The sequence below is a fragment of the Pantoea sp. sgz302252 genome (genome assembly GCF_047713085.1).
Taxonomy (GTDB): Bacteria; Pseudomonadota; Gammaproteobacteria; order Enterobacterales; family Enterobacteriaceae; genus Scandinavium.
This window is the reverse complement of record NZ_JBLFJW010000008.1, coordinates 1-174,515: the sequence shown is the minus strand read 5'-3', so window position 1 is coordinate 174,515 and position 174,515 is coordinate 1. Positions and strand designations below refer to the sequence as shown.

The 174,515-nt window shown below is 52.1% G+C and carries 158 protein-coding genes, 5 tRNA genes and 7 pseudogenes; 65 read left to right on the top strand and 105 right to left on the bottom strand.

Annotated features, from left to right (window positions below):
- Window positions 1–13: 13 nt before the first annotated feature.
- From ACLW56_RS08755 to ytfQ, 4 genes and pseudogenes are all read right to left on the bottom strand, one after another.
- Window positions 14–1,339 (bottom strand): IS4 family transposase, encoded by a 1,326-nt coding sequence (locus ACLW56_RS08755; RefSeq protein WP_330983077.1) that lies wholly within the window; start codon window positions 1,337–1,339, stop codon window positions 14–16.
- Window positions 1,340–1,422: 83 nt separating this feature from the next.
- Window positions 1,423–2,085: pseudogene (locus ACLW56_RS08750) on the bottom strand (ABC transporter permease); the annotation flags it as partial.
- 13 nt (window positions 2,086–2,098) lie between these two features.
- Window positions 2,099–3,601: a galactofuranose ABC transporter, ATP-binding protein YtfR gene (gene ytfR, locus ACLW56_RS08745; RefSeq protein WP_330983387.1), complete on the bottom strand. Its 1,503-nt coding sequence runs from the start codon at window positions 3,599–3,601 to the stop codon at window positions 2,099–2,101.
- 166 nt (window positions 3,602–3,767) lie between these two features.
- The gene (gene ytfQ / locus ACLW56_RS08740) at window positions 3,768–4,724 is read right to left on the bottom strand and encodes a galactofuranose ABC transporter, galactofuranose-binding protein YtfQ (protein ID WP_330983386.1); all 957 of its coding nucleotides are present in this window, start codon (window positions 4,722–4,724) and stop codon (window positions 3,768–3,770) included.
- A 417-nt stretch (window positions 4,725–5,141) separates the two neighbouring features.
- Here ytfQ and ppa point away from each other — a divergent pair, with 417 nt between their 5' ends.
- Window positions 5,142–5,672, top strand: a complete 531-nt coding sequence (ppa, locus tag ACLW56_RS08735) for an inorganic diphosphatase (RefSeq protein WP_330983385.1) — start codon at window positions 5,142–5,144, stop codon at window positions 5,670–5,672.
- A gap of 101 nt (window positions 5,673–5,773) precedes the next feature.
- On the opposite strand, the gene ACLW56_RS08730 is transcribed toward ppa, so the two are convergent.
- The 4 genes from ACLW56_RS08730 to tamA form a co-directional block, all read right to left on the bottom strand.
- Window positions 5,774–5,923, bottom strand: coding sequence for a hypothetical protein (locus ACLW56_RS08730; protein WP_330983384.1), 150 nt, complete (start codon window positions 5,921–5,923; stop codon window positions 5,774–5,776).
- 394 nt (window positions 5,924–6,317) lie between these two features.
- Window positions 6,318–6,662 (bottom strand): gamma-glutamylcyclotransferase, encoded by a 345-nt coding sequence (locus tag ACLW56_RS08725; protein ID WP_330983383.1) that lies wholly within the window; start codon window positions 6,660–6,662, stop codon window positions 6,318–6,320.
- A gap of 2 nt (window positions 6,663–6,664) precedes the next feature.
- On the bottom strand, window positions 6,665–10,441 hold the full coding sequence (tamB, locus tag ACLW56_RS08720; protein ID WP_330983382.1) for an autotransporter assembly complex protein TamB: 3,777 nt from the start codon (window positions 10,439–10,441) through the stop codon (window positions 6,665–6,667).
- Entirely contained in the window at window positions 10,438–12,171 is a 1,734-nt protein-coding gene (tamA, locus tag ACLW56_RS08715) for an autotransporter assembly complex protein TamA (protein ID WP_330983381.1), read from the bottom strand. Before tamA ends, tamB begins: the two co-directional genes overlap by 4 nt.
- 212 nt (window positions 12,172–12,383) lie before the next feature.
- Here tamA and msrA point away from each other — a divergent pair, with 212 nt between their 5' ends.
- On the top strand, window positions 12,384–13,025 hold the full coding sequence (gene msrA, locus ACLW56_RS08710; RefSeq protein WP_330983380.1) for a peptide-methionine (S)-S-oxide reductase MsrA: 642 nt from the start codon (window positions 12,384–12,386) through the stop codon (window positions 13,023–13,025).
- Here msrA and ACLW56_RS08705 read toward each other — a convergent pair whose 3' ends face one another.
- A complete protein-coding gene (locus ACLW56_RS08705) occupies window positions 13,026–14,084 on the bottom strand; it encodes a LacI family DNA-binding transcriptional regulator (RefSeq protein WP_330983379.1) in 1,059 nt (352 codons plus the stop codon).
- 190 nt (window positions 14,085–14,274) lie between these two features.
- On the opposite strand from ACLW56_RS08705, the gene ACLW56_RS08700 reads away from it, so the two are divergent.
- The 6 genes from ACLW56_RS08700 (at window position 14,275) to ACLW56_RS08675 (ending at window position 21,828) form a co-directional block, all read left to right on the top strand.
- On the top strand, window positions 14,275–15,429 hold the full coding sequence (locus tag ACLW56_RS08700; protein ID WP_330983378.1) for a Gfo/Idh/MocA family oxidoreductase: 1,155 nt from the start codon (window positions 14,275–14,277) through the stop codon (window positions 15,427–15,429).
- 9 nt (window positions 15,430–15,438) lie between these two features.
- The gene (locus tag ACLW56_RS08695) at window positions 15,439–16,623 is read left to right on the top strand and encodes a Gfo/Idh/MocA family oxidoreductase (RefSeq protein ID WP_330983377.1); all 1,185 of its coding nucleotides are present in this window, start codon (window positions 15,439–15,441) and stop codon (window positions 16,621–16,623) included.
- Window positions 16,620–17,684: a Gfo/Idh/MocA family oxidoreductase gene (locus ACLW56_RS08690; RefSeq protein WP_330983376.1), complete on the top strand. Its 1,065-nt coding sequence runs from the start codon at window positions 16,620–16,622 to the stop codon at window positions 17,682–17,684. Before ACLW56_RS08695 ends, ACLW56_RS08690 begins: the two co-directional genes overlap by 4 nt.
- A 12-nt stretch (window positions 17,685–17,696) precedes the next feature.
- The gene (locus ACLW56_RS08685) at window positions 17,697–18,719 is read left to right on the top strand and encodes a Gfo/Idh/MocA family oxidoreductase (protein ID WP_330983375.1); all 1,023 of its coding nucleotides are present in this window, start codon (window positions 17,697–17,699) and stop codon (window positions 18,717–18,719) included.
- A gap of 76 nt (window positions 18,720–18,795) precedes the next feature.
- A complete protein-coding gene (locus ACLW56_RS08680) occupies window positions 18,796–20,340 on the top strand; it encodes an MFS transporter (protein WP_330983374.1) in 1,545 nt (514 codons plus the stop codon).
- Window positions 20,341–20,490: 150 nt separating this feature from the next.
- Window positions 20,491–21,828: a hemolysin family protein gene (locus ACLW56_RS08675; RefSeq protein WP_330983373.1), complete on the top strand. Its 1,338-nt coding sequence runs from the start codon at window positions 20,491–20,493 to the stop codon at window positions 21,826–21,828.
- Between the two features lie 110 nt (window positions 21,829–21,938).
- Here ACLW56_RS08675 and ACLW56_RS08670 read toward each other — a convergent pair whose 3' ends face one another.
- From ACLW56_RS08670 to ACLW56_RS08655, 4 genes are all read right to left on the bottom strand, one after another.
- Window positions 21,939–22,376 (bottom strand): hypothetical protein, encoded by a 438-nt coding sequence (locus ACLW56_RS08670; RefSeq protein WP_330983372.1) that lies wholly within the window; start codon window positions 22,374–22,376, stop codon window positions 21,939–21,941.
- Window positions 22,268–22,513 (bottom strand): hypothetical protein, encoded by a 246-nt coding sequence (locus ACLW56_RS08665; protein ID WP_330983391.1) that lies wholly within the window; start codon window positions 22,511–22,513, stop codon window positions 22,268–22,270. The genes ACLW56_RS08670 and ACLW56_RS08665 overlap by 109 nt, the downstream gene beginning before the upstream one ends.
- 876 nt (window positions 22,514–23,389) lie before the next feature.
- A complete protein-coding gene (locus ACLW56_RS08660) occupies window positions 23,390–23,869 on the bottom strand; it encodes a GNAT family N-acetyltransferase (protein WP_330983371.1) in 480 nt (159 codons plus the stop codon).
- 325 nt (window positions 23,870–24,194) lie between these two features.
- Window positions 24,195–24,401: a DUF1107 domain-containing protein gene (locus tag ACLW56_RS08655; protein ID WP_097162707.1), complete on the bottom strand. Its 207-nt coding sequence runs from the start codon at window positions 24,399–24,401 to the stop codon at window positions 24,195–24,197.
- A 323-nt stretch (window positions 24,402–24,724) separates the two neighbouring features.
- On the opposite strand from ACLW56_RS08655, the gene ACLW56_RS08650 reads away from it, so the two are divergent.
- Window positions 24,725–25,282, top strand: coding sequence for a YtfJ family protein (locus ACLW56_RS08650; protein ID WP_330983370.1), 558 nt, complete (start codon window positions 24,725–24,727; stop codon window positions 25,280–25,282).
- Here the strand turns inward: ACLW56_RS08650 and cysQ are convergent.
- Window positions 25,276–26,016 (bottom strand): 3'(2'),5'-bisphosphate nucleotidase CysQ, encoded by a 741-nt coding sequence (gene cysQ, locus ACLW56_RS08645; RefSeq protein ID WP_330983369.1) that lies wholly within the window; start codon window positions 26,014–26,016, stop codon window positions 25,276–25,278. The genes ACLW56_RS08650 and cysQ overlap by 7 nt on opposite strands.
- 191 nt (window positions 26,017–26,207) lie before the next feature.
- Between cysQ and ACLW56_RS08640 the strand changes: the two genes are divergently transcribed.
- Window positions 26,208–28,151, top strand: a complete 1,944-nt coding sequence (locus ACLW56_RS08640) for a bifunctional 2',3'-cyclic-nucleotide 2'-phosphodiesterase/3'-nucleotidase (protein WP_330983368.1) — start codon at window positions 26,208–26,210, stop codon at window positions 28,149–28,151.
- A gap of 55 nt (window positions 28,152–28,206) precedes the next feature.
- Here ACLW56_RS08640 and ACLW56_RS08635 read toward each other — a convergent pair whose 3' ends face one another.
- Window positions 28,207–28,587 (bottom strand): helix-turn-helix domain-containing protein, encoded by a 381-nt coding sequence (locus ACLW56_RS08635; protein WP_330983367.1) that lies wholly within the window; start codon window positions 28,585–28,587, stop codon window positions 28,207–28,209.
- A gap of 90 nt (window positions 28,588–28,677) precedes the next feature.
- Here ACLW56_RS08635 and ACLW56_RS08630 point away from each other — a divergent pair, with 90 nt between their 5' ends.
- The 3 genes and pseudogenes from ACLW56_RS08630 to ACLW56_RS08620 all read left to right on the top strand — a co-directional run.
- Window positions 28,678–29,526, top strand: coding sequence for an SDR family oxidoreductase (locus ACLW56_RS08630; protein WP_330983366.1), 849 nt, complete (start codon window positions 28,678–28,680; stop codon window positions 29,524–29,526).
- 72 nt (window positions 29,527–29,598) lie between these two features.
- A pseudogene (locus ACLW56_RS08625) lies at window positions 29,599–29,767 on the top strand (EamA/RhaT family transporter); the annotation flags it as partial.
- 67 nt (window positions 29,768–29,834) lie between these two features.
- Window positions 29,835–30,294, top strand: a pseudogene (locus tag ACLW56_RS08620) (hemerythrin domain-containing protein); the annotation flags it as partial.
- An 84-nt stretch (window positions 30,295–30,378) separates the two neighbouring features.
- Here ACLW56_RS08620 and cycA read toward each other — a convergent pair.
- Both cycA and fklB read right to left on the bottom strand, forming a co-directional pair.
- Window positions 30,379–31,782 (bottom strand): D-serine/D-alanine/glycine transporter, encoded by a 1,404-nt coding sequence (gene cycA / locus ACLW56_RS08615; protein WP_330983365.1) that lies wholly within the window; start codon window positions 31,780–31,782, stop codon window positions 30,379–30,381.
- Between the two features lie 307 nt (window positions 31,783–32,089).
- Window positions 32,090–32,710 (bottom strand): FKBP-type peptidyl-prolyl cis-trans isomerase, encoded by a 621-nt coding sequence (fklB, locus tag ACLW56_RS08610; RefSeq protein ID WP_330983364.1) that lies wholly within the window; start codon window positions 32,708–32,710, stop codon window positions 32,090–32,092.
- A 131-nt stretch (window positions 32,711–32,841) separates the two neighbouring features.
- Between fklB and ACLW56_RS08605 the strand changes: the two genes are divergently transcribed.
- Window positions 32,842–33,504 carry a LysM-like peptidoglycan-binding domain-containing protein gene (locus ACLW56_RS08605; RefSeq protein WP_330983363.1) on the top strand — a complete coding sequence of 221 codons (663 nt, stop codon included), beginning with the start codon at window positions 32,842–32,844 and terminating at the stop codon, window positions 33,502–33,504.
- Window positions 33,505–33,542: 38 nt separating this feature from the next.
- Here ACLW56_RS08605 and ACLW56_RS08600 read toward each other — a convergent pair whose 3' ends face one another.
- From ACLW56_RS08600 to rpsF, 5 genes are all read right to left on the bottom strand, one after another.
- Complete coding sequence (locus ACLW56_RS08600) at window positions 33,543–34,472, bottom strand: DMT family transporter (protein ID WP_330983362.1); 930 nt, start codon at window positions 34,470–34,472, stop codon at window positions 33,543–33,545.
- Between the two features lie 145 nt (window positions 34,473–34,617).
- Window positions 34,618–35,067, bottom strand: a complete 450-nt coding sequence (gene rplI, locus ACLW56_RS08595; protein ID WP_103177988.1) for a 50S ribosomal protein L9 — start codon at window positions 35,065–35,067, stop codon at window positions 34,618–34,620.
- A 41-nt stretch (window positions 35,068–35,108) separates the two neighbouring features.
- Entirely contained in the window at window positions 35,109–35,336 is a 228-nt protein-coding gene (rpsR, locus tag ACLW56_RS08590; RefSeq protein ID WP_002210155.1) for a 30S ribosomal protein S18, read from the bottom strand.
- A 4-nt stretch (window positions 35,337–35,340) separates the two neighbouring features.
- On the bottom strand, window positions 35,341–35,655 hold the full coding sequence (gene priB, locus ACLW56_RS08585) for a primosomal replication protein N (protein WP_330983361.1): 315 nt from the start codon (window positions 35,653–35,655) through the stop codon (window positions 35,341–35,343).
- A 6-nt stretch (window positions 35,656–35,661) separates the two neighbouring features.
- On the bottom strand, window positions 35,662–36,057 hold the full coding sequence (gene rpsF / locus ACLW56_RS08580) for a 30S ribosomal protein S6 (RefSeq protein ID WP_330983360.1): 396 nt from the start codon (window positions 36,055–36,057) through the stop codon (window positions 35,662–35,664).
- Between the two features lie 362 nt (window positions 36,058–36,419).
- On the opposite strand from rpsF, the gene yjfY reads away from it, so the two are divergent.
- Window positions 36,420–36,671 (top strand): DUF1471 family protein YjfY, encoded by a 252-nt coding sequence (gene yjfY, locus ACLW56_RS08575; RefSeq protein WP_415377656.1) that lies wholly within the window; start codon window positions 36,420–36,422, stop codon window positions 36,669–36,671.
- Window positions 36,672–36,742: 71 nt separating this feature from the next.
- On the opposite strand, the gene ACLW56_RS08570 is transcribed toward yjfY, so the two are convergent.
- Genes ACLW56_RS08570 through ulaA form a run of 6 tightly spaced genes read right to left on the bottom strand, consistent with a single transcriptional unit; the run spans window position 36,743 to window position 41,155 of the window.
- Complete coding sequence (locus ACLW56_RS08570) at window positions 36,743–37,429, bottom strand: L-ribulose-5-phosphate 4-epimerase (protein ID WP_330983358.1); 687 nt, start codon at window positions 37,427–37,429, stop codon at window positions 36,743–36,745.
- Window positions 37,430–38,284 carry an L-ribulose-5-phosphate 3-epimerase gene (locus ACLW56_RS08565; protein WP_330983390.1) on the bottom strand — a complete coding sequence of 285 codons (855 nt, stop codon included), beginning with the start codon at window positions 38,282–38,284 and terminating at the stop codon, window positions 37,430–37,432.
- Between the two features lie 9 nt (window positions 38,285–38,293).
- Window positions 38,294–38,947, bottom strand: a complete 654-nt coding sequence (locus ACLW56_RS08560; protein ID WP_330983357.1) for a 3-keto-L-gulonate-6-phosphate decarboxylase UlaD — start codon at window positions 38,945–38,947, stop codon at window positions 38,294–38,296.
- 12 nt (window positions 38,948–38,959) lie between these two features.
- Window positions 38,960–39,427: a PTS ascorbate transporter subunit IIA gene (gene ulaC, locus ACLW56_RS08555; protein ID WP_330983356.1), complete on the bottom strand. Its 468-nt coding sequence runs from the start codon at window positions 39,425–39,427 to the stop codon at window positions 38,960–38,962.
- 9 nt (window positions 39,428–39,436) lie between these two features.
- Complete coding sequence (gene ulaB / locus ACLW56_RS08550) at window positions 39,437–39,742, bottom strand: PTS ascorbate transporter subunit IIB (protein WP_330983355.1); 306 nt, start codon at window positions 39,740–39,742, stop codon at window positions 39,437–39,439.
- 12 nt (window positions 39,743–39,754) lie between these two features.
- Window positions 39,755–41,155, bottom strand: a complete 1,401-nt coding sequence (ulaA, locus tag ACLW56_RS08545) for a PTS ascorbate transporter subunit IIC (RefSeq protein ID WP_330983354.1) — start codon at window positions 41,153–41,155, stop codon at window positions 39,755–39,757.
- A 357-nt stretch (window positions 41,156–41,512) separates the two neighbouring features.
- Between ulaA and ulaG the strand changes: the two genes are divergently transcribed.
- Both ulaG and ulaR read left to right on the top strand, forming a co-directional pair.
- Window positions 41,513–42,577, top strand: a complete 1,065-nt coding sequence (gene ulaG / locus ACLW56_RS08540) for an L-ascorbate 6-phosphate lactonase (protein ID WP_330983353.1) — start codon at window positions 41,513–41,515, stop codon at window positions 42,575–42,577.
- A gap of 128 nt (window positions 42,578–42,705) precedes the next feature.
- Entirely contained in the window at window positions 42,706–43,461 is a 756-nt protein-coding gene (gene ulaR, locus ACLW56_RS08535; RefSeq protein WP_330983352.1) for an HTH-type transcriptional regulator UlaR, read from the top strand.
- Here the strand turns inward: ulaR and yjfP are convergent.
- Window positions 43,458–44,171, bottom strand: coding sequence for an esterase (yjfP, locus tag ACLW56_RS08530; protein ID WP_330983351.1), 714 nt, complete (start codon window positions 44,169–44,171; stop codon window positions 43,458–43,460). The genes ulaR and yjfP overlap by 4 nt on opposite strands.
- Window positions 44,172–44,379: 208 nt before the next feature.
- Here yjfP and bsmA point away from each other — a divergent pair, with 208 nt between their 5' ends.
- Together bsmA and ACLW56_RS08520 are read left to right on the top strand one after the other, a co-directional pair.
- The gene (gene bsmA, locus ACLW56_RS08525; RefSeq protein ID WP_330983350.1) at window positions 44,380–44,691 is read left to right on the top strand and encodes a biofilm peroxide resistance protein BsmA; all 312 of its coding nucleotides are present in this window, start codon (window positions 44,380–44,382) and stop codon (window positions 44,689–44,691) included.
- A 130-nt stretch (window positions 44,692–44,821) separates the two neighbouring features.
- Entirely contained in the window at window positions 44,822–45,097 is a 276-nt protein-coding gene (locus tag ACLW56_RS08520) for a DUF1471 domain-containing protein (protein ID WP_330983349.1), read from the top strand.
- Window positions 45,098–45,132: 35 nt separating this feature from the next.
- Here ACLW56_RS08520 and ACLW56_RS08515 read toward each other — a convergent pair whose 3' ends face one another.
- Window positions 45,133–46,755, bottom strand: coding sequence for an isovaleryl-CoA dehydrogenase (locus ACLW56_RS08515; protein ID WP_330983348.1), 1,623 nt, complete (start codon window positions 46,753–46,755; stop codon window positions 45,133–45,135).
- A 213-nt stretch (window positions 46,756–46,968) separates the two neighbouring features.
- Here ACLW56_RS08515 and ACLW56_RS08510 point away from each other — a divergent pair, with 213 nt between their 5' ends.
- Complete coding sequence (locus ACLW56_RS08510; protein ID WP_330983347.1) at window positions 46,969–48,246, top strand: MFS transporter; 1,278 nt, start codon at window positions 46,969–46,971, stop codon at window positions 48,244–48,246.
- A gap of 94 nt (window positions 48,247–48,340) precedes the next feature.
- On the opposite strand, the gene rlmB is transcribed toward ACLW56_RS08510, so the two are convergent.
- From rlmB to nnr, 14 genes are all read right to left on the bottom strand, one after another.
- Window positions 48,341–49,075, bottom strand: a complete 735-nt coding sequence (gene rlmB, locus ACLW56_RS08505) for a 23S rRNA (guanosine(2251)-2'-O)-methyltransferase RlmB (protein WP_330983346.1) — start codon at window positions 49,073–49,075, stop codon at window positions 48,341–48,343.
- 127 nt (window positions 49,076–49,202) lie between these two features.
- Window positions 49,203–51,659 carry a ribonuclease R gene (gene rnr, locus ACLW56_RS08500; RefSeq protein WP_330983345.1) on the bottom strand — a complete coding sequence of 819 codons (2,457 nt, stop codon included), beginning with the start codon at window positions 51,657–51,659 and terminating at the stop codon, window positions 49,203–49,205.
- A 38-nt stretch (window positions 51,660–51,697) separates the two neighbouring features.
- Window positions 51,698–52,123 carry a nitric oxide-sensing transcriptional repressor NsrR gene (gene nsrR, locus ACLW56_RS08495; RefSeq protein ID WP_330983344.1) on the bottom strand — a complete coding sequence of 142 codons (426 nt, stop codon included), beginning with the start codon at window positions 52,121–52,123 and terminating at the stop codon, window positions 51,698–51,700.
- 138 nt (window positions 52,124–52,261) lie between these two features.
- On the bottom strand, window positions 52,262–53,560 hold the full coding sequence (locus tag ACLW56_RS08490; protein ID WP_330983343.1) for an adenylosuccinate synthase: 1,299 nt from the start codon (window positions 53,558–53,560) through the stop codon (window positions 52,262–52,264).
- Between the two features lie 102 nt (window positions 53,561–53,662).
- On the bottom strand, window positions 53,663–53,860 hold the full coding sequence (locus ACLW56_RS08485; RefSeq protein ID WP_330983342.1) for a DUF2065 domain-containing protein: 198 nt from the start codon (window positions 53,858–53,860) through the stop codon (window positions 53,663–53,665).
- 232 nt (window positions 53,861–54,092) lie between these two features.
- On the bottom strand, window positions 54,093–55,097 hold the full coding sequence (gene hflC, locus ACLW56_RS08480) for a protease modulator HflC (protein WP_330983341.1): 1,005 nt from the start codon (window positions 55,095–55,097) through the stop codon (window positions 54,093–54,095).
- Between the two features lie 2 nt (window positions 55,098–55,099).
- Entirely contained in the window at window positions 55,100–56,365 is a 1,266-nt protein-coding gene (hflK, locus tag ACLW56_RS08475) for an FtsH protease activity modulator HflK (protein WP_330983340.1), read from the bottom strand.
- Window positions 56,366–56,572: 207 nt separating this feature from the next.
- Window positions 56,573–57,853, bottom strand: a complete 1,281-nt coding sequence (gene hflX / locus ACLW56_RS08470) for a ribosome rescue GTPase HflX (protein ID WP_330983339.1) — start codon at window positions 57,851–57,853, stop codon at window positions 56,573–56,575.
- A gap of 74 nt (window positions 57,854–57,927) precedes the next feature.
- The gene (gene hfq / locus ACLW56_RS08465) at window positions 57,928–58,233 is read right to left on the bottom strand and encodes an RNA chaperone Hfq (RefSeq protein ID WP_330983338.1); all 306 of its coding nucleotides are present in this window, start codon (window positions 58,231–58,233) and stop codon (window positions 57,928–57,930) included.
- Window positions 58,234–58,358: 125 nt separating this feature from the next.
- Window positions 58,359–59,306 (bottom strand): tRNA (adenosine(37)-N6)-dimethylallyltransferase MiaA, encoded by a 948-nt coding sequence (gene miaA, locus ACLW56_RS08460; protein WP_330983337.1) that lies wholly within the window; start codon window positions 59,304–59,306, stop codon window positions 58,359–58,361.
- Window positions 59,299–61,161: a DNA mismatch repair endonuclease MutL gene (gene mutL, locus ACLW56_RS08455; RefSeq protein WP_330983336.1), complete on the bottom strand. Its 1,863-nt coding sequence runs from the start codon at window positions 61,159–61,161 to the stop codon at window positions 59,299–59,301. The genes miaA and mutL overlap by 8 nt, the downstream gene beginning before the upstream one ends.
- An 11-nt stretch (window positions 61,162–61,172) precedes the next feature.
- Entirely contained in the window at window positions 61,173–62,528 is a 1,356-nt protein-coding gene (gene amiB / locus ACLW56_RS08450) for an N-acetylmuramoyl-L-alanine amidase AmiB (protein WP_330983335.1), read from the bottom strand.
- A gap of 16 nt (window positions 62,529–62,544) precedes the next feature.
- Complete coding sequence (tsaE, locus tag ACLW56_RS08445) at window positions 62,545–63,006, bottom strand: tRNA (adenosine(37)-N6)-threonylcarbamoyltransferase complex ATPase subunit type 1 TsaE (RefSeq protein ID WP_330983334.1); 462 nt, start codon at window positions 63,004–63,006, stop codon at window positions 62,545–62,547.
- Window positions 62,999–64,525 (bottom strand): bifunctional ADP-dependent NAD(P)H-hydrate dehydratase/NAD(P)H-hydrate epimerase, encoded by a 1,527-nt coding sequence (gene nnr / locus ACLW56_RS08440; protein ID WP_330983333.1) that lies wholly within the window; start codon window positions 64,523–64,525, stop codon window positions 62,999–63,001. The genes tsaE and nnr overlap by 8 nt, the downstream gene beginning before the upstream one ends.
- Here nnr and queG point away from each other — a divergent pair.
- Window positions 64,524–65,663, top strand: coding sequence for a tRNA epoxyqueuosine(34) reductase QueG (gene queG, locus ACLW56_RS08435; protein ID WP_330983332.1), 1,140 nt, complete (start codon window positions 64,524–64,526; stop codon window positions 65,661–65,663). The two genes, nnr and queG, sit on opposite strands and share 2 nt — an antisense overlap.
- 272 nt (window positions 65,664–65,935) lie before the next feature.
- Here queG and ACLW56_RS08430 read toward each other — a convergent pair.
- The 5 genes from ACLW56_RS08430 to orn form a co-directional block, all read right to left on the bottom strand.
- Window positions 65,936–66,011, bottom strand: a tRNA-Gly gene (locus ACLW56_RS08430).
- Between the two features lie 51 nt (window positions 66,012–66,062).
- Window positions 66,063–66,138: transfer RNA gene (locus ACLW56_RS08425), tRNA-Gly, on the bottom strand.
- Between the two features lie 51 nt (window positions 66,139–66,189).
- A tRNA-Gly gene (locus ACLW56_RS08420) sits at window positions 66,190–66,265 on the bottom strand.
- A gap of 51 nt (window positions 66,266–66,316) precedes the next feature.
- Window positions 66,317–66,392 (bottom strand) — tRNA-Gly (locus ACLW56_RS08415).
- Window positions 66,393–66,607: 215 nt separating this feature from the next.
- Window positions 66,608–67,153 (bottom strand): oligoribonuclease, encoded by a 546-nt coding sequence (orn, locus tag ACLW56_RS08410; RefSeq protein WP_330983331.1) that lies wholly within the window; start codon window positions 67,151–67,153, stop codon window positions 66,608–66,610.
- A 106-nt stretch (window positions 67,154–67,259) separates the two neighbouring features.
- Here orn and rsgA point away from each other — a divergent pair, with 106 nt between their 5' ends.
- The 3 genes from rsgA to mscM all read left to right on the top strand — a co-directional run bounded on the left by rsgA (window position 67,260) and on the right by mscM (window position 72,700).
- Window positions 67,260–68,312, top strand: a complete 1,053-nt coding sequence (gene rsgA / locus ACLW56_RS08405; protein ID WP_330983330.1) for a small ribosomal subunit biogenesis GTPase RsgA — start codon at window positions 67,260–67,262, stop codon at window positions 68,310–68,312.
- A gap of 89 nt (window positions 68,313–68,401) precedes the next feature.
- On the top strand, window positions 68,402–69,364 hold the full coding sequence (asd, locus tag ACLW56_RS08400) for an archaetidylserine decarboxylase (RefSeq protein WP_330983329.1): 963 nt from the start codon (window positions 68,402–68,404) through the stop codon (window positions 69,362–69,364).
- An 18-nt stretch (window positions 69,365–69,382) separates the two neighbouring features.
- Window positions 69,383–72,700, top strand: coding sequence for a miniconductance mechanosensitive channel MscM (mscM, locus tag ACLW56_RS08395; protein ID WP_330983328.1), 3,318 nt, complete (start codon window positions 69,383–69,385; stop codon window positions 72,698–72,700).
- 46 nt (window positions 72,701–72,746) lie between these two features.
- Here mscM and ACLW56_RS08390 read toward each other — a convergent pair whose 3' ends face one another.
- From ACLW56_RS08390 to epmA, 3 genes are all read right to left on the bottom strand, one after another.
- The gene (locus ACLW56_RS08390) at window positions 72,747–73,061 is read right to left on the bottom strand and encodes a YjeO family protein (RefSeq protein WP_330983327.1); all 315 of its coding nucleotides are present in this window, start codon (window positions 73,059–73,061) and stop codon (window positions 72,747–72,749) included.
- The gene (locus ACLW56_RS08385) at window positions 73,062–73,769 is read right to left on the bottom strand and encodes a hypothetical protein (RefSeq protein ID WP_330983326.1); all 708 of its coding nucleotides are present in this window, start codon (window positions 73,767–73,769) and stop codon (window positions 73,062–73,064) included.
- Between the two features lie 181 nt (window positions 73,770–73,950).
- Entirely contained in the window at window positions 73,951–74,928 is a 978-nt protein-coding gene (epmA, locus tag ACLW56_RS08380) for an elongation factor P--(R)-beta-lysine ligase (protein ID WP_330983325.1), read from the bottom strand.
- Between the two features lie 311 nt (window positions 74,929–75,239).
- On the opposite strand from epmA, the gene frdA reads away from it, so the two are divergent.
- The 5 genes from frdA (at window position 75,240) to blc (ending at window position 79,165) form a co-directional block, all read left to right on the top strand.
- Window positions 75,240–77,030, top strand: a complete 1,791-nt coding sequence (gene frdA, locus ACLW56_RS08375) for a fumarate reductase (quinol) flavoprotein subunit (protein WP_330983324.1) — start codon at window positions 75,240–75,242, stop codon at window positions 77,028–77,030.
- A complete protein-coding gene (locus ACLW56_RS08370) occupies window positions 77,023–77,757 on the top strand; it encodes a succinate dehydrogenase/fumarate reductase iron-sulfur subunit (RefSeq protein WP_330983323.1) in 735 nt (244 codons plus the stop codon). The genes frdA and ACLW56_RS08370 overlap by 8 nt, the downstream gene beginning before the upstream one ends.
- A 10-nt stretch (window positions 77,758–77,767) precedes the next feature.
- The gene (gene frdC, locus ACLW56_RS08365; RefSeq protein WP_330983322.1) at window positions 77,768–78,163 is read left to right on the top strand and encodes a fumarate reductase subunit FrdC; all 396 of its coding nucleotides are present in this window, start codon (window positions 77,768–77,770) and stop codon (window positions 78,161–78,163) included.
- A gap of 10 nt (window positions 78,164–78,173) precedes the next feature.
- On the top strand, window positions 78,174–78,533 hold the full coding sequence (gene frdD / locus ACLW56_RS08360) for a fumarate reductase subunit FrdD (RefSeq protein WP_330983321.1): 360 nt from the start codon (window positions 78,174–78,176) through the stop codon (window positions 78,531–78,533).
- 101 nt (window positions 78,534–78,634) lie between these two features.
- Window positions 78,635–79,165, top strand: a complete 531-nt coding sequence (blc, locus tag ACLW56_RS08355) for an outer membrane lipoprotein Blc (protein ID WP_330983320.1) — start codon at window positions 78,635–78,637, stop codon at window positions 79,163–79,165.
- On the opposite strand, the gene sugE is transcribed toward blc, so the two are convergent.
- Window positions 79,162–79,479, bottom strand: a complete 318-nt coding sequence (gene sugE / locus ACLW56_RS08350; RefSeq protein ID WP_330983319.1) for a quaternary ammonium compound efflux SMR transporter SugE — start codon at window positions 79,477–79,479, stop codon at window positions 79,162–79,164. The two genes, blc and sugE, sit on opposite strands and share 4 nt — an antisense overlap.
- Before the next feature lie 255 nt (window positions 79,480–79,734).
- Here sugE and ACLW56_RS08345 point away from each other — a divergent pair, with 255 nt between their 5' ends.
- A complete protein-coding gene (locus ACLW56_RS08345; RefSeq protein ID WP_330983318.1) occupies window positions 79,735–80,316 on the top strand; it encodes a LuxR C-terminal-related transcriptional regulator in 582 nt (193 codons plus the stop codon).
- A 31-nt stretch (window positions 80,317–80,347) separates the two neighbouring features.
- Here the strand turns inward: ACLW56_RS08345 and ecnB are convergent, their stop codons facing one another.
- From ecnB to efp, 3 genes are all read right to left on the bottom strand, one after another.
- Window positions 80,348–80,494, bottom strand: a complete 147-nt coding sequence (ecnB, locus tag ACLW56_RS08340) for a lipoprotein toxin entericidin B (protein ID WP_330983317.1) — start codon at window positions 80,492–80,494, stop codon at window positions 80,348–80,350.
- 106 nt (window positions 80,495–80,600) lie between these two features.
- Window positions 80,601–80,738, bottom strand: coding sequence for an entericidin A/B family lipoprotein (locus ACLW56_RS08335; RefSeq protein WP_330983316.1), 138 nt, complete (start codon window positions 80,736–80,738; stop codon window positions 80,601–80,603).
- Window positions 80,739–80,794: 56 nt separating this feature from the next.
- Window positions 80,795–81,361 carry an elongation factor P gene (efp, locus tag ACLW56_RS08330; protein ID WP_154161290.1) on the bottom strand — a complete coding sequence of 189 codons (567 nt, stop codon included), beginning with the start codon at window positions 81,359–81,361 and terminating at the stop codon, window positions 80,795–80,797.
- A gap of 40 nt (window positions 81,362–81,401) precedes the next feature.
- Here efp and epmB point away from each other — a divergent pair, with 40 nt between their 5' ends.
- Window positions 81,402–82,424 (top strand): EF-P beta-lysylation protein EpmB, encoded by a 1,023-nt coding sequence (epmB, locus tag ACLW56_RS08325; protein ID WP_330983315.1) that lies wholly within the window; start codon window positions 81,402–81,404, stop codon window positions 82,422–82,424.
- Window positions 82,425–82,536: 112 nt separating this feature from the next.
- Here epmB and ACLW56_RS08320 read toward each other — a convergent pair whose 3' ends face one another.
- On the bottom strand, window positions 82,537–83,130 hold the full coding sequence (locus ACLW56_RS08320) for a winged helix-turn-helix domain-containing protein (protein WP_330983314.1): 594 nt from the start codon (window positions 83,128–83,130) through the stop codon (window positions 82,537–82,539).
- A 416-nt stretch (window positions 83,131–83,546) separates the two neighbouring features.
- Here ACLW56_RS08320 and ACLW56_RS08315 point away from each other — a divergent pair, with 416 nt between their 5' ends.
- The 10 genes from ACLW56_RS08315 (at window position 83,547) to yjeJ (ACLW56_RS08270) (ending at window position 95,005) form a co-directional block, all read left to right on the top strand.
- Window positions 83,547–84,086 (top strand): fimbrial protein, encoded by a 540-nt coding sequence (locus ACLW56_RS08315; RefSeq protein WP_330983313.1) that lies wholly within the window; start codon window positions 83,547–83,549, stop codon window positions 84,084–84,086.
- A 57-nt stretch (window positions 84,087–84,143) separates the two neighbouring features.
- Window positions 84,144–84,815, top strand: coding sequence for a molecular chaperone (locus ACLW56_RS08310; protein WP_330983312.1), 672 nt, complete (start codon window positions 84,144–84,146; stop codon window positions 84,813–84,815).
- A gap of 37 nt (window positions 84,816–84,852) precedes the next feature.
- Window positions 84,853–87,384, top strand: a complete 2,532-nt coding sequence (locus ACLW56_RS08305) for a fimbria/pilus outer membrane usher protein (protein WP_415377655.1) — start codon at window positions 84,853–84,855, stop codon at window positions 87,382–87,384.
- A gap of 33 nt (window positions 87,385–87,417) precedes the next feature.
- A complete protein-coding gene (locus ACLW56_RS08300; protein WP_330983310.1) occupies window positions 87,418–88,374 on the top strand; it encodes a fimbrial protein in 957 nt (318 codons plus the stop codon).
- Between the two features lie 146 nt (window positions 88,375–88,520).
- Window positions 88,521–88,883 carry a hypothetical protein gene (locus ACLW56_RS08295; protein ID WP_330983309.1) on the top strand — a complete coding sequence of 121 codons (363 nt, stop codon included), beginning with the start codon at window positions 88,521–88,523 and terminating at the stop codon, window positions 88,881–88,883.
- Window positions 88,884–88,954: 71 nt separating this feature from the next.
- Window positions 88,955–90,244 carry an HlyD family secretion protein gene (locus tag ACLW56_RS08290; RefSeq protein WP_330983308.1) on the top strand — a complete coding sequence of 430 codons (1,290 nt, stop codon included), beginning with the start codon at window positions 88,955–88,957 and terminating at the stop codon, window positions 90,242–90,244.
- A complete protein-coding gene (locus ACLW56_RS08285) occupies window positions 90,234–92,387 on the top strand; it encodes a peptidase domain-containing ABC transporter (RefSeq protein ID WP_330983307.1) in 2,154 nt (717 codons plus the stop codon). Before ACLW56_RS08290 ends, ACLW56_RS08285 begins: the two co-directional genes overlap by 11 nt.
- A gap of 12 nt (window positions 92,388–92,399) precedes the next feature.
- A complete protein-coding gene (yjeJ, locus tag ACLW56_RS08280; RefSeq protein WP_330983306.1) occupies window positions 92,400–93,230 on the top strand; it encodes a YjeJ family protein in 831 nt (276 codons plus the stop codon).
- 65 nt (window positions 93,231–93,295) lie between these two features.
- On the top strand, window positions 93,296–93,964 hold the full coding sequence (locus tag ACLW56_RS08275; RefSeq protein WP_330983305.1) for a LuxR C-terminal-related transcriptional regulator: 669 nt from the start codon (window positions 93,296–93,298) through the stop codon (window positions 93,962–93,964).
- Window positions 93,965–94,141: 177 nt separating this feature from the next.
- A complete protein-coding gene (gene yjeJ / locus ACLW56_RS08270; protein WP_330983304.1) occupies window positions 94,142–95,005 on the top strand; it encodes a YjeJ family protein in 864 nt (287 codons plus the stop codon).
- Between the two features lie 48 nt (window positions 95,006–95,053).
- On the opposite strand, the gene ACLW56_RS08265 is transcribed toward yjeJ (ACLW56_RS08270), so the two are convergent.
- The 16 genes from ACLW56_RS08265 to ACLW56_RS08190 all read right to left on the bottom strand — a co-directional run bounded on the left by ACLW56_RS08265 (window position 95,054) and on the right by ACLW56_RS08190 (window position 111,159).
- The gene (locus ACLW56_RS08265) at window positions 95,054–95,407 is read right to left on the bottom strand and encodes a DUF4156 domain-containing protein (protein WP_330983303.1); all 354 of its coding nucleotides are present in this window, start codon (window positions 95,405–95,407) and stop codon (window positions 95,054–95,056) included.
- Window positions 95,408–95,485: 78 nt separating this feature from the next.
- Window positions 95,486–96,289: a M23 family metallopeptidase gene (locus ACLW56_RS08260; RefSeq protein ID WP_330983302.1), complete on the bottom strand. Its 804-nt coding sequence runs from the start codon at window positions 96,287–96,289 to the stop codon at window positions 95,486–95,488.
- A 2-nt stretch (window positions 96,290–96,291) separates the two neighbouring features.
- Window positions 96,292–97,122, bottom strand: coding sequence for an A24 family peptidase (locus ACLW56_RS08255; protein ID WP_330983301.1), 831 nt, complete (start codon window positions 97,120–97,122; stop codon window positions 96,292–96,294).
- A 48-nt stretch (window positions 97,123–97,170) separates the two neighbouring features.
- Window positions 97,171–98,508 (bottom strand): hypothetical protein, encoded by a 1,338-nt coding sequence (locus tag ACLW56_RS08250; RefSeq protein ID WP_330983300.1) that lies wholly within the window; start codon window positions 98,506–98,508, stop codon window positions 97,171–97,173.
- A 10-nt stretch (window positions 98,509–98,518) separates the two neighbouring features.
- Window positions 98,519–99,565 carry a type II secretion system F family protein gene (locus ACLW56_RS08245; protein ID WP_330983299.1) on the bottom strand — a complete coding sequence of 349 codons (1,047 nt, stop codon included), beginning with the start codon at window positions 99,563–99,565 and terminating at the stop codon, window positions 98,519–98,521.
- On the bottom strand, window positions 99,549–101,078 hold the full coding sequence (locus ACLW56_RS08240; RefSeq protein WP_330983298.1) for an ATPase, T2SS/T4P/T4SS family: 1,530 nt from the start codon (window positions 101,076–101,078) through the stop codon (window positions 99,549–99,551). The genes ACLW56_RS08245 and ACLW56_RS08240 overlap by 17 nt, the downstream gene beginning before the upstream one ends.
- On the bottom strand, window positions 101,075–101,575 hold the full coding sequence (locus ACLW56_RS08235; protein ID WP_330983297.1) for a hypothetical protein: 501 nt from the start codon (window positions 101,573–101,575) through the stop codon (window positions 101,075–101,077). The genes ACLW56_RS08240 and ACLW56_RS08235 overlap by 4 nt, the downstream gene beginning before the upstream one ends.
- Complete coding sequence (locus tag ACLW56_RS08230) at window positions 101,557–102,420, bottom strand: hypothetical protein (RefSeq protein ID WP_330983296.1); 864 nt, start codon at window positions 102,418–102,420, stop codon at window positions 101,557–101,559. Before ACLW56_RS08230 ends, ACLW56_RS08235 begins: the two co-directional genes overlap by 19 nt.
- A 4-nt stretch (window positions 102,421–102,424) precedes the next feature.
- A complete protein-coding gene (locus ACLW56_RS08225; protein ID WP_330983295.1) occupies window positions 102,425–102,982 on the bottom strand; it encodes a pilus assembly protein in 558 nt (185 codons plus the stop codon).
- Window positions 102,983–102,999: 17 nt separating this feature from the next.
- Window positions 103,000–104,448 (bottom strand): type II and III secretion system protein, encoded by a 1,449-nt coding sequence (locus ACLW56_RS08220; protein ID WP_330983294.1) that lies wholly within the window; start codon window positions 104,446–104,448, stop codon window positions 103,000–103,002.
- A gap of 27 nt (window positions 104,449–104,475) precedes the next feature.
- Window positions 104,476–104,940: a TcpQ domain-containing protein gene (locus ACLW56_RS08215; RefSeq protein WP_330983293.1), complete on the bottom strand. Its 465-nt coding sequence runs from the start codon at window positions 104,938–104,940 to the stop codon at window positions 104,476–104,478.
- A 59-nt stretch (window positions 104,941–104,999) separates the two neighbouring features.
- Window positions 105,000–106,664 carry a type II secretion system protein gene (locus tag ACLW56_RS08210; protein WP_330983292.1) on the bottom strand — a complete coding sequence of 555 codons (1,665 nt, stop codon included), beginning with the start codon at window positions 106,662–106,664 and terminating at the stop codon, window positions 105,000–105,002.
- 86 nt (window positions 106,665–106,750) lie between these two features.
- Window positions 106,751–107,455 (bottom strand): prepilin-type N-terminal cleavage/methylation domain-containing protein, encoded by a 705-nt coding sequence (locus tag ACLW56_RS08205; protein ID WP_330983291.1) that lies wholly within the window; start codon window positions 107,453–107,455, stop codon window positions 106,751–106,753.
- A gap of 856 nt (window positions 107,456–108,311) precedes the next feature.
- Complete coding sequence (gene groL / locus ACLW56_RS08200; RefSeq protein ID WP_330983290.1) at window positions 108,312–109,955, bottom strand: chaperonin GroEL; 1,644 nt, start codon at window positions 109,953–109,955, stop codon at window positions 108,312–108,314.
- Between the two features lie 30 nt (window positions 109,956–109,985).
- Window positions 109,986–110,279, bottom strand: a complete 294-nt coding sequence (locus tag ACLW56_RS08195) for a co-chaperone GroES (protein ID WP_330983289.1) — start codon at window positions 110,277–110,279, stop codon at window positions 109,986–109,988.
- A gap of 409 nt (window positions 110,280–110,688) precedes the next feature.
- Entirely contained in the window at window positions 110,689–111,159 is a 471-nt protein-coding gene (locus ACLW56_RS08190; protein ID WP_330983288.1) for an FxsA family protein, read from the bottom strand.
- A 337-nt stretch (window positions 111,160–111,496) separates the two neighbouring features.
- On the opposite strand from ACLW56_RS08190, the gene aspA reads away from it, so the two are divergent.
- From aspA to ACLW56_RS08145, 9 genes and pseudogenes are all read left to right on the top strand, one after another.
- Entirely contained in the window at window positions 111,497–112,933 is a 1,437-nt protein-coding gene (gene aspA, locus ACLW56_RS08185) for an aspartate ammonia-lyase (RefSeq protein WP_330983287.1), read from the top strand.
- Window positions 112,934–113,047: 114 nt separating this feature from the next.
- Window positions 113,048–114,349: an anaerobic C4-dicarboxylate transporter gene (locus ACLW56_RS08180; RefSeq protein ID WP_330983286.1), complete on the top strand. Its 1,302-nt coding sequence runs from the start codon at window positions 113,048–113,050 to the stop codon at window positions 114,347–114,349.
- A gap of 112 nt (window positions 114,350–114,461) precedes the next feature.
- Window positions 114,462–114,785 (top strand): divalent cation tolerance protein CutA, encoded by a 324-nt coding sequence (gene cutA, locus ACLW56_RS08175; protein ID WP_330983285.1) that lies wholly within the window; start codon window positions 114,462–114,464, stop codon window positions 114,783–114,785.
- A complete protein-coding gene (locus ACLW56_RS08170) occupies window positions 114,761–116,524 on the top strand; it encodes a protein-disulfide reductase DsbD (protein WP_330983284.1) in 1,764 nt (587 codons plus the stop codon). Before cutA ends, ACLW56_RS08170 begins: the two co-directional genes overlap by 25 nt.
- 36 nt (window positions 116,525–116,560) lie before the next feature.
- Complete coding sequence (locus ACLW56_RS08165; protein WP_330983283.1) at window positions 116,561–117,136, top strand: transcriptional regulator; 576 nt, start codon at window positions 116,561–116,563, stop codon at window positions 117,134–117,136.
- A 113-nt stretch (window positions 117,137–117,249) separates the two neighbouring features.
- A tRNA-Phe gene (locus ACLW56_RS08160) sits at window positions 117,250–117,325 on the top strand.
- Between the two features lie 162 nt (window positions 117,326–117,487).
- On the top strand, window positions 117,488–118,756 hold the full coding sequence (locus tag ACLW56_RS08155; RefSeq protein WP_330983282.1) for a tyrosine-type recombinase/integrase: 1,269 nt from the start codon (window positions 117,488–117,490) through the stop codon (window positions 118,754–118,756).
- Between the two features lie 593 nt (window positions 118,757–119,349).
- A pseudogene (locus ACLW56_RS08150) lies at window positions 119,350–119,847 on the top strand (group II intron maturase-specific domain-containing protein); the annotation flags it as partial.
- Window positions 119,848–119,858: 11 nt separating this feature from the next.
- Window positions 119,859–119,973: pseudogene (locus ACLW56_RS08145) on the top strand (IS3 family transposase); the annotation flags it as partial.
- A 173-nt stretch (window positions 119,974–120,146) separates the two neighbouring features.
- On the opposite strand, the gene ACLW56_RS08140 reads toward ACLW56_RS08145, so the two are convergent.
- Genes ACLW56_RS08140 through tssB (ACLW56_RS08095) form a run of 10 tightly spaced genes read right to left on the bottom strand, consistent with a single transcriptional unit; the run spans window position 120,147 to window position 131,249 of the window.
- Window positions 120,147–120,668, bottom strand: a complete 522-nt coding sequence (locus tag ACLW56_RS08140) for a toxin-antitoxin system YwqK family antitoxin (RefSeq protein WP_330983281.1) — start codon at window positions 120,666–120,668, stop codon at window positions 120,147–120,149.
- Window positions 120,668–122,632 (bottom strand): type VI secretion system Vgr family protein, encoded by a 1,965-nt coding sequence (locus ACLW56_RS08135; protein ID WP_330983280.1) that lies wholly within the window; start codon window positions 122,630–122,632, stop codon window positions 120,668–120,670. Before ACLW56_RS08135 ends, ACLW56_RS08140 begins: the two co-directional genes overlap by 1 nt.
- 56 nt (window positions 122,633–122,688) lie before the next feature.
- Window positions 122,689–123,180 carry a hypothetical protein gene (locus tag ACLW56_RS08130; RefSeq protein ID WP_330983279.1) on the bottom strand — a complete coding sequence of 164 codons (492 nt, stop codon included), beginning with the start codon at window positions 123,178–123,180 and terminating at the stop codon, window positions 122,689–122,691.
- Between the two features lie 23 nt (window positions 123,181–123,203).
- A complete protein-coding gene (gene tssH, locus ACLW56_RS08125; RefSeq protein WP_330983278.1) occupies window positions 123,204–125,708 on the bottom strand; it encodes a type VI secretion system ATPase TssH in 2,505 nt (834 codons plus the stop codon).
- A complete protein-coding gene (tssG, locus tag ACLW56_RS08120; RefSeq protein ID WP_330983277.1) occupies window positions 125,699–126,646 on the bottom strand; it encodes a type VI secretion system baseplate subunit TssG in 948 nt (315 codons plus the stop codon). Before tssG (ACLW56_RS08120) ends, tssH (ACLW56_RS08125) begins: the two co-directional genes overlap by 10 nt.
- Window positions 126,610–128,331 (bottom strand): type VI secretion system baseplate subunit TssF, encoded by a 1,722-nt coding sequence (tssF, locus tag ACLW56_RS08115; RefSeq protein ID WP_330983276.1) that lies wholly within the window; start codon window positions 128,329–128,331, stop codon window positions 126,610–126,612. The genes tssG (ACLW56_RS08120) and tssF (ACLW56_RS08115) overlap by 37 nt, the downstream gene beginning before the upstream one ends.
- Window positions 128,332–128,351: 20 nt before the next feature.
- Window positions 128,352–128,732, bottom strand: coding sequence for a type VI secretion system baseplate subunit TssE (gene tssE, locus ACLW56_RS08110; protein WP_330983275.1), 381 nt, complete (start codon window positions 128,730–128,732; stop codon window positions 128,352–128,354).
- Window positions 128,732–129,217 (bottom strand): Hcp family type VI secretion system effector, encoded by a 486-nt coding sequence (locus ACLW56_RS08105; RefSeq protein ID WP_043018228.1) that lies wholly within the window; start codon window positions 129,215–129,217, stop codon window positions 128,732–128,734. Before ACLW56_RS08105 ends, tssE (ACLW56_RS08110) begins: the two co-directional genes overlap by 1 nt.
- Window positions 129,218–129,236: 19 nt before the next feature.
- A complete protein-coding gene (gene tssC, locus ACLW56_RS08100; RefSeq protein ID WP_172862615.1) occupies window positions 129,237–130,718 on the bottom strand; it encodes a type VI secretion system contractile sheath large subunit in 1,482 nt (493 codons plus the stop codon).
- Window positions 130,719–130,736: 18 nt separating this feature from the next.
- Entirely contained in the window at window positions 130,737–131,249 is a 513-nt protein-coding gene (tssB, locus tag ACLW56_RS08095; RefSeq protein WP_043018227.1) for a type VI secretion system contractile sheath small subunit, read from the bottom strand.
- Between the two features lie 465 nt (window positions 131,250–131,714).
- Between tssB (ACLW56_RS08095) and ACLW56_RS08090 the strand changes: the two genes are divergently transcribed.
- The 8 genes and pseudogenes from ACLW56_RS08090 to ACLW56_RS08055 all read left to right on the top strand — a co-directional run bounded on the left by ACLW56_RS08090 (window position 131,715) and on the right by ACLW56_RS08055 (window position 139,874).
- Entirely contained in the window at window positions 131,715–132,083 is a 369-nt protein-coding gene (locus ACLW56_RS08090; RefSeq protein WP_330983273.1) for a T6SS protein Cts2N, read from the top strand.
- A 14-nt stretch (window positions 132,084–132,097) separates the two neighbouring features.
- On the top strand, window positions 132,098–133,435 hold the full coding sequence (gene tssK / locus ACLW56_RS08085) for a type VI secretion system baseplate subunit TssK (protein ID WP_330983272.1): 1,338 nt from the start codon (window positions 132,098–132,100) through the stop codon (window positions 133,433–133,435).
- Window positions 133,416–134,165, top strand: a complete 750-nt coding sequence (locus ACLW56_RS08080) for a DotU family type IV/VI secretion system protein (protein WP_045447462.1) — start codon at window positions 133,416–133,418, stop codon at window positions 134,163–134,165. Before tssK (ACLW56_RS08085) ends, ACLW56_RS08080 begins: the two co-directional genes overlap by 20 nt.
- Window positions 134,162–137,701, top strand: a complete 3,540-nt coding sequence (locus tag ACLW56_RS08075; protein WP_330983271.1) for a type VI secretion system protein — start codon at window positions 134,162–134,164, stop codon at window positions 137,699–137,701. Before ACLW56_RS08080 ends, ACLW56_RS08075 begins: the two co-directional genes overlap by 4 nt.
- A complete protein-coding gene (locus ACLW56_RS08070) occupies window positions 137,698–138,624 on the top strand; it encodes an ImpA family type VI secretion system protein (RefSeq protein ID WP_223307012.1) in 927 nt (308 codons plus the stop codon). The genes ACLW56_RS08075 and ACLW56_RS08070 overlap by 4 nt, the downstream gene beginning before the upstream one ends.
- A complete protein-coding gene (locus tag ACLW56_RS08065) occupies window positions 138,621–139,013 on the top strand; it encodes a DUF4280 domain-containing protein (protein ID WP_330983270.1) in 393 nt (130 codons plus the stop codon). The genes ACLW56_RS08070 and ACLW56_RS08065 overlap by 4 nt, the downstream gene beginning before the upstream one ends.
- 131 nt (window positions 139,014–139,144) lie before the next feature.
- Window positions 139,145–139,378 (top strand): annotated as a pseudogene (locus ACLW56_RS08060) (transposase); the annotation flags it as partial.
- A gap of 226 nt (window positions 139,379–139,604) precedes the next feature.
- Window positions 139,605–139,874: a hypothetical protein gene (locus ACLW56_RS08055; RefSeq protein ID WP_330983392.1), complete on the top strand. Its 270-nt coding sequence runs from the start codon at window positions 139,605–139,607 to the stop codon at window positions 139,872–139,874.
- Here the strand turns inward: ACLW56_RS08055 and ACLW56_RS08050 are convergent.
- Window positions 139,837–140,159, bottom strand: a pseudogene (locus ACLW56_RS08050) (DDE-type integrase/transposase/recombinase); the annotation flags it as partial. The gene ACLW56_RS08055 and the pseudogene ACLW56_RS08050 sit on opposite strands and share 38 nt — an antisense overlap.
- A 136-nt stretch (window positions 140,160–140,295) precedes the next feature.
- Window positions 140,296–140,697 (bottom strand): hypothetical protein, encoded by a 402-nt coding sequence (locus ACLW56_RS08045; RefSeq protein ID WP_330983269.1) that lies wholly within the window; start codon window positions 140,695–140,697, stop codon window positions 140,296–140,298.
- A 194-nt stretch (window positions 140,698–140,891) separates the two neighbouring features.
- On the opposite strand from ACLW56_RS08045, the gene ACLW56_RS08040 reads away from it, so the two are divergent.
- On the top strand, window positions 140,892–141,668 hold the full coding sequence (locus ACLW56_RS08040; protein WP_330983268.1) for a hypothetical protein: 777 nt from the start codon (window positions 140,892–140,894) through the stop codon (window positions 141,666–141,668).
- Window positions 141,669–141,932: 264 nt separating this feature from the next.
- Here ACLW56_RS08040 and ACLW56_RS08035 read toward each other — a convergent pair whose 3' ends face one another.
- The 19 genes from ACLW56_RS08035 to tssB (ACLW56_RS07945) all read right to left on the bottom strand — a co-directional run bounded on the left by ACLW56_RS08035 (window position 141,933) and on the right by tssB (ACLW56_RS07945) (window position 163,402).
- The gene (locus ACLW56_RS08035) at window positions 141,933–142,412 is read right to left on the bottom strand and encodes an Hcp family type VI secretion system effector (protein WP_330983267.1); all 480 of its coding nucleotides are present in this window, start codon (window positions 142,410–142,412) and stop codon (window positions 141,933–141,935) included.
- A 23-nt stretch (window positions 142,413–142,435) separates the two neighbouring features.
- Window positions 142,436–143,782 carry a VasL domain-containing protein gene (locus ACLW56_RS08030; RefSeq protein ID WP_330983266.1) on the bottom strand — a complete coding sequence of 449 codons (1,347 nt, stop codon included), beginning with the start codon at window positions 143,780–143,782 and terminating at the stop codon, window positions 142,436–142,438.
- A 4-nt stretch (window positions 143,783–143,786) separates the two neighbouring features.
- A complete protein-coding gene (locus ACLW56_RS08025; protein ID WP_330983265.1) occupies window positions 143,787–144,308 on the bottom strand; it encodes a DUF1240 domain-containing protein in 522 nt (173 codons plus the stop codon).
- Window positions 144,298–144,792: a hypothetical protein gene (locus ACLW56_RS08020; protein WP_330983264.1), complete on the bottom strand. Its 495-nt coding sequence runs from the start codon at window positions 144,790–144,792 to the stop codon at window positions 144,298–144,300. Before ACLW56_RS08020 ends, ACLW56_RS08025 begins: the two co-directional genes overlap by 11 nt.
- A 9-nt stretch (window positions 144,793–144,801) precedes the next feature.
- A complete protein-coding gene (locus tag ACLW56_RS08015; RefSeq protein WP_330983263.1) occupies window positions 144,802–145,572 on the bottom strand; it encodes a hypothetical protein in 771 nt (256 codons plus the stop codon).
- Window positions 145,563–145,718, bottom strand: coding sequence for a hypothetical protein (locus ACLW56_RS08010; protein ID WP_330983262.1), 156 nt, complete (start codon window positions 145,716–145,718; stop codon window positions 145,563–145,565). Before ACLW56_RS08010 ends, ACLW56_RS08015 begins: the two co-directional genes overlap by 10 nt.
- Before the next feature lie 54 nt (window positions 145,719–145,772).
- Complete coding sequence (gene tssM / locus ACLW56_RS08005; RefSeq protein WP_330983389.1) at window positions 145,773–149,204, bottom strand: type VI secretion system membrane subunit TssM; 3,432 nt, start codon at window positions 149,202–149,204, stop codon at window positions 145,773–145,775.
- 105 nt (window positions 149,205–149,309) lie between these two features.
- Complete coding sequence (gene tssA, locus ACLW56_RS08000; RefSeq protein WP_330983261.1) at window positions 149,310–150,725, bottom strand: type VI secretion system protein TssA; 1,416 nt, start codon at window positions 150,723–150,725, stop codon at window positions 149,310–149,312.
- Between the two features lie 4 nt (window positions 150,726–150,729).
- A complete protein-coding gene (vasI, locus tag ACLW56_RS07995; protein ID WP_330983260.1) occupies window positions 150,730–151,473 on the bottom strand; it encodes a type VI secretion system-associated protein VasI in 744 nt (247 codons plus the stop codon).
- Window positions 151,470–154,118 carry a type VI secretion system ATPase TssH gene (gene tssH, locus ACLW56_RS07990; RefSeq protein WP_330983259.1) on the bottom strand — a complete coding sequence of 883 codons (2,649 nt, stop codon included), beginning with the start codon at window positions 154,116–154,118 and terminating at the stop codon, window positions 151,470–151,472. The genes vasI and tssH (ACLW56_RS07990) overlap by 4 nt, the downstream gene beginning before the upstream one ends.
- 11 nt (window positions 154,119–154,129) lie before the next feature.
- Window positions 154,130–154,888 carry a type IVB secretion system protein IcmH/DotU gene (gene icmH, locus ACLW56_RS07985; RefSeq protein ID WP_330983388.1) on the bottom strand — a complete coding sequence of 253 codons (759 nt, stop codon included), beginning with the start codon at window positions 154,886–154,888 and terminating at the stop codon, window positions 154,130–154,132.
- A gap of 63 nt (window positions 154,889–154,951) precedes the next feature.
- Window positions 154,952–156,295, bottom strand: coding sequence for a type VI secretion system baseplate subunit TssK (tssK, locus tag ACLW56_RS07980; RefSeq protein ID WP_330983258.1), 1,344 nt, complete (start codon window positions 156,293–156,295; stop codon window positions 154,952–154,954).
- A gap of 2 nt (window positions 156,296–156,297) precedes the next feature.
- Window positions 156,298–156,831, bottom strand: a complete 534-nt coding sequence (tssJ, locus tag ACLW56_RS07975) for a type VI secretion system lipoprotein TssJ (protein ID WP_330983257.1) — start codon at window positions 156,829–156,831, stop codon at window positions 156,298–156,300.
- Window positions 156,828–158,114, bottom strand: coding sequence for a type VI secretion system-associated FHA domain protein TagH (gene tagH / locus ACLW56_RS07970; protein ID WP_330983256.1), 1,287 nt, complete (start codon window positions 158,112–158,114; stop codon window positions 156,828–156,830). Before tagH ends, tssJ begins: the two co-directional genes overlap by 4 nt.
- Window positions 158,115–158,130: 16 nt before the next feature.
- Window positions 158,131–159,174, bottom strand: coding sequence for a type VI secretion system baseplate subunit TssG (gene tssG / locus ACLW56_RS07965; RefSeq protein WP_330983255.1), 1,044 nt, complete (start codon window positions 159,172–159,174; stop codon window positions 158,131–158,133).
- Window positions 159,141–160,964, bottom strand: a complete 1,824-nt coding sequence (gene tssF / locus ACLW56_RS07960) for a type VI secretion system baseplate subunit TssF (protein ID WP_330983254.1) — start codon at window positions 160,962–160,964, stop codon at window positions 159,141–159,143. The genes tssG (ACLW56_RS07965) and tssF (ACLW56_RS07960) overlap by 34 nt, the downstream gene beginning before the upstream one ends.
- Window positions 160,965–160,969: 5 nt before the next feature.
- A complete protein-coding gene (tssE, locus tag ACLW56_RS07955) occupies window positions 160,970–161,392 on the bottom strand; it encodes a type VI secretion system baseplate subunit TssE (protein WP_330983253.1) in 423 nt (140 codons plus the stop codon).
- Window positions 161,393–161,397: 5 nt separating this feature from the next.
- Window positions 161,398–162,882: a type VI secretion system contractile sheath large subunit gene (tssC, locus tag ACLW56_RS07950; RefSeq protein ID WP_330983252.1), complete on the bottom strand. Its 1,485-nt coding sequence runs from the start codon at window positions 162,880–162,882 to the stop codon at window positions 161,398–161,400.
- 19 nt (window positions 162,883–162,901) lie between these two features.
- Window positions 162,902–163,402 (bottom strand): type VI secretion system contractile sheath small subunit, encoded by a 501-nt coding sequence (tssB, locus tag ACLW56_RS07945; RefSeq protein WP_330983251.1) that lies wholly within the window; start codon window positions 163,400–163,402, stop codon window positions 162,902–162,904.
- 704 nt (window positions 163,403–164,106) lie between these two features.
- Here tssB (ACLW56_RS07945) and ACLW56_RS07940 point away from each other — a divergent pair.
- A complete protein-coding gene (locus tag ACLW56_RS07940) occupies window positions 164,107–164,625 on the top strand; it encodes an Hcp family type VI secretion system effector (protein WP_330983250.1) in 519 nt (172 codons plus the stop codon).
- 398 nt (window positions 164,626–165,023) lie between these two features.
- A complete protein-coding gene (locus ACLW56_RS07935) occupies window positions 165,024–165,881 on the top strand; it encodes a DUF4225 domain-containing protein (RefSeq protein WP_330983249.1) in 858 nt (285 codons plus the stop codon).
- A 9-nt stretch (window positions 165,882–165,890) separates the two neighbouring features.
- On the opposite strand, the gene ACLW56_RS07930 is transcribed toward ACLW56_RS07935, so the two are convergent.
- Window positions 165,891–166,570, bottom strand: a protein-coding gene (locus ACLW56_RS07930) for an IS1 family transposase (protein WP_330983248.1) whose coding sequence is annotated in 2 segments (ribosomal slippage) — window positions 165,891–166,324 and window positions 166,324–166,570 — 681 coding nt in all. Because the reading frame shifts where the segments join, the coding sequence is not laid out codon by codon here.
- A 140-nt stretch (window positions 166,571–166,710) separates the two neighbouring features.
- On the opposite strand from ACLW56_RS07930, the gene ACLW56_RS07925 reads away from it, so the two are divergent.
- The 4 genes from ACLW56_RS07925 to ACLW56_RS07910 all read left to right on the top strand — a co-directional run.
- Window positions 166,711–167,061 (top strand): hypothetical protein, encoded by a 351-nt coding sequence (locus ACLW56_RS07925; RefSeq protein WP_330983247.1) that lies wholly within the window; start codon window positions 166,711–166,713, stop codon window positions 167,059–167,061.
- A gap of 1,103 nt (window positions 167,062–168,164) precedes the next feature.
- The gene (locus ACLW56_RS07920; RefSeq protein ID WP_415377634.1) at window positions 168,165–170,156 is read left to right on the top strand and encodes a type VI secretion system Vgr family protein; all 1,992 of its coding nucleotides are present in this window, start codon (window positions 168,165–168,167) and stop codon (window positions 170,154–170,156) included.
- Between the two features lie 9 nt (window positions 170,157–170,165).
- A complete protein-coding gene (locus tag ACLW56_RS07915; protein ID WP_330983246.1) occupies window positions 170,166–171,347 on the top strand; it encodes a DUF2169 domain-containing protein in 1,182 nt (393 codons plus the stop codon).
- Window positions 171,348–171,349: 2 nt separating this feature from the next.
- Window positions 171,350–174,515: PAAR-like domain-containing protein (locus tag ACLW56_RS07910; RefSeq protein WP_330983245.1), on the top strand; the 3,166-nt coding region annotated here is incomplete at its 3' end.

The following is a 174,515-nucleotide window of genomic DNA, read 5'->3' as shown; positions in this document are numbered from 1 at the left end:
TAATGCCGTTCACTTAAGCCTCGCGTGACTTATAGCTGAACGGATATTTAGGCGGAATATAAAGCACCGAACGCTCGTATCGTCGGTGCTTTCTTTTTTCCGGAAGGATAAAGGCTTTTACATTTTCCCTCATTCCTTTCAGATGCTTAGGTATATTCCCCGTCGCGCCCTTACCACTCACCCTGACCTGCGATATCAGAATATTTAATGCCGCCACGAAACTTATCCGGGTTGGAATAACGCCGGCCTCTCCTGCAATATCCACCATTTCCTTTCTCAGCAGGTTGTACGACACCAGGATCCCCCACAGCTCCTGTTTTACCCCCTCCGGAAATCGGCTCCGCAGTGTGACCTCCCCCTTCAACTGCCGTCTTTTTAGCTCTCCATAGCCTAGTTCGATCTCCCAGCGTTCCCAGTAAATTCGCAGCAAATCTTCGACTGGCCAGGCGACCGGATCGGTCAGCGACGTTAAAAATCCCGTGATTTTCCCTTTACCGCCACCGCTGACATAACTCACCATCCTTGCCCGCCAGACTTCCGGGAGATGAGGCGCAGCCTTGCGAGCCTGAGGTGAAACCGGCATCTCAATCAGCATGTCGTAATCGCTGTATCGTTCGATAACCTCATAGCGGAGTTTACTTTTTACTGGTGTGAGCCAGTGTGTGCAGGCTCCGGCCTGCTGCCATTCCAGGAAAAAAGCCGCGCTGAAATAACAGCGGTCGAACAGGGTCAGCGTATGGTCAGGGGCGGAGGAAATCAGACGATGCGCCAGCGTTAGCTCCCCCTCGGCCACACCGCCAAACGCCGCATCCAGCAACATATGGGAATGGGTTGCCATCAGCCCGACCATCCGTACCTGCGGGAATGTCCCCGTGGACGGTTCGATAAACCCAAAAGCAGCGGCGTTCTCAGGTGAATCGGGCGTGCGAAAAAGTGTTCCGTCAACGCTCAGAACCCGGAGGCCATGGAACGTAGCGGGCCCGAGTGCCGCAGGTTGCCAGGCCTCGTTGCAGGCATGAAAAAGGTAGCGAAGTGGGGCTTCGCCCAGGCGCTGGCGTGCGGCAGTGAGTACGCTGGGGGCAAGGCTTTGATAACCGTCTTCAGGCTGGAGAACAATGTCGAGATGATGGCAGACATCTTTAATGGATAAGTCACGCAGCAACCCCATCATCAGAATAAGCCAGACAGCCTGCTCAGCAGGGAGGCGACGCCTGCGAATGCTGGCCTTCTGGCAGGCGCTTAATGCCTGGTGTATCCAGAGGGGGTCAAGGGAGCGAGAAAAAGCATCCAGCTCAGAGGCGAAAGCATCAACAACAAAATCCATATCCTGTTCAGACATAAAAAAATCCGGGAGCAGAGGGCTGTTCCCGGATTGTCTCTCACTGGCAGGATCGTTCAAGTACTCTTAAATGATCGGCATTACGTGTTTACCCCGGCGTTTTTCGCCGCGCGGATGTTGATCCCAACGGCTTCGATAAACATCCCCAACGCGGTTTTACGGGTGAAGAGCCAGAACACGATCAGCGTGACCAACGCGATGATCACCGGCGTTGGGAACAGCAGTAACTTGCCGCTGCCAATCCAGGCTAACGACGGCGAATCAAAGGTGACGATCTGCCCGGAGGTGATCAACTGCGCCACGCCTCGACCGGCCACCATCAGGATCAGCGTCGCGACAAACGGCTGGATCTTGAGGATCGCCACCAGAATGCCGTTCCACAATCCGGCCAGCACGCCCGTGCCCAGTGCAGCCAGCAATACAACAGGCAAACTGTGCCCGGACACAATCATTGAGGCCGCCGTGGCTCCGGAAATCGCCATCACTGCGCCAACGGACAAATCAATGCCACCGGTAGCAATGACCAGCGTCATACCCATCGCCAGCAGCGCCACAGGTGCCGCGCGGTTAAGAATGTCGATTGGGCTGCCGAACAAGCGCCCGTCCTGCAACACCACCTGGAAAAAGTGAGGCGCGACGAGGCTGTCGACCAGCAAAACTAAAATCAACGCCGCAAGTTGCGGCATCCCCGTCGGCCAGCGAAAGCGGCGTTTCGGCGGGGTAGTTTGAGGAACAGATTGTGGCATCACTGCTTACCCCTTATACCGCAATAGCATTCATGATCGCCGGAACGGACAGCGCATCCAGCGGGATCTCTGCCACCTGTTTACGATCGCGCAGGATGATCACCCGATCGGCATAACTCACTAATTCTTCAAGTTCAGAAGAGATAACCAGCAGCGCCAGGCCATCAGCACAAAGCGTTTCGATGAGGCGAATGATTTCCGCATGCGCCCCGACATCGATGCCACGAGTCGGTTCGTCAAGGATCAGGAACTGTGGACGCGTCAGCAACCAGCGGGACAGCAACACTTTTTGCTGATTGCCGCCGGAAAGAAACTCAATCGGCTGTTCCGCGCTCGGGGTGCGAATGCCTAGCTGGCGTATAAACCGCTCGGCAATCTCATTTTGTTCACGCCGAGGGATGGGGCGCAGCCAGCCGCGCTGAGCCTGTAGCGCCAGAATGATATTTTCCCGCACCGAGGCGGCGGCAATAATCCCGTCAGTTTTCCTGTCTTCCGGGCAGAAACCAATGCCCAGACAAGAAGCCTGATGCGGCGAGCGCAGCGTCTGCGGCTTGCCTTTGATCTCCGCACTGCCGCTGTCTGACGGTTTGATCCCGAAGATAACCTCTGCGGTTTCGGTACGCCCGGAGCCGAGCAAGCCAGCCAGCCCCACAATTTCACCGGGTCTAACCTGCAAATCGAACGGCTCGATGACGCCTTTCTTGCCGTAGCCTTTGAACGCCGCAACGGGTTTATCGCTAAGCAGCGTGCGGCCTGCGCGTTGCAGCGCATTGTTGTCCAGCTCGCGGCCCAGCATCATTTTGACCAGCTCTATCTGCGGCAGCGCTTTGGTTTCCCGGCAGCCGACAAAGCCGCCGTTACGCAAGACGGTGATCCTGTCGCTAACCTGATAAACCTGATCGAGAAAGTGGGTGACGAAGATCAGACTGACGCCCTGATCGCGCAGTTGGCGCATCAGGGTGAAGAGCATTTCCACTTCCTGGGTGTCGAGGCTCGCGGTGGGTTCGTCGAGGATCAGCACCTTGGCGGAGAGATCGATCGCGCGGCAGATGGCGACAATTTGCTGCATCGCCACAGAGAAGCGGTTTAGCGGCTCGCGCACGTCCAGCGAAAAACCGTACGAAGCCATCAGCTCGGTGGCACGCTTTTCCATCTCTTTACGCTGGATAAGCCCGAAACGGCGCGGTTCGCGGCCGATAAACAAATTATCCGCCACCGACATGTTGGGCAGCAGGTTCACTTCCTGATACACCGTCCCAATGCCCAGTTGTTGAGCATGCGCGGTATTTTTCGGGGAGATGGGCTGGCCTTCCAGCCAGATGGTGCCGCGATCGGCGTGATAGACACCGGTCAGGGCTTTAATGAGGGTCGATTTTCCAGCGCCATTTTCGCCGAGAAGCGCCATGATTTCACCGCGTTTCAGGCTGAAATCAACGTTATCCAGCGCTTTTACACCGGGGAAAAATTTGCTCAGGCCTTCCGTGCGCAAAATCTCCTGCTGCTGCTGGGTGCTCATGAGTGACCCCTCTCCCTAGCCCTCTCCCGCGGGGAGAGGGAACGATTCGATGCAGGTTTTGACTTTCTCCCTCTCCCAGCCCTTCAGAGGGAACAAAACCAGCGCCTTCACCTTCCGGCCCTCTTCTTTTGGAAAAGAACCGGGGCGAAGGGGCTGGCACAACGAATCAGTAACCCATATCTTTTTTCTTATCGAGCTGCGCCTGGGCGCTGTCTTTCAGATAGAGCTGTGAGTGGGTCAGGGTCAGTTTCGGCGGCATAGTGCCGTCTTTCTTGAACTTCTCAAGCGCGTCAAAGGCCGGGCCTGCCATGTTTGGCGTCAGCTCAACGTTGGCGTTGGCTTCATCGGCCAGCATCGCTTTATAGATATCCGGTACGCCGTCGATGGAGCCTGTCAGAATGTCTTTGCCCGGCTTCAGACCGGCTTCTTTGATGGCCTGAATGGCCCCGATAGCCATGTCATCGTTATGGGCGTAAACCATGCAGATGTTCTTGCCGTTGTTTTCAGCCTTGATGAAGCTCTCCATGACTTCTTTCCCTTTACTGCGGGTAAAGTCACCGGACTGAGAACGAATGATGTTGATGTTTGGCGCTTTGGCGATGGCTTCTGCAAAGCCTTTCTTGCGGTCAATGGCGACGCTTGCGCCAACGGTGCCCTGCAGTTCAACCACGTTACACGGTTTGCCCGCTTCGGTTTTCACCAGCCAGTCGCCGATGAGTTTCCCTTCGAGGATGTTGTCGGCGGTCACCGTGGTCATGTACAGCGATTTGTCTTTAACGTCGATGGAGCGGTCAAGCAGGAACACGGGGATCTTCGCCTGTTTGGCTTCTTTCAGCACCGGCTCCCAGCCTGTCGCCACCACGGGTGCGATGAAAATGGCGTCCACGCCCTGAGCGATAAACGAACGTACCGCTTTGATTTGGTTTTCCTGTTTTTGCTGACCATCGGCAATTTTCAGGGTGATACCGCGTTTTTCAGCTTCACTTTTCGCCACGCTGGTTTCGGCAGCACGCCAACCGGATTCCGATCCGACCTGCGAAAATCCTACGGTTAAAGGAGCAGCCATCGCCATAGACGACATGGCTGCGGTAACAGCGGAGACCAAAAGTAAGCGCTTCCACATAGGGGGTTCCTCTTCGGGTTATTGTAGTATACCCGTTATATTTCGAGCTGCAGGTGCGTTGGCCGCACTCCCTCACCCCAGTCACTTACTAAAGTAAGCTCCTGGGGATTCACTCCCTTACCGCCTTCCTGAAACTCGAACTATTTAGGGTATAAAAAGGAATCTGCCGAAAAACTATAGACAATGGGAAATGTAACGAGATGCGTTACATCACACTTCCAAAAAGAGAATTCGCAAATTGTAAGCGCTTCCACAAACGTATCGAGGAAGCAGCTACGTTTATGGATTTTTCGCCTGGTTAAAGGCTCTGAAAATCAGCGCAGACGTGGGTGGAAGCTGAAAAGAAGCGAAGACATTTACAGTGAGTTGGCTATAATACCGGGCACTTGATTGACCTACATTTTAAAGGAATCAGACATGAGCTTACTCAACGTCCCAGCGGGCAAAGAGCTGCCTGAAGATATCTACGTCGTTATCGAAATTCCGGCTAACGCAGATCCTATCAAATACGAAATCGACAAAGACACCGGTGCGCTGTTTGTAGACCGTTTCATGTCTACCGCGATGTTCTATCCGTGCAACTACGGTTACATCAACCACACCCTGTCTCTGGACGGTGACCCGGTTGACGTTCTGGTCCCAACGCCATACCCACTGCAGCCAGGTTCTGTGATCCGCTGCCGTCCGGTTGGCGTTCTGAAGATGACCGACGAAGCCGGTGAAGATGCGAAACTGGTTGCGGTACCGCACACCAAACTGAGCAAAGAGTACGATCACATCAAAGATGTGAACGACCTGCCAGAGCTGCTGAAAGCGCAGATCTCCCACTTCTTCGAGCAGTACAAAGCGCTTGAGAAAGGCAAATGGGTGAAAGTAGAAGGCTGGGACAACGCAGCAGCTGCAAAAGCTGAAATCGTTGCCTCCTTCGAACGTGCTCAGAAGAAATAAGACTTCCGTCTTTGAGAACACCGCCTCCGGGCGGTGTTTTTCATTCTAAGATTGCCATCAGCCTTGCCAGTGCTTCTTCCACAATTTCAGGGTGTGTTTTCTCACCACTCTTCATTGCCTACAGACTCATCGAGTCCCCAGATCTGTTCCTCCGAAATTTTAGGCGCATCCAGATCACACTCGTCAATCAATTCATCCAGCGCGTAACGCTTGCGAAGTTCCGTAGTTGATACTGACTGACTATCCTCCACCTCAACCTCCTTATTCTACCCTGTTACCTGACGGCACTTTCAGTGCGCTACATCTCTGATGAGCTGATGTCATGTTCTACGCGCTTCTTTTTTAACCTGCCAGAACTGATTGGGGATTTTAAGCAGAACTGCGTGGCGATACGGAGAAGGGAGGAAAACGGGAATTCGTTGCAGGAAATTCCTCTGCCTTGCTCGCAAAAAAATAACGCCACTCGAAAGTGGCGTGAGAGTGATGACAAACCTCTAACGAATGAGATTTGTCATAGGGTACCGAATAAAAAAACAAGGAAAATCAATTTATTGATTTTCGGCTGATAACCACAAAGAAGGAAAAACCACGCTTTTTCCTTCTTTGTCAGCAGTCTGACGCCACTCGAAAGTGACGTTATTCCTGTCAGAACGGATCTTTATCGAGCCAGTTTCCGGTGTCAATCCTGGTAAATCCTTCCACCGAGCGCTGGTAGACGTACATCCATGCGCTGCCATACGGTGTCTGGATCAAATGACGTGCGTACTCACCGCCTTTGGTGCGTAGCGCATCAAGCTCGGCGAGCGTCGAGGCGTCGATTCGATACACTTCACCTGCTACTGTTCCTTCGCCGGGAACGGCACCTGGATAGTGGCCCAGGCTGTAGAGTTGATAGTTATCGACGCTGTGATCGCCCAGCCACTGAGCGTTGGTCATCCAGTGGCTGTTGCCCTGTTTGCGTCGTAAACTGCCGTAAACAAATATTCGCATTGCTAAAACTCAAACTGATAGAGCAGATCAAGTGCCTGGTCTATGCCAGACACCGCTTCCAGGTATAGCTTGGGCATCAGGCGATAGCGTAACGTGAGTGTTGCCAGAGAGTCAAAAATTCCCACGCCATATTTTACCTGCAGGCCCGGCGCGATATAACCGCTGACCACTACCTGCGAGGAGTCGCCTACACCTGCGGTATCCAGGGCCAGATTGCTTACGCCAAACGTCTCGCCGATTTTACCCACAACCTGCCCACTTTGTGCAACCCCTAGTCCGACCAGCGCCGAGGTCATCGCCGCGCCATCGCTGCCTTCACTTTCAAGTCCCTGCCCACGAAGCAGGTAAGAAAGCGCCATTTGCTGCGACATAGCGGGGTCGGAGAAGATTTCTGCCTTCGGTTGATCGGCCATACCGGTCACACGCACGCCAGCAATAACGTTATCTTCCGTGGCTTCCGGGTTACGAATCGCTTCAATATTCAACAATGGCTGGTCCGGTGGGCCTGAGAAAAGTAGCACGCCTTTGCGCACAATCAGGTCCTGACCATAAGCATGGAAGCGCCCTTCCGGAATGTTAATCTGCCCGTTAAGGCCCAAGCCTTGTTTGTCCTGCGCCACTTTCAGGTCGCCGGTCAGACGTGCTTTCAGACCAAACGCATCCAGACGCACGTTATTGCCCACGTGAATGGTCAGGTTGCTGTTGACAGGAATACCGGCCGTCTGCGGATTCACCGGTTTCAACTCTTTGTCGAGCATCACTTCATCACTGGACACGCCGACAGCGCTTTCCGGCACATCATGAACCACGATTCGCGCCCACGGCACGTCAACGTTGCCATCGAGCGTGAACAGGCTCGGCGTCGCGGTAAACACCACATCAGGTGAGACATCCAGGCGCACCATTGGCGGCACCGTGATACGCACGCGGCTGCCTTTCGCTGCCACCTGCGCACGCCAGTTGTCGATTTGCGTCCAGTCAGCATTCCCGCTCAGGCTGATCTGGCCTTGTCTCGTCGCAATGACGCCATCCAGCGTTGAACGGGTACCGTTGAAGTTCATCGCAATGCGGCTCGGCTGCATATCAAACGGCATGAAGTTGCCGTCGATATCCAAACCGCTCAAAGCCAGCTGCCCGAACAGTTGCGGGCTCAGAACATTGCCGCCCAGACGCAGGTTGGCGTTAAGCAAACCTGTCGCTTTTTCACCGCGAGAGAAGATCGGGTTAACCATCGCCAGCGAGAAGTTGCGAATGTTGACGTTGCCGCCCAGATTACGCCGCCCTTGCGGATCGGTGACTTCAACCTGCCCGTCCATCTGACCGTTATTGGTCAAGCGGATTGTCCAGCCCAGCAGCGCACGGTTGTTATGCAAATCGGCACTCAGATTCAGCGTATCAAACGCCACTGGCAGCGGCGCATCGTTGACGGTCTGCGTCACCTTCACGTTGCGCCCGGAGAGCGTCACCTTGCCCTGCGGCAGGCCTTCTTTGGTGGTATCCCAGCTCACGTCGGCATTACCGCTAAACACACCGCTGGCCTGGGTCGCTTCTGGCATAAACGGCTTGAGCATCGCCAAATCGAAGCGATTAAGATTCACCACCGCACGCCCGCTTGCGCCCGCATCAATGGTTTGTGGCACGCACAGCTCGGCGTTCGGGTTAGTCCAGCAGTGAGGGCCAACGCTGATTTTCTGCTCTTTGTTACGGTAATCGAGAACGATAGCGCGAGAGAGCGACCACGGCCCCACCGGCGTCTGGAAGCGGGTATTGCTCAGCGTCCCTTTCCAGCGCACCTCTTTGCGATCAAAGCTCCCGGCCAAATCAAGCTGGCCAGATACCGGTTCGCCCTGAATCCGCAATTCCAGCTTGTGCTGCTTCTCATCACCTTTCGCCGAAAGCTGCACGCGGCTGATATTGACGCCAGGTTGAGCAAGGCTGTCCACGCGCACATCCAGATTGCCGCCAATCTGGTCGGCAGATTTGATATCGCCTTTGATGTCGACCTGCGCCACGCTCAGCTCCTGCCAACGCAGGTGGCTGGCGGTGATATCGGCCAACAGCTGCGGCGCATCAACGGTGCCGCGCACCTTCAACAAGCCTTTCGCTGTACCGCCAAGGCCTGGCAGCGCATTGTCCAGACCCGGCGCATCAATGGTGGCATCCAGGTTCAACTCTTTCACCCCGAGTTCGCCCTTCACGTCCGCGCTGTTGTGGCCAAGCTCCAGATGCAGACCTGGGATTTTCCATTGCAGATAGCTGTTGCCGGAAAGCTTGCCCTCAACGTTGACCTTGTTTTGTTTCACGTTGCCGGTGAGCTTCATTTCAGGCACATCCATCTGCCAGCTGCCGCCGTACAGGCTGCCGCGGGTTTTAATGAGCCCGTTGAGTTTCGCCGGCCATTCAGGCGTTTCTTTCGCGGTGTTGATCCCGTCGAGCGTCAGTTCGCCGCGCCAGCTGATGGCTTTCTGCCAGTCGAGCAGCGCTTTGAGTTCCGTTTTACCTTCCAGCGCCGCGATGGTCAGCTTGTCGAGATTCACCTGCAGCTCGTTGCCTTTGGCATCCAGCGTGACGGTGGCTGGCGGCACGCCCTGCCCTTTCACTGCGGTGCGGAAAGAGAGGGTGTAATCGGTCATTTTGCCGCTGAGTTTCAGTTTCAGGTTGTCCGCCTGGAACTGTTTTTCCCCGGTGAACGGCCAGTAAACCTGCTTACTCAGCACTTCCAGGTTCAGCGGCAGCCCGGCTTCCGCCAGCTGTGCCTGGGCACGCAAATCCACATCCACAGGGCCAGACAGATTGATCCCCACGTCGAGCTGCTTGCGCACTTCGCCGCCGATCTTCATTTTGATCTTCTCACCCTTCACCGGATCGATGTTCAGGGTGCTGTTGAGGGTCAAATCAACCGGCCAGTTGTCCTGCAATTTCGCGGTCCCGGTGGCGTTGACGGTGCCCTGGCTGGAATCGACGTCCAGCGCATCGAGCTTCATATTGCCGTCGATGCTGCTGACTTTCAGCAGCAGGTTGTAGACCGTCAAATCGGTGTCGCCCGTTAACCGAAGCTGCTCGCCGCGGAACTCTTCAATGTTGAGGTTCAGCGGTAAATGCACATCGGTCATTTCCGGCAGCACCGGTTTTGAGAAGAGATCTTTCATCGTTTCGCCAAGCGGTTTTTCATCCGGCTTCGGCTTGTCGATTTTCGGCTCAACCACCTGTTCCTGCGCCACTTTCGCGACTTTCGGCAAGGCAATCAGCAAGCCCTGCAGCGAGGTTGGCGTCAGGGTCAGGTTTTTCTCCTGCCAGTTCAGGCCGGAAGTGAAATCCATCACTGACACGGTGGTGTCGTCGATTTTGATATTGACGTGATCCAGCGCCACCCGGCTCAGGGTGATGGGATACGATGTTGAGAGGTTTAGCGGACCGCTGTCCTCTTCAGGTGGCGGAGCAGACGGCGGCATTTTTTTGCTGTCGATAGTCACGTTCACGTTGCTGAGTGAAAGATCATTCACGCACAGGCTGCTGTTCCACAGGCATTTCGTATCGACAGCCAGATGGAACTGCCCGGCGTCAACGGCCACACCCGGTTGCTCATAACGCAGATTTTTAACGGTGAGATCTTTCCAGCCGCCAACAACCTGGCCAATCGAGAGGCCCGGCACCCAGCGGTCTGCGGCTTTAAAGACCAGATGCAGGCCCGTTGTCGTGCCCACCAAAAAAGCCACCGTGCCCAGCAGCAGAACGATAAAGACCAGCACGCCGAGGCTAATTTTCTTCCATAAACTCATAATTCAGGCCCCAGACCGATGTAGAACTGCAAACCATGCTCTTCTTTGTCGCCCACCGGCACCGCCAGATCAAGCTTGATCGGGCCGACAGGCGATTGCCAACGAACGCCAACGCCCGCGCCCGTTTTGAAGTTGTTATCACGAAAATCATTCACCGCTTCGCCGCTGTCGACAAACACCGCGCCCCACCACTTGCCGGTCACGTTGTACTGATATTCCAGCGAGCCGGTTGCCAGGCGCGAGGCCCCGGTGAGTTTGCCGTTAGCATCTTTCGGTGAAATAGACTGGTAAGAGTAACCACGAATGCTGCGGTCGCCCCCGGCGAAGAAGCGCAGGTCCGGCGGCACTTTGTCGAAATCACCGGTTTCTATCCAGCCGAAATTACCGCGAACCACAAAGCGGTGACGATCGTACAGAGTACGAATCCAGGTGTTTTGCGCCTGGAAGACGGCGAAATCAACATCCGATCCCCAGGTGGTGTTCGACACGTCCACTGAATAACGCTGGGAATCGCCCCAGGTCGGCATCAGGCCGCCGCGCGAGCGGGTACGGCTGATCATGACGCCCGGATAGAGCAGCATGGTGGTGTTGGTGACGTCAGCCTGGGTAAAGTGAGAAAGACTCCAGCGCAGATTGATTGCGCGTTGCCAGCCGCTGGAAAGATCCCAATAGCGTGACACGCCGAGCGTGGTGGAATCGGATTCGGTATCGTTAAGATTGGTGCGTTTAAAACCGCCCTGCACGGTGTAGTACTGCTCAAGCGGGTTCTTCAGCAGCGGCATTTTGTAGGTAAAATCGAGCTGCTGTTCCGGCGCTGAGAGGCTGAGATCGGACGTCAGGCTATGGCCGTAGGAGTTTACCCACGGCTTGTTCCACGAAGCCTTCAGACGAGGGCCGACATCCGTGGAATATCCCACCCCGGTCTCAATGGTATTTTTCATACGCGGCGATACGACGCCATCTAACGGCAGCACTTTAGTCTTGCGTGCTTTATCAAATTCGGGTGCCACAACCACAGAATTAAACCAGCCGGTCGCCGATAAACGGCGATTCAGCTCAGCCAAATCGTCAGAAGTGTAGTAGTCACCTTCTTTGAAGGGCACCAGATTTTGCAGGTAACGGTCCTGAATCTGCGAACCCTGGAACGTCACTTTGCCAAAGCGGTAGCGTTCGCCGCTGTCGTAATCGATATCCCAAAACGCCTGATGCCGTTCGAGCGACACCCCGAGCTGGCTCTTTTTGAATTCGCTGTCGAAATAGCCTTTACGCAGCGAGACGCTGGTCAAGTCCTTTTTGAAGCCGTCATAATCACTGTGATTCAGCACGGTGCCGACCGCAGGGCGCTTCTTTAGCAAATCCAGATAATCATGATCGGTGTGCGCACCGCCGCGCAGAATCACGCTGGTGCCACCGATGTTCACGGGTTCACCCGAGGTAACATGCGCAATCAACACCTGCCGCCCTTTTTCCGGCGGCGGCTTCAGTTCGAAATCAATCTTAGGTTCGTAGTATCCCAGGGCTTTCAGCCCTTCGCGGATGGCATCATCCACGCGCGCACGGAAGCGGCGATCCGGTGTAACCTCGTCGCTTTCAATCGTTGAGAGCTGAGCGCGAACGTTTTTCAGCTGCTCACCCGACAGTCCATCGACCTGCAAACGTATGTTTGCCGCACCGGCAACACCACTGACCAGCAACAGGCTGGCCCAACATAACTGGCGAATTTGTGGCACGTTATCTCCCAAATGTCCTTGTTTCCGCCCCGTCAGGAAACACAAAGTCCGATCCACGACTTAACAAAAGTTCAACACTATCGGTTGAAAAAAAGACGTCTACCCCAATATTTCTTATGTTTAAATCTAGACGTATTCATTGCCTTTATTGTGTTCAAAGTGAAGCGCTGTGACAACCTTAACCCCAATTTCCTTTATCCGGAGGCTAAACCGTGAGCTTATTCGATAAAAATCACCGGGTTGCTCAATCGGAAGCGCTGCCTGGCCGCAATACGCCGATGCCTGTCGCCGCATTACACGCTGTTAACAGTCATTCGATGATCCACGTTCCTGAAGGAATGGAAGTGGCGCTGTTTGCCATGGGCTGCTTCTGGGGCGTAGAGCGCCTCTACTGGCAGATTCCTGGCGTTTATAGTACCGCAGCAGGCTACACAGGCGGCTATACACCAAATCCGACTTATCGTGAAGTGTGTTCCGGTGACACCGGGCATGCAGAAGCGGTGCGTGTGGTTTACGACCCGAAAGTCGTCAGCTATGAGCAGTTGTTGCAGGTCTTTTGGGAAAACCACGACCCGGCTCAGGGGATGCGCCAGGGCAACGATCACGGCACCCAGTATCGCTCGGCCATTTACCCGCTGACGCCAGAACAGGAAAAAGCGGCGAAAGAGAGCCTGGCTCGATTCCAGGCTGCAATGCATGAAGCCAAAGACGACCGGGCTATCACCACTGAAATCGCCACGGCAAAACCGTTTTATTATGCCGAAGACGATCACCAGCAGTATCTGCACAAAAACCCCTACGGCTACTGCGGCATTGGCGGCATCGGCGTTTGCCTGCCTCCTCAACTTGCCTGATTAGCTCTCCATCGCGACGCGGGCCGCATGCCGTGTCGCGTTGCTGACCGTGCCTGCATCCTGCAATTTTCCCTGCAATAACACGTTCAGCACCGACGTGCTCTGCCGGTTCAGTCGGTTTTGCAACAGATGCACGGCTTCAACGCCCAGTTCCCGGCAAGGCACGATGAGGCTGGTCACAGGCCTTGGCAATTCGTTGTCCATGCGCCAGATAAAATCGGTGGTGATAAGCGAAATATCTTCCGGAACCCGTAGCCCGTGCTTTTCCAGCACTCGCTGCACGCCAATCGTCATGTGGGTGCTGCCCGGGAAGATAACTTCTGGCCAATGTTCGCGCTGCGTTCTTTCCAGCCAGTGACTCAGTGCTTGCTCGGATTCATCCGCGGTAAAACCTTCGGTGATGATTAAATTCTGCTGCACGCTAAACGGCACATGATAATGCCGATAAGCCTCTTTTATGCCATCCAGACGGGCATACAGCGTTTCACGCCGCAGCGTCGTCAGGCTCAACACGCGTCGATGGCCCTGCTCAAAGATATGACGCATCGCATTAAACCCAATCGCCCGATGATCGGGAGAGACGGCATCCAGTAAACGGTCATGGTCATTGGTATTAATTAAGACACAAGGTTTATTCAGAGTTTGCGCGAGTTTTAATACGGTTGAATCATCAGTCCCAATGATAATTATCGCGTTTATATTTTTATTATTGGCTTTATCGAGAAAGACTTTTATATCAGCGTGCTGTTCTTCAAGCCCACAATAGGTGAGCCAGACATCATGAGGCTCGACCGCATCCGCAATGCCTCGCGTCACTTCCTGATAAAAAATATCCCCACGCGCCGTGAATGTTCTCGCCGGAGCAAACACGGCAATCCCATTAATTAACAAACGTCCGCTTGCCAGTTCATCCAGCACGCCGAGCTTTCTGGCGCAGGCCACAATAGCGTCCCGCGCTTGCTCACTGGTGTATGACTTGCCACTCAATACCCGGGAGACGGTGCTCACCGAATACCCTGTGGCCTCTGCAATTTGATTCATTTTCAGCTTGCCGGACATGGTGTGATCTCGCTAACAATCAATATCTGCAAATTTTTGCAGACGCAGTAACCTGATTCTAAAACAGATTTTATTGTTGCAGGCGATTTTGATAATTGGCCTGCGAGCATTCTCACAAAATCCTTTTGTTTGTCCTCTCTGCCTTTTCTATTTTCACCTGACCTCTCCTTAACGTTGAATAAGGTGTGACATGAAAAGAATCAGATTCGGCATAATTGGTGTGGGCAATATGGGCACCGTTCACGCACGTTATTTGCTGGCAGGCACAGTTAAAGAAGCGGTGCTGACAGCGGTTTGTGATATTGACCAAAATAAGCACGACGCAATCCGCCATGTCGTCGGTGAAAAAGTTGAGATTTTTAAAGACGCTGAAGACCTGCTGCAAAGCGGATTAATCGACGCTGTGCTTATTGCAACGCCACATTATTCCCATCCCGAACTCTCCATGCTCGCCATGCGTAATGGCATTCACACCCTCTGTGAAAAACCGGCTGGCGTCTATACGGCACAAGTCCAGGCCATGAATGCCTGCGCACGCGAATGCGATGTGGTGTTCGGCATCATGTACAACCAGCGCCCTAACCCGCTGTATCAGAAGGTCAAAGACCTGATCGACAGCGGTGAACTGGGCGAAATTCGTCGCTCCAACTGGATTATCACCAACTGGTATCGCTCGCAGAGTTACTACAACTCCGGCAGCTGGCGCGCCACGTGGAAAGGAGAAGGCGGCGGCGTGCTGCTCAATCAGGATCCGCACCAGCTCGATTTATGGCAGTGGCTGGTTGGCATGCCGACTCGCGTGCGTGCCTTCTGCCAGTTCGGTAAACGCCGTCAGATTGAAGTGGAAGATGAAGTCACCGCCTACGCCGAATATGCCAACGGCGCTACCGGCGTATTTATCACTACCGTCGCTGAAACCCCTGGCACCAACCGTCTCGAAATCGCCGGGTCACGAGGCAAAGTCGTCGTGGAAGAAGGCCGTCTGCGCTACTGGCGTCTGCGCGAATCCGAAGACGACTTTAATACCCGCTGGCAAAACGGTTTTGGCGAACCGGAATGCTGGGAAGTCTCCATTCCTGTCGCGCCTGAATGCAGTGAACATCACGTGATTACCACCAATTTCTGTGCCGCCGTGCTGCGTGGCGAAGCGCTTATCGCACCGGGGCTCGAAGGCATTCGCGGGCTCACGCTTTCCAATGCGATGCACCTTTCCACCTGGACCGACAGCTGGGTCGATTTGCCGTTTGATGAACAGCGCTTCAAAACGCTGCTCGACGAGCGCATCGCCGGTTCCGTGGACAAACAGGTGGTGAGCCGCACGCTCGACGCCTCTGGCACCTGGTAAGGAGCGCTTATGTTACGTGTTGCGATTGTGGGCACAGGCAATATCTCGCATAACCACATTCAGGGCTATCAGGCGATGGGCGAACGCTGTCAGATTGTCGCGCTGGTTGATATCTACCCGGAAAAAGCCGAGGAGAAGAAAGCCCGCTACGGCCTGCATCAGGCTCGCGTGTACAGCAGCCACCAGCAAATGCTGGAGGAAGAGCGCGAGCTGGATATCGTCGACGTGTGTACGCCGCCGTATGTTCACGCGGAGATAAGCATTCACGCGCTGAACGCGGGCAAACATGTGTTGTGCGAAAAGCCGATGGCGGCGTCGCTGGAAGAGTGTGACGCGATGATTGCGGCGCAAAAGACCAGCGGCAAAATGCTCTCCATTATCGCCCAAAACCGCTTTACCGATGCCTTTTGGCGGCTGAAAGCGGCCGTAGATTCGGGGCTTGCGGGGAAAATCTGCCATGCGCAGGTGGACTCCTTCTGGTGGCGCGGTCACTGCTATTACGACCTGTGGTGGCGCGGCACCTGGGAAAAAGAAGGGGGCGGTTGCACGCTCAATCACGCCGTTCACCACATCGATGCCATTCAGTGGATGCTCGGATTCCCGACCGAGGTCGTCGCGATGATGAGTAACGTCGCCCATGACAACGCGGAAGTGGAAGACCTGAGTGCTTCCATCTTCAAATATGCCTCTGGTGCACTGACGCAACTGACCGCGTCCGTTGTGCATCACGGAGAAGATCAGAAGATAGTTATTCAGGGGGAAAAAGCGCGAATCTCTGCCCCCTGGAACGTGCTCGCCAGCCAGTCAGCGGATAACGGTTTTCCACAGGAAACGAATGACACCGCGCTGGAAGACAAGCTGGAAACCGTCTTACGCAGTACGCCTGCGCTGCAATGGACATTACACAGCGGCCAAATCGACAATTTCCTCAGCGCCATTGAACAGCACACACCTCCGCTGGTTGACGGCTTGCAGGGCAAGCGTTCGCTGGAACTGATCACCGCCATTTATAAATCAGCCATCACTCGCTCGGTGGTCTCGTTACCTCTCGCGGAGGACGACGCGTTTTATCGCACCGGCGGCCTCACGGCCCTTGCTCCGCACTTTCACGAAAAATCTGCCTCAGTGGCCAACTTCAGCGAAGTGGGCGCAATCCCGCTTGGCAAAAATCTGGATACAGGAACTGCATCATGAACAAAAACGACGGGATGAATTACGCCCCAACGGGAAAACCCCAGCCGGTAGTGGAGCCGGGAGAATTTGTCTTTGCCGCCGCCGCCCTCGATCACGGGCACATTTACGGCATGTGTAACGGCCTGATTGAAGCAGGCGCAGACCTGAAGTGGGTCTGGGATCCAGACCCGGCAAAAGTGGATAAGTTTGTTCAGCAATACCCACAGGTGCAGGTTGCGCCGTCGCTGGAAACACTGCTCAACGATCCCCAGGTCCAACTGATTGCCGGGGCAGGTGTTCCCTCTGAGCGCTGCCCGTTGGGTTTAAAAGTGATGGCGGCGGGTAAAGACTATTTCGTCGATAAAGCCCCGCTCACCACCCTCGCCCAACTGGAAGATGCCAAAGCGATGGTGGCAAAAACCGGGCGTAAATATGCGGTGTATTACAGCGAACGCCTGCACGTCGAAAGCGCCGTGTTTGCCGGGCAACTGGTGAAACAGGGCGCGATTGGCACCGTTATCCAAACGCTCGGCACCGGGCCGCACCGTGAAGGTGAAGGCCGTCCGGACTGGTTCTACGAGAAACGCTATTTCGGCGGGATTCTGTGCGATATCGGCAGCCACCAGATTGAGCAATTCCTCTATTACACCGGCAATGAAGAGGCGGAGATCGTCGCAAGCCAGGTGCGCAACGTGAATCATCCGCAATACCCGGAATTTGAAGATTTTGGCGATGCAATGATCCGCGGTGCGAACGGCGCAACCGGCTATTTCCGCTGCGACTGGTTCACGCCTGCCGGGTTGCCGACATGGGGCGATGGCCGCCTGACCCTGCTCGGCACCGAAGGCTATATCGAAATCCGCAAATACATCGACCTGACTCGCGGCGAGCAGGACGTGGTTTATCTGGTGAATAACGACGGTGAGCATCGCTATCCGGTTGCAGGCCAGGTCGGTTTCCCTTACTTCGGCGAGCTGATTAAGGACTGCCTGAACCGCACCGAAAACGCCATGACGCAGGCTCACACCTTCAAAGCCGCAGAGCTGTGCGTTAAAGCACAAATGCTGGCGAACGCGCGCTGACCGGAGGCTGCCATGAGAACACTCAATGCGGCCATTGTCGGGTGCGGAGCTATTCACACTTGCCATCTTGAAGCGCTGCAACAGATACCCGGCGTGGTGCTTCGTGCCGTTGTCGATATCGATGTCGAGAAAGGGCAACGGTTAGCCGCAGAATACGGCTGTCGCCTTTATCAGGACTATCAGGAGATGCTGCTCGATGTCGCCATTGATGTGGTGCACATCTGCACGCCGCACGCCCTGCATAAGCCGATGATCCTCGCGGCACTGGCGGCGGGGAAACAGGTGTTTTGCGAAAAGCCGGTCGCGATGAACAGTATCGAGATTGAGGAAATCAAAGCAGCAGAGCGGCAGGCCGAAGGGCAATTAGGCGTGTGCTATCAAAATCGCCTTAACCCCACCAGCCTGGCGCTCAAGCAACTGCTGGATGAAAACGCGCTTGGGCGAATGCTCAGCATCAAAGCGTTTCTCACCTGGTCACGCACGCCGCCTTATTACCTCAACAGCTCATGGCGCGGCCGCTTCGCCTCTGAAGGCGGCAGCTTGCTTATCAATCAGGCGATTCACACCCTGGATTTGATGCAATGGTTTGGCAACGGGGTGACGCGAGTCAAAGGCGTGGTGGATTGCGCCCGGCTGGCCGACATCATCGACACCGAAGACACCGCGATGGCAACGCTGGATTTCAACAACGGCGCGCGCGGCCTGTTTTTCGCCAGCAATACCCACACGCTCGATGCCCCGCTTCAGCTTGATATCCACTGCGAACTGGGCGAGTTACAGCTGCGGGATAACACCCTCTGGCGCGTTATTGGCGATAAACGGGTGATGATCGCCAGTGACACCACGCCTTACAACCACAGCAAAAGCTATTGGGGAGTCGGGCATTTTCAGGCCATCAGCCAGTTTTATGCCGCCCTCTCACACCGGGAAAAACCCAACTTTTCAGGCATTGACGATGCCGCAAAATCCTTACAGCTCGTGGAGGCCATCTACCGCTCATCACAATTGCGTCAATGGGTCACGCTGACCGACTAACCACCCTTTTGCTGTATTCCGATGGGGCGTACTGCGGTACGCCAACCTTAATCACTACCAGCATGAGAATAATAAAATGACAAAACCAACCGAACGCAAAGTGGGTTATGGCGTAGCGATAGGCTACGGCGTGACCGACCTTTTTGGCGGAGGGGCTTTTGCCGTTATCGGCACCTGGTTACTCTTTTTCTATACCACCTACTGCGGCCTGTCTGTGCTTGAAGCAGGCTCAATTTTCGCGATTGCGAGGGTTATCGATGCGCTGCTGAGCCCAATCATGGGCTACGTCACGGATAACTTCGGTAATACCTGGCTTGGCCGTAAGTTTGGTCGCCGCCGTTTCTTTCTGCTGATCAGCGCGCCGCTGATGTTCCTGTACGCGCTCGTCTGGATAACAGACATGAACTACTGGTATTACCTCGGCACTTACCTTTCCATTGAGCTGTTATCGGCAATGGTGCTGGTGCCATGGGAAACGCTGGCGGCAGAAATGACCAACCGCTTCAGCGAGCGTACTCGTCTGGCCGGTGTGCGTATGATGTGTTCAGCACTGGGCGGATTTCTGGCTGTCTCTGTGCCGGGCATTATTATGCAATTCACGGGTAAGGATAACTCATTAACCTATACCCTGACGGGCAGCGTCTTTGCCATCATTTACTTCTTCGCCGTGCTGACCACCTGGGCCTGCACCTGGGAAGCCAAAGACGTCCGTGAAGAGTATGAATTTACGCCCGATAACCACCGTCAGCCAGGCTTGTTGAATCACCTCAAATATCTGGTCCTGGACCTGTTCTCTGCGTTTAAAATCAGAGCCTTTCGCCAGCACATTATTATCTACATCTGCTCGTTTACGGCGATGGATGTCTTCGGTTCCGTCTTCACCTATTTCGTGGTGTACGGGCTGGGGCGTGACGCGGCGGCGGTATCAGGATTACTCAGCATTGCCGCGTTTGTGTCTATACCCGGCACCTTCGGCTTTATGATGCTGATGAACAAACTGAACATGACGCCTTCAGGCGCGCTACGCCTTTCCTACAGCTGTATCTTTGCGGTGCTGGCGTTTCTGTTCGTGGTGTACATCAATAATATCGTGGTGCCGACGCTGCTGTTCTCTGCGGTCTTCGTGGTATTGGGGGCGGCGCGTGCGGGCCTCTATTACATTCCGTGGAACATCTACAGCTTCATCCCGGATGTGGATGAAATGGTCACTCGTCAGCGCCGGGAAGGCATTTTCGCGGGCGTGATGGTACTGACCCGTAAGAGCACGGTTGCGCTGGCTATCATGCTAATTGGTGTGGTGCTGCAAGAAAGCGGGTTCGTGAAAGGCGGCGGTTCGCAGCCCATTAGCGCCCTGCACGCCATTATTGGCCTGATGATTTTCGCCACCGGCACGCTGCTGGCTATCAGCTTCTGGATGACCTTCAAGTTCAAACTGACGCAGAAGAATCACAAAATTCTCATTAAAGAAATCGCCCGACGCAAACTCGGGGGCAACGCTGAGGACTGCGATGATGAGACCCGCGTGGTGATTAAAGAACTGACAGGACGAGCCTGGAATGAGGTGTGGGATGCCAGCCCGGAAGCCAACAAAAAAAGTGCCGCGTTAGTGCCTGGAAGTTAACCTCTGGCGAATTTACAGTCCCTTACGCTATACTGATCCCCGATATTACCGGTCCAGAACCTTCGGACCGGTTTTTTTAAGTGTCATTCCACACTCAAAATCATCATCAACTACCCTTCCGAGGTCCTGGCGTAAACCGCCAGAAAAACTATGTTAAACAGTATATTAATCATACTCTGCCTCATCGGCGTCAGTGCGTTTTTCTCGATTTCCGAGATTTCGCTTGCAGCTTCCCGCAAGATCAAACTGAAGCTACTCGCCGATGAGGGCAACGTTAATGCACAACGTGTTCTGAAAATGCAAGAAAACCCCGGTATGTTCTTTACCGTGGTGCAAATTGGGCTTAACGCCGTCGCCATCCTTGGCGGTATTGTCGGTGACGCCGCGTTTTCACCGGCCTTCCACAGCGTCTTCATTAACTACATGTCTGCCGAACTGGCCGAACAAATCAGCTTCATCCTGTCATTTGTCGTCGTCACCAGCCTGTTTATCCTGATTGCCGACCTGACGCCGAAACGCATCGGTATGATCGCGCCTGAAGCCGTGGCTTTACGCATCATCAACCCGATGCGCTTCTGTCTTGCCGTCTTCCGCCCCCTGGTGTGGTTCTTCAACGGCATGGCCAACATGATTTTCCGCCTGTTCAAACTGCCGATGGTGCGTAAAGACGACATCACCTCTGACGATATCTACGCCGTGGTGGAAGCCGGTGCACTGGCGGGCGTGCTGCGTAAGCAGGAACACGAACTTATCGAAAACGTGTTTGAACTGGAATCGCGTACCGTTCCGTCCTCAATGACCTCGCGTGAAAATGTTATCTGGTTCGATATCAACGAAGACGAACAGAGTCTGAAGAGCAAAGTCGCCGAGCATCCACACTCCAAGTTCCTGGTGTGTAAAGAGGATATCGACCACATCATCGGTTACGTCGATTCGAAAGACCTGCTGAACCGCGTGCTGGCCAACCAAAGCCTGCTGCTGACCAGCGGCGTGCAAATCCGTAACACGCTGATTGTGCCGGACACCCTGACGCTCTCAGAAGCGCTGGAAAGTTTCAAAACGGCGGGTGAAGACTTCGCGGTCATCATGAACGAATACGCGTTGGTGGTGGGTATCATCACCCTCAACGACGTGATGACCACCCTGATGGGCGACCTGGTCGGCCAGGGGCTGGAAGAGCAGATTGTTGCCCGTGACGAGAACTCCTGGCTTGTCGACGGCGGCACGCCAATCGATGACGTGATGCGCGTGCTGGATATCGACGAGTTCCCGCAGTCTGGTAACTACGAAACCATCGGCGGCTTTATGATGTTCATGCTGCGTAAGATCCCAAAACGCACCGACTTCGTGAAGTTCTCGGGCTACAAGTTTGAGGTGGTGGATATCGACAACTACCGCATCGATCAGCTGCTGGTGACGCGTATCGACAGCAAACCCACCGTACTGACCCCGAAACTGCCTGATGCCGAAGAACAGAACGTGGCATAAGAACACAAGACACCCTCAGCTATCAGAGGGTGTCTGATTCCCTACCCGCTTTACTAAACGCTCCAGCTCTAAACTGGAGCGTTTTCATTTTGACTCCGCGATACCACAACTCAATGGGCCGTGGGTGAACGATCCCAACGAGGGGCTTTTAACTCCCCGGCGAACATCCACACCAGTTCACACAGCAATCCCTTCAACGATTTTTCAGTTTCAGGCAGCAAAGACTGCTGGCACAGCACCTGAACCAGCGACTGGCAGTAGTCGCACAGCGCTTCGGCATCCGGTTCGAAAAATGGGGAGGCCGCAGGAAGCGTATCCACGGTGAAACGCTCAATCAGGTGCGGTGGAATGGGCTCGTCGAGCGTCGGACGCAGGACTGCCAGACAGGCACCCATGCGGCCTAACAGCGCCAGTTTTTGCGTGGTCTCGTTGCACTCAATCAGAGTTTCAGCAAAGCGGTCGCAATAATCAGCGAGATCTGTGAAGTCGGTTGCGGCGCTAAACGGGAGGGTAAGGACATCACAGTCTGTATGAATAATATTGGCCATAAAACAGCCTCCGGTAAGTGATGAATTGAACCACCACAGAAGAGGCTAATCGTCCGGGTGGCAGGTCGAGCGGAGTTAGCCTTACCGGCCTTACTGGACACCGGCGCGTCTTGCGACGCCCCCGCCCGGCCCACCATTGCGGTGTAACCGTGCAAGCGACATAAAAAAACGCTAAGCGCGTCATATGTCGCCAGTAAGTGTAAAGCAGGAGGCTAATCCCGACACCTGATTTTTCAGGTGCGAAGGGAGGATACTGCGATAACCCAACACCGACAAGGGACATTACTGGAAGGAAGATCCCATTGTGAGATGTAATTCCCCTAGGTAGGTTACATCATTTAAATCAATTGGTTATGGCTGGACATTGGGTTGGGTTATTGGCCCGATAGCGGCAGAGGTCTGAGGGCAAAAGCCTGCGAGAGATGCGGGCTGAATCTCTACACACCCGCTCACAACTACCCATAATGATTCAACCTGGTCTGTTTCAGGGAACTGCAGAACAAATCAAGCAATCTGCCTTACTGAGTTTCAACACGGCCTTCATCTATGAGGCGCAGAACTTCCGTTACCGTCGTCGTCCGACAGGCCACTCCGTTTTGTGATCCTGGCTTCAAGGACGCGTTCAAGGGTCGACGCCACATCCTGTAGGAGCTTGTTTTCTGAATGAATCACTATGTATGCCCCTCAATAAAATGTATTTTTCTTAGCCAGGAATTATAGTTCCTCTGTACAGCTAAGAAAGGAGAAAAAGCTAATCCTTAGCTAAAAAACATTGTTTAGCTGTTCAGATAAGGATTGTGTTATGGATAATGAAAGCGCTGCAAGCAGGGCTCTAAGCAAGATTTAAGAGAGGGGCATTCGCTATAAAGTATGTAGGCGTTACGGGTGGTTAAATGACCCACGTGCTGTTCATTGACAACCGAGTCGATTTGCAACGTCCGCACCTGACTCAAAACCGACATCCAGATTCCGATCAGAGAAACCCAGCGTTCGTTTGTTAAACACCAACCCCATCACACTGCTTCATTTTCCTGCCTTAACTCTAAAGTCATAAAACGGCTGTTTGGATCGGGCTGGTAGTCAGCAAACGGCTCGCAGTCAACGAAACCGTGCTTGCGGTAGAGCTGATGGCAGGCGGCAAATCCTGGCTGTGTTCCTGTTTCTAAACTCAGGCGTTGCAGGCATCGGGCATGCGCGGTTTGCAGGATGTGCTGCACAATCAGATTCGCGACTCCACGTCGCAAAAAATCTGGTGCGGTGCGCATCGATTTCAGCTCACCATGTTTTTCATCAAGCAATTTCAGCGCCCCCATTCCTGCAAGCTGCTCGCCTTCCCATACCGACCAAAAGGTCACGGCCGGATCGCGCAGGTTTTGCACATCCAAAGCGTGGCTACTTTCGGGCGGAGATTGTTCCAGCATGCCGGAAAGATGATAGGCCACTAGCGCCTGAACGGCAGGATGAGAGAGATCGTCGGTTTTGATCGTGAACATCGGACACCTGTTTATTTGTTACATATTAGCAACATACAAACAGCGGGTGGTTTCTTTGTCCAATAAAGGTTTCTTATGACACGGTACGCCAGAAACACTAACGGCTCCCATTTTGGGGAGCCGTCATACTGCAGACAAAGAAGGAAAAAGCGTGGTTTTTCCTTCTTTGTGGTTAGCAGCCGAAAATCAATAAATTGATTTTCCTTATTTTTTATTCAGTACCCTATGACAGATGTCCATTCGTTGAAAGTCTGCCAGAAACACTAACGGCTCCCATTTTGGGGAGCCGTTTTTTTACTGCTTACTGCATAGCACGTTGGGGTGATTACGCCATCTCTGTTTGCAGACGCGTAACCTGACGGTTGATCTCGGACATCACCGAAAGGTGCTGCTTGTCCTTCACTTTTGGGATAAGAATTTTGCCCTTATCAAATTCAAAAGCGCCCACGTCCTTGATGTACAACCGTCCACGAAACAGGATCTTAACGTACTTCGCCACTTGAAGCGGGTTGTACTTTTGGAAAATTTTCATTTTTGTCTCCTGCTGAGTCTTACGCCCAGTCGGTGCCACAATCAGCTCCGCGTTCCAGGGGGCGCAAAATTAATGCACTAAAACTATAGTCCATATCGACCGGGACACCCAGTCTGTATAAGTATATTTACCGTTTGATGACAAAATTTAAGAATTATCTTTTCAGAACGACGAAGACGGCAGTATAAACCTTCATTTTCTCACGGTTATGTGCGTTCACCCGCAAACTGGCATTGCGCTTGCGGGAAAACATCATCATTCGCACTTATGATTAACGCTGACACCTAAGTGGTCGGATCACCTGCATAAAATAAGGACACACCATGACTCTACGTAAGCTGATGGCGATTTCATGCCTGTTAATGCCACTGATGGCCTCTGCACATAATTTTGAAAACGGTCAACGCGTGTCGCCTGTGGGCATTGCCGACCGTGGCGAACTCATTCTTGATAATGATGAGTTTAGCTACAAAAACTGGAATAGCTCGCAGCTGCCTGGCAAGGTGAGAGTTGTACAACATATTGCCGGGCGTACCTCTGCCAAAGAGAAAAACGCAACGCTGATTGAGGCGATCAAGGCCGCAAAATTCCCACATGACAAGTACCAGACCACCACCATCGTCAACACCGATGATGCGATTCCGGGGTCCGGAATGTTTGTACGCAGCAGCATCGAGAGCAATAAAAAGCTCTACCCGTGGTCACAGTTTATTGTCGACAGCAACGGCCTGGCGCGTAAAGCCTGGCAGCTGGATGAAGAAAGCTCGGCGATTGCGGTGCTGGATAAAGACGGACGCGTCGAGTGGGCGAAAGATGGCGCACTGACGCAGGAAGAGGTGCAGCAGGTGATTGCCCTGCTGCATAAGCTGCTCGGTCAGTAGAGCGACACCCTGAAACCGGGGTTCAGGAACGATTCACGCGGCGTATAATCGAGCGTTTTACCTTGCCAGTCGTGAACATGAGCCCCGGCCGCCATGGCGACAGCGTGGCCGGCTGCGGTGTCCCAGACGTTGGTCGGCCCGAAGCGCGGATAAAGCTGCGCCTGCCCTTCTGCCACCAGGCAGAATTTGAGCGACGAGCCAATCGACGTGGTCTGGTGTTCGCCAAGCTGCTGAAGATATTCTTTCAGTTCATTGTCAGCGTGAGAACGGCTGATAACCACCAGCGGCGGGCGCGCGTCACGCACCTGAATCTGTTTGCGCACCCCGCACTCTTCTTTCCACGCTTTACCTTCCGCGGCGCTGTACATCACTTTCATCACCGGGGCGTACACCACGCCAAGCACAGGTTTTCCTTTTTCTATCAATGCGATGTTGACGGTGAATTCACCGTTACGCTTGATGAACTCTTTGGTGCCGTCCAGGGGGTCCACCAGCCAGTAACGCTGCCAGTGCTGACGAATCTCCCAACCCGGCGGGTCTTCTTCCGACAGTACAGGAATATCCGGCGTAAGCTCGCTTAGCCCTTCGACAATGACTTTGTGCGCGGCGATATCCGCTGCCGTCACCGGAGAATCATCGGCTTTACTGACCACGTCCATCGGCTTCGCGCCATCGTAGACCTGCATAATGGCCTCACCTGCGTTCCGTGCAAGCTGACATACATGTTCCAGCATTTTCCACCTCGGTTTCATTACAGTGGTGTTAACTCATTGTTTTAGTTATATCCCATCGCAGCGAATTGCGCTATCTGTGAAGCGCTGCCCGGTTCCTGACACTTTTTTCTGGCAACCTTCACACTTCTGTAAGCAACAGGATGTATACCCTTTTGGCTTTTGTGCCCCTGATCAATAAAAGGACCTCTCTGATGATTAAGTTTAGCGCAACGCTCCTTGCCACGCTGATTGCTGCAAGCAGCCAGGCCGCGACGGTGGAGTTGCGAGTCATGGAAACCACTGACCTGCACAGCAACATGATGGATTTTGACTACTACAAAGACAGTGCGACGGAAAAATTTGGCCTGGTGCGCACCGCCAGCCTGATCAATGCCGCTCGTGGCGAAGTCAAAAACAGCGTGCTGGTCGATAACGGCGACGTCATTCAGGGAAGCCCGCTCGGCGATTATATGGCCGCCAAAGGCTTAAAAATGGGAGATGTGCATCCGGTTTACAAAGCGATGAACACCCTCGACTACGCGGTAGGCAACCTCGGTAACCACGAGTTCAACTACGGTCTGGAGTATCTGCACAAAGCCCTCAATGGGGCAAAGTTCTCGTACGTTAATGCCAATATCATCGACGTTAAGACCCAAAAACCGATGTTTACCCCTTATCTGATTAAAGAGACTCAGGTCACCGATCAGGACGGAAAAACGCAGACGCTCAATGTTGGCTACATCGGTTTTGTGCCGCCGCAAATCATGACCTGGGATAAAGCCAACCTCAGTGGGAAAGTCACCGTCAACGACATCACCGAAACCGCACGCAAGTATGTGCCGGAAATGCGTGAGAAAGGCGCGGATGTGGTCGTCGTCATCGCTCATTCAGGCTTGTCGGCTGACCCTTATCACGCGATGGCGGAAAACTCTGTTTACTACCTGAGCCAGGTGCCAGGCGTGGACGCCATCATGTTTGGTCACGCTCATGCTGTGTTCCCGTCAAAAGACTTCGCCAGCATTAAGGGCGCAGATATCGAGAAAGGCTTGCTGAATGGCGTGCCTGCGGTAATGCCCGGCATGTGGGGCGATCACCTTGGCGTGGTTGATTTAGTGCTTAACAATGACAGCGGCACATGGCAGGTGACGCAGGCGAAAGCCGAAGCGCGCCCGATTTACGATCCGGTGGCGAAGAAATCGCTCGCCGCGGAAGACAGCAAGCTGGTTGATGTCCTGAAAGCCGATCATGATGCCACTCGCGCCTTTGTCAGCAAGCCGGTTGGCAAATCGTCGGACAACATGTACAGCTATTTGTCGCTGGTTCAGGACGATCCTACCGTTCAGGTCGTCAATATGGCGCAGAAAGCCTACGTGGAACACTTTATTCAGGGCGATCCCGACCTGGCAAAACTGCCGGTACTCTCAGCCGCTGCCCCGTTCAAAGCAGGCGGACGTAAAAACGATCCGGCGAGCTACACCGAAGTCGAAAAAGGCCAGCTGACCTTCCGTAACGCCGCTGACCTTTATCTGTACCCAAATACGCTAGTGGTGATGAAAGTCACCGGCAAAGAGGTGAAAGAGTGGCTGGAGTGCTCCGCCGGGCAGTTTAATCAGATTGACCCGACCAGCAGCAAGCCGCAGTCGCTGATCAACTGGAACGACTTCCGCACCTATAACTTCGATGTGATTGATGGCGTGAAGTACCAGATTGATGTGACTCAACCTGCTCGTTATGACGGGGAGTGTCAGAGTCTGAATCCGCACTCAGAGCGCATTAAAAACCTGACGTTTGAGGGCAAACCAGTCGATCCGAAAGCGACCTTCCTGGTGGCAACCAACAATTACCGCGCCTACGGCGGGAAGTTTGCAGGCACAGGTGACAGCCATATCGCCTTCGCTTCCCCGGATGAGAACCGTTCGGTGCTGGCTGCGTGGATTGGTGCAGAGTCGAAGAAGCACGGTGAAATTCACCCGGCAGCGGATAACAACTGGCGTCTCGCGCCGATCCATTCCACCACGCCGCTGGATATCCGTTTTGAAACCTCGCCTTCTGAAAAAGCCGCTGCCTTTATCAAAGAGAAAGCGCAGTATCCGATGAAACAAGTGGGCACCGACGAGATTGGTTTCGCGGTGTATCAGGTCGATTTGTCGAAGTAATGCTAACGCCGGGTGGCGCTTACGCTTACCCGGCCTACAAAATCAGCCTGGCCGCTTACGCCGCACGCTCGTTCCAGTTCGCCATCACCTGCGGCAGATTCAGTTCAATCCAGTCCGCCAGTGCCTCCACTTTCTCACTCACCTGTACACCCAGCGGCGTCAAACTGTATTCCACATGGGGCGGCACTACGGGGTAAGACACTCTGTCGACAAAGCCATCCTGCTCCAGCGCCTGTAATGATTGCGCGAGCATCTTCTCACTCACGCCGCCCATTTTCCGGCGTAAATCACTGAAACGGTGTGTGCCATCACGCAGAGCCACGAGGATCAGCACACCCCAGCGGCTGGTCACATGTTTAAGCACGTCGCGGGACGGACACTGCTCCGCAAACAAATTGCCATCACGCAGTTGCTCACTCAGGGTCGGATTCGTCATTTTGATACTTACCTTTTTGTACGTACTTACTAAAAGTTAGCTTGAGTGTTAGCGTATCACAACTGAAGACAAACACGAAGGAGTCACCTCATGATCGCGATTACCGGCGCTACCGGCCAGCTTGGCCAACTCGTTATTGAAAACCTGCTCAACACCGTACCTGCCAATCAGCTAGTGGCGATTGTTCGCAATCCGGCAAAGGCTCAGGCGTTGAGCGATAAAGGCATTACTGTTCGTCAGGGCGATTACAACGACCAGGCTTCATTGCAGGCCGCTTTGCAGGGCGTGGACAAACTGCTGCTGATTTCCGGGAGCGAAGTCGGCAAACGCGCAGAACAGCATGGCAATGCCATCCGTGCGGCAAAAGCGGCTGGGGTGAAATTTATCGCCTACACCAGCCTACTTCATGCGGATAAATCGCCGCTTGGCCTGCACGTTGAACACGTTGCCACCGAGAAAATGCTGGCTGAATCCGGTATTCCTTATGCGCTGCTGCGTAACGGCTGGTACACCGAAAACTATCTGGCCAGTGCGCCACCGGCTATCGAACACGGCGTGTTTATCGGTGCGGCAGGTGAAGGCAAAATCGCTGCGGCTCCACGTGCAGATTATGCAGCCGCAGCCGCTAAAGTGATCAGCACCGACGGCCATGCCGGAAAAGTGTATGAACTGGCGAGCGACACGGCCTGGACGCTCAGCGAACTGGCGGCGGAACTCAGCAAGCAAAGCGGCAAACCCGTCAGCTACCAGAACCTGAGCGAAGCCGATTTTGCTGCCGCGTTGAAAGGCGTTGGCCTACCAGCAGGACTGGCAGATATGCTGGCGGATTCAGACATTGGTGCGTCCAAAGGCGGCCTGTTTGATGACAGTCATACCCTGAGCAAGCTCATCAATCGCCCGACGACTCCGCTGGCTGAGAGCGTCAAAACCCTGCTGTAAAAGTTAACCGTTGGTTAATTTTTGTGGCATCACCGTGGGCTATCTTCGATAATAACGGGATAGTTCACGGGAGGGGCGCTGTGCTGGAATATCGCCAGCCAACGCCTGCCGACGGTGATTGTCGGGCCGCTTATCGTCTTCAAAACGCTGGCCGGATTGCTGTATACCTTTTTGCTGCGTCAAAGCCTTCCGCCCTTGCTGACTGACGGGTATCGTTCTATTGGTTATCGACGTGGTCTAAACCGCAAAAAACGCAGCGCCAGGCACTCCAGAAAGAACCGGCCAAATAATGCCGTATTTCCCAGGCAGTCATTGAAGCCGAACTGGCTACACTGACGGAAGCGCCGGTGGAGAAAAAATGGCGCACCACGCCGCTGGCAGACATCATTGAGCATACACGACAGGCATCGTGAGCAGTTGCCGGAGCTGATTCTGCAGGCCACAAAAGTCGAACGCGTTCATGCTGATAAACCTAACGTGCCGCGCGGCTTAGCCAGGTATCTGACGGCGCTGCATCAGGAGCTTTCCAGCCATATGATGAAAGAGGAGCAAATCCTGTTCCCGATGATCAAACAAGGTATGGGCAATCAGGCGATGGGGCCTATCAGCGTGATGGAAAGCAAACATGATGAGGCGGGTGAACTGCTGGAAGTGATCAAGCATGTGACCAATAACGTGACTCCGCCGCCGGAAGCGTGCACCACTTTGATGGAGCACATCAGTCTTGAGAATAATGTGCTGTTTCCTCGGGCTTTAGCGGGGGAGTGATTTTTGCCCGGTGGCGCTAACGCTTACCGGGCCTACGCGAAGTTGTAGGCCGGATAAGCGCGCGCCATCCGGCACCTTTCGCAATTACTTAGCTAAACGCTTCTTCCCGGCATACAACCAGCCAGCACCCAGCACGACAAACCACAGCGGCGTGACGATCAGCGCCTGACGGGTGTCGTCTTCCAGCGTCAGCAGAACCAGTACGAACACGAAAAACGCCATGCACACCCAGCACATCAGCTTACCAAGAGGCATTTTGTATTTGGATGTCGCGTGCAGTTGCGGGCGCTGTTTGCGGTAAACCAGGTATGAACACAGAATAATGGTCCACACGAACATAAACAGAATCGCCGACACGGTGGTAATCATCGTGAACGCCGCGATGGCGCTTGGATTCACATAGAGCATCACCACGCCGCCCAGCAGACAGATGCAGGAGAAGGTCAGGCCTTTTGCCGGAACCGCACGCTTAGACAGTTTCGCGAACGCTTTCGGGGCCACCCCATCCTGCGCCAGGCCGAACAACATGCGGCTGGTTGAGAACACACCGCTGTTGGCTGAAGAAGCGGCAGAAGTCAGCACCACAAAGTTGATGATACTTGCCGCAGCAGGCAGCCCAACCAGAACGAACAGTTCAACAAACGGGCTCTTATCCGGCACCACTGAACCCCATGGCGTGACAGACATAATCACCACCAGCGCGAACACGTAGAACATGATGATGCGGATTGGGATGGAGTTAATCGCCCGCGGCAGGGACTTCTCCGGATCTTTGGTTTCAGCCGCCGTGGTGCCAACCAGTTCAATCCCCACGAAGGCAAACACCGCTATCTGGAAGCCTGCAAAGAATCCACTGAGCCCTTTCGGGAACCAGCCGCCGTCATTCCATAAATGGTCGAAAGAGGCCTGCACGCCGCTTGGGGAGGTGAAGTGCGTCATCACCATTACCAGACCGACAATCACCAGCCCGACGATGGCGACGATTTTGATCATCGCAAACCAGAACTCCATCTCGCCGAACATCTTCACCGTGGCCAGGTTTAAGCCCAGCAGCAGCAAGATAACCGCGAGTGATGCCACCCAATCGGACAACCCGGGGAACCAGAATTGTGCATACGACGTAATGGCGACCACATCTGCCATCCCCGTCACCACCCAGCAGAACCAATAGGTCCAGCCGGTGAAATAGCCTGCCCACGGGCCCAGCAGATCCGCGGCAAAATCACTGAACGATTTATATTCGAGATTCGACAGCAGCAACTCACCCATTGCACGCATGACGAAAAAGAGCATGAAGCCGATAATCATATAGACGAAGATTATCGACGGCCCGGCGAGGCTGATAGTTTTACCGGAGCCCATAAACAAGCCGGTGCCGATAGCGCCGCCAATGGCAATGAGCTGAATGTGTCGGTTGGTGAGATTGCGCCGTAGCGACTGTTCCGTCTCCGGTTCCTCAGAGGCGGTGACTTTTACCTGATCTACCATGTGATTTTCTTCCTGTTGTTCCTGTTGTGTTGTGCTGGCTCTTTGGCCATTGAATACCTCTGCTGAGGTTTCATTTTTAAGACTTATCGATAGTAGGTAAGAATCGGCGGGTTGAATACACTGAAATGGTTATTATGTTAATAAGATGTTGGAAGTGAGTGTTATATCACTCTGTTAACGCGAAACAGCTCACAAAAATACACTTACCGCGCAGTAATGCAAGATTAAATGCTGACAAATTTCTGATTTAAGGATTTCTCGCTGATGTTATGCTCCCCTCCCGTTGCCGGGAGAGGATTCAGCGGACTTACAGGATCTCGATCAGTTCGACGTCGAAGACCAGGGTGCTGAAAGGAGGGATGGACGCGCCAGCGCCACGCTCGCCGTAAGCGAGGTTATGAGGAATGGTCAGTTCCCATTTAGAGCCAACCGGCATCAGGGTCAGAGCTTCAATCCAGCCAGCGATAACACCGTTAACCGGGAATTCAGCAGGTTCGCCACGAGCGACAGAGCTGTCAAACACGCTACCGTCAATCAGCTTACCCGTGTAGTGAACGCGTACGCGGTCAGTACGAGCCGGGATAGCGCCTTCGCCCTGAGTCAGAACACGGAATTGCAGGCCGGATTCGGTGCTGCTCACGCCTTCTTTCTCACGGTTTTCTTCCAGATATTTCACGCCTTCCGCCGCCATGGCTTCAAAACGCTCACGACGTACCGCATCAGCACGCTCGTGGATCTCACGCAGAGCACGGTGCACCACATCTACCGGTACCTGCGGCTGCTTGCCTTCCAGCGCGTCCGCAATGCCCGCGACCAGCGCTTCTGGCAGCAGGCCTTGCAGGCCAGATTCGCTGAGCTGTTGTCCTACCTGCAGGCCAATGCCGTAACTCGCCTGGGCTTCAATGGTGTCAAAAGTCGGGGTTGCCATGGTCTTTCCTTTCATCGGATGAAAATCAGCGGGCAGCATATCAGCCAGGCCGCATTGGGTAAAACTTTGTCTCGGCAAAATAATGTATATACTGAGGGGCAAACAGGGAAACGCGGAGCAGGAGGTAACCCATGCCCGGGCGATTCGCATTAAAACCGACATTACAAAAAATCTGGCATGCCCCGGATAGTATTCGACTGATGGACCCGCTGCCTCCGCTGCACCGTCGCGGTATCATCGCGGGGTTTGCCCTGGTCATTATCGGCTTTCTGCTTCCCACGAATGATAGCGTTACGCAGCCTGTGAGTCGCGATGCGCAGCTCGATTTGCAATCGCAATCTCAGCCGCAACAGGGCAATCTGCAGCAGCCGCTGCCGCCTATTGTCTCTTCTCCGCCGGTCAACGATCCGGGCCAGGCCGCACCTGTCGCACCGGAAGTCGTTCAGGAAGAGCAACCGGATGACCAGCCTCAGGTTCAGACTCAACCGCAGTCCACCCCAGAAACTTCGCAATCCTTACCGGGTATTGAGCAGCAATGGCGTTCTTACCGCGTTGAGCCGGGCAAAACGCTGGCGCAGTTGTTCCGCGATCATAACCTGCCCGCCACCGATGTTTATGCGATGTCAAAAGTGGAAGGTGCCGGTAAGCCTCTTAGCTCACTGCAAGCCGGGCAGATGGTTCAGGTGCGACAGAATGCCAACGGCGTGGTGACAGGCTTAACCGTCGATAGCGGCAATGGCCAACAGGCTCTGTTCACCCGTCAGGCAGATGGAAGCTACATCCGCGTCCGCTAAGTTTTCGCCCGGCAGCTCTCGCGCGGCCGGGCGACCCATCACTCACTGCGTTTGTTTACCCACCAAATCCCCGAGCACACCAACACCAGCGCCACCGCGTATTTCCACTCCAGAATATTTTCCCCAAGGAAAATGCCTGAAAGCACCGTTCCCGCTACCGGGATCACGAAGTTGAAAGGCGCAATCATGCTGACGCGGTTGTACTTGAGCAGCGTGCTCCAAAGTGCAAAAGCCACGGAGGAAAGCAGCGTCAGGTAGCCCAGAACAGCCACCGATTCAACACCGTGAAACGTTAACGAGCCACCGCTCAGATAGCCGCCTGCCACCAGCATGGTGCCGCCAATGCCTAGCTGCCAGCCGGTCATCACAGTAGGATCGACAGTCTGAGATATACGTTTGCCATAGAGTGTTGCTGCGGAAAGGATGAAGGCCGCCAGCACCACAAACCCGTCGCCCTGCCAGACAAAACTGAAGTCCACCAGCGAATGGCTGAAGTTCACCAGCATGACGCCAGCAAAACCGAGGATACACCCGAGCGTTTTGTTGTAGCTCAGTTTGTCATTCTGATAAATGAAGTGTGCCAAAAGGACGCTAAAGAACGTGCCCGTGGCATTCATGATTGACCCTTTCACGCCAGTCGTGAAAGCCAGGCCAATATAAAAAATAGCGTACTGGAGAGACGTTTGCGTGAGGCCAAGCAGCGTCAGTTGGCCAAATTGACGGCCACTAAGCCGGGCGATCGGTTTGCGCTGCGCCATGGCAAATAACAACAGAAGCAGCCCGGCGAACAGGAAGCGATAACCAGCAAAGATTATTTTCGACTGAATATCGTCCGTCGCAATCTGGAAAATTTCATAGCCGTTTTTAATGGCGGGATAGGAGCTTCCCCACAGCAGACAGCAAAGCGTGGCGCCGAGGTAGACAACATTCTTACGGGTAAAAAGCGGGGCGGGTGTAACCCTTTCCATTACTGACACCTGAATCAAAATAGCGTTTCAATTCATTATCCGGAAAGGGCGACGCAATAGCTAGCCTGGAAGCGAAAAGTTACAATGCAGAAAAGCAAAACGCCGGCACATGGCCGGCGCTTCGTCGTTATTTCAGAGTAATGAATTACTCAGCAACAACGTTTACTACCAGTTTAGCGAACACTTCGCTGTGAACCTGGAAGTCCACTTCGTGCTCACCAGTGGTACGCAGAACGCCGTTCGGCAGGCGAACTTCGCTCTTAGCCACGTCAACACCAGCAGCAGTCACTGCATCAGCGATGTCGCGAGTACCGATGGAACCGAACAGTTTACCTTCGTCGCCAGATTTAGACGCGATAGTAACGGTGCCCAGTGCGTTGATTTTCTCAGCGCGAGCATTAGCAGCCGCCAGAACGTCAGCCAGTTTGGCTTCCAGTTCAGCACGACGTGCTTCGAAAAACTCTACGTTTTTCTTAGTAGCAGGAACAGCTTTACCCTGTGGAACCAGGAAGTTACGAGCATAGCCCGCTTTAACGTTAACCTGATCACCCAGGCTGCCCAGGTTTGCTACTTTATCAAGCAGAATAACTTGCATTACCTTATCCTCTCAAAGTCGAGTTAATAGACTGTGACCGATTACTGATGACGATCAGTGTACGGCAGCAGGGACAGGTAGCGAGCGCGCTTGATGCAACGAGCGAGCTGACGCTGGTATTTTGCACGAGTACCGGTGATACGGCTCGGGACAATTTTACCACTTTCGGTAATGTAGTTTTTCAGCGTAGCGATATCTTTGTAATCAATCTCTACAACGCCTTCCGCGGTGAAACGGCAGAACTTGCGACGACGGAAATAACGTGCCATTTGGCTAGTCTCCAGAATCTATCAATTCAATCTGCTCGGCATGCAGAACCATTTTGCTTAGCCCGTTTCGCGCCTTGTGGCAGCTAACGAAGCCATGAACAGTGATTTGCGTGCCGACCGTTATACTGTGAGTAATGGCCTGCTTCTCTTGTCCGCTAATAATAACGGGCATTTGACACCATGCCTGCCGGTGAAAACCGGCTTCCTCCTGCATCGAACGGTGCTCAAGCACGAACTGGCAGTGAGGAATTCCTGATGGGCTGACCTTTCGAAGGGGCGCCCTGCACACTGTGCCGGACAACACCAGACGGTTGGCCATCAGCGATTACTCTTCAGAATCCCCAGCATCAGCATCATCTGCGGTTTCGTTTGCGAAATCATCGCGACGCTCACGGCGCTCGTCTTTCGCTTTAACCATCGGAGATGCTTCAGTGACAGCGGTTTTAGTACGCATAACCATGCTGCGGATAACGGCATCGTTGAAGCGGAAAGTAGTTTCCAGCTCATCGATAACTTCCTGTGGCGCTTCAACGTTCAGCAGAACGTAGTGAGCTTTGTGCAGTTTGTTGATCGGATAAGCCAGCTGACGGCGGCCCCAGTCTTCCAGACGGTGGATCTTGCCTTCTGCACCAGTGATGGCAGCAGAGTAACGCTCGATCATACCCGGAACCTGTTCGCTCTGGTCAGGATGGACCATAAAAACGATTTCGTAATGACGCATCGAATTGCTCCTTACGGATTATTCAGCCTCCTGTCTGGGTCAGCCGCGGCCCATGGAGGCAAGGAACGTGTTAAAGGGCGGCTGAAAAATTGACGCGTAATCATACTTGCGCTACCCAGGAAACTCAAGGTGATTGCGCAAATAATTCGCACTAAGCGCAAAGCTGCGCTGGCTCAGTGGCTTAAAATTAATCAACACGGAATGCGTCATTTTTTTGAACAACTGCATCAGAAATGGTCGCTTAAGAATCTAAAAGTAACGATTACACTTAAATCAGACCCCATCTGGACGCAGAAGGAGCCCTACCTAAACACAGCAGGCTGTAGGGAGTGACTATCATGAAAAACATCGCAATCGCCGTAATGGCTGCGGTTTTGCTCAGTGCAAACGCGATGGCAGCCATTAAGATAGACGGCCGACAGGCCAGAAATATGGACGATGTGCAGAGCTTAGGCGTTATCTACATCAATCATAACATCGCCACTGAAAGCGAAGCAGATCAGGCCTTGAGTGAGGAGAGTGACGCGCGCGGCGCCAAATACTTTCACCCAATTCTTCTCCATGAACCCGGCAGCAATGGCTTGATTCATGCCAGCGCTGACGTTTACCGCTAGCACCAGGACAACACCAAAACGCACTTTGCCATAGTTGGTTGAACGCTGCCCCCGGACTCCGGGGGCTTTTTTTATTTCTGCCCGTACCAGGCGTCAGGGCCATGCTTACGCAAATAGTGTTGGTTCATTAAATAGTGGTCGATAGGTTTCAACTGCGGGTTAATCCCACGCGCAATCCACGCCATTTTGGCGACTTCTTCCAGCACAACCGCATTGTGTACGGCATCATGAGCATCTTTTCCCCATGAAAAAGGACCGTGCTGATACACCACCATACCCGGCATATGCAGCGGCTCGCAGTCGCCCAACGTTTCGATAATGACTCTGCCAGTATTTAACTCATAGTCACTCTGCACTTCGGCTTCACTTAGCGGACGCGTACAGGGAATGTCGCCATAGAAATAGTCTGCATGCGTCGTTCCTAATGCGGGAATGGCAAGCCCCGCCTGTGCCCACGCCGTCGCGTGGGTTGAATGGGTATGAACAATTCCGCCAAGAGAAGGATAGCGCTGGTAAAGTGCTAAGTGAGTGGCTGTATCGGAAGAGGGTCGCCATTTCCCTGCAACAACGTTGCCTTGCAGGTCGATCACCACGATATCTTCCGCGCGCATGCCCTCATAGGACACACCACTCGGTTTAATGGCCACCCAACCTCGTTCACGGTCTATGGCGCTGACGTTACCCCAGGTAAAGGTCACCAGCCCAAAGCGAGGAAGCGCAAGATTCGCTTCGAGAACCTGTTCTTTTAGCTGCTGCATCTATGCCACCTCCCGCAGTCCGACTTGTGCCATTTTTGCCAGCACCCACTCTCTCGCTTTGGCGACTTCTGCAAGCGGGTCTTCTGCCGTTTCGCTCCACATTTCAATTAGCCATGGGCCGCAATAGCCGTGCTGTTTCAGGGTGGAGAAGCACAGTTCAAAATCCACCACGCCCGCACCGAATGGCACGTTTTTAAACACGCCAGGACGGGTGTCTTTCACATGCACAGCCACGATATGCCCGATACCCGCCTGAAGCTCCATTTGCACGTCGTTATCCCAGGCGGAAAGGTTGCCGATGTCGGGATAAAGCTGGAACCACGGGTTGTTGAGATAGTGTGCATAACCTAGTGCTTTGCTGATGGAGTTCATGAGCGGAGAGTCCATGATCTCCATCGCCAGCGTGACCTGAGCCCGGCTTGCCATTTCGACGCTTGTTTTCAGCCCTTCACGAAAACGGCGGCGAGTTTCATCATTGGCCTGCTGATAGTAGACATCGTACCCCGCAAGCTGGATAACCCGAATGCCAACATCCTGAGCAAACAGGATAGCTTTACGCATGATTTCCAGCCCCTGGTCACGCACCGCGTCATCTTCACTGCCTAACGGAAAACGGCGGTGAGCGCTCAGACACATAGATGGCACGCGAACGCCGGTTTCGGCGATAGCCTTCACCAGCGCCAGCCGCTGTTCACGGCTCCAGTCAAGCCGGGAGAGCCGCAGATCGGTTTCATCCACAGACATTTCAACGAAATCAAAACCTAACGTTTTCGCCAGAGTGAGCCTCTCCAGCCAGCACTCCCCGGCAGGGAGCGCTTTTTCATAGATGCCAAGTGGCACGGGATTCGACAGCATCATCGCATTTCACCCCCACAACTGGGCGATGGAGCGTTTGAACTGACGCGCCGCTTCAACGGGAGAGGCGGCGTCACGGATGCTTCGCCCTGCGATAAAGACATGAATGGGAATACCCTGGAACAGGGGCAAATCTTCCAGTGCTAACCCGCCTGTCACGGTCACTTTGAAGCCCATACTTGCCAGACGCTTAACAGCACTGATATCCGCATCGCCCCAGGCAACACCTGCCGCCTGCGCATCCCGGCTGCGGTGATAAACCACCTGCTGAATACCGGCATCACGCCACTCCTGCGCCTGTTCCCAGGTCCAGAAGCCAGTCAGCTCAATTTGCACATCACCGTTAAACTCTTTTGCGACTTCCAGCGCACCTTTAGCGGTGTTGATATCTGCACAGCAAATCACGGTGACCCAGTCGGCATTCGCCTCAAAACACATACGCGAGAGGATTTTGCCTGCATCGGCGATTTTGGCATCGGCCAGCACAATTTTATGGGGGTACAACGCTTTCAGGTCACGTACCGCGCGCACGCCTTCGCCCACGCAAAGGATGGTGCCCACTTCAATAATGTCGACCTCTTCAGCAATCAGGCGCGTCGTTTCATAAGCGTGAGACAGCGTTTGGTTATCCAGTGCAACCTGGAGCATCGGTAACTGAGACATTTCCATTTCCTCTTAGGCGGTCGCCGCGGTGGCGGAATCAATCAAATCAAGCACATCCTGCTCGGTGCGGCAGGCACGTAAACGGTCGAAATTGGCTTCATCTTCAAACAGATTCACGATCTGCATGATGCCGACTTCCTGGTGGGTGTTGGCGTCCACGGCCGCCAGGGTGATGAGGATATCGACGGGATCGTTATCCTCATGGTTAAAGACCAACGGGGTTTTCAAAGTGACCAGCGCAAAACCGGTCTTTTTAACCCCTTCTTCCGGACGACCATGCGGCATTGCGAGGCCAGGCGCTATCACGAAATAAGGCCCGAATGCAGCAACGCCATCCAGAATGGCCTGGTAATAGCGAGGCTCGACAACGTCTGCAGCCACCAGCAGATCGACACCGATTTTCACCGCCTCCTGCCAGGTGCTGGCTTCTGCCTGCAGTTTGACCGAGTGGTTTTGCGCTAACGAATCACGTAACTTCATGGCGGGCCCCTACTTCACATCTGCCGGGAAATGCGCGTTGATCACTTCCATCAGTTTTGGGCCAAAATCCGCCGCCGACAGCATGTTGCGTACTCCCACCACATACTTATTCCCGGAGACTTCGATTTCACTGGCGACATGCGTCGACGCGATGATGATGTCTGCACCGCTGAGCTCGCTTTTGTACTCCCCCACCGCGCAACTGTTGACGGTGTGCGCCACGTTCTGTTGGGTAAGGAACTGATCGACTTTCATTTTCATGATCATGGAACTGCCTTGCCCACAGCCACAAACAGCCAAAATACGTACGGTCATAATCGGAACTCCTTATTGAGCAGGGTTTTCTGCCAGTTGTTTTTCTGCATCTTCCTCGGCGCGCAGTGTGCGGCCCGCGAAGACCATATAAACCAGTGCAATCAGGATAATGATGGTCATAAAGATCAGGCCTAGTGAAGCAAAGCCTTGCATCATCGGTGGCGCCAGAATGGACCAGTCAGCCATCCCCATCCAGGCGCTCATGCCGGTGAGTTTCACCGCCCAGACGCAGCCAAAAATTTCTATCATCCCCATCACCAGACAAATTTTGAGCGCCGCACGCCAGCCACCAAAGTGGTTAGCAAAGACGCCGATGGTGGCGTTAGAGAAGAACATGGGGATAAAGCCAGGAATAATCAGAATGGAAGAGCCCATCGCGATCAGAATACCGACAGCGATAAGCTGCCCGATGGTGCCCCACATAAAGCCCCACACCACCGCGTTCGGCGCAAAGCTGTAGATAGCCGCACAGTCAATCGCCAGCACCGCACCAGGAATAAGCCGTTGAGAGATGCCGTTAAACGCTTCGGAGAGCTCCGCCACAAACATGCGCACGCCCTGAACGATGATGAAAATCGCCACCGCGAACTGAAAGCCAGTTTGCAGGATATAGATTGTCCAGTGCACTTTGCCTGCCATGGCCTGCACGGTATCCACACCGAAAGAGAGCAAGATGGCCCCAAAGAATACCGTCATGACAATCGCCGTGGAGACGATGTTGTCGTGGAAAATATTCAGCCAACCCGGAAGTTTAAGATCTTCAACGCTCTCTTCTTTCTTACCGAGATACGGGGCAATTTTGTAGGCAATCCATGAGGCGAACTGCTGCTGATGCCCGATGGAGAAACCACAGTTTTCAGTCACTTCCTGTGTCGGCTTGTACATCATGTTGGAGGTGATGCCCCAATAGAGCGACACCAGCACCGCCGTACAGAGGATCGTCGTCCACATTGGGTAGCCGAAAATGTAGAAGAAGACGGCAATCAATCCGGCTTGCTGGAACATGATATGCCCCGTCAGCATGATGGTTCGAATGCCCGTCAGGCGGCGGAAAACGACATACAAAATGTTTAAGGCCAGCGCCAGCAAGACGGCATACCCGACCCAACTGTAGGCCTCTTCCATTCTTTCGACAGTGGCCATCATCGAGGCATAAGTATCTGAGATGGCGCCGTTAATGCCATAAACCTCGGACATTTTTGCCACGACCGGTTTGAAGGTACTGGTCAAAATACCCGACCCAGCCTGCAACAGCATAAAACCGATGATCGTTTTGATGGTGCCTTTGACGATCACGCTGACGCTTTTCCGTAACAGGATGTAGCCCAGACAGGTGACGATCCCCAATAGCAAAGGGGCATTGGTCATCACCTGATTGAAGAACACGGTAAAGACGGTGTAGAGGAACTCCATAGCGATCTCCATGTTGTAGACGGCGAATACAAACGTCGCCCGAGCAGTGAGCCCACCTTAGTAATCAAAAGCAATCACCACAAGAGCACATTTGATTAAATGTGATTGACTACGCAATTTATTTCCACAACACGACAAGGGCTTTTCATTCTGACGACTAAATCAACGCCAATTGCAACATAATTAATTGATATAACTTAACATTTAGTTATTACACTGCCAAAAAACTCTCTTAATGAGAAACGTAACGGTCTGACATAAGAGACAAAACCGCCTCTTGATTTTATGTTCAAAGAGTGTCAACGTTAATCAAAAGCAATCATTAAGTGATTTATTTTGATAACGGAGAGTCATGTAATGAGTAAAGTTGACACAATCAGCCGCGAATCCTGGATCCTGAGTACATTTCCGGAGTGGGGAAGCTGGCTAAACGAAGAGATCGCCGAAGAAAAAGTGGCACCCGGGACCTTCGCCATGTGGTGGTTGGGCTGCACCGGCATCTGGTTAAAATCAGAGGGGAACGCCAACCTGTGCGTAGATTTCTGGTGCGGCACTGGTAAGCAAAGTCACGGTAACCCTTTGATGAAGCAGGGGCACCAGATGCAGCGAATGGCTGGAGTGAAAAAACTGCAGCCAAATCTGCGCACCACACCGTTTGTGCTGGATCCTTTTGCCATTAGAGAGATTGATGCGGTGCTTTCCACCCACGATCATAACGATCACATTGATGTGAATGTGGCCGCCGCCGTGTTGCAGAATTGCGCCAGTGATGTGCCGTTTATCGGGCCGCAAACCTGCGTCGATCTGTGGATCGGTTGGGGCGTGCCAAAAGAACGCTGCATTGTCGTCAAACCAGGTGATGTGGTGAGAGTGAAGGATGTGGAAATTCATGCGCTTGACGCATTTGATCGCACCGCGTTGATTACGCTGCCGGCCGATCAGAAAGCAGAAGGTATTCTTCCGGACGGGATGGACGAGCGCGCCGTCAACTATCTGTTCAAAACGCCAGGCGGTTCGCTGTATCACAGCGGCGATTCACACTATTCCAACTACTACGCTAAACACGGCAATGAACATCATATCGATGTAGCACTAGGTTCGTATGGTGAAAACCCACGTGGGATTACCGACAAAATGACCAGTGCGGACATTCTGCGCATGGCGGAAGCGCTCAATACTCAGGTCGTTATCCCCTTCCACCACGATATCTGGTCGAATTTCCAGGCCGATCCTCAAGAGATCCGCGTACTGTGGGAGATGAAAAAAGATCGCCTGAAATATGGCTTCAAGCCGTTCATCTGGCAGGTTGGCGGCAAATTCACCTGGCCGCTCGATAAAGATAATTTTGAATATCATTATCCTCGTGGTTTTGATGATTGCTTTACGATAGAGCCTGACTTGCCGTTCAAATCCTTCCTGTAAGCATCACGCAGACGCTGCACCGATCCGGGGGGATGTTGCAGCGTCAGTTCAGGAGACTTTTTTTGATTTAGTAATTACAGACTATTTCAAATATCATCAGTAAAAATCACGAATGACCGGAATAGCTCATGACGGAAGCACAACGACACCAAATCCTGCTTGACCACCTGGCGCAGTCAGGCTTTGTTACCGTGGAACAGGTGATTGAAAAACTGGGCATCTCCCCGGCCACCGCTCGCAGAGATATCAATAAGCTGGATGAAAACGGCAAGCTTAAGAAAGTGCGCAATGGCGCTGAGGCTATCAGCCAGCAACGCCCTCGCTGGACACCGATGAATCTTCATGAAGCGATGAACCATGACGAAAAAGTCAGGATCGCCCGTGCGGCATCCCAGTTAGTCAGCCCTGGCGAAAGCGTAGTGATTAACTGCGGTTCGACTGCGTTCTTGCTGGGTCGCGAAATGTGCGGCAAGCCAGTGCAGATAATCACCAACTACCTTCCACTAGCGAATTACCTTATCGATCAAGAGCATGACAGCGTGATCATCATGGGCGGGCAATACAACCGTAGCCAGTCCATCACCCTGAGCCCTCAGGGCAGCGAAAATACGCTGTATGCCGGGCACTGGATGTTCACCAGCGGGAAGGGGCTTACCGCGGATGGGCTCTACAAAACCGATATGCTGACCGCCATGGCCGAACAGAAAATGCTGAACGGCGTGGGGAAACTGGTGGTGCTGGTTGATAGCAGTAAAGTGGGTGAGCGCGCAGGCATGTTATTCAGCCGTGCCGATGAAATCGATATGCTGATCACCGGCAAAGACGCTAACCCTGAAATTCTTAAGCAGCTCGAAGCACAGGGGGTAAAAATCCTGCGCGTTTAAAGGTGTTGCTGAAAGAAACTTACCGCGGCTTCAAGTGCCTCCGGTGTGATGCGATGCTTAACACCCGCTTGCCATTGGCTGGTCAGATTTTTATCCAGCCCCTGTTGCTTCAGCGCCTGCTGCAAGCGGAACGACTCAATCGCGGGCACTACGTCATCCTCTTCACCATGCCACAAAAACAGAGGGCGCGTAGCCAGAGTTTCCAGATGCCGGCCAACGTCCCACTGATGTAGCGTCTGTGGAAATTCCGGTGATGGGAAAAGCGTTCGAGAAAGCGAAGAGAAATAGCCCGTTCCCATTAAGCTCGCAACACACTTCACTTCCGGATGGTGCGTCACAATGGCCAAAGCGGTCATCCCGCCCATTGAAGCCCCCGCCACCGCTAGCCGCTCATCCGCTAGCCAGCCCTGAGAAATAATGGCATCTCGCAATGCGGGAAACGCCTCAATGCTATTAAGCAGGATAGGCCAAAAACGCTGCAGCCTTTGCGCGGCATCACCTTCAAACCGTGAACCATGATCGAGCGCATCGGGCATAATGACCCTAAACCCGGCCTGCGCCAGGGCGACAGCAAAATAGCTGTAGACCACTTTTGACGAAGTAAAACCATGGTAAAACACAATGCAGGGTAAAGCGGAGGTGGCCGCCGCCTTTGGATATGCGTGCAAAACTTCACTGCCCGCCAGGTTGCGCACTTCAAGTTCAATCATTTGCCGTCTCCTTCTTTTATGCTGGTATGACACGCGGCAGTGGCAGGTGCAAGTTTATCGCGCCGCTCAGGCCTGCTAATGTTGAGAGGTGGATTACGCTTTTACGTTATTTTCATTCGAAAATAGCGCGGGAGCTAACAGTTCGGGAACATTCCCCCCAAAGGCAAATCAATTAATCACTACACTAATGATTATCAGGAAACGGGATATGGCTATGCGACGTTTTGCGCCAATACTGCTGGCGGTTTTACTGAGTGGTTGCACGGTGCTTCAAGGTACACCTGAAGCACCGCCACCGCTGACCAGCCATCCGCAGGAAATTAAGCGAAATCAAACGGAAGGCCTGCAAAAAATAGGCACCGTCAGTGCGCTGGTGTATGGTTCGCCGATGGATGTTGAGGCTGCTCTCAAGGAAAAAGTGACAGCCGCCAAAGCAGACTACTACGTCGTCGTCATGGTTGATGACACCGTCGTGCCAGGGCAGTGGTATTCGCAGGCAATTTTGTATCGCAAACCGTAGGCGAACATTCTTTAGCCAGCTTTACATTGCTTTTCAGCCATTCACGTTTCTCTGTGCACAATGACGTCATACCGTTTGAAAGGATGCACGTCTGCGATGGATTGCCCGGATTCCCCTCGGGTTACGTGAAATGGAGCTGACGACGATGAAACATGCCTTTGCTTTCTTACCTGGACTTTCAAGAACCACGGCTCAGCCCGCGGAGTTCGCCAGCGCCGATTGCGTGACCGGATTGAATGAAATCGGCCTGATTTGCGTCAATAACATTGAAGGCAGCCTTCAGGATGTCGAGCATGTTATTGCCCTCAAGGCGGATGAGCAGGGGGCTTCCTGGTATCGCATTATTCAGATGTACGAAGAGCAGCATCCTGACAACTGGCGGGTGCAGGCGATTCTGTATGCCTGAGAGCACGGGCAGGCCCCACAGCCTGCCCCAACACATTATCCGACACCGCCAGTCGCACGCAGCAGCAAGTCATCCTGAGTTTGTTCATTGAGCAACACACCCCCACGCGTATCCAGCATCATTCGACACCACGCCTGAGCCAGCGGCGGCGAGGCAGACTTCAGCATTTGCGCACCGCTTCCCAGCAGATAGAGCTGTTGAGCCATTTCACGCCCCTGCGCCTCATCCGGTTTACGTAATCGCTGCTGAAGCTGACGCCAGGCACGATCGAAGTGCCTGTCTTGCCCCTTAACCTCATTACACTCTGCGCTTAACACCTCCAACGCGCCCGGCTGTTTTGTCAGCACGCGCAGCACATCAAGGCACATAATATTGCCCGAACCTTCCCAGATGCTGTTCACCGGCATTTCACGGTAGAGGCGCGGCAGTTCGTTATCCTCGCAGTACCCTATTCCCCCCAGCACTTCCATGGCTTCAGCCACGAAGGGGATGCCCGCTTTGCAGACCGCGAATTTGGCGACGGGAGTCAACAATCTGGCCAGGATCATCTCTTCAGGGGAAACCCGATTGCCAAGCGCACGCGCCAGCCGGAACAGAAAGGCAGTTTGTCCTTCGAGCTGTAAAGCCATACGGCTGAGAACCTGGCGCATTAAAGGCTGATTGATCAGGGTTTTGCCGAACACCTGGCGTTGATGGGCATGATACAGCGCAACGGAAAGCGCCCTGCGCATGAGCCCGTGACTGCCCAAAGCGCAGTCAAAACGAGTTAGCCCACCCATTTTCAGGATCAGGCGGATACCCTCCCCTTCTTCGCCCAGCAGCCAGCCTGTCGCATCGGTGAACTCGGCTTCGCTGCTGGCATTGGAGCGATTGCCAGGTTTGTCCTTTAACCGCTCCAGACGCACCGCGTTGCGTTGCCCATCCGGCAGGAAGCGCGGCAGGAAGAAACAGGAGAGCCCACCTTTGGCCTGCGCCAGCACCAGATGTGCGTCACTTTGTGGCACAGAGAAAAACCATTTGTGCCCGACCAGACGATACATCGCGCCGTCAATCTTTTCTGCCCGCGTGGTGTTACTGAGCACATCAGACCCGCCCTGTTTCTCCGTCATGCCCATCCCAATTAGCAGACCGCGTTTTTGGCTGCCTGGCAGTAAATGGGCATCATAACGATCGCTCATTAGCGGCGTCAGCCAGTCGGTAAAGGGCTTTGGAAGCAATCGCTGGAGCAACGGTGTGGCGGCAAACGTCATGGTTATCGGGCAGAGCGTGCCCGCTTCAACTTGAGCATGCAGAACAAAACGCGCAGCACGAGCGACAAATGCGTCCTCACGAGCGTCCTCTTCCCATGCCAGATTGTGTACACGGTTGGCACATAGCCCTTGCATCAACAAATGCCAGGCAGGATGAAAACGGACGTCATCGAGGCGCTCGCCTGAAGCGTCATAGCGCAATAATTCAGGCGGGTTCACATTCGCCAGTCGGCCTAATTCCAGCGATTCTGCCGTACCTAACTGCTGACCAATACTCGCGAGTAAATCACTGTCCCAGCCAGCTCCCTCCCGGATGACAGCCTCACGCAATGCAGAGTCAGACAGATACAGGTTACTGTTATTCAGCGGCTGCGGCTGGTTGAAAACGGTATGTGTTTGCCATTCCACGGGCGTCCCTCCTTCATCGGCGTCAGCTGTAAGTATGGGCAGAGACCTCTCTCTTCGCCCGGGGAAACAAGGAGGTATAAATTATCGAAGGTGGCTTCGTGAACTGCATCACAGCCATAAGAATTTTAAATTTTCTTGTGATTTATGTATGGAATAATTTATTCACATATTAATGCGAGGGTCACGGCGGGATTTTCTATGCAATCAGGATCAATGGCAGCACAAGCACACAAGCGGGCACTTATCGCAGGATCTATTGGTAACTTTATCGAATGGTACGAGTTTGCGGTGTATGGTTTTTTGGCGACGGTGATCGCCAAAAACTTCTTCCAGCTTGCCGGTGAAGCACCGCTCACTGGATTGATTCTGACCTACGCTTCTTTCGCGGTCGCCTTTTTCTTCCGCCCGCTGGGTGCCATCATTTTCGGCCGACTCGGTGACAACATCGGCCGCAAGCCGACGCTGATTTTGGTGCTGGTGATGATGACGCTAGCCACCACGGCGATTGGCCTTGTACCGGTTTACGCCACGCTTGGCGTTGCCGCACCGATTATCCTGACCTGCCTGCGCATTCTTCAAGGCTTGTTCGCTGGCGGTGAGTATGGGGGTGCCGTGTCGCTGATGACGGAGTTTGCGCCGCGAGGTAAACGAGGGTTGTACGGTGCCTGGCAATCTTTCACCGTCGCGCTTGGCCTGCTGGCGGGTGCCGGCATTGTCGCATTGCTGTCCTTTGTGCTTACCCCTGAAGCACTGCACGACTGGGGCTGGCGCATTCCTTTCTTCCTTGCCTTGCCGATGGGCGTCGTCGCGCTTTGGCTGCGAATGCACATGGAGGAAACACCGAGTTTTGTCCGTCAGCAACAAGAAGAGGCCACGGTGGTGAAAGCCAGCGTCAGCAGCACGTTCAAAGCCATTGCGACCGGTATTGGCCGCCTGATGGTCTGGTCAGCCGCCGGTTATACCTATTTGGTGATCATGCCTTCCTACCTGCAGTCTGCCCTGCATACCGGGTTCAACCAGGCACTGCTGATCGCCGTTATTTCTAACATTGGTTTCGCCATGACCATCATTCCTTCGGGAATACTCAGTGACAAAATAGGCCGTCGAAAAGTTATGGTGCTGGCCGCAGTGTTGCTTCTGGGTCTGGCCCTGCCATTGCTGAAAATTCTTCAGGCGGAATCCAGTACGTTGCTGGTCAAAGCCGTTGTGGTGTTAATTGCGGGCGGATTAGTGGGTATGCTGGCAGGCCCTGGGCCTGCAATGCTGTCCGAAATGTTCCCAACCCGAGTGCGTTATACCGGACTTGGACTGGCCTATTCGCTGTCGAACGCCATTTTCTCCGGCTGTGCTGGACTCATCATTACCGGGTTAATCAAAGAGACAGGCAATCTTGATATCCCGGCGTACTACGTGATGGCAACCGCCGTGGTGAGTATTTTTGCGTTGATGACGCTGAGAAAGGACGACCATTTACGGTCGCTGGATGAGTGAAGGTTCCGTGCGGTCTGGTGCCCTCACCCCGTCCCTCTCCCACGGGAGAGGGAGCAAACACTAAAAACCTTCTCCAAAGAGAAGGTTTTGCTGTTTATACTGCGCGCTGACGTACCGCTTCAAACAGGCAGATGCCTGTCGCGACAGACACGTTCAGGGAAGAAACGCTGCCCGCCATCGGAATGCTGATCAGCTCATCACAGTGTTCGCGGGTCAGGCGGCGCATACCTTCACCTTCTGCGCCCATCACCAGCGCCATACGGCCCGTCATTTTGCTCTGATACAGAGTATGATCCGCTTCGCCAGCCGTACCGACGATCCAGATGTTTTCCTCCTGCAACAGACGCATGGTACGCGCCAGGTTGGTGACCCGGATCAGCGGTACGCTTTCCGCCGCACCGCAGGCAACTTTCTTCGCCGTGGCATTCAGTTGTGCAGAGCGATCACGCGGGACGATCACCGCATGCACGCCAGCCGCATCTGCGCTACGCAGACAAGCACCGAGGTTGTGTGGATCGGTCACGCCATCGAGGATCAGTAAGAACGGATTCTCAAACTGAGCCAGCAGGTCCGGCAGATCGTTTTCCTGATACTGACGGCCTTCTTTGACACGGGCGATGATCCCCTGATGCACGGCTCCTTCGCTTTTCTCATCCAGGAACTGGCGGTTGGCCACCTGAATCACCACGCCTTGGGCTTCCAGCGCATGGATCAGCGGCAGCAAGCGCTTGTCTTCGCGGCCTTTCAGAATAAAGACTTCCTGAAAGCGCTCCGGGGCACGTTCCAGCAGGGCCTGCACCGCGTGGATGCCGTAAATCATTTCACTCATGAAGGGTACTCGTTACCTGTTAGTTCAATTATTGTTTGCCCCTCTCCCTAGCCCTCTCCCACAGGGAGAGGGTACTTTCTTTTCTCCCTCTCCTTTGGGGAGAGGGCCGGGGAGAGGGGTTAGCTAATTACTCTGTCGCTTTCTTCGCTGCACGCTTAGCTTTGGTGGCGGCAGCAATTTTAAGCGTTTTATCCGACGGTTTTTTGGCTTTTTTGCTGGCAGCCTCTTTCTTCGCCGCTTTCGGCTTCTGCTTTTTAGGCTGGCCTTTCTCACCACGGAATGCGCTGTCTGGCTCGAAGTTGACCTTTTTACCCGCCTGACGGCGCTTGCCGCCTGGTTTACCGCTTGCTGGTTTTTTCGCTTTGTCACGCGCTGTTTTGCCAACATTACGCGGGCCGCGCTCACTCGAAATCAGAGAGAAGTCGATTTTACGCTCATCCATGTTGACCGCTTCCACGCGAACTTCCACTCGGTCGCCCAGACGGTAAGTCTGACCGCCAGATTCACCAATCAGGCGCTGGCCAATCTGGTCGAAGCGGTAGTAGTCGTTATCGAGCGAGGAGACATGCACCAGACCATCGATAAACAGGTCGTTAAGACGCACGAAGAAACCGAAACCGGTGACGCTGGCGATAACGCCCGGGAAGACGTTGCCAACCTGATCCTGCATGAAGTCGCACTTCAACCAGTCAGACACTTCACGCGTCGCTTCATCTGCGCGGCGTTCGGTCATTGAACAGTGCTGGCCGAGTTGCAGCATCTCTTCCATGCTGTAATGCCAGCCCCCCGTCTCGGTGGAGTTGCCTTTATTGCCTTCTTCTTTCGCCAGCAGATATTTGATCGCGCGGTGCAGCGTCAAATCCGGATAGCGACGAATTGGCGAGGTAAAGTGCGCGTAAGACTGCAACGCCAGGCCAAAGTGGCCACGGTTTTCTGGATCGTAGACAGCCTGTTTCATCGAGCGCAGCAGCATAGTTTGCAGCATCTCATGATCAGGACGATCGGCGATGGAAGTCAGCAGCTCCGCATAATCGCGTGGCTCAGGCTTGTTACCGCCCGGCAGCTCGAGGCCCAGCTCTGCAAGCACGGTACGGAAAGAGGTGATCGCCTCTTCAGTCGGCTTGTCGTGAATACGGAACAGCGCAGGCTCAGACTCTTTCTCGACAAAACGCGCCGCCGAGATATTGGCGAGGATCATGCACTCTTCAATCAGTTTATGGGCATCGTTGCGCTGAACTTGCTCGATACGCTCAATGCGACGTTCAGCGTTGAAGATAAACTTCGCCTCTTCGCTTTCAAACGAGATGCCGCCACGTTCCGCGCGGGAAACATCCAGCACTTTGTAGAGGTTATGCAGCTCTTCGATATGCTTCACTAGCGGCGCGTACTGCTCGCGCAGATCCTGATCGCCCTGCAGCATATGCCAGACCTTGTTATAGGTCAGACGCGCGTGGGAGCTCATGACAGCTTCGTAGAAGGTGTAGCTCGTCAGACGGCCTTTTGCCGAAATGGTCATTTCACAGACCATACACAGGCGATCGACCTGCGGGTTCAGCGAGCAAAGGCCGTTGGAGAGTACTTCCGGCAGCATCGGCACAACCTGCGACGGGAAGTAAACTGAAGTGCCGCGGTTACGGGCTTCGGTATCCAGCGGGGTTGGCGGACGGACGTAATAACTGACGTCAGCGATGGCCACCCACAGGCGCCAGCCGCCACCGCGTTTTTTCTCGCAGTACACGGCATCATCAAAGTCTCGCGCATCTTCGCCATCGATGGTGACCAGTGGCAGGTCGCGCAAATCCACGCGGCCAATTTTGGCTTCTTCAGGTACCTGCTCTTTCAGGCTGGCAATCTGTTTTTCAACTTCTGGCGGCCAGACGTAAGGGATTTCATGGGTGCGCAGCGCCATATCGACCGCCATGCCGGTGCCCATGTTATCGCCCAGGACTTCGACAATTTTACCGATAGCTTTGGTGCGGCGAGTCGGACGCTGAGTCAGCTCAACCACCACCACAAAGCCCATGCGCGCGCCCATCACTTCTTCAGGCGGAATGAGAATATCAAAGCTCAGTCGGCTGTCGTCCGGTACCACAAAACCGATGCCTGCATCGGTAAAGTAGCGGCCAACAATCTGCCCGGTTCTTGGCTCCAGCACACGCACAATGCGGGCTTCGCGGCGGCCTTTACGATCGGCCCCCAGCGGTTGTGCCAGCACTAAATCGCCGTGCATGCACATCTTCATCTGCTCGCTGGAGAGATAAAGATCGTCTTTGCGGCCTTCAACGCGCAGGAAGCCAAAGCCATCGCGATGACCAATGACTTTGCCTTTCAGCAGATCAAGGCGTTCCGGCAGCGCATAGCACTGACGACGAGTGAACACCAGCTGTCCGTCGCGCTCCATGGCGCGCAGGCGGCGACGCAGCGCTTCCTGCTGCTCTTCACCGGTAATGTTCAGCTCAGTGGCCAGCTCATCACGGCTGACGGGTTTTTCGCGTTTTGAAATAAAATCGAGGATAAATTCCCGGCTCGGGATAGGGTTCGCGTATTTTTCTGCTTCGCGTTCCTGGAAAGGATCTTGTGACATAGCGGTTCCTCCGTAGTCAGCTCCAATGAAGTGATAGGTCACTCCACCAGCAATAATTTATAAAGCGGTTGATTCTCTTCAACCAAATCGGCCAGCGTGTAGTTATCCAGCTCCATGAGAAAACTGTTCACGGCCTGAGAAAGCGCCTGTTTAAGCCGACAGGCAGGCGTAATGTGGCAAAACTCGCTGCTGCAATTCACCAGCGATAACGGTTCAAGTTCTCGAACCACATCGCCCACGCGAATGCTTTTTGCCGGTTTGCCAAGGCGAATACCGCCGTTTTTTCCACGCACGGCATCAACGTAGCCAGCACGGCTTAACTGGTTGATTATTTTAACCATATGATTACGGGACACGCCGTAGACCTCCGTCACTTCAGAGATACTTGTCATACGACCGTCAGGCAGCGATGCCATATAGATTAGCGCACGCAATCCGTAATCGGTGAAACTCGTTAACTGCACATCAACCTCAAGCAGGGAAAAACAGGGTGTTATTACCTTTGATGATAAACCAGCCAGCCAGGTAGCGGTTAATTAATTTAAGCGGGGGAAGGTGGAAAGCAGGAACAAAGGGGCGCAGTGAGTGCGCCCCTGACATGATTATGCGTCGAACGGGTCGCGCAGGATCATGGTTTCAGTACGGTCCGGGCCCGTTGAAATAATATCAATTGGCACGCCGGTCAGTTCTTCGATGCGCTGAATGTAGTCCAGTGCTGCCTGTGGCAGACCGCTACGCTCTTTCACACCAAAGGTGGTTTCAGACCAGCCCGGCATAGTTTCGTAAATCGCTTCGATACCTTCCCAGTCGTCGGCTGCCAGCGGAGTGGTGGTCACTTCGCGGCCATCCGGCATACGGTAACCGACACAGATTTTCACCTCTTTCAGGCCGTCCAGCACGTCCAGTTTGGTCAGGCAGAAACCTGAGAGGGAGTTAATCTGTACAGCACGACGTACGGCAACAACGTCCAGCCAGCCACAACGACGGCGGCGGCCAGTGGTCGCACCAAACTCGTTACCCTGCTTGCAGAGGAACTCGCCAGTTTCGTCGAACAGTTCGGTTGGGAACGGACCTGCACCGACACGGGTAGAGTAGGCTTTGATGATACCCAAAACGTAATCCACATAACGCGGGCCCAGGCCGGAGCCAGTCGCCACGCCACCCGCGGTGGTGTTAGAAGAGGTTACGTACGGATAGGTACCGTGGTCGATGTCCAGCAGCGTGCCCTGGGCACCTTCGAACATGACGAAATCACCACGCTTGCGCGCTTGATCCAGCAGGTCAGAAACATCCACGACCATCGCGGTCAGGATGTCGGCAACCGCCATCACATCGTCCAGCACTTTCTGGTAGTCAACCGCGTCAACTTTGTAGTAGTTCACGAGCTGGAAGTTGTGATATTCCATCACTTCTTTCAGTTTTTCGGCGAAGGTCGCTTTGTCGAACAGATCGCCAACGCGCAGGCCACGACGGGCCACTTTATCTTCATAAGCCGGGCCGATGCCACGACCGGTGGTGCCGATAGCTTTCGCGCCACGTGCTTTCTCACGCGCCACATCAAGGGCGACGTGATAGTCAAGGATCAGCGGGCAAGCTTCAGAGAGCAGCAGACGCTCGCGAACCGGGATACCACGGTCTTCCAGTTCTTTCATCTCTTTCATCAGCGCAGCAGGAGACAGCACAACACCGTTACCGATGATGCTGGTCACATTGTCACGAAGAATGCCTGATGGAATAAGATGGAGGACGGTTTTTTCACCGTTGATTACGAGAGTATGGCCTGCGTTGTGACCGCCCTGGTAGCGTACAACATATTTAGCCCGTTCAGTCAGAAGATCGACGATCTTCCCTTTACCTTCGTCACCCCATTGGGTGCCCAGTACGACGACGTTGTTACCCATTTTTCAAAATCACCGTTTGCTTAAAAATGGATTCTACCATCGGTTTCAATGATGACCAGCACTTTTTGACATCAAAAAACAATGAATCCGGCGAGTTTTTAATCAGCCAATCGTTTTCGTCAACATGTAGTAGATCACCACGCCTGCGACCACAAGGCCACCGCCAAAGCGGCGTAAAAGAGGGTCAGGAAGTTGTGACAATGCTGACACCATTTTTCGCCACGCCTGCGGGTAGAGCATCGGCCCCAGCCCTTCAAGCACTAATACCAGCGCAAGCGCCAGCCAGATTGTTGAATTCATGGTTCATCCTGATAAAAGAAAACCACCGCCAGTGCGGTGGTTTCAGATTGCTGACAAAGAAGGAAAAAACGTGGTTTTTCCTTCTTTGTGGTTATCAGCCGAAAATCAATGAATTGATTTTCCTTGTTTTTTTTCGGTCACTTATGACAAAACTGCATTCGTTAGAGGTTTGTCATCAGCCTCAAACCACCGCCAGTGCGGTGGTTTTTCAATAATGAGACAGCCGACGATATTAACGCGTCGCGTTGCCTGGCGTCTTCATATAGCGGAAGAAATCGCTGTCCGGGCTCAGAACCATGATGTCCTGATTGCTCTGGAAGCTGTTCTCGTAAGCACGCAGGCTACGGATAAAGGCATAGAAATCCGGATCCTGGCTGAAGGCATCAGCAAACAGTTTCGCCGCATCAGCATCACCTTCACCGCGCATGATACGACCCTGACGCTCAGCTTCTGCCAGCGTTTTGGTCACTTCATAGTCTGCCGTAGCACGAAGCTTCTCGGCTTCTTCCTGACCTTGTGAACGGTGACGGCGGGCAACCGCTTCACGCTCAGCGCGCATACGATTGTAGATAGCGTCAGACACTTCGGTCGGCAGGTTGATCTGCTTGATACGAACGTCCACCACTTCAATACCCAGCGCAGCCATACTGTTCGGGTTGATAACCGGCACTTTACCGTTAGTTTCTGCGGCAACACGCTCTGCGGCTTCAGCGATAGCGCTGTCTGCTGCTGGCGTTGCCACTTCATCTTCGGTGCCCGCAGAACCGGAGTTCAGCGCATCACGGACTTCGATGGTCAGACGGCCACGGGAATCGGTGACGATGTCTTTCACATCCAGACGACCAATTTCAGAACGCAGACGGTCAGAGAACTTACGTTTCAGCAGCACTTCGGCCTGGGAGACGTCACCGCCGCCGGTTGCCAGGAAGTAACGGCTGAAATCGCTGATACGCCATTTGATGTAGGAATCGACGATCAGGTCTTTCTTCTCTTTGGTCACAAAGCGATCGGCCTGGTTATCCATAGTCTGGATACGTGCATCCAGCGTTTTCACCGACTGAATGAAGGGAACCTTGAAGTGCAGGCCCGGCGCATAAATCACCGGTTTTTTGTCGCTGTCACGCACCACACTGCTGAACTGGAATTTAATCCCACGCTCACCCTCTTTCACCACAAATACAGAGGCGTAGAGGCCTACCAGCACGATGACAATTATCGCAATTACTGACTTACGCATCGTTATTCCCCCTGACGCTGGTAGTCGTTACGCTGCGCGTTAGCACGGCGTTGGTCCATGATGTCGCTATCGCTCGTGGCAGGCGCATTGCTGCTGTTGGCACTGCTGCTGGAGCTTGACGCAGGCGGCAGGCGTAACAAGCTGTCAGCGCCACTGCTGTCACTCTTTTTTGCAGGCGCTGCGCCACCTTTCAGCATCTGATCAAGCGGCAGCACCATCAGGTTTCCGCCTTTGTCGTTCACCAGCACCTTGCGGGTATGGCTCAGCACTTTCTCCATCGTTTCGATGTAGAGACGCTCACGTGTGATTTCCGGAGCCGCTTTATATTCCGGCAGGATCTTCACGAAACGAGCCACTTCACCCTGCGCTTCCAGCACGGTCTGAGTCTTATACGCGCGAGCCTCTTCGAGGATACGCTGCGCCTGACCGTTAGCACGTGGCTGAACTTCGTTGGTGTAAGCTTCGGCTTCACGAATGTATTGCTGTTCGTTTTCACGCGCGGCAATGGCATCATCAAACGCAGCCTTCACTTCTTCCGGCGGACGAGCAGTCTGGAAGTTCACGTCAAGCAGGGTGATACCCATGTTGTACGGACGAATGGTTTCTTCCAGTTCACGCTGAGTATCGCTACGAATAACGGTACGGCCTTCAGTGAGGATACGGTCCATGGTGTATTTGCCGATCACACCGCGCAGTGCGCTGTCTGTCGCCTGACGCAGGCTGTCATCCGGGCTGGTGACGCTGAACAGGTACTTTTGCGGATCGGTAATGCGGTACTGCACGTTCATTTCAACGCGCACCACGTTTTCATCGGACGTCAGCATCACGCCCGAAGCGGCCAGTTCGCGAACGGCTTCCACGTTAACCGGCGTCACTTCATCGATAAAGGTCGGTTTCCAGTTAAGGCCCGGCTCAACCAGATGGCTGAATTTACCGAAGCGAGTCACCACGCCACGTTCGGCTTCTTTAATGGTATAGAACCCGCTCGCCGCCCAAATGATCACCACCGCAGCCGCAGCAATACCCACAATGCGCCCGCCCATTGGGCCACGCGGCAGTTGTGTGGTATTTCCACCGCCAGAGCCGCCTTTACCACCGCCCAGGCCGCCGAGTTTTTTACTCAGCTTGCGGAAGATATCATCCAGATCAGGAGGCCCCTGATCGCGACCACCTTTGTTTCCATTTCCCCCAGAGTTGCCGCCTTGATTATTGCTGCTTCCCCACGGGTCGCGGTCTTGTCCGTTATTACCGGGCTGATTCCACGCCATGTATATGCTCCATATTTGTTATGCGGTGTACATACCCGTCATATTTCGAGCTGCAGGTGCGTTGGCTGCACTCCCTCACCCCAGTCACTTACTAAAGTAAGCTCCTGGGGATTCACTCCCTTGCCGCCTTCCTGAAACTCGAACTATTTAGGGTATCTGGCTTTATTACCAAGTATAAAAGCGAATAATTTTCAGGCTGATTGACTATCAGACCACATAGTCTGTCAGCGCAGGTTCTTGCTTACAGAGGCGACGCCAGTCAACAATCGGCATGCGTACTTCCAGACCGACGCTACCGTCCTCCTCCATCCACTCTTTCTCTATCGCCTGAAGCTGATAAAACCGGCTTCTGAGACGCCCTTCCTGCGGAGGTAAGCGCAGCGTGTGCTGAGCCACTTCACCGGAAAGCCTTTCAGTTAAAGCCTGGAAAAGCAGTGGTACACCCACTCCCGTCTGCGCAGAAAGCCAGACGCGAATCGGTTTGTTTTCTTCGTCCCTGTCGATACGCGGCTCAAAATCTTCCAGCATATCGATCTTGTTCATCACCAGCAGCGTCGGGATTTCATCGGCTTCGATTTCATCGAGCACCACGTTCACTGCATCAATGTTTTCCTGCAGGCGGACATCCGCGGCATCGATAACATGCAGCAACAGCGTCGCCTGACGCGTTTCCTGCAGCGTGGCTTTAAACGCAGCCACCAAATCGTGCGGCAGATGGCGGATGAACCCTACGGTATCCGCCAGCACGGTTTCGCCCACATCGGCGACGTTAATTCGGCGCAGGGTCGGGTCCAGCGTCGCGAACAGCTGGTCCGCGGCGTAAACCTGCGCTTCAGTAATCTGATTGAACAGCGTCGACTTCCCGGCGTTGGTGTAACCCACCAGCGACACGGTCGGAATATCGGCTTTGGTACGCGAACGGCGCCCTTGCTCACGTTGCTTCTCAACTCTCTCCAGACGAGAGAGGATCTGCATAATGCGGTTACGCAATAAACGACGGTCAGTTTCGAGCTGGGTTTCACCCGGGCCGCGCAAACCAATCCCGCCTTTTTGTCGTTCAAGGTGGGTCCAGCCACGCACAAGACGCGTTGCCAGATGGCGCAACTGCGCCAGCTCAACCTGCAGTTTCCCCTCATGGGTACGCGCACGCTGAGCAAAAATATCAAGAATCAAACCGGTACGATCGATAACCCTGCACTCGCACAAACGCTCCAGGTTACGTTCCTGGGCTGGACTTAATGCATGGTCGAATAAGACAACGGACGCCCCTGTTGCTTTAACGGCTTCCGCAATTTCGACAGCCTTACCTTCACCAACAAAATACTTTGGGTGCGGCGCTTTACGGCTACCGGTAATCACCTGCATTGCTTCGACACCGGCGGAAGAGACCAGGGCTTCGAACTCCTGAAGGTCTTCCATATCTTTGTCTTGCGAAAAATAGATGTGTACCAGTACCGCCTGCTCACCGGCATCATAACGGTCAAACAAGCGTAATTTCTCCTAAAAGACCAGCGGGGAACCAAACCACCTGGCTCCCCGACATGGAAAAACAGCCATCAACCTTATTCGGTTTCTTCGCTGTCTTGCGGCGCAGATGAAGCCTGCGCGTTGCTACCGTGATGGTAGTTGCTGGTACTGCCGCCGGCGTTATTGCTGTGATGAGAGACCGGACGAGACGGAACCACCGTAGAAATTGCGTGCTTATAGACCATCTGGCTGACCGTGTTTTTCAACAGGATAACGAACTGATCGAAAGACTCAATTTGCCCTTGCAGCTTAATACCATTCACCAAATAAATAGAAACCGGAACACGTTCCCGACGCAGTGCGTTCAGAAACGGATCTTGTAAAGATTGCCCCTTAGCCATTCTCTTTTCCTTATATGCTTGTTTTACCCACGGTTTTCAGGGTTTTTTACCCACAAACTTCGGGCTTGTACTTAGAACCTTGCGATTCTGAAAAATTGCGCACGATACGTCTTAATTTTACACGTTCAGTCCTGACCCGCACCAACAACCTGCAACACTTCGTTGAACGCCTGTTCAGGTTGCTCACTGTCTAACCAGTGAACGCCTTCCCAGCCGCGTAACCAGGTTACCTGGCGCTTAGCCAACTGTCTCGTGGCGCAAATACCTCTATAAACCATTTCATCATAAGGAATTTCGCCTTCAAGGTACGACCACATCTGGCGATATCCCACACAACGAACGGAAGGCATATCCGTATGCAAATCTCCGCGGGCAAAAAGCGCCCGCACTTCTGCTTCAAAACCTGAAGCCAACATCTGGTGAAAACGCTGCTCGATGCGCTGATGGAGCAGTTCACGGCTCGCCGGGGCGATGGCGAACTGATGCACCTTGTACGGCAGAGCCTCGCCTGACGTTTGCGTCAGTTCCGTTAAAGTTTTACCCGAAATGAAAAAAACTTCCAGTGCCCGGGAAAGTCTTTGCGGATCATTTGGATGAATACGAGCAGCAGCAACCGGGTCAATTTCCTGAAGTTGCTGATGCAGCGCATTCCATCCTTGCTCTGCTGCCTGTTGTTCAATTCTGGCTCTCACTTCGGGATCTGCCGGCGGTAACGGCGACAATCCTTCCAGTAAGGCTTTGAAATACAACATGGTGCCGCCAACCAACAGCGGTATACGCCCTGCTGCGGTGATCTCGGCCATTTCGGCAAGCGCATCGCGGCGGAAATCCGCGGCAGAATACGCCTGCGCCGGGTCGAGAATATCCAGCAACCGGTGCGGTGCCGCGGCAAGCTCACGCGCATCCGGCTTCGCGGTTCCAATGTCCATCTCTCGATAGATGAGGGCGGAATCCACGCTAATCAACTCTACGGGCAAAACTTTACGCAATTCAATGGCCAGCGCCGTTTTGCCGGAGGCCGTTGGCCCCATCAGGAATAGGGCCTTAGGCGGGCTTTTTGTGTCGTTACTCATGGTTAAGGGCATTCATCGCCGTATGTAAATCAACGGGTTGTAACAGGCCACCAGGCGGGGCTTTCACCAGTTGCGGACACAGACGTTCGACGTCGGTCAGCATGGCTATCGCCTGCGCCATATTCCACTGCGTATGTTCGCTTGCGAGGTTTCGTGCTAACCACTGCGCAAGCGTGCTCGCATCACAGGATGGTTGCAGCGCGAGGTAGCCTATCAGTTCAGGAATCAAGATTTGTAAATTTTGTTGTCTTAAGGGTAAAGGCACCGCCCTCACCGTCACATGTTGCGCTTCCGATTGAATTTCCACGCCTAATTGCCCTAATACCGGCAGGGCTTTTTGGATTGCCGCCTGTTCATCAGCACTGACTTTCAGACGCAGCGGAATAAGCAGTGGTTGAGCGCAAACAGGAGCGCTTTCCGGGGAAAGCTGCGCTTGTTTCAACCAGCGTTCCGCAACGGGTAACGCCAGAAGACTCAGTTTCCCATCACGTTCGAGCAGCGCACGATCGTTGGCGACTATCGTCAACACGCGTCCAAAGCTGCTGCTGTGCCCGGCAAGGCTTTCGGTTTCCTGCGCGCTTACGGGCTTGCGTTCGGCAACCGGCGTTTCCAAAAGTTGTTTGTACAACGCGCCCTGCTGCTTTTGATAGCCAGGCTGCGCATTCGGCCATCCTGCGCCTGAAGGTGCTCGCGAGTTGCCACCGCTGCTGGTCTGGCTGCTATAACGAGGCGTAGCGGAGTCACGCGCAACAGCCGGTTCAGCAAAGTGATTTCGCCCAGCCGCAACCCGATTTTCAGGAAACGAGCGTGGGGCAGGTTCTTCCTCTTCAACCGCGAATGGCAGCGGCGCATCTACCTGCTGTTGCAGGACGCTCAACACACCCTGATAGATAAAGTCGTGAACCAGGCGTGATTGATGGAAACGCACTTCATGCTTGGCAGGATGCACATTCACATCGACCTGATGCGGATCGATGGTCAGATAAAGGACAAACGCCGGTTGTTCACCCGCACCCAGCTTGTCTTCACAGGCCTGGCGAATGGCGTGGTTAATCAGGCGGTCACGCATCATGCGGCCATTCACATAGCAATATTGGATCTCGGCGAGCTGCGCATTCGTCTGCTTCGGATCGGCCACCCAGCCATGCAGGGCTAAATCACCGTGCTGCCATTCAATTGCCAGCGCGTGCTCCACAAATGGCGTTCCACAGATAGCCGCCAGACGGCGCTCTTTCTGCCCGCCTTCCGCTACCGCGCGGTACTGGCGCACCAGTTTGCCGTTGTGATTGAGATTGAGGGTGACATCGAAACGGGCCAGTGCAATGCGGCGAATAATTTCGTCGATGTGCGCGAATTCGGTTTTCTCGGTGCGCATGAACTTGCGACGCGCTGGGGTGTTATAGAACAAATCCAGCACTTCCAGCGTGGTTCCCACAGGATGGGCCGCAGGCTTCACTGTTACGTCCATATCACGCCCTTCCGCATAGGCTTGCCAGGCTTCTTGCTGCTCGGCAACGCGGGAAGTGAGTGTTAAACGGGAAACAGAGCTGATACTGGCCAGCGCTTCGCCGCGAAAACCGAGGCTGATGATCGCTTCCAGATCGTCAAGAGAGGCAATTTTACTGGTGGCGTGACGAGCCAGCGCCAGCGCCAGCTCGTCTTTTTTAATCCCACAGCCATTATCACGAATGCGGATGAGCTTTGCGCCACCGCGTTCGATGTCAATGTCGATGCGGGTTGCACCCGCATCAAGGCTGTTTTCTACCAGCTCTTTCACTACCGATGCGGGCCGCTCTACCACTTCACCAGCGGCAATCTGGTTCGCAAGCTGTGGCGGTAAAACCTGAATCGGCATTGAAAAGCTCCTTAATTAATTAACGTTCCGCCGGGAGAAATAGCGCTGGCCGTTTGCGAAGATTCACCACGCGGACCATTTTGTAACGGGTGCTGTTCGAAGTAGTGACGCAAGCCGTTATAAATGGCCTCAGCAATCTGCTGCTGGTAGCTGTCGCTGCCCAACAGACGCTCTTCCCCACTGTTACTGATAAATCCAGTTTCCACCAGGATCGACGGTATATCCGGTGAGCGCAGTACGCCTAAACTTGCGTGTTCCGGGCGGCGTTTGTGAATATTGCCCACTCGCTGTAGCTGGCCCAGGACATCTACCGCCACATCATACCCGACGCGCTGAGAATGACCGAACTGTAAATCCAGCACCGCCTGGCTCAGGTAAGGATCGGCCTGATTGTTCGCCAGCACGTCGCCCGCCCCGCCCAACAGTTCAGACTGCTTCTCATGCTGTTCCAGCCATCCGGCCATTTCGCTGTTTGCGCGGCGGTTGGAAAGCACCCACACCGAAGCGCCTGTGGCATCCCGGTTTGGCGCGGCATCCGCGTGAATGGACACCAGGAAGTTGGCGTTTTGCTTACGCGCCACATCCGATCGGCCCATCACCGAAATAAAGTAATCCCCGTCACGGGTTAAAACGCCCTTAAACATGGGATCGTCGTTCAGCAGCGCACGCAGCTTACGGGCAATCAGGATGGTGACGTTTTTCTCTTTCGTCCCACCCGGGCCAATTGCGCCCGGGTCCTGACCGCCGTGACCCGCATCAATGGCAATAATCACCTTATCGCCCGTCACGCTGGCGGTTCTTGTTCTTGCCGCCGGACGCGTCGCCGTGTTGCTGCTGGTGACGCTGGTCATACGATCGTTCTGCGTTTTGAACGGATTTCTTGCCGGTTCAGCAGGACGCGAAGCAACCACTGGGGCTTCCACACGTTTCGCTATTACCGGTGGCGGTGGAGGCGGTGGAGGCGGTGGAGGCGGTGGTGGCTCATCCGCATTGATGGTGAACACCACGGTGTAATTGCCGCCGCTTTGCTGTTTCACCGCACGGGTTTTCCCGTCGCCGGTCAGGTCGACCACCAGACGCAGAGACTGGGCATCTTTCGCTGTGCCCGAGCGAATGCTTTTCACCAGATTATTACCGCTGAAATTAAGCGGTAACCCTTGGATCACACCGGTTTGTTTAATGTCGAGCGCCACGCTGCGCTTCCCTTCCTGGGAAAACGAGTAGTCTGGATCGCCCATGAAACTGAAGGTGATGCGGGCTTGTTTATCTCCGTTGGACACCTGAATATCGGATAAACTCGCCGCCGTCGCCTGCAGGCAAAAAAGCATCAAACTTGCCACCCACCAACTTTTAACGCGATAAATCATCCCGCCATCCCTCAGGTTAACCGGCCAAACGTGCCAGTAAAGACTCACCCAGTGAGGAGACTGCCGTCACGCGCGCCTCTCGCCCTTGCGCCTGGTACTCTAAGTGAATTTCGACATCCGGTTCAGGCAATACACCCGCGCCCTGTTGCGGCCATTCCACCAGGCAGATGGCATCGTCAGCAAAGTAATCGCGGATCCCCATAAATTCGAGCTCCTCAGGATCCGCAAGGCGATATAAATCGAAGTGATACACCATCAGGTTATCGAGGGTGTACGGTTCTACCAGCGTGTAAGTGGGGCTTTTGACGTTCCCTTTGTGGCCAAGTGCCTGCAAAAAGCCGCGGCTGAAGGTGGTTTTCCCGGCGCCCAAATCGCCGTAGAGATAGATAACGGTCGCGCCTGTGCAGGCGGCAGCCATGCGGTTGCCAAGATCTAATGTTGCCTGCTCGTCGGGTAAGGGAATCACTCGATTAATCATGGTTTACGTCAATCACATCCGGGTTAACAACACGCTGTAGCGTGGAAAAAAGATCGGTGGCGAGCATGCCACGGGGTCCGTATCGCGCAGCGAGCATATCCGCCGCCGCGCCGTGCGCCACACAACCTGCGCAAGCAGCATCATACGGCGTGAGATGCTGACCTAGCAACGCACCGATAATGCCTGACAGCACATCGCCCATTCCACCGCTGGCCATACCGGGATTGCCGGCATCGACAAGGGCTATTCCGTGGACTTCATCCGCGATGACCGTCCCCGCCCCTTTCAGTACCACCACCCCACCGTACCGTTTTACCAGACGTTGTGCAGAAAGTAAGCGATCGCTCTCAATTTCTGCCACGCTGCAATTCAGTAACCGGGCGGCTTCGCCGGGGTGCGGCGTCAGAATGCGATTGTGACGTTTATCCGGATTGATTGCCAGAAGGTTCAGTGCGTCAGCGTCCCATAACATGGGCTTACGGACGTTTTCCACTTTGCGCAGCGCCTGCTTTGCCCAATTCTGCTGACCCAGACCCGGCCCAATCACCACCACTTCAGCCCATTCAAGGCTTTCATCGAGGCTCTGCGCAGTGAGTTCGTGTACCATCAACTCTGGCCTTGCGGTGATGATTGGCGCGATATTCTCACTGCGAGTAAGCACTCGCACCAGCCCTGCACCGGCGCGTAATGCGGCTTCACCCGCCATTCTGATGGCTCCAGCAGTCCCCACATCACCGCCAATGATCACCAGTTTGCCGTGATCGCCCTTATGTGAAGTTGCCCGTCGCGGTAAGAACCATTGTGAAAGCTGCGAAGCCTCAACGCGTTGAATTTGCGTGGTTTGAGCATTCAGCCAGCTATCAAGGCCAAGCGAGTGTTGATGAAGACGCCCCGTGACATCACGAGCTTTGCCGGTCAGCAAGCCAGGTTTGAGGGCGATAAACGTTAAAGTGTGAGCCGCATGAATCACCGCTCCGGGCGTAGCCCCCGTTTGCGCCAGCAGGCCGGAAGGGATATCCAGAGAGAAAATCGGAGCAGGATGCTCATTCGCATAGGAGATAAGGCTGGCAGCCGGTTCGCGTGGAGCGCTGTTCAGTCCGGTTCCCAGCAAAGCATCGATGATAAGATCCACGCCTTCCGGCCAGGCAATATCGTCAGCATGAATAATGCCGCCCGCATTCAACCAGGCGGCTCGCGCCTGCCCGGCTTCCTCAGGAAGCAGTTTATCGCTCTCCTGAGCCAGCAGCGTGACAGTGATGCCTGCGGCCTGAGCAAGGCGTGCGACAACGTAGCCATCGCCACCGTTATTGCCGTGTCCGCAGAGGATAATCCAGTGGGCGGCTGAAGGATAAATTTCGCGGGCAAGCGTGAAGGCGGCCTCTCCAGCGCGGAGCATCAGTTCATAAAGCGTTAACCCGAGCGCATCGGCGGCCTCTTTTTCGGCGCGACGCAGGTCATCCGCAGACCAGATGGTGTGTGGTATACTTGCGGGGTTTCTCGTCATTGTATGGTCCGTCATGTCACAGCCCCTCGATCTCAATCAATTAGCGCAAGACATCAAGCAGTGGGGCTCCGAACTGGGCTTTCAGCACGTCGGTATCACCGATACTGACCTCAGCGAGTCCGAACCCAAACTGCAGGCATGGCTGGACAAACAGTACCACGGCGAGATGGAGTGGATGGCACGTCACGGTATGATGCGCGCCCGCCCGCATGAATTGCTGCCAGGAACGCTTCGCGTGATCAGCGTGCGAATGAACTATTTGCCCACCCATGCCGCGTTTGCCAGCACCCTGAAAAATCCTTCGCTCGGTTACGTCAGCCGTTATGCCCTCGGGCGTGATTATCATAAGCTGTTGCGTAATCGTCTGAAGAAGCTGGGCGAAAAAATTCAGGAACAGTGTGCCTCGCTGAATTTTAGACCTTTTGTCGATTCCGCGCCCCTTCTGGAACGTCCTATCGCTGAAAAAGCCGGGCTTGGCTGGACAGGTAAGCACTCACTTATCTTAAGCCGCGACGCGGGCTCTTTCTTTTTCCTTGGCGAACTGCTGATAGACCTGCCGTTACCCATTGATAAGCCAGTGGAAGAAGCCTGCGGGCGCTGTGTCGCCTGTATGACCATCTGCCCGACGGGGGCGATTGTTGAACCCTACACCGTCGATGCCCGTCGCTGTATTTCCTATCTGACCATCGAACTGGAAGGCGCCATCCCGGAAGAATTTCGCCCGCTAATGGGTAACCGGATTTATGGCTGTGACGACTGCCAGCTGATTTGCCCGTGGAATCGTTACTCACAATTGACCGTTGAAGAGGATTTCAGCCCGCGCAAAGCCCTGCACGCACCGGAGCTGATTGAACTGTTCGCCTGGAGCGAGGCACATTTTCTGAAAGTTACAGAAGGGTCGCCCATTCGGCGTATCGGTCATCTCCGCTGGCTGCGAAATATTAGCGTCGCGTTGGGAAATGCCCCCTGGGATGAGCGTAATTTGCACGCCCTGGAAAGTCGCCGAGGTGAGCACCCACTTCTCGACGAACACATTGAGTGGGCGATTGCGCAGCAAATGGAGAAACGAAATGCCTGTGTGGTGGAAGTGCAGTTACCGCAAAAACAGCGTCTGGTGAGGGGGATCGAAAAAGGGTTGCCGAGGGATGCCTGATTCATTCACAGGGTGTGAATAAAAATAAAAACACATTGCAATTCAACACGCCCTGAGACGTCAAGTGATCGTAATAACAATCCGAAATATTATTTAATTGCTATAAATCATATAGTTAAAAAAATACCATTCACAATTCGACGCATTTTGGCTTTTAAGACAAAAACGCAGACCTGTGGATAAGTCTGTTCACAAGAATATGTCAAAGGAAACGAGAATCATCCCCAACGTGCTTTCACGCTGTGGATAAGAAATCAGACGGAAGAAAATTTTGGAGCGGGAAACGAGACTCGAACTCGCGACCCCGACCTTGGCAAGGTCGTGCTCTACCAACTGAGCTATTCCCGCTTGGGTGGTGCGTATCTTGCGATACTGTCAGCTTTTGCTGCATTCAAATTTTGGAGCGGGAAACGAGACTCGAACTCGCGACCCCGACCTTGGCAAGGTCGTGCTCTACCAACTGAGCTATTCCCGCTTGGGTGGTGCGTATCTTGCGATACTGTCAGCTTTTGCTGCATTCAAATTTTGGAGCGGGAAACGAGACTCGAACTCGCGACCCCGACCTTGGCAAGGTCGTGCTCTACCAACTGAGCTATTCCCGCTTGGGTGGTGCGTATCTTGCGATACTGTCAGCTTTTGCTGCATTCAAATTTTGGAGCGGGAAACGAGACTCGAACTCGCGACCCCGACCTTGGCAAGGTCGTGCTCTACCAACTGAGCTATTCCCGCAAATTTGTTGCTGTCGTAACAATGAATTCTCTGTCGTTACGGGAGGCGCATTATACGAGAAATCCTTTTAGCTGCAACCCCCCTTCGAGCGATTTTTTTTGATTTTTGCTTAAGTGCTGAATTAATCGGCAATGTGCACAAATTAACACCGGCTGCCTGCTGGCGCTGCGCTTAGCCGGCCTGGAAACCTCAAAAAATGCGGCAGGATAAGATCATTACAGCTTGATAAAATGCTCGCGGTAGTATGCCAGTTCAGCGACCGACTCACGGATATCATCCATCGCCTGATGAGTGCCCTGCTTTTTGAATCCGTCGAGAATTTCTGGTTTCCAGCGACGCGCCAGCTCTTTCAACGTGCTGACATCCAGATAGCGGTAATGGAAGTAAGCTTCCAGTTCCGGCATGTACTTAAACAGGAAACGGCGGTCCTGGCCGATGCTGTTACCGCAAATAGGTGATTTACCTTCCGGCACCCACTGTTTCAGGAATTCAAGGGTAGCCCGTTCTGCCGCTCGGTCGTCCTGAGTGCTGGCCTTTACGCGATCAACCAGGCCGCTGCCAGTATGGGTGCGCACGTTCCAGTCATCCATCAGCGCCAGTTGTTCATCAGACTGATGTACCGCGATGGTCGGCCCTTCTGCCAGAATGTTGAGATTGGCATCGGTCACCAGGGTTGCGATCTCAATAATGCGATCACGCTCAGGATCGAGGCCTGTCATCTCAAGATCGATCCAAATGAGGTTGTTTTCATTTGCACTCATGCTATTTTCCACCCTTCTCGCGTCACAACGACTGTGACTATATTCATCTAAAATAGTGTGTATCATAAAGGTTTTGCCCCTTTGGGGCGACCAGGAGCCAGCCCGATTGAGTAAAAATAAACTCTCCAAAGGTCAACAGCGCCGCGTCAAAGCGAACCATCAGCGCCGCCTTAAAACGACTGCGGAGAAGGCCGATTTCGATGACAACCTGTTTGGCGAAGCCTCTGAAGGCATCGTCATTAGCCGCTTTGGCATGCATGCCGACGTGGAAGCGGCTGACGGCGGCGTTCACCGCTGCAACATTCGCCGCACGATTCGTTCTCTGGTGACCGGTGACCGCGTGGTCTGGCGTCCGGGGAAAACCGCGGCAGAAGGCGTTAACGTCAAAGGCATCGTCGAAGCCGTGCATGAACGCACCTCAGTCCTGACGCGTCCGGATTTCTATGACGGCGTCAAGCCTATCGCAGCCAACATCGATCAGATTGTCATTGTGTCCGCGATCCTGCCGGAGCTTTCAGTCAATATTATCGACCGCTATCTGGTGGCCTGCGAAACGCTCAACGTTGAACCGATCATCGTGCTGAATAAAATCGACTTGCTTGATGACGACAGCATGGCTTTCGTTAACGAGCAAATGGATATCTACCGCCGCATCGGCTACAAGGTCCTGATGGTGTCCAGCCGCACGCAGGACGGCCTTAAGCCGCTTGAAGTCGCGCTCACTGACCGCATCAGCATCTTTGCGGGTCAATCCGGCGTGGGGAAATCCAGCCTGCTGAACGCCCTGCTCGGCTTGCAGGAAGAAATTCTCACCAATGATGTTTCCGACAACTCCGGTCTCGGCCAGCACACCACCACAGCCGCGCGTCTCTACCATTTCCCGCACGGCGGCGATGTGATTGACTCCCCGGGCGTGCGTGAATTTGGCCTGTGGCATCTGGAGCCGGAACAAATCTTCAATGGCTTTGTCGAATTCCAGGACTACTTAGGCGCCTGTAAATACCGCGACTGCAAGCACGACAACGATCCCGGCTGCGCCATTCGCGAAGCGGTCGAAAAAGGTGAGATCGCCGAATCACGCTTTGAAAACTACCATCGCATCCTTGAGAGCATGGCCCAGGTAAAAACGCGTAAAAGCTTTTCTGAAACCGACGACTGACATTTAAGCTGACTGCCGATAGAATCAGCCCCTTTTTTAAAGGCTTCGATGAAAGCCCGTGATGACACAACCCTGGCCAGGAGGCTACCTTGTTAAATTCATTTAAACTTTCGCTTCAATACATTCTGCCAAAACTGTGGCTGACACGCCTCGCCGGCTGGGGCGCGAGCAAACGAGCGGGCTGGCTGACAAAGCTGGTGATTGACCTGTTCGTGAAGTATTACAAGGTCGATATGAAAGAAGCGCAGAAGCCCGACACTGCCAGCTATCGCACCTTTAACGATTTCTTTGTCCGCCCACTGCGTGACGATGTTCGTCCACTGAATACCGACCCGAACGTGCTGGTGATGCCAGCAGACGGCGTAATCAGCCAGCTGGGTAAGATTGAAGACGACAAAATTCTGCAAGCGAAAGGCCACAACTACAGCCTGGAAGCTCTGCTGGCGGGTAACTATCTGATGGCGGACCTGTTCCGTAACGGTTCGTTTGCCACCACGTATTTGTCTCCGCGTGATTATCACCGCGTGCATATGCCGTGCAACGGCATCCTGCGTGAAATGATTTACGTGCCGGGTGACCTGTTCTCTGTAAACCACCTGACCGCGCAGAATGTGCCAAACTTGTTTGCCCGTAATGAGCGAGTTATCTGCCTGTTCGATACTGAATTTGGCCCAATGGCGCAGATTCTGGTGGGCGCAACCATCGTGGGCAGCATTGAAACCGTGTGGGCAGGCACTATCACCCCACCGCGTGAAGGCGTCATCAAACGCTGGACGTGGCCTGCCGGTGAAAGCGAAGGTTCTGTGGCCCTGCTGAAAGGCCAGGAAATGGGTCGCTTCAAACTCGGTTCAACGGTTATCAACCTGTTCGCCCCTGGCAAAGTCCAGTTGGCTGAACAGCTTGAAAGCCTGTCTGTCACCAAAATTGGCCTGCCGCTGGCGGTATCCACCGAAGCGTTCGTCGCTCCAGAAGCTGAAGTACTGGCGGAAGAAGAGATCAAAGCTGAACATGACGCCAGCCCGCTGGTTGAAGACAGCAAAGACCAGGGCTAACCAGGAAGGACCGCTGACGTGCGCCTGATTATCACTTTTCTGATGGCCTGGTGCCTCAGCATGGGGGCGTATGCAGCCAGCGCCCCCGACAGCAAACAAATAACCCAGGAACTGGAACAGGCGAAAGCGGCGAAGCCCGCTCAGCCTGAAGCCGTCGAGGCGCTTCAGTCCGCACTAAACGCGCTCGAAGAACGGAAAGGTTCGCTTGAGCGCGCCACGCAGTATCAGCAGTCTATCGACAATTTCCCCAGGCTTTCTCAAACCCTGCGTAGCCAGCTGTCGAATCTGCGTGAAGAACCTCGTCAGGTTCCGACCGGGTTAACCACAGATGCGCTTAATCAGGAAATCCTGCAGGTCAGCAGCCAACTGCTGGAAAAAAGCCGTCAGGCGCAGCAGGAACAAGAACGCGCCCGCGAAATCGCCGACTCTCTGAATCAGCTTCCTCAGCAGCAAACCGACGCTCGCCGTCAGCTAAACGAGGTGGAACGTCGTGTCGGCAGCGCCACAGGCAACACGGCTCAGGCGCAAAACCTCAGCCTGCAGGCGGAATCCGCGAAGCTGAAAGCATTGGTCAACGAACTGGAACTGGCGCAACTGTCGGCCAACAACCGCCAGGAGCTGGCAAGAATGCGCTCTGAGCTGGCGCAAAAGCAGAGCGAACAGCTTGATGCTTATTTGCAGGCGCTACGTAACCAGCTCAACAGTCAGCGTCAGCGCGAAGCCGAAAAGGCCCTGGAAAGCACCGAGCTGCTGGCAGAAAACAGTGCCAATCTGCCACCGGATCTGGTCAAACAATTCTCTACCAACCGCGAGCTTTCGCAGGCTCTGAACCAGCAGGCTCAGCGTATGGATTTAGTGGCATCACAGCAGCGTCAGGCGACCAATCAAACGTTGCAGGTTCGTCAGGCGCTCAACACGCTGCGCGAGCAGTCGCAATGGCTGGGTTCCTCGAATCTGCTGGGTGAAGCTCTGCGTGCCCAGGTAGCCCGTTTACCGGAAATGCCTAAACCGCAGCAGCTCGATACCGAAATGGCGCAGCTGCGTGTGCATCGTCTGCGCTATGAAGATCTCCTCAGCAAGCAGCCGCAATTACGCCAAATCCAGCAGGCCGACGGGCAGCCTCTGTCGAGCGAAGAATCCCGTATTCTCGACGCTCAGCTGCGCACGCAGCGCGAGCTGCTGAATTCTCTGCTGCAGGGAGGCGATACGCTAATCCTGGAACTGACCAAGCTGAAAGTGGCAAATGGTCAGTTAGAAGACGCGTTAAAAGAGATTAACGAAGCCACGCACCGCTATCTCTTCTGGACATCCGATGTCAGCGCAATCACCTTCGCGTGGCCACTGAGCATCGTTCAGGACCTGCGTCGGCTGATTTCACTGGACACCGTCAGTCAGCTTGGCAAAGCCTCGGTGATGATGTTAACCAGCAAAGAAACGCTGATTCCCCTCTTCGCGGCGCTGATCCTTGTGGGCTTTAGCATCAGCTCTCGCAAGCATTTCACGCGTTTTCTGGAGCGTTCAAGCAGCCGTGTCGGCAAAGTGACACAAGACCATTTCTGGCTAACGCTACGGACCGTTTTCTGGTCGATTCTGGTGGCCTCACCGCTGCCAGTGCTGTGGATGACGCTCGGCTACGGTTTACAGGAAGCGTGGCCTTATCCGCTGGCTGTGGCAATTGGCGACGGCGTAACGGCTACGGTGCCGCTACTGTGGGTGGTGATGATCTGTGCCGCCTTCGCTCGCCCAAATGGCCTGTTCGTTGCCCACTTTGGCTGGCCGCGTAACCGCGTTGCCCGTGCGATGCGCTACTACCTGATGAGCATCGGGCTTATCGTGCCGCTGATTATGGCGTTAATCATGTTCGATAATCTCAACGACCGTGAGTTTTCGGCCTCGCTCGGCAGGCTCTGCTTTATGCTGATTTGCGGGGCGCTGGCGGTGGTGACGCTGAGCCTTAAACGTGCCGGTATTCCGCTGTACCTCGACAGAGAGGGCAACGGTGACAACATGATTAACCGGGTGTTGTGGAATCTGCTTTTAGGTGCGCCACTGGCCGCGATTCTGGCGGCAGCCGTCGGTTATCTGGCAACAGCCGAAGCCTTGCTCGTTCGACTGGAAACGTCTGTCGCCATCTGGTTCCTGCTGTTGGTGGTTTACCATGTCATTCGTCGTTGGATGCTTATCCAGCGCCGCCGAATTGCCTTTGACCGCGCCAAACATCGTCGGGCCGAAATGCTTGCTCATCGCGCACGCGGTGAAGAAGATCCTCATCACTCCACCAGCCTGGAAGGATCGGCGGAAGTCGATATTGCCGAAGTCGATCTCGACACATTGAGCGCACAATCCCTGCGCCTGGTGCGTTCGATCCTGATGTTGATCGCCCTGGTCTCGGTTATCGTGCTGTGGTCAGAAATTCACTCCGCCTTTGGCTTCCTCGAAAACATCTCTCTCTGGGATGCCACCTCGACGGTTCAGGGGGTCGAAAGCCTGGAGCCGATTACGCTCGGCGCGGTGCTGATTGCGATTCTGGTCTTTATCATCACCACCCAACTGGTGCGAAACTTTCCTGCTCTACTGGAGCTGGCGGTGTTGCAGCACATCAACCTGACGCCAGGCACAGGTTATGCGATTACCACCATCACCAAATATCTGCTGATGCTGATTGGCGGCCTGGTCGGTTTCTCGATGATCGGCATAGAGTGGGCGAAGCTGCAGTGGCTGGTTGCCGCATTAGGTGTCGGGCTTGGTTTTGGCTTGCAGGAGATTTTTGCCAACTTTATTTCCGGCCTGATCATCCTGTTTGAGAAACCGATCCGTATCGGCGATACCGTGACGATCCGCGACCTGACGGGTAGCGTCACTAAGATCAACACCCGTGCGACCACGATAAGCGACTGGGACCGCAAAGAGATCATCGTGCCGAACAAAGCCTTTATCACCGAGCAGTTTATTAACTGGTCGCTTTCGGACTCGGTGACTCGCGTGGTGTTAACCGTTCCGGCGCCTTCCGATGCCAACAGCGAAGAAGTGACGCAAATCCTGATGACAGCCGCCGAACGCTGCTCGTACGTGATAGACAACCCGGCGCCGGAAGTCTTCCTGGTCGATTTGCAGCAGGGGATTCAGATCTTCGAACTTCGTATCTACGCCGCTGAAATGGGGCATCGCATGCCGCTGCGCCATGAGATCCACCAGCTGATCCTGGCAGGCTTCCGTGAACACGGAATCGATATGCCGTTCCCACCGTTCCAGATGCGTCTGGAAACAATGGATGGCCGCAAGACGGGTAGAACGATGACGTCAGCAGGGCGTGGACGGACGGCGGGGAGTTTGTAAGCACAACCGAGGACAGATGCTTTCTTCCGTGCGAGAAGGCATCTGGCTAAAAACACCAATAGTAGCGAACGAAAAACTGCCACAGCCAATAAGCAAAAACAGTGGTCAACAGTAACCACAAATACCCATGGCGAATTTTCTTCCAGAAGATAACGTAAAGCAGAGGGAAAAAGAGCGGGAGTGTCATCAGCACGCCGAAATATCGGGTGTCGTCTTCCAGAATAGAGTGAACCAGCTGACAGAAATCATTAATTTCACCGCTGCCTATCATCCACTCTTTGTCTCTGGTCGAAAACAGCAGGATGTCAACAATTGCCACCCAGAACCAGATAAAACCAAGGGTAAACATTTTCCATGTCATTTATCTTCCCTCCAGTATTTTGATCAAGGATGCTTTTTTCTCGATAATGCGACGGCCATACTCACTGTATTCTCGCACCGGTGATCCTATTGGTTGATAAATGGACCGTATAATGTCATTGGCATTTCTCTGGACGCCTCGATTATAACGAGAACCTGCAAGGATTATCTGCTCATCAGTAAGAACAGAGGTATTCGCTTTTGGGTTATCAAAAAGAATTAAGTCACGTAAATGAAAGGCAACCACTCTGATATTAAAACTATTATCTAAAAGGCATTGCGATAAGCGAAACTGCTGGAAGTGATCTAATGTTGTAGGATCAATACCCAGCGTTTGGGCAGCAACGCCTAACTGGATCGCGATAGAACCGACTGAAGTTGTATTCGAGTATTTGTTTTTCTCTCCTCTGATTTCGTCTATCACTTGCTTAGCCTGAAGCACGCCAATACTTTTTGCTCTTTCAGGCATTCCTCCTACCTCTGAAACAGCGACACCCGCCAGCAGAAAATCAGGAATTTGTGCTTCACGCGCATACTGCTTAATCAGGTCCCGGTGATGGACTAGCCAGGCTGTTTTATATAACCAGAGATAAGCATCGCCTGTGGCAAAATCCCAGTTAGTTGGCATTACCTTCCAGCGAAGAAAATCTATACCATCCCAATGTGGAAACCCAAGTTTATCCACTTTGCAGAAAATCAAATCATCCATTATTTTTTCACTTCCCTGACAAAGGAAGCTAAAATAGCATCACAAGTTGTTTATAGTGTGACGGTTATTCCAGAATTCAAATAATCATAAAAACAGTGCCACATCACTTATAGGTTAACCCTAACCTATAAGTGATGTGGATGTATTTCTTAATTGCGACCAATAATTGAAGGGCAATAAGTCAGGCTTTATCCACCGTGAAAGCAATCACTTCAGCCAGGCTTTCTGCGCCTAACGCCAGCATCACCAGACGATCAACTCCCAGCGCAACGCCGGAACAATCTGGCAGGCCTGCTTTCAGCGCTTCCAGCAGATTCACATCAATCGGCTGCTGCGGCAGGCCGCGTGCAGCACGCTTGCGGTTATCCTGCTCAAAACGCTGCTGCTGTTCGCGGGAATCCGTGAGTTCGTGGAAACCATTCGCCAGCTCAATACCTTTGTAATAAACCTCGAAGCGCTCAGCTACGCGGTGATCTTCGGTGCTGATTTGCGCCAGTGAAGCCTGGCTTGCCGGGAAGTGATAGACAAACGTTGGGCGATCTTTACCAATGTGCGGTTCAACGCCCATGGCAAACAGCAGCTGCAGCAGGGTATCGCGATCTTCTTCGGTATCGGCGATATTGCTTAAGTCGAGCTTCGCCGCCACTTCACGTAGCTGAGTTTTATCCGCTGACAGCGGATCAATTTCCAGATGGCGCTGGAACGCCTGCTGGTAAGAGAGGCTTTCCGCGGGCTGGCACTCAAGCACCTGTTGCAGCAAATCATCCACTTCATTGATCAGGCGATACATGTCGTAGTACGGACGGTACCACTCCAGCATGGTGAATTCCGGGTTGTGATGACGCCCCATCTCTTCATTGCGGAAACTACGACACAGCTGAAACACCGGGCCACATCCCGCCGCCAGCAGGCGCTTCATGTGGTATTCCGGACTGGTCATCATGTAGAGATTGATACCCTGAGAATGGCCCGGGCCGACGAAACGCGTTTCAAACGGCACCAGATGAATATCCGTCACCGTTGCCTGACTCATGCAGGGCGTTTCCACCTCCAGCACGCCGCGGTCAGCAAAAAAGCGGCGGATCTCCGCCATGATGGCCGCACGTTTTAACAGATTGGGGATGGAGGCGCTCGGCTGCCAGGTTGCCGTTTCGCTCATGGTAAAACTCTCCGAATGCAAACAAAGGCACGAAGTCTACTCTCAACGCCGGAGCGAGACAAATCTGACCCGATTTAAAGGCGGATTTTATTGAAGAAGCCAATTTCGTGACACAATCCATCAATTTCGATGATAAACGGCAGCGCAGAACAGCAAAAAAATCGAACGCGTCAAATTTCCCCCTCATTCATACGGATATACTGTTTTACCCATAAAGGAGCAGTGGAATCGCTTTCGCAATTGCCGTGCCGCATGGGTGAGCTACCTTTGGTAATGCGTGTTGCGAAATAACAACAATCTGGAGGAATGTCGTGCAAACCTTTCATGCCGATCTTGCCGTTATAGGCGCTGGCGGTGCGGGATTACGGGCTGCCATTGCCGCAGCACAAGCTAATCCCAACGCTAAAATCGCACTGATTTCTAAAGTCTACCCCATGCGTAGCCACACCGTGGCAGCCGAAGGGGGTTCTGCCGCCGTCGCGCAGGATCATGACAGCTTTGAGTACCATTTCCACGACACGGTTGCCGGCGGCGACTGGCTTTGCGAGCAAGACGTGGTGGATTACTTCGTCCATCACTGCCCAACCGAAATGACCCAGCTTGAGCAATGGGGCTGTCCGTGGAGCCGCCGTGAAGACGGTTCCGTGAACGTGCGTCGCTTCGGCGGGATGAAAATCGAACGTACGTGGTTTGCCGCCGATAAAACCGGCTTCCACATGCTGCACACGCTCTTTCAGACCTCTTTGCAATTCCCGCAAATTCAGCGCTTCGACGAACATTTTGTCCTCGACATTCTGGTCGATGACGGTCAGGCCCGTGGCCTGGTGGCGATGAACATGATGGAAGGCGAGCTGGTGCAAATTCGTGCCAATGCGGTGGTGATGGCCACGGGCGGAGCAGGGCGCGTTTATCGCTATAACACCAACGGCGGCATCGTGACCGGCGACGGTATGGGCATGGCGCTGAGCCATGGCGTGCCACTGCGCGATATGGAATTCGTGCAGTATCACCCAACCGGGCTGCCGGGTTCCGGCATCCTGATGACTGAAGGTTGCCGCGGTGAAGGCGGGATTCTGGTCAACAAAGACGGCTACCGTTATTTGCAGGATTACGGCATGGGCCCGGAAACCCCGCTCGGCGAGCCGAAGAACAAATACATGGAACTCGGCCCGCGCGACAAAGTGTCGCAGGCGTTCTGGCATGAGTGGCGCAAAGGCAACACCATTCCAACGCCACGCGGCGATGTGGTCTACCTTGACCTGCGCCATCTGGGCGAGAAAAAACTGCTTGAGCGTCTGCCGTTCATTTGTGAACTGGCGAAAGCTTATGTCGGTGTCGATCCGGTGAAAGAACCGATTCCGGTGCGCCCAACCGCGCACTACACCATGGGCGGTATCGAAACCGATCAGCAGTGTGAAACCCGCATCAAAGGGCTGTTTGCCGTTGGCGAATGCTCTTCTGTGGGTCTGCATGGCGCAAACCGTCTCGGTTCAAACTCTCTGGCAGAACTGGTGGTCTTTGGCCGCATGGCGGGCGAACGGGCCATGGAGCGTGCTTCTACCGTAGGCGTTGCCAACAGCGCTGCGCTGGACGCACAGGTGGTTGATGTCGAAAAACGCCTGAAAGCACTGGTCAATCAGGAAGGCAACGAGAACTGGGCGAAGATCCGCGATGAAATGGGTCTGTCGATGGAAGAAGGCTGCGGCATTTACCGCACGCCGGAACTGATGCAGAAAACCATCGACAAGCTGGCTGAACTGCAGGAACGCTTCAAGCGTGTGCGCATTACCGACACGTCCAGCGTCTTCAACACCGACTTGCTTTACACCATCGAGCTGGGCCACGGCCTGAACGTTGCCGAATGTATGGCGCATTCCGCCATGGCGCGTAAAGAGTCACGCGGTGCGCATCAGCGTCTCGACGAAGGCTGTACCGAGCGCGATGACGTTAACTTCCTCAAGCACACTCTCGCCTACCGCGACGCGGACGGCACCACACGCCTTGATTACAGCGACGTGAAAATCACAACGCTGCCACCGGCGAAACGCGTTTACGGTGCAGAAGCGGAAGCTGCCGACAAGAAGGAGACGGCAAATGGCTGAGATGAAAAACCTGAAAATCGAGATCGCGCGCTACAACCCGGAAGTGGACACGGCCCCGCACAGCGCTTTCTATGAAGTGCCTTACGATGAGCAAACTTCATTACTTGATGCGCTTGGCTACATCAAAGATAACCTCGCGCCGGACTTAAGCTATCGCTGGTCCTGTCGCATGGCGATTTGCGGCTCCTGCGGCATGATGGTCAACAAAGTGCCCAAGCTTGCCTGTAAAACGTTCCTGCGTGAATACACCAACGGCCTGAAGGTTGAGGCGCTGGCGAACTTCCCGATTGAGCGCGATTTGGTGGTCGATATGACCCACTTTATCGAAAGTCTGGAAGCGATTAAGCCGTATATCATCGGCAACCCGCGCACGCCGGATCAGGGGCCGAACAAGCAAACTCCGGCGCAGATGGCGAAATACCATCAGTTCTCGGGATGTATCAACTGTGGCCTTTGCTATGCCGCTTGTCCGCAGTTTGGCCTGAACCCGGAGTTCATCGGCCCGGCCGCTATCACCCTGGCGCACCGCTATAACGAAGACAATCGCGACCACGGTAAGAAAGAACGCATGGCGCAGCTCAACGGCAAGAATGGCGTCTGGAGCTGTACGTTCGTCGGTTTCTGCTCGGAAGTCTGTCCAAAGCATGTCGACCCGGCAGCCGCCATTCAGCAGGGTAAAGTGGAAAGCTCAAAAGACTTTCTTATCGCTACCCTGAAACCACGCTAAGGAGTGCATGATGACGACAAAACGTAAACCCTATGTCCAGCCGATGACGTCAACGTGGTGGAAGAAACTGCCTTTTTACCGTTTCTACATGCTGCGTGAAGGCACCTCAGTGCCGACCGTCTGGTTCAGTATCGTTCTGATTTACGGGCTATTTGCCCTGAAACATGGCGCGGAGTCCTGGGCCGGGTACGTCGGTTTTCTGCAAAACCCGATCGTGGTTATTCTGAACCTGATAACCCTGGCGGCGGCGTTGCTGCACACCAAAACCTGGTTCGAACTGGCGCCAAAAGCCGCTAACGTGATTGTGAAAGGCGAAAAACTGGGGCCAGAGCCTGTGATTAAAGGGCTGTGGGGCGTGACGATGGTGGTCACGGTCATCATCCTGTTTGTCGCGCTGTTCTGGTAAGGAGACCGAGATGATCAATCCAAATCCGAAACGTTCAGACGAACCGGTATTCTGGGGCTTGTTTGGCGCAGGCGGCATGTGGGGCGCCATTATTGCCCCTGTGATCGTGCTGTTGGTGGGCGTTCTGCTGCCACTGGGCCTCGCACCACATGACGCGTTCAGCTATGAGCGCGTACTGACCTTTGCCCAAAGCTTTATTGGCCGCGCGTTCCTGTTCCTGATGATTGTGCTGCCACTCTGGTGTGGCCTGCACCGTATTCACCACGCGATGCATGACCTGAAAATTCACGTGCCAAACGGCAAGTGGGTGTTCTATGGCCTGGCGGCGATCCTGACTATCGTCACTCTTGTGGGGATCATTTTCATCTAAAGCTGAGATGCCCGGCACACGCCGGGCATATTTCTTTCTGCCCGCCGTACATTTTTCCCGCCTGGTTCTACACTTACAAAAAAACCTGCAAGGACATTGCCATGCGTCTGCTGCCCCTCATTGCGACTGTTGCCGCTGCGTTTTTGGTTGTTGCCTGTAGTAACCCCGTCCCGCCGCCGGGCGTGACCGTTGTTTCTCCCTTTGACGCCAACCGCTACCTTGGCACCTGGTATGAAATCGCCCGGCTGGATCACAACTTCGAGAGTGGTCTGGAGAAAGTCACCGCGACGTACAGCCTGCGAAGTGATGGTGGCATTGACGTGCTGAATAAAGGCTATAATCCCGATCGCGGGATGTGGCAAAAAACAGAGGGTGTCGCTTACTTTACTGGCCCGCCAAATCAGGCGGCGTTGAAAGTGTCATTCTTTGGCCCCTTCTATGGCGGTTACAATATTATCGCGCTGGATAAAGAATACCGTCATGCGTTGGTTTGTGGGCCGGATCGCGACTATTTGTGGATACTTGCCCGCACGCCGACCCTTTCTCCTGAAATGAAACAGCAAATGCTGGATATCGCGACCCGGCAAGGCTTCCCGGTAGGGAAACTTATATGGGTGAATCAGACTTATTAGTGAGCGCTGAGTTTCAGGCCGATAATGCCGCAGACGATCAGCACCAGGCTGAAAATACGTGCAGGGCTTGCAGACTCACCCAACAAAATAATGCCCGTTACCGCAGCCCCGACAGCCCCGATGCCGGTCCAGATGGCGTAAGCCGTGCCGACCGGCAGCGTTTTCATCGCCCAGGCAAGTAACGCGATACTGGCAATCATCGCGGTGGCGGTAATCACGCTTGGCACCAGGCGACTAAAACCATGGGTATATTTCAGGCCAACAGCCCAAACCACTTCAAGAAGACCCGCAACAACAAGAATTAACCAGGACATAGTGACTCCAGAAAGGGGTCGTCCCCGAGATTGAGATACGCTTACGGGTCGTCCCGTAAGGTGAAGAAGAGCGCCTATTTTACCCACTGATGTCGGGCATGCAAGTAATTTAACTTAAGTTACTTTTCCTCGACGATAACGTGAAATGAGCGCATTTCAATGCGGAGATCGCCTTTTTGTCTGAGGGCTTCTTTCTCTATCATGGTTGCCTGGCCCATTACTTCCTGCACCCTATGAAGCGCGCATTTGCCCAGCATGTATAAAATTCTGATTATCGATCGCTGCTGTTTCAGCCGCCTTGGGCTGGAGAAGGGATTGCAGCAGAAAACAGACGAGGCATCGTCATTCTTAGTCACTCACCTGAACAGTCTGTTGCTCGCCAAAGCCCATGTCGAAAGCTGGCAGCCCCATCTGGTGATCGCCGATTTTGCCAGTTTTCAGCACGACGCTCTCCAGTCGCATTTTCTGCCTGCACTGCTGAATGTTTGCGAACAGCGAACGCGAGTCCTTCGTTTACAGAATGAACCCTTTGTTTTTAAGAACGTCGGTGAAGCGATATCGAAGAAAGCCCCGCTGGACGTTCTCAGGCAACGAGTGGTGGATTTGCTGCTTAGCGGCCCAGTCGTTAACCCGGCACGGGTCGTGACGCCTTTATTAACGCGTCAGGAAGAGAAAGTGTTGTCGCTGTGGATGGAAGGTGCGAGCAATCAAACCATTGCCAGCGAAATGCGGATCACCGGAAAAACTGTCTATACCTACAAACGCAACATTCGCCTGAAGCTCAACGTTGAGCATCGCTTCTCCCCTTTTATTCCCTCAGCAGAATGCGTTGAATAACGGTACGGCCGAAAAGCCGTACCGAACATCTTTAGTTCTGAGCTTTGGTCGCTGCACCGGAAATAGCCTGGCCGCCATCAGAAATGTCTTCCCCCATCCCCTTCGTCGTATTACAAGCCGTCAGGGCTGAAGAGAGCACCAGGAGAGTAAAAAACGCAGCAATGGATTTCTTAAGCATGATGTCTTCCTTTTATTGCCAGTTAACAGTTGTGCTGTAGCAACATAAGCATAGACAAGAAAGCCGTAGTGAGAGCGAAACGAAGCAATTTTAAGACGATGTGAACTTATTTGCTGGCGGCGTGAGAAATTGAATTGCCCAGATGTTCGACATCCTGGCCAAAGCCACGGAAGGTATTGCAGCCGGAAAGCAGTGCTCCGGAGACCAACAGTATGAAGAAGAGTTTGAATAAGCGGTTCATCATCCCTGCCCTTTAAAAAAACGGCACAACAAGCGTTGCGCCGTTTTTTATAGCATGAATTACTTCACGCGAGAAACGTATTCGCCAGAGCGGGTGTCAACTTTGATAACCTCGCCAATCTGTACGAACAGTGGCACTTTCACCACAGCGCCGGTGCTCAGGGTTGCAGGCTTACCGCCAGTACCCGCGGTATCACCTTTCAGACCTGGATCGGTTTCAACGATTTCCAGCTCAACGAAGTTGGGTGGCGTCACGGAGATTGGACGGCCGTCCCACAGGGTCACGATGCATTCAGCCTGGTCCAGCAGCCATTTGGCGTTTTCGCCAACCGCTTTCTCGTCGGCAGCCAGCTGCTCGAAGGTTTCGTTGTTCATGAAGTGATAGAACTCACCGTCGTTGTACAGGTAAGTCAGGTTCATATCGACAACGTCTGCGCCTTCGGCGGAGTCGGTGGATTTGAAGGTTTTCTCAACACGAGTACCGGTCAGCAGACGGCGCAGCTTAACGCGCGCGAACGCCTGGCCTTTGCCTGGTTTTACGAACTCGCTGGCTTCAACCGCGTACGGTTCGCCATCCATCATGATTTTAAGACCGGCACGGAAATCGTTGCTAGAATAAGTCGCCATAAGGCCCTCTAAATTTGTTAACTGGTAGCTAAGCCACAAAATGGCGCATATTGTAACCCTAAACACCCCGTCCAGAGAAGATTGGTTATCGCAACTTGCCGATGTAATCACCGATCCTGATGAACTGTTGCGTCTGTTAAAGATAGACGCTGATGAAAATTTGCTCGCCGGTCGTGACGCAAAACGCCTCTTCCCGCTGCGCGTGCCTCGTGCTTTCGCCGCAAGAATGAAGCCTGGCGATCCGAACGATCCGTTGCTCAAACAGGTACTCACCTCTCAGCAGGAGTTTGTTGCTGCGCCAGGTTTCAGCACCGATCCACTGGAAGAACAGCACAGTGTCGTGCCTGGTTTGCTGCATAAATACCGTAACCGCGCTTTGTTGTTGGTGAAAGGTGGCTGCGCCGTCAATTGCCGCTACTGCTTCCGTCGCCATTTCCCGTATGCCGATAATCAGGGCAACAAACGAAACTGGCAGGTCGCGCTGGATTACATTGCCGCACACCCGGAACTTGATGAGATTATCTTCTCGGGCGGCGACCCGCTGATGGCGAAGGATCATGAACTGGCGTGGTTGATGGATGCGCTCGAAGCCATTCCTCATCTGAAGCGTCTACGTATTCATAGCCGTTTGCCGATCGTGATCCCGGCACGCATCACCGAGGCGTTAACTGAACGCTTTGCTCGTTCCTCGCTGCAAATTTTGCTGGTTAACCACATCAACCATGCACAAGAAATTGACGAAGCATTCCGCCAGGCAATGCATAAGCTGAAGCTTGCGGGCGTCACGCTGCTCAATCAAAGCGTGCTGCTGCGTGACGTGAATGACAATGCGCAGACTCTGGCGAACCTCAGTAATGCCCTGTTTGATGCAGGCGTGATGCCCTATTACCTGCACGTGCTGGACAAAGTGCAGGGTGCGGCGCATTACATGGTGAGTGATGACGAAGCCCGGGCCATCATGCGCGAGCTCCTGACGCTGGTCTCCGGCTATATGGTGCCAAAACTGGCGCGTGAGATTGGTGGTGCGCCGAGTAAAACCCCGCTGGATTTGCATTTGCCCTAATAACAAGGCTCAAAATTCGTTCAACGACTCTATTAAGTGGTTGAACGAATGGTTCACTCTTACCTTGAACTGCCATACTCACTCCCGGTATAGCATAAATTCACCCTGGTCATTAAATAAACAGACGTACCACAAATGATATCAACTCAACAATAAATAGTACTATTGCCGAAACCAACAAAATCCAGTATTTAAAATTCTCATTCCGTCCTTTTCCTGGCTCCAGGTTAACCTTTTTACCGAATGGAACAAAAGAGTCTCCCTTTGCAAATCCAGCTTGCTGGATTGCTATCCCTTCATTATTTACAATCATGTTTAATGGCGCATCGACAGTACGTTTTATATCATGAGCAGGGAGCAGTTCAACCTTGAGATTATCTGATAAAGAAAACCCCTTACGCCTTATTGTCACAATAACATTATCCCCTAACCCGACACGTCTCAGCGATTTTCTTAGAATAGAAATATTTTGATAGAATGTATTCTCCGCAACATATGCTCCATTAGACCGCCAAACAGATTCAAGAAAATCATTTTTAGATACAACTTTACTCCGATTCTCAAGCAACAATTTAAAACACCGGCTTGCCGGGTGATTAAGGTTCACACTCTCTTTTTCTGTATCAAGACAGATTAGCCTATTGTCCTGTGGATAATATAAAACGTTATCATTTATGATGTAACACACGTCCATTAACTCAGTCATTTCCATTCCCTAAAATCACTTCCAACATAATAAGAAAACAACAATAGACAGATGAGAGATTGCTGTGCACTCATGTAGCCATAAACCATGTTAACTATATCATGCAGCGAGTGGTAATAAAAAATGCAATTCATTTATGAAATTTTGACTACACTTTACCTGAACTACCATTCAAATATGAAAATTCCACGTGAGAATAAAATCACTTTTAACGACAGAGATATCTCACTATTGTTTTCACGCAGCTTGCAATGCTGCTTTGAGAATGTCCTGACAAGAAAGTATTAACAGTACTGGCACTCGTCAGAGACGGAAATAAGTGAATTGCAGAATACATTGATAGCATTCATTGATTCAATGAATTACCCACACTTATACGCAACAGTTATATATCTAAATGAACAAAGGAAATTGTCATGAAAAAGAATCTCGTTGCAGCACTGTTCTCGTTCACCGCTTTTGGCGCGATGAATGCTGTAGCATCTGACGGCACTGTTAACTTTATCGGTACCATCACGGGCACAGGTTGTGATTCCAGCGTTGAAAGCGCAGGTGTCACTACGGGTGACGTAAATATGGGAAATGTTGCAAAAACTGCTTTTGGCGGCGTGGGTTCCACCGCCACTGGCACAGCCAGCGCAACAGCATTTAATATTCTGCTGACAAATTGCCCGGCATCTGTCGCTACCGCCACGGTAAAATTTGACGGTACTCCTGTAAATGGAGACAACAGCATTATTGCTCTGACCCAGGAAAGTGGTGTCGCGGATGGCGTTGGTATCCAACTGTCCGATTCCACAGGCGTTCTGTCTATTGGAACAGCGTCTGCGCCATATTCAATCACCTCCGGTTCTGCAACCAACACGCTGCCATTTATTGCTCGCTACATTCAAACTAAATCAACCGTTGTTGAAGGTAAAGCGAACTCAGTCGTGACGTTTACCGTTAATTATTAATTGATTGCTGGTCACTCTGCCATCGGAGTGACCTTTTCGGACGATACAGGGATGATCATGCGTAAATTTAAAGCTACCGTTCTGTTGATTTGTTTTTTCATCTGCTCAGCATCTCAGGCAGGTGTTATTGTTGGCGGGACACGTTTAATTTACCAGGAAAAAATGAAAGAGATAAATATTTCTCTTGATAATCAGGATACCGTGCCTTATCTGATGAAATCCTGGATTGAGGCGACTGCTCAAGGTACACCCCATTTTCTGGTGACACCGCCTTTATTTCGATTAGAAGCTAAGCAGAAAAATATCTTACGAATATTTAAGACTGATGCAGCACTTCCCGACGATCGTGAGTCATTATTTTATCTGAACTCAATGGCAATCCCATCAGGTGATAGCCAGGATGCGAACAGTCTGCAAATCGCGATTCGCAATAGGCTGAAGCTATTTTATCGGCCAAAAGCACTGTTAGATTCAGCGCCAGAAGAAGTTACCGACAAACTCATTTGGGAAAAAACGGGTAACCAGTTGAAAGTAACTAACCCAACGCCTTTTTATATGAACTTCATGACGCTTTCAGTTGCGAATAAAAAAATAAAAGATATTAACTTTATTGCCCCATTTTCAACAGAATCATATCCGCTCGCACCAGATACCTCAAACGGTGATATCGAGTGGAAAATAATCAATGATTATGGCGGAATTGGCCCAATCCACAAAGCTAAAATCTAATTGCAACATTTTAATTTTTTATTTAGGTAGCTCAGTAATGAGACTCAGAAATACATTTAACAAAAAAAGCAACTTATGTTTAATCTCATTGCTCACCCTAAACTTTTTAAACCCAGGGCAGAAGGCGAGTGCGCGGGATGTTTTTAACCCTGCATTTCTTGGCATATCGGATGATGGGCAAATGAAAACAGATCTTTCCATTTTCGATGCTAAAAACATGCAGGCTCCCGGAAAATACCGGGTAGATATCTGGCTCAATGATGAGATGCGTGAAACGACTGATATTAATTTTACCAAAAATGAAAACCATGACCGGGACGATACATCACTTCTTCCATGCCTCAGCTTAAAGCAGCTGATCAGCTATGGCTTAAAAGCTGAACAGTTTCCAGCATTAAAAGAAGACCATAATGGCTGTGTAGATATCCGCTCAATACCGGGTGCGGAGAGTAAATTTGATTTTACGACTCAGCGCCTTTTATTGAGCATCCCACAAGCAGCATTATCGCAAACAGCTCGCGGATATGTGTCACCGGAAGAATATGATGATGGTATCAACGCATTAATTTTGAATTATCAATTTACAGGTGCAAATGATATTGAGAAGAATAATTCGAGTCAAAGCCTCAATCTCAATCCCGGCGCTAACCTTGGCGCATGGCGCTTGCGTAACTTTAGCACCTGGAACAAGAATACCGATTCAACAGATAAATGGGATACGGTGTATACCTACGCTCAGCGCAATATCAATGCTCTTCAGAGCACATTAACATTGGGAGAAAGCTCAGCGTTATCAGATATGTTCGACAGCGTTCCCTTTCGTGGATTGCAGCTGGCTACCGATGACAGCATGGAGCCAGAAAGCAAGCGAGGTTATGCGCCGGTAGTGCGAGGAATTGCTAAAAGCAACGCCAAGGTCAGCATCAAGCAAAATGGCTACCTCATTTATCAAACCTATGTTGCGCCTGGTGCCTTCGAAATCTCCGATATGTACTCAACGGGTGGAAGCGGGGATCTCTATGTGACGGTTGAAGAGACAGACGGCAGCCATCAGGATTTTGTTGTGCCATATGCCTCCTTACCCTTATTGAGGCGTGAAGGCAGTTACAAATATGAAGTGACTACGGGTGAGTATCGTCCATATGACAACAGCGTGGATAAAACACCGTTTACTCACGCGACAATCAGCTATGGCTTACCCTTAAATACCACAATGTATGGCGGCTTTCAGGCGGCCTCAAAATACCAGTCTCTCATTGCTGGTATGGGGAATAACCTCGGAGAATTAGGCGCAATATCCACGGACGTCACCCAAGCCTGGTCAAAGAAAAAGGATGAAGATAAAACATCCGGGCAGTCATGGCGTATCCGTTACAGTAAGAATTTGATTGACCTGGGAACGAACTTTTCTATTGCTGGCTATCGTTACTCAACAAAAGGCTTTAACACGCTCCAGGAAGTACTGGATACCTGGCGTAGCGACAACAGTGCTTATTTTCCGAATAATCGGGTCAGAAACCGAACCGAACTGAGCGTCAGTCAATCTCTGGGCCATAATGCTGGTTATTTGAATTTGAGCGGCATTATCGAAGATTATTGGGAAGATAGTCGCCGTAATACGTCATTAAATACGGGTTACAGCAACAGCTGGGCGGGTAACAGTTTCACGCTCAATTATAGCTATGGCCGCTATTCTCAATCAGATATGGGTACCGATGAATACAGTCAAAGCGAGCATCTGTTCTCATTTTCAGTGAGCGTACCGTTAAGCCAATGGCTACCCAACAGCTGGGCGCATTACGCTCTGGACACAGGTCACCCGGGTTCCACGACGAATCGTATAGGCTTAAGTGGAACAGCATTAGAGAGGGACAACCTTAACTGGAGCATTCAGGAAGGTTATAACAATAAAGACCGCGATAGCGGTTCATTGAATGTCGACTACCATGGCGGCTATGGTGAAATCTCTGCTGGCTATGACTATGACCATTACAGCCAGCGCATCAACTATGGCGCAGGCGGCAGTATTGTTGTCCACCAAGGTGGGATGACATTTGGTCAACCGCTTGGCGATACGGCCGCACTCATAAAGGCCGATGGCGTTAAAAATGCAGATGTTTTTAACCAGACAGGGGTTAGCACAGATTACCGTGGTTATGCGCTGGTGCCTTATATGACGCCATATCAGCACAACGATATTACGCTGGATACGCAAAGCTTAGCCGATAATGTCGAACTCGAGACGGCCACGCAAATTGTCGTGCCTACCCGAGGCGCCATTGTTCGCTCAACCTTTAATGGAAACATTGGCGTTCGTGCATTTATTCGCCTGACAAACCGTTCTGGGAGTGTCATTCCATTTGGTGCAATGGTGACGAATGGCTCTGAATCCAATCAAAGCAGCATCGTGGGTGACAATGGCATCGTCTACCTCTCCGGCCTGTCTGACTCCGGGAGACTTAAAGTGCAATGGGGGAACAGGAGTGACCAGCAATGTAGCGCCGCCTGGACCTTAAATCCGAATACCGAAAGTACAGGTATTCACCAGCTAACATCCGTATGTCAATAACCTCAGATAAGATGTGCAAAGGATATCAATACAATGCGTAAAGGTCAGCTTAATATTTATATAAGCGGTTTATGCCTGGGGTTATTAAGCTTCGGGGCAAAAGCGGCAAGTAATTGTACGGTGCTGGATGGAAAAAGCTATCGGGTGCTAACTGCATCGATTCCTCTTGATCCTGATGCCCCTGACGGATCCGTGCTGTACAGGCGTTATGTTGATACTTCAGGTCCCAAAATTGCCTGCCTGAGCGGTAGTGCACAATATAAATCTGAGATGACCAATAAAACCGTAACCGGCGTTAACGCAGACGGTAATATTTTTGAAACTGGTATTCCTGGTGTCGGCATCCAGATAAGCGACCTTATGATGTCAAACAGAAAAGTTCCTAATAAGGGAGCCCTGTCACCCAATGATTTGCTGCCAGCCTGGAGCACCAGTGGCAGGATTCGTGTTGATTTCATTAAAACAGGTCCTATTTCACAAGGGTATATCCGCGGTGGGAAGGTTGCCGAATATAAAGTCGATGACTACACCGTTGCCTCCATTGAGGTCAAAGGTAATCAGAGCTGGGTAATAAAAAGCTGCACCATCGACTCTGCTGATAGAAATAAAACAGTTCAGTTAGGTAACTATCGTGCATCAGATTTTAGTTCGGTAGGAAGCACTACCGTGGATAAATATTTCTCGCTAACGCTTAACTGTCAACAAGATAGCACACCTGTATATCTGTCATTTGAGCCAACAACAGGAAGCTCTGGTGATGGTATATTAACTCTTGACAAGAGTGGCACAGACTCTGCCTCAGGCATAGCCATTGAGATACTTAATAAAAGTGACAGGACACCATTGGTGTTTAACAATGCCATCAAATATCACTCAGGTTCTGAGAAAAAGATTGAGATCTCTTACATTGCGCATTATAAAAAGATAAACAGTACCGTTTCCCCAGGCACTGCAAACGCCGCAATGACATTTACAATAGACCAATATTAATCTTAGACAATCATTTTCTGGAAGCTTGTTTAGTATTAAATAAGGTGTTCAATCAGAATTCCCACCTTAACAGGTGAGATAAATGCTGCATGAAAGCAGCGCCCCTGATATTTCAGGGTTTTTAACTACACATGGAGTTTTATAGTATGAAAGAATTATCTGTAATTGAAATGAGTGACGTATCAGGTGCTTACAGCTGGAACTGGGGCTCTTTTGGGAGCGTGATTGAAAGCGTTGCAAAAAACACTGTTGAAGCCGTTGCGTCAGCAACATTAGGTGCTTGTGCCGGTGGTATCGCTGGCTCCATCATTGGCGGCTCCCATGGTGGTGATGGCGGCGGTATCCTCGGGTTCGGTGCTATTGGCCAGGGTGTCGGAATGGTGTGGGGCTTAGCCGTTGGCGCTGTTGCATGTGGCATTGGTGGCGCACTTATTGGCTGGGATGCAACCTATGATAGTACCATGAATTTTTTAGACGGAATAAATAGCGGCGATATACAGATTTTCTAACCCCTAAATTTTTGTAAATAAAAGGCCCGAAGCCTCGGGCCTTTATCCTATAAATAAAGAATGTGATAATAATGAGCTATAAACTTTATCGCAAGGAAGCGATTGAACACAAAAAAAATCACTGGAAAGGGAAAGCACTCTTATTAGCTGGTCTTCCTTCGTGGTTAATCATGCTTTTCTCTTTTATATTCCTTACAGCGCTCCTCATTGCGTTGTTCTTTTGTCATTACACACAGCGAATTGATGTACGAGGTGAAGTCATCACCCTCCCCCACTCAATTAATGTCTTTGCACCTCAACAAGGATTTGTCGTACATCAATGGGTAAAAGTCGGCGATCTGGTGAGTAAAGGCGATAAGCTTTACGAGCTGGATATCTCTCGCACAACGATAAATGGAAATGTCAGTGATACAACTACAACGGCTATCAATGAAAAAATTGATAACGCGAATGAGATCATTAATAAATTAATCCGGAACAAGCAAGAAACGCAGGACACGCTCAACGCTCAATTAGAAAATTATAACGCATCCCTAAAGGAAACAGCGCAAATGCTGGATACTTCCCGCAGGGGCCTTAACAAAATGCGTGAATCCCTGGCGAATTATGATGGTTATCTGAAACAAGGTCTCGTTAACAAAGATCAGTACAATTACCAGCATTCACTTTACTTTCAGCAGCAGAGCAGTTATCAGTCGCTTGCCAGCCAGAAAATGCAGCTGGAATCACAATTGACCCAGTTGAAAAGCGATATTGTGACTAAATCTGCAGATTTTGATAACCAAATATCCAGTTATAAAAATCAGATCAGTGATTTCAAGAATCAAATTGTTGAGTCTAATGCAAATGGTAATTTAATTATCAAGGCAACAACAGCAGGAAAAGTTGAATCTCTGTCTGTTACATCAGGACAGATGGTGGATAAAGGAAGTAGCCTTGCACAAATTAAACCCATTGGAAATGTCGAATACTATCTTGTACTTTGGCTCCCAAACAACAGCTTACCTTACGTCAGCGCAGGGGATTCCATTAACATTCGCTATGATGCATTTCCGTCTGAGAAATTTGGTCAATTTCCCGGCATCATAACGTCGATCTCGTCAATTCCGGCAACGCGCCAGGAAATGGCGGAATACAGTAATTTTGATGAGAGCATGAATCAGCAGAATTCTGCTCTATATAAATGCATTGTATCAATAAAACATAAATCCTTTAGCTATAACAAAAAGACCTTATCACTTTCCAATGGGCTCAAAGCTCAGGCGATTGTTTTTCTTGAAGAACGCCCGCTGTACATGTGGATGTTCACACCTTTTTATAATATTGCTCAAAGCGTGAACGGGCCGATCAATGAACTATAATCTATTTAACAAGCTGAAAGATAGCCTTAATTTTTCTTTCAGAAAAAAAATTCCTGTTATTATCCAATCGGAAGCATCTGAATGCGGAATCGCATGCTTGTCAATGATCTGTGGGTATTATGGGTTAAACATAGACTTGTTCAATTTTCGCCAGCGTTTCGGATCAAGCTCCCAAGGAACAACACTATTATCGTTAGCAAAAATAGCAGAACAGGCAAATTTAAAATGCAGGGCTTTATCATTAGATTTAAATGAACTTAACCAACTAAAACTGCCTTGCGCTATACACTGGAGCATGAATCATTTTGTCGTACTGGTAAAAATACACAGGTCAGGGTTTGTTATTCATGACCCAGCCATGGGAAAACGAATAATCGGCATTCAGGAGATGTCCAATAATTTTACTGGTGTGGCATTAGAATTATGGCCTGATAGTGACTTTCAGCAAGAAACCGTTAAAAACCGGCTACGCCTGCTGGATTTAATGAACAACATTGTGGGGTTAAAATCTGCACTGGCAAAACTATTTGCATTTTCTGTTGTTGTCGAAACAATTAATCTTTTGATGCCCGTTGCAACCCAACTGGTGACAGATCATGTCATTATTGCCCATGATCAAAGCTTATTATCAGTCATCTGTATCGGCATGGTGATGTTCACGCTATTTCGCACATTCGTCAGTATGTTACGTGCATGGACTTCCCTGACCCTTAATACGTTAACCAATATCCAGTGGAAGACAACGCTCTTTGATCATCTACTGAGCCTCCCACTCACCTTCTTTGAAAAGCGTCATTTGGGTGATATCCAGTCTCGTTTTTCTTCTCTGGACACCATACGTTCTGTTTTTACCAACAGCATTGTCGCAGGGATCATCGACAGCATCATGACCATTGGGTTACTCATCATGATGACTTTATATGGTGGTTGGTTGGTTTGGGTCGTCGTCGCTTTTACACTCTGTTACGCCATGATGCGCCTTGCGACTTACCGCTTCTATCGTCGCGTCGCGGAAGAACAAGTGATAAAAGGTGCACGCTCCGGCTCTCATTTTATGGAGTCACTCTATGGTGTTGCAACAATTAAGGCGTTGAATTTAAAGGACAGGCGTTCTCAAAACTGGCTAAATATTAATATTGAAGCGTGCAACGCAGGTATTAAGCAAACACGCTTCGATATGTTGTATGGAGGAGTCAATGCCTTCATTACGACTCTGGATCAGGTGGCTGTTCTGTGGCTTGGAGCCATGATGGTTATCGACAACACCATGAGTATTGGGATGTTCATGGCATTCAACGCTTATCGCGGTCAATTTTCCCAGCGCGCATCAAGCCTGATTGATCTCGTCATGCAGTTGCGAATGCTATCTCTGCACAACGAACGCCTTTCAGAAATTGTATTCTCTGAACCCGAGGAGGAACAACCCACGCGGCGTGTTTTTGAGGCTCATAAGGGTGTTGCGTTAGAACTAAAAGATCTCGAATACCAATATGATGCATTCTCCCGGCCTATTTTTTCCGGGTTAAATTTGACGGTTCATCCTGGGGAATCCGTTGCGATTGTAGGGCCATCCGGTGTTGGAAAAACAACGCTATTAAAAATCATGTGTGGCCTTCTCAGCATCCAAAAAGGAGAAGTCATCGTTGATGGTTTAGATATCAGTAAGATTGGACTCAATAATTATCGACTCAGTACCTCTTGTGTGCTTCAGGAAGACCGTTTGTTTTCAGGTTCCATCGCCGAGAATATTTGTGCGTTTGAAGAAAACCCTGATGAAGACCGTATCATAGAATGCGCCCGGCATTGCAATATTCATGAAGAAATCGTCAAAATGCCAATGGGTTATGAATCGATTGTCGGCGAATTAGGATTAGGGATTTCAGGCGGGCAGAAGCAGCGTATCTTGATAGCCCGAGCGCTTTACCGCCAGCCATCAATTCTTTTCATGGATGAAGCGACCAGCCACCTGGACTTAGCGAATGAATCGCATATTAACCAATCTATTTCTTCATTGAAGATAACCCGTATTATCGTCGCGCATCGTCCGTCAACGATTGCCTGTGCGGACCGAATTATCGATTTAGCTCACTTTATGAACACCAGTAATAGCATTTCGACAACCAAACCTGATATTAATCACTAAGAGGATTTATATATGACATATTCTATCAATAGCATGAATACTGGAATCATATTACACGAAAATAATTTCCTTGCATTATGTTTAAAGATAAAAGACATGCATGACAACGAAAATATCGTTTATCTTCAGACAGCCATTCTCCACGACCTATTGTTTTTATTGAATAATCGACTGCATGTGATACAAGAGCGTATGCATAATCACATCTATCAGGAAGAAGTAGAGTTAGAAACAGACCGATTGTCGCATCATGTTCCCACTCTGAATGCAGAAGAACTGCATACCCCTCAGGCACACCTGCGTGCAACGTCTATGATGGTCAAGTTGCGGGAAGACAACTGCATTATCCACTTCACATTACAAAATGAGACATTTTATAGCCTGCTTGTGAATGATTCTCAGGTCAGTTTCATGCTTCAAATCATACTGAAATCGCTCGAAAATGTTCACTCTAAAGAGTTTATTCAAAACCTGATCTCTCGTCTCGATTATCTCTCTCTTTACGATGTCGAGTTTAGCGATAGCCAAAGCAATAAGGTTCATTACACACAGTATACACCTCCGTCCTGGAAACTGGATTTATTCAATTACTACATTGGCATTATCTTCCGCTTTACTGATGGAAATGAAGATCATCTTTATTCAGGTGCTGTTATTAAAACAAGGACGTTGCCAGAAACACCTGAAACCAATGAAATCACTCAGCGTTTAGTACTGAAAACAAACCGTCCTTGCAAAACCTATAGTTTTCTCATTAATGCCGCACCAGGTGCGACATATAACATTGAGGAGTGTATCCGCCCCTTAAACGACTTTAAAAATCAGATAGCTAATAGTTATTAAAATTACCTTATCTGAACCATAAATTTACACCTTCAGATTTACCCCATGCATTTAAGAGGAAAATAATGCTAAAAATCGTTATTGATGATGACTATTCTTTCTATGCCAATGGGTTAAAGGCTATCCTTCATGATTTATTTTTTCCTGAATTAGATGATGGAACGTTACTCTGCAACAACAGTATAGCGGATGATATCTCTACCGCCGACATCATCATCAAGAGTTTTTCTATGGGGGAAATCTGTACCTGCCAACCTTTATTTAGATCCAGAAAACACAATAGTTTATTGATTGGTTTGTATGATGAAAACCAAAACCCATACTTTTCTCCTTTGCCATTATGCATCAGAGATATTCTTTATATTAAACGTTCGGAATCATTGGCCGTGGTAAAAAGAACGATACTGGAGGGCTGGTTTAAAAGTCAGCAAGGAAACCGCAGGCTTTTCTCATGTGCCGGATGCCGACATCGAACACTTTCATCACAGCAGGCAAATGTCGCTACACTTTTTTTTCTTGAGGAAAGTGTAGAATCCATTGCCAGAATAATGAAAATTAGTACGAAAACAGTTTGTGCTCATAAAAGAATATTGATGAAAAATTTTCATCTGAAATCCGATCAGGATTTATTGTATTTTCTGAATAAGTTAAATGGAAAACTACACACGCCTAATATTTTCTCCGAACGTTTATCGACTCTTCGCCGTACCAAAGAGTCGCTCAGAGAAACATAGAACAGCATCATCTCATCAGCAAAAGCCTGTGCGATGCCTGTCGCACAGGTTTCAAGTCCGGAAACCGACTCTCCCGAAATCTGGCCGGGTGCTATTTTAGCCTCCGTAAGAATATCCCTCGCCATCCTGGGTTCAGGACAGATTCTCAGGGATAAGACCTCATCAGGGAGAGAAGAAATGACCTTAACTATCACCGGTATCAATACCGGCGTGATTCGCCACGCCCAGCAGTTTCAGGCTCTGGCGCTCAAATTCAAGCATCAACATCATCAGGCATCCCTGATTTTTATTCCCGCCCTGCCGCTACGCGATCTCTACATTTATCTTGAGCACCGTCTCTATTTGCAAAGCCAGCGCAACGCCAAAGATAAAGCCACGTTTAAAACGCGCCAGCATGTCGCAACGCAATCACTGCTTCACAACATTCCTGAACTGAATCAGGAACAGATGCTGCACGCCGATATTCGCCAGCGCGTCACGGGCTTTGCTCCGGGTGAGGCAAAACAACAGGGTTCGGAGCTAATTTTCACCTTACAGGGGGAAAATCGGCTGACAGTATTTCTTGATGATGCCCAAATCGCCTTGCTGATCAGCGCAATTTCTCAGGCCATCAATCATGCCGGGATGCATGACCTGTCTTTGCGTATTGCTTCCCTGCTCGATTTCCTGCCGATGTATGACACCGACATGAAAGAGAACGGTGAAATGGAATACGATACCTATCAGCATGCCGCCTGGAAAATCGAACTCTTTTCGCATTTTCTGGCTCTGGTCTATCACTTTACCGATGAAAACGGGCAGCCACAGGCCTGCGGTACCCTTGTAAAATCGCGCGTTCGGGGTGATATGAAAGACGCTCAGGCCATTGCCCAGCGTTTACTGGCCTTTAGCCCACGGCTGAAAAAACTGGAAGGAAAACCGTGCCGTATTTCAGTGGCGACGCTTGCTTCCGGCAAAGGGCTGTTGTCTCAACAACACGGATTACGGGCGCTGTATCAGCTGTATCAAAAAACACAGCAAGCACCAGCCAAAGCTGAATAAACAAAAACGCCCTCTATCGATGAGGGCGCTTTTTTCAGACGGAAAGGATCAGTTCGGGCACTTGTAAACCTGGCCGATCATTTCGCTGTCGGTTGGCACGAAGCTTGAAAGCATGCCCTGAGTGGGGCTGCTCACGCCGTAAATCACGTTGCCACCCATTTCAGCCGCCTGGTTACGCAGCGCATTCGCCGCACCACGCATTGAACCGCCTTCTTCACCGTGCTGACCGGAGAGCCAGTTGCTCTGCTTGCCCGTCGCGGTGCCCAGAAGCTGGCATTCACTTGCCGGTTTGTCTTCAACAAAGCGAACATTCTGCCCGCCTGCTGACAGGTCGTTACTGGAGCTACAACCCGCGAGCAGCAGCGCGGCACCAACCATTCCTGTTAACACTCTGATACGCATGTTATTCCTCGTCACTATAAAGTAGACCTTTGAGTCCTGATAAACCTTATACCAGAGTTATTGCGGGAACTGAAAGATTCACTTCATTCTTGCCACAGCCTTCAAACGATAACGCCCATTTTCCATTAATACCCGATAAAGCCCAAATACGGTCTGGTTTACGCCTGCGTAAACCGTTTTCCTTCCGAATTTGACCATCACCTTTTCCTCACCGGCAATTTTCGTGACCAGCATTATTTTTGGCACAGAAGGCACCACGGCGCGAACAACGGCTTTCTCCACAGAGGGAAATGTCGCTAACTGCGAAGAAACCAGCAGGTTAGCAGAATTAACCGGAACACCTCTGTAGGCCAGTTCGAAATGCAAATGCGGGCCGGTACTACGCCCAGTATTCCCTGAAAAGCCAATGACACTGCCACGGTTAACCGACTGCCCGGACATCACACTCATCTTGTTCAGATGCATATAACGACTGCTCCAGCCCCCAGGATGGCGCAACACAATATAATTCCCGGCTAAGGCATCGTATTTAGCCTCCACAACGCTGCCCTTCTCTGCCGCAAATACAGGAGAGAAAAGGGGAGCCGCAAAGTCTGTCCCATCATGATGGGTAAAGCGTTGCGTAAAGGGGTGCAGGCGCATACTGAACGACGACGTGGTCTGTAATGGAACACCCAGGGGAGGATGAAAGTCAGGGTAACGGGCTAACGCACTCACCGTTGCCAGGCGTTCCTCACGCGACACCCGCAGCAACGCAGGTGAAAAGGACTGAGTGGCATCAGTACGGGAGACATGAATCAGCGCGAGCGTTACCACCGTATCGCTGCTGGCTAGTGCAGCAAGCGGAAAAAGCAGGCTCAGAAAGACCATCGGGATACGCATGGTCAGAACTGCCCGCTAAAAAACAGCACCAGCGCGGCCACGGAAATAGACGGGCCAAAGGGGATGTAATGCTTTTCTGCTTCATCCGCATTCTCGTGCAGTGCCCGACGCTTGTTAAGGCACGCGCACAAGACGTAGATAACGATGCCAGAGACGGCTGACCAGACAATGAGTTCGGGCAGTTTTTCGATTCCAAGCCAGGCGCTGATAGCGGCCATCAGCTTCACATCCCCATACCCTAACCCTTCCCGGCCCCGCAGTTTTTCATACCCTGTCATCACACTGTACAACAGCAGCCATGCAGCGACAGCCCCCACAATGGCTGAACGAGGCTGCAGCCCGGTAAGACCGCTTATTGAGGCCACAAGCCCGCTCCATAAAAGCAGCGATACCAGCGTGTCGGGCAGCAACAGGTGCTGAAAATCAATCACCGACAGCGTATAGAGCAAACAAAAATAAAGGAAAAAACAGCAGATTTGCGCTTCAGTAAAATTCGGCCAGGCTTTGAGGGTCAGGAGGGTAAAGAAAACGCCGCACAGGATTTCAGAAATAAGATACTGCGCTGAAATATGACCGTTGCAATGGCGGCATTTACCTTTTCGTAATAACCAACTTAACACCGGGATATTATCTCGCCGCCACACCGGTGTACCGCAGCCAGGACAATGCGAAGGCGGCCACCATAAATTTATTTTTCCGGCATCAGGCTCACCGTTGCTTTGCGCGTAAATCATCAGCGGTAAACGATAGATGACGACATTGATAAAACTCCCGATAAATACCCCCACAATTGCCGCCATCACCGGGTAAAACCAAAGATAAAAATTATACATAACACTCAGTCCCTTGATGTGAAACAAAGAGTCTCATCTGTGGTAACGTCATTTCGCGGTAATACCGCTAACCCTGTTTGTAAAGTCGAGGCGCAAAGTCCAGCCACCAGATGACGTGCTATCTATGCGCCGGGAAAATAGCTGCGTTCCTTTGGTATCACAGACATACGCATCATCTGATGTCGGGGGACGCTCTATAATTTGTTCGAACGTGAATCCTTTCTGCCCTTCCGGAAGCAGCCTTGTTTGGCCATCAAGCCCCTTAAACTCGTCGATATCCGGCAGTTGAAAAGTGGCTAACTGGGTATAATCATCGACTGAGCCTTTTGCCCCATTCATGCAGGTGAAAAGACGAGATGCCTCTATCCCCTGCCCTGGCGCGAAATCACTCCATTCATCGGCCCATTGCACACCGCCTGCCAGACGTGTGTGAATGGCAGCGACCTCGGCGATGGGCATACGCGGCGGATTATTCGACATCAGAGAAAAAGGAATGACGCTATAAATCGTGGTGCGGCTTTCCGTTGTGTTTCCTGCAGACACAAATCCGAACTCTTCGGTACCTTTATATTGACTGAAAGGTTCGAAATATTCGCCGTCGTCGCTTTTAAGCGTCCATGCCGCAAGGCGTCGATCGGCGCCGTTTGCCGACCCCATTAACACGGCTTCAAGATGTATCAATGCCAGATGGCGATGAGGAAGGTAAACAACCAGCTCATGACCCTCGCCCCCGGTCCCCGCATTGCTCGTATAGCCTTCCGGCCCGTCTGAGGCACGTGGGAAGACAAGGGTCCCCACCCACAACGGTTTGTTCATACTGGCCGCCACATCAATCAGCTCATCATACATTGAGAGGTTGCGGGTACTGCTGCTCATACCGGGCTTACATTTATACTGCTGTTCTTTAACGGTTGCAGGGGTCCCCACACAGGTCGTCACGGCCGGGAAAGGATCGCCCTGTTGATAGGGCTGAGCATTAATCACCGGCATCACCCATCCCCCTTCCTTACCCCCGCTGACCCAGCTGTAAGTTGCGTCTGTTTTATAATGCAGATAGTGCTCAGAAAAATCGAAGTTATCATCAGTGATTGAGGGTAAGCGGGGTGGCGGGGCGTCGCTGAGTGACGATTCGATATACATAATATTGATCGCAATGGGTAATGAGTTCTTTTCTTCATAAGAATATTGATTACCCTCGCGAGTAAAACCAAAAAAATTTGCAATGGGCAATGCCAATGGCATATCCAGCGGCCCCAACTCATCACCGTTGACTTTTATTGAATATTTGAAAACGCCCCCTTTCGGGATGGTGGCAGAGAAGACGCTGAATGACAGCACTCCGAAGAATAAAGGGGTCATGAACCAATACATCCTGAAAATATTCATACTATTTCCTTTAAAATGAACCACTGGCACCCAGCTTAGCGAGCGAGTCAGAAAGAGCGAACAACGCTGCAAACACCCATATCACGCATCCCCCAAGGACCATGGTAGAAAGAGATTTCAGTAAACCAGAAAGGGTTTTGATATATTCCTGAACCTGTTCACGAGATTTTTTGGAGACTGATGCTAACACTTCATTAAAAGAGGGAAGCCCCGCATACAAACTAATATTCAGAAGCGTTTCAGGGCCAAACAGTCCGGTATTTAAGGCATCCCCATACCCCAACCCTACCGCCATTTTTTCACGCATACCATTGATGTGGAATTTTAACCAGCGGTTCGAGTTCAGCAAAATAATGGCCAGACCATCATTCAGAGGGATACCATTTTTTAACATTAACGCCAGGTTATTAAGAAAGATCGATGCCGTGATTTGCTTGTAGGTCGAAAAGGGTAAGATCTTATCAAGCATGTTGTTACGGATCGTTCCGGAAAAGTTAGCCATAACAAATCTTAATAAAAAAACGGTGGCTATGACGCCTGCCAGAATATAAATCCATAGCCCGGCAACAAGGGCTTTGCCAAAACCAAATAAAGCCTGAGTGACCCCCGGCCATTTGTTGACAGGCACAACGCTTTCAAAAGCGGGAAAAACTTTGACTGAATACCCGGCAATGACAAGCAGAGAGAGGGTCAGCATAATGACCGGAAACAAAATGGCACCGATCAGTTTGCTCTTTAACTCGCTGTTATAGTTGATGACATTCACCAGTGTCATAAACCCATCCGCGAGGCTGCCGCTTTGTTCCGCCGCGTTAATCACGCTTAATTCACTTTGCGGCACCAGGCCCTCAAACATGACCGCTATCGATGCCCCTGTCAGTCCGGACTTCATGTTGTTTGTCAGCACCCCCACATTCTTTGCAAAAGCACGCCCGAGCAGCGTCTTGCCCTCAGTCTGCAGTTTAAGCAATGAGTCATAGAGAGGGAGCTCTGTGCTGATCATATCGGCGCAAAACTTATACAGGTAGAGACGCTGTTTTTTACTGAACTTTGCCAAGGATGACCTCCAGATTGTCTTTTTCTACATCACCGAACTCCATGCTGAACCAGGTCGCACACACACGCCCACGCAGTACTTCGGCAAAGACTTTCTCTTTAATTTCAAATCCTTCACTCAATCCAGGCGCGGGAATACGCTTATTTCGCCATAGCACATACACCTGTAGCCATTCCTGTCTGGATATCGCCGCTAATTCGTCATAGGTTGGCCGCATATATTCAATAACAAGCTGCCGGCCACTGATGCCGGTGTAATTGCACTTCTCACAGCCCTCCTCCCTTTGCTCATACAGCGTCATCATCTGGCCGCCAAAAGGCAGCTCCAGCGAACGCCGGCAGTCGGCGCAAATAACAGGAACCAACTTTTGGCACTGCAGCCCGGCCACAAAACCAGGCGTTGAAAGTTTGTCGCTGGTAATTCCCATCGCAGACAGACGTTGCAATAAAGAGACGATGTTACCGGCGTGCACGGTGGTAAAACAGTAATGGCCACTTTCTACTGCACCCGCCAGGGCGTTGGCGGAAATATTGTCACGGATTTCGCCAACCATCAGCACATCAGGATCGCGACGTAATGCTGATTTGATGGCGGAATGAAACCCACCCCCTTCAACACTCACCACAGAACTTTGTTTCGCGCCGTAAATTTGATATTCCACAGGGTCTTCAACGGTAAGAAAGCACCCTCTGTCTGCATAGCGGTTGATTTGCAACCACTCCATCAGATTTTTCAGCGTCGTGGATTTTCCTGACCCCGTGGTCCCCGCAATGATATAAGCGCCGTAAGGGTTACTCAGGATTTTCTTCAAGTCTTCCAGCTCTTCGTGCGATATCCCAAGCTTATTAAGATTGGCGACCGTCCCTTTCGAAAAGCCAGACGGAATAATACGAAGCACCGCATGATAACAGTCTGCAGTTTCGCCAAATATAGGGAAATGGGCATAACGAAAACGAAAACTTCTCGCATTCAATTGATAAAGAATATTAGCACTCTGCGGAATAGTACGGTTCCATGTCGTGTCTCGGGTGCTGGCTTGCACGTTGTATAGAACAAAGACCAACTCATCACATTTGCTGGATGGCATCTGCATCATCGGCAGTAACAACCCATTTACTCTCACTTCAAGTTTCGCCAAAATATCATTACGCGTGATATGCAGATCGCTAGCCCCGAGCCTCACCGCCTCAATCAAAATGGCTTCCAGCTCTTTCTGAGTTTCACTGATATCCAAAGAAACCAGACTCTGCTTCTGCAATGAGACAATTTCGAATATTTTGAAGTACACCGACTCAGTGACACCCGCGATACCCACAATATTGTGTCGGTGGATATCGTTCATTTTACGCACTTCATATTGAATGATATGAAGTTCTTCAACAACAGAGCGTGTTGAAATCAGAAACTCCTGTGTCCCCAAACGGGCCAATAGCATCCGGTCTTCAATTTCAGCAAAAACCCATTCACTACTGTAAATAGATTCATCTGTTAACTGAATATAATCGATAATCACTGCGGCACTTCCTGCACAAAAGAACGCTGTCCGCTTTTGTCCTGATGAACGACATAGCGCTTCCCATTCACCGCAAACAACTCCCCTATGCGGACAAAAATAGTTTTCGTTCCCACAGAAACCGCCGCCTTCGTCACACCAGCAATCTGCGATAACATGAGCACTCGTGGTGGCGAAATCAACGCGACAGGAGGTTTGGCCTCAGCAGTGCCTGATTTTTCCTCTCCGTTATTCACTGGCGGCGGGGCCGAGAGTTCAGACGCCTCACTCTTTATTTTTGCTATTTCAAGGCGTAATTTTGCCAGCACAGCCAAATGCGACAACTCGCGGAGTTTTTCATTATACTCAACGTCGTCTTGCATCAGTTTTGAGATGTGCTCCTGGACAGGAGCGGGTACTGCAGCAGGATTTTCACCATTATTGACAACATCGTCGGCATAACTGCCTGAAGAAAGTAAAGCAATTGCCGTTGCAATCATTATTTTCCACTTTTGCATACCATGACTCCTGTAATGCTGTTTTCCTTCGCAGTATCGATTTTTTTAATAATAAAGGCATCTTTGTAGGCTTGTCGTTCGAAGAAACTGGCCAGATACAAAGTGTTAATATATCCAATGCTAGTACTCGTATTTTCCACCGACGATAACTTCACCTCCCAAGGAATAAAACTGAGACCAACCAGTTTTAACTTCCCTTTGTTTACAATTTTCTCTTCAAGTGCAAGTATCGTCGACGATGGCGGAGATTTAATGGTTAAAGGCATTTCATAAAGAAATGCAGAATTATAAGAATAAACATAATTCAGCAAATCACCGCAGGGATAGACCTTTGCATTTTGCTTGTTTTTATAGGCAGTAAGAACAGGATTACTGTCTAATCTGGATTTTATTCCTGTGAAATCATATGTGCTGTCTGAATAATTCACCGTATAGACCTCACCCCAAAATATTTTTTGAGCCACATTGAATACGCCTCCCTCGCCCAATTTGTAGCTAAAAACACAGTTTTCTGCCGTGCAGGTGAAGACTTCATCAACATAATTGAATTTCTGAAGTATTATAGAGCTTTCAACGATTTCATTGGCCAACTCGGTAAAACGTTGCACACTGCCACCAGATAACTCCTTGAGATAAAAAGCGTCTATCGCTTTAATATCCTTAGCCAGTTGCTCTTGTTCCTGGTGAAGCGCCTTGGCTTTTTCTTGTGCCGGGGTATACACAAAATAATACCAACCTCCAGCACATGAAATAAGCACAATGAATAAGATAGCAACAACCCATCCTATTTTTGAGCCTGGCGAAGCAGGGCGTCGATTTGTTCTTAACTGTAATCGCTTGATCATCATCTCACCCTGCGATTATGCTATAAAGAAAAATAGCTGAGGCCAAAAGTAATATAAAGACCCCCCCCCCCACCATTGTCCAAAACAGGCGTTGCTTTTTTCTATAAACGAGTTGACTGGCTTTGCACGATTCAACGACAACATCAATTTGTCCTGGAGTGACTTCAATCAGTTGCAGTCTGGAGTATCTGGAGTCAGGTAATGACTGACTAAATTTTTCAAAAAAAGCCTCTGTCACCACGCAGTCACTACCACTGATGATCACCCCATCCATCACCATCAATAGATAGACTTCATTGTTTCCTGTCGAAAAATAATAAGCCCCATCACCATAAAGATTTCTCAAATGGACAGCAAAGGATTCACAACCCGGCGTTGTTTTCGCGGAATATCCCGTTAGCTCACTCGTTCCGTCTGTATCCTTGAGACTATAGACGTACACACGGTGGCTACGGCGGATATTTGACATCCACCGGTTATACCCTATATCCTGGCTTTCTGCCCCAGAAATCTCCCAGACTAAGCCTGTCAGGATATTATTGCGTGATAAAGTCTTAAGCATGGTGTCCCTCTGGGCAATTATCGATTCAAGGGGGCACGGTAATAATCAATACCCACCACCATCACGACCGTGCTTTCGTTATCGTTAGCGTTTTCACCATAACCAAGCATTTGAAACTGTTTATCTTTATTTAACTCATTGAGATCATATTTTGCCACCATCAATAAGCTGCCGGGGTTAATTGCCGTTGAATTAAACATTTCTGTCGTTGTCACATTCGGTAACTGGACAGTATCAAAGACATCAATGGAATTTAGCTGGCTCTTGGTAAAACCGCTGGTCACCTCAACCCGCCCATCCGTCATTACCCGAGGTGTGATAATAAAGCTTGTTCCTGTAATAATCTCTGAGGTCTCAATTTCAATATCTTCTTCGCCAGAATCATTATTCACCGTACGGGTGCGCCCGGAAACATAATGTTGCGAGTTAGTCATATTCAGCGGAATGGGCACATTATTACGCGTAACAAAGGAACCACTTTGCAGAACCTTGCTCCCCGTAAGTGAATATAATGCATTAAGCTTAGCGTCAATGCTTAGCGCCCTGTCAGCGCCTGCCACTACCGTCATGCCACCGCCGAGCATCCCCATCATTGCTGTATCGATAACAACGCTTGAGCCACCATCCTGATAGTTCATATTCAAACCAGCGCCGTACTCTTCCATTTTCTCTTTGTTTAGCGTAAAGATCTTGTAGGTAACCACAAATTGTCGATTATTGTCATTCTGGTATTTTGCCAGGACATCACTCAAGGCTTTGTATTCTGAAGGCCGGCCCGTCAATGTCACAATTGAAGCATCTTTAAATATGCTGTACATGCCACTGGAGACATACTTATCAGCCATATCCTCGACATCATCCCAGAATGTGGATTCGAATTTCGTTTCTGACTTCCCTTTCAACCCACCATTGCTGACGGCATCATTGGACAAATCAAGGCTCGCCTCGAATTTATTATTCTCACCATAGAAATCAAGCTTAATTGCATAGACACTAAAAGCATCTATTTTTAAAATATTGTTTTCATCCAATACAGCGCTGACATCATACAACGCGGACAAATAGCGCATAAACTCTTCAAATGTTCCGTTGAAGTTGATACTGCGTGGTTCAATTTCAACATTCCCGGTGCTACTTCCCTTTTCCGATGGAATCGCTAAATTAGTACGATGACTGATCCCCGTTTGTGCCAGTACGGCTTCCATAACCGTATTTAAATCCGTCGGCTCATAGGAGTTTATGCTGACTTTTTTAGCCAGCAGATTCTGCCGGGTAGAGCTATAGTCAACTTTTTTACCCAGGTAGGCCGTATCATATTTGACATACGGCTTAACTTTCATTTCATCCGCAGACATTGCACCTTCTAAGGCAGCGGTCGCACTGTCACGTGAAAATTCTTTGTTAAATTTTTCTGCGCAACCTTGCAAGATAAAAAACATTGCAATCAATACTATTTTTGATTTCATATCTCTCTATCCATGAAGATCATGACATTACATATCATCAACAACTAAAACATGATTTCTCTGATAATTCTTAATAATTAGACCATAGTTTTCAGAGGCAAATAACCTTCCCAACTCAGTCAAAACCGTATCATCATCTTTGCCACTGAGGACAATGGGGTTGTAAATCAAGTAATCATTTTTACTTTGCCAAAGCAGTTTGTATCCGGACTTTTCAGCCCAGACTTTAATCCCATAACTGAGTAAATCGCCACTGTTCAGTACCATGGTCACATTCACCGGGGCTGGCATTATAATGGCGGGAACTGGGCTCCCACTCGTTGCAGGTTTGCTGTCATCTGAAAAAGGGCTTAGTGCTTTTCCGGAATTCGTCTGCGTGGCCGGCTGCGTGGCTGATGTCGTAACATTTCCTACCGCATTCCCCGCCGCATGAGATATTGTCCCTAACGCTAAATACAAAATCACTGCACATCCGAGATTTTTAATTTTCATATTATTCCATCCTGAACAGTATCAAAAAACCAAACAATCCATTCGTTATCAAGGCTGTACTATTTCGTAGAAGGCATTGGAACCGATTTACCGTGAGCAGGTTGTTTCACTGAACTGCACCATGAGGTCAGAACGACAGAAAGTGATCCCGGGTTGATCACATTGACCCCTTTACCTGACACATTGTCATAAACGCCACTGGTTGCACTCACGACCCAGTAATCAGACGCAGGCTCAGTTTCATCAATGAAATTGACCTGAATCGCCACACCGCTTAAATGATCCAGAACACCGTTGGCAGATACCCGGTTCATCTCACTGTTCGAGAAGTCAGAAAAGTCACCGTCATCCTCAATCGTGCCATCCGAATTTTCACTTTTACCCACATCGGCCACAATCGAGGAAAGTGCCGCGGCAAGGCGAGGATAAAGTTGAATCGGTTTGGCTGGATCGTTAACGTTGGGTGCCGCAGGGCATGTCTGCACCGGGAGTTTGATGTATCCAGGCTCATCGGTTACATTTTTATCGTAATTTTCGGGATCATCGATAATGACATCTGTTCCCCCTTTGGTGTTGCCAAAAGACTGGTAAGAAATGACGGGGCTGGTCATTAACGCGATTTCATTTTGACCTGACTCAGGATTGTAGGCTTCTCCTTCAAAAATAACGTTTGCCATCAGCGTGCCTGTTACCGTTTCATTTTTATTATTTTTGGCAGTCAGGTGCATAACGCCTTGCTCACTGTTACGTCCCGTCCCCTTCTCAACTTCAAGGCAATGCGTGAGCTTATTTTCATCATAATTCCAGCATAATTTATCAACGCCGATTGACCCGTCCGGTTTAACCATTTCACCCATGCCGGGTATAAAACTGAAACGGATGCCCAGTTGCTCTGCATTTTGGTCAATTTTATCGAGCCAGGACGCCAGGCTACCAAACGGTATGGCATCGTCGGTTGAGCTGGCTGATTTCGCCTTTAGCAGTTTCCAGCCAACGCCAAAATTGATGGCTTCGCTTTTTAGAGCCGATGAGCGATAGAGGTAATCTGCCTGCGTATAGGCAATGTTGTAATGAGACAGGGCCTGACTGAATGCTGTCGCATAGTTTTCGAGTGAAAACTTATCGATGTCTTTACTGCCCTCTTTTCCCGGATGGAAACTAACAAAGAAGTCGATCCGTTCGATGGTTCGATCTTCTTCATCTCCTATCAGGTCAATTCTTTCAAGAACCAGAAATTTATCCTGACTGTTAAGAGGCTGGTTACAGCGCAAATAGTCGGTAGTAAACTCTTTATCAGCGACTTTTTGGTTACTCGAACTGAAGCAGCGATGGCTGGTAAAATACCCTCGCATTTGGTCATTATCCCACTTGATATAATGATTTTTATTATTGGGATCCTCATTCGGTGGCGTACTTGAACGCCAGCTATAGGCTTTCCCTTTATCATCGGTAGGCTGAATAGACTTATCATAAAGCGGATTGAGGATGACATCTTGTTCTCCATCGGCATTGTCATCACTGTTCAGCTCGATTTCATCCTCATGCGTAAACTGCAAAAAACCATACATTTCACCGACAATGACATTCGCCAGATTTTCTCTTGCCACGGATTCAATTTGTCTTTTTTTATAGAGTGCGAATGACGTAAAAATGATGCCCATGATGCCCATGACGACAATCATTTCCAATAAGGTAAATCCTTTGCAGTTGCTTACCTTCCGCATAAAAATTCTCATCACCCGGACAGAGACAGAAACAAGCTTACAACAATAAATGTTGTAAGCTTGGTGCTTAAACGTTAACGCCTGGCTTATTTACTGCCTAAGATCAGCGCATTATCGGAGCCAGCACTAGTAGAATTGTCACAGAAACCAGTTTTGACAATACTTGCCGGGTTTAAATTATCAGCTGTCAATGTTTTCAGAATTGAGTCGGAAACATCACCTGATAGCTGACCTGGCGCGCCGGTGGCACCTAACGTTGCGCCCGCCGCTGCCACTCCGGAGGCAACATAGTCCCATTGCGAACCGATCTGAGAGGCAATATTACGACAATCCTCAGTATCCAGACCGTTAATAACAATATAGAAACCTTTCATTTTTGAATCTGTAGTGGCATATTTAACCCCACCGATTTCAAAGGCATCATTAGACATGCCGTTAAAGGCTTCATCGGCAGAAATTTTGCCCATTTTAACAAGGGCAGAGATAATAGAGTCGTTGGCTAAAGTGGAAATATTAGCTTTTGTTAAAGGGGTGGCGTCAACAGTGGCTGGATACTCAGCAGAATCTTTATACGCTTCGGTCGTGCCTACGCGTACGGAGTTGGTATTATCGACTAACTCACTGATATCCTGTGCCGTAAAGGCACGGTTCGCAAGAATAATTACACCCGCAGCAATAATGCCCACGATACCTAAAACAATGATAATTTCGAGCAACGTCACACCGCGTTGTTTCTTAATTTCCTGGTACTGATTTACTTTGCGCTTTATCGCATTAATTGCGTTATTCATACCTTAAATCCTTTGGTTTGACAGGTTCCTGTAATATACGTCGACTTTCGACACCGCTGATAGCCATCTGATCTGCTGCTAAACAAATAGTATTATTAACATCCAGCAAGCAGAACAAAAATCACGAAAAGAGGTCATTCCGCCTAAAGCAACGAATTCCCACCTACCTCCACCCGTTAATACCTCAGCGAAAATATTATAAGCACACGGTGAGGTAATGATGAATAAAATTAGGTGTTATGCCTTACTTTAGGAATTCATTAATATTAAAAATATCGATAATAAATTAGAATTGATCATTCATAATGATCATTCAATATAGTTTGACGGCCATTCAATTTGCATCATTCCTGCTTTTAGCCTCTACGCTCCAGCCCTGGAGATTCGCAAATGATGAGAGACGAAACTCAGGCTCCGTACGGTTGAACTAGCCAATCACCGCTATCCGTTTTCCCGTATGCTGAGGGAGCATACCGCTGTAATCGTCATCAATGATGAGCGGAGCGGGTCATCCCGGCATGAGAAAAATACATCTGGTGCCCGTACTCGTACCTTTAAAATTTACTCGTCAAAACTACCGCTTTGCGACGAAGGCAATATCAAGCTGTACATGCCCCGTTACCACACGTGGAGTCGTTGCCAACTGCTAAGAAATAGACGACAACGCCAGGGCCACTAGCGCCGTAAAGAATCGATTTTCGGGGATAAAAAAAAGCACCGACGACAGAATCGTTCGGTGCTTTATGTTCGCCTGACAAACCTTCAGCTTTCAGCGTCAGACGCCCGGGCGAACCGGTTTATGGCATTGCTTTCTGAGGTAAGTTGGCTTCCCACTTACCGACAGAGGCAGGATGAATTACATCATGCCGCCCATACCCCCCATTCCGCCCATGCCACCAGCGCCTAAATCAGGTGCATCGCCTTTTGGCAGGTCGGTCACCATGCATTCGGTGGTGATCATCAGACCCGCAACAGAAGCGGCGTACTGCAGCGCAGAACGGGTCACTTTGGTTGGGTCCAGGATACCCATGTCGATCATGTTGCCGTACTCTTCGGTCGCGGCGTTGTAACCGTAGTTACCGTCGCCCGCTTTCACGGTGTTCGCCACAACAGAAGGCTCTTCACCGCAGTTCAGGACGATCTGACGCAGTGGAGATTCCATCGCGCGCAGCGCAACCTTGATGCCCACGTTCTGGTCTTCGTTCACGCCACGCAGTTCGCCGAGCTTAGACGCTACGCGAATCAGTGCCACGCCACCACCAGCAACCACGCCTTCTTCTACCGCAGCACGAGTGGCGTGCAGGGCATCTTCAACACGAGCTTTCTTCTCTTTCATTTCAACTTCAGTGGCCGCGCCAACTTTGATAACGGCTACGCCGCCAGCCAGTTTCGCTACGCGTTCCTGCAGTTTTTCACGATCGTAGTCAGAGGTTGCTTCTTCGATCTGCTGGCGAATCTGAGTCACACGACCCTGAATTGCCGCTTCTTCACCCACGCCATCAATGATGGTGGTGGTGTCTTTGTTGATAACCACACGTTTTGCCTGACCCAGGTCTTCCAGCGTCGCTTTTTCCAGCTCCATACCGATCTCTTCAGAGATAACGGTACCACCAGTCAGGGTTGCGATGTCCTGCAGCATAGCTTTACGACGGTCGCCGAAGCCCGGTGCTTTAACAGCAGCCACTTTCACGATACCGCGCATGGTGTTCACCACCAGAGTCGCCAGCGCTTCGCCTTCAACGTCTTCTGCAATGATAACCAGTGGCTTGCCTGCTTTCGCTACGGCTTCCAGCACTGGCAGCATTTCACGGATGTTGGAGACTTTTTTGTCTGCCAGCAGGATGAACGGGCTTTCCAGCTCAACAGCACCCGTTTCTGGCTTGTTGATGAAGTACGGAGACAGGTAACCGCGGTCGAACTGCATACCTTCAACCACGTCCAGTTCGTCTTGCAGACCGGTACCGTCTTCAACGGTGATCACGCCTTCTTTACCGACTTTATCCATCGCTTCAGCGATCAGCGTTCCCACGGTTTCATCGGAGTTCGCGGAGATAGTACCCACCTGTGCAATCGCTTTAGAGTCAGAGCACGGTACAGACAGGGTTTTCAGTTCTTCAACCGCAGCCGCGACAGCTTTGTCGATACCACGTTTCAGATCCATTGGGTTCATGCCCGCCGCAACAGCTTTCAGGCCTTCAGTGATGATAGCCTGCGCCAGTACGGTTGCGGTGGTGGTGCCGTCGCCCGCAGCGTCGTTCGCTTTAGAGGCCACTTCTTTGACCATCTGCGCGCCCATGTTTTCGAACTTGTCTTCCAGCTCGATTTCACGCGCTACGGAAACACCGTCTTTGGTGATGGCCGGTGCACCGAAAGATTTATCCAGAACCACGTTACGGCCTTTCGGGCCCAGGGTCACTTTCACTGCATCTGCCAGTACGTTGACGCCGCGCAGCATTTTCACACGAGCGTCGTTACCGAATTTTACGTCTTTAGCTGCCATTGTTCTTTTCCCTTAACTTCGTTTCGTGGATTAGGCTTCAACAATTGCCAGGATGTCGCTTTCGGACATGATCAGCACTTCTTCGTTGTCGATTTTCTCGGACTTCACGCCGTAGCCATCGTTAAAGATAACGATATCGCCCACTTTCACGTCCAGCGGCTGCACCGTTCCGCTTTCCAGGATACGGCCTTTACCGACAGCGATGATTTCGCCACGAGTTGATTTGCCAGCAGCAGAACCGGTCAGCACGATGCCGCCAGCAGATTTGGATTCAACTTCTTTACGTTTGACGATCACACGATCATGTAACGGACGAATACTCATTGATAGCTCTCCTTTGAGAAAGTCTTTGTCAGTTATGGGTGACGCCGGGCCGCAATCGGTTTTCCGGCTAGTGACCTGAAAGATGGGGATGGCAGACAAGGCCTTCAAGGGGCAAAATCAAAAAAAATTTTGAAACGGACCTACGTCACAAATCGTCTCTCGTCCAGAAATGCCAGGATGCTTACTTTCCCGTAACAGGTTGAAGTGATGAGTGGTTTAAAACAAGAACTGGGGCTGGCACAGGGCGGGGCTTACTGTCTACCTCATTGCTGGGATTGTGCCTGCTGTTGCTGGCGATGGTAGGTTTGAAAAGCCTGTATGCCATTGTGATGCTGGCGGCGCTGGTTTTTTTGCCTAACCGCAGCGTTGTCTGAATGCCGGATGGCGCTTCGCCACCCGGCAAAAAAGATTACAGGTCGTCTTTATGATCGAGGCGATCGTGCTGTTTGTCTTTACGCTGATATTCCCCGTCAAACGTCTCGCCACCGCCAGCTCCGGCACTGAAACCACCGCCCGGCATACGGGAAAAACGCAGGTGAGGCATCAGTTTGAGCGTCAGGTGTTTTTGCACCGGCGGCAACAGCAGCAACAGGCCAAGGAAATCGGTAAAGAAACCCGGGATAACCAACAGCAGGCCAGAAATGATCAGCGACACGCTTTTAATCATCTCTGCCGCCGGGCTTTCACCCGCCTGCATTTTCTGCTGCATCAGCAGAAAGTTTTTAAAGCCCTGGTTGCGGATCAGCGACATGCCGATAACCGAGGTGAAAATCACCAGAATCAGGGTCAGGAACACGCCTAAAACATGAGCCACCTGGATAAAAATCGAGATCTCAATGTAGACGTATAAGAAAAAGGCAATAAAAGGTATCCAGCGCACTGGCTTCTCCTGTTGGACAACCGCCGCTCCCGGCAACGGTCTGAATGAGTTTGCGAATCGCGTTTTCAGGAGATGGAGGCAAAACCACCCTTTTCAATCCATCTGAGGAATCATTTTTTTCCTCACTGTTTTTGCGGTGATTCATTTCACAGATTAATAAATCTGATACGCATCGGCACATAATAAGTGATCCAGATTACGGCAATTCGCTATTATCAGCATATGATCATGGGCACCGGGCCGGTTAAGAAAATAATCGTCGGTCAGAAAACACACATGACCCCACTCATCCTGTGTGTACGGTGAATTCATTGGCAGATTAATCAAGAAGGTTCACATGTTAAACACCATTCGTATCGAAGAAGACTTGTTGGGTACCAGGGAAGTTCCAGCGGACGCTTACTACGGTGTCCACACTCTGAGAGCGATTGAAAACTTCTACATCAGCAACAGCAAAATCAGCGACATCCCGGAATTTGTCCGCGGGATGGTGATGGTGAAGAAGGCCGCCGCGCTGGCGAATAAAGAACTGCACACCATTCCAAAAGGTGTCGCCAATGCCATTATTGCCGCATGTGATGAAGTCCTGAATAACGGTAAATGCATGGATCAGTTCCCGGTGGACGTCTATCAGGGCGGCGCGGGGACGTCCGTCAACATGAACACCAACGAAGTGCTTGCCAACATTGGCCTTGAGCTGATGGGCCACCAGAAAGGCGAGTACCAATACCTGAATCCGAACGACCACGTGAATAAGTGCCAGTCGACCAACGATGCCTACCCGACCGGTTTCCGCATCGCGGTGTATGCTTCCGTGGTGAAATTGATGGATGCCATCAATCAGTTAGGCGACGGCTTCCAGCGTAAATCCGTCGAATTCCAGGACATTCTGAAAATGGGCCGTACCCAGTTGCAGGATGCGGTACCGATGACCCTCGGCCAGGAATTCCACGCATTTAACGTGCTGTTAAACGAAGAAACCAAAAACCTGCTGCGCACCTCTGAACTGCTGCTGGAAGTGAACCTGGGCGCAACCGCCATCGGCACACGCCTGAACACACCAGACGGCTATCAGCAGCTGGCTGTGCAGAAACTGGCAGAAGTTTCAAACCTGCCTGTCGTGCCAGCGGAAGACCTGATTGAAGCCACCTCAGACTGCGGCGCGTACGTCATGGTGCACAGCGCCCTGAAACGCCTGGCGGTGAAACTGTCTAAGATCTGTAACGACCTGCGCCTGCTCTCTTCCGGCCCGCGCGCCGGCCTGAACGAAATCAACCTGCCAGAGCTGCAGGCTGGCTCGTCCATCATGCCAGCCAAAGTGAACCCGGTTGTGCCAGAAGTGGTGAATCAGGTGTGCTTTAAAGTGATTGGCAACGACACCACGGTGACCATGGCCTCTGAAGCCGGTCAGCTCCAGCTGAACGTCATGGAGCCAGTGATTGGCCAGGCGATGTTTGAATCCATCCACATCCTCACTAACGCCTGCTACAACCTGCTGGAAAAATGCGTTAACGGTATTACGGCCAACAAAGAGGTTTGTGAAAGCTACGTTTATAACTCCATCGGGATCGTCACTTATCTCAACCCGTACATTGGTCACCACAACGGCGATATCGTCGGGAAAATCTGTGCCGAAACCGGTAAAAGCGTGCGCGAAGTGGTCCTTGAGCGCGGCCTGTTAACCGAAGCCGAGCTGGACGATATCTTCTCGCCGCAAAACCTGATGCACCCGGCTTATAAAGCGAAACGCTTTACCGATGAAAACGAACAGTAAGCGTTTGGGTTAAAATCAAAAAAGGCACGTCCACGGTGACGTGCCTTTTGCTTATAGCGAATATCAAAATAACAACATTTACGTATCCAACATCCAACAATCAAGGAAGCGGTTATGATAGTCATTGAACTAATTATCGTTTTGGCAGCGATTTTTCTTGGCGCCAAACTAGGGGGTATCGGCATCGGCTATGCGGGCGGCCTCGGTGTCCTGGTTCTCGCCATCATCGGAGTGGAGCCCGGCAAGATCCCGTTTGACGTTATCTCCATCATCATGGCGGTGATCGCGGCCATCTCAGCAATGCAAATTGCCGGCGGTCTGGATTACCTTGTTAATCAGACGGAAAAACTGCTGCGCAAAAATCCAAAATACATCACCATCCTCGCGCCGATTGTGACGTACTTCCTGACCATTTTTGCGGGCACCGGCAACATTTCGCTGGCAACGTTACCGGTCATTGCCGAAGTGGCAAAGGAACAAGGCGTAAAACCTTGCCGTCCACTTTCAACAGCCGTTGTCTCCGCCCAGATTGCCATTACCGCTTCCCCGATTTCTGCCGCCGTGGTGTACATGTCTTCCGTGATGGAAGGCCATGGCGTCAGCTATATTCATTTGCTGTCGGTCGTGATCCCTTCGACTCTGATGGCGGTGTTGCTGATGTCATTCCTCGTCACCCTGCTGTTTAATTCAAAGCTTTCTGACGACCCGGTGTATCTCAAGCGTCTGGAAGAAGGGCTGGTTGAGCTTCGCGGCGAGCGCAAAATGGAGATTAAACCTCAGGCGAAATTGTCGGTGCTGCTGTTCCTGCTGGGTGTGCTTTGCGTGGTCGCTTATGCCATCGTCAACAGCCCAAGCCTTGGCCTGGTGGCCAAACCGCTGATGAACACCACCAACGCCATTCTGATCATCATGCTGAGCGTTGCCACCCTGACAACGATTATCTGTAAGGTCGAAACCGACAGCATCCTCAGTTCAAGCACCTTCAAAGCGGGTATGAGCGCCTGTATCTGTATTCTGGGCGTCGCCTGGCTCGGAGACACCTTCGTTTCGCACAACATCGACTGGATTAAAGAAACGGCAGGCAGTGTGATTCAGGGTCATCCGTGGCTGCTGGCCGTCATCTTCTTCTTCGCTTCAGCGCTGCTCTATTCTCAGGCCGCAACGGCAAAAGCGCTGATGCCAATGGCGTTGGCATTGAACGTATCGCCATTAACCGCTGTGGCTTCATTTGCCGCTGTGTCCGGTTTGTTTATTTTGCCAACCTACCCGACCCTCGTCGCAGCAGTACAGATGGATGACACCGGTACCACACGCATTGGTCGCTTTGTCTTCAACCATCCGTTCTTTATCCCTGGCACGATGGGCGTCATCTTCTCCGTCTGCTTTGGCTTCCTGCTGGGCAGCTTCATCCTCTGATTTCAGTCGAGAGTAAAAATACTTAAAGTCGGGCCGCTTAGCGGCCCGAGTCATTCATCCTTCCCCCCTGCGTCGTGCTATAGTGCCTTTTTCGCCGATACGAGGTTTGAAGATGACCCTGCCCACCGCAGTCGTTGTACTCTGTACCGCCCCGGATGAAGCCACCGCTCAGGATCTCGCCGCCAAAGTGCTGGCCGAGAAGCTCGCGGCCTGCGTGACCCTGTTGCCTGGCGCCACTTCGCTTTACTACTGGGAAGGCAAGCTGGAACAGGAATATGAAGTGCAGATGCTGCTGAAAACCGATACAGAGCATCAGCAAGCGCTGCTGGATTGCCTGAAGTCTCATCACCCGTATCAGACCCCGGAACTGCTGGTTTTACCCGTTTCCCACGGAGACAACGAATACCTCTCATGGCTCAACGCATCCTTACGCTGATCCTGCTGCTGTGCAGCACCTCAGCCTTCGCCGGGTTATTTGACGCACCCGGCCGCTCGAATTTCATTCCTGCCGATCAGGCCTTTGCCTTCGATTTTCAGCAAAACGCGCACGATTTGACGCTGAGCTGGCAAATTAAAGACGGCTACTATCTTTATCGCAAACAGGTCTCCGTCACGCCTTCTCAGGCCTCAATTTCGCCATTGCAGCTCCCCAAGGGTGAGTGGCATGAAGATGAATTCTTTGGCAAAAGTGAAATTTATCGCCAACGGCTGACTGTGCCGCTCACGGTGGCTGAAGCCAGCAAAGGCGCCACGCTGACAGTGACGTATCAGGGCTGCGCCGAAGCCGGTTTTTGTTATCCGCCAGAAACCAAAGTGGTGCCGTTGAGTGCGGTGGTTGCTGCGGCTGCCGAACGCCCTCTCCCTAACCCTCTCCCCCAGGAGAGGGGACAAAACCAGAGCACAGATGCCCGTAGCTCCCTCTCCCTTGGGGAGAGGGTTGGGGAGAGGGGGAGCACTCAAACTGAACTCCCCTTCTCTGCCCTGTGGGCATTGCTGATTGGCATTGGCATCGCGTTCACACCTTGCGTTCTGCCCATGTATCCGCTGATCTCCGGCATTGTATTAGGCGGCAAACAGCGCCTTTCCACCGGGCGGGCGCTGCTATTAGCCTTCCTTTATGTGCAGGGAATGGCGCTAACCTATACCGCGTTAGGGCTGGTTGTGGCGGCGGCCGGGCTACAGTTCCAGGCCGCACTTCAGCATCCTTATGTGCTGATCGGCTTGTCAGCCGTATTCATCCTGCTGGCGCTGTCGATGTTTGGCCTGTTCACACTGCAACTGCCGTCCTCATTGCAAACCCGGCTGACGTTAATGAGCAACAGCCAACAGGGCGGCTCGGCGGGTGGCGTGTTTACAATGGGCGCCATTGCGGGGCTGATCTGCTCGCCGTGTACCACTGCACCTTTGAGCGCCATCCTGCTCTACATCGCACAAAGCGGGAACCTCTGGCTGGGCGGAGGAACGCTGTATCTCTACGCTCTGGGTATGGGCATTCCGCTGATTTTGGTCACCGTCTTTGGCAATCGCCTGCTGCCAAAAAGTGGGCCGTGGATGGCACAAGTTAAAATCGCTTTTGGATTTATTATCCTTGCCCTGCCGGTCTTTTTGCTCGAACGTATTCTGGGTGAGACGTGGGGGCTGCGGCTGTGGTCGTTACTCGGCGTGGCCTTCTTCGGCTGGGCGTTTATCACCAGCCTGACGGCAGGCAAGCCGTGGATGCGCATCGTGCAGATTGCCCTGCTCGCTGCCGCGTTGATCAGTGCTCGTCCATTACAGGACTGGGCATTTGGTGCACCAGCAGCGCAGCAGCAAGCACACCTGAACTTCACCAACATTGCGAATGTGGAAGCCCTCAACGAAGCGCTGGCGCAAGCAAAGGGTAAACCGGTGATGCTCGATCTCTACGCCGACTGGTGCGTGGCCTGTAAAGAGTTCGAGAAATACACCTTTAGCAATCCACAGGTACAGCAAGCGCTGAAAAACACCGTTTTGCTGCAAGCGGACGTGACACACAACACAGCGCAGGATGCCGCCCTGCTGAAACAGTTGCAGGTTCCGGGTCTACCGACCATTCTGTTTTTCGATGCCGCAGGAAATGAAATCCCTGCCATGCGGGTTGCCGGGTTTATGGATGCCAGTGCGTTTTATACGCATTTGCAGAAACTGCCCCGGTAAACGACACTTTTAAAGGGATAAGCGGAGGAGAAAGCTGTGCAACGCGAAGACGTATTGGGACAAGCCCTGCAATTACTTGAGATCAAAGGGATTGCCGACACAACGCTGGAAATGGTGGCCGAAAAGGTCGACGTTCCGATCGAGTCTCTGAAGCGTTTCTGGCCCGACAGAGAAGCGCTGCTGTATGACGTGCTGCGTTTCCTCAGCCAGCAGGTTGATACCTGGCGTCGGCAGCTGATGCTCAACGAAGCGTTGAGCAGCGAGCAAAAACTGCTGGCCCGCTATAGCGCCCTGACAGAGTGTGTCAGCAATGGTCGCTATCCGGGTTGCCTGTTTATCGCCGCCTGCACGTTCTACCCTGATCCAGAGCATCCGATTCACCAACTGGCCGATTTGCAAAAACGTGCCGCTCACGAGTTCACGCACGACCTGCTGACAAAACTGGAAGTGGACGACCCAACCATGGTCGCCAGGCAAATGGAACTGGTGCTGGAAGGCTGCCTGAGCCGTCTGCTGGTCAAACGCAGCCAACAGGACGTCGACACAGCACAGCGTCTGGCAGAAGATATTTTGCGTTTCGCGCAGTGCCGTTCTGGCGGTGCACTGACCTGAATACGGGAAATTGCGGCGAAACCGTTCAGATTGCCGCAAAGTTAAGCAAACAGTCGTTTTTTCCTGAAATTGAGTTGACGGACAGCACTGATTAAGGTTTAATGCGGCCCGTTGCCCGGATAGCTCAGTCGGTAGAGCAGGGGATTGAAAATCCCCGTGTCCTTGGTTCGATTCCGAGTCCGGGCACCATATTTTTGTCTTGGGATGTCTCAGTAAGTCCGAGGACATATAAAAATCAGTAAGTTAAAGAGACCCGATGGTATCATTGAATACCATCGGGTCTTTTGACATCCATAGTTTTTGGGGGCTTAATTGGAGGCCTGTCGGTTCGATAAACTATGGAGCCCCACCATGCCACTCTCCGATACCGCTATCCGCAACGCAAAACCTCTCGATAGACCTTACAAGCTTACCGATGCACAAGGCCTGTACCTGCTGATTAAACCCAACGGCTCTAAACTCTGGCAACTCAAGTACCGTTTTGGCGGTAAAGAGAAAAAACTGGCGTTTGGTGCTTACCCTGTCGTTTCGCTGGCGAATGCCCGTAAGCTACGTGAAGAAGCCAAAGCTACCCTCAGCGCTGGGGACGATCCGGGTGAGAAAAAGCGACAGGAAAAACAGGCGAAAAAAAGCGTCAATACTTTTGAAGAGGTTACCCGAAAGTGGCTGGCAAAAAATATCCGCTGGTCAGAAAACCACGCCGCAAAAATCCAGCGCTCGCTGGAGCTGCATGTTTTCCCGCTCATAGGCAAATTTCCTGTCGCCGATTTGAAAACCGCAGATCTGCTAATCCCGCTGCGGGTGGCTGAGAAAAAGGGGAATCTGGAAACCGCCGCGCGGATACAGCAACGCACCACGGCCATTATGCGCTATGCGGTGCAGGAAAGCCTGATTGCCAGCAACCCGGCGAATGATCTTACCGGGGCCATAGAGCCACCGCAGAAAAACCACTACCCCGCCCTGCCACTGGAAAGATTACAGGAACTGCTGGAGCATATTGAAAGCTATCCCGGCAGGCTACTGACACGGCTGGCAGTACTGCTGAATCTGCTGATCTTCATTCGCTCCAGCGAACTGCGTTTTGCCCGCTGGACAGAGATCGATCTGGATGGTGCTATGTGGACTATTCCCGCCCAGCGTGAGCCCATTCCGGACGTGCGCTATTCAGAACGTGGCGCAAAGATGAAAACGCCGCATCTGGTGCCGCTGTCAAAACAGGCGGTTACGGTACTGAAACAGCTAAAATTACTGTCCGGCAACGGTGAATTGCTGTTTCCCGGCGACCACGATCCGCGTAAGCCAATGAGTGAAAACACCATCAACAAAGCACTGCGTACAATGGGTTATGACACGAAAGTGGATGTTTGCGGCCACGGCTTTCGCACAATGGCCTGTAGTGCGCTGATCGAGTCCGAACGCTGGTCGAAAGATGCCGTGGAACGGCAGATGAGCCATCAGGAGCGTAACAGCGTGAGAGCTGCCTATATCCACAAGGCAGAGCATCTCGACGAGCGTACGCAAATGATGCAGTGGTGGTCGGACTATCTTGACGCCTGTCGGCAGAAATTTATCCCGCCGTATCGCTATGAACAGCGAAGCGAAGTGGCATGCGCCGGATAACGCAGGAAAGCAGATCCCTGATGCAGCGGATCTGCTTTTTAATTTGTACCAGCACTGAAATCCACTTGCCTACGCCAGCTTCCTGCCACCGTAACATCACAGAACTGCACCAGATAAAGCCCTTTAAGCCTTTTGCCCTTTAGGGTAGGACTTTTACCTTTATCCCTTAGCCTTTTGGCCTTTTCAAGGCAGCAATCACTCCCTTGTATCATATAGCGACTCAATCTCTGTCAGCCACAACTTTTATACCGAATAAGCAGGCTAAAAATCGCCACTTCATATTTTAAACATGTGCCATCTTTATTCTGAGTGCCATCTGTCGCGCGATATTAAATTCCCTGGCAATCGCGCTCACGCGCAACTGGTGCTCAACCGTTTAAGGCCCGCTGCGTCCATGGTCAGGAGACTGATAGTATTTCCCGGTTTTCAGGTAAGGTTTGATTGAGCATAAACCAGAAGCTCCCTGATATGGTCCTACCTATTATAGAGAAAGCATTTTGCTAAAAAAGAGTTGTCTGTAGATTTATTCAGGATTTTGTGAATGTAAATTTACTTTACGCACATTCCTCATCCAAGTAACTCACCAGAAGCGCAGGCTTTTCCGCAAACGCAGTCGTTACGGCGATATGCGGGTGGTATAGACGATACCGAACGGTTTCTCTGACGGCACTGTTATCAGGCAATTACAGTGAAAGCAAGTCGATATGGCTGAACAACCTAACCGAAAACTGAAAGGCTGGGCTGCTTTCTACCAGTTTTTTGATTTTAAGGCCAAAGTCTTCAGTTACATTGACCGTCTTGTGTTTTGGAAACTGGCTCACTGGCTGGCCCGCAAATACCGTCCAGGAATCGCTTCCCTGATGAGGTGGTGGTGTAAATCACCAAAACCGGGTCAGAACAAAACATGGGGTTTATTTGGTAAAACTAATCACGGCAAGCATAGCGGCGAAATCCTGTACCGGTTGGTGGGGCAAGGCAAGAACCTGTTCCGCTGGCGTCTACCAGAAGGTAATCCCTATCTGAGGACGGAAGCCAGAAACACCTATACATCGCGCTACACTGACGTGGCAATGGCGTTTGCCAACATTTAAATGGAGAGCCGGATGCACTAATGATGGCGGTCTGGCGACGTAAACCGAACAGCGAGGTAATCGTACACTCGGACAGTAGAAAGCCTCCGGAATTTCAGTCACTGGCGGCTTTTTCTTGCAACAAATTTTAGTGATGAAGCTTAGCATCCCATGATTTTTAATGGTGCAGGACTTATACCGGCCTGAGCATACAAGATGAGATATCGCCCCCTGCTTACATAAAGAGAGGGATTATCTGGCGCGGCGGCAGCAACCAGGTGGTACATCATTTGCGTTAAGAGGCGCTCTGGAGAGGCTTTTCACAGCCTCTCCGTCCATTTGCTCATTCGCGACTGCGCTTTACCCGTGGCATCAATGGCGCGCCCATCCGGCAACCAGCGTTGCGCCTCACCTTTCATTATCCCTTTTTCATAAGATAAACGCTGGGCAAGCGTCCCGTCCGGGTAAAACTGTTCGCTGAGAGCGTGACGCAGCCCTTGCTGCCACTGTTCACGTAGCTGTACCTGCCCGGAAGGATAAAAGTTGTGGCATTCGCCGTGCAGTTGACCGTTAAGCCACTGCTCTTCTCGCAGTAGCTCACCATTTTCCGAGAAGTAACGAGCAATACCGTCCGGCTTGCCCTCACGATACGCCTGCTGCATGGCAAGCTGGCCGTTAGGATGCCAGCGCTCCATCATCCCGTTCAGCGCACCCTGCTGGTAACGCAAAACCGCCAGCAGCCGTCCGTTTTCTTCAATTCGCGTTTCACCGTTAAGCTGGTCGTTTGCGAAATTCGCTCGTAGCAGGGTGCTATCCTGTTGATACTCCTGCGTATCGCTCATCAGTTAATCTTCACCATCCCGCCCTTAATCATCAGCATCCCGCCGCCATCCACAGTCTGAGTGGCGCTGGCTTTGCTGGTGAGCGTGGCCTTTGCTTCGTGGGTTATCGTCGCGGCCTTTTGAGTCAGCGAGGCTTTCGCTTCACTGGCGATGTTGGTGGCATCCAGCTTCATACTGCCCGATGCGCTGGCGTTAAGACCCGCCCCGCTCTTGATGTCCAACGTTTTGCCGCTCTCCAGAGTTAGCGTACCGCTGACCTTAATCGTCAGGTTGCCGTCGACGTTCAGCATGTAGTTGCCCTTTACCTTATGCGTCTCGTTGCCGTCGATGGCGTGCTCCTGATCGCCCTTCACCGTCACGCTGCGTTTATCCTTCACCTCCAGCGTGTCGCTGCCTTTTTCAATTTTCACCGCACGATTGCCTTTTTTTAAGGTGACGGTTTCGTTGCCTTCCTCAACGGTGCGGGTGCGATCGTTTTTAACGCAGGCGATCTCGTCATGGCTGATAGTCGTTTTGCTGTCGTTGAGCACGGTAAGCTGGAAGTCTTTCTGCGCCTGCATCGCCAGCAGTTCGGCATCTTTTTTGTCGTCGAAGCGCAGTTCGTTAAAACCTTTTTCGCTGTGGGTTTTTATCCCCGACTGGGTCTGATTCGCCGGAAGCGCATAAGGCAACGCATTCGCGCCGTTATACACACAGCCGGTAATGAGTGGCTTATCCGGATCGCCGTCGATAAAGCTCACCACCACTTCCTGACCAATGCGCGGGATAAACTGCGCGCCAAAGCCGTTGCCGCTCCAGGCGGTGGCGACCCGCAGCCAGCAGGAGCTGGTTTCGTCGTTTTTACCCTCTCTGTCCCACGGGAACTGCACCTTTACCCGACCAAGCTTATCAGTCCAAAGCTCTTCGCCGCTTTTACCGGCCACCGTCGCCGTTTGCGTATGCATAAAGGGCTGTGGCGTCACGGCGAGGGGGCGATACGGCGTAGCTTTCGGGATGGCGGTGAAGCGATTGCGGTAGTGTTCGCCGTCGTACTCGTGGCTGACGGCGGTGATTAGCCAGTCGATGTTGAGCGCCTTGTCGTCGTGATCGGTTAAGGTGAACCAGTGCCCGGCCATCAGCGCCGCGCAGTCGCTTTCACCGACCAGCTGTTTCGCCTGCACCTTCAGGGCGTTAACCTTCCACGCCGCCAGCGCGTCGCCTTCGGCTTTAACGCTAAAGCGCCCCGGATGCTGATACTGCATGCCGCCCTTCTTCTCACCGGCCTGCGCAAACTGCGCGGCTTTTGGCTGTTCATAGTTATAGTCGCTGCTCTGGAAGCCCTGCGTGGTGGCCTGCAAACTTAGCTGCGCCGAACGAATCATGCCGGTTTCCCGCTCACCGCTCTGCGCCGCCTGATACTTGACCTTTTTCTCACCCGTTATCGGCGGGAAGGCGCTGTTATCATCCGCCAGCACCAGCGTGTGCTTGCCTGCTGCGTGGGTAAAGAACCAGAAAATACCCTCCTGCTCCAGCAGCCGCGAGACAAAATTAAAATCGCTTTCATTGTATTGCAGGCAGTATTCACGCTTCGCCGGTTTGCTTTTCAGTTGAAATTTGTAGTCGGTAAACCCGGCGTCTTTAAACACCTTTTCGACGATCTCCTGCACACTGAGGTTCTGAAACACGCGGTTATTGCTGGCAAGCGTCAGCCACCACAGCCAGGGTCGCAGCACAAACTGGTAGCGATCGGCATTGCTGGTCGCCGGAAGCTGGTGCGCCTCGGCAATCAGGGCGTCGTAATCAGCGTTGTTGATGGTGGCGGTCAGATGGGTCGCCAGCGCACTGTCTAAGGTTAACGGCGCGGAGGTGGTTCCTGCGACGGTGGCAATGGTCAGGCCGTTGAGCATTGATTCTGTATGCGCTGACGCGGCGGTAAGACCGGTTAGGGCTGGGGCGGTGAATTTTATTATGGTGGTATTGGGCATGGGGAAGTCCTTAATTGTTATTTAATTAAATTGATTATCTCAACTCATTAAAATGATTAGGGAATTGCTTGATTTAATGCAGCAAATTCAAATTGAATTCCCCCTGCATGTGCTGCAACCATTTGTGCTGTATTGTTGTATAAATACCAAACGTATACATTTGGGATTGTATTCATGCACCACTGGTAACACCCATGAAATGCATTACCACATGGTGGAAGTTCGACAAAAAGATGCGATTCATATCCGCCAATCTGTTGTCCTACATGATGTGCCTGTCTTTCTGCATGTTGCGCTGGATTAAAAAAACCACCAGCTTGAAATGCTTCATTATCCAATAAATGGGCCTGGCTCTGGCCAAAACGATATACTGGTAATCCATCATTATCAGGCGCAATGCCTTTCACACTAGCGCAACACGAACCATTGCCAATACCATTACCTGGCCCTCTAATCGCCTGAAATTGATAAATACAAGCTAGCGCAAGCTCTCTTGCTATTTCTCTATGCCCCATCGCAGTGGCTGCACCTATAAAATTAATCGGCATGTCTGCTCCCTCTAAATTATTGCTTAGCTTCCCATCACTTCCCCAACCACCAGATTCTCAACATCTCTGGCCCCGATGCCCTTACATTTCTCCATCACCCTTTCAACCAACCCATCCTCCATATTTAATTTCTCCCCGGTCGCCGTTAAATACCGCTGTGATAATTTCTCCAGCTTCGCCAGCACAATCCCTTTTAATATTTCTTCATCTAACGCGCGATAAGCCACCGTGGTCATCCTTGCTAAAAACGCCGGACGAAAATGGGTTAATAATTCTGCTCGCAAATCTTCGTTAAACAGCTCGCTGTTTAATTCAGCCGCAGGCGTGTCGAGAATCAACTCCGCGCCGACGTTGCTGGTCGCCAGCATTACCGTATTTTTGAAATCGACAATTAGCCCGGTACCGTCTTCCATTACGCCTTTGTCGAAGACGTTATAGAACGCCTCCAGCACGTCCGGGTGCGCCTTTTCGATTTCGTCGAGCAACACTACCGAATAGGGGCGACGGCGCACGGCTTCGGTTAACGCCCCGCCGCTGCCATAGCCCACGTAGCCCGGCGGTGCGCCTTTCAGTTGGCTGACGGTGTGCGCCTCCTGGTACTCAGAAAGATTAATAGTGATCAGATTGCGTTCACCGCCGTACAGGGCGTCGGCCAGCGCATAGGCTGTTTCGGTTTTGCCCACGCCGGTTGGCCCCACCAGCAGGAACACGCCGACCGGCTTTTGCGGATCGGTCAGACCGCTGCGATAGGCGCGCAGGCGTTGGGCAATGGTCTCCAGCGCCGCCTGCTGTCCCATCACCCGCTCGCTCATGCGTTCAACTAACGTGCGCAGGGCGTGGGCTTCATCAGTGAGCATCTGTCCGAGTGGAATGCCCGTCCAGCCGCCAATCACCGCCGCCACGGTGGCAGGGTCGACGCAGTCCGGCACCAGCGCGACTTCTTCTCGCAGTTGTGCTGCGGTGGTTTCCAGCCTGCCGATCAGCGCCGCGCACTCCACCAGCTCTTGCTCCAGTTCCTCGTCATCGTCCAGCCGCGCACTGAGATCCAGCATCCGCTGACGCGCAGCCAGTAATTCGCCGACCCGCAGCCGTTCATCCTGCCAGCGACCTTCCACTTCCCGCGCCTGCAAGCGTAACTTCTCCGCCAGCGCCTCCAGTTCACAAAGCCTGTCGTGATGATCGACGCCCACCAGCAACTCGCGGTTGAGGCGTTCACTCTCTTCTTCGATGGCCGCCTGCTGCTGACGGATCTCCTCAAGCTGGGGCGGCACATCATGCTGTGCCAGCGCCACTCTTGCGCAGGCAGTGTCGAGCACGCTGATGGCTTTGTCCGGCAGTTGGCGCCCGGAGATGTAGCGCTGCGACAAACGCACCGCCTCGCGGATGGCGGTATCGAGGATCTGCACCCCATGGTGCGCTTCCAGCTTGTCGGCCACCGCCCGCAGCATCACCACCGCGCTGTTCTCGTCCGGCTCTTCGATCTGGATACGCTGAAAACGCCGGTCCAGCGCCGGATCCTTTTCGAAATATTTTTTGTACTCCTGCCAGGTGGTGGCGGCGATGGTGCGCAGTTCCCCACGCGCCAGCGCCGGTTTCAGCAGGTTGGCGGCGTCGCTGCCGCCCTCAGCGCCGCCCGCGCCAATCAGCGTGTGGGCTTCGTCGATAAATAAAATGATCGGCTGTGGGGATTTTTTTACCGCGTCGATCACCCCTTTCAGCCGCTGTTCAAATTCACCTTTGACGCCCGCGCCCGCCTGCAACAGGCCGAGATCCAGCGACAGCAGAGCAACATCGCGCAGCGGCGGCGGCACGCTGCCTTCGGCAATGCGTCGCGCCAGCCCTTCGGCCACGGCGGTTTTACCCACCCCCGGTGCACCAACCAGAATCGGGTTGTTTTGCCTGCGGCGCAGCAGGATATCGATACACTGGCGGATCTCCGCGTCGCGCCCGATGATCGGATCGATCAGACCTTCCCGCGCATCACGGGTTAGATCGTGGGTGTATTGATCCAGCACGCCCCCTTCACGCTCCGGTTTTTCTCCCGTATGCGTGTCGCTTAATTCTTCAACGGAGCCACGACACCACCTCTGCCACTGGCTTTCCATCAACCCCGCCGGAAGCTGCAACAGCAGCGGCATTCCCTGCGCCAGCTGGGCGCGCAGACGTTCCCGGGTGAGTAAGGCCTGCAGCAACAACGCTGAACGGACCTTCACCAGGCGCTGGAAAGCCGCCAACAACACCGCCCCTTCCAGCAATTCCACCAGTTGTACGGAAAACACCGGCATCCGCGTGCAGCCGGATTTGAACTGCGCCTGGGCGCTATGGATCTCTTCACGCAGCGTGTCGACGGAAATCACCGCGCCGCTCAGGCAATACGCGAGATCACAATGATCATCATCGAGCAACGCCAGCAGCAGATGCTCCGGCTCAACAAACCAGTGTCCCTGCGCCCGGCTGCGTTCGGCGGCCTGCTCCAGCGCACGAAAGCAAACCGGATTCAGTCGTTGTACCAGCGCTTTTAAGTCCATGCGGTGTTCTCCTCAAGTTGCTGTTGGCAATGAAACGCGGCGGGTTTACGCCCTGCCAGTTGCGCGGTATAGCCCAAACGCGGCGGCGTCTCGCGGCTCAGGCAGTGGTCCAGATTTAGCGTCCCGCACATCCTCAGTTGCAGCGTTATCCCTGGGCCAAACCAGATTTGCCCCAGTTTGCTGAGCTGAATAAAGTCTTGCCCATCGGATAAAAATGCCCGCCACCGGATGGAGCTTTCGGCATGTAAGTGCACCCGCAGCGCCGCATGCTGATTCCAGATCCGTCGCCCGGCGACGCTGGTGCGCCCCAGTCGACATCCCGTCCGGCTTATGGATGCCTGCGGCAAAGGCTGCCAGCGACCGACAAACTCTTCGACATGCACGGTGACGTTCAGTACGGCCTCGACCAGCGCCACAAATCCAGCCGTTGAACGCCTGCGATTAGCCAGGCTGCCACATTGCATCAGCAGACTTTGTACCTGCGCAGTCTCACGGCTTTCTATGGTATCGAGCCTGAAACCACACAGCGCCCGCATCACCGATAACCCCGGCGCATTCTCCCGGCACGCGTAGGGCGTCGCCAGCCGATACAGGCTCAGGCTTCGGTAATGATGCTGAATAAAGCGCTGCTGAAACATAAAGATAAAATCCTGCGGTGCGCTGTTTTTATCCTGCATCGCCTGCTGCAGCCATTCCAGCCAGCCGTAGGGCAGTACGCCATCCACGCCTCCCGGCCCGAGGCTACGCACCTGAAGAACATCTTTGTTCAGCGCGCCGACTTCCGCAGGCGCAAACGCCAGCCCCAGCTCGCCCCACAGTTCGGGCGTGTCGCCGCTCGCCTGTAAAATCCTGAGGCACTGCTCCAGCGAAAAACGCCACGGCTCGCCCTTAAATTGCGCCATTACGCTATCAGCGCAGTCTGCTTGACGTCTGTCCATAGCGACAGCGCCTCCCCTTCATCCAGCAATACCGTACGTACAAAGCAGTTAGCGGTAGCATTGCGCGCCAGAAAACGGGCGACAATCCCCGCAAACAACAGCCGACTGTTGCCCGTAAATGCCTGTGGGTCGAGGGTCAGCGTCACCCGAATACCGTTATGCCAGCCGCGCCAGGCTTCGCCCCCGCGGTGCTCGCTGACCCGCTGGCAACACATCTCGCGGATGCCATTTATCTGTTGCCAGACGGCGGGTGACGCAGAGGAAGGGGCATACAGCGCCAGCAGCTCTTTCAGCGAGTCCAGTGCCCTCTCACCCTCGGTCAATGAAAGGTGATTGAGCGCCAGCGAAGAAAGCAGTTTCCAGCGCGCATCTCGCTGCAAGGCGGGCGCCGAAGGCGTGGTCGGCGTTCCCAGTAAATGCACCTGCGCAACCGGGCCAGGGATTTCAAAGGTCAGAGGCGTTCCCGCACAAAGCTGTGCGGCCTTCTCACCGTTACTGCACCAGAGCGTCGCCGTCAGGCTTGTCTCTTCGTCCGGGGCAAACGGGTCGAAGCGACTGTCCACCAGGGTTAACCACAGCGCATTGCCCTGCTGGGGGTTGCGCCGCGCATGCCAGAACCAGCGGGACTCGCTATGCCCGCGGGCAGAGTAATATGCAGGCACGCGCCAAGCTTCCTCACGGCGACTCATCCACAGCGTCTGGACTCGATAGATCTGTACATGTTGATCGTGATGATCGGCCACCAGCCGATGCTCGCTGCGGGTATGCCCGGCGATCAGCGGTTCAGAGGTTCGGGTGAAAAGGTTAACGATTGGCACACAGCCCAGACGAATATCACCCGCGTGAATATGCTGCGCCCCCGACGGTGCGCGATCGAAAGGAATGCACAAGGTCATGCCATCGCCATCCCTCGCCGATGGCAGCGGCAAATCAAAATACATCAACGCCTGCGGGCTGTTCATCCAGGCGCTGAGCGCCAGCACGCTGGACTCCACGCCCGGTTCACAGGGCAAAATCTGTTCGGCATTGAGCAGACCAATGGGGTGCGGACGCAGCGGCCCAATGACATGGGCGTACAGCAAATCAAACAGCGTGGCGTTGATTTGTGGCGAACCGCTGAGATGAATGCGCAACTGTGTTACCGCCAACGTTGAAAACTGATGTGGCGGCAGGCAACGTAACTGAATACGCAACGCGCCACGCGCCTGCGTTAGTCCGGTTAACTGCCGGGCCTGTGCCTCATCACACCAGGTAACATCTTCAATCTCAATAGGCCACAGCGTTTGCGCCAGCGCCGTACGCCACCAGACCGTCTCACCGCTTTCCGTTAGCGCGTAAAGCGGCGTTCCGGCAGGAAGCGCGTAGCCCTGACTCAAATCGCCTGCCAGCGGATCCGCAGTAAAACGAGCGGTAGCAGAGGAAGGAAAGGGGCGTATTACATGGGGAGAAAGCTGCTCCAGTAGCGATTCACACAGTTCACCAAAGCCGTCGTCAAGGCGCTGATGCAGTCTGGCGCTTTGCAGAGCGAAGCCTTCTAAAAGCCGTTCAACATGCGGATCAGGGCAATCAAATTCGCTCAGCCGCAGACGAGAGGCAACATGCGGGTGCCGATGGGCGAACTCCCCGCTGGCTTTTCGCAACCATCGTAATTCCTGCAGATAATTTTCCAGCAATCGATCGTCCATTGACCTTCCCCTTTCGCGGGTTATTGCCAACTGCCGTTTTGATACGCCAGACTCAGCGTCAACGGGTCATCATCGTTCCACAGCATCGCTTCAATGCGTAGCGTCAGCGTCTGATGATGCGCATCCTTCACGCTGACAGTTAGCGCCTGAATCCGCGGCTCGTTGCGTAAAATGGCTGCGCGTAGCCGGCGACAATACCAGCTAAGCACTCGTTCATCGCCCGCGTTCAGCCCATGCCATTCCGGGACGCCCCAGGCAAGTAGCAGCGGTAACTCGTCATCATCCGCAGGAGCACGGGAGTTGAACAATCGTCTCAGCTCCCGGCACACCGATTCGCGCGGCGTTACATCCTCATCCATCAGTCTGTCGAACAATGCAACCGGGATGGATGATTTCATCATCAACCACCATTTTTATTCATCGCCATATCCCAGGTCGACGCCGCCGCACCTTTCTCCGCCCCTTCTAATTTTTGGGCCTTCAATTCCCATTTAATTTTGCTGAAGTTTAGCGATAGCGTTTCAACAGGTTTACCGCCCGAGCCGCCACTGACGCTGATATGTGAAATCAATACATTGTCGAGGGTATAGACAATAAACGGCAGCACCGAATCGCCATCATTGCGACATAGCGTTAAAACAGCCTGTGTAATCATTTTCCCGGAACAACAGTAAAGATTAAGTTCAGGAGTGGAAATATCGACAAATTTGGTCAGTGACATCTCCCCCACATGCGCCCGACCAGACGTACGGTTGGTGTTACTCACATCATTAGTAACCTGCATCGCCACATTATGACTAAAGGACATAATTTCAATTTGGTCTACATATCCATCAACGTTGCTGTCGCCTTTGATCGGATCAATCTTTAAAAAAATAGCATCCATAGAATCTTCCCTTATGTAATTAAGCCGATACAGGCGGTGGCAATTCCGCAACCAGGCGGATAGATGTGGTCAATTCTTCCAGCTGGAAATGAGGGCGCAGGAATACCACTGCGCGATAGACACCAGGTTTGCCAGGAACATCCAGTACGTCTATCCGTGCTTCGCGCAACGGATATTGCGCCTTGATCTCCTGCGGTGCTGTGTCGCTGAGTAGCACGTAACTGGCAATCCAGTTATTGAGGAATCGCTCAACATCTTCGCGACTCAAAAAACTGCCGACTTTGTCGCGCATAATGACTTTCAGGTAGTGCGCAAAGCGGGAGGCGGCAAGGACGTACGGCAGCATCGCCGAGATCCGCGCATTAGCGTTGGCTTCAGGCGTGTTGTAGATTTTTGCCTGGTTAGTGGTTTGCCCGCCAAAAAACGCGGCGGTATTCGTATTCTTTTTATGACACAGCGCGATGAACCCAAGATCGTTCAACTCTTTTTCACGGCGATCGGTAATGGCTACCTCCGTCGGACAGCGCAGACTGATATCACCGGATGGAGTGGAGAAAGTATGCGCCGGGAGACCTTCCACCAGTCCGCCACCTTCTGCGCCACGAATCGCAGCGCACCAGCCATATAAAGCAAACGCCTCGGTAATGCGGTTGGCCAGTACCCAGGCGGCATTCCCCCACAGGTATTTGCTGGCATCCAGGCCGTTAACGTCCTCGATAAAGTTTACCCCGTCTACCGGCACCGTATCCGGCCCGTAGGGCAGACGCTGTAAAACGTGCGGCAGCGCCAGCGAGACATAGCGCGAGTCGTCGCTTTCACGAAATGCTCGCCATTTGATCATCTCGGTGCTTTCGAAGATCTTCGCCAGATCGCGTGGCACGCTCAGCTCAGCGAACGATCCCATATCAAACAAGCGCGGGCTGGCAGCGGCAATAAACGGCGCATGAGCGGCCGCCGCAACCTGAGATATTTTCTCCAGCAGCGCCACGTCCTGCGGATGACGGCCAAACTCAAAATCCCCCACCAGCACGCTGTAAGGGTTACCGCCAAAGGTGCCATATTCATCTTCGTACAGCTTTTTGAACAGCGTGCTCTGATCGAACTCAACCGCTTTTTCCAGATCGTCCTGCAACTCTTTGCGCGAGACATTCAGCAGTCGTAACTTCAATCGCGTACTGGTTTCGGTGTTCATTACAAACTGATGCAACCCACGCCAGGAAGACTCCAGCTTCTGGGTATCCGGATGATGCAACACCTCATTCAACTGGGCGCTGATAAGCTCATCGATCTGCGCAATACGGTGGTTAATCATCGCCACAGTGTCGCTTCCGATCGCCATTCCTTCATCGAGGATTTGCGTCGCCAGCTCTTCCAGCATGTCCCGTGCATAGGTCTGTTGCAGCTCATCACGAGCCATCCGTCCTTCCTGAATAATGCGGTCCAGTACGCTCAGCGTAACGGTCTGTCCACCCGTTTCAGTTTGTTCTTGCACATTCTCCATTGCTCTTCTCCTTTTCCGTTACGCGTTTTCAGCTGGTTTTTCTTCAGCAGCAGGTCTTAACGCCTGAAGTTCTGCGTTATCGTTTACCACCTGCTGTAACAACGCATCCAAATCGTCGTTACCGTCCAGTTTGGTGAGGAGGTCGCGCAAGCGTTGGCGGGCAAGGAAAAGGCGCTGGAGGGGTTTAACCTGATTGATAATATTGAGCGGCGAAAAGTCGTCGAACTCGTTAAAGCGCAGCTCAACGTTCAATTTGCTGCCATCATTAGCCAGACGATTTTCTACCTGAACCGCCAGACGAGGTGAGATGGAGGAAAGCACATCATCGAAATTATCACGATCGATTTCGACGAATCGCCGCTCACGTAATTTAGCGGGTGGGGATGCTGGATGCCCGGATAAATCAGCCAGAATACCAACAACCAAGGGAAGCTCTTTTTTCTCAATCGCCCCACCCGTTTCCACATCATACGTTATTTGTACGCGCGGCGGCCTAATACGGTTGAGTTTATGCTGTATGCTCTCGGCCATATTTAATCCTTTTTTATTGCAATAGTATCCCTGGTACGATATTTGCCGCACCATTATTCGAAAAGCGATATTCATGAATAACTACCTGCAATATAAAAAACACAACACAAAATAAATATCAACTTAATTTTTGGTTTTTCTACACAAAAATAAAACATTTGATAAAAATCAATTAACTTAAAACTAACCAATAAGAATCAATGAGTTACATCAAAAACCAATTAAAAACAATACTTCACACGAGAATCATAAATCACATGAATATTTAAATGTTAACAAATTTCATTACTTAAGATTCGTCCAATAATGATTTAAGTCAAAAACAGAACCGTTGCTATTAATTACCTTCTTAATGACGATATAAAAGGATTTTATATGACAAACGGCCTACGCCATCCAGCTAGCATAATATTATTCAGTATTTTAATTTTACTGAGTAGCGGCTGTTCATTGTGGCAAAACCGTGTGGCATTTAATGATGTGGTCATTGAAACCGTAGCAGATGCAAATGATAACACGCCAGTCGCCATTGATATTGTCGCGGTTGCCGATAACGCGTTGCTGCCAACCGTACAAACGCTTAGTGCAACACAATGGTTTAACGCCAAATCACAACTGCTGCGCGATAGCCCTGACGGGTTGCACGTCTGGTCGCTGGAGCTGGTGCCGAATTCGCGTTTTGTGACCAAAAGCTCCCCTCTGCAGGGCGTTAAGGCAGAGGCAATTCTGCTGTTTGCCCGCTACAGCAGCGCAGGAGAACACCGCTTAAGACTGGATAAAGCAGATTCATTGCATCTGCTGCTAATGACGGATGAAGCAATCCTGGCCCCCTGAACAAGGAAAGTACTATGAGCACAATTCCGGCAATGGTTTGCTGGTATGAAGGGATGGCAATGCTACCTCAACATTTTCAGTTGCAGGCATTGCGCAATGAAACGCTTTGCGCAGCGCTCACCGGGTGCGCTAATCCGTGGTTTTGGGGCGTCAACCGGCTACAGATTGACGAAGCGGCGCTGTGTGCAGGAACGCTACGTATTTTGCACCTGGAAGCAATTATGCCCGACGGCACGCCGGTCAAGTTTGACATTAGCGACGATTTATCACTGGAGTTTGACTGCGCCCGTTTGCTGCCTGCCGCGCCGGACAGTGAGCATATCCTCTGGCTGTCGCTGCCGCCGCTAAACCGTGCCGGGCAGTGGCAGTTGATGAATAGCCGCTATCGCTCAGTCAACAGCACCCCGCTGCCTGACCTGAGTAGCGGTGAATTTCCCGAGAGCATTTCGCAATGGCAGCCCGAACCGCGTCTGGTTTGCCAGCACGATCGCGCCGATTTTGTCTGTCTGCCGCTGCTGCAGGTTATGTATAGCGAAGGCGGATTCCGTCAGAGCGAGTGGTTTCCCCCCTCACCCACCGTCAACGAAGAGAGTTACCTGGCGCGCCACACCCGACAACTCTGCCTGCAGGCTAGAGAAAAAATTCTATTTCTGAGCCGGGAAATGCAGTTGGCGCAACACGGGCAGCGTACCAACGACTGGCTATGGCTTACGCTTTCGCTGCAGAGTATCCAGGGCGCATTGCCGCTGGTGGAAAGCTTGATTAGCAGCGGGCGGCCGCACCCACAGGATCTTTACCGCGCGCTGAGTCTCTTTATCGGGCAAACGGCAATACTGACTCAGGATAAAACGCTGCCCCTGCTGCCAGCTTTTGATTATCAGAACATGCTGCCCGCATTTGCATCTCTTTTCACCGTACTGAAAAACCAGTTGGCACATATTCATCGCCGCTATCAGCGGCTAAATTTCAGCAAACTGGATAACGCTTTTTCACTGCAACTTCCGCCGGATCTCCACGCCGGAGAGCAGGTGGTGATAGGTCTACTGATGCCCGGAGGCAACGCCGCCAAAGCAGAAAAATGGTTACAAATGAGCCTTATCACCAGCCATCCCTTTGTATCTGTCCTGCGTCGTCAGCGGATGCATGGAATGACGTTCTCGCCGCTGGCAGCAGAACAGCGCAGTGACTGGGAAATCGACGGCAATGTGGCCCTGTTTACCCTAACCCTTACCCTCCAGTGGTTCGAAAAAGGGACGCCGCTGGTTATTGCACCATTGCATGAAACAGAGGATATGCCGCAGCAGATCATGCTCTACCGTCAGGAGGTAAGTCATGACGCCCGCGCATCCTGATATGCCAGCCAGCCGTCTGTTTGATGAGATTTACACCCGCTGGCTGGCGCAGTTCGAACGCTGGAAAAGCACTCCGCTACCGCCAGATGAGCTGCATAATCAGGCCGTTGTATACGCCAGTCAGGTGGTAGAAGAGTATAACCGACGTCTGACCCGCGAACTGGGTTCGCCATTTCAGCAGCAGATTGACGCTGCCGTTTATGCCCTGGTCGCGCTGATTGATGAGTCCGTACTCTATGGTGACTGGCCCGCACTCTCCCTGTGGCAGTCCTGTCCACTGGAGTATCATCTGTGGCAAACCCATAGCGCAGGGGATCAGATCCCCCGCAAGATCACCGCCCTGCTCAATGAACGTAGCCCAGGTAAACGAGATTTAGCCGCGCTGTATTTGCGCTGCCTGACGCTGGGGTTTGGTTCCCGACGTAGCGATTTTAATCTGCAGAATCATCAGGAAACCTGCCGCCTGCTGTGGCATTTTGCCTTTCAGCATGACGCTCAGCTCAGCGATATAGCCGAACGTATGGAATCGACCGCGCTGGGCCCCTCTTTACAGCTTCCGGCACATCGCCGCCTGCCAGACAATTCGCGCCTGCATCTTATTGCCCTCGTCATACTGTTGGCGCTATTGCTGCTGAGTCAGCGATTGTGGCTGAGTATTGAAGATGCCATTGGCGTAAATACGCTGCCAGATTTTCCGGTAACCCAATCCTGCCAGGGAGATGATAAGTGACGCAACCCTGGCTTACGCTACTGATTATTATGCTGGTGCTGTTGGCGATTACTCTCTGGTGCGTCTGGTGGCAGTGGGAATACCGAAACGATACGTTCAACCGTGCGCAAAAGGAGATCCAGCGAGCCTGCACAGGCCAGGATCCTTACGACAGTATGCGAATCCTGATGCTTGGCGATGAAGAGGATAATCGTCTGCTTTGCCGCAGTTGGTCACTCACCGACGGCCAGGAATACTGGTTCGGGCAATGGTGGTTTAATCCTCAGTGCAACCTTCTGTGCCTGCCGCAAACGCTACAAACCGTTGGCAAAAAGCGGCTAATTCGCCAGAACGACTGGCAGAAGACGCTGTCTGCACTGGTTAAAAGCCGCCCACAGCGACCGCTGGACGCACTGATTATCACCCTTTCATTAGAGACGCTGTACGACGATGATACTGTCCGCGCCAGCTTGTTGCATAACTGTCAGCAGTTGCAGCAGGTGTGCGGACTGAGTCTGCCAATTTACCTGATCATCAGCGGCATGGAATCACTGGAAGGCACTGCCTCTTTACTGGAGCTATTGCCAGAGGATGCTCGCCGCAGCCCTATTGGCAGCACGATTCCGGTCGCCAGAGAAGCCATCTGGAAACCGCAGTGGATCGACAATGCCCTGGACAATACCCGTACTTCGCTGCGGATGTTCATCACCGAGCTTGGCGCGCTGCGAGGCAACACGCCGGAGCAATTATTCCGCCTGCCAGAAAACTTCCCACCGCTTGCCGCACCGTTGCATGACACTTTTGACGGCCTGTTTAACAGTCATGCCCGCGATGAGCCGCCGCAGCTACGCGGGATCTGGTTTGTTGCACGAACGATGGCGGAGGGCAAACCGCAGATGCAGTTTTGTCAGTCGCTGCTGAGCGGGAAAATTACCGCTGAGCGCGGCCTCGCGCTTCCGGTTCGCCGCCTGCTGCGCCTGAACCTGCGCCGCCATTTCATAACCCTCGCCTGCTATAGCTGCCTTTGCGTTCTCTGGCTTGCCGCCATGACCTGGAGCTGGCGATACCAGCACACCAACGCCGTACTATTGCACGATCGTCTGCAGGTCCTCGCCACAGCCGTCCGAGCCGATATCACTGGTGAGCGTTCCACCACGCTGTACTGGCGGGTTCTCAACGGCATTCCACAGTGGCAGTTTCGTTCCATCGTCTGGCCCGGCTCGCTGTTCAGCCGTACCGATACAAAATTGCGCGAGACGTTTAACAACGTCACCCTGGCCAGCCTGCTGGTGCCCGCGACCAACAGTATCTGCCTGCAAAATCAACATGAAAGGGGCTTTGAGCAGGACGATCTGCTACCCGAAGAGCGTTACCGGCAAATTCAGCACTTGCTCACTCAGGCAAAACAAATGGAGTCGCGCTATTTGCCGTTGCTGCAATTGATGCAGATGAAGCAACCCACTGTGCAGACGTTGGCAAACGTCAGCGCCAGCGTTTGGGGCGTGACCGTGGACACCGACTCTTTGCCCTCGCAGGAAAAGCTCAACGAGATGTTTGCCACGCTTAATCTCTCGCGTCTGAAATTACCCGACGCCAGCGAGTTGACTCAGCGCAACAGCGTACTTTTTTCTCACGAAACCATGCGCTGGCTGGAGCAAAACTATGGCAATACCAGCCTGGATAACAACGAAGAGCAACTCGAACAGCTGCTGGCGCTATTTGGCAACGGCTCCGGGGTTACCCCGTTGTTCGTCCGCTCGCTGATCCGGCAGGTCAGCCGCTTACAGGCAACGCTGACAACCATCAATAACCTGAGTCGTGACGCAACAAATTCGCCAATCAGACTGCCACTGGATGAGCTGCTCGCGCAGGCACGAACCCTTAGGCTTATCGACAACGGCGTGGTTCAGGAACTGCTTCGCCACGAAACCCTACTTCGCCAACGCTTTCTGGCACAGGTTGATGGTTCCAGGCTGCACTTCTCCTCACTAACCGAGCAATCCCCGGAAGGGCAATTCAGCGTATCGCCGGATCTTCTGGCATTACAAAAAAGCTTGCGTGATTTACTTAACCAACCCTTCTGGCAGCAAGGAGCAAGTCAGCCCACCGGGGACCCTGTCGGTTATCCCGGCAATCTGCAACTCCAGCAGGCGCTGGCGCTATATGGCGGATTTGAGCGCTTTACGCAGCAGCTTCCAGACAGCATCTGGCGACCCAAAATCACCATGCTGGCGCGACAGGCGGCGGAAAACGCCATCCGTCAGGCGCTATACACAGAGGCCGCCGGAACCCCAGATAACAGCAATGTCAGCACCGCCAGCGCGGATCGGATCATTGAGGCCTTCAACCAGCTCAATCGCCCTCAGCTTGCTATAGCATTGCGCCAACAAACCGCAGACCAGGTGATTAGCCGGGTACGTCAGGACGGCGGCGCGTTACTTCCGTCGATTAACCCTCCGGCGGTCAATTACGCTACCACAGAACAGGCTCAGGCTAGCGGGCAGAAAATTGCCGGGTGGGCTAGCGCACAAGCAGAGCAAATCTCTGGCGTGCTGGTCCGCTATCAGCAGGATATTGACTGGCTCGACAAGCAGCGCCCATGGCTAACGGCAATGGATAACCAGCTTATCGTTCGCTGGAGTAGTTCACTGGCAGCCATGCAACGACTTCAACAACAGGATCCTGGCAGTCCGCCGATGCAGATGGCGACCCTTGCCGCCGCGCTGCCGACGCTCTCCGCACAGAACTGCCAGAGTGAATTGGCGCAGTTTCACAGCGCGGGCAGTAACGATTTTTACGGTCAATCGCTCAACGCGCTGGTAAACGCATCATTGCAAAAATGTCAGCAGTTACGCCAACAGGCCAGCATCGGCGCGGTACAGAAGACCTTCAATCTGTACAACACCTGGCTTGCGGGGCGCTTCCCCTTTACCGCCGTGCCAAACGCGCCGGATGCTGATGTCGATCGGGTGCGCGAACTGGCCATTTTGCTCACGCAACTCCCCGCCGAAACGCTATCCGAACAGCCGCCACTGATTCAGCAACTGGCAGCAGCACAACCGTTACTTTCGGCGTTGGTCAGCCCTGAAGGCGTGACGTTACGGGTTATCTGGCGGACCTCACGCAACCATGAGGCTGGCGCGGATCAGATTGCCGACTGGCGGCTCGTCGGCAATCAACAATCGATAAGCTACCCCGATGGTTCAACTGACCTGCACTGGCGCAGCGGCGATAGTCTGAGCTTTAGTCTGCGCTGGGCAGCCAATTCCGCCTGGCGTCCAATGCCAGGCCTGTCACAGACAGGCGTAACGGTAAGCGGTGATACTGGGCGTTGGCGCTGGCAGGGAGCGTGGTCGCTGCTCAGGATGATTGAACAACAGCGCGTCGGTGGCGCGTTGACGCAACCGCTGCCGCTGCGCTTTTCGCTCCCCGTAGGCGATGGTCAGAAGCCATTGCAGTCGACGGTATTTTGGCAGGTCACATTGTTAGATGCCCAAAGCAAAGCGCCGCTACCATGGATACCGCTTACCGAGCAGGGATTATCAGGAGGAAAATGATGGAACATATTCAGGCATTACTGGCCCCCATTCAGGCGGATAATCCGTGCGGGGACTCTATCCGTTATTCACCAGAATTCGACCAGTTGGTCGCCGCCCGCCAGCAGGATGACGAAACGCTGCCCACCGGCGTCTGGCAAAGTACGCCGCGCCGTGCCGACTGGGATGAAGTCGCCAAAATCGCCACCGTGCTGACGAAAACGCTCAGCAAAGACCTGGTCATTATGAGCTGGTTGGGTGAAGCATGGATTAGAGTTCGCGGCTTAGCGGCCCTGCCCGATGCGCTGGCATTAGTGACTCTGGCGCTGGAGCATTATCCCGAGAAATTACATCCCCAAATTAAAGAAGGTGACTATGACTATCGCGCCGCGCCGCTCAGTTGGATGGCGCAACACTACGCCACTCTGGTCGCTGAAGTCCCGCTGTTTATCGCTCATGGGGAAACCGTCTCACTGACCCAGTGGCAGCAGGGAAAATTTTCTGACGTTCCGCTGCCAGGCGCAGACGAGTCCACCATAAAACTCCTGACATCCAGCATCGAGTGGCTCACACGTCTCAATGCCGTCTGTCAGAACTGGCCTGCAGCATCTGCACCTTCATTTAATGCACTGGAACAAAAGATCAAAACCGGCCTGCAGGCGTTAGGAAGCAGCGCATTGCCGGTGCAACCGCATTCTGTCAACGAGGAAAGCTCCCTAACACTCAGCTATAACGCCACATTTGCCCATCGGGAGGAGGCATATCTGATGATTAAACAGGCCGCAGACTACCTGGCGCGCACCGAACCGCATAGCCCGGTACCCTATTTACTGTATCGCGCCTTTGCCTGGGGGCACACGCCATTACCGGAACTGCTTTCAGAACTGATTAATAGCGATGAATCCGCCCGCCGACTGTGGCGGCAATTGGGGGTACTACCATGAGCTGTCCCGGAGTTTGTACCGGCGCATTGCTTCAGTGTTCCTTTGGCATCGCGCCAGGTACGTTGAACGTGCTGCCCACCAGCCGAACAATCGTTGGCAACATGCCGATGGCGAATATTATGGATAACAAACCGTTTGTGAACATTATGCCGTTCGGCATGTGCAACAGCCTCGCCAACCCGACCGTTGCTGCCGCGACCGCCGCAGCGCTCGGCGTGCTGACGCCAATGCCGTGCATCCCCGCCACACCAGCCCCCTGGATGCCGGGATCACCCACAGTATTAGTGGGAAATATGCCCGCTCTCACCGCCCAGTCAACGTTGATCTGCATGTGGGGCGGTGTGATCCAGATTAGCTTTTCTGGGCAGATGACGACTGTTGTGGCGTGATGTTATGCCCTTGAAATTAAGGGTTACGATTGCAGGAGACTACGCTGCAAGGTAATTGCAGCGTCTTTAAAAACGGCTCTCGCACTCCATGGCGACCGTTTTGAACTCGGTGAAATTCCGGCTCGCGCAGGATTATTCAACAAACAATAGGGCCGGGCATGAATGTCTTCTGCGTCGCACGCCTGCACGATATTTAGTCCAGCTTGTTGTTTAAGTGGAAGAAACAATATCAGGAAGGCAGCCTCACCGCTGTTACGGCCGGAGAGGAAATCGTTCCAGCCTCATAGCTCTTGGCTGCACTGAAACAGGTTCGGGAGCTCCATCGCCTTCCTGGCAAGAAGGCGATGGAAGTTGGGATCCTGAAAACGATATGCGCTGGTGTTCAGATGGCTTCGAATTCGGCTGCGACAACGGTGAAAAACTGCGGGTCACGTTCTCGCTGGACTGCGGTGGTATGCCTATTACATTTTCAGCGAAGAGCGTGACCAGAGGGAAAATTCTTACATCAATTCACGTACGACCTTCATACTTAAATATCAATTTTTCGTAACAACCGTCACAAAAATAAAGTGATTTTTAATGGGGGCTTTAATGGGGGCACTGCTTGGTCATTTCCTCAATAAAACCAATGACAAACAGCGTGTTAATCGTGGATATGATTCCGAGTCCGGCACCACTTATTCAGAGAACCCAGCCTATGGCTGGGTTTTTGCTTTTGTGTTTCCGGACTCTTCATCGAAATGGTTCGATGATTCGCCGCAAAACGGCTCACCCCTTCGGGGCCAACGCGACAAGCGCGTTGTTCAAACGCCTGCGGCGTTAGTCCGAGTCCGGGCACCCATGCTGTTTTCAGACTTCTGAAGAAGCGATCCATCGGGCTGCTATCCCAGCAGTTTCCTCGACGACTGGCGTTTTGCTTTATTCTGTAACGCCAGAGAAGTTGTTGATATTTCAGGCCTGTATACTGGCTTCCTTGATCGCTATGGAACATGATATCCCGTGGCTGGCCACGTTTCTCGTATGCCATCCGCAGGGCACTGCTTTTCAGTGCTGTATCAGCATTCGCTGACAGGCTCCAAATAACTCTGCGGACAAAAAGAGTCATGACTACCGCCAAATAGCTCCGCACCATACCCGGTCTGGCTCAAGACGCCCGGCACATTCCAGCCTGAACTCGGGCGAGAAGGTACACTTTATATTCTTGTTCATGAAGCCACTTATTTTATACTGAGGTAAGAATATCACCTCTGTTCAGGTGGCCAAATTCACTATGCCACTACAATCAGGCGTTGATAAGCGGGTTGTTTTTTTCCTGACTATCAGCAGCACTGAAAAACGTTCTGATAAAGTTATCAAGGGTGGCACGTTTAACAACAAACATGCATCTCTGGTTAACATGAAAATATCCAGATCTGTATCTATTAATATATTTTCTGTTTATTTTACCATAGTAAAACCGGGTTTTAGTGGAGGGTAAACATTGCAGTTGATAGTTGAATCTTTGCTCCAGAGTACAATATTCAGTAAACACTCGGCGCTCAAGCAACATAGTTTTCTGAGAAGATCGTTTTGTGTTTTCACCAGAACGACTGCATTTCTTTTCATTGTGACCTTCCTCATTCTTACCGGAGGCTGAAAATAGATGGGTCGGGAAAGATGACCATAAGCGCATAGCACCAGACATCACTGCCTGTCACGTTAACACCCGGTTGTTGATTTATATTATTCATCAATCTCTTACACACAAGAAATTCATTCACTCAATGAATATTTAAAAACCATAATTACGTTTATCAGAGTCCGTCACAGGTATATAATTCAGCATAATTTTTCAGACAAAGAAATAATTAATCATCGAATGCAGATAAAGGAGTAAATATGAATTCCAGATCAGTAATATTCTTCTGTACAGCAGCATCTCTATTCCTGTTGGCTGGCTGCGTGCCACACTCTCCTATTGATGCAAAGAAAACGAGTGCACGGCCAGGAAGTGGCGTAAGTAAAAGCGCATCCGTGCAACTGACGGATAAAGATATCTTTGGAAATGAAACCACCCTGGCGGTTTCGGAAGAAGATATTCAGGACGCGCTGGAGGGGGAAGTATTACGCGTGCCGCTCAATTCACCCGTCATTCTGGTACAGTCCGACAGTCGCGCACCAGAAACCGCCATGCAGCAGGAGATGAGCAAATACTATACTGTTGCCACCTTTTCCGGCATCCCGGACAGGCAGAAAGTGGTTTCCTGCAATAAAGACGAAAACGGAAGAACCGTTGCCCATGAAAACATGAACTGGATGCAGGCATTGCGCTATGTCGCAGCCAAAGGACATCAGAAAGCAATCATCGTGTATCAGGATACATTGCAGTCAGGAAAATACGACTCTGTGACACAAACGATGGTCTGGTCCGACTATAAAAACGAAAAGCTGGCCGATACAGCATCGCTGCGTTACCTGATGCGTTTCACTCTGGTTGATGTGGCTACAGGGGAATGGGCAACATGGTCGCCGGTAAACGACGAATACAGCGTACTTCCGCCACTGCCGGGGAAAAATAAGATCGGCGCCACAGAAATGACAGAGCAACAAATCACTCAGCTTAAGCATAAAACGTATGCCGCGATGGTCAAAGACCTGGTAAATCGCTACCAGTAATCAACGTTGCCTGCCGCCAATGATTTGAGGCGGTAGCCAGTGATATGAAAATTTTCGTGCATCCGGGTTATCTTTTTCCCGACCAGAAACCATGCCAGTGACTGCGCCGTAAATGGGCGCGGGGATGGCGTCCGGTAGCCGTTGTTTCAGTCAGACTGTTCACCTGACTCTCAGCCAGCAGGATATTGGTAAAAAACACCAATGCGGCCAGCCAGCAATTCTGGCCGGTTCAAAAATGGTATTCATCACAGGACATTATTTCCCTCAAAAAAGCCGGTCTTCCCACAAACTGTATGCGCTGGTGCCGGCAATACAGTGTTCCTGGGTGATGCTTTCATAAGTGAAGGACACGGCTTCTTCTGGCTGACCGCCACTGTCGGTGATGGAATGTGGCACTGACAGATGGATATCCGAAATGCGTGCGTTAATGAGTTTCACTTTATAATACCGTTCATTAATGCCAAAACGGTTGGTACGATAAAATTCAAAATCGCAGGTCAGACATTCATTTTCGGTAATAGCCTTACTCAGTAATGGCGTTGATTTATCCACTGGCTTCTGAATGTTCAACGCAAGATGATTCACATTTTGTACCCGATTCAAGCCGTGGCTCATACCCAGCACCATAATCTGATCTGTATGCGCAATCTGCGCCTTATTGCCGATTGAAGCCAGGGAACAACAGCCTGCTGAAATCAGCCCCTGAAGATCGCCATTCAGCGTCAGATAAACAAGATTTGCCATAACAAACTCCTTCGATTCCGTCGTTATTTTCCGGGTTTTATGTCAGTTGCCGTTCCTGGCGCCACATTATTCTTCAGCAGCAGCCAGCGGCTGACTACACCATCCAGTCGCTCGTTGATTTGTTTTTCCAGCGCGTCGGTATTTTTCCCCTGAGACTGAGCATCCTGAAATTGTGTTAACAGGGACTCTACTGGCGTTTCCTGGCCCAGCCCGCGCTCCGCTTGCCAGATAACATTTTTGATATACGAGAGCGTGAGCCCTTCTTTCTCACGTTGCATCACCAGGTCAGCAAAAGCATGTAAATCCTGACGGGTCTGCAACCAGCCCCGTAACTGAGGGCTGCTCTGTGCGCGCATTTTCAATGTCTCATTCCATTGAACGGTGGCCTGTTGTTGCTGTTGACTCTCCGGCCAGCGGCTCTCTGCGATACGGGCCATTTGTTCGCCGGTATTCAGCGGCTGTAACGGTGATGACACCAGAAGTTGTTGCAGCCGTTGCGTATAAGTTTCCGGCGCAGGCGAGGAGAGCCAGAGGATGGCGGCGCCCTGTGCCGTATCTTTGACTTGCGCCAGTTGCCCCTGAATCGGATAGACCTGCCACCACCAGAGCGCTGCGGCTATCATCGCCATACCAAAAGCGCCCGCCGCGAAACCTTTTACCACGTGGCTCTGATTTTGTTTCAGCGGAGCGTCTGCATCTGCCTGGCTGCGGACAGCCACCTTCACTTCCGGTAAATCCGGCAATGGAGGTATGTTTTCTGCCACTGTGGACACTGCGCTCTCCGGCGCATAAACCAGCGTTCTGACCTCTGGCTGGGCCTGCAACTCCGTGATTTTCTTCCGCTGTGGCTCAAGCCGGTTACGGGTGTTTTGCACAAAATACAGCAGATTCTCCACCCGCGGCTGGCGCTTCAGACTCACCTGCTGAAGTTTGTCGCAGATAATCTGAAGCGCCCGTTCGGTACGATACAGTACCGGCAGGTCAGTCTCTGCAAAAGAGAGCTGCTGACGCAGAATATTGCCGGTGCGGGTGTTGAACCAGTCCAGCATTTCGGTTCTTGCCTGCTCGTTCTGCGGCCAAAGGTTATCCCACTCATGAGCTATCATCGCCGCCAGCAGCTCCGTCCCCTCACAGAAACCCGCAAGCCCCTGAATGCGGGTGCGCGCCAGTGTGTAATAGGTAACAGTGTGCAAATCCACCCCGTTAGTTTTAAAAATCGCCAGTGCCAGTGACTCTACCAGCCGCCAGTTCAGTTCCGGCTGAGACGGATGGCTGGCTTTGTTGATTTCCTCACGAATGGCGCTGAATTCCGGTAGACCTCGCGGGTCGCTGCCGGTAGCAATATTTTGCGTGCTGGCTGCTGTATTCATTTTATTATTCATCCTTGAGCGTTGAGATGTTAGATAAACCTGAGGATTTATCCTTTTCAGGATGGTATTCAAACTGCTCACACATTTTGGGATCTTTTACATAATCAACACCTGAAAAAGGACCTTTTTGTCCGCACGAATGATAGTCGGCAAGGGGAACGAACGAAATGTACAGAGACAACGGGAAAGCAAGAACAAATGCGATACAAATATAAGCAGAAACGATATTTAAAAGCTTCCGCCATAGCTTTGCAATTCGAAGTGTTAAAGGGAAGAACAAAAATAAAAGCACTAACACATCGAAATACGCTATAACAGGTAGATATAGTAATGCAAGCACATCACGCCAACTGTAGTAGACCGTATCTGCGCCAGCGAAGATATCCCTGATTACCCCCCCACTTTTACTGGTAAAAAAAACCAATGCTCCGGAAAGTACAAAAATGGAAATTAAGCATAAAACAATAAATTTTATTCTTTCTTTTAATGTCATTTCTTTCATTTTCAATTCATTCTTATTGATCATCAGACTTATCCTTTTCAGGATGGTATTCAAACTGTTCACACATCTTTGGGTCTTTTACGTAGTGAACACCTGAAAACGGGCCTTTTTGACCACACGATTCGTAAACACTCAGGATATAAACAGAAATTACTATGGATAACGGAATGGCGATAAAGAAGGCGATAAGACTATACCCCCATACTATATTTATCACTTTGTGCCACAACTTAGCGAGATTGAAAGTAAATGGTGAAAAAAGAAGCAATAATGCAAATATATCAAAATACACCGCAACGGGAAGAAAGAGAAATATAAAGACGTCTCTAAAATCGTAGTAGATGTCCACACCCGTAAAAATACTCACGATCACAACACCACTAGTACACGTAAAGAAAACTAGCCCACCAGTGAGTGAGGTAATAACAAACAAACCTGCAAGAATAAATTTTATTCTTTCCTTTGACGTTGTAAAGACTCTCACTTCTAGTGTCTGTTTTTTGAACATAGCAGTCCCTTACCAATCTGTTCTCAGCATGCCAAATGTAAATGGGCTGGTGTGCTCAAGATTCCATTTTTCGACTTCTGCCTGTGAATTCAGACCGTCCCTAATCGCAGAAATTAACTTATCAAATAAATGAAATGTATCATTATCCAGATAATCCAGTGCTAGAGTAATCAAAAAACCAACTGCAACAACAAGTACTATTCCTGCTGCAATGGGGAGCGTAAAAGCAAAACCGACAGATGCCGCACCCGCAACTAAAGCTCCGCCAACCGCGACCATAACTTTCGTCACAAAGATCGTCACAAAGATCGTCACAATAATCTTGGCGACATCCATCGTGATATTACCTATAAAAACTGCCACATCATGGTCTGATTTAAAAATAAGTTGAATCGTACGGTACGCTAATGAAAACCAGACGCAGAATTTGGCACCTTCAAGAATGTTGCCGTTAATACCCGCTTTGCCAATGCCTAACTCAAGTATCTGGGGATGGTTAATTTTATATCGTGTTCCCCGGAGGATACGCCGTAACGACGCATAACCGGTAATTTTGACATAAGCCTGTCCACCATATTGATACTGAATGGCTTGGATACCGAATCCCTTTAACCGATAGACTAGTTTACCGGCATCAGCATAACTCGCGAGTTTTGAGATATTTTTTGCCCCCGCAATGCTGTCCTTAATGTTGCCTGCATAGGTGGTGGCAAGAATAACAGGTTGACTGTTGTCCAAATCATCAATCACGTCCTGTGCCTCATCCATGGTCAGTAACATAATATGTTGGCGAAAGCTTCTGCCAATCCCAGCGTATCCAGAATATAAGGATGCTGCGGGATCAACTGATTGACGGGCACGTTACCGCGCAGCGAGTCACCCAGATAATCTGCCCATGACGGATTCTGGTTTTTGAATTCAGACATCCTTTTCTCCTTGTAATAAAGAAAAAATGCTTACTGCTCGTTTAAATAACGCCATCAATACAGCGTATCCGGCAACCGGAACTGGCTGAACAGTCCGCCGCTGAATGGGTTATCCTCCGTATCGGTATGCACCCGATATACCATCGTGCCATCGTCTACGGTAAAACGCACCGTGAAGTTACCGTCTTGTACGCCTGTGAGTTGCCCGGCCCCAAACAACCTGAACTGCGCCCACGGCCCGCTGAAGCTAATGCTGCGCGGCACACCACCACTGGAGCCAACCAGCGTCAGTTTGCTTTCATTGCCTTCGCGCATGTTGTTCGGCCAGACCAAATGTGCGGCGTAATTACGCCCTTGGCTGTAATCCACCAGTTGACCGTCAAGGTTCAGCACACTGCGGCGTTTGTTACCAGAAAGCGACACTGTCTCCACAGCAAACTGTGTTCCCAGCCCATTTTGTTTGCTGAAGAAGATGTCGCGAATTTTCTGCGCGGCATCCAGTTGCCGGATAATGTCCTCACGGATGATCACGCCGTCATCATTATCGCGGCTCAGGTCATTTTCGATAAACAGTTTCAGGTTCTGCTGGTAGAAACTGTCCAGCACGCCGTCCGGTTTAAAGAAACGCTCAAATGCATCCAGCGACGCATCCTGTTGCGCACGCGGGTTAAACGGATAGCTGTTCGCCAGTTGTTCGTTGAACGGTTTCACTACGCTGTCGCGCCAGTCGATCTCCATGTAGTGAACCGCCTCCACCATCACCACATGCCAGGCCTGGTCGACCAGCTTACCCACCCAGCGGTTAAGCGGGGCGGGCAGGGTTTTCGCCATCTGACGGGTGGCGAAAATCGGATCGCTGCTGTTCTGATCCAACCGTAGCTGCACCGCTTTCAGCGCCGATTTCCCCGGCACAGGTGCATTCTGGATAGCTAGCAGGTAACGGTGAAGTTCCGTTAACTGCTGATACACCGCCTGTATCGTGTTTTCCTTGTTATTCTGAACTGCCAGCGTGCTGTTTTCCGGTGCGAATTCATGTCCGAGACGAGTCAGCAGGCCGTAGTCTGGCTCTGCTAACGCTTCTTCGCGCTCTTTATCAGAGAGTTTTTCAGAGAGTTCCGCAGGCTGTGTATTGTCCCTCAGCGCCGTCAGCGCCCGCTGTAACGGCTGGTCACCACTGATAACCTGCTCCAGCGCGCTGGTCAGTTGCGCAATGGATCCGTAATCACGGACGTTCAGGTTATCCATCCCGGCGCGCCAGGTGGCGGTGTAGTCGCTGGTATACTGCTCGGTAAGCTGACGCTGGATTTCCATGCGATCAGCCTCGCTGTACTTCACGCTGTGGGTCAGATTCAGCACCCATGAATCCATCGCCGTCAGTTCCACCAGCTCATCACGTTGCTTCACAAAATAACTTTGCAGGCCATAACGCGTTAAAAACTGCGGGATGATGAGCTTACTGTCATCAGCGGAGGTGAAGACCTGGTCAAAGGCCGGTCCTACCTGATCACGAAGGTTAAGGTCAGCAGGGAGTACACCCAAAGCCCGCGTTTTCAGGCTCTGGTAAACACGCTGGTAGACAGGCAGTTTGCTCAGTTCTTTCTGTGCTGCCGCGACAGGGCGGTCATACGGCGTCCAGCGGCTGATAGCATCACCATCGCCCGCCACACGCTCCGCGTGCCAGTCCGTATGCTTCAGGGCGTAATCCAGGTGCGACATCAATTGCGCCTGAATATCACGCTGGCCGTGGAATTTGTCACTCCAGCGTTTTGCCATATACTGCTTCACCACCTCGTTACTGCGCCCGCTTTTATCCTCCAGCATTCTTATGACGCGCAGCACAGCCAGTTTTTCTTCACTTTCCGGCGGCGCGTTGTTCATCTCTTTCACCAGGCCGTTAAACAGGGCGGGCAGATAGCGCTGCTCCAGCAGTTGCAGGTAGGTTTGCTCCACATAAGGCCCGACCCGCCGCCCTTGATATAGCCCCATGTCGGCCATACGGCTGCGGTCATCCCAGTTCCCGTAGGCTAACGTCGCGTCGCGTACCGGATTGAGCAAAGGCAGTTGCAGATCACCATAATCGTCCATTCCCTGCGGCGGTTTGATAGCCATAAAGGCTTCAGCCTGTTTCAGCACCTGAACCCCGGAGGCATAGTTGTTGTTGTAATAATGGTGCCAGCCGATGATTAGCAACAATGCCGTAACCCCGCCAACGGCGGAAAAGGACATCAGACGGCGACGGTTGCGTATCAGCCAGGCGCGACTTTCTCCGGCCAGATTTGGTTCTGCCAACAATACTTCCGGAAACAGATTGCGGGTAAAGTATGGGGTGGTATCGACCAGCGGCCAGGCCGTCAGGGGGCTGCAGCCCAGCCGGTACTGGCGGGCGGCAGACTGCGTAAAGATGTCATCCATCTGACCCCGTTGCAGTGAGGAGGTCAGATACACGCCACGCAACATAACGTCCATGTTCTCTCCATCCAGCAGGCCACCAATCAGTGCCAGCAGAGACTCCCGGCTCCCCTGCATCTGACGGACAAAGCTGAACAGAGAACTGCGTATATGGCCCTGAGCCAACATCAAATCCGGTAACGCCTGATTCATCCGTTCGCACCACGACAGCCAGAAAGCGTTGAATTCGTTTTTCCAGTCCTCATTTTCATGGGCACGACGGGTAAACGTGACACCCAGAATGGTATCGCGATCTTTTTTGTCCAGCGACTGAAACAGCGCAGCAAAGCCGTGCAGCAGATCCAGCCGGGTCAGTACCACATACACCGGCAACTGACAGTGCAGATGCTGGCGTACATCCTGCAAACGGCTACGCAGCGTCTGTAACAGATGCTCCAGGCGACGCTTGTCGGCGGTCAGCAGATCGGGTAAATCCAGCGTCAGAATGAGCCCGTTGAGTGGCTGGCGAGCGCGTTTTTCCACCAGCCAGCCTAAAGCGTGTTCCCACAGGCGACGGTGCAATACATCAGCATCCAGTTGCTCACAGAGCGAACCATCAATATCAAAAATTACCGCCTGTTTCCCGACATGCGGGGTGAGGTACAGATGCTGCTCTGCTCCACGAACCGCTTCCGGCGTATAGATGATGTCGGCCGGAAAGCCCTCACGTAGCAGCGACGTTTTACCGCTGCTGGCCGGACCGATAACCATATACCAGGGGAGTTGCCAGAGGTAACGACGGTTATCGAGATGGCGTTGCAAACGCAGCAACCAGCGATCGAGATAGCGTTGCTGCGCATTCAGCTCAACGCTGAGCGGGTCAACAGCTTCCTCACGTTGCTGCTTTTGCTGTTTATCAAGCTGTTGTAAGCGTTTCATTACCCGGACGGTGAGCCATACCAGGGCAATAAATCCCCATACTGCCGTCGCGAGCCAACGGTTGACTAAGGGTTTCAGCCATTGCTCGTCATACAATGTCCAGGTTGGGCCTTTCCACCAGATCCACACCAGCAGAAAGATCCATGCCAGCACCAGCAGCCAGAAAGCAGAGACTTTAAACCGCGGCATAGCTGGCCGCAGAGCAGATTTGAGCCCGCTGAATAGTCGGGGTGTTGGTGATCTCACAAAAACTCCTGTTTTCTCTTATTGTTCTGCCGTGAATTTCTGTTCAAGCTGCTCAAGCAGGGATGGCTCCCAGTCAGCCAGCGTGATTTGCAGACCTAGTCTGAACAACATCCGGTACTGCTGCTGCGCCAGTTTTTCCATCCCGGCCTCTTCCATGAGCTGTGTGCCCAAATATTGCCGATGGAACTGATCGCGTGGGTCGCCTTCAGGCAACGAATCCAGATACCGCAACGCCGCTTCCAGCCCCTGTTCCGTAAAACAGGCTCTGACAGCCTGCAACTCTTCTCTGGATTGCTGGGTTGATGCAGTCTGACTACCGGAAGATGAGGCGGTCAGCCACTGTTTTGTCTGTTCACTGATAAAGGGGGTGTGGTCGTTAAACAGCAGACCGGTAAGCGCCGGAAGACGATCCAGAAAGCAGGCGACCTCATCACGAATGGCCTCTGCCGCCTGCTTGTAACCAAGGCGCAGTGCAATCTGCGCGGAGAGGTAATGCCCGTCCAGCCAGTAAGGAGCCAGCAATATACTTTTCTCTACCTGTTGCCAGAGCGCCATATCCGCACTGGCAAGCCGGGCCCGGTAATCCGCCACCCTATCGGCAGAGACGGCGGCCAGTGGAGTACGTCCATCGCTTTCAACCTGTGGTGTGCTGGTGATGGTCAGCCACAGCGCATGGCGGCGCAACCGGTAGCCCTGTGGTGAATCCGGCTGGCGTTCACATAAAATGGTCGCCACTTTTTGCAGCGTATCACGCCAGGCGGTATCATCATGGCTGTCGACAATGACCTGTGGGGTCGGGATGGCAGGAGACGGAACATCGCGTTCAGGTCCAGCAACAGTCTGTGGCGGAGTACCGGAGTTCGCCGGAGAGGCTGATAATGCGGGCGCAGCACCATCAAATGCCCGCTGGTACAGAACAACAAGATCATCCGTCGCCTGCGCCAGTTCTGGCGCGTTATGCGCCTGCCAGCATTGCGCCAGTTTTGCCAGCTCTTTTGGCAATACGTCGCGCAGCTCTGTTCCGGCGTTTTCCGCAACGCCTGCAATACCCGCCTCAAAGCGTTTTATGACCTGTGCTGCAAAACGTTTCTTATGCGCCATATTTTGTGGCGCGGCCACCGCCCAGTAATGCTCGACAAACAGCGTTAACAGACGCAGGGCCAGTAGTGGATCACCGGTATGCTGCAACGTTCTGAGCAGGTGCGCCAGCAGGCGGAAGTCCTTGCTTTCTGAGGCCAGAATCGCCAGCCCTCGACGCTGAAGTTCCGGGATATCAAGCTGACTGTGCGCCAGTGAACCGAGTTTGACGATTTCGCCGTCGATATACTCCCATTCCTCATCATCATCCTTCAGGGCGCAGACCAGCTTATCTTCCGGAAGATCTTCCAGAAGATGCGAAATCCACACAGCCGGATCGCGTAAGTCCATTGCCATTCTCTTACTCTCCCGCCCAGTGACAGGCGTCGCGCAGCGGCCCGATAACCTGTGCCAGCCCGGCGATGTTAAAGGTCAGTTTCCCGGCGGCATTGTCCGCACCGGTATCCACCGTCAGCGTTTTTGCACCAAACAGTTGTTTAATTTCATCAATACCGGACAGCCCACGACTGGACTCCAGCAGGACGCCGTTTTCGCGCACAAACCAGCGGCTGCGAAATGGCCTGCTGTCGGCCTTCAGGGTGACCGCGATATCGTGCATATCCAGTGGATGCATCAGTGCCACCTGCATTCGGGTGATATTGTCCACGCAACTGAACATCAGTACCGGACGCGGCGGAACATGACCAATAGCCGGGGTGGTGATAATCACCGTCGGGCGCTCGCCCGGCGTCTGCGTGACCAGCAGCTCCGTGGTGTTACCCTGACGGTGTTTTTCCTGCTCGGTGGCGCGAGTCCAGGCCTCACCCACAAACCCCGCTTTCACCAGCGCGCCGTTAAAACCTTCCGGCGACAGGGGTGACAACAAGCGGTCGTAGCAGTCAAGGCGCTCCAGTGCCGCAGGCTCCTGGCGACAGGTCTGCATCGTCTGTAACGTGGCCTGCGCATCCGGAAGGGGTGCCGTTACGCCCGTCAGCGCCGTACCGGACGCGGAGGAGATCTCCGCAGTTGCCGTACGGGCAGACAGCCCGGCCAGCAGGCCCGCTAACAGCCACCCGGTTTGCCAGAAAACGCACATCCTGTTCATAAAACAGTTTCATCCTCTGCGGCAGACTCGTCGTCCTGAACATCTTCCACGTCTGTCGTGAATGCGCCGTCAGCCGCCGACAGCCGGATACGGGCAATGTCAGTGCCAGTCGCCATCTTCTGCAGCAGCAGCAGCGAGAGCGGCGGCAACATGTCGCCGTCAATCACCGACTCCAGCATCCTCGCCCCGTTTTCGGCGCGAGTGACGCGCTTCATGATTTCATCGGTCACTTCCGGTTCGATAATGACGTCGGCACCAAAGCGGCTGCGCAGTACGCTATCCAGCCGGGTCAGTTTCCCGGCGATAATGGTGGTCAGCGTCTCTTTCGACAGCGGCAGATACGGCACCACTTCCATACGCGCCAGCAGCGCAGGCTTAAAGAAGTCGGCCAGCACCGGATACAGCACTTCCTGTAGGGTTTCCGGGTCATCCGCATGTTCAACAATCACCTGGTATCCGAGGTTGGAAGTGAGGAAAAAGACAATATTTTTGCAGTCGATCACCCTGCCCTCACCATCCGCCATTTCACCTTTATCAAAGGCCTGATAGAACAGATTGAGCACATCCGGATGCGCCTTCTCTACCTCATCGAGCAGCACCACCGAGTACGGTTTCTGGCGAATGGCTTCGGTCAGCACACCGCCTTCACCGTAGCCGACATAACCCGGAGGCGAACCAATCAGCCGCGAGACGGTGTGTTTTTCCTGAAATTCCGACATATTGATGGTAGTGAGGTACTGGCGGCCGCCGTAAAGCAGCTCCGCCAGTTGCAGCACGGTTTCGGTTTTGCCCACTCCGCTGGGCCCCGCCAGCAGGAACGCCCCCAGCGGCCTTCCTGGACGACGCAAATCGGCACGCGCGGTGAGTAAATGCTTATGCAGGCAGGCAATCGCCAGATGCTGACCTTTGATGGTTTCGCCCAGCCACTGTGGCAGGTCAGTAATGACCGCCATTTCATTCTGCGACAGGCGGTTTAACGGCACGCCGGTCCATTCGGCAATCACCGCCGCAATCTGCTTTTTATCGACGTGCGCCGAGACCAGTAATTGGGTGTTATGCAGTGCATCCAGCTCAGCAGTTAACTGTGCCAACCGCTCAGCAGCGAATTCAGGCACGGTATCATCGCTCGGGGTCGCCCCCAGCAACTGCTGGCGTAACGTAATAATTTCTTGCACCAGCACCTGCTGTTGCCTCCAGGCAGACTCCAGAGCCTGAAGCGTTTCTTGCACCGTTTCATGCTGCGCATAAACCTCATCCAGTCGTGACGCGTCAGTACGCAGGCCAATCAGGAGTTCGCGCTCTAGCTGCCGGATCTCCGCTTCACACTGGTGGCTCTGGGTGGTCAGCGCCGAGATTTGTTTCGGCGGTGAGGAAAGATTAATTGCCACTCGGGCACAGGCGGTATCCAGTACATCAATCGCTTTGTCCGGCAGTTGGCGACCAGAAAGGTAGCGCTCACTTAATGTCGCTGCTGCCTGAAGCGCTTCGTCGTCAATCAGCACGCCGTGGGATTGCTCATACACCGCTGACAAGCCACGCAGAATAATGGTCGCCTCCGCTGCCGTTGGCTCACTGACTTTCACTAACTGGAAGCGGCGTGACAGCGCAGCGTCTTTTTCGAAGTATTTTTTGTATTCGCTCCAGGTTGTGGCGGCGATAGTTTTCAACTCGCCACGCGCCAGCGCGGGTTTAAGCAGGTTGGCGATATCCAGCCCCCCCTGCTGGTTGCCAGCACCCATTAATGTATGCGCTTCATCGATAAATAAAATGACGGGAACAAGAGAGGAAATAACCTCCGCCATCAGCCCCTTGAAACGCTTTTCAAACTCACCTTTCACTGATGCCCCGGCCTGAAGCGCGCCTAAATCCAGGGTCATAATCGCAGTGTTTTTCAGCTTGTCCGGCACCTGGTCTGCAACAATACGCAACGCCAGCCCTTCGATTAGCGCACTTTTGCCGACGCCCGCTTCCCCCACCACCACCGGATTATTTTTACGGCGGCGGCAGAGAATATCGATCATCAGGTCAATTTCATGATCGCGGCACAACACCGGATCGAGCCGCCCCTGACGGGCGTCTTCGGTCATATTCTTCGCGTAGCGGGCAAGCAGGCTGTCGCCAGTATCCGTTATCATGCTGGTCGCCTGACCGTCTGCATTCTGCATGACCGTTTCCGCCGACTCCCGCGTCCACTGTGCAAAATCCTGTTGCAGGCGATCGCGATTAATGCCGGTCAGCAGCCGGGCGGCGGCAGGCGGCACATAACGCAGCGGTGAGTGCAGCAGTGCCAGCAGCAGCATACCGCCGCGCAGTTCACTGTGCTGCATCTCAGCCGACGCCAGTAACCAGCCCTCTTTCAGCCACTCAACCAGCATCGGGGAGAATGCCGGGTAACCGTCCGTCACCCGCACTGCCGCGTAATTTTCAACTGTCAGTACCCGGCGAAGTTCATCCGTATCAATGTCTGCCTTTTCCGCAATCACCCTTACGTCACTGCGTACCGATGCCAGCATCTGTAACAAGACATGTGCCACGGTAATTTCTGACGCCTGCTGGCTCATACACTCCGCCGCCGCGGCTTCCAGCGCCTGTCGGGAGAGCAGGTTAAGATGCTTAACCAGAGAGGCCAGATTAATCTGGATCATATAGTGTGTCCTTACCTGGCAAGCAGCCGGTTCAGTTGATGCAGAATATCCTGCGTCTGGCTGTCCAGCCGCGACATGTAGAACAGATAAAACAGCGCCAGCACGACAACGCCACCAATGAGGACGTGTTTAATGGTCAGACGCTTCATTAACTGGTAGCGCCCACCCTGCGTTTTTTTGTCCTGATGCAGTAGCGGAAAAGGGGCATCGCCGTGCAGTGTGTGCAGAACATGGTGCAGACGGCGGTATATCTGTTCAAACTCCCCCTGATCCTGTACGGCCACCTTATAGCGTCCGCGGAATCCCAGTGAAAAACAGAGATATAAAAATTCCAGCAGATCCTGATAACGCTTCGGTTCACGGATCAGACGTTCCAGCAAAATAAAGATCTTCTCGCCCCCCCAGGCTTCATTGTGGAAATGGACCAGCAACGACTGTTTGATCCACTCATTCTTGTTCGACCAGCCATTACCCAATGCAGCCTCGTCAATAAAGGTGCAGAGAACATAACGAAACGAGACAATCACGCCCGGCTCGTAGCCTTGTTCCTGGAGCAGTTGTTCCACTGCCTGGACATCCGTGACCACCTGTGCGAAGAGGTGTTCCGGCATGGTCTGGCTGTTCATACCCTCCACGCGCATGACCATCCCCAGCAACGGCGTGGCGGCATCAATCATCGGATTCAGGCTGTTGCCACGCAGGGGCAGCCGGTACTGACGCCCAGAGTGTCCTTCTCCCGTCTCATGCAAAGCCGCACTCCCTTTATCCACTGGGGAGACAGCATTCTGGCTGTCATTTCCGGCGGGAAACTGAACGGATTGTTCGCTCATGCCTTACCCTCTGATTGCCCACAACTGTATGTTCAGTTCCGGGAAAGAACCGGAAATATGCAGCCCCAGCGCCCCTGCTTTCACCACGTCCTGCCAGGCGGCAGCGCCCTTGTCCAGTTCAAAGTAAACAAAACCGTCGTGATACGGTAACTGACGTGGAGCGGCTGTTCGCGGCGTCAGCGGCACGCCCGGCACCTGTACGCTGACCATATCGCGGATCTTATTGGTGGCGGCCACTTTGGACTGCTGGATGAACTGGTGGATAAGCTGACTGTGCGGCATCCGCGCACGTACCGCCAGAATGAAGGTGCCCGCCTGCAACAGCGTCGGCTCGTTAACCGTGGCAACATAAAATCCGTCAGAGAAAGCAAGCGGCAGGTTCTGCGCTCGCGGCATCAGCACGGTGTTGAGCGCTCGTCGCAGCTCCGGGATCACCGTTTTAAACGACTGCGTAAGATCGCGGTGATTGTAGACATCCACCGGGCAGGGCAGACGGCTGTCTTCCGTAAAGGTCATCAGTTCGCCCAGCAGCCGGACCAGATCCAAATAAAAGGCTTCCGGAGACAGCGTGCGTAAATACGAACGGTGGGTGAAGTGCATCTGGCTGCGGTTAAGCATCTGCAACATCATAAACTCGGCCACATCGGCAATCCCACTCTGCTCGGGTGAGCCAATACGTTTTGCCAGTTCACTGGCGCGGTTACTGATAAGCCCCTGCACGTCACCGGCAAACCCGCTCAGCACCGGGCTGACGCGAATGGTCTGACAGGTCGGGATGAAACTGTCATCCAGCACCAGCGCCCCGTTGGCTTGCTGGCTGCGGATACGGCACAGCGGCAACGTCACCATCGCGCTGAGATCGTCCGCGCCACAGACGATTTTCGGGGCCAGTTGCCCCAGATCGATTTGCTGAACGTCTCCGCCATCGGAGTGCAAATCACGGACATCGGCGCGGGCCAGACGGTAGCGTTCCGTCCCCTGCCCGGCACTCTGGCGTCCCTCAATTTCGCAGGTAATATCACTGATGACCGGCAACGCCAGATAGATGTCATGACTGCCCTGACGGGAAAGATCGAGAGGCTGAAAGGGGGTTGGCAATTGATCCTGTCCCGGAATACTGAATACCGTGCCGTCCGGCATACAGCCCTCCGCACTGTCCAGCATGAGTTTTCCCTGGGCCAGCAACTCTGTATTAATCGACAGCAAGGTGAATCCCCAGGCAAAGTCGCCCTGCGCATTGATACGCTGGTTCAGCAAATACTCCTGATTACGCTGCTGTTGCTGGAAGTGTTGCGGCAGGGCAAACAGCCCCTCCTGCCAGATCACCCTGTTTTTCATGGTCGCCATCGTCAGTTGTCCTCTTTTTTCATTTCGATGCTGCCCTGCCGTACATGCACCAGCAGGCGGTAGCTATGGCCAGTGCCTTCCACCGGTTCGATTTGTTTCCATTCGGTGGCCTGGTCATCCGAAAAATAGGCCACAATGCCGATAAACTGCGTTTTCTCATCCAACTTCACCGGCGTCAGGGTCTTTATCGTGTCCGGCAGCAAGCTGAAATCCTGGTGATCGATATAGTTTTTCCCCAGCACATCCGGCAGTGGCGTGCCCGCGACCTGGTCATAGTCGGTGGCCTGCAACTTCGAATCGTCACTCATATAAATCAGTTGCACATCCACTGAGGCGGCTTCACCGTCCGCATTGATATTGGTGTCCGGTTCAGTCAGCAACGTGACCGTGACCTCTGACGGTTGCTGCGCCAGCTTCCCGACCTGAACGTCCGGATTGGCAATCACCTGACCGAGTTTTTTCGCCGTTTCGCAGCCGGTCAGGAGAACGCTGAAAAACAGCGCCACCCTGCAGACACGAAAAAAACGCCCTGTCATACTTCCGGCTCCCGCTGTTTCTCACGCAGAACACGGTCGTAGACCTGGGCGTACACTTCGTTAAACAGCATTTCAAATCCCTGCTGACGGCTGGACGCTAACTCGTCGTAATAATCGCTGTACATTTTCCATGCCCCGGCCTCGTCCAGCGGCTGGCGCAGTTCATGGCTGCGGCGGTACTGCACAAACCGACGCATCAGGCTCTGCGGCGAGAAAGCGTCGAGCAATACGCGCAATGATTCGACAATTGCGGCCCGATTGGCTTCTTCGTGGTGCCGGACATTACGCAGGCTCTCTCCCACGGCAGCAGGTGCTGCCAGATGTACCGGGCTTTTTCCCTCAGCAAACATCACGTCAAGCGCAGTGGCATAATCCATGTTCAGGCGCAGCGGGTTATCTTCCAGCGGGCGCAGGTGTTTATCCGACAGGCTGTTACGACGCTGTTGCAGATCGAGCAGTCCTTTAATTGCCGCCTGTAATGTCCTCCCGGCTTCCTCAAGGAAAGCATCCGCATCCTGTGAGTTGCGTACAGCAAGCGAGCTGCCCAGCCCACGTAGCAACGGAGTCACGGCGAGATGGAGCTGTGCGGTATCTGTCGGGGAGGCCCTATCATCATGGCTATCCTGCGGGCCGGGATGCACCGAGGGCAGATCCATAAACGATTTGTCGATAGCGCCATCCCTGCCGGAGGCCGAAACTCGTGTAGGGACAACGCCCGAAAGCGGATCGCCTGCCACGGTCAACCTTTCGGTCTGTAGTGCCTGGAGTGGATCGGCTGAAAAGCTGTTAACCACCGTATCTGCAAGCTGGTGCATCCGGGGCATTCCCGGATACGCAGGCTGGCCGTCCGTTGTCAACAGCGAGTCCGCCAGACCGTCGCGGTTGCCGACAATCGTTTCAGGTGCGGCCATCTGCTCGCTGTAACTGACCAGCTTCCCTTCGTGGATAAAGGCTTTCAGTGCCAGCGCGCCCAGCGCGATTTCATCACCCTGCCGCAGGCGTACCACCCCGGCATCCGGAGTGACCGGTGCCTGGTTAATCATCAGCCCCGGCATCAGGCTCCTCAGGCAAAATGCGCCATCATGCAAAACCACCCGGCAGGCGCGGCCGGCCACGGAACCCGCCCTGTCCTGTACCGGCCAGTGGCACTCGGGAACGCTGCCAATATCCCCACCTTCAGCAGTAAAGAGACATTTTGCCGCGCGCCCGCTTTCCAGTTCGTTGCCGTTCATCACCTGCAATGTCAGTGAAAGTACGGAAGACTGCGTTTTTTCCTCAGCCATATGCGATTCCATAAAATTAATCCCTGATGTGGAGGGTGACGGATGGCGGTGCTTTCGGCTGACCAATAAACGCCGTGCGCCCGATGCAGGAGCGGGAACGGTCACCCAACCGCATTCCCTTTGCCTGTTCCGGTGCCAGGTCCAGCCGTAAATCCCAGGCGAGCTGGTCACGTAACAGAAAGGAAATAAACAGGGTCAGCGCCTGGTGATTCTCGCCGTCCGGTAAAAACGAGAGGTAACGCGCCATTGACAGATTGCCCAGCCGCAGCAGGAATTTGCCGCTACGGTCAGGCACCCTGGCGCCGAGGGTAAAATTAACGCCAATAACCGAGCGCCCCGGCACATATCCGGCGGTTTTCCGCTTCGGATTGCGCACGCCCAGCCGGTTCTGTTGTGCGGGATCAACCGGCACCTTACGTAGCTGCCAGCTCTCAATGCTGACATTCGGTAAATCGAAACAATGGCTGACAAGATTGCATACCACATCCGGTGAACGCCCCGGCGTCGCCAGTATCCCGGCATAAGCCAGCATTTTACTGTGGTTAATGGCAAGTCTGTCGCGCACGCTCTGGTTACCCAGCCCAACCAGCGAATATATCCGCTGTGAAAAGGCATCTGTCCCGCCATTGCGAAAACAGATGTAGTAGCGGTACTTGCGCCAGGCGTGATAGGCAAACTGCGTCCAGCGGTGGCTGAACAGGTCGAGGAACGCTTTCAACCCCTCTTCATTCTGTGCGGACTCCCGCGCCATCCTGTCCAGGTAGTAACCGGGTAAGGGCGACTGGCTGCCGGAGAAACCGAGAAATTTTGTGGTCAGGATAAACTGCCCGGTATCGCTGCGCTCAAGCGTACTCAGATCGCTGCCCGGAAAAGCAATACTGGCATCAGATTTGAACAACGCCACTTCCTGCCCCGGCTCTGTACGCAGGGACGGTTCATGATTCGGATCACCATACTGACGGTACAACGACTCCATCAGCACATAAAAATTCATCCCACGCACATCCTGCTGTAATGCCATATCCCTTACATCAGGGCGTGCTGGCCTGTATGTTGCCATTCCCAGGACTCCTGACTTTCCGTGTTAATGATTTTGAGGCAGTGAAATGAATTTATGCTGGCGTACAGAGCGAAGAAATACGACAACACGCTTCCCAACAGGTAGATCTCACCTTCACACACAAAGGGATCGGGATTGATCCACAGCGTGGTGGACAGCCCCCGCACCGGTACGCCTTTAAACAAGCGGTCTATCGGACGGGACTCCATCCTCTCAATCGCGTCCAGTTTCTGGGTAGAAAGGCGGGCCTGTTGCGGATGATGGATACCGGGTAAATCAAACGTGCGCAGTATCTGGATCAGCACGTCCCTGTCCAGCAGAGAGAGATAGTTCAGGTTCATGCAGGAAATCAGCGACCAGTGCATGTCGCCATCCATCACCGGATATAGCGGGCGAGTCGGGCGTGTGACGTTACTAAAAGAAGCCACTGCCGGATTTTTGTTAACAGCCTCGCAGATATCACCAGCATGCAGCGAAGCAGGCAACATCCGGTTGGTACAGACCAGCGAGGCGGTAAACACCTCACCATTCAGGCGGGGATCGTCTGGCAAGCTGCCATCGGCGCGGACAAAAGCAATGGAATGATCCAGGCCGCGGTGAAACAGGGACGTTTTTGTACGGTGATGCCAGTAGACAACTTCACGCTGGCGGCTGTACTCGATCTGGTGCTGAAACCCCTCGAACTCAGGCCAGAGCCGGAACTTCTCACCATGTTTAGATTCGCTTGCTTTACTGGAAACCGACTGTACCCGAAAGATGTCACAGGACTCCGGATACTGCTGACTGGCACACAACGGGTACTGTGGCGCGTTACCATCTGGCCTGACAGGTTCAGAATGATGCACAAACAAGTTCACCGCAGGTGTGCAATACGGGCGCAGTGAATCCCTACGCAGTTTGATATCCGCAGGCAGTGGCAGGTTAAAATGCAGGCGCAGCGTAAAGTTGCTGACCGGAAAGGTCTCTGGTAACCGTGCGGCATCCCGCAGATGAAAGAAGAAAAAGCTCTCCGGGTAGCAGAAATACTCCTGGAGTACCCGATAGCCGCTATGGACATTTTTCGGCCACGGCAACAGCGCATCTTCCCGCTCAAACCCGGCGGCATTCAGCCACAGATCAGGCAATGATACGCGGTGTTCCCCGCTTACCAGTTCCGCATCCATCAACCGCTCACTAAACCACAAATAAAGCTGATGACGGGTATAGTCGTCCTCATTGCCCAGCCAGAAGGTGAGTTTGTTAAGATCCAGTTCGCCGGGAGAAACGTTACCCTCCGTGAAAAAATCAACCTCAATGAGGCCTTCTTTCAGGGTACTGGTATTACGCACATCCCGAACCAGCAGGGGTTGCAGCCAGATATCACGCGCCAGAGTAAAATGGCAGGCTGGCTGAGCGGCTTTATTATCCTCACCGGTCAATACGCCCTGAGCAAAGGTCTGCCTACTGCTTTCTGCCAGGGTTTTTATCAGTTCATCCCGGCAGACCTGAACAGAGGATTTCAGTTCCTTACTGGGCTGGTATTCAATCACCGCCATTGCCGGAACCGGGCGCAGATAATTGGGCCACAGCATATTGATTAGCCCATGCGTAAACTCCGGGAACTCATCTTCCAGCTTTTGTCGCAGGCCACCGGAAAGGAAAGCAAAAGCTTCCAGCAGGCGCTCCACATCCGGATCGCCCTCCTTCTCGGCCAGAAACCGGGCCAGATAAGGTTTTTCCTGTGCCAGCAGCTTGCCGAGTTGGCGCAGGTAGTCCAGTTCCTCACGATAATAACGTTCTTCGAAAGCCATCCGGTTTACTCCACACACCAGTGCTGGTGGTTATCCAGCAGAATGTCAAACTCCAGAACATCCTGCCTGTCGCTGAAATCCAGGTATGCCACAATGTGAAAACACAGATCCAGCGGCGCATGGCTATCCTCTGCGCGACCTGTCACCACCACATCCGAAATCCGAGGCTCATAGCGCAGAATGCAAGTCTTTATAGACTCAACCATCCAGCCCCGGATGCCCACAGAATCAGGGGATTCATCATTGAAATCAGCAATCCCCAGTTCCGGCGAGCCGTGACAACTACCGGAACGGGTATTGAGTACATTGCGCAGATTATTACGCACGGAATGCAGCAATATCGCCTTTGCTCGCTGGCGTGAAGGTGGCTTCGCCGACTCCCTAATACGTTCAAATAAACTGCCTCCGGACTCCCGTTCCGTTATCATGGTGTTTATTCCCTGTCTAACCGTCCAACCAGAGACAGTTCAAACGATGCCCCCATGTATTTAAAGTGCGGGCGGACGCTGAGCGCGACCTGATACCAGCCGGGTTCACCTTCCACCTCAGAAACCTCAATCTTCGCCTGACGCAGCGGTTTGCGGCTACGGACGTCAGAAGGCGGGTTTTCCTGGTCGGCCACATACTGGCGAATCCAGGTATTCAGCTCGCGCTCCAGATCACTTCTTTCTTTCCATGAGCCAAGCTGTTCGCGCTGCAGTACTTTGATGTAATGCGCCAGTCGGTTGATAACGAAAAGGTAAGGCAGTTGAGTACCGAGTTTGTAGTTAGTCTCGGCCTCCTTACCTTCCGCTGTATTGGGGAACACTTTCGGTTTCTGCACCGAGTTGGCGGAGAAAAATGCAGCGTTATCAGATCCTTTACGCATCGTCAGGGTGATAAAACCCTGCTCTGCCAACTCATATTCCCGCCTGTCGGTAATGAGAATTTCGGTCGGTACTTTGGCCTGGAGCTGACCCATTGCCTCATACAGATGCACCGGTAAATCTTTCACTGCGCCACCGCTTTGCGGACCAACGATATTCGGGCACCAGCGGGTTGACATAAAACTTTCAGCCATGTTTGCCGCCAGAAGAAACGCCGTATTCCCCCACAAATAATGCTCGTGGTTTTTGCTGACATCTTCACGATAATTAAAACTTTTCACCGGGTTTTCGTCAGGTGCATAAGGGTGGCGCAGCAGGAAACGCGGTGCCGTAAGACCGAGATTGCGGGCGTCTTCCGATTCACGCAGAGAACGCCATTTAGTGTACGCCGGGCCTTCAAAAATGGCGGCAACATCCCTGATACCAGGGAGTTCGGTAAAAGAATCCAGGCCAAAAAACTCCGGAGAAACCGAGGATAAGAACGGCGCATGGGCCATTGCGGAAACTGAGCTGATGTATTGCAGCAGCTTCATATCTGCGGCAGTGTTGTTGAAAGCGTAATTACCAATCACGGCAGCGACAGGTTCACCGCCAAACTGACCAAAACCCGTGGCGTAAACCTGTCGGTAAAAGCCAGACTGCGTGATTTCCGGTGCAAATGAGAAATCGTCCAGAAGCTCTTCTTTGGTGGCGTGCAGAAGGTGGATTTTGATGTTTTCCCGAGGATCTGCGTGATCGACCAGTAGCTTGAGTGAGCACAGGAACGACTCCAGTTCCTGGAACTCCGGGGCATGAAGAATCAAATCCATCTGGCGGCCCATACGCTCATCAATATCGGCAATCATGCCGTTGACCGCCAGGATATCGACAGGCTCCGCTTCGTTGTCACTCTGCAACAGCGCGGTAATGAACGCCGTCACGCCCTGCCGGGCAATGCCGTAACTTTCTGACTCCGGTTTAAAACGGGTCTGCGCCATGATTTCATCCAGCAGATTGGGCGCTGCAACTGGTGTGTTGGAAGCAGACGCTTCCGGTAAAGTGATCTCTGACATACTGAAGTCCTTGTACAAGTTAATTCCGACCTGCGAGACCCAACTCCGCAATCAGCTGTTCACGGCTCTTTTCGTCATCAAGCAATGCCTGAAGTTGTGCACGGAAAGCCGGGATATTGCCCATTGGCCCGCGAAGTGCTACCAGCGCTTCACGTAACTCCAGCATTTTTCGCATTTCCGGCACCTGGGCGGCAATGGTGTCCGGTGAGAGATCACTCAGTGCTCTGACTTTCAGGTTGATACCCATACGTGCATCAGGTGTTTCACTGAGCGCAGAAGGTACCGTGAACTCGCGTTCAATACCCGACTGTTCCAGTACCGCATTAAAATTATTACGATCGATGGCAACCGGTTGACGCTCATCCAGCGGTGTGTCATCAGTGCCACCGGTCAGGTTGCCTGTGACCAGCAGATTAAGTGGTAATTCCACTTCTGCGGTCTGATTTCCTACCGCTGGTTGAAATCTAATATTTACACGTTCACGTGGCGCAATACTGCCACCGTCATTTTTGACGCCCATAAAAATACTCCGTCAGGTTATCTCCCAGACCATGAATACAGCATAAACCGCACCAAAAAAAATACCGGAAATGCCGTTCCAGTGGCAGTAAAAACAATTTTTCACACCTTAAGCAATTTGCATTCTACGCGCAGAAAAATATTTGGAAAGCACTTTTTCTTCGAATAAAAGAGGGGTATCCTTCAATGAACAAATAGACCAGACATAAGATATCGCGAACTCATAGCGGTGAAAAAAAATGAAGACCACTTCATAAAAATCATGTAACTCATTGATTTACAATGACTTAAATAATTTTCACAATATAAAGCTTATAAAAAACTTATAAACTACATGCTGTTTTATTAGATTCATGGCTGGAGAATAACAATACTCAAGAAACATCTGATAAGCCATCAAGGAAAACGTCAAAAAACAATGGCTATAATACTCACCAGGAGCACGACATGCTTATTTACACAAGTATTAAAACGGACAATTTAAATACACTAATGCATGCATTGATATATATTAACCCTAATTTAAAAGCATTCACATCATCAATGTACTAGATTCTTGTGGCTGCCATTCATTTCGGTTTCGCCGTAAACCGAATACAGAAAATGACACGGTTCCCGATGTGAGCCGTATCAGTATCTGCCTGTCGAGGATTAACGACAGGTTATCGTAAGTCGTTGTTGATAATATTCACAAGGAGTTTATAAATGCCTACACCGTGTTACATATCCATTACAGGACAGACCCAGGGAAATATCACCGCAGGCGCTTTCACCGCTGATTCAGTCGGCAACATCTACGTGCAGGGCCACGAAGACGAAATGCTGGTGCAGGAGTTCCTGCATAATGTGACAGTGCCAACCGACCCACAATCTGGTCAGCCCTCAGGCCAGCGAGCCCACAAACCATTTATCTTCACGGTGGCGCTAAATAAAGCCGTACCGCTGTTGTACAACGCACTCGCCTCAGGTGAAATGCTTCCAACAACGGAACTTAAATGGTGGCGTACTTCTATCGAAGGTAAGCAGGAGCATTATTTCACCACTCGCCTCACTGACTCGACTATCGTCGATATCAATCTTCATATGCCGCACTGCCAGGACCCGTCTCAGCGTGAATTTACTCAATTGCTGGCCGTGAAACTGGCTTACCGCAAAATTGAGTGGGAGCACGTTAAGTCTGGCACTTCTGGTGCCGACGACTGGCGCGCACCGCTGGAAGCATAAGTTAACCAACAGCATCCTGCCCTCACGGGCTGGGTGCTGTTTTGCATCACAACAAAAGTAAATCTGAAGGCAGTCAGTAAGGCGTGACGTTTTCATGGGAGATGGCGAAAGCCGGAAACTTCGGCGGTAGCGTGCCTGAAGGTATCCCAGCTAAGGTGCCCTTAACCACTTGAGCTAAATTAATCATCTGTTTTCAAGCTACGTTGAACTATGGTCCGCTACTGCATTCCGATGGAGCATGCACTCTGTTCAAGTTCACCTAATTATGTTTTGGCAAATCATAAGGCTTCTAAAGCCGGGTTAAGACAATAGTTAGAACGCTTCTGTGGACGAAAATCACCAGACACTACACATTTTAGTTTGAACTTTCATGGATATGAGGTTAAAGAGAGAATTATATGAGGGGATTTATTCAAGGCGGAATTGGTAACGATGGTACTATAGATGGATTCATCAGATCTCAAGGCGAGCTTGAGGCTAAAGCTTTAAAACAACTGGCTTTCAAAGCTTCTGGTTTTATCAATAATGACAAAGTACGATATGATTTTGTTATTAACATTGACACATTCACAAAATACCAACTCGAATGTATTAAAGGGAATCGCTTTCAGGGAGAAAAAAATCTGGCTCTGAATTATTTACAACAGGAACAAGAATATCTTGAAAAACAAATATCTTGGTTGCAATCAAAACAGATAAAACCAGCTGCGTCGATTGAAGTTAGAATTGTAAGCGGTGTATTATCCTATATTGTAAAAAGTATTGGACTAATCGGTGGTGTGCTTCAAATAGCAGTTGGTGGATTTCTTCTTTTGGCTGGTTCACCAACAGTCGTCGGTTCAGCCATTGGTGCCATGCTCATCTTACATGGAACAACCAACCTTTGGGAGAGCAGTAACAGTTTATTTTTTGGAGATGATGACGCAATAGGCCCAGCTACATTTATTTATGGTGAAGTAGCCAATTTATTAGACTTTGACAGAGGTTATGGCAAAATGGCATTTGCCGGAATCGATCTGGTGTTATCCGCGACGACGCTATTAGGCGCTAAGTTATTACCTGACGCCTGGAGACTCTTTCGTTATATCCCAACAGATTATGCGATAGGATTTAAAACGATGAGTACTTTGGAATTATCTGCAGAACTTTTTCCTGATGCAGCCACACTGTACGCTGGTACTCAAACCTATTTTTCCTTGCCTGAACCGGAGCCTGAAAAACCATCTCGCCCACTTATTCCATTTAATGACTGGTGATGCGTCCAATTAGTAGAACATGTATTTTTCAATGAAGGCCCCGATGACCTTTTCATGCAGCTCGACAGAGCGTGAGAAGCAGATTGTTTTTCGGACCAGGCGCTTGATGCGGGTTCTTAGCGTCAGATTGTTACGCTCAATTTTACCGGTCAGATGCTTCTCTTTCGGCACTTCCCGGGCATAACTGCCCCAGTCATCGCTGGTTATCATCCCGATATTAAACGGTGTGAGCAGGGCCAGCAGTTCACGGCAGGTTTCATCCGTCCGTGGCCCAAATGTATAAGCCAGAATGCCGCCTGTTTTGGTGTTGTATGCATACCAAAGCCAGTGCTGACGGGCTTTACTGCCGACAAAGCTCCATTGCTCATCGAGTTCGCAAATAAGCGCCACATCGGCATGGGCGACCGGAGAGGAGGTTATTCGCTTTGGCGCGAGTTTTTTAAAGTGCGGATGACGGTGTTAATGCCGATTTTGAGCGTCCTGGCGGTATCACGGATACCAGCCCCGTTGAAAGCCATTTCGGTTATCTGCTCTTTGACACCGGGTTTACGGGCTTCATAGGTGTAAGTGAGGAGAAAAACACGGTGGCAGTCACGGCAGCGAAATCGGTCACGGCCTTTAGGGTTTTGACCATGGCGATAAACCTGAGCAGACTGACAACGGGGACAATGAACAACAGCGGTGGCCATGAGGGAACCTCAAAGTGAGCATTATACATCAATTCAACTAATTAGAGGCATCACCTAATGACTATTAGTTGCAACATCATTGCATCATGCACTATCATGACCTCAGTAAAATCATCACTTTAAATTTTTAGGGTGCTTAAATGAATGAAGATGAATTGATAAAAACAATGCTTAATAAAAAGTTCTCAAAGAAACAAATAAAAAATTTAAAAAAAATATCAGAAAAATATGCAACCCCACTTTATGACACTATTTTTGAACTTTCTCGACGTTTCCCTCGTTCCTTACTTATACACGTCTTAACATTTTTTTTGATCTTTCACTCATATATCCAACTCAGCGAAAAGCATGGACACACTATTGGGCGAATTTTACTCTCCATCGGTATATTATGTATAATTTATTTAATACTTGACCTTTTCGCACCATTGTCACAAGGATACAAGGCCAGAAAAGTCATAAAAGAAATAAATAAAAAAGACCATAACTAATTTACATCCAATTAGGTTCAAGTCAAGGTGAAAATTATAAAAATAGGTCCAACTTGTAAAATAACAATATTTTTACACAAACATATTTAGATATTAGCCCACAGGAGACAACCAATTCTTTATCAGTATATAAGCATATATTTATTTTGGGATATGACAACAATGGAAATTAAAGTAATGGACCCAGAAGATCGAATGATGAACATATTAATCAGCACAAATGATTTAGTAAATACATGGATGGATAATGAATGGATGCCTCCATCCCTCTCTCATCCTTGACGAATAAAACAAATTTCTTGCGTGTGATTTTATCTTTATTCTGGCTATACATTAACTTTAATATCTTAAAGAGATTGCTAACCCAAGAAGAGTCAACAAAAAATTTCTATGCATTATTAGTGTCATTGATTGCCCCTATTTTTCATTTTTTGTGTTTTCAATTTTGGAAGGATACCTTTTCTTGATATCGAATTGAATGATAACATCCCACTATATTACACTTCCTTTGGGCTCGCATGGTTCAGTGCATTACCTTACATAGTCGCAAGGCGACTGTATACATAGAAACACATGGAGTGACAGAGACAATCTTACTGAGGATGGAATTCAGATTAATAAACATTATTATGACAATATTTACTGATAAAACCAATTTTATCTACGTATTTCTCTCTCTGCTTGGTATGTATGTTAATTTTAATAGCCTAAAAAAACTCTTAAACACAGAAAGCCCAATACACCATATTTATGCAATAGTTACATCGATGATATTTCCTGTATTTCACTTATATGTATTTAACTTTGGCACTATACCTTTTTTTAATATTGATATCAGTGACAACATCCCTTTGTACTACATATCATTTGGATTGAGCTTCATTAGCTTATTACCTTATATTGCCGCACGCCGACCATATAGATAATAACAGATAAGCAGTACACAGAGTTTGAAATCATCTAAATTATTAAGCAGGGGCTTTGTTTTAAAAAGTAGCTAGCGTTCTCTCAAACTCAGAACTCTCTTAATACCCCCCATATCTGATGTTTGTGATTTGCCCCTTCAATTTTCAAATAAAAATCTAACATAAGGATGAATAGATATGTCGTTAAAAGGACTACGTTTTACTCTGGAAGTGGACGGCCAAAATCCGGATACTTTCGCCGTTGTAAATTTCCAATTAAGCCAATGCTTTTCTGTCCCATTTGTATTAAACGTAGATGTTGCTAGTGAAGTATTTAGTTTAGCTGCTAGCAATTTACTTGAAAAAAATGCCACTCTGATCATCTGGCAAGGGCCAACGCCATTGCGCTATGTCACCGGAGTGGTAGCCAAGTTTGCGATAAAAGAGAACAATCGCTGGCAGATGCGCTATCGAATTAGTATCTACCCTCCTTTTTGGCGCTGCAAATTTCGCCAGAATTTCCGCATTTTCCAACAGCAGGATATCCAGACTATCTCAGCCACCCTGCTGGATGAGAATGGTGTTACTGACTGGGTCCCCTCCTTTAATGCCGACCACCCTGCCCGTGAATTTTGCGTGCAGTATGGCGAAAGCGATCTGGCGTTTTTATCTCGCCTGTGGGCAGAGGAAGGCATTTTCTATTATAACAAACTCGCGCCGAACGGTCCGGATCAGAAGCTGACGTTGTGTGATGATGTGGCGGGTCTGACCCCAATGAATGAGGCCATTACCTTCAACCCGAACACTACTCCAGAAGTCACCAGTGAATGTATCAACACATTCCATTATGAGGCGAGCGTTCGTCCTTCCTCGGTGCTGAGCAAGGATTACACCTTCAAGACTCCCGGCTGGGAGGGAAAATATAGTGAACAGGGCGAAAACCTGAACGGCCAGTACTCACAATACGAAATCTATGACTATCCGGGGCGTTTCAAGGACGAGGGCCACGGGCAGGATTTTACCCGCTATCAGATAGAGGCATTACGCAATAACGCGGAAACCGCCAGTGGTATCAGCAACTCGCCGAAACTCTGGCCAGGAACGCGTTTTACGCTGAAAAACCATCCGCAGGAAACGCTTAACCAGGAATGGCAGGTGATCAGCAGCACCCTGACTGGCTCGCAGCCGCAGGCGCTGCATGGCAGCCAGGGGCGTGGAACCACCCTGGAAAACCGGTTCACGGTCATTCCGGCCGACCGCACCTGGCGTCCACGTCTTCATTCCAAACCCAAAGTGGATGGCCCGCAAAGCGCCATCGTCACCGGCCCGGCGGGTGAGGAAATTTTCTGCGACGAGCATGGTCGCGTGCGCGTGCAGTTTCACTGGGATCGGTATAACCCTAAGGATGAAACCAGCTCCTGCTGGGTACGTGTCTCGCAGGCATGGGCAGGCACCGGATTCGGTAACCTGGCTATTCCGCGTATAAACCAGGAAGTAATAGTGGACTTCCTTAATGGCGACCCTGACCAGCCCATCATTATGGGGCGTACCTATCACCAGGATAACCGCTCACCAGGTGGCCTGCCCGGCACCAAAACCCAGATGACCATCCGTTCAAAGACCTACAAAGGCAGTGGCTTTAACGAACTGCGCTTTGAGGATGCGACCAGCAAAGAACAGCTCTATATGCACGCCCAGAAAGACATGGTGACCGAGGTGCTGCATGACCGGACGACCACGGTAAAACACGATCACACCGAAACCATCACCAATAACCAGACTGTCACGGTCGGCGTCGGCCAGACGGTGAATGTCGGCAGCAAAAAGGAAGGCGGGCACGATCAGAAAGTCACTGTCGCCCATGACCAGACTATCACCGTCCAGAATAACCAGAAGCTGGATGTCAAAGAGAAGCGCACGAAAGATGTTGGCGGCGACCAGGAAACAACCATCACGGGTAATGATACCGAAACCGTAAAACAGGCACAGACCATCACGGTAAATAAAACCTACAAGCTTGATGTCACCAATACCGCCACCATTCAATCTGGCGACAAAATTGAGCTGACGTGTGGTGCCAGCTCCATCACGCTGGAGTCTGGAGGAAAGGTCACCATCAGCGGAACGGAATTCGAATTTACGGCCAGCGGCCCGGCCAATATCAAAGGCAAAGACGTATTCATCAACTGAGGCAGGAAAATGGAATTTCGCAATCTGACGCCGTTTTCAGTGATGGAATATGCGATGGACGACAAGCATAACGAGCGCCATCGCGTCGTTGTCATGAAAACCGGCTTTCGGCTGATACAGGATGAAAAGGGTCGATGGCGGACGCAACTGATGGAAAACCCGCCGCTGCCACTCTGTGTGGAAGATGAGTATTCCGGAGAAATGAATGTTTCGCCGGTACTGCGTGAAAGTGACCTTGCGCCCCTGAAACCCGCCTGTGACATCATCGTCAATGGAACAGCTTACACGCCGGGTGGCGTCGCCGCGCCGGAAATGACGGCGGGCGTGCTGATGCGTTCACCCTCAGGTGACGTCATTCTGGATAAAAAACTACAGGTGACGGGAAAACGCTTTTACCAGCGTCATGCCTTAACCGGGCAATGGTACGAAACTGAACCCGAGCCGTTCACTTCATTGCCACTGGATTACCGTTATGCCTTTGGCGGCGAATGCCGCATTGAGGCTGATAGTGAGTATGCCGGGCGTATTCCTGAAGAATATCGTCTGACCGATGCCCAGCGCCGTGAACATCCTGACCCGGATAACCCACCCCTGGCGCATATGGCCTGCCCGGTCAATCCACTGGGGCTGGGTTACGCACAGCCGTGGCATCTGCAAGCCTGTGGCATTCACCAGGTCGAAGCGCCACGCATTATCGCCACCGACAGCCCGTTCACCCTGAAACAGTTTATGGCCTGTCTTGACGGAAAGGCTGACTGGTTTGCGCCTGAATTTCAGCCTGCGGGTTTTGGTGTTGTGGGTCGTACATGGTGGCCGCGCCTGCTGCTGGCAGGTACTTATGACCAGGAGTGGCTGGAAACACAGCATCCTGAGCTGCCGGATGATTTTGATTTTAATTACTGGAACTGCGCCCCGGATGACCAACGTATCCCTTTTCCATTACCGGGACCGGAGTTTGTACTGACGGGTTTTCGTCCGAATGGTGATATCCATTTCACCCTTCCAGCACACCAGGGGCGCCTGTTGCTGCGGGCCATGAGCGGGCACCGCATGCCGCTGCCTATGCTGCTGGACACCGTGGAAATCAATACTGACACACTGACCGTGGCGCTGACCTGGCGCTTTCTGCTGCCAAACAACACGCCACCGGTGCGGGTGCTGGAAGCACGATACAGAACACGGAGCGCATAAATATGGCCGATAACTATACTGCCCGCCAGAGCGGAGCATGGACCGTCGTCAGCACCAAACCGGATGTGTGTAAAACCCCTAAAGGCTCTTCCACACCGCCGATCCCCTATCCGGTGACAGCCAATATGGCGACGGCCGTGGGGGTGGTTCCGACAGTAATATTGAACGGCTTCCCGGCCGTCGTGCTCGCCCAGAGCGCTATTCCGAAAACAATCGGTGACAAAGCTGGGCAGGCAAAAGGCACCAGCAGCGGTACGGTGGAGGGGGTCTGCGAACCGCTGGGCCATAGTGAAACAGTGTTCTTTGGTCAAAAACCCATACTGCGACACAACGATGAGTTCTGGATGAACAACCGGAACACCATTGGAATTATTGTTGGTCAGCCCCCACCAGCAGGTGTATCAGCAGAGGATGCTGACCCGCCGGATGAACCGGAAACCGAAGAAGAGGAAAAAGAAGAAGGCGGCTGGCTGGACTGGGTACAGTCGGGGCTGGACGTGGCGGGATTTATTCCTGTCTTTGGCGCACTGGCAGATCTCGCGAATGTGGCTATCAGCGCCGGGCGCGGAAACTATGCTGAAGCAGCAATGTCACTGCTTGCCGCGGTACCGGGGATAGGCGATGCGGCAGCAGCAGCAAAGATGGCCGTTAAAGGGGCCAAAGCCGTCGGTAAGATGGCGGCGAAAGATGCAGCAAAGGCAGCGGCAAAAGCCGCCGCCAAAGCGGCAAAAGCAGCCAGGGCTGCGGCCAGAGCCGCAGCGAAAGCGGCAAGAGAAGCCGCCGCAAAACTCAAGGGTGGAATTGTTAAAGGATGGAAAGATTTAAAACAGGATCTCGGCGAGAAACTGAAAGAGCTGTTCTGCGCCAGTGACCCGGTGGATGTGGTTACCGGCTCTCTTATTCAGCAACTCAGTGTCCTGAGTCTGCCCGGTTCTTTGCCGCTGACACTTTCACGTTTTTACCGTTCCCGGGCAAAAGAAACCGGAATATTTGGCCCCAAATGGATGGATGAGTGGGCCTGTTCACTGGTCGTACACGATGACGGCAATCTGCACTTCACTGACTACGATGGCGTGGTGCTTTACTTCCCAGTCCCGCAGAACGGTATTTTCCACAATGCAGCCAACTTCCGTGTCAGCCACTACCGCCTTACAGGTGATATGGCCGGAGAGCTGGCCGTTTTCGACCGACGCACTCAGCAGACCCGAATATTTTCTCCTGCCAGTACGGGTGTCTGGCTGCTGTCCGCCCTGCATGACAATTATGGCAACCGGATTGAATTCATCCGCACCGATGGCCTGCTGACAGAAATTAACCACAGTGATGGCTACACGATCGCGCTTGACTGGCAGCAGTCTCAACTGATGGGCATTGACCTGGTGACCCCGCAGCGCCAGCGCCTTGTTACCTGTCAGTATGATGACAAGGGTTATCTGGCAGAGTGCGACACTTTCCAGTTTACCCATTTGTGGCATGAATACACGCCGGAAGGATTGATGACCCGCTGGCGGGACACTGACAAAACACAGGTCAGTTACCGCTATGATGGGGCGGGAAGAGTTACTGACGTCTCCACTCCAGAAGGGTATTACAATGACCATTTTATCTATGACGATGAAGCTCGCTGCACCATCTACCTTGACGCAGAAGGCGGAGAAACTCATTACCGATACAATGAAGACTATCTTGTTACCAGCATCACCGACCCACTGAAGCGAGAAGAAGTCTCGGAATGGGAAGGAACGAAACTCTTGTCCCGCACCGACGCTCTGGGTCGTACCACCAAATACCATTACAACGATGAGGGAGATATCAGCCATGTCTCCCTGCCAGGCGGCTACAGTCTGTATTACGACTACAACGAAAACGGTCAGTTAGTCAGCCTGACCCTGCCCGGCAACAAGGTGTGGCAATGGGACTACGACGATAACGGCAGCATCGTCACTCTCACCGACCCGCAGGGTCGGAAACAGCAGTTCAGCCACAACGAACAGGGCGATTTATTGGCCCACATCCTGCCCGGTGGTGCCACCTGGAGCTGGAGTCATGACGCCCTGCATCAGGTTCAGAAAACTGTTGCACCCGATGGCGGCGTCACGTACACCGAGACCGATTTCCTCGGCCGCCTGCTAAGTGTCAAAGACCCGCTGGGCTTTACCACTCAGTTCCGCAACAGCAAGGGCCATGCCGGACCACAGGGCAGCGTCGAGGAAATAAATCGTCCGGACGGCGTGCGCGAACTGCTGCGCCAGAACAGCGAGAAGCTACAGGAAAGTTTCACCGATGGTGAAGGGAAAACCACGCGTTATGAATATGGTGCCTTTGATCTACTAACCGCCGTCATCCGTCCGGATGGCGAACGGCTGGAATGTCTCTACGACAAGCTCACCCGCTTAACCAACATCACCAATGCTGCTGGCGAACACTACCGGCTGGAGTACGATAAGGCCGGGCAACTTATCGCCGAGACGGATTTCACCGGCCGCACGCTGCGCTATCAATACGATGTGGCAGGCCGCTGTATCTGCACCACCTTCCCGGACGGCACGCACCTCAACCGTCGCTACAACGTGACCGACCAGCTCACCGATGAAGAGGTGACACAGGGCGACAGCGACCGCGTTATCAGCGCCACCACTTTCCGCTACGACACCCTGTGCCGCCTGGTGGAGGCGAAAAATGACGATGCCACCGTCACGTATGAGTACGACGACAGCGGAAAAATCATCGCCGAGACCCTGAATGGCAGGCGCACGGAATATGGTTACGATGAACAACGTGATTTCATCACGCAGCGCACCACTGGCGGACTTAGCGAGCGCTTCACCCGTGGTCTGATGGGAGAGCTGAAAGTCTGGCAGCTTAACGACCATGACCCGCTTACGTTTGAGCACGACCTGCGCGGCCAGGAAACCTCGCGCCGCAGCGAGACCGGTTTTTATCAGACTCTGGGCTACACACCCGTCGGGATGCTGACGCAGCAACGAGCAGGCAGCCAGAGCGAACCGGACACCCGCCACAAAAACCTCCAGCGCCAGTGGCTGTACGACAAGGCGTATAACCTGACAGCAATCGCTGACTCGCTGCGCGGCTCCATGTTCAACAGTCTGACGGCGAATGACCAGATAAGTCACGCCACCTGGACGGGCAGCACGACTGTTCCGATGC

Excerpts from the sequence above, each read along its gene's own strand:
- ACLW56_RS08755 (WP_330983077.1), bottom strand. The coding sequence starts at position 1,339 with ATGTCTGAACAGGATATGGATTTTGTTGTTGATGCTTTCGCCTCTGAG.
- ytfR (WP_330983387.1), bottom strand. The coding sequence starts at position 3,601 with ATGAGCACCCAGCAGCAGCAGGAGATTTTGCGCACGGAAGGCCTGAGC.
- ytfQ (WP_330983386.1), bottom strand. The coding sequence starts at position 4,724 with ATGTGGAAGCGCTTACTTTTGGTCTCCGCTGTTACCGCAGCCATGTCG.
- ppa (WP_330983385.1), top strand. The coding sequence starts at position 5,142 with ATGAGCTTACTCAACGTCCCAGCGGGCAAAGAGCTGCCTGAAGATATC.
- ACLW56_RS08725 (WP_330983383.1), bottom strand. The coding sequence starts at position 6,662 with ATGCGAATATTTGTTTACGGCAGTTTACGACGCAAACAGGGCAACAGC.
- tamB (WP_330983382.1), bottom strand. The coding sequence starts at position 10,441 with ATGAGTTTATGGAAGAAAATTAGCCTCGGCGTGCTGGTCTTTATCGTT.
- ACLW56_RS08705 (WP_330983379.1), bottom strand. The coding sequence starts at position 14,084 with ATGTCCGGCAAGCTGAAAATGAATCAAATTGCAGAGGCCACAGGGTAT.
- ACLW56_RS08700 (WP_330983378.1), top strand. The coding sequence starts at position 14,275 with ATGAAAAGAATCAGATTCGGCATAATTGGTGTGGGCAATATGGGCACC.
- ACLW56_RS08695 (WP_330983377.1), top strand. The coding sequence starts at position 15,439 with ATGTTACGTGTTGCGATTGTGGGCACAGGCAATATCTCGCATAACCAC.
- ACLW56_RS08690 (WP_330983376.1), top strand. The coding sequence starts at position 16,620 with ATGAACAAAAACGACGGGATGAATTACGCCCCAACGGGAAAACCCCAG.
- ACLW56_RS08685 (WP_330983375.1), top strand. The coding sequence starts at position 17,697 with ATGAGAACACTCAATGCGGCCATTGTCGGGTGCGGAGCTATTCACACT.
- ACLW56_RS08680 (WP_330983374.1), top strand. The coding sequence starts at position 18,796 with ATGACAAAACCAACCGAACGCAAAGTGGGTTATGGCGTAGCGATAGGC.
- ACLW56_RS08675 (WP_330983373.1), top strand. The coding sequence starts at position 20,491 with ATGTTAAACAGTATATTAATCATACTCTGCCTCATCGGCGTCAGTGCG.
- ACLW56_RS08670 (WP_330983372.1), bottom strand. The coding sequence starts at position 22,376 with ATGGCCAATATTATTCATACAGACTGTGATGTCCTTACCCTCCCGTTT.
- ACLW56_RS08665 (WP_330983391.1), bottom strand. The coding sequence starts at position 22,513 with ATGGTGGGCCGGGCGGGGGCGTCGCAAGACGCGCCGGTGTCCAGTAAG.
- ACLW56_RS08660 (WP_330983371.1), bottom strand. The coding sequence starts at position 23,869 with ATGTTCACGATCAAAACCGACGATCTCTCTCATCCTGCCGTTCAGGCG.
- ACLW56_RS08655 (WP_097162707.1), bottom strand. The coding sequence starts at position 24,401 with ATGAAAATTTTCCAAAAGTACAACCCGCTTCAAGTGGCGAAGTACGTT.
- ACLW56_RS08650 (WP_330983370.1), top strand. The coding sequence starts at position 24,725 with ATGACTCTACGTAAGCTGATGGCGATTTCATGCCTGTTAATGCCACTG.
- cysQ (WP_330983369.1), bottom strand. The coding sequence starts at position 26,016 with ATGCTGGAACATGTATGTCAGCTTGCACGGAACGCAGGTGAGGCCATT.
- ACLW56_RS08640 (WP_330983368.1), top strand. The coding sequence starts at position 26,208 with ATGATTAAGTTTAGCGCAACGCTCCTTGCCACGCTGATTGCTGCAAGC.
- ACLW56_RS08635 (WP_330983367.1), bottom strand. The coding sequence starts at position 28,587 with ATGACGAATCCGACCCTGAGTGAGCAACTGCGTGATGGCAATTTGTTT.
- ACLW56_RS08630 (WP_330983366.1), top strand. The coding sequence starts at position 28,678 with ATGATCGCGATTACCGGCGCTACCGGCCAGCTTGGCCAACTCGTTATT.
- cycA (WP_330983365.1), bottom strand. The coding sequence starts at position 31,782 with ATGGTAGATCAGGTAAAAGTCACCGCCTCTGAGGAACCGGAGACGGAA.
- fklB (WP_330983364.1), bottom strand. The coding sequence starts at position 32,710 with ATGGCAACCCCGACTTTTGACACCATTGAAGCCCAGGCGAGTTACGGC.
- ACLW56_RS08605 (WP_330983363.1), top strand. The coding sequence starts at position 32,842 with ATGCCCGGGCGATTCGCATTAAAACCGACATTACAAAAAATCTGGCAT.
- ACLW56_RS08600 (WP_330983362.1), bottom strand. The coding sequence starts at position 34,472 with ATGGAAAGGGTTACACCCGCCCCGCTTTTTACCCGTAAGAATGTTGTC.
- rplI (WP_103177988.1), bottom strand. The coding sequence starts at position 35,067 with ATGCAAGTTATTCTGCTTGATAAAGTAGCAAACCTGGGCAGCCTGGGT.
- rpsR (WP_002210155.1), bottom strand. The coding sequence starts at position 35,336 with ATGGCACGTTATTTCCGTCGTCGCAAGTTCTGCCGTTTCACCGCGGAA.
- priB (WP_330983361.1), bottom strand. The coding sequence starts at position 35,655 with ATGGCCAACCGTCTGGTGTTGTCCGGCACAGTGTGCAGGGCGCCCCTT.
- rpsF (WP_330983360.1), bottom strand. The coding sequence starts at position 36,057 with ATGCGTCATTACGAAATCGTTTTTATGGTCCATCCTGACCAGAGCGAA.
- yjfY (WP_415377656.1), top strand. The coding sequence starts at position 36,420 with ATGGCTGCGGTTTTGCTCAGTGCAAACGCGATGGCAGCCATTAAGATA.
- ACLW56_RS08570 (WP_330983358.1), bottom strand. The coding sequence starts at position 37,429 with ATGCAGCAGCTAAAAGAACAGGTTCTCGAAGCGAATCTTGCGCTTCCT.
- ACLW56_RS08565 (WP_330983390.1), bottom strand. The coding sequence starts at position 38,284 with ATGCTGTCGAATCCCGTGCCACTTGGCATCTATGAAAAAGCGCTCCCT.
- ACLW56_RS08560 (WP_330983357.1), bottom strand. The coding sequence starts at position 38,947 with ATGTCTCAGTTACCGATGCTCCAGGTTGCACTGGATAACCAAACGCTG.
- ulaC (WP_330983356.1), bottom strand. The coding sequence starts at position 39,427 with ATGAAGTTACGTGATTCGTTAGCGCAAAACCACTCGGTCAAACTGCAG.
- ulaB (WP_330983355.1), bottom strand. The coding sequence starts at position 39,742 with ATGACCGTACGTATTTTGGCTGTTTGTGGCTGTGGGCAAGGCAGTTCC.
- ulaA (WP_330983354.1), bottom strand. The coding sequence starts at position 41,155 with ATGGAGTTCCTCTACACCGTCTTTACCGTGTTCTTCAATCAGGTGATG.
- ulaG (WP_330983353.1), top strand. The coding sequence starts at position 41,513 with ATGAGTAAAGTTGACACAATCAGCCGCGAATCCTGGATCCTGAGTACA.
- ulaR (WP_330983352.1), top strand. The coding sequence starts at position 42,706 with ATGACGGAAGCACAACGACACCAAATCCTGCTTGACCACCTGGCGCAG.
- yjfP (WP_330983351.1), bottom strand. The coding sequence starts at position 44,171 with ATGATTGAACTTGAAGTGCGCAACCTGGCGGGCAGTGAAGTTTTGCAC.
- bsmA (WP_330983350.1), top strand. The coding sequence starts at position 44,380 with ATGGCTATGCGACGTTTTGCGCCAATACTGCTGGCGGTTTTACTGAGT.
- ACLW56_RS08520 (WP_330983349.1), top strand. The coding sequence starts at position 44,822 with ATGGAGCTGACGACGATGAAACATGCCTTTGCTTTCTTACCTGGACTT.
- ACLW56_RS08510 (WP_330983347.1), top strand. The coding sequence starts at position 46,969 with ATGGCAGCACAAGCACACAAGCGGGCACTTATCGCAGGATCTATTGGT.
- rlmB (WP_330983346.1), bottom strand. The coding sequence starts at position 49,075 with ATGAGTGAAATGATTTACGGCATCCACGCGGTGCAGGCCCTGCTGGAA.
- rnr (WP_330983345.1), bottom strand. The coding sequence starts at position 51,659 with ATGTCACAAGATCCTTTCCAGGAACGCGAAGCAGAAAAATACGCGAAC.
- ACLW56_RS08490 (WP_330983343.1), bottom strand. The coding sequence starts at position 53,560 with ATGGGTAACAACGTCGTCGTACTGGGCACCCAATGGGGTGACGAAGGT.
- ACLW56_RS08485 (WP_330983342.1), bottom strand. The coding sequence starts at position 53,860 with ATGAATTCAACAATCTGGCTGGCGCTTGCGCTGGTATTAGTGCTTGAA.
- hflC (WP_330983341.1), bottom strand. The coding sequence starts at position 55,097 with ATGCGTAAGTCAGTAATTGCGATAATTGTCATCGTGCTGGTAGGCCTC.
- hflK (WP_330983340.1), bottom strand. The coding sequence starts at position 56,365 with ATGGCGTGGAATCAGCCCGGTAATAACGGACAAGACCGCGACCCGTGG.
- hfq (WP_330983338.1), bottom strand. The coding sequence starts at position 58,233 with ATGGCTAAGGGGCAATCTTTACAAGATCCGTTTCTGAACGCACTGCGT.
- miaA (WP_330983337.1), bottom strand. The coding sequence starts at position 59,306 with ATGAGTAACGACACAAAAAGCCCGCCTAAGGCCCTATTCCTGATGGGG.
- mutL (WP_330983336.1), bottom strand. The coding sequence starts at position 61,161 with ATGCCGATTCAGGTTTTACCGCCACAGCTTGCGAACCAGATTGCCGCT.
- amiB (WP_330983335.1), bottom strand. The coding sequence starts at position 62,528 with ATGATTTATCGCGTTAAAAGTTGGTGGGTGGCAAGTTTGATGCTTTTT.
- tsaE (WP_330983334.1), bottom strand. The coding sequence starts at position 63,006 with ATGATTAATCGAGTGATTCCCTTACCCGACGAGCAGGCAACATTAGAT.
- queG (WP_330983332.1), top strand. The coding sequence starts at position 64,524 with ATGTCACAGCCCCTCGATCTCAATCAATTAGCGCAAGACATCAAGCAG.
- nnr (WP_330983333.1), bottom strand. The coding sequence starts at position 64,525 with ATGACGGACCATACAATGACGAGAAACCCCGCAAGTATACCACACACC.
- orn (WP_330983331.1), bottom strand. The coding sequence starts at position 67,153 with ATGAGTGCAAATGAAAACAACCTCATTTGGATCGATCTTGAGATGACA.
- ACLW56_RS08390 (WP_330983327.1), bottom strand. The coding sequence starts at position 73,061 with ATGACATGGAAAATGTTTACCCTTGGTTTTATCTGGTTCTGGGTGGCA.
- ACLW56_RS08385 (WP_330983326.1), bottom strand. The coding sequence starts at position 73,769 with ATGGATGATTTGATTTTCTGCAAAGTGGATAAACTTGGGTTTCCACAT.
- epmA (WP_330983325.1), bottom strand. The coding sequence starts at position 74,928 with ATGAGCGAAACGGCAACCTGGCAGCCGAGCGCCTCCATCCCCAATCTG.
- ACLW56_RS08370 (WP_330983323.1), top strand. The coding sequence starts at position 77,023 with ATGGCTGAGATGAAAAACCTGAAAATCGAGATCGCGCGCTACAACCCG.
- frdC (WP_330983322.1), top strand. The coding sequence starts at position 77,768 with ATGACGACAAAACGTAAACCCTATGTCCAGCCGATGACGTCAACGTGG.
- frdD (WP_330983321.1), top strand. The coding sequence starts at position 78,174 with ATGATCAATCCAAATCCGAAACGTTCAGACGAACCGGTATTCTGGGGC.
- blc (WP_330983320.1), top strand. The coding sequence starts at position 78,635 with ATGCGTCTGCTGCCCCTCATTGCGACTGTTGCCGCTGCGTTTTTGGTT.
- sugE (WP_330983319.1), bottom strand. The coding sequence starts at position 79,479 with ATGTCCTGGTTAATTCTTGTTGTTGCGGGTCTTCTTGAAGTGGTTTGG.
- ACLW56_RS08345 (WP_330983318.1), top strand. The coding sequence starts at position 79,735 with ATGTATAAAATTCTGATTATCGATCGCTGCTGTTTCAGCCGCCTTGGG.
- ecnB (WP_330983317.1), bottom strand. The coding sequence starts at position 80,494 with ATGCTTAAGAAATCCATTGCTGCGTTTTTTACTCTCCTGGTGCTCTCT.
- ACLW56_RS08335 (WP_330983316.1), bottom strand. The coding sequence starts at position 80,738 with ATGATGAACCGCTTATTCAAACTCTTCTTCATACTGTTGGTCTCCGGA.
- efp (WP_154161290.1), bottom strand. The coding sequence starts at position 81,361 with ATGGCGACTTATTCTAGCAACGATTTCCGTGCCGGTCTTAAAATCATG.
- epmB (WP_330983315.1), top strand. The coding sequence starts at position 81,402 with ATGGCGCATATTGTAACCCTAAACACCCCGTCCAGAGAAGATTGGTTA.
- ACLW56_RS08320 (WP_330983314.1), bottom strand. The coding sequence starts at position 83,130 with ATGACTGAGTTAATGGACGTGTGTTACATCATAAATGATAACGTTTTA.
- ACLW56_RS08315 (WP_330983313.1), top strand. The coding sequence starts at position 83,547 with ATGAAAAAGAATCTCGTTGCAGCACTGTTCTCGTTCACCGCTTTTGGC.
- ACLW56_RS08310 (WP_330983312.1), top strand. The coding sequence starts at position 84,144 with ATGCGTAAATTTAAAGCTACCGTTCTGTTGATTTGTTTTTTCATCTGC.
- ACLW56_RS08305 (WP_415377655.1), top strand. The coding sequence starts at position 84,853 with ATGAGACTCAGAAATACATTTAACAAAAAAAGCAACTTATGTTTAATC.
- ACLW56_RS08300 (WP_330983310.1), top strand. The coding sequence starts at position 87,418 with ATGCGTAAAGGTCAGCTTAATATTTATATAAGCGGTTTATGCCTGGGG.
- ACLW56_RS08295 (WP_330983309.1), top strand. The coding sequence starts at position 88,521 with ATGAAAGAATTATCTGTAATTGAAATGAGTGACGTATCAGGTGCTTAC.
- ACLW56_RS08290 (WP_330983308.1), top strand. The coding sequence starts at position 88,955 with ATGAGCTATAAACTTTATCGCAAGGAAGCGATTGAACACAAAAAAAAT.
- ACLW56_RS08285 (WP_330983307.1), top strand. The coding sequence starts at position 90,234 with ATGAACTATAATCTATTTAACAAGCTGAAAGATAGCCTTAATTTTTCT.
- yjeJ (WP_330983306.1), top strand. The coding sequence starts at position 92,400 with ATGACATATTCTATCAATAGCATGAATACTGGAATCATATTACACGAA.
- ACLW56_RS08275 (WP_330983305.1), top strand. The coding sequence starts at position 93,296 with ATGCTAAAAATCGTTATTGATGATGACTATTCTTTCTATGCCAATGGG.
- yjeJ (WP_330983304.1), top strand. The coding sequence starts at position 94,142 with ATGACCTTAACTATCACCGGTATCAATACCGGCGTGATTCGCCACGCC.
- ACLW56_RS08265 (WP_330983303.1), bottom strand. The coding sequence starts at position 95,407 with ATGCGTATCAGAGTGTTAACAGGAATGGTTGGTGCCGCGCTGCTGCTC.
- ACLW56_RS08260 (WP_330983302.1), bottom strand. The coding sequence starts at position 96,289 with ATGCGTATCCCGATGGTCTTTCTGAGCCTGCTTTTTCCGCTTGCTGCA.
- ACLW56_RS08255 (WP_330983301.1), bottom strand. The coding sequence starts at position 97,122 with ATGTATAATTTTTATCTTTGGTTTTACCCGGTGATGGCGGCAATTGTG.
- ACLW56_RS08250 (WP_330983300.1), bottom strand. The coding sequence starts at position 98,508 with ATGAATATTTTCAGGATGTATTGGTTCATGACCCCTTTATTCTTCGGA.
- ACLW56_RS08235 (WP_330983297.1), bottom strand. The coding sequence starts at position 101,575 with ATGCAAAAGTGGAAAATAATGATTGCAACGGCAATTGCTTTACTTTCT.
- ACLW56_RS08230 (WP_330983296.1), bottom strand. The coding sequence starts at position 102,420 with ATGATCAAGCGATTACAGTTAAGAACAAATCGACGCCCTGCTTCGCCA.
- ACLW56_RS08225 (WP_330983295.1), bottom strand. The coding sequence starts at position 102,982 with ATGCTTAAGACTTTATCACGCAATAATATCCTGACAGGCTTAGTCTGG.
- ACLW56_RS08220 (WP_330983294.1), bottom strand. The coding sequence starts at position 104,448 with ATGAAATCAAAAATAGTATTGATTGCAATGTTTTTTATCTTGCAAGGT.
- ACLW56_RS08215 (WP_330983293.1), bottom strand. The coding sequence starts at position 104,940 with ATGAAAATTAAAAATCTCGGATGTGCAGTGATTTTGTATTTAGCGTTA.
- ACLW56_RS08210 (WP_330983292.1), bottom strand. The coding sequence starts at position 106,664 with ATGCGGAAGGTAAGCAACTGCAAAGGATTTACCTTATTGGAAATGATT.
- ACLW56_RS08205 (WP_330983291.1), bottom strand. The coding sequence starts at position 107,455 with ATGAATAACGCAATTAATGCGATAAAGCGCAAAGTAAATCAGTACCAG.
- groL (WP_330983290.1), bottom strand. The coding sequence starts at position 109,955 with ATGGCAGCTAAAGACGTAAAATTCGGTAACGACGCTCGTGTGAAAATG.
- ACLW56_RS08195 (WP_330983289.1), bottom strand. The coding sequence starts at position 110,279 with ATGAGTATTCGTCCGTTACATGATCGTGTGATCGTCAAACGTAAAGAA.
- aspA (WP_330983287.1), top strand. The coding sequence starts at position 111,497 with ATGTTAAACACCATTCGTATCGAAGAAGACTTGTTGGGTACCAGGGAA.
- ACLW56_RS08180 (WP_330983286.1), top strand. The coding sequence starts at position 113,048 with ATGATAGTCATTGAACTAATTATCGTTTTGGCAGCGATTTTTCTTGGC.
- cutA (WP_330983285.1), top strand. The coding sequence starts at position 114,462 with ATGACCCTGCCCACCGCAGTCGTTGTACTCTGTACCGCCCCGGATGAA.
- ACLW56_RS08170 (WP_330983284.1), top strand. The coding sequence starts at position 114,761 with ATGGCTCAACGCATCCTTACGCTGATCCTGCTGCTGTGCAGCACCTCA.
- ACLW56_RS08155 (WP_330983282.1), top strand. The coding sequence starts at position 117,488 with ATGCCACTCTCCGATACCGCTATCCGCAACGCAAAACCTCTCGATAGA.
- ACLW56_RS08140 (WP_330983281.1), bottom strand. The coding sequence starts at position 120,668 with ATGAGCGATACGCAGGAGTATCAACAGGATAGCACCCTGCTACGAGCG.
- ACLW56_RS08135 (WP_330983280.1), bottom strand. The coding sequence starts at position 122,632 with ATGCCCAATACCACCATAATAAAATTCACCGCCCCAGCCCTAACCGGT.
- ACLW56_RS08130 (WP_330983279.1), bottom strand. The coding sequence starts at position 123,180 with ATGCCGATTAATTTTATAGGTGCAGCCACTGCGATGGGGCATAGAGAA.
- tssH (WP_330983278.1), bottom strand. The coding sequence starts at position 125,708 with ATGGACTTAAAAGCGCTGGTACAACGACTGAATCCGGTTTGCTTTCGT.
- tssG (WP_330983277.1), bottom strand. The coding sequence starts at position 126,646 with ATGGACAGACGTCAAGCAGACTGCGCTGATAGCGTAATGGCGCAATTT.
- tssF (WP_330983276.1), bottom strand. The coding sequence starts at position 128,331 with ATGGACGATCGATTGCTGGAAAATTATCTGCAGGAATTACGATGGTTG.
- tssE (WP_330983275.1), bottom strand. The coding sequence starts at position 128,732 with ATGATGAAATCATCCATCCCGGTTGCATTGTTCGACAGACTGATGGAT.
- ACLW56_RS08105 (WP_043018228.1), bottom strand. The coding sequence starts at position 129,217 with ATGGATGCTATTTTTTTAAAGATTGATCCGATCAAAGGCGACAGCAAC.
- tssC (WP_172862615.1), bottom strand. The coding sequence starts at position 130,718 with ATGGAGAATGTGCAAGAACAAACTGAAACGGGTGGACAGACCGTTACG.
- tssB (WP_043018227.1), bottom strand. The coding sequence starts at position 131,249 with ATGGCCGAGAGCATACAGCATAAACTCAACCGTATTAGGCCGCCGCGC.
- tssK (WP_330983272.1), top strand. The coding sequence starts at position 132,098 with ATGAGCACAATTCCGGCAATGGTTTGCTGGTATGAAGGGATGGCAATG.
- ACLW56_RS08080 (WP_045447462.1), top strand. The coding sequence starts at position 133,416 with ATGACGCCCGCGCATCCTGATATGCCAGCCAGCCGTCTGTTTGATGAG.
- ACLW56_RS08070 (WP_223307012.1), top strand. The coding sequence starts at position 137,698 with ATGATGGAACATATTCAGGCATTACTGGCCCCCATTCAGGCGGATAAT.
- ACLW56_RS08065 (WP_330983270.1), top strand. The coding sequence starts at position 138,621 with ATGAGCTGTCCCGGAGTTTGTACCGGCGCATTGCTTCAGTGTTCCTTT.
- ACLW56_RS08055 (WP_330983392.1), top strand. The coding sequence starts at position 139,605 with ATGGGGGCACTGCTTGGTCATTTCCTCAATAAAACCAATGACAAACAG.
- ACLW56_RS08045 (WP_330983269.1), bottom strand. The coding sequence starts at position 140,697 with ATGTCTGGTGCTATGCGCTTATGGTCATCTTTCCCGACCCATCTATTT.
- ACLW56_RS08040 (WP_330983268.1), top strand. The coding sequence starts at position 140,892 with ATGAATTCCAGATCAGTAATATTCTTCTGTACAGCAGCATCTCTATTC.
- ACLW56_RS08035 (WP_330983267.1), bottom strand. The coding sequence starts at position 142,412 with ATGGCAAATCTTGTTTATCTGACGCTGAATGGCGATCTTCAGGGGCTG.
- ACLW56_RS08030 (WP_330983266.1), bottom strand. The coding sequence starts at position 143,782 with ATGAATACAGCAGCCAGCACGCAAAATATTGCTACCGGCAGCGACCCG.
- ACLW56_RS08025 (WP_330983265.1), bottom strand. The coding sequence starts at position 144,308 with ATGATCAATAAGAATGAATTGAAAATGAAAGAAATGACATTAAAAGAA.
- ACLW56_RS08020 (WP_330983264.1), bottom strand. The coding sequence starts at position 144,792 with ATGTTCAAAAAACAGACACTAGAAGTGAGAGTCTTTACAACGTCAAAG.
- ACLW56_RS08015 (WP_330983263.1), bottom strand. The coding sequence starts at position 145,572 with ATGTTACTGACCATGGATGAGGCACAGGACGTGATTGATGATTTGGAC.
- ACLW56_RS08010 (WP_330983262.1), bottom strand. The coding sequence starts at position 145,718 with ATGTCTGAATTCAAAAACCAGAATCCGTCATGGGCAGATTATCTGGGT.
- tssA (WP_330983261.1), bottom strand. The coding sequence starts at position 150,725 with ATGGCAATGGACTTACGCGATCCGGCTGTGTGGATTTCGCATCTTCTG.
- vasI (WP_330983260.1), bottom strand. The coding sequence starts at position 151,473 with ATGAACAGGATGTGCGTTTTCTGGCAAACCGGGTGGCTGTTAGCGGGC.
- tssH (WP_330983259.1), bottom strand. The coding sequence starts at position 154,118 with ATGATCCAGATTAATCTGGCCTCTCTGGTTAAGCATCTTAACCTGCTC.
- tssK (WP_330983258.1), bottom strand. The coding sequence starts at position 156,295 with ATGGCGACCATGAAAAACAGGGTGATCTGGCAGGAGGGGCTGTTTGCC.
- tssJ (WP_330983257.1), bottom strand. The coding sequence starts at position 156,831 with ATGACAGGGCGTTTTTTTCGTGTCTGCAGGGTGGCGCTGTTTTTCAGC.
- tagH (WP_330983256.1), bottom strand. The coding sequence starts at position 158,114 with ATGGCTGAGGAAAAAACGCAGTCTTCCGTACTTTCACTGACATTGCAG.
- tssG (WP_330983255.1), bottom strand. The coding sequence starts at position 159,174 with ATGGCAACATACAGGCCAGCACGCCCTGATGTAAGGGATATGGCATTA.
- tssF (WP_330983254.1), bottom strand. The coding sequence starts at position 160,964 with ATGGCTTTCGAAGAACGTTATTATCGTGAGGAACTGGACTACCTGCGC.
- tssE (WP_330983253.1), bottom strand. The coding sequence starts at position 161,392 with ATGATAACGGAACGGGAGTCCGGAGGCAGTTTATTTGAACGTATTAGG.
- tssC (WP_330983252.1), bottom strand. The coding sequence starts at position 162,882 with ATGTCAGAGATCACTTTACCGGAAGCGTCTGCTTCCAACACACCAGTT.
- tssB (WP_330983251.1), bottom strand. The coding sequence starts at position 163,402 with ATGGGCGTCAAAAATGACGGTGGCAGTATTGCGCCACGTGAACGTGTA.
- ACLW56_RS07940 (WP_330983250.1), top strand. The coding sequence starts at position 164,107 with ATGCCTACACCGTGTTACATATCCATTACAGGACAGACCCAGGGAAAT.
- ACLW56_RS07935 (WP_330983249.1), top strand. The coding sequence starts at position 165,024 with ATGAGGGGATTTATTCAAGGCGGAATTGGTAACGATGGTACTATAGAT.
- ACLW56_RS07925 (WP_330983247.1), top strand. The coding sequence starts at position 166,711 with ATGAATGAAGATGAATTGATAAAAACAATGCTTAATAAAAAGTTCTCA.
- ACLW56_RS07920 (WP_415377634.1), top strand. The coding sequence starts at position 168,165 with ATGTCGTTAAAAGGACTACGTTTTACTCTGGAAGTGGACGGCCAAAAT.
- ACLW56_RS07915 (WP_330983246.1), top strand. The coding sequence starts at position 170,166 with ATGGAATTTCGCAATCTGACGCCGTTTTCAGTGATGGAATATGCGATG.